The 226,294-nt window shown below is 51.1% G+C and carries 227 protein-coding genes, 3 tRNA genes and 1 pseudogene (1 of these 231 cut by a window edge); 97 read left to right on the forward strand and 134 right to left on the reverse strand.

All coding sequences use genetic code 11. The features are described from left to right. Window positions 1-628: 628 nt before the first annotated feature. The 14 genes from ptsG to yceD all read right to left on the reverse strand — a co-directional run bounded on the left by ptsG (window position 629) and on the right by yceD (window position 13,004). Complete coding sequence (ptsG, locus tag ACFX4O_RS00005; protein ID WP_131411787.1) at window positions 629-2,062, reverse strand: PTS glucose transporter subunit IIBC; 1,434 nt, start codon at window positions 2,060-2,062, stop codon at window positions 629-631. A gap of 299 nt (window positions 2,063-2,361) precedes the next feature. Further along, window positions 2,362-3,156 carry a metal-dependent hydrolase gene (locus ACFX4O_RS00010; protein WP_380206406.1) on the reverse strand — a complete coding sequence of 265 codons (795 nt, stop codon included), beginning with the start codon at window positions 3,154-3,156 and terminating at the stop codon, window positions 2,362-2,364. Window positions 3,157-3,165: 9 nt separating this feature from the next. Next, window positions 3,166-4,170, reverse strand: coding sequence for a DNA polymerase III subunit delta' (gene holB, locus ACFX4O_RS00015; protein ID WP_131411783.1), 1,005 nt, complete (start codon window positions 4,168-4,170; stop codon window positions 3,166-3,168). Beyond that, the gene (gene tmk, locus ACFX4O_RS00020) at window positions 4,167-4,808 is read right to left on the reverse strand and encodes a dTMP kinase (RefSeq protein WP_131411781.1); all 642 of its coding nucleotides are present in this window, start codon (window positions 4,806-4,808) and stop codon (window positions 4,167-4,169) included. Before tmk ends, holB begins: the two co-directional genes overlap by 4 nt. Then, window positions 4,798-5,820: a cell division protein YceG gene (yceG, locus tag ACFX4O_RS00025; protein ID WP_131411779.1), complete on the reverse strand. Its 1,023-nt coding sequence runs from the start codon at window positions 5,818-5,820 to the stop codon at window positions 4,798-4,800. Before yceG ends, tmk begins: the two co-directional genes overlap by 11 nt. Further along, complete coding sequence (gene pabC, locus ACFX4O_RS00030) at window positions 5,817-6,632, reverse strand: aminodeoxychorismate lyase (RefSeq protein ID WP_380206409.1); 816 nt, start codon at window positions 6,630-6,632, stop codon at window positions 5,817-5,819. The genes yceG and pabC overlap by 4 nt, the downstream gene beginning before the upstream one ends. A 117-nt stretch (window positions 6,633-6,749) precedes the next feature. Next, window positions 6,750-7,991, reverse strand: a complete 1,242-nt coding sequence (gene fabF / locus ACFX4O_RS00035) for a beta-ketoacyl-ACP synthase II (protein ID WP_131411775.1) — start codon at window positions 7,989-7,991, stop codon at window positions 6,750-6,752. 91 nt (window positions 7,992-8,082) lie between these two features. Then, complete coding sequence (gene acpP, locus ACFX4O_RS00040) at window positions 8,083-8,319, reverse strand: acyl carrier protein (RefSeq protein WP_000103754.1); 237 nt, start codon at window positions 8,317-8,319, stop codon at window positions 8,083-8,085. 154 nt (window positions 8,320-8,473) lie between these two features. Continuing rightward, the gene (fabG, locus tag ACFX4O_RS00045; RefSeq protein ID WP_131411773.1) at window positions 8,474-9,208 is read right to left on the reverse strand and encodes a 3-oxoacyl-ACP reductase FabG; all 735 of its coding nucleotides are present in this window, start codon (window positions 9,206-9,208) and stop codon (window positions 8,474-8,476) included. A gap of 11 nt (window positions 9,209-9,219) precedes the next feature. Continuing rightward, window positions 9,220-10,149: an ACP S-malonyltransferase gene (gene fabD / locus ACFX4O_RS00050; protein WP_380206412.1), complete on the reverse strand. Its 930-nt coding sequence runs from the start codon at window positions 10,147-10,149 to the stop codon at window positions 9,220-9,222. A gap of 15 nt (window positions 10,150-10,164) precedes the next feature. Then, the gene (locus ACFX4O_RS00055; protein ID WP_020457448.1) at window positions 10,165-11,118 is read right to left on the reverse strand and encodes a beta-ketoacyl-ACP synthase III; all 954 of its coding nucleotides are present in this window, start codon (window positions 11,116-11,118) and stop codon (window positions 10,165-10,167) included. A gap of 6 nt (window positions 11,119-11,124) precedes the next feature. Continuing rightward, entirely contained in the window at window positions 11,125-12,213 is a 1,089-nt protein-coding gene (plsX, locus tag ACFX4O_RS00060) for a phosphate acyltransferase PlsX (RefSeq protein WP_131411769.1), read from the reverse strand. A gap of 79 nt (window positions 12,214-12,292) precedes the next feature. Continuing rightward, the gene (rpmF, locus tag ACFX4O_RS00065) at window positions 12,293-12,466 is read right to left on the reverse strand and encodes a 50S ribosomal protein L32 (RefSeq protein WP_007374494.1); all 174 of its coding nucleotides are present in this window, start codon (window positions 12,464-12,466) and stop codon (window positions 12,293-12,295) included. A gap of 16 nt (window positions 12,467-12,482) precedes the next feature. After that, window positions 12,483-13,004 carry a 23S rRNA accumulation protein YceD gene (gene yceD, locus ACFX4O_RS00070; RefSeq protein WP_065368743.1) on the reverse strand — a complete coding sequence of 174 codons (522 nt, stop codon included), beginning with the start codon at window positions 13,002-13,004 and terminating at the stop codon, window positions 12,483-12,485. Between the two features lie 141 nt (window positions 13,005-13,145). Between yceD and ACFX4O_RS00075 the strand changes: the two genes are divergently transcribed. After that, window positions 13,146-13,730 carry a Maf family protein gene (locus ACFX4O_RS00075; RefSeq protein WP_380206416.1) on the forward strand — a complete coding sequence of 195 codons (585 nt, stop codon included), beginning with the start codon at window positions 13,146-13,148 and terminating at the stop codon, window positions 13,728-13,730. Between the two features lie 88 nt (window positions 13,731-13,818). Next, a complete protein-coding gene (locus ACFX4O_RS00080) occupies window positions 13,819-14,967 on the forward strand; it encodes a dienelactone hydrolase family protein (RefSeq protein ID WP_380207611.1) in 1,149 nt (382 codons plus the stop codon). A 47-nt stretch (window positions 14,968-15,014) separates the two neighbouring features. Here the strand turns inward: ACFX4O_RS00080 and rluC are convergent, their stop codons facing one another. After that, window positions 15,015-15,968 carry a 23S rRNA pseudouridine(955/2504/2580) synthase RluC gene (gene rluC / locus ACFX4O_RS00085; protein ID WP_131411763.1) on the reverse strand — a complete coding sequence of 318 codons (954 nt, stop codon included), beginning with the start codon at window positions 15,966-15,968 and terminating at the stop codon, window positions 15,015-15,017. Window positions 15,969-16,538: 570 nt separating this feature from the next. Here rluC and rne point away from each other — a divergent pair. Next, on the forward strand, window positions 16,539-19,697 hold the full coding sequence (rne, locus tag ACFX4O_RS00090) for a ribonuclease E (protein WP_380206418.1): 3,159 nt from the start codon (window positions 16,539-16,541) through the stop codon (window positions 19,695-19,697). A 39-nt stretch (window positions 19,698-19,736) separates the two neighbouring features. On the opposite strand, the gene ACFX4O_RS00095 is transcribed toward rne, so the two are convergent. Further along, entirely contained in the window at window positions 19,737-20,639 is a 903-nt protein-coding gene (locus tag ACFX4O_RS00095; protein ID WP_380206420.1) for a LysR family transcriptional regulator, read from the reverse strand. Between the two features lie 161 nt (window positions 20,640-20,800). On the opposite strand from ACFX4O_RS00095, the gene ACFX4O_RS00100 reads away from it, so the two are divergent. Next, window positions 20,801-22,012 (forward strand): MFS transporter, encoded by a 1,212-nt coding sequence (locus tag ACFX4O_RS00100; RefSeq protein ID WP_380206424.1) that lies wholly within the window; start codon window positions 20,801-20,803, stop codon window positions 22,010-22,012. 81 nt (window positions 22,013-22,093) lie between these two features. On the opposite strand, the gene flgL is transcribed toward ACFX4O_RS00100, so the two are convergent. The 11 genes from flgL to flgB all read right to left on the reverse strand — a co-directional run bounded on the left by flgL (window position 22,094) and on the right by flgB (window position 32,020). Next, window positions 22,094-23,062 (reverse strand): flagellar hook-associated protein FlgL, encoded by a 969-nt coding sequence (gene flgL, locus ACFX4O_RS00105; protein ID WP_131411755.1) that lies wholly within the window; start codon window positions 23,060-23,062, stop codon window positions 22,094-22,096. Window positions 23,063-23,076: 14 nt separating this feature from the next. Then, complete coding sequence (gene flgK / locus ACFX4O_RS00110) at window positions 23,077-24,726, reverse strand: flagellar hook-associated protein FlgK (protein ID WP_380206427.1); 1,650 nt, start codon at window positions 24,724-24,726, stop codon at window positions 23,077-23,079. Window positions 24,727-24,801: 75 nt separating this feature from the next. After that, window positions 24,802-25,758 (reverse strand): flagellar assembly peptidoglycan hydrolase FlgJ, encoded by a 957-nt coding sequence (gene flgJ / locus ACFX4O_RS00115; RefSeq protein WP_131411751.1) that lies wholly within the window; start codon window positions 25,756-25,758, stop codon window positions 24,802-24,804. Continuing rightward, a complete protein-coding gene (locus ACFX4O_RS00120) occupies window positions 25,758-26,855 on the reverse strand; it encodes a flagellar basal body P-ring protein FlgI (RefSeq protein ID WP_131411748.1) in 1,098 nt (365 codons plus the stop codon). The genes flgJ and ACFX4O_RS00120 overlap by 1 nt, the downstream gene beginning before the upstream one ends. 12 nt (window positions 26,856-26,867) lie before the next feature. Continuing rightward, window positions 26,868-27,566 (reverse strand): flagellar basal body L-ring protein FlgH, encoded by a 699-nt coding sequence (gene flgH, locus ACFX4O_RS00125; protein WP_040016541.1) that lies wholly within the window; start codon window positions 27,564-27,566, stop codon window positions 26,868-26,870. A 57-nt stretch (window positions 27,567-27,623) separates the two neighbouring features. Beyond that, complete coding sequence (flgG, locus tag ACFX4O_RS00130) at window positions 27,624-28,406, reverse strand: flagellar basal-body rod protein FlgG (protein WP_020457434.1); 783 nt, start codon at window positions 28,404-28,406, stop codon at window positions 27,624-27,626. Window positions 28,407-28,422: 16 nt separating this feature from the next. Beyond that, complete coding sequence (locus tag ACFX4O_RS00135; protein WP_131411746.1) at window positions 28,423-29,178, reverse strand: flagellar basal body rod protein FlgF; 756 nt, start codon at window positions 29,176-29,178, stop codon at window positions 28,423-28,425. A 20-nt stretch (window positions 29,179-29,198) separates the two neighbouring features. Continuing rightward, window positions 29,199-30,476 (reverse strand): flagellar hook protein FlgE, encoded by a 1,278-nt coding sequence (gene flgE, locus ACFX4O_RS00140; RefSeq protein ID WP_131411744.1) that lies wholly within the window; start codon window positions 30,474-30,476, stop codon window positions 29,199-29,201. Between the two features lie 26 nt (window positions 30,477-30,502). Then, window positions 30,503-31,183, reverse strand: coding sequence for a flagellar hook assembly protein FlgD (flgD, locus tag ACFX4O_RS00145; RefSeq protein ID WP_131411742.1), 681 nt, complete (start codon window positions 31,181-31,183; stop codon window positions 30,503-30,505). A gap of 11 nt (window positions 31,184-31,194) precedes the next feature. Continuing rightward, window positions 31,195-31,599: a flagellar basal body rod protein FlgC gene (gene flgC, locus ACFX4O_RS00150; RefSeq protein ID WP_380206432.1), complete on the reverse strand. Its 405-nt coding sequence runs from the start codon at window positions 31,597-31,599 to the stop codon at window positions 31,195-31,197. A gap of 4 nt (window positions 31,600-31,603) precedes the next feature. Then, entirely contained in the window at window positions 31,604-32,020 is a 417-nt protein-coding gene (gene flgB / locus ACFX4O_RS00155) for a flagellar basal body rod protein FlgB (protein WP_131411740.1), read from the reverse strand. A gap of 157 nt (window positions 32,021-32,177) precedes the next feature. Between flgB and flgA the strand changes: the two genes are divergently transcribed. The 3 genes from flgA to flgN all read left to right on the forward strand — a co-directional run bounded on the left by flgA (window position 32,178) and on the right by flgN (window position 33,652). After that, window positions 32,178-32,837, forward strand: coding sequence for a flagellar basal body P-ring formation chaperone FlgA (gene flgA / locus ACFX4O_RS00160; RefSeq protein ID WP_131411738.1), 660 nt, complete (start codon window positions 32,178-32,180; stop codon window positions 32,835-32,837). Window positions 32,838-32,931: 94 nt separating this feature from the next. Continuing rightward, window positions 32,932-33,225 carry a flagellar biosynthesis anti-sigma factor FlgM gene (gene flgM, locus ACFX4O_RS00165; protein WP_131411736.1) on the forward strand — a complete coding sequence of 98 codons (294 nt, stop codon included), beginning with the start codon at window positions 32,932-32,934 and terminating at the stop codon, window positions 33,223-33,225. Window positions 33,226-33,229: 4 nt separating this feature from the next. Continuing rightward, window positions 33,230-33,652, forward strand: a complete 423-nt coding sequence (gene flgN / locus ACFX4O_RS00170; RefSeq protein WP_131411734.1) for a flagella biosynthesis chaperone FlgN — start codon at window positions 33,230-33,232, stop codon at window positions 33,650-33,652. A gap of 80 nt (window positions 33,653-33,732) precedes the next feature. Here flgN and murJ read toward each other — a convergent pair whose 3' ends face one another. The 4 genes from murJ to rimJ form a co-directional block, all read right to left on the reverse strand. Continuing rightward, window positions 33,733-35,271, reverse strand: a complete 1,539-nt coding sequence (murJ, locus tag ACFX4O_RS00175; protein WP_380206435.1) for a murein biosynthesis integral membrane protein MurJ — start codon at window positions 35,269-35,271, stop codon at window positions 33,733-33,735. A 107-nt stretch (window positions 35,272-35,378) separates the two neighbouring features. Further along, window positions 35,379-36,302 carry a Gfo/Idh/MocA family protein gene (locus ACFX4O_RS00180; protein WP_380206437.1) on the reverse strand — a complete coding sequence of 308 codons (924 nt, stop codon included), beginning with the start codon at window positions 36,300-36,302 and terminating at the stop codon, window positions 35,379-35,381. A gap of 2 nt (window positions 36,303-36,304) precedes the next feature. After that, window positions 36,305-36,952: a YceH family protein gene (locus ACFX4O_RS00185; RefSeq protein ID WP_131411728.1), complete on the reverse strand. Its 648-nt coding sequence runs from the start codon at window positions 36,950-36,952 to the stop codon at window positions 36,305-36,307. Between the two features lie 9 nt (window positions 36,953-36,961). Then, window positions 36,962-37,546: a ribosomal protein S5-alanine N-acetyltransferase gene (rimJ, locus tag ACFX4O_RS00190; RefSeq protein ID WP_131411726.1), complete on the reverse strand. Its 585-nt coding sequence runs from the start codon at window positions 37,544-37,546 to the stop codon at window positions 36,962-36,964. Window positions 37,547-37,783: 237 nt separating this feature from the next. Between rimJ and mdtH the strand changes: the two genes are divergently transcribed. The 10 genes from mdtH (at window position 37,784) to ACFX4O_RS00240 (ending at window position 45,211) form a co-directional block, all read left to right on the forward strand. Then, complete coding sequence (mdtH, locus tag ACFX4O_RS00195; protein WP_380206440.1) at window positions 37,784-38,992, forward strand: multidrug efflux MFS transporter MdtH; 1,209 nt, start codon at window positions 37,784-37,786, stop codon at window positions 38,990-38,992. Window positions 38,993-39,057: 65 nt separating this feature from the next. Beyond that, on the forward strand, window positions 39,058-39,705 hold the full coding sequence (gene grxB / locus ACFX4O_RS00200; RefSeq protein WP_131411722.1) for a glutaredoxin 2: 648 nt from the start codon (window positions 39,058-39,060) through the stop codon (window positions 39,703-39,705). Between the two features lie 123 nt (window positions 39,706-39,828). Continuing rightward, window positions 39,829-40,389: a lipoprotein gene (locus ACFX4O_RS00205; RefSeq protein WP_380206442.1), complete on the forward strand. Its 561-nt coding sequence runs from the start codon at window positions 39,829-39,831 to the stop codon at window positions 40,387-40,389. Between the two features lie 116 nt (window positions 40,390-40,505). Beyond that, window positions 40,506-41,549, forward strand: coding sequence for a dihydroorotase (pyrC, locus tag ACFX4O_RS00210; RefSeq protein WP_380206444.1), 1,044 nt, complete (start codon window positions 40,506-40,508; stop codon window positions 41,547-41,549). A gap of 75 nt (window positions 41,550-41,624) precedes the next feature. Further along, window positions 41,625-41,870, forward strand: coding sequence for a DNA damage-inducible protein I (dinI, locus tag ACFX4O_RS00215; RefSeq protein ID WP_131411710.1), 246 nt, complete (start codon window positions 41,625-41,627; stop codon window positions 41,868-41,870). A 277-nt stretch (window positions 41,871-42,147) separates the two neighbouring features. Next, window positions 42,148-42,402, forward strand: coding sequence for a biofilm formation regulator BssS (gene bssS / locus ACFX4O_RS00220; RefSeq protein ID WP_007374460.1), 255 nt, complete (start codon window positions 42,148-42,150; stop codon window positions 42,400-42,402). A gap of 119 nt (window positions 42,403-42,521) precedes the next feature. Then, window positions 42,522-43,640 carry an N-methyl-L-tryptophan oxidase gene (gene solA / locus ACFX4O_RS00225; protein WP_380206446.1) on the forward strand — a complete coding sequence of 373 codons (1,119 nt, stop codon included), beginning with the start codon at window positions 42,522-42,524 and terminating at the stop codon, window positions 43,638-43,640. A 51-nt stretch (window positions 43,641-43,691) separates the two neighbouring features. Then, on the forward strand, window positions 43,692-43,808 hold the full coding sequence (locus ACFX4O_RS00230) for a YceO family protein (protein WP_380206448.1): 117 nt from the start codon (window positions 43,692-43,694) through the stop codon (window positions 43,806-43,808). 259 nt (window positions 43,809-44,067) lie between these two features. Next, window positions 44,068-44,634: a cytochrome b gene (locus ACFX4O_RS00235; protein WP_380206450.1), complete on the forward strand. Its 567-nt coding sequence runs from the start codon at window positions 44,068-44,070 to the stop codon at window positions 44,632-44,634. Between the two features lies 1 nt (window position 44,635). Beyond that, window positions 44,636-45,211, forward strand: coding sequence for a YceI family protein (locus ACFX4O_RS00240; protein WP_380206451.1), 576 nt, complete (start codon window positions 44,636-44,638; stop codon window positions 45,209-45,211). 34 nt (window positions 45,212-45,245) lie between these two features. On the opposite strand, the gene ACFX4O_RS00245 is transcribed toward ACFX4O_RS00240, so the two are convergent. After that, on the reverse strand, window positions 45,246-46,295 hold the full coding sequence (locus ACFX4O_RS00245) for a rhodanese-related sulfurtransferase (RefSeq protein ID WP_380206452.1): 1,050 nt from the start codon (window positions 46,293-46,295) through the stop codon (window positions 45,246-45,248). Window positions 46,296-46,511: 216 nt separating this feature from the next. Here ACFX4O_RS00245 and ACFX4O_RS00250 point away from each other — a divergent pair, with 216 nt between their 5' ends. From ACFX4O_RS00250 to ACFX4O_RS00260, 3 genes are all read left to right on the forward strand, one after another. Then, window positions 46,512-47,432: a Kdo(2)-lipid IV(A) acyltransferase gene (locus ACFX4O_RS00250; protein WP_380206454.1), complete on the forward strand. Its 921-nt coding sequence runs from the start codon at window positions 46,512-46,514 to the stop codon at window positions 47,430-47,432. A gap of 138 nt (window positions 47,433-47,570) precedes the next feature. Further along, complete coding sequence (gene mdtG / locus ACFX4O_RS00255; protein ID WP_380206456.1) at window positions 47,571-48,818, forward strand: multidrug efflux MFS transporter MdtG; 1,248 nt, start codon at window positions 47,571-47,573, stop codon at window positions 48,816-48,818. A gap of 495 nt (window positions 48,819-49,313) precedes the next feature. Next, the gene (locus tag ACFX4O_RS00260; RefSeq protein ID WP_380206458.1) at window positions 49,314-49,703 is read left to right on the forward strand and encodes a MysB family protein; all 390 of its coding nucleotides are present in this window, start codon (window positions 49,314-49,316) and stop codon (window positions 49,701-49,703) included. Here ACFX4O_RS00260 and ACFX4O_RS00265 read toward each other — a convergent pair whose 3' ends face one another. The 3 genes from ACFX4O_RS00265 to mdoG form a co-directional block, all read right to left on the reverse strand. Continuing rightward, window positions 49,704-49,931 carry a YceK/YidQ family lipoprotein gene (locus ACFX4O_RS00265; RefSeq protein WP_131411696.1) on the reverse strand — a complete coding sequence of 76 codons (228 nt, stop codon included), beginning with the start codon at window positions 49,929-49,931 and terminating at the stop codon, window positions 49,704-49,706. It abuts the gene before it with no gap. Window positions 49,932-50,003: 72 nt separating this feature from the next. Next, entirely contained in the window at window positions 50,004-52,532 is a 2,529-nt protein-coding gene (mdoH, locus tag ACFX4O_RS00270) for a glucans biosynthesis glucosyltransferase MdoH (protein WP_380206461.1), read from the reverse strand. Continuing rightward, on the reverse strand, window positions 52,525-54,060 hold the full coding sequence (mdoG, locus tag ACFX4O_RS00275; protein ID WP_131411857.1) for a glucans biosynthesis protein MdoG: 1,536 nt from the start codon (window positions 54,058-54,060) through the stop codon (window positions 52,525-52,527). Before mdoG ends, mdoH begins: the two co-directional genes overlap by 8 nt. A 273-nt stretch (window positions 54,061-54,333) precedes the next feature. Between mdoG and mdoC the strand changes: the two genes are divergently transcribed. Then, window positions 54,334-55,482, forward strand: coding sequence for a glucans biosynthesis protein MdoC (gene mdoC, locus ACFX4O_RS00280; RefSeq protein WP_131411690.1), 1,149 nt, complete (start codon window positions 54,334-54,336; stop codon window positions 55,480-55,482). 35 nt (window positions 55,483-55,517) lie between these two features. Here the strand turns inward: mdoC and ymdB are convergent, their stop codons facing one another. The 5 genes from ymdB to csgB all read right to left on the reverse strand — a co-directional run bounded on the left by ymdB (window position 55,518) and on the right by csgB (window position 57,898). Beyond that, window positions 55,518-56,048: an O-acetyl-ADP-ribose deacetylase gene (ymdB, locus tag ACFX4O_RS00285; RefSeq protein WP_380206463.1), complete on the reverse strand. Its 531-nt coding sequence runs from the start codon at window positions 56,046-56,048 to the stop codon at window positions 55,518-55,520. An 80-nt stretch (window positions 56,049-56,128) separates the two neighbouring features. Continuing rightward, window positions 56,129-56,350, reverse strand: a complete 222-nt coding sequence (locus tag ACFX4O_RS00290) for a hypothetical protein (RefSeq protein ID WP_380206465.1) — start codon at window positions 56,348-56,350, stop codon at window positions 56,129-56,131. Between the two features lie 228 nt (window positions 56,351-56,578). Beyond that, window positions 56,579-56,899 carry a curli assembly chaperone CsgC gene (csgC, locus tag ACFX4O_RS00295; protein ID WP_131411684.1) on the reverse strand — a complete coding sequence of 107 codons (321 nt, stop codon included), beginning with the start codon at window positions 56,897-56,899 and terminating at the stop codon, window positions 56,579-56,581. A gap of 53 nt (window positions 56,900-56,952) precedes the next feature. Beyond that, window positions 56,953-57,402, reverse strand: coding sequence for a curli major subunit CsgA (gene csgA / locus ACFX4O_RS00300; RefSeq protein WP_131411683.1), 450 nt, complete (start codon window positions 57,400-57,402; stop codon window positions 56,953-56,955). Window positions 57,403-57,442: 40 nt separating this feature from the next. Beyond that, window positions 57,443-57,898: a curli minor subunit CsgB gene (csgB, locus tag ACFX4O_RS00305; protein ID WP_380207612.1), complete on the reverse strand. Its 456-nt coding sequence runs from the start codon at window positions 57,896-57,898 to the stop codon at window positions 57,443-57,445. Between the two features lie 586 nt (window positions 57,899-58,484). On the opposite strand from csgB, the gene csgD reads away from it, so the two are divergent. The 4 genes from csgD to csgG are packed head-to-tail and all read left to right on the forward strand — an operon-like array spanning window position 58,485 to window position 60,828. Continuing rightward, entirely contained in the window at window positions 58,485-59,135 is a 651-nt protein-coding gene (csgD, locus tag ACFX4O_RS00310; protein WP_380206468.1) for a biofilm master transcriptional regulator CsgD, read from the forward strand. 4 nt (window positions 59,136-59,139) lie between these two features. Next, on the forward strand, window positions 59,140-59,529 hold the full coding sequence (gene csgE / locus ACFX4O_RS00315; RefSeq protein WP_380206470.1) for a curli production assembly/transport protein CsgE: 390 nt from the start codon (window positions 59,140-59,142) through the stop codon (window positions 59,527-59,529). A gap of 26 nt (window positions 59,530-59,555) precedes the next feature. After that, window positions 59,556-59,969 (forward strand): curli production assembly/transport protein CsgF, encoded by a 414-nt coding sequence (gene csgF / locus ACFX4O_RS00320; protein ID WP_020457403.1) that lies wholly within the window; start codon window positions 59,556-59,558, stop codon window positions 59,967-59,969. A gap of 25 nt (window positions 59,970-59,994) precedes the next feature. Further along, a complete protein-coding gene (gene csgG / locus ACFX4O_RS00325; protein ID WP_131411673.1) occupies window positions 59,995-60,828 on the forward strand; it encodes a curli production assembly/transport protein CsgG in 834 nt (277 codons plus the stop codon). 22 nt (window positions 60,829-60,850) lie between these two features. On the opposite strand, the gene ACFX4O_RS00330 is transcribed toward csgG, so the two are convergent. The 4 genes from ACFX4O_RS00330 to ghrA form a co-directional block, all read right to left on the reverse strand. Beyond that, entirely contained in the window at window positions 60,851-61,333 is a 483-nt protein-coding gene (locus ACFX4O_RS00330) for a DUF1097 domain-containing protein (protein ID WP_208430932.1), read from the reverse strand. A gap of 102 nt (window positions 61,334-61,435) precedes the next feature. Then, the gene (locus ACFX4O_RS00335) at window positions 61,436-61,990 is read right to left on the reverse strand and encodes a molecular chaperone (protein WP_380206474.1); all 555 of its coding nucleotides are present in this window, start codon (window positions 61,988-61,990) and stop codon (window positions 61,436-61,438) included. Between the two features lie 19 nt (window positions 61,991-62,009). Then, window positions 62,010-62,747: a phosphatase gene (locus ACFX4O_RS00340; RefSeq protein ID WP_131411667.1), complete on the reverse strand. Its 738-nt coding sequence runs from the start codon at window positions 62,745-62,747 to the stop codon at window positions 62,010-62,012. A gap of 85 nt (window positions 62,748-62,832) precedes the next feature. Then, on the reverse strand, window positions 62,833-63,771 hold the full coding sequence (ghrA, locus tag ACFX4O_RS00345; protein ID WP_380206476.1) for a glyoxylate/hydroxypyruvate reductase GhrA: 939 nt from the start codon (window positions 63,769-63,771) through the stop codon (window positions 62,833-62,835). 263 nt (window positions 63,772-64,034) lie between these two features. Here ghrA and ACFX4O_RS00350 point away from each other — a divergent pair. Further along, window positions 64,035-64,122, forward strand: a tRNA-Ser gene (locus tag ACFX4O_RS00350). 752 nt (window positions 64,123-64,874) lie between these two features. Here ACFX4O_RS00350 and ACFX4O_RS00355 read toward each other — a convergent pair. Then, the gene (locus ACFX4O_RS00355) at window positions 64,875-65,180 is read right to left on the reverse strand and encodes a putative quinol monooxygenase (protein WP_380207613.1); all 306 of its coding nucleotides are present in this window, start codon (window positions 65,178-65,180) and stop codon (window positions 64,875-64,877) included. Window positions 65,181-65,239: 59 nt separating this feature from the next. Next, window positions 65,240-66,259, reverse strand: coding sequence for an NADP-dependent oxidoreductase (locus ACFX4O_RS00360; RefSeq protein ID WP_380206478.1), 1,020 nt, complete (start codon window positions 66,257-66,259; stop codon window positions 65,240-65,242). Between the two features lie 91 nt (window positions 66,260-66,350). Between ACFX4O_RS00360 and ACFX4O_RS00365 the strand changes: the two genes are divergently transcribed. Then, a complete protein-coding gene (locus tag ACFX4O_RS00365; protein WP_380207614.1) occupies window positions 66,351-67,253 on the forward strand; it encodes a LysR substrate-binding domain-containing protein in 903 nt (300 codons plus the stop codon). Between the two features lie 156 nt (window positions 67,254-67,409). Beyond that, entirely contained in the window at window positions 67,410-67,739 is a 330-nt protein-coding gene (locus tag ACFX4O_RS00370) for an NIPSNAP family protein (protein ID WP_131413754.1), read from the forward strand. Between the two features lie 91 nt (window positions 67,740-67,830). On the opposite strand, the gene ACFX4O_RS00375 is transcribed toward ACFX4O_RS00370, so the two are convergent. Then, complete coding sequence (locus ACFX4O_RS00375; protein WP_380206480.1) at window positions 67,831-68,037, reverse strand: hypothetical protein; 207 nt, start codon at window positions 68,035-68,037, stop codon at window positions 67,831-67,833. Between the two features lie 396 nt (window positions 68,038-68,433). Between ACFX4O_RS00375 and ACFX4O_RS00380 the strand changes: the two genes are divergently transcribed. Then, the gene (locus ACFX4O_RS00380) at window positions 68,434-71,181 is read left to right on the forward strand and encodes a winged helix-turn-helix domain-containing protein (RefSeq protein ID WP_380206482.1); all 2,748 of its coding nucleotides are present in this window, start codon (window positions 68,434-68,436) and stop codon (window positions 71,179-71,181) included. On the opposite strand, the gene ACFX4O_RS00385 is transcribed toward ACFX4O_RS00380, so the two are convergent. Next, window positions 71,158-72,303: an MFS transporter gene (locus ACFX4O_RS00385; protein ID WP_380206484.1), complete on the reverse strand. Its 1,146-nt coding sequence runs from the start codon at window positions 72,301-72,303 to the stop codon at window positions 71,158-71,160. The two genes, ACFX4O_RS00380 and ACFX4O_RS00385, sit on opposite strands and share 24 nt — an antisense overlap. 214 nt (window positions 72,304-72,517) lie before the next feature. Here ACFX4O_RS00385 and ACFX4O_RS00390 point away from each other — a divergent pair, with 214 nt between their 5' ends. Continuing rightward, window positions 72,518-73,324 (forward strand): SDR family NAD(P)-dependent oxidoreductase, encoded by an 807-nt coding sequence (locus ACFX4O_RS00390; protein WP_380206486.1) that lies wholly within the window; start codon window positions 72,518-72,520, stop codon window positions 73,322-73,324. Window positions 73,325-73,766: 442 nt separating this feature from the next. On the opposite strand, the gene ACFX4O_RS00395 is transcribed toward ACFX4O_RS00390, so the two are convergent. Continuing rightward, complete coding sequence (locus ACFX4O_RS00395; RefSeq protein WP_380206488.1) at window positions 73,767-74,054, reverse strand: DUF1330 domain-containing protein; 288 nt, start codon at window positions 74,052-74,054, stop codon at window positions 73,767-73,769. A gap of 204 nt (window positions 74,055-74,258) precedes the next feature. On the opposite strand from ACFX4O_RS00395, the gene ACFX4O_RS00400 reads away from it, so the two are divergent. Beyond that, window positions 74,259-75,164, forward strand: a complete 906-nt coding sequence (locus ACFX4O_RS00400) for a LysR family transcriptional regulator (RefSeq protein WP_380206490.1) — start codon at window positions 74,259-74,261, stop codon at window positions 75,162-75,164. 49 nt (window positions 75,165-75,213) lie between these two features. On the opposite strand, the gene ACFX4O_RS00405 is transcribed toward ACFX4O_RS00400, so the two are convergent. Next, a complete protein-coding gene (locus tag ACFX4O_RS00405) occupies window positions 75,214-75,981 on the reverse strand; it encodes a helix-turn-helix domain-containing protein (RefSeq protein ID WP_131413748.1) in 768 nt (255 codons plus the stop codon). A gap of 116 nt (window positions 75,982-76,097) precedes the next feature. On the opposite strand from ACFX4O_RS00405, the gene ACFX4O_RS00410 reads away from it, so the two are divergent. Continuing rightward, window positions 76,098-76,832: a type 1 glutamine amidotransferase gene (locus tag ACFX4O_RS00410; protein ID WP_380206492.1), complete on the forward strand. Its 735-nt coding sequence runs from the start codon at window positions 76,098-76,100 to the stop codon at window positions 76,830-76,832. Window positions 76,833-76,934: 102 nt separating this feature from the next. On the opposite strand, the gene ACFX4O_RS00415 is transcribed toward ACFX4O_RS00410, so the two are convergent. From ACFX4O_RS00415 to ACFX4O_RS00425, 3 genes are all read right to left on the reverse strand, one after another. Further along, entirely contained in the window at window positions 76,935-77,411 is a 477-nt protein-coding gene (locus ACFX4O_RS00415; protein ID WP_131413750.1) for a nuclear transport factor 2 family protein, read from the reverse strand. Between the two features lie 59 nt (window positions 77,412-77,470). Next, window positions 77,471-78,040 carry a TetR/AcrR family transcriptional regulator gene (locus ACFX4O_RS00420; protein ID WP_380206494.1) on the reverse strand — a complete coding sequence of 190 codons (570 nt, stop codon included), beginning with the start codon at window positions 78,038-78,040 and terminating at the stop codon, window positions 77,471-77,473. Window positions 78,041-78,313: 273 nt separating this feature from the next. Continuing rightward, window positions 78,314-79,204 carry a LysR family transcriptional regulator gene (locus ACFX4O_RS00425; protein ID WP_380206496.1) on the reverse strand — a complete coding sequence of 297 codons (891 nt, stop codon included), beginning with the start codon at window positions 79,202-79,204 and terminating at the stop codon, window positions 78,314-78,316. Window positions 79,205-79,317: 113 nt separating this feature from the next. Here ACFX4O_RS00425 and ACFX4O_RS00430 point away from each other — a divergent pair, with 113 nt between their 5' ends. Both ACFX4O_RS00430 and ACFX4O_RS00435 read left to right on the forward strand, forming a co-directional pair. Then, on the forward strand, window positions 79,318-80,058 hold the full coding sequence (locus tag ACFX4O_RS00430; RefSeq protein ID WP_380206498.1) for a sulfite exporter TauE/SafE family protein: 741 nt from the start codon (window positions 79,318-79,320) through the stop codon (window positions 80,056-80,058). A 131-nt stretch (window positions 80,059-80,189) separates the two neighbouring features. Next, entirely contained in the window at window positions 80,190-80,588 is a 399-nt protein-coding gene (locus ACFX4O_RS00435; protein ID WP_380206500.1) for an HAD-IA family hydrolase, read from the forward strand. A gap of 246 nt (window positions 80,589-80,834) precedes the next feature. Here ACFX4O_RS00435 and ACFX4O_RS00440 read toward each other — a convergent pair whose 3' ends face one another. Genes ACFX4O_RS00440 through ACFX4O_RS00450 form a run of 3 tightly spaced genes read right to left on the reverse strand, consistent with a single transcriptional unit; the run spans window position 80,835 to window position 83,386 of the window. Beyond that, on the reverse strand, window positions 80,835-81,260 hold the full coding sequence (locus tag ACFX4O_RS00440; RefSeq protein ID WP_380206502.1) for a hypothetical protein: 426 nt from the start codon (window positions 81,258-81,260) through the stop codon (window positions 80,835-80,837). Between the two features lie 60 nt (window positions 81,261-81,320). After that, window positions 81,321-82,709, reverse strand: coding sequence for a sensor histidine kinase (locus tag ACFX4O_RS00445; protein WP_380206504.1), 1,389 nt, complete (start codon window positions 82,707-82,709; stop codon window positions 81,321-81,323). Next, window positions 82,709-83,386 carry a response regulator gene (locus ACFX4O_RS00450; protein ID WP_380206506.1) on the reverse strand — a complete coding sequence of 226 codons (678 nt, stop codon included), beginning with the start codon at window positions 83,384-83,386 and terminating at the stop codon, window positions 82,709-82,711. Before ACFX4O_RS00450 ends, ACFX4O_RS00445 begins: the two co-directional genes overlap by 1 nt. A gap of 206 nt (window positions 83,387-83,592) precedes the next feature. Between ACFX4O_RS00450 and ACFX4O_RS00455 the strand changes: the two genes are divergently transcribed. Continuing rightward, window positions 83,593-84,429 (forward strand): MipA/OmpV family protein, encoded by an 837-nt coding sequence (locus ACFX4O_RS00455; protein ID WP_380206508.1) that lies wholly within the window; start codon window positions 83,593-83,595, stop codon window positions 84,427-84,429. A 191-nt stretch (window positions 84,430-84,620) separates the two neighbouring features. Here ACFX4O_RS00455 and ACFX4O_RS00460 read toward each other — a convergent pair whose 3' ends face one another. Further along, complete coding sequence (locus ACFX4O_RS00460) at window positions 84,621-85,490, reverse strand: LysR family transcriptional regulator (RefSeq protein ID WP_131413490.1); 870 nt, start codon at window positions 85,488-85,490, stop codon at window positions 84,621-84,623. Window positions 85,491-85,619: 129 nt separating this feature from the next. On the opposite strand from ACFX4O_RS00460, the gene ACFX4O_RS00465 reads away from it, so the two are divergent. Together ACFX4O_RS00465 and ACFX4O_RS00470 are read left to right on the forward strand one after the other, a co-directional pair. Further along, window positions 85,620-86,366, forward strand: coding sequence for a glucose 1-dehydrogenase (locus ACFX4O_RS00465; protein ID WP_380206510.1), 747 nt, complete (start codon window positions 85,620-85,622; stop codon window positions 86,364-86,366). 95 nt (window positions 86,367-86,461) lie between these two features. After that, window positions 86,462-87,919, forward strand: coding sequence for an MFS transporter (locus tag ACFX4O_RS00470; RefSeq protein ID WP_380206512.1), 1,458 nt, complete (start codon window positions 86,462-86,464; stop codon window positions 87,917-87,919). A 425-nt stretch (window positions 87,920-88,344) separates the two neighbouring features. Here ACFX4O_RS00470 and ACFX4O_RS00475 read toward each other — a convergent pair whose 3' ends face one another. Continuing rightward, window positions 88,345-89,115, reverse strand: coding sequence for an SDR family oxidoreductase (locus tag ACFX4O_RS00475; RefSeq protein ID WP_380206514.1), 771 nt, complete (start codon window positions 89,113-89,115; stop codon window positions 88,345-88,347). Window positions 89,116-89,209: 94 nt separating this feature from the next. Here ACFX4O_RS00475 and ACFX4O_RS00480 point away from each other — a divergent pair, with 94 nt between their 5' ends. Further along, window positions 89,210-90,154, forward strand: coding sequence for an AraC family transcriptional regulator (locus ACFX4O_RS00480; RefSeq protein ID WP_380206516.1), 945 nt, complete (start codon window positions 89,210-89,212; stop codon window positions 90,152-90,154). A gap of 29 nt (window positions 90,155-90,183) precedes the next feature. Here ACFX4O_RS00480 and ACFX4O_RS00485 read toward each other — a convergent pair whose 3' ends face one another. Then, complete coding sequence (locus ACFX4O_RS00485) at window positions 90,184-91,050, reverse strand: SDR family oxidoreductase (protein WP_380206518.1); 867 nt, start codon at window positions 91,048-91,050, stop codon at window positions 90,184-90,186. A gap of 107 nt (window positions 91,051-91,157) precedes the next feature. Here ACFX4O_RS00485 and ACFX4O_RS00490 point away from each other — a divergent pair, with 107 nt between their 5' ends. The 4 genes from ACFX4O_RS00490 to ACFX4O_RS00505 all read left to right on the forward strand — a co-directional run bounded on the left by ACFX4O_RS00490 (window position 91,158) and on the right by ACFX4O_RS00505 (window position 94,131). After that, window positions 91,158-92,033 (forward strand): LysR family transcriptional regulator, encoded by an 876-nt coding sequence (locus tag ACFX4O_RS00490; protein ID WP_131413502.1) that lies wholly within the window; start codon window positions 91,158-91,160, stop codon window positions 92,031-92,033. Between the two features lie 250 nt (window positions 92,034-92,283). Next, window positions 92,284-92,688 carry a GNAT family N-acetyltransferase gene (locus ACFX4O_RS00495; RefSeq protein ID WP_380206520.1) on the forward strand — a complete coding sequence of 135 codons (405 nt, stop codon included), beginning with the start codon at window positions 92,284-92,286 and terminating at the stop codon, window positions 92,686-92,688. A 276-nt stretch (window positions 92,689-92,964) separates the two neighbouring features. Next, a complete protein-coding gene (locus ACFX4O_RS00500) occupies window positions 92,965-93,468 on the forward strand; it encodes a DUF1003 domain-containing protein (protein WP_380206522.1) in 504 nt (167 codons plus the stop codon). Between the two features lie 225 nt (window positions 93,469-93,693). After that, a complete protein-coding gene (locus tag ACFX4O_RS00505) occupies window positions 93,694-94,131 on the forward strand; it encodes a VOC family protein (RefSeq protein WP_074773214.1) in 438 nt (145 codons plus the stop codon). Between the two features lie 374 nt (window positions 94,132-94,505). On the opposite strand, the gene ACFX4O_RS00510 is transcribed toward ACFX4O_RS00505, so the two are convergent. Then, window positions 94,506-94,919 (reverse strand): VOC family protein, encoded by a 414-nt coding sequence (locus ACFX4O_RS00510; RefSeq protein WP_380206525.1) that lies wholly within the window; start codon window positions 94,917-94,919, stop codon window positions 94,506-94,508. Window positions 94,920-95,185: 266 nt separating this feature from the next. Then, entirely contained in the window at window positions 95,186-96,346 is a 1,161-nt protein-coding gene (locus ACFX4O_RS00515) for an IS30 family transposase (protein ID WP_380206527.1), read from the reverse strand. Window positions 96,347-97,400: 1,054 nt separating this feature from the next. Between ACFX4O_RS00515 and ACFX4O_RS00520 the strand changes: the two genes are divergently transcribed. Then, entirely contained in the window at window positions 97,401-98,306 is a 906-nt protein-coding gene (locus ACFX4O_RS00520; protein WP_380207615.1) for an NADP-dependent oxidoreductase, read from the forward strand. Between the two features lie 269 nt (window positions 98,307-98,575). On the opposite strand, the gene ACFX4O_RS00525 is transcribed toward ACFX4O_RS00520, so the two are convergent. Beyond that, complete coding sequence (locus tag ACFX4O_RS00525; protein ID WP_380206531.1) at window positions 98,576-99,064, reverse strand: MarR family winged helix-turn-helix transcriptional regulator; 489 nt, start codon at window positions 99,062-99,064, stop codon at window positions 98,576-98,578. Window positions 99,065-99,225: 161 nt separating this feature from the next. Here ACFX4O_RS00525 and ACFX4O_RS00530 point away from each other — a divergent pair, with 161 nt between their 5' ends. Beyond that, entirely contained in the window at window positions 99,226-100,353 is a 1,128-nt protein-coding gene (locus ACFX4O_RS00530) for an MFS transporter (RefSeq protein WP_380207616.1), read from the forward strand. 165 nt (window positions 100,354-100,518) lie between these two features. Here ACFX4O_RS00530 and ACFX4O_RS00535 read toward each other — a convergent pair whose 3' ends face one another. Next, a complete protein-coding gene (locus ACFX4O_RS00535) occupies window positions 100,519-101,454 on the reverse strand; it encodes an aromatic alcohol reductase (RefSeq protein ID WP_380206533.1) in 936 nt (311 codons plus the stop codon). Between the two features lie 85 nt (window positions 101,455-101,539). Between ACFX4O_RS00535 and ACFX4O_RS00540 the strand changes: the two genes are divergently transcribed. After that, window positions 101,540-101,977 (forward strand): winged helix-turn-helix transcriptional regulator, encoded by a 438-nt coding sequence (locus tag ACFX4O_RS00540; RefSeq protein WP_380206535.1) that lies wholly within the window; start codon window positions 101,540-101,542, stop codon window positions 101,975-101,977. Between the two features lie 257 nt (window positions 101,978-102,234). Here the strand turns inward: ACFX4O_RS00540 and mmuM are convergent, their stop codons facing one another. The 3 genes from mmuM to ACFX4O_RS00555 form a co-directional block, all read right to left on the reverse strand. Beyond that, window positions 102,235-103,167 (reverse strand): homocysteine S-methyltransferase, encoded by a 933-nt coding sequence (gene mmuM / locus ACFX4O_RS00545; RefSeq protein ID WP_380206537.1) that lies wholly within the window; start codon window positions 103,165-103,167, stop codon window positions 102,235-102,237. After that, window positions 103,154-104,554 carry an S-methylmethionine permease gene (mmuP, locus tag ACFX4O_RS00550; protein WP_380206539.1) on the reverse strand — a complete coding sequence of 467 codons (1,401 nt, stop codon included), beginning with the start codon at window positions 104,552-104,554 and terminating at the stop codon, window positions 103,154-103,156. The genes mmuM and mmuP overlap by 14 nt, the downstream gene beginning before the upstream one ends. A gap of 361 nt (window positions 104,555-104,915) precedes the next feature. Continuing rightward, window positions 104,916-105,668 (reverse strand): IclR family transcriptional regulator, encoded by a 753-nt coding sequence (locus tag ACFX4O_RS00555; RefSeq protein WP_131413520.1) that lies wholly within the window; start codon window positions 105,666-105,668, stop codon window positions 104,916-104,918. A 403-nt stretch (window positions 105,669-106,071) separates the two neighbouring features. Between ACFX4O_RS00555 and ACFX4O_RS00560 the strand changes: the two genes are divergently transcribed. The 6 genes from ACFX4O_RS00560 (at window position 106,072) to ACFX4O_RS00585 (ending at window position 110,952) form a co-directional block, all read left to right on the forward strand. Then, window positions 106,072-106,464: a RidA family protein gene (locus ACFX4O_RS00560; RefSeq protein WP_380206541.1), complete on the forward strand. Its 393-nt coding sequence runs from the start codon at window positions 106,072-106,074 to the stop codon at window positions 106,462-106,464. Between the two features lie 199 nt (window positions 106,465-106,663). Beyond that, window positions 106,664-107,503, forward strand: coding sequence for a transporter substrate-binding domain-containing protein (locus ACFX4O_RS00565; protein WP_131413524.1), 840 nt, complete (start codon window positions 106,664-106,666; stop codon window positions 107,501-107,503). Window positions 107,504-107,556: 53 nt separating this feature from the next. Further along, on the forward strand, window positions 107,557-108,294 hold the full coding sequence (locus tag ACFX4O_RS00570; RefSeq protein WP_380206544.1) for an amino acid ABC transporter permease: 738 nt from the start codon (window positions 107,557-107,559) through the stop codon (window positions 108,292-108,294). Beyond that, window positions 108,291-108,935: an amino acid ABC transporter permease gene (locus tag ACFX4O_RS00575; protein WP_380206546.1), complete on the forward strand. Its 645-nt coding sequence runs from the start codon at window positions 108,291-108,293 to the stop codon at window positions 108,933-108,935. The genes ACFX4O_RS00570 and ACFX4O_RS00575 overlap by 4 nt, the downstream gene beginning before the upstream one ends. Beyond that, the gene (locus ACFX4O_RS00580) at window positions 108,932-109,669 is read left to right on the forward strand and encodes an amino acid ABC transporter ATP-binding protein (RefSeq protein ID WP_380206548.1); all 738 of its coding nucleotides are present in this window, start codon (window positions 108,932-108,934) and stop codon (window positions 109,667-109,669) included. The genes ACFX4O_RS00575 and ACFX4O_RS00580 overlap by 4 nt, the downstream gene beginning before the upstream one ends. Before the next feature lie 11 nt (window positions 109,670-109,680). Further along, on the forward strand, window positions 109,681-110,952 hold the full coding sequence (locus ACFX4O_RS00585) for an alanine racemase (protein ID WP_380206550.1): 1,272 nt from the start codon (window positions 109,681-109,683) through the stop codon (window positions 110,950-110,952). A 107-nt stretch (window positions 110,953-111,059) separates the two neighbouring features. Here ACFX4O_RS00585 and ACFX4O_RS00590 read toward each other — a convergent pair whose 3' ends face one another. Beyond that, entirely contained in the window at window positions 111,060-111,986 is a 927-nt protein-coding gene (locus tag ACFX4O_RS00590) for an AraC family transcriptional regulator N-terminal domain-containing protein (protein ID WP_380206552.1), read from the reverse strand. Between the two features lie 477 nt (window positions 111,987-112,463). Between ACFX4O_RS00590 and ACFX4O_RS00595 the strand changes: the two genes are divergently transcribed. Both ACFX4O_RS00595 and ACFX4O_RS00600 read left to right on the forward strand, forming a co-directional pair. After that, entirely contained in the window at window positions 112,464-113,210 is a 747-nt protein-coding gene (locus ACFX4O_RS00595) for an SDR family NAD(P)-dependent oxidoreductase (RefSeq protein WP_380206554.1), read from the forward strand. An 11-nt stretch (window positions 113,211-113,221) separates the two neighbouring features. After that, the gene (locus ACFX4O_RS00600; protein WP_380206556.1) at window positions 113,222-113,938 is read left to right on the forward strand and encodes an SDR family oxidoreductase; all 717 of its coding nucleotides are present in this window, start codon (window positions 113,222-113,224) and stop codon (window positions 113,936-113,938) included. A 106-nt stretch (window positions 113,939-114,044) separates the two neighbouring features. Here the strand turns inward: ACFX4O_RS00600 and ACFX4O_RS00605 are convergent, their stop codons facing one another. Further along, window positions 114,045-114,446 carry a helix-turn-helix domain-containing protein gene (locus ACFX4O_RS00605; RefSeq protein WP_131413538.1) on the reverse strand — a complete coding sequence of 134 codons (402 nt, stop codon included), beginning with the start codon at window positions 114,444-114,446 and terminating at the stop codon, window positions 114,045-114,047. A gap of 99 nt (window positions 114,447-114,545) precedes the next feature. On the opposite strand from ACFX4O_RS00605, the gene ACFX4O_RS00610 reads away from it, so the two are divergent. Beyond that, entirely contained in the window at window positions 114,546-115,277 is a 732-nt protein-coding gene (locus tag ACFX4O_RS00610; RefSeq protein WP_131413540.1) for an SDR family NAD(P)-dependent oxidoreductase, read from the forward strand. Window positions 115,278-115,327: 50 nt separating this feature from the next. Here ACFX4O_RS00610 and ACFX4O_RS00615 read toward each other — a convergent pair. Beyond that, window positions 115,328-115,809 (reverse strand): annotated as a pseudogene (locus tag ACFX4O_RS00615) (LysR substrate-binding domain-containing protein); the annotation flags it as partial. Window positions 115,810-116,260: 451 nt separating this feature from the next. On the opposite strand from ACFX4O_RS00615, the gene ACFX4O_RS00620 reads away from it, so the two are divergent. Together ACFX4O_RS00620 and ACFX4O_RS00625 are read left to right on the forward strand one after the other, a co-directional pair. Continuing rightward, complete coding sequence (locus ACFX4O_RS00620) at window positions 116,261-116,764, forward strand: DUF6622 family protein (protein ID WP_328590681.1); 504 nt, start codon at window positions 116,261-116,263, stop codon at window positions 116,762-116,764. Window positions 116,765-117,254: 490 nt separating this feature from the next. Further along, window positions 117,255-117,701, forward strand: a complete 447-nt coding sequence (locus tag ACFX4O_RS00625; RefSeq protein WP_380206559.1) for a carboxymuconolactone decarboxylase family protein — start codon at window positions 117,255-117,257, stop codon at window positions 117,699-117,701. Window positions 117,702-117,745: 44 nt separating this feature from the next. Here the strand turns inward: ACFX4O_RS00625 and ACFX4O_RS00630 are convergent, their stop codons facing one another. The 3 genes from ACFX4O_RS00630 to ACFX4O_RS00640 all read right to left on the reverse strand — a co-directional run bounded on the left by ACFX4O_RS00630 (window position 117,746) and on the right by ACFX4O_RS00640 (window position 120,280). Continuing rightward, the gene (locus tag ACFX4O_RS00630) at window positions 117,746-118,603 is read right to left on the reverse strand and encodes a hypothetical protein (protein WP_380206561.1); all 858 of its coding nucleotides are present in this window, start codon (window positions 118,601-118,603) and stop codon (window positions 117,746-117,748) included. Window positions 118,604-118,844: 241 nt separating this feature from the next. After that, window positions 118,845-119,588: an SDR family oxidoreductase gene (locus ACFX4O_RS00635; protein ID WP_380206563.1), complete on the reverse strand. Its 744-nt coding sequence runs from the start codon at window positions 119,586-119,588 to the stop codon at window positions 118,845-118,847. 251 nt (window positions 119,589-119,839) lie between these two features. Beyond that, the gene (locus ACFX4O_RS00640; protein ID WP_380206565.1) at window positions 119,840-120,280 is read right to left on the reverse strand and encodes a GNAT family N-acetyltransferase; all 441 of its coding nucleotides are present in this window, start codon (window positions 120,278-120,280) and stop codon (window positions 119,840-119,842) included. Between the two features lie 403 nt (window positions 120,281-120,683). Between ACFX4O_RS00640 and ACFX4O_RS00645 the strand changes: the two genes are divergently transcribed. The 6 genes from ACFX4O_RS00645 to ACFX4O_RS00670 all read left to right on the forward strand — a co-directional run bounded on the left by ACFX4O_RS00645 (window position 120,684) and on the right by ACFX4O_RS00670 (window position 123,986). Continuing rightward, complete coding sequence (locus ACFX4O_RS00645; RefSeq protein ID WP_380206567.1) at window positions 120,684-121,115, forward strand: SRPBCC family protein; 432 nt, start codon at window positions 120,684-120,686, stop codon at window positions 121,113-121,115. Window positions 121,116-121,232: 117 nt separating this feature from the next. Then, window positions 121,233-121,616 carry a Rid family hydrolase gene (locus ACFX4O_RS00650; RefSeq protein WP_380206569.1) on the forward strand — a complete coding sequence of 128 codons (384 nt, stop codon included), beginning with the start codon at window positions 121,233-121,235 and terminating at the stop codon, window positions 121,614-121,616. 33 nt (window positions 121,617-121,649) lie between these two features. Next, window positions 121,650-122,213, forward strand: coding sequence for a GNAT family N-acetyltransferase (locus ACFX4O_RS00655; protein WP_380206571.1), 564 nt, complete (start codon window positions 121,650-121,652; stop codon window positions 122,211-122,213). Between the two features lie 331 nt (window positions 122,214-122,544). Further along, the gene (locus ACFX4O_RS00660; RefSeq protein ID WP_380206573.1) at window positions 122,545-122,772 is read left to right on the forward strand and encodes a hypothetical protein; all 228 of its coding nucleotides are present in this window, start codon (window positions 122,545-122,547) and stop codon (window positions 122,770-122,772) included. A 273-nt stretch (window positions 122,773-123,045) separates the two neighbouring features. After that, window positions 123,046-123,579 (forward strand): glyoxalase superfamily protein, encoded by a 534-nt coding sequence (locus ACFX4O_RS00665; RefSeq protein WP_380206575.1) that lies wholly within the window; start codon window positions 123,046-123,048, stop codon window positions 123,577-123,579. 319 nt (window positions 123,580-123,898) lie between these two features. After that, window positions 123,899-123,986, forward strand: a tRNA-Ser gene (locus tag ACFX4O_RS00670). A 557-nt stretch (window positions 123,987-124,543) separates the two neighbouring features. On the opposite strand, the gene ACFX4O_RS00675 is transcribed toward ACFX4O_RS00670, so the two are convergent. Continuing rightward, window positions 124,544-125,443: a LysR family transcriptional regulator gene (locus ACFX4O_RS00675; protein ID WP_380206577.1), complete on the reverse strand. Its 900-nt coding sequence runs from the start codon at window positions 125,441-125,443 to the stop codon at window positions 124,544-124,546. 98 nt (window positions 125,444-125,541) lie between these two features. Here ACFX4O_RS00675 and ACFX4O_RS00680 point away from each other — a divergent pair, with 98 nt between their 5' ends. Beyond that, window positions 125,542-126,264 carry an SDR family oxidoreductase gene (locus tag ACFX4O_RS00680; RefSeq protein WP_131413316.1) on the forward strand — a complete coding sequence of 241 codons (723 nt, stop codon included), beginning with the start codon at window positions 125,542-125,544 and terminating at the stop codon, window positions 126,262-126,264. Between the two features lie 186 nt (window positions 126,265-126,450). On the opposite strand, the gene ACFX4O_RS00685 is transcribed toward ACFX4O_RS00680, so the two are convergent. Further along, window positions 126,451-127,434 carry an NAD-dependent epimerase/dehydratase family protein gene (locus ACFX4O_RS00685; RefSeq protein ID WP_380207617.1) on the reverse strand — a complete coding sequence of 328 codons (984 nt, stop codon included), beginning with the start codon at window positions 127,432-127,434 and terminating at the stop codon, window positions 126,451-126,453. 98 nt (window positions 127,435-127,532) lie between these two features. Between ACFX4O_RS00685 and ACFX4O_RS00690 the strand changes: the two genes are divergently transcribed. Beyond that, entirely contained in the window at window positions 127,533-128,441 is a 909-nt protein-coding gene (locus tag ACFX4O_RS00690) for a LysR family transcriptional regulator (protein WP_131413312.1), read from the forward strand. 273 nt (window positions 128,442-128,714) lie between these two features. On the opposite strand, the gene ACFX4O_RS00695 is transcribed toward ACFX4O_RS00690, so the two are convergent. The 4 genes from ACFX4O_RS00695 to ACFX4O_RS00710 are packed head-to-tail and all read right to left on the reverse strand — an operon-like array spanning window position 128,715 to window position 131,332. Then, window positions 128,715-129,953 carry an MFS transporter gene (locus ACFX4O_RS00695; protein ID WP_380206580.1) on the reverse strand — a complete coding sequence of 413 codons (1,239 nt, stop codon included), beginning with the start codon at window positions 129,951-129,953 and terminating at the stop codon, window positions 128,715-128,717. After that, the gene (locus ACFX4O_RS00700) at window positions 129,950-130,279 is read right to left on the reverse strand and encodes a hypothetical protein (RefSeq protein WP_131413309.1); all 330 of its coding nucleotides are present in this window, start codon (window positions 130,277-130,279) and stop codon (window positions 129,950-129,952) included. Before ACFX4O_RS00700 ends, ACFX4O_RS00695 begins: the two co-directional genes overlap by 4 nt. Next, window positions 130,276-130,845 (reverse strand): isochorismatase family protein, encoded by a 570-nt coding sequence (locus ACFX4O_RS00705; protein ID WP_380206583.1) that lies wholly within the window; start codon window positions 130,843-130,845, stop codon window positions 130,276-130,278. Before ACFX4O_RS00705 ends, ACFX4O_RS00700 begins: the two co-directional genes overlap by 4 nt. Before the next feature lie 34 nt (window positions 130,846-130,879). After that, entirely contained in the window at window positions 130,880-131,332 is a 453-nt protein-coding gene (locus ACFX4O_RS00710) for a MarR family winged helix-turn-helix transcriptional regulator (protein ID WP_380206585.1), read from the reverse strand. A gap of 297 nt (window positions 131,333-131,629) precedes the next feature. On the opposite strand from ACFX4O_RS00710, the gene ACFX4O_RS00715 reads away from it, so the two are divergent. Continuing rightward, window positions 131,630-132,109: an Rrf2 family transcriptional regulator gene (locus tag ACFX4O_RS00715; protein WP_020457333.1), complete on the forward strand. Its 480-nt coding sequence runs from the start codon at window positions 131,630-131,632 to the stop codon at window positions 132,107-132,109. Between the two features lie 65 nt (window positions 132,110-132,174). Here ACFX4O_RS00715 and oqxB read toward each other — a convergent pair whose 3' ends face one another. After that, window positions 132,175-135,327 (reverse strand): multidrug efflux RND transporter permease subunit OqxB, encoded by a 3,153-nt coding sequence (gene oqxB, locus ACFX4O_RS00720; RefSeq protein WP_131413303.1) that lies wholly within the window; start codon window positions 135,325-135,327, stop codon window positions 132,175-132,177. Between the two features lie 23 nt (window positions 135,328-135,350). Further along, on the reverse strand, window positions 135,351-136,526 hold the full coding sequence (locus ACFX4O_RS00725) for an efflux RND transporter periplasmic adaptor subunit (RefSeq protein WP_380206588.1): 1,176 nt from the start codon (window positions 136,524-136,526) through the stop codon (window positions 135,351-135,353). Window positions 136,527-136,860: 334 nt separating this feature from the next. On the opposite strand from ACFX4O_RS00725, the gene ACFX4O_RS00730 reads away from it, so the two are divergent. Next, window positions 136,861-137,235, forward strand: coding sequence for a helix-turn-helix domain-containing protein (locus ACFX4O_RS00730; protein WP_380207618.1), 375 nt, complete (start codon window positions 136,861-136,863; stop codon window positions 137,233-137,235). A gap of 465 nt (window positions 137,236-137,700) precedes the next feature. Here ACFX4O_RS00730 and ACFX4O_RS00735 read toward each other — a convergent pair whose 3' ends face one another. Next, window positions 137,701-137,859: a hypothetical protein gene (locus ACFX4O_RS00735; protein WP_165501941.1), complete on the reverse strand. Its 159-nt coding sequence runs from the start codon at window positions 137,857-137,859 to the stop codon at window positions 137,701-137,703. Window positions 137,860-138,215: 356 nt separating this feature from the next. On the opposite strand from ACFX4O_RS00735, the gene ACFX4O_RS00740 reads away from it, so the two are divergent. Genes ACFX4O_RS00740 through ACFX4O_RS00755 form a run of 4 tightly spaced genes read left to right on the forward strand, consistent with a single transcriptional unit; the run spans window position 138,216 to window position 142,672 of the window. Next, complete coding sequence (locus ACFX4O_RS00740; RefSeq protein WP_380206590.1) at window positions 138,216-139,769, forward strand: L-lactate permease; 1,554 nt, start codon at window positions 138,216-138,218, stop codon at window positions 139,767-139,769. Between the two features lie 52 nt (window positions 139,770-139,821). After that, window positions 139,822-140,541, forward strand: a complete 720-nt coding sequence (locus tag ACFX4O_RS00745; RefSeq protein ID WP_380206592.1) for a (Fe-S)-binding protein — start codon at window positions 139,822-139,824, stop codon at window positions 140,539-140,541. A 15-nt stretch (window positions 140,542-140,556) separates the two neighbouring features. Beyond that, window positions 140,557-141,984: a LutB/LldF family L-lactate oxidation iron-sulfur protein gene (locus tag ACFX4O_RS00750; RefSeq protein WP_131413295.1), complete on the forward strand. Its 1,428-nt coding sequence runs from the start codon at window positions 140,557-140,559 to the stop codon at window positions 141,982-141,984. Next, window positions 141,977-142,672, forward strand: coding sequence for a lactate utilization protein C (locus ACFX4O_RS00755; protein WP_380206594.1), 696 nt, complete (start codon window positions 141,977-141,979; stop codon window positions 142,670-142,672). Before ACFX4O_RS00750 ends, ACFX4O_RS00755 begins: the two co-directional genes overlap by 8 nt. A gap of 154 nt (window positions 142,673-142,826) precedes the next feature. On the opposite strand, the gene ACFX4O_RS00760 is transcribed toward ACFX4O_RS00755, so the two are convergent. The 7 genes from ACFX4O_RS00760 to efeU form a co-directional block, all read right to left on the reverse strand. Further along, window positions 142,827-144,119, reverse strand: coding sequence for a glycoside hydrolase family 28 protein (locus ACFX4O_RS00760; protein WP_380206596.1), 1,293 nt, complete (start codon window positions 144,117-144,119; stop codon window positions 142,827-142,829). Between the two features lie 286 nt (window positions 144,120-144,405). Continuing rightward, window positions 144,406-144,783, reverse strand: coding sequence for a hypothetical protein (locus ACFX4O_RS00765; RefSeq protein WP_380206598.1), 378 nt, complete (start codon window positions 144,781-144,783; stop codon window positions 144,406-144,408). A gap of 350 nt (window positions 144,784-145,133) precedes the next feature. After that, window positions 145,134-145,697, reverse strand: coding sequence for a chorismate mutase (locus tag ACFX4O_RS00770; RefSeq protein WP_380206600.1), 564 nt, complete (start codon window positions 145,695-145,697; stop codon window positions 145,134-145,136). 969 nt (window positions 145,698-146,666) lie between these two features. After that, a complete protein-coding gene (gene phoH / locus ACFX4O_RS00775; RefSeq protein WP_170312079.1) occupies window positions 146,667-147,455 on the reverse strand; it encodes a phosphate starvation-inducible protein PhoH in 789 nt (262 codons plus the stop codon). Window positions 147,456-147,993: 538 nt separating this feature from the next. Continuing rightward, the gene (gene efeB / locus ACFX4O_RS00780; RefSeq protein WP_380206602.1) at window positions 147,994-149,277 is read right to left on the reverse strand and encodes an iron uptake transporter deferrochelatase/peroxidase subunit; all 1,284 of its coding nucleotides are present in this window, start codon (window positions 149,275-149,277) and stop codon (window positions 147,994-147,996) included. 4 nt (window positions 149,278-149,281) lie between these two features. Continuing rightward, complete coding sequence (efeO, locus tag ACFX4O_RS00785) at window positions 149,282-150,409, reverse strand: iron uptake system protein EfeO (RefSeq protein ID WP_380206604.1); 1,128 nt, start codon at window positions 150,407-150,409, stop codon at window positions 149,282-149,284. Window positions 150,410-150,448: 39 nt separating this feature from the next. Further along, window positions 150,449-151,282: an iron uptake transporter permease EfeU gene (gene efeU / locus ACFX4O_RS00790; protein WP_380206606.1), complete on the reverse strand. Its 834-nt coding sequence runs from the start codon at window positions 151,280-151,282 to the stop codon at window positions 150,449-150,451. A gap of 281 nt (window positions 151,283-151,563) precedes the next feature. Between efeU and ACFX4O_RS00795 the strand changes: the two genes are divergently transcribed. Beyond that, window positions 151,564-152,748 (forward strand): NupC/NupG family nucleoside CNT transporter, encoded by a 1,185-nt coding sequence (locus ACFX4O_RS00795; protein WP_380206608.1) that lies wholly within the window; start codon window positions 151,564-151,566, stop codon window positions 152,746-152,748. 35 nt (window positions 152,749-152,783) lie between these two features. On the opposite strand, the gene ACFX4O_RS00800 is transcribed toward ACFX4O_RS00795, so the two are convergent. Together ACFX4O_RS00800 and putP are read right to left on the reverse strand one after the other, a co-directional pair. Beyond that, window positions 152,784-153,215 (reverse strand): DUF3574 domain-containing protein, encoded by a 432-nt coding sequence (locus ACFX4O_RS00800; protein ID WP_380206610.1) that lies wholly within the window; start codon window positions 153,213-153,215, stop codon window positions 152,784-152,786. A 99-nt stretch (window positions 153,216-153,314) separates the two neighbouring features. After that, complete coding sequence (gene putP / locus ACFX4O_RS00805; protein WP_131413274.1) at window positions 153,315-154,823, reverse strand: sodium/proline symporter PutP; 1,509 nt, start codon at window positions 154,821-154,823, stop codon at window positions 153,315-153,317. A gap of 418 nt (window positions 154,824-155,241) precedes the next feature. On the opposite strand from putP, the gene putA reads away from it, so the two are divergent. From putA to ACFX4O_RS00820, 3 genes are all read left to right on the forward strand, one after another. Continuing rightward, window positions 155,242-159,198, forward strand: a complete 3,957-nt coding sequence (putA, locus tag ACFX4O_RS00810) for a trifunctional transcriptional regulator/proline dehydrogenase/L-glutamate gamma-semialdehyde dehydrogenase (RefSeq protein WP_380206613.1) — start codon at window positions 155,242-155,244, stop codon at window positions 159,196-159,198. 171 nt (window positions 159,199-159,369) lie between these two features. Continuing rightward, the gene (locus tag ACFX4O_RS00815) at window positions 159,370-159,912 is read left to right on the forward strand and encodes a hypothetical protein (RefSeq protein ID WP_025263661.1); all 543 of its coding nucleotides are present in this window, start codon (window positions 159,370-159,372) and stop codon (window positions 159,910-159,912) included. Continuing rightward, window positions 159,903-160,304, forward strand: a complete 402-nt coding sequence (locus ACFX4O_RS00820) for a putative T6SS immunity periplasmic lipoprotein (RefSeq protein ID WP_131413268.1) — start codon at window positions 159,903-159,905, stop codon at window positions 160,302-160,304. Before ACFX4O_RS00815 ends, ACFX4O_RS00820 begins: the two co-directional genes overlap by 10 nt. 79 nt (window positions 160,305-160,383) lie before the next feature. On the opposite strand, the gene ACFX4O_RS00825 is transcribed toward ACFX4O_RS00820, so the two are convergent. From ACFX4O_RS00825 to ACFX4O_RS00850, 6 genes are all read right to left on the reverse strand, one after another. Continuing rightward, a complete protein-coding gene (locus ACFX4O_RS00825) occupies window positions 160,384-160,986 on the reverse strand; it encodes an SIS domain-containing protein (protein ID WP_380206615.1) in 603 nt (200 codons plus the stop codon). After that, window positions 160,983-162,620 carry an FGGY-family carbohydrate kinase gene (locus tag ACFX4O_RS00830; protein ID WP_131413264.1) on the reverse strand — a complete coding sequence of 546 codons (1,638 nt, stop codon included), beginning with the start codon at window positions 162,618-162,620 and terminating at the stop codon, window positions 160,983-160,985. The genes ACFX4O_RS00825 and ACFX4O_RS00830 overlap by 4 nt, the downstream gene beginning before the upstream one ends. Window positions 162,621-162,636: 16 nt before the next feature. Continuing rightward, window positions 162,637-163,590: an ABC transporter permease gene (locus ACFX4O_RS00835; protein ID WP_380206617.1), complete on the reverse strand. Its 954-nt coding sequence runs from the start codon at window positions 163,588-163,590 to the stop codon at window positions 162,637-162,639. A gap of 1 nt (window position 163,591) precedes the next feature. After that, a complete protein-coding gene (locus tag ACFX4O_RS00840; RefSeq protein ID WP_131413260.1) occupies window positions 163,592-164,581 on the reverse strand; it encodes an ABC transporter permease in 990 nt (329 codons plus the stop codon). Further along, on the reverse strand, window positions 164,574-166,073 hold the full coding sequence (locus tag ACFX4O_RS00845) for a sugar ABC transporter ATP-binding protein (RefSeq protein ID WP_380206619.1): 1,500 nt from the start codon (window positions 166,071-166,073) through the stop codon (window positions 164,574-164,576). Before ACFX4O_RS00845 ends, ACFX4O_RS00840 begins: the two co-directional genes overlap by 8 nt. 107 nt (window positions 166,074-166,180) lie before the next feature. Beyond that, window positions 166,181-167,164, reverse strand: a complete 984-nt coding sequence (locus ACFX4O_RS00850) for an autoinducer 2 ABC transporter substrate-binding protein (protein ID WP_131413256.1) — start codon at window positions 167,162-167,164, stop codon at window positions 166,181-166,183. Window positions 167,165-167,586: 422 nt separating this feature from the next. Between ACFX4O_RS00850 and ACFX4O_RS00855 the strand changes: the two genes are divergently transcribed. Both ACFX4O_RS00855 and ACFX4O_RS00860 read left to right on the forward strand, forming a co-directional pair. Beyond that, complete coding sequence (locus tag ACFX4O_RS00855; protein ID WP_380206621.1) at window positions 167,587-168,138, forward strand: nucleotidyltransferase family protein; 552 nt, start codon at window positions 167,587-167,589, stop codon at window positions 168,136-168,138. A gap of 63 nt (window positions 168,139-168,201) precedes the next feature. Further along, the gene (locus ACFX4O_RS00860; RefSeq protein ID WP_380206623.1) at window positions 168,202-168,597 is read left to right on the forward strand and encodes a lysozyme inhibitor LprI family protein; all 396 of its coding nucleotides are present in this window, start codon (window positions 168,202-168,204) and stop codon (window positions 168,595-168,597) included. On the opposite strand, the gene rutR is transcribed toward ACFX4O_RS00860, so the two are convergent. From rutR to ACFX4O_RS00875, 3 genes are all read right to left on the reverse strand, one after another. Then, window positions 168,594-169,232 carry an HTH-type transcriptional regulator RutR gene (rutR, locus tag ACFX4O_RS00865; protein WP_380206625.1) on the reverse strand — a complete coding sequence of 213 codons (639 nt, stop codon included), beginning with the start codon at window positions 169,230-169,232 and terminating at the stop codon, window positions 168,594-168,596. The two genes, ACFX4O_RS00860 and rutR, sit on opposite strands and share 4 nt — an antisense overlap. 23 nt (window positions 169,233-169,255) lie before the next feature. Then, window positions 169,256-170,176: a DMT family transporter gene (locus ACFX4O_RS00870; RefSeq protein ID WP_380206627.1), complete on the reverse strand. Its 921-nt coding sequence runs from the start codon at window positions 170,174-170,176 to the stop codon at window positions 169,256-169,258. A gap of 131 nt (window positions 170,177-170,307) precedes the next feature. Next, window positions 170,308-170,484: a general stress protein gene (locus tag ACFX4O_RS00875; RefSeq protein WP_071889987.1), complete on the reverse strand. Its 177-nt coding sequence runs from the start codon at window positions 170,482-170,484 to the stop codon at window positions 170,308-170,310. Window positions 170,485-170,876: 392 nt separating this feature from the next. On the opposite strand from ACFX4O_RS00875, the gene wrbA reads away from it, so the two are divergent. After that, the gene (wrbA, locus tag ACFX4O_RS00880; protein WP_131413244.1) at window positions 170,877-171,473 is read left to right on the forward strand and encodes an NAD(P)H:quinone oxidoreductase; all 597 of its coding nucleotides are present in this window, start codon (window positions 170,877-170,879) and stop codon (window positions 171,471-171,473) included. A gap of 20 nt (window positions 171,474-171,493) precedes the next feature. Beyond that, window positions 171,494-171,721 carry a YccJ family protein gene (locus ACFX4O_RS00885; protein WP_017456265.1) on the forward strand — a complete coding sequence of 76 codons (228 nt, stop codon included), beginning with the start codon at window positions 171,494-171,496 and terminating at the stop codon, window positions 171,719-171,721. 42 nt (window positions 171,722-171,763) lie between these two features. On the opposite strand, the gene agp is transcribed toward ACFX4O_RS00885, so the two are convergent. Further along, the gene (gene agp, locus ACFX4O_RS00890) at window positions 171,764-173,002 is read right to left on the reverse strand and encodes a bifunctional glucose-1-phosphatase/inositol phosphatase (protein ID WP_380206631.1); all 1,239 of its coding nucleotides are present in this window, start codon (window positions 173,000-173,002) and stop codon (window positions 171,764-171,766) included. Window positions 173,003-173,155: 153 nt separating this feature from the next. Here agp and ACFX4O_RS00895 point away from each other — a divergent pair, with 153 nt between their 5' ends. Continuing rightward, entirely contained in the window at window positions 173,156-173,602 is a 447-nt protein-coding gene (locus ACFX4O_RS00895) for a winged helix-turn-helix transcriptional regulator (RefSeq protein ID WP_380206633.1), read from the forward strand. Between the two features lie 133 nt (window positions 173,603-173,735). After that, a complete protein-coding gene (locus ACFX4O_RS00900; RefSeq protein ID WP_380206634.1) occupies window positions 173,736-174,518 on the forward strand; it encodes an SDR family NAD(P)-dependent oxidoreductase in 783 nt (260 codons plus the stop codon). Here the strand turns inward: ACFX4O_RS00900 and ACFX4O_RS00905 are convergent. Next, on the reverse strand, window positions 174,515-174,874 hold the full coding sequence (locus ACFX4O_RS00905) for a helix-turn-helix domain-containing protein (protein ID WP_131413237.1): 360 nt from the start codon (window positions 174,872-174,874) through the stop codon (window positions 174,515-174,517). The genes ACFX4O_RS00900 and ACFX4O_RS00905 overlap by 4 nt on opposite strands. A 100-nt stretch (window positions 174,875-174,974) precedes the next feature. On the opposite strand from ACFX4O_RS00905, the gene ACFX4O_RS00910 reads away from it, so the two are divergent. Continuing rightward, window positions 174,975-175,724 (forward strand): SDR family oxidoreductase, encoded by a 750-nt coding sequence (locus tag ACFX4O_RS00910; RefSeq protein ID WP_131413235.1) that lies wholly within the window; start codon window positions 174,975-174,977, stop codon window positions 175,722-175,724. Window positions 175,725-175,760: 36 nt separating this feature from the next. Here ACFX4O_RS00910 and ACFX4O_RS00915 read toward each other — a convergent pair whose 3' ends face one another. Beyond that, entirely contained in the window at window positions 175,761-176,489 is a 729-nt protein-coding gene (locus ACFX4O_RS00915) for a YnfC family lipoprotein (RefSeq protein ID WP_380206637.1), read from the reverse strand. Window positions 176,490-176,748: 259 nt separating this feature from the next. Further along, window positions 176,749-178,131: a diguanylate cyclase gene (locus ACFX4O_RS00920; RefSeq protein WP_380206639.1), complete on the reverse strand. Its 1,383-nt coding sequence runs from the start codon at window positions 178,129-178,131 to the stop codon at window positions 176,749-176,751. A gap of 387 nt (window positions 178,132-178,518) precedes the next feature. On the opposite strand from ACFX4O_RS00920, the gene ACFX4O_RS00925 reads away from it, so the two are divergent. Next, window positions 178,519-179,112, forward strand: coding sequence for a helix-turn-helix transcriptional regulator (locus tag ACFX4O_RS00925; protein ID WP_380206641.1), 594 nt, complete (start codon window positions 178,519-178,521; stop codon window positions 179,110-179,112). Window positions 179,113-179,176: 64 nt separating this feature from the next. Here ACFX4O_RS00925 and ACFX4O_RS00930 read toward each other — a convergent pair whose 3' ends face one another. From ACFX4O_RS00930 to ACFX4O_RS01005, 16 genes are all read right to left on the reverse strand, one after another. Further along, window positions 179,177-180,178, reverse strand: a complete 1,002-nt coding sequence (locus ACFX4O_RS00930; protein ID WP_380206643.1) for a hypothetical protein — start codon at window positions 180,176-180,178, stop codon at window positions 179,177-179,179. Between the two features lie 10 nt (window positions 180,179-180,188). Next, a complete protein-coding gene (locus ACFX4O_RS00935; protein WP_380206645.1) occupies window positions 180,189-181,121 on the reverse strand; it encodes an ACP S-malonyltransferase in 933 nt (310 codons plus the stop codon). An 11-nt stretch (window positions 181,122-181,132) separates the two neighbouring features. Next, the gene (locus ACFX4O_RS00940; RefSeq protein WP_380206647.1) at window positions 181,133-182,500 is read right to left on the reverse strand and encodes a hypothetical protein; all 1,368 of its coding nucleotides are present in this window, start codon (window positions 182,498-182,500) and stop codon (window positions 181,133-181,135) included. 17 nt (window positions 182,501-182,517) lie between these two features. Then, window positions 182,518-183,252: an outer membrane lipoprotein-sorting protein gene (locus ACFX4O_RS00945; RefSeq protein ID WP_380207619.1), complete on the reverse strand. Its 735-nt coding sequence runs from the start codon at window positions 183,250-183,252 to the stop codon at window positions 182,518-182,520. A 59-nt stretch (window positions 183,253-183,311) separates the two neighbouring features. Continuing rightward, window positions 183,312-184,616: an ABC transporter permease gene (locus ACFX4O_RS00950; protein WP_380206649.1), complete on the reverse strand. Its 1,305-nt coding sequence runs from the start codon at window positions 184,614-184,616 to the stop codon at window positions 183,312-183,314. A 6-nt stretch (window positions 184,617-184,622) separates the two neighbouring features. Next, complete coding sequence (locus tag ACFX4O_RS00955) at window positions 184,623-185,279, reverse strand: hypothetical protein (RefSeq protein WP_380206651.1); 657 nt, start codon at window positions 185,277-185,279, stop codon at window positions 184,623-184,625. Further along, the gene (locus tag ACFX4O_RS00960) at window positions 185,263-185,970 is read right to left on the reverse strand and encodes an ABC transporter ATP-binding protein (RefSeq protein WP_380206653.1); all 708 of its coding nucleotides are present in this window, start codon (window positions 185,968-185,970) and stop codon (window positions 185,263-185,265) included. The genes ACFX4O_RS00955 and ACFX4O_RS00960 overlap by 17 nt, the downstream gene beginning before the upstream one ends. Window positions 185,971-185,973: 3 nt before the next feature. Then, window positions 185,974-186,963 (reverse strand): ATP-binding protein, encoded by a 990-nt coding sequence (locus ACFX4O_RS00965; RefSeq protein ID WP_131413215.1) that lies wholly within the window; start codon window positions 186,961-186,963, stop codon window positions 185,974-185,976. A gap of 11 nt (window positions 186,964-186,974) precedes the next feature. Continuing rightward, entirely contained in the window at window positions 186,975-188,186 is a 1,212-nt protein-coding gene (locus ACFX4O_RS00970) for a beta-ketoacyl synthase N-terminal-like domain-containing protein (protein WP_380206656.1), read from the reverse strand. A 4-nt stretch (window positions 188,187-188,190) separates the two neighbouring features. Further along, entirely contained in the window at window positions 188,191-190,749 is a 2,559-nt protein-coding gene (locus ACFX4O_RS00975) for a beta-ketoacyl synthase N-terminal-like domain-containing protein (protein ID WP_380206658.1), read from the reverse strand. Window positions 190,750-190,849: 100 nt separating this feature from the next. Continuing rightward, on the reverse strand, window positions 190,850-192,010 hold the full coding sequence (locus ACFX4O_RS00980; protein ID WP_380206660.1) for an aminomethyltransferase family protein: 1,161 nt from the start codon (window positions 192,008-192,010) through the stop codon (window positions 190,850-190,852). 29 nt (window positions 192,011-192,039) lie between these two features. Beyond that, on the reverse strand, window positions 192,040-192,321 hold the full coding sequence (locus tag ACFX4O_RS00985; RefSeq protein ID WP_131411055.1) for an acyl carrier protein: 282 nt from the start codon (window positions 192,319-192,321) through the stop codon (window positions 192,040-192,042). A 3-nt stretch (window positions 192,322-192,324) separates the two neighbouring features. Further along, window positions 192,325-192,891, reverse strand: coding sequence for a beta-hydroxyacyl-ACP dehydratase (locus tag ACFX4O_RS00990; RefSeq protein WP_380206662.1), 567 nt, complete (start codon window positions 192,889-192,891; stop codon window positions 192,325-192,327). A gap of 3 nt (window positions 192,892-192,894) precedes the next feature. Next, window positions 192,895-193,650, reverse strand: coding sequence for an SDR family oxidoreductase (locus tag ACFX4O_RS00995; protein ID WP_380207620.1), 756 nt, complete (start codon window positions 193,648-193,650; stop codon window positions 192,895-192,897). Continuing rightward, window positions 193,643-194,035, reverse strand: a complete 393-nt coding sequence (acpS, locus tag ACFX4O_RS01000) for a holo-ACP synthase (RefSeq protein ID WP_380207621.1) — start codon at window positions 194,033-194,035, stop codon at window positions 193,643-193,645. Before acpS ends, ACFX4O_RS00995 begins: the two co-directional genes overlap by 8 nt. A 19-nt stretch (window positions 194,036-194,054) precedes the next feature. After that, entirely contained in the window at window positions 194,055-195,698 is a 1,644-nt protein-coding gene (locus tag ACFX4O_RS01005; protein WP_380206664.1) for a ShlB/FhaC/HecB family hemolysin secretion/activation protein, read from the reverse strand. Window positions 195,699-196,362: 664 nt separating this feature from the next. Here ACFX4O_RS01005 and ACFX4O_RS01010 point away from each other — a divergent pair. Further along, window positions 196,363-197,220, forward strand: coding sequence for a transcriptional regulator (locus ACFX4O_RS01010; RefSeq protein WP_380206666.1), 858 nt, complete (start codon window positions 196,363-196,365; stop codon window positions 197,218-197,220). Next, a complete protein-coding gene (locus tag ACFX4O_RS01015) occupies window positions 197,213-197,695 on the forward strand; it encodes a hypothetical protein (protein WP_131411045.1) in 483 nt (160 codons plus the stop codon). Before ACFX4O_RS01010 ends, ACFX4O_RS01015 begins: the two co-directional genes overlap by 8 nt. A 216-nt stretch (window positions 197,696-197,911) precedes the next feature. Here the strand turns inward: ACFX4O_RS01015 and ACFX4O_RS01020 are convergent. Continuing rightward, a tRNA-Ser gene (locus ACFX4O_RS01020) sits at window positions 197,912-197,999 on the reverse strand. A gap of 133 nt (window positions 198,000-198,132) precedes the next feature. Then, complete coding sequence (locus ACFX4O_RS01025; protein ID WP_131411043.1) at window positions 198,133-199,761, reverse strand: ABC transporter substrate-binding protein; 1,629 nt, start codon at window positions 199,759-199,761, stop codon at window positions 198,133-198,135. Between the two features lie 272 nt (window positions 199,762-200,033). Here ACFX4O_RS01025 and yccA point away from each other — a divergent pair, with 272 nt between their 5' ends. Together yccA and tusE are read left to right on the forward strand one after the other, a co-directional pair. Then, a complete protein-coding gene (gene yccA / locus ACFX4O_RS01030; RefSeq protein WP_131411041.1) occupies window positions 200,034-200,693 on the forward strand; it encodes an FtsH protease modulator YccA in 660 nt (219 codons plus the stop codon). Between the two features lie 88 nt (window positions 200,694-200,781). Beyond that, a complete protein-coding gene (gene tusE / locus ACFX4O_RS01035; protein ID WP_380206669.1) occupies window positions 200,782-201,111 on the forward strand; it encodes a sulfurtransferase TusE in 330 nt (109 codons plus the stop codon). On the opposite strand, the gene yccX is transcribed toward tusE, so the two are convergent. Further along, window positions 201,108-201,389 carry an acylphosphatase gene (yccX, locus tag ACFX4O_RS01040; protein ID WP_380206671.1) on the reverse strand — a complete coding sequence of 94 codons (282 nt, stop codon included), beginning with the start codon at window positions 201,387-201,389 and terminating at the stop codon, window positions 201,108-201,110. The two genes, tusE and yccX, sit on opposite strands and share 4 nt — an antisense overlap. A gap of 92 nt (window positions 201,390-201,481) precedes the next feature. Between yccX and rlmI the strand changes: the two genes are divergently transcribed. After that, the gene (gene rlmI / locus ACFX4O_RS01045; RefSeq protein WP_380206673.1) at window positions 201,482-202,672 is read left to right on the forward strand and encodes a 23S rRNA (cytosine(1962)-C(5))-methyltransferase RlmI; all 1,191 of its coding nucleotides are present in this window, start codon (window positions 201,482-201,484) and stop codon (window positions 202,670-202,672) included. A 60-nt stretch (window positions 202,673-202,732) separates the two neighbouring features. After that, window positions 202,733-203,050: a heat shock protein HspQ gene (hspQ, locus tag ACFX4O_RS01050; protein ID WP_017456235.1), complete on the forward strand. Its 318-nt coding sequence runs from the start codon at window positions 202,733-202,735 to the stop codon at window positions 203,048-203,050. Window positions 203,051-203,078: 28 nt separating this feature from the next. On the opposite strand, the gene ACFX4O_RS01055 is transcribed toward hspQ, so the two are convergent. Then, entirely contained in the window at window positions 203,079-203,492 is a 414-nt protein-coding gene (locus ACFX4O_RS01055) for a CoA-binding protein (RefSeq protein WP_380206676.1), read from the reverse strand. A gap of 137 nt (window positions 203,493-203,629) precedes the next feature. Here ACFX4O_RS01055 and mgsA point away from each other — a divergent pair, with 137 nt between their 5' ends. Next, window positions 203,630-204,088, forward strand: a complete 459-nt coding sequence (mgsA, locus tag ACFX4O_RS01060; protein ID WP_380206678.1) for a methylglyoxal synthase — start codon at window positions 203,630-203,632, stop codon at window positions 204,086-204,088. Window positions 204,089-204,118: 30 nt separating this feature from the next. On the opposite strand, the gene helD is transcribed toward mgsA, so the two are convergent. Next, entirely contained in the window at window positions 204,119-206,173 is a 2,055-nt protein-coding gene (gene helD / locus ACFX4O_RS01065; protein WP_380206680.1) for a DNA helicase IV, read from the reverse strand. A 122-nt stretch (window positions 206,174-206,295) separates the two neighbouring features. Here helD and ACFX4O_RS01070 point away from each other — a divergent pair, with 122 nt between their 5' ends. Together ACFX4O_RS01070 and yccS are read left to right on the forward strand one after the other, a co-directional pair. Next, a complete protein-coding gene (locus tag ACFX4O_RS01070) occupies window positions 206,296-206,742 on the forward strand; it encodes a YccF domain-containing protein (RefSeq protein ID WP_380206682.1) in 447 nt (148 codons plus the stop codon). 17 nt (window positions 206,743-206,759) lie between these two features. After that, window positions 206,760-208,889: a YccS family putative transporter gene (gene yccS, locus ACFX4O_RS01075; RefSeq protein ID WP_380206684.1), complete on the forward strand. Its 2,130-nt coding sequence runs from the start codon at window positions 206,760-206,762 to the stop codon at window positions 208,887-208,889. On the opposite strand, the gene ACFX4O_RS01080 is transcribed toward yccS, so the two are convergent. Next, window positions 208,883-209,503: a TfoX/Sxy family DNA transformation protein gene (locus tag ACFX4O_RS01080; RefSeq protein ID WP_380206686.1), complete on the reverse strand. Its 621-nt coding sequence runs from the start codon at window positions 209,501-209,503 to the stop codon at window positions 208,883-208,885. The genes yccS and ACFX4O_RS01080 overlap by 7 nt on opposite strands. A gap of 218 nt (window positions 209,504-209,721) precedes the next feature. Between ACFX4O_RS01080 and sulA the strand changes: the two genes are divergently transcribed. Further along, the gene (sulA, locus tag ACFX4O_RS01085; protein ID WP_380206688.1) at window positions 209,722-210,231 is read left to right on the forward strand and encodes an SOS-induced cell division inhibitor SulA; all 510 of its coding nucleotides are present in this window, start codon (window positions 209,722-209,724) and stop codon (window positions 210,229-210,231) included. A gap of 367 nt (window positions 210,232-210,598) precedes the next feature. Further along, window positions 210,599-211,648: a porin OmpA gene (gene ompA, locus ACFX4O_RS01090; RefSeq protein WP_086871964.1), complete on the forward strand. Its 1,050-nt coding sequence runs from the start codon at window positions 210,599-210,601 to the stop codon at window positions 211,646-211,648. Window positions 211,649-211,725: 77 nt separating this feature from the next. Here the strand turns inward: ompA and matP are convergent, their stop codons facing one another. Next, on the reverse strand, window positions 211,726-212,178 hold the full coding sequence (gene matP, locus ACFX4O_RS01095; RefSeq protein WP_380206691.1) for a macrodomain Ter protein MatP: 453 nt from the start codon (window positions 212,176-212,178) through the stop codon (window positions 211,726-211,728). 182 nt (window positions 212,179-212,360) lie between these two features. Between matP and ACFX4O_RS01100 the strand changes: the two genes are divergently transcribed. Then, on the forward strand, window positions 212,361-214,121 hold the full coding sequence (locus tag ACFX4O_RS01100; RefSeq protein ID WP_380206693.1) for an AAA family ATPase: 1,761 nt from the start codon (window positions 212,361-212,363) through the stop codon (window positions 214,119-214,121). A gap of 69 nt (window positions 214,122-214,190) precedes the next feature. After that, window positions 214,191-214,709, forward strand: a complete 519-nt coding sequence (fabA, locus tag ACFX4O_RS01105; protein ID WP_131411023.1) for a bifunctional 3-hydroxydecanoyl-ACP dehydratase/trans-2-decenoyl-ACP isomerase — start codon at window positions 214,191-214,193, stop codon at window positions 214,707-214,709. Window positions 214,710-214,783: 74 nt separating this feature from the next. On the opposite strand, the gene rmf is transcribed toward fabA, so the two are convergent. The 6 genes from rmf to rlmKL all read right to left on the reverse strand — a co-directional run bounded on the left by rmf (window position 214,784) and on the right by rlmKL (window position 222,712). Then, window positions 214,784-214,951, reverse strand: a complete 168-nt coding sequence (gene rmf / locus ACFX4O_RS01110; protein ID WP_017456222.1) for a ribosome modulation factor — start codon at window positions 214,949-214,951, stop codon at window positions 214,784-214,786. 253 nt (window positions 214,952-215,204) lie between these two features. Next, complete coding sequence (gene pqiC, locus ACFX4O_RS01115; RefSeq protein WP_380206696.1) at window positions 215,205-215,777, reverse strand: membrane integrity-associated transporter subunit PqiC; 573 nt, start codon at window positions 215,775-215,777, stop codon at window positions 215,205-215,207. Beyond that, window positions 215,774-217,414, reverse strand: a complete 1,641-nt coding sequence (pqiB, locus tag ACFX4O_RS01120) for an intermembrane transport protein PqiB (RefSeq protein ID WP_131411019.1) — start codon at window positions 217,412-217,414, stop codon at window positions 215,774-215,776. The genes pqiC and pqiB overlap by 4 nt, the downstream gene beginning before the upstream one ends. Further along, entirely contained in the window at window positions 217,404-218,672 is a 1,269-nt protein-coding gene (gene pqiA, locus ACFX4O_RS01125; RefSeq protein WP_380206698.1) for a membrane integrity-associated transporter subunit PqiA, read from the reverse strand. The genes pqiB and pqiA overlap by 11 nt, the downstream gene beginning before the upstream one ends. Before the next feature lie 11 nt (window positions 218,673-218,683). Then, window positions 218,684-220,591 carry an ABC transporter ATP-binding protein gene (locus tag ACFX4O_RS01130; RefSeq protein ID WP_380206700.1) on the reverse strand — a complete coding sequence of 636 codons (1,908 nt, stop codon included), beginning with the start codon at window positions 220,589-220,591 and terminating at the stop codon, window positions 218,684-218,686. 12 nt (window positions 220,592-220,603) lie between these two features. Beyond that, on the reverse strand, window positions 220,604-222,712 hold the full coding sequence (rlmKL, locus tag ACFX4O_RS01135; protein ID WP_380206702.1) for a bifunctional 23S rRNA (guanine(2069)-N(7))-methyltransferase RlmK/23S rRNA (guanine(2445)-N(2))-methyltransferase RlmL: 2,109 nt from the start codon (window positions 222,710-222,712) through the stop codon (window positions 220,604-220,606). A gap of 99 nt (window positions 222,713-222,811) precedes the next feature. On the opposite strand from rlmKL, the gene ACFX4O_RS01140 reads away from it, so the two are divergent. Continuing rightward, entirely contained in the window at window positions 222,812-223,921 is a 1,110-nt protein-coding gene (locus tag ACFX4O_RS01140) for a YcbX family protein (protein ID WP_380206704.1), read from the forward strand. On the opposite strand, the gene zapC is transcribed toward ACFX4O_RS01140, so the two are convergent. Then, window positions 223,918-224,460, reverse strand: coding sequence for a cell division protein ZapC (gene zapC / locus ACFX4O_RS01145; RefSeq protein ID WP_131411009.1), 543 nt, complete (start codon window positions 224,458-224,460; stop codon window positions 223,918-223,920). The genes ACFX4O_RS01140 and zapC overlap by 4 nt on opposite strands. Before the next feature lie 168 nt (window positions 224,461-224,628). Beyond that, complete coding sequence (pyrD, locus tag ACFX4O_RS01150; protein WP_131411007.1) at window positions 224,629-225,639, reverse strand: quinone-dependent dihydroorotate dehydrogenase; 1,011 nt, start codon at window positions 225,637-225,639, stop codon at window positions 224,629-224,631. Between the two features lie 247 nt (window positions 225,640-225,886). Here pyrD and ssuE point away from each other — a divergent pair, with 247 nt between their 5' ends. Beyond that, window positions 225,887-226,294, forward strand: partial view of an NADPH-dependent FMN reductase gene (gene ssuE / locus ACFX4O_RS01155; protein WP_131411005.1) — the 5' portion only. 168 nt of this gene lie beyond the right edge of the window; only the first 408 of its 576 coding nucleotides appear in the window; it begins with the start codon at window positions 225,887-225,889; the stop codon falls past the right edge of the window.

Genomic DNA, 226,294 nt, shown 5'->3' on the forward strand with positions numbered 1-226,294 from the left:
AAATCGTGGTGTGCCCATACGCTCCTCCTATGCTCAAACTATAGGGCAGGATCGTCTACCGGGGCGGGGTCAGTCCACCGCTTAACATGAACTGTCCAACTTTATGGGGTCAGTCCAATCTTACTGGCGGGCTTTTTTATGCTTTACAGATTATGTTTGCCAAAACCTGTGTGGCGACATCCTGGAAATCCCTTTCAAACCGCCATTGCATGCAACAGCTCAGTTTCCAACACCTCAGTCAGCACCAGCGAAGCTCTTATGGCAGACGCTTCCGGTTTACTTACCTTCAGGCGTTTATCGCTAAATCGGGCGTGAGTTTGTGGAACGCTTCTGTGACAAAACAGCGAGTTTGCCGGAGCAGGCCGGTTAATGGCACATGAGCTGTTGGCGGTGGTGTTTGACGTTCTTCCTCTGTTCTTTCAGAACAGTGAAAATTCGCCGTTATCAAAGGCAACACTGATGGCGCCTGGAAGGGCAGACCGAAATTCTGAAAAAGAAGCTTCTGCCTGTCCCGTGAAATTTAATTCCGGAGGCAAAACCTGTTGCTGACCCGATCCACAGAACGTGGTTTTAAGTGGGCAATAAAAAAGGGAGCCATCAGGCTCCCTCAGTCTCCCCAGACTATGGCTTAGTTGCTACGGATGTACTCATCCATTTCGGTTTTCAGGTTATCGGACTTCGTACCGAAAATTGCCTGCACACCGGAACCAGCAACAACCACACCCGCAGCACCCAGTTTCTTCAGGCCAGCCTGATCCACTTTCGCTACGTCAGCCACGCTGACACGCAGACGCGTGATGCACGCATCCAGGTTGGTGATGTTCTCTTTACCGCCGAACGCAGTAACCAGAGCCGGAGCCATTTCACTGGTAACACCAGCTTTGCTCTCTTCAGTGGTGTCTTCACGACCCGGAGTTTTCAGATCCAGCGCTTTGATCAGCACGCGGAAGATGGTGTAGTAGACCACCGCATAACCCGCACCGACAATCGGGAACAGCCACAGTTTGCTGCTGTTACCGCTCAGCACGATGAAGTCAATCAGACCGTGAGAGAACGACGTACCGTCACGCATACCCAGCAGGATACAGATCGGGAATGCCAGGCCTGCCAGAATCGCGTGGATAACGTACAGGATCGGCGCAACGAACATGAAGGAGAACTCGATCGGCTCGGTGATACCGGTCAGGAACGAGGTCAGCGCTGCGGAGATCATGATACCGCCCACTTTCGCGCGGTTTTCCGGTTTTGCAGAGTGCCAGATAGCGATAGCAGCAGCCGGCAGACCGTACATTTTAAACAGGAAGCCGCCAGACAGTTTACCCGCAGTCGGGTCACCCGCCATATAACGCGGGATATCGCCATGGAACACCTGGCCTGCTGCGTTGGTGAACTCACCAATCTGCATCTGGAAAGGTACGTTCCAGATATGGTGCAGACCAAACGGTACCAGGCAACGTTCAATGAAGCCGTAGATACCGAACGCCACAACCGGGTTCTGATAAGCGGCCCACTGGGAGAAGGTCTGAATCGCAGTACCGATCGGCGGCCAAATAAAGGAGAGGATCACGCCGGTGAAAATCGCTATCAGACCGGAGATGATCGGCACAAAACGTTTACCAGCGAAGAAGCCCAGATACTCAGGCAGCTTGATGCGATAGAAGCGGTTAAACATATACGCGGCAATCGCACCGGAGATAATACCGCCCAGCACACCGGTATCAGCCAGGTGTTTTGCGGCAATTTCTTCAGCAGGTAAATGCAGAACCAGAGGTGCAACCACTGCCATGGTTTTCACCATGATGCCGTAGGCAACAACTGAGGCCAGAGCCGAAACGCCGTCGTTATTGGTGAAGCCAAGCGCAACACCGATAGCGAAGATCAACGGCATGTTAGCAAAAACGGAACCGCCCGCTTCGGCCATAACGTGGGAAACCACTTCTGGCAGCCAGCTGAAGTTTGCAGAACCGACGCCCAGCAGGATACCTGCAATAGGCAGTACGGATACTGGCAGCATCAGCGATTTACCGACCTTCTGCAGGTTAGCAAATGCATTCTTAAACATAATTGAGAGTGCTCCTGAGTATTAGTGCTTTTTTCTACGTTTTCACGCATTGGCGAGGGGGGAGAACCGCGCCGTGGGAAGGGCATCTAAGCGCCCTTTATTTATTACACAGAGTAAAATAAATCAGTAAAAGTTTGTTTGACGGCTATCACGTTTCAGCTAGCGTCAGTCGCGAAACTCACACTGATTTACAAAAGGTGGCAGCTTCCGTATGAAAAACGACCGCCACCGCCTTTTTTATGGCGGTGAACTTTACTCCGATCGTTTATTAATTACGAGTACTAAAATAAGCTGACAGATCAGGCAGATTGCAGGCGGGATGGGTCGATATGAAACAAATGGCCAAAGTTCTGTGTCGTTTGTTGAGCCAGCTCTTCGACAGAAACACCTTTCAGCACCGCCATATATTCCGCCACATCACGGGTCATCGCTGGCTGGTTCTCTTTGCCGCGATGTGGCACCGGGGCGAGATAAGGCGAATCGGTTTCGACCAGTAAACGATCGAGCGGGATATAACGTGCCGCATCACGCAGTTGCTCTGCGTTGCGGAACGTGACGATACCCGAAAAAGAGATGTAAAAGCCCATATCCAGTAGCTTCCCCGCCGTTTCGCGATCTTCGGTAAAACAGTGCAACACTCCGCCGCAATCCATCACTCGCTCTTCCTGCAAAATCGCGAGCGTATCGGCCCGCGCATCGCGCGTGTGTACAATCACTGGCTTGTTCAATTCACGGCCAATGCGGATATGGTGACGAAAGGACTCCTGCTGGCGGGGCTTAGTTTCTGGCGTATAAAAATAGTCCAGCCCGGTTTCTCCCATCGCCACAACACCCTCTTCCGCCGCCAGTTGGCGCAGCGTTTCAACGTCGTACTCTTCATCCTGGTTCAGCGGATGCACACCGCAGGAAAAGACCACATTCGGCCGCTCCCCCACCAGCGCACGCATTGAGCGGTAACCCGGTAACGTCGTGGCAACCGCCAGACAAAACTTCACATCGCGCGCGGCAGCTTTCGCCAGCACATCATCAACATCTTTGTGCAAAGAGTGGTAATCCAAGCCATCGAGGTGGCAGTGCGAATCAACTAAAAACATAATGTTCTCTTACAGATGGGATACAGGAAGCGTTACGCCTGTTTGCTGGTAACGTTCCAGCGTTAACAATAGATCGGTCAGCAGCAACTCGCGGTTAACCCCGACCACACTAAGCAACTGTTCACGACAGGTAAAAATAGCATGCAGCTGCGCGTGCAGCGTTGACGCTTGCACCTGGCGCGCCAGCTTTTCTACCAACGCTAAAGCATCAACGTTACTGAGCAACGTCGCGCCTTGCTGCATTTTCAATGCATCAAGAAGCAACGCAGAGAGCCACTGTAAACGCTCAGCCACTTTGTCGTGGTTCAGCGTCGGGAACATAGCCAACCAGTCACCGTTATTGAGCGCCGTGTCTGTCGCCTGGCACAGCGTCTGCCGTTGCGCCCAAACATCGTCCTGAAGCAGCGCTTCTGCCGCACCAGGCGAACCGGCGCACAAACGCAATGCGGTCAGAATCGTCTCTTGCGACGCGGTGACTTCCCGCGCAAGCCAGCTGCAGGCGTAGTTTTCTGCGGGTGGCGCAAGGTGATGCAAGCGACAGCGGCTGCGCAACGTCGCTAATAATCTTGCCGGTTCCCGACAGCCAAGGAAGAACCAGGTGCGCGCGGGAGGTTCTTCCAACGTCTTCAGCAAAGCGTTGGCGGCAGCGTCGGTCAATAATGCGGCATCCTGGATCCACACCACTTTTGCACCGCCCAGCCGCGCATGCTCATAAAGCTTTTCATTCACTTCGCGTACCGCATCAATGCCAAGCGCGGATTTCCCTTTTTCCGGTGCAAGAGCATAGTAATCAGGATGTGTTCCAGCCTGCATAAGCTGGCAGCCTCGGCAGTGACCGCAGCTTTTATGCCCTTCGGGTGTCTGGCATAGCAAGAAACGGCTGATGGCGTAAATCAACGCATCTTCACCCATCCCCGGCAGGGCGTGGATCAGCAACGCGTGGTGCCCACGACCGATCTGATAACTGGCAACCAGTTGCTCAAAATCGGGGCGTAGCCACGGATACCATTTCATGCGCCCTGCTCCTGCACCCAGGCTGTCACTGTCTGGCGGATGTCGGCAATCACTTTTTCCAGCGGTTGAGTAGCATCAACGGTGCGAATACGTTCATCTTGCGCAGCCAGTTCCAGATAACGCGCACGGGTACGGTTGAAGAAATCCAGCGACTCTTGTTCAATACGATCCAACTCGCCACGCGCACGCGCACGTTTCAGACCGACTTCTGGTGTGACATCCAGGTAGAGCGTCAAATCGGGGCGAAAATCCCCCAGCACGGCATCGCGCAGCGTGGCCAACATGGTTTGGTCAATGCCTCGTCCACCGCCCTGGTACGCCTGTGTAGAGAGATCATGACGATCGCCGATCACCCAGCAACCACGCGCAAGTGCAGGTTTAATGACAGTTTCTACCAGTTGAACCCGGGCGGCGTAAAACATCAGAACTTCGGCCTTATCTGTGATCACTTCATCACCAACGGAACGGATATCCAGCACCAGGCTGCGCAATTTTTCCGCCAACAGCGTCCCCCCCGGCTCCCGCGTAAACACCATTTCACCGACGCCAAGCTCTTGCAGCGTCTCAACGATGACATCACGCGCCGTGGTTTTCCCTGCGCCTTCAAGCCCTTCGATAACGATGTATTTACTGCCCATTTTTTTCCTTAAGTACTTTCAGGTAGTCCTGCACTGCCCGGTTATGGCTGGCGAGATTGGTATTAAATGTATGCCCACCTTGACCATCAGCGACAAAATAGAGATACGGCGTCTTCGCCGGATGCGCCGCCGCTTTCAGCGAGGCCTCACCGGGTGTAGCGATAGGGCCAGGCGGCAAGCCGCTAATCACATAGGTGTTATAGTCAGTCGGCGTTTCCAGATCGGCGCGCGACAGCTTACCATTATAACGCGCGCCCATCCCGTAGATAACCGTCGGATCGGTTTGCAGCCGCATCCCGATGCGCAAGCGGTTAATAAAGACGGAGGCCACCTGATCGCGTTCGCTGGCGACAGCCGTCTCTTTTTCGACAATCGACGCCATTGTTACCAGTTGGTTCTGATCTTTATACGGTAGCCCTTCCATGCGCCCTTCCCAGGCTTGCTCCACCGCACGCGACATTTTCTGATGCGCGCGCTTGAGTAACGCAATGTCTGTCGTATTCGCGGTGTACATCCAGGTATCGGGCCAGAACCAGCCTTCAACCCATTGCGGGTGCTCCAGCTTCAGCGCCTGGGCCACCGTGGCGTAGTCGTCATCTTTCAGCGTGTGCTTAATATACGGTGCATCGCGCAATTGCTTGAGGTAATCACTCAGGCGCATACCTTCAACCAGACGCAGCGGAAATTGCGCTTCTTTACCGCTCTCCAGTAACTGCAGCATCTCGCGCACGGTCATCTTCGGCGTAAAACGGTAGGTGCCAGCTTTGAAATGTGAAAGATCCGGTTCCAGCCGCAGCAGCCATTGAAACACGCGCGGGCGATTAATCACCTTTTCGCGATACAGCAATTCACCCAACGCCAAACGACCGGTTCCGGCGGGCAGTGTGAAAATGGTTTCATCTTTAATCAGGATCTGGCTATCCGCTAACTGGCGAACCTTCCAGACGCCCGCTCCCGCCGCGATAACCAGCAAAGCCAACAGGAGGAGAATTACGCGTAACATTTTCTTCATGACGGATTTATGCGCTCACACAAGGGGGCTAAAAAATGGTACAAATCGCGCGCTGACCAATGGTGTTCCGCCCATTGGCGGACGGGAACAACCGGCATCAACGCGTTACAAATAATGACTTCGTCGGCCAGCACCAGCACATCGTGCCGCGCATTGACTTCGACAACCTCAAAAGCAGATGTTGTCAGTTGGCGCAAACAATATTGACGCATAATGCCGTCCACACCGGCCTGATCCACACGCGGTGTAAAGATTTTCGCACCCTGCCGCCAGAAGATATTGGCAGCACAACATTCAATCAACCAGCCTTCACTATCCAGCACCAGCGCTTCATCGGCAGAGGTCTGCTCAAGCCCGGTACGAATCAATACCTGCTCCAGGCGGTTAAGGTGTTTGATCCCGGCGAGCATCGGGTTGCGCCCGAGGCGAATATCACTCAGCGCCAGTGTTACCCCTTCCCGCCGCCAACGAGCGTAATGCGCAGGGCTTGCTGATACCGACACTATCCGCGTCGGCGTTTCACAACCTGCTGCGCTATACCCTCGTCCGCCAGTGCCACGGCTGAGAATAACTTTCAACACACCCTCTTCTTTTTCTCTCGCAAGGTACGCCATTTCCCGCGCCAGTATGTCCCACTCGAGATAAGAGATCTGGAGCCGTTTACAGGCGAGACGCAAGCGCTGAAGATGCGCATCGAGAAACTGTATTTGTCCTTCAAGGATGCGCGCAGTGGTAAAACAACCATCGCCAAATTGCGTCGCCCGATCATTAGCGGCCAGCCATTGCTGCTCTTTACCATTAATCAAGAACATAGAGCGCTCCTTTATACGTCTGGCCGGACAGTTTGGCAGGATGAAAAGCGCAGGACAAGGGGATAAACCCGAATAGAAAAGGCCCGACAAGCGGGCCTTCAGTACACAGCTCAATGATCAGACTTTCTTGAAGATCAGCGAGCCGTTGGTGCCACCGAAACCGAAGGAGTTACACAGGGTGTACTCCATGCCGCTCACCTGGCGTGCAACATGCGGCACAAAATCCAGATCGCAACCTTCATCCGGGTTATCCAGGTTGATGGTCGGTGGAACGGCCTGATCGCGCAGGGCGAGGATCGAGTAGATAGATTCTACTGCGCCTGCTGCACCCAACAGATGGCCGGTCATCGATTTGGTCGAGCTAACCATTACTGTGCGAGCCGCGTCGCCAAAGACCGATTTCACTGCCTGTGTTTCTGCCATATCGCCCGCCGGCGTGGACGTACCGTGCGCATTAACATAGCCAATCTGACCAGGGGTGATGCCGGCATCACGCAGGGCATTAACCATCGCCTTCGCAGCACCCGCGCCGTTTTCCGGCGGAGACGTCATATGATAAGCATCGCTGCTCATACCAAAGCCGACGATTTCAGCATAAATTTTCGCGCCACGCTTTTTCGCATGCTCGTACTCTTCCAGCATGATGATGCCAGCGCCATCGCCGAGAACAAAGCCGTCACGCTCTTTGTCCCACGGACGGCTTGCCGCCTGCGGGTTATCATTGCGGGTAGATAGCGCGCGCGCTGCACCAAAGCCACCAACGCCTAAAGGCGTACTGGCTTTTTCTGCGCCGCCGGCCAGCATTGCGTCGGCATCGCCGTAGGCAATGATACGCGCCGCGTGACCGATGTTATGCACACCAGAGGTACACGCTGTCGCAATGGAAATACTCGGGCCTTGCAAACCGAACATGATAGTCAGATGACCCGCCACCATGTTAACAATCGTTGATGGTACAAAGAACGGACTGATTTTACGCGGCCCACCCTTGGCGAGGGAACTGTGGTTTTCTTCGATCAGGCCGAGGCCGCCGATACCAGAACCAATCGCTGCGCCAATACGGGATGCGTTCTCTTCTGTGACTTCAAGGCCGGAATCCTGCATGGCCTGAACGCCAGCCACAATTCCATATTGAATGAAGTCATCCATCTTGCGCTGTTCTTTGCGCGAGATGATGTCTTCACAGTTAAAATCCTTTACTAAGCCAGCAAATTTGGTTGCATAGGCGCTAGTATCGAAATGGTCGATCAGGCTGATGCCACTCTGACCGGCAAGGAGAGCTTTCCAGGTAGACTCTACGGTATTGCCGACAGGAGACAACATGCCAAGTCCGGTCACAACTACACGACGCTTAGACACGTTTGTCCTCCAGGGAGGGATAAAAAAAGAGATTCGTGGGATAACTACAGATAAAACTCAGGCGGTCGAGTGACCGCCTGGAGATGTTCACTTACGCCTGGTGACCGTTGATGTAATCAATGGCAGCCTGAACGGTGGTGATCTTCTCAGCTTCTTCGTCCGGAATCTCAGTATCAAACTCTTCTTCCAGAGCCATTACCAGCTCAACGGTGTCAAGAGAATCAGCGCCCAGGTCTTCAACGAAGGAAGCATTGTTGGTAACTTCTTCCTGCTTAACGCCCAGCTGTTCGCCGATAATTTTCTTAACGCGTTCTTCGATAGTGCTCATACTCTTAAATTTCCTATCAAAACTCGCTTTCGCGATGGTTTTCGTAGTGTATAAAATGTTGAAAAATTTGCAACTAAATCCCGGCAGTTCTTACCACGATTTTACGCTATTTTGAGGCCTTTCGCCCTAATAACGCAAATAATTTTCATCGTGGTTAAACCATATACATTCCGCCATTGACGTGCAGGGTTTCACCAGTGATGTAACCTGCCTCGTCAGAGGCTAAAAATGCAACCGCACTGGCGATTTCCTGAGCACCGCCAAGGCGACCCGCAGGAACCTGTGCCAGAATACCCGCACGCTGATCATCAGACAGCGCACGCGTCATGTCCGTTTCAATAAAACCCGGAGCAACAACGTTTACAGTAATACCGCGTGACGCAACTTCACGCGCCAGCGATTTACTGAAACCGATAAGACCCGCTTTCGCCGCAGCGTAGTTGGCCTGACCAGCATTTCCCATGGTACCAACCACAGAACCGATAGTGATAATACGCCCATGACGCTTTTTCATCATAGCGCGCATTACCGCTTTTGACAGACGGAAAACAGATGAAAGATTGGTATTGAGAATATCGTTCCACTCATCATCTTTCATGCGCATCAGCAGGTTATCACGGGTGATCCCGGCATTATTTACCAGAATATCAACCTCGCCAAATTCTGCGCGAATGTTTTCCAGAACAGATTCGATTGATGCAGCATCGGTCACATTCAGCAGCAGACCTTTGCCGTTTGCACCTAAATAGTCGCTGATCGCCTGCGCGCCACTCTCGCTGGTCGCCGTACCGATAACCTTCGCGCCACGGGCAACAAGGGTTTCAGCAATAGCGCGACCAATACCGCGGCTTGCACCGGTTACTAGTGCGATTTTTCCTTCAAAACTCATGGTCTTCCTCTTTATTGCGCAAGTGCCTCTGACACAGCAGTCGGCTCGTTGAGCGCAGACGCAGTCAGGGTGTCAACAATACGTTTAGTCAGGCCGGTGAGGACTTTACCCGGGCCAGCTTCATACAGGTGCACAATGCCCTGCGACGCCATAAATTCAACGCTCTTCGTCCATTGCACCGGGCTATACAACTGGCGCACCAGCGCATCGCGAATCGCTTCTGCCGTCGTTTCGCACTGCACATCCACGTTATTTACAACCGGAATCTGCGGCGCGTTAAAAGTGATGCTATTTAATTCAGCGGCCAGTTTTTCTGCAGCAGGCTTCATCAGCGCACAGTGCGACGGTACGCTCACTGGCAGCGGCAGCGCGCGTTTGGCACCTGCGGCTTTGCAAGCAGCACCTGCGCGCTCAACGGCTTCTTTATGACCGGCAATAACCACCTGGCCTGGCGAATTATAGTTCACCGGAGAGACAACCTGCCCTTGTGCGGATTCTTCACACGCTTTGGCAATAGACGCATCATCCAGACCGATAATTGCAGACATGGCGCCAGTACCCGCCGGCACGGCTTCCTGCATGAATTTTCCACGCAGTTCAACCAAGCGAACCGCATCAGCAAACGCGATAACACCCGCACACACTAATGCGGAGTATTCACCCAGGCTATGCCCCGCCATCAGCGCAGGCGTTTTACCACCCTGCTGCTGCCATACGCGCCACAGCGCGACAGAAGCAGCCAGCAGCGCCGGTTGCGTCTGCCAGGTTTTGTTCAGTTCTTCCGCCGGGCCTTGTTGCACCAGTGACCAAAGATCGTAACCCAGGACAGTTGATGCCTCTGCGAATGTCTCTTCAATCACCGGATAAGCGGCGGCCATATCAGCTAACATACCGACGGTTTGGGAGCCTTGTCCCGGGAACACAAAAGCAAATTGCGTCATTTTTTATCCTTATACTCAGAAACGAACCAGCGCCGAGCCCCAGGTGAACCCGCCACCAAACGCTTCCAGCAGGACAAGTTGCCCCGGTTTAATGCGTCCGTCGCGTACCGCTTCATCAAGCGCGCTGGGAACGGAAGCTGCGGAGGTGTTGCCATGGCGGTCCAGCGTAACGACGACGCTATCCATCGACATGCCGAGCTTCTTCGCTGTCGCGCTGATAATACGCAAGTTAGCCTGATGCGGCACCAGCCAGTCCAGCTCGCTGCGCTCAAGATTATTGGCCGTCAATGTTTCATCAACAATACGCGCCAGTTCTGTCACCGCGACTTTGAATACTTCGTTACCCGCCATCGTCAGATAGGTCGGGTTTTCTGGATGCACACGATCAAGATTAGGCAGCGTCAGCAGCTCACCGTAACTCCCGTCTGCGTGCATATGTGTGGAGATGATGCCTGGCTCTTCAGAAGTGCCCAGCACAACAGCGCCTGCACCATCACCAAATAGAATAATCGTACCGCGATCGTCAGGATCTAATGTGCGCGCGAGCGCGTCAGAACCAATGACCAAAGCATGTTTCACCGCACCGGATTTAACATATTGATCGGCAATGCTCAGCGCATAGGTGAACCCCGCACAGGCAGCTGCAACGTCAAACGCCGGGCAGCCTTTGATTTCCAGCATGTTCTGGATTTGGCAAGCTGCACTCGGGAAGGCATGGGTTGCAGAGGTTGTAGCAACAATGATCAAACCAATCTGATCGTTATCGATGCCTGCCATTTCTAGCGCACGCTTAGCGGCTTCATAGCCCATGGTCGAAACCGTTTCGTTTGCAGCGGCGATGCGGCGCTCACGGATCCCTGTACGACTGACAATCCACTCGTCAGAGGTCTCCACCATTTTTTCTAAATCGGCGTTTGTCCGAACCTGCTCAGGCAGATAACTGCCGGTACCAATAATCTTCGTATACATGTACGCTCAGTCACTCTTGGGTAATATACACACGCTCTGATTTTCGCCATCCGTTGCAGACGAAGACGAGTGTGCATACACAGATTCCAGGCGAGCGGCGATCCGTTGTGGAACCTGCCGCTGCACCGCCTGCACTGCCTGCTCAATTGCCACGCAAAATGCGCGCTGATTCGCTGCACCATGACTCTTAATCACAGTGCCGCGCAATCCTAACAGACAGGCGCCATTATACTGGTCGGGGTTGAGGTGACTGAATCGCCTTGTCAGGCTTTTTTGTAACCAACGCTTTAATAAAATCAGCCACCACGACCTTTTTTTCCCTTCCCCCTGCGATTTCAGCAGCGAAAGAAACATTCTGACAACACCTTCCATTGTTTTTAATGTGACGTTTCCGGTAAAACCGTCACACACCAGCACATCCGTTTTGCCGGTCAATAATTCGTTCGCTTCAAGATAACCAATGTAGTTCATTGAGGACATGGAGCGTAATAATGCTGCAGCATCACGGATGCTATCGTGCCCTTTGGTTTCTTCTTCGCCAATATTCAGTAGCGCCACACGTGGGTTGGCAATACCGAGGATCTCTTCGGCCATCACCGCGCCCATCACGGCAAATTGCGCCAGCATCGTGCTGTCACAATCGACGTTTGCCCCGAGATCCAGCACAACGGTCTTGCCTTTCTGTTGATGAGGCAACACAGTCACCAGCGCCGGACGCTCAATTCCGTCAATCGGTTTGAGCAGCATTTTCGCCAGCCCCATCAGCGCACCGGTATTTCCCGCACTCACGCAGGCCTGGGCGCGACCTTCTTTGACCAACTCCAGCGCGATACGCATAGAAGTACCACGGCTGCTACGAATAGCCTGCGCTGCGCGCGCATCACTGGCAATAACTGACTGGGCAGGAACAATAAGCAAGCGCGAGCGTTGCTCGAAATCAGCTTTGGCAAGTAATGGCGTGATAGCGTCGGGATCGCCGACTAAAAGAAGGTTGAGTTGAGAATTAGAGTTCAGTGCCTGCAAAGCTGCAGGCACTGTCACGGATGGGCCAAAATCTCCCCCCATGACATCTAACGCCAGGGTTAGACGTGTCAAGGTATCGTCGCAGCCTGGTTCGGTCTATCCCCGCTTACGCGGGGAAATCCTCACTAAGCTTCATCACGCTTGCGCGTGATTACTTAGTGATAACCTTGCGACCGCGGTAGAAACCGTCGGCGGTAATGTGGTGACGCAGGTGGGTTTCACCAGAAGTTTTGTCTACAGACAGGCTGGTGACTGCGGTCAGCGCGTCATGGGAACGACGCATGCCACGTTTGGAACGGGTTGGTTTATTCTGTTGTACGGCCATGGACCTTACTCCTTAATTACTTACGCTTTAAGCTGGCTAATACGGCAAATGGGTTTGGTTTCTGCGCTTCATCAGGCAGTTCCCCAAAAACCATGTCCGCCTCGGACACTTCACAGTGTTCAGAATCATGCACCGGAACTACCGGCAGGGAGAGAATGATTTCATCCTCGACCAGCGCCAGCAGATCGATTTCACCGAATTCGTTAACCTCAATCGGCTCATACGCTTCCGGCAGTGCTTCAGCCTGTTCGTCTGAACGCACAGGACTAAAACAATACGTGGTGTAGACCTGATGAGTGAACGGTTTCCCGCAACGCTGACATTCGAGCGATACCGTTACCTTTGCATCGCCGGTTAATACGGCAAGGCGCTGGTTGTCGATAACGAACGACATGGAGCATTCTACATCACTGTCTACGCTGACTACAGACTCAGCGACGCGCTCCGCCTGGTCGGGAGTATAGATACCCTCGTAATCAAGGCGTTTTTGAGCCGTGCGAACCGGATCAAGAGTCAGGGGTAATTTTACCTTTTGCATAGGGCGCGCATATTAACTTTGTAACGTCATATAGTCAAAGAAAAAGGCAGCCTGCGGTTGCCTTTTGCCAATAATTCGCACACATTGCGGCCTACAGTTTAAAATGCCTGTCATTGTTAAGCCATATTTGGTGAAAAAAATATGTCGCAAATTATTCTCGCTTCCACTTCGCCCTACCGCCGCGCTCTACTCGATAAGATCGGTTTACCCTTCGAATGCGCCGCGCCGCAGACAGACGAAACACCGCATGCTGGCGAATCGCCTCGACATTTAGTGCTAAGACTAGCGCAGGAAAAGGCACAATCACTGGCGCAAAAATACCCTCAACATTTGATTATTGGTTCCGATCAGGTGTGCGTGCTTGACGGCGAAATTACCGGGAAACCGCACACCGAAGAGAACGCCCGCCAGCAATTAATGAAGGCCAGCGGCAATATTGTGACTTTTTATACGGGCCTGGCGCTGTTTAATTCCGCCACCGGTCATTTGCAAACGGAATGTGAGCCCTTCGATGTCCATTTTCGCCACTTGAGTGAACAGGAAATCGACGACTATGTTCGCAAAGAGCGTCCGTTGAATTGTGCCGGTAGTTTCAAAAGCGAAGGATTAGGTATTGCGCTGTTTGAACGGCTTGAAGGACGCGATCCTAATACGTTGGTCGGTTTACCGCTGATCGCGCTGTGCCAGATGCTGCGGCGTGAACATTGTAACCCTTTGTTAAGCTAATGCTTTCGCGATCACAGTTTCTTTTTTAGACAAACAGTATATTCATCACCAATATTAAAACATCGTTTTAATTTAAGGAGAGGTGATGATGATTTTACGTACGTTGCTACTGATGTTTGCACTGTTGGCGTCTGCCAATGTTTATGCGCAAGATGAGTGGCAAACCGAGGGCGTTGTTGAAGGCAATCTTCCGGCAAGCTGGCAAACGCTGAAAGCGCAGATGCGCTATCCCGATTCGTGGTTATCAGGCAACTTCAAAGATTTCCACCAGTGGCAATCGCATAGCCGCCAGCTATTTCGCAGCGCCCTGCTCACCCCGGACGCCACTAAATCCTTTTCCCCTCGCTCGATAGCCAAAGAAGATCGCGGCAGCTATACCGCTGAAAAACTGTCGCTGAACATTACGGATGATAACCGCATTTCCGCCCTGTTATTGATGCCGAAAACACCCGGCCCGCACCCTGCTATCGTTCTGTTGCACGATCATGGCTCGAAATTTGATATCGGCAAAGAGAAGCTGATCCGCCCCTGGGGTAATGCGGAGAAACTCGCCAGTGCGCAAGCGTGGGCTGACAAATTTTTCAGCGGGAAATTTATCGGCGATGAACTGGCGAACCGTGGCTATGCGGTTATCGCTATCGACAGCCCCGGATGGGGTGACCGTGGCCCGATGGTTTATGAGCAGCAACAGGCGCTGGCCAGTAACTACTTCAATCTGGGGCGCTCGCTGGCAGGCGAAGTCGCCTATGAAGATATGCGCACGGTCGATTTTATCGCCGCGCACGCGGGTGTGGACAGTAAACGCGTTGGCGTGTTGGGTTTCTCAATGGGCGGTTTTCGCGCCTGGCAACTGGCGGCGTTGAGCGAAAAAGTCGCTGCGACAGCGGTTATTTCGTGGTTTGGAACCTATAACGGCCTGATGCAACCCGGCAATAACGTGTTACGCGGTCAGTCTGCTTTTTATATGCTGCATCCCGGTTTGCCTGCACACATGGACATTCCGGATATTGCCAGCATCGCCGCGCCGAAGCCGATGCTGATTTTCAGCGGTGGCAAAGACAAGCTTTTCCCGGCAGAAGCGGTAAAAGACGCTTTCGACAAAGTGCATCGGGTTTGGTCTTCGCAGCAGGCGGACGACAAACTAGTGACGAAAAGCTGGCCTGAGCTGGGGCACGTCTTTTATCAGGAACAGCAAAACGAAGTGTTTCCGTGGCTTGACAGGTGGCTGAAGCCGTAAGCAACTGTGCTTTCCCCCTCCCAGATGCGGGGGGGGGGGGGGGAAGATTATTTAGCGTTGCGTAATACTTGTAAACAGCGTTTGAGTGCCTCATCAAGCGGCGCTTCTATACGCATGGTCTCGCCGGTATGGGGATGCGTGAACTTGAGTGCCGCCGCGTGCAGGAACAGACGCGACAGCCCGGTCGACGCCAGTTGCTTATCAAAGTCGCGATCGCCATAACGATCGTCAAAAGCAATTGGGTGACCAGCATGCTGAGTATGTACACGAATCTGATGCGTTCGCCCGGTCACCGGGCTACATCGCATAAGGGTGGCGAATTCGTAGCGCTCTTCAACTTTAAAACGCGTTTCCGAAGGCTTGCCTTCGCTATTAACCCGCACTATCCGCTCGCCGCTTTGCAGAATATTTTTCAGCAAAGGTGCCTGCACCACTTTTACATGCGACTGCCACTGGCCGCGGACCAGTGCCAGATAATCCTTCTGCATATCTTTACCGCGCAATTGCTCATGCAGCGAACGCAGCGCGGAACGTTTTTTTGCCACCAGCAAAACGCCGGAAGTATCACGATCTAAACGGTGAACCAGCTCAAGGAAACGGGCTTCCGGGCGCAAAGCACGCAAACCTTCAATCACGCCAAAGCTCAGCCCACTACCGCCATGTACTGCCGTACCCGAGGGTTTGTTCAGTACCAGGATATGATCATCTTCATAGAGAATGACGTCGGTTAGCTGAGCAACTTTTTGTAAATGCGGAGAAACCGCCTCTTCTTCTTTTTCTGCCACGCGTACCGGCGGAATACGGATTTCATCCCCTGCTTCCAGTTTATATTCCGGTTTCACGCGTTTTTTATTCACCCGCACTTCACCCTTGCGCAGGATGCGGTAAATCATGCTTTTAGGTACCCCTTTGAGCTGGGTACGCAAAAAATTATCGATACGTTGCCCCGCTTCATCAGCGGTAATAGCAACAAATTTTACGGATGGTGTCTCAGTTTTCATGGGAGGCGATTCTAAATAGCCACGCTAATTAGCGCCACTCATTTTTCTATGCTTATATTTACAATTAACTCGGTAACTTCGTTTTACACGGTTGATTCGGCGGTTATTAAACCAATCTCCGGGCAAAGGTGAAAAAACTGTGAGTAACCGGGTGATAAATGGTAAAAGTCAGCTTGCTATAACAGGGTTCGCAGGGAATAATGTTGCGGTTTTCCGTGTTGAATCTTGTTAAAACAAGTAAATGAGCGGAATGACCAGTTTTGCCTGTCCGATCATACACGCAGCAATGGCGTAAGACGTATTGAACTTTCAGGCAGTTAGCGGGCTGCGGGTTGCAGTCCTTACCGGTAGATGGAATCTTCTCTGGAGAGTTTTTCCCAGGCTGTTCCCCTGATAATTGCGCTGTGTTTTCCACAGGAAACACAGGCAACCGACACACTGCGCCTCTTTAGCGAGCGACAACCGTGAGGTTGGCGACGCAAATAGTCTCGAGGCCATCGGTTCTCCCCCGGAAAGGCGTTATCTTGCCCGCAGCTTAGTCGTCAATGTAAGAATAATGAGTAAGTTACGATGAAAAGAATGTTAATCAACGCAACTCAGCAAGAAGAGTTGCGTGTCGCACTTGTTGATGGACAACGCCTGTACGACCTGGATATCGAAAGCCCAGGACACGAGCAGAAAAAAGCGAACATCTACAAAGGTAAAATCACCCGCATTGAACCCAGCCTTGAAGCCGCATTCGTTGATTACGGTGCCGAGCGTCACGGTTTCCTCCCCCTCAAAGAGATCGCCCGCGAATACTTCCCTGCTAATTACAATGCGCATGGACGTCCGAACATCAAAGACGTGCTGCGTGAAGGTCAGGAAGTCATCGTTCAGATTGATAAAGAAGAGCGTGGCAACAAAGGCGCGGCACTGACCACCTTTATCAGCCTTGCGGGTAGCTACCTGGTGCTGATGCCGAACAACCCGCGCGCGGGCGGCATTTCTCGTCGTATTGAAGGCGACGATCGCACCGAGCTAAAAGAGGCGCTCTCCAGCCTGGAATTACCGGATGGTATGGGCCTTATCGTACGCACCGCAGGCGTGGGTAAATCCGCCGAAGCGCTGCAGTGGGATTTGAGCTTCCGTCTGAAACACTGGGAAGCTATCCAGAAAGCCGCTGAAAGTCGCCCTGCTCCATTCTTGATCCATCAGGAAAGCAACGTAGTTGTGCGCGCCTTCCGTGATTATCTGCGTCAGGATATCGGCGAAATCCTCATCGATAACCCGAAAGTGCTTGAGCTGGCTCGCCAGCACATCTCCGCGCTGGGTCGTCCGGATTTCAGCAGCAAAATTAAACTGTACACTGGGGAAATCCCGCTGTTCAGTCATTACCAGATTGAGTCGCAGATTGAATCCGCTTTCCAGCGTGAAGTCCGTCTGCCGTCCGGTGGTTCTATCGTTATTGATACCACCGAAGCGTTGACCGCTATCGATATCAACTCCGCACGCGCAACGCGCGGTGGTGATATTGAAGAAACCGCCTTTAACACGAACCTGGAAGCGGCAGATGAGATCGCTCGCCAGTTGCGTCTGCGTGACCTTGGCGGCCTGATCGTTATCGACTTTATTGATATGACTCCGGTACGCCACCAGCGCGCGGTGGAAAATCGCCTGCGTGAAGCGGTGCGCCAGGATCGTGCGCGTATTCAGATCAGCCATATTTCCCGCTTCGGCCTGCTGGAGATGTCCCGCCAGCGTCTGAGCCCGTCGTTGGGTGAGTCCAGCCATCATGTCTGCCCGCGTTGTAGCGGCACTGGCACCGTTCGTGATAACGAATCCCTGTCGCTGTCTATTCTGCGTCTGATTGAAGAAGAAGCGCTGAAAGAAAACACACAGGAAGTGCATGCGATTGTGCCGGTTCCGGTCGCTTCATACCTGCTGAATGAAAAACGTGCCGCGGTAAGCGCTATCGAAGCTCGTCAGGGCGGCGTACGCTGCGTGATCGTACCAAACGACCAGATGGAAACGCCGCACTACTCCGTACTGCGCGTGCGTAAAGGCGAAGAGACACCAACGCTGAGCTATCTGCTGCCGAAACTGCATGAAGAAGAGATGGCAATGCCGTCTGAAGAAGAGCACGCCGAACGTAAGTTACCTGAACAACCTGCGTTAGCCACCTTCGTTATGCCAGACGTTCCGCCAGCACCACAAGCGCCAGCCGCAGCACCGAGCCAGGCGCAACCTGCCGCAACACCTGCTGCCGAACCAGGCTTGCTTGGCCGTTTCTTCTCTGCACTGAAAGGTTTGTTCGCGGGTGAAGCGACCCCGGCACCGGTTGAAGTGAAAGAAGAGAAAAAAGATGAGAAGCAAGAGCGTCAGCAGGATCGCCGTAAGCCACGCCAGGGCAACCGTCGGGATCGTAATGACCGCCGTGATAACCGTAGCGAAGGCAATGAGGCGCGCGAAGGCCGTGATAACCGCGAAGGTCGCGAAGAGAATCGTCGTAACCGCCGCGAGAAATCACCGCAGAACGCCGAAGCCCGTGAATCTCGTCAGCCAGTCGTTGTCGATGAAACAGAAAAAGCGAAACCTCGTGACGAGCAGCAGCAACCTCGCCGTGAGCGCAACCGTCGTCGTAACGATGATAAACGCCAGGCGCAGCAGGATGTAAAAGAGCTGAACCGTGATGAACAACCTGTTCAGGAGGCGGAACAGGAAGAGCGCGTACAGGTGATGCCGCGTCGTAAACAGCGTCAACTCAGCCAGAAAGTGCGTATTGGCGGTGACAACAGCGCAGAAAACGGCGTTGAAGAGGCAACCGTACAAGACGCCGCAGAGCAAAACACGCAACTGGCGAAAGTCGATCTGCCAGCGGTGGTAGAAACCGCACCGGTACAGGAACACGATGAAAACGCTGACGCGCGTGACAACGCGATGCCGCGCCGTTCGCGCCGCTCCCCGCGCCACCTGCGCGTGAGTGGTCAGCGTCGCCGTCGCTACCGTGATGAGCGCTACCCGCTCCAATCTGCAATGCCGTTGACCGTAGCTTGTGCGTCACCGGAAATGGCGTCCGGTAAAGTGTGGATCCGTTACCCGGTTCCGCGCTACCAGGAAGAGCAGCACGATCTGCAGCAGACTCATGAGATGGCCGCTGAAAACAATACCGCCCCTGAGCAGGATATCGCTCCGGCTATTGCTGAAGCGCAATTGGTTGCACATCCGCAAGCGGAAGTTATTGAGCCGCAGGCAACGGTTGAAAATGCCGAGCCAGTAGTGGTTGAACCGCAAGCCTCGGTTGAAGCGCCGCAGACGGTTGCCGTTGAAACCACCCATCCGGAAGTCATCGACGCGCCGGTGGACGAACAACCGCAACTGATTGCCGAAGCAGACCGCACCGTTGCGCAGGAAGTGGCAGCAGAAGCCGAACCGGCGCAGCAGGAAGTCACACCAGTTGCAGAAACACCAGCGCCTGAAACTGTACAGGAAGTTGCCGAAGCCGCGTCTGCGCCAGTCGTTGCCGAGCCGGAGAAAGCACCGGTGGTTGCGCGGGTTGCTCCAGCAGCAAACAAAGTGGCTAGCGCGCCGATGACCAAAGCGCCAGCGCCTGCCTATGTGCCGGAAGCGCCGCGTCACAGTGACTGGGTACGCCCGGATTTCGTCTTTGACGGAAAAGGTTCTGCAGGTGGTCACAGCGCCACCCACGCAGCGACCGCACCGGCGACGAAACCGCCATCTGCTGAGTAATTCACTGGCAGTAAAAAGCCGACCCTCGGGTCGGCTTTTTTATGCCTGTCGCACCGGATGGCGCATACCGCCAAGTCCCGGCATCACTTCACGCATCAGTTGTAAAAATTTACGCAACCGCGCGGGATAATAACGTGCCCACGGATAAACCAGGTGAACCGGTAGCGGAGCGGCCTGCCACTGCGGCAACAGCGCTATCAGTTTTCCATTGATCAGCTCCTCTTCCACCGCCCAACTGGAAATCAGCGTCACGCCAAGCCCGCCAATGGCGGTATTACGGGCCGCATACAGGCTGTCGGTATAAAGCCGTGGCGCAATCGCCACCTGCTCCGTATCGCCGCTTTGCAGATGGCTAAGATGAATTTCATGCTGATAGAAAGTGCTGAGCGCAATCCATGGCAGCGCTGAGAGCTGCTGCGGCGTTTCGACAGCGGGAAAACGCGCCAGCAACGCCGGTGACGCCACCATACATCTGGGCACTTCTGCCAGCAGTACCGACACCGTTGCCGGATCTACTTCTGCCCCAACGCGAATGGCGCAATCGATATTGGCACTGAGAAAGTCGACATTCTTGTCATTGAGCATCCATTCAACGGAGAGTTGTGGGTGACGTTCAAGAAACTGAGTCAGCGGACCGAGCAGTTGTTCCTGACCAAAGGCATGCGGCGCGCGCACGCGCAAAATCCCTACCGGCTCATCATCGGACTGGCTCAATTCATCTTCCAGCGCAACCCAGGCATCCGCAACGCGTTTTGCATGCTGGTAGCAGCGCTCACCATCATCCGTCAGCTTCATCGCATGAGTGGTGCGCAATAGCAACTTAACGCCAAGCAGCGACTCCAGCGACTGCAAACGTCGGCTGACCGTCGCCTGTGTCGTGTCCAGCTGACGCGCCGCCGCCGACAACGATCCGGCCTCAACGATACGGATATACGTCCGCATCAAATCCACCCTATCTATACGCTCTTGTCGCTTCATTATTATTTTACCTATACGTTTCACGTATAACCGTTTTACCACTCCGCTGGCTACCGCGCCATGCTCTGCTGCGTAAAAATGACCTCACTTCGTTATTCACACCAAACGTTTCTGGGAAACTTATTATGAACCGTCATTCTCTTTCGTCAGATGTTGTTGGCTGGGTCATTTTTGCCCTCGCGCTCGGCGCCGGATTCAGCGTCGCGGCTATCTACTATTCACAACCGCTGCTGCCATTAATGGGCAGCGACCTGCACTTAACCGTCAACGGTATGGGGCTGGTTCCGACACTCACACAGGCCGGTTATGCGCTGGGTATTTTGTTCCTGCTGCCGCTGGGCGACCGTCACGACCGCCGCCGTCTGATCCTGTTTAAAAGCGCTGCGCTTGCGCTGCTGTTACTGGCTTGTAGCCTGACCAGCCATCTGCCTTCATTGCTGATCGTCAGCCTGTTACTGGGAATGGCCGCGACTATGGCGCAGGATATTGTCCCGGCGGCGGCAATCCTCGCGCCGGAAGGCAAACAAGGGAAAATGGTTGGCACGGTGATGACCGGTTTACTGCTCGGTATTCTGCTTTCCCGTACCGTCAGCGGCTTTGTCGGCGCGGCATTCGGCTGGCGTATCATGTATCAGCTTGCCGCAGTCAGCATTGCGCTGATTGGCGTGCTGATGTGGTCGGTGCTGCCGCGCTTCGCGACGCACTCTACGCTGAGCTACCCGGCGCTGATGAAATCAATGGCGCATCTGTGGAAACGCTTTCCGGCACTGCGCCGCGCCGCTTTCGCCCAAGGCTTTTTATCCATTGCTTTTAGCGCTTTCTGGTCAACCCTTGCGTTGATGCTGCTGGAAAAATATCAATTAGGCAGTGCGGTCGCAGGGAGTTTCGGTATCGCCGGTGCGGCGGGTGCGTTAGCCGCACCGCTGGCGGGTGGGTTAGCAGATAAAGTTGGCGCGGAAAAAGTCACACAGATAGGCGCAGGTCTGGTGACAATCTCTTTCGCCCTGATGTTCCTGCTGCCGGTACTGCCACCGCATGGTCAACTGGCACTGATTGCCCTTTCGGCCGTGGGCTTCGACCTGGGTCTGCAATCCAGCCTGGTGGCGCACCAGAACCTGGTGTACGGTCTTGAACCGCAAGCCCGTGGTCGTCTGAATGCATTGTTATTTACTGGTGTGTTCATCGGCATGGCGCTGGGCTCTGCGCTGGGCAGCAAACTTTACTCCGTCGCGTCATGGCAGGGTGTGGTGGTGCTGGCAACGGTTTCCGGTCTGATTGCTCTGCTGATTCGTCTGTTTGACGCCCGTCAACTCCAGCAAGCGGCACAGAAAGCATAAGATAAAAAAAAGCCCGCTCCGGGGTGATGGAGCGGGCATACCGAACATGCCCAGTTTCAAGACATGCTCAAAATGAAAACATTATTTATTCATCTGGAACAGCGACAGACCTTGCATATCGGTGAACGCTTTGTAGGACGCTTGCAGCGCAGCTTGCTGCATGGTGTAAGACGAAATCACCGAGTTCCAGTCCACGTCAATCAAATCACTCTTCTGCTGTTTCAGCGCAACGGTACGGTCATCACCCAACGCATCGAGGGTGTCCAGTTCGTTCAGTTGCGTACCCAGTTCAGCACGGACAGTCGACACGTTATTCAGCGAGTTGCCCAGACCACGGCTGGTTTTATCCACCACCGCCTGTGCTGCCGCCTTTGCGGTTTCATCGCCTGCTACCGGGGTTTTCAGTGCGGTAATCGCCGTATCAAGCATTTTGAACAGATCGGTTTCCGACGTGCCCGGCAAGCCGGTTGCCGGATCAACCGGCTCTGGCGTTGCGTTGCTGCTGATATGGTTGAACACCTCAGTACCAGTATGCGCAATCACCATGGTACGAGAGGCGTCAACCTGCTGGGAAATCGCCTGGTTACCACCGCTATAGGTGCCCGTTGCATCATACGGCGCGCTTTCAGTTTTATAGCCGCCAAAGATATAGCGACCGTTACCGTCGGTACTGTTCGCCAGGTTCAGCAGTTGATCACGGTAACCCTGCAACTCCGTTGCCAGAGAGGCGCGGTCATCATCACTCAGCGAACCGTTACCGGCTTTAACAATGGTGCCCTGTGCGCCAGTGATCGCGGTCGTCACCTGCTGTAATACGCTCTCTTCCAGTGACACTTTCTGCTTGGCGAAAGTACGCGCCGTCTCATACTGGGTGTTTTGCGCCTGCGCCTGCGAAATCACCACGGCCTGCGAAGCGGCAATCGGATCGTCCGACGGGCGGTTAACCTTCTGCCCGGTCGCCATTTGCTCGCCGTAACCCAACCACGCGCTCTGCGAGTTGGTCACGCCGCGCATACTTTGTTCGTACATCATTTGAGTACTGATACGCATTTTTCACCCCTTACTTAGCGAATGCCCAGCAGCGCATCAAACAGCGTGCTTGCAGTTTGCAAAACCTGAGCGTTCGCCAGGTAATATTGTTGATAACGTTGCAGGTTACCGTACTCTTCATCGAGGTTAACCCCGGAGATCGACTGCTGCTGCTTGGTCAACTGCGTCACTACGTTTGTCTGCGTGGTGGAACTGGTTTTCAGCGTCGAGGTTTTGTTCCCCACATCGCTGACCAGCGTGGCATACGCATCGTTAAACGTTTTGTTGCCGCCGATGACTTTCGCGCTTTGCAGATTCAGCATCGCCTGGCCGTTGCGGTTATCGCTCGCACCGGAACCGGCGACAGAAGCCATGGCGATTTTCGACTCATCGGTAATCGCAACGCTCATATTCACAATCGCATTGCTCACCGGGCGAACGGTAAAGCTATCGTTGGCTTTAGGCCCCGTGGTGGCGTTGATGCTAACTTTCAGACCGTCGAAATTCAGTGTGCCATCGGAAGGATCTGGCGTCACGGTGGTAGAGGTGTTGTTGGACAGTCGGGTAACTTTCCAGTTCGTCCCATCGAACGCCACTTTATAATCCGTCGCCTGCACCGCTTTGCTGTCACTGACCGCTGCGGTCAGTACCGCATCACCGGTGTTCTTGGCGTTGCTGGTCGTTGATGGCGCGCCGATGGTAAAGAACTGGCCGCCTTGCGTGCCCGTTGTATCGAAGCCCTGTTCGTGTTGCTGATTAAAAGTATCAGCAAACGACAGCGCCAGTTGTCCAAGCGTATTACGCGCCTGGTCAAGATCCTGCGAACGGAACGACAGCAAACCGCCCAGCGAACCGGTGGTGATCAGTTTTTCCGGGATCTCAATATTGCCTGCGGTTTTGTCAACATAAGCCACGGCAGTACGAGAAGGATCGGCGCTGGACTGGACGGCCGCCAACTGGCGCGCATCGCTGCCCTGCACCAGAGAGTAGCCATCACCCATGCTGATGTTGTAGGTGTTGCCATCTTGTACGCTAACTTCAACACCGACAATTTTGTTCAGTTCGCTAACCAGTTGGTCGCGCTGATCGAGCAGGTCGTTCGGCGACGCACCGCCGCCTACCGCGGTCAGACGGGAAATCTGATCGTTAAGTTTGGCAATCTGCGTGGAGTAGTTGTTGATCTGATCAACGCTTGAGGAGATCGACAGGTTAACTTGTTTATCCTGGTCACGCAGGTACTGGTCGGCCACTTTGAACTGGTTAACCAGACCGTCCGCTTTACCCAGCATCGCCTGACGGGATGACGGGTCAGAGGCGTTACTTACCAGCGTTTGCAGGCTGGAAAAGAAGCTCTGCAGGCTGGTCGACAGCGAGTTAGTGGTATCCGACAGTACATCGTCAATTTTTGACATCTGCTGGTAACGCGTGGTCAAACCGCTGTTCTGGTTTTCCGCTGCACGCAGCTGATTAGTAATAAAGGCGTCATACTCACGCTGAACGCCGGTAACGAGCACACCGTTACCCACCCAGCCGCCACCGGTCAGGGTACTGTTGCCTGAGGTGAGCACCGTCGTCTGACGGGTATAACCCGCTACGTTATAACTGGCAATGTTATTACTGGCGGTATTAAGCGCGGCCTGGGCTGCGTTGAGCCCACTCATGGCGCTGTTAATCAAACTGGACATGGAGGTTCCTTATACACTTTCAGACATGAGTCCTGTTGACGATTATCGGCAACCCAGGGCAAAACTTGAGATATTTCAGAACAGATTTTGGATATCCGTGCTGTAGGCTTTGCTGACCTTTTCACCCATCGATTTAAGCTGTTGGATCATACTTGTCAGCTTACGGGCATAGTTCGGATCGGTCGCATAACCGGCATTCTGCAACGCCTGCGCGCCCTGCTCCGCCGTCGCGGCAGTGGTCACCGCCGAGTAACGCTTGTTGCGCGTCAGCATACCCACGTAATCGGAGAGTGCTTCAAGGTACGAACTGTAAACACGGAACTTGGCTTTCACCTTCACCGCTTCGCCATTTTCATATTCTGTGGTGGTGATTTCCGTGGTCGGCCCTTTCCAGCCTGGCGTGGCTTTAACACCAAAAATGTTAAAGCTCGGCTCACCGTTTTCACGCGGGATCTGACGCTGGCCCCAGCCGGATTCGAGCGCAGCCTGCGCGAGGATCAGGTGGTGAGGAACACCGCTCTGCTCACTGGCAAGACGCGCCGGCAAAGAGAGCTGAGCGAGGAAGTCTTTGCTGTCGCCGGTTAACGGCTCGTCGCCGTCTTCCGGTACTTTTGGCATCGCTTTGCGCACCAGTTGCGTCAGCGCCTGGTTTTGATAGGTCGTCACAGTTTCCAGCGGGAACTTCATCGGCACCTGCTGCATCTGATCGGCAGGCTCAACAGGCGCCTGATCGCCAGCCATCTGCTTAACCATCATATCGGCCAGGCCAAGGCCTTTGCCTGCGGTCATCTGTTGTGCGATTTGCTGGTCATACATGCTGGTGTACAGCCGCGTTGAATCACTGCTGAAAATACCGTCTTTCGGTAACGCTTCGCGCATGCTTTTCAGCATCATCTGCACGAACATCCCTTCCATCTGGCGGGCAACCGGGCGCAGGTTCGCGCCAGGATCCTGCCGGGTTTGCGACTTCAATTCATTCAGTGATTGCGCGTCCCATGCCGCGCTTGTCAACAGTCGGCTGTCAGTCAACATTAGATGATCTCCAGTTTCGCACGCAGGCAGCCCGCACTTTGCATCGCCTGAAGGATGGACATCAGTTCCATCGGGGAAGCACCAAGTGCGTTAAGCGCGCGGACCACACTGTTCAGGTTGGCGCTGGAACGGACGCTTTGCAGCGAACCGCCGCTCTGGCGCAAATCAATTTGTGTTTGCGGTGTCACCACCGTCTGACCGCCGCCGAATGGCGTATTCGGCTGGCTCACGTTGGCCTGCTGATTCACCGTGACCGAGAGGTTACCCTGCGCGACAGCACAGTTATCCAGCGCCACTTCGCGGTTCATCACCACCGAGCCAGTACGCGAGTTAATAATGACTTTTGCGTCCTGTTGCGTAACGCCGACTTCCATATTCTGGATGTCTGCCAGCAAACGGACTTGCGAACTGCCGCCGTTAGAAACGCGGATCTGCACGGTACGTGCATCCAGCGCGGTCGCGCTGCCGTAACCACGGCTACGGTTAATGGTGTCGGCAATCTGCTGTGCCATGCTGAAATCTTCCTGGTTCAGCTGCAGGTTAATGGTGTTACCTGCGCCAAACTGGGTCGGCAGTTCACGCTCAATGACCGCACCGTTAGTGATACGACCGCCGTTCAGCTGGTTAACCTGCACACTGCTGCCGCCTGCGGAAGCACCCGCGCCGCCGACCAGAATGTTACCCTGCGCCAACGCATACACCTGGCTGTCAACGCCCTTCAGCGGCGTCATCAGCAGCGTACCGCCGCGCAGGCTTTTCGCGTTACCCATTGAGGAAACCACCACATCGATGGTTTGCCCCTGGCGTGCAAACGCCGGGAACTGCGCGGTGACCATGACCGCCGCCACGTTTTTCAGCTGCATGTTGGTGCCGGTAGGGACCGTAATCCCCATCTGCGACAGCATGTTATTTAAAGTTTGGGTGGTAAATGGCGTCTGGGTCGTCTGGTCACCTGTACCATCGAGCCCCACGACCAGGCCATAACCAATTAAGGAGTTTTCACGTACGCCCTGTACACTGGTGAGATCCCGGATACGGTCAGCCTGGGCGAAGGTCGCCACCAGCGCTAACACGATGCCAGTCAAATACTTAAACATAATTCACCCCGGTTACATCGGCGATAAGTTGAGGAAGAAACGTTGCAGCCAGCCCATGTTCTGCGCTTCGTTGATGTAGCCGTTGCCGACATACTCGATGCGCGCGTCCGCCACCTGTGTGGACGGAACCGTGTTGCTGCCGCTGATGGTGCGTGGGTTCACGACACCCGAGAAGCGGATGAATTCAGTGCCCTGATTGATGGCTATCTGTTTTTCACCCACCACATGTAAATTGCCATTGATCAGCACCTGATCGACCGTCACGGTCAACGTGCCGCTAAAGGTATTGCTGGCATTCGCGCCACCTTTGCCGTTAAAGGTATTACCACCGGAAGCAGAGAGATCGGCGCGGGAATTACCAAACAGACCTTCCAGGTAGCGCGGCGTGGTATCCATGCCGAAACTGGCCTTGCTATCACGGCTGGCATTTGCCGACGAGCTCTTACTGGCACTGACGTTCTCTTGCAGTACGATCGTCAACGTATCGCCCACGTTACGCGGACGGCGGTCTTCAAACAGTGGCTGATAGCCGTAGTTTATCGGCTGCGCAGTCTGATAAATCGATCCATTTACCATCGGCACCGGTCCCGGAATCGGTTGAGCGGTGGTCGCCCCCTGAACCAACGGAGTAGATGGAACCCAGGCACATCCCGTCAGGGTTAATGCCACTAAAGCCATAATCGGATAGCTGCGCACGGCGTATTTTTGCATTGCATTCATCTTCGAAATCAGGGTTCCGGTGCGGCATTTACCGCACCGGATAACGCCTTAGAGTTGCGTCAGTTTTTGCAGCATCTGATCGGTGGTCGATACTGCCTTACTGTTTATTTCGTAAGCGCGCTGAACCTGGATCATATTCACCAGCTCTTCCGCCACGTTTACGTTCGAGGTTTCCACATACCCCTGATACAGCATCCCCGCACCGTTCAGCCCCGGCGTCGTGGAGTTTGGCGCGCCAGATGACTGCGTTTCTGCGTACAGGTTTTCACCGAGACTTTCCAGTCCGGTGTCGTTCATAAAGGTGGTCAGGTTTAACTGGCCAACCTGAACCGGCGCGGCGTTACCCTGCTGCGTCACGCTGACCACGCCGTCGCGGCCAATGGTGATGCTCAGGGTATTCGCCGGAATGGTGATCGCAGGCTGCACCTGGAAACCACCCGCCGTCACCAACTGGCCGTTCTGGTCGACCTGGAAAGAACCATCGCGGGTATACGCCGAGGTACCGTCCGGCAGCAGCACTTCAAAGAAGCCCTGCCCTTTGATCGCCACATCTTTACTGTTGTTGGTTTGTGACAGGTTGCCCTGGCTGTGCAGACGCTCGGTGGCCACCGGACGAACACCGGTACCGATCTGCAAACCCGAAGGCAGCGTTGTCTGTGCTGAAGACTGTGCGCCAGGCTGACGAATTGTCTGGTACAGCAAATCTTCAAATACCGCGCGCTGGCGCTTAAAACCATTGGTACTGACGTTCGCCAGGTTGTTGGCGATGACATCCATATTGGTTTGTTGGGCGTCGAGGCCGGTTTTTGCGATCCATAATGAACTGATCATAAGTAGTCCTGTTTAATTAGCCCATTGACAGCAATTGGTTGGCGCGCTGGGCGTTATCGTCGACGCTGCTGATGACTTTCATCTGCATTTCGAAACGACGGGCACTGGCGATCATGTCGGTCATCGCGGCAACCGGCTTGACGTTACTGCCCTCCAGCACACCTGACATCACGCGAATAGACGGGTCGTCCTGCAATGTCGTACCACGGGTCGCTTGTGCGGTCTGGCTCAAACGGAACAGCCCGTCATCACCGCGCACCACTTCCTGCGCGTTCGCTTTCACCAGCTTCAGCTTGCCGACCGGCGCGATAGTATTCGCCGGATCGCCAGGGTTCAGCGACGAGATCGTACCGTCAGCCGCGATGCTAATTTGCGAACCTTCCGGTACCGCAATCGGGCCGCCGTCGCCAATCACCGGATGCCCCTGAATGGTCAACTGGCCGGTTGCGCTCACCTGGATACTACCGTTACGGGTATACCCTTCAGAGCCGTCTGCCGTTTGTACTGCCAGCCAACCGTCCTGCTGCAACGCCACGTCCAGTGGACGCGAAGTGTAGTCCAGTTGCCCTGGCGTCATATCGGCACCAGGTGTAGAAGCCACGACCAGCGTACGGGTAGGCAGTGAAAGCCCTTCTACCGGTACCGCGCGCAGCGCATTGAGCTGCGCGCGAAAGCCTGGCGTGGACGCATTCGCGAGGTTGCTGGCGGTAACAGCCTGCTGATTCAGCGTCTGGCTGGCTGCGCCCATCGCGGTGTATATTGCGTGATCCATTAAGCCATCCCGTCAGACGATTAACGCAGGTTAACCAGCGTGTTAAGGATCTGATCCTGGGTTTTGATGGTCTGCGCGTTCGACTGATAGTTACGCTGCGCGACAATCATGTTCACCAGTTCTTTACTCAGATTCACGTTTGATGCTTCCAGTGCGCCGTTGGTCAGCTTACCGAAGTTGCCGGAACCCGCTGTACCCACGATAGCGACGCCGGAAGAGGTGGTCGCAGACCAGACGTTATCCCCTTCGGATTTCAAGCCTTCGTTGTTAGCAAAGTTCGCCAGCACGATCTGACCCAGAACCTGCGTCTTCTCGTTGGAGTAACTGCCGACCACGGTGCCGTCATCATTGATGGCATAGCTCACCAGCGATCCTGGCGGGTAACCATCCTGATTAACAGAGGCTGCGCCGCTGCTGCCGGTGTTCTGCTGCATGGAGTTCAGGAAGCTCAGCGAGTAAGTGCTGGCAGCGGAGCCATTGAGGCTAGCCAGCGCGATGTTGATCTGCGGCTGCGCGTTCGGCGCGGCGTTCAGGGTCCAGGTACGCGGCGTGGTAGCCGGCAGCACTTCGGCATAGTTAGTGACAGAAGTGAGCGTACCGTTGGAGCTGAACGACATCTGCGCGGCTTTTTGATAAGTCGAACCGGAAACGCTGGAATCGTTGGTGTAGACATCCCAAGTGTTAGCCGCGGTTTTAACGAAGTAGCAGTCAACCGCATGTTCGTTACCCAGGCTGTCGTAAGACGTTACCGTGGTTTTTTTGTTGTAGGTATCCGAGTTGGTCGGATCGAACGGAGTCGTCGTCGGAATAGTCGCCGTCGAGTTCAGGTTCATCGGCATCGTCGCTGCGGTGGTAGCACGCGCCGACATCACAGTCGTTGGGATGTTAATGGTCGTCGGGTTAGCACCGGTCTGCACGACCGGCGGTGTACCCGCTACCGGGTAACCGGTCAGTTGCATACCCTGCATGTTGACCAGGTTGCGGTTCTCGTCCAGTTTGAACTGGCCGTTACGGCTGTAATAAACCGAACCGTTGGTATCAACCATGCGGAAGAAACCGTTCTGACTAATAGCAACGTCCAGACCACGACCGGTGTTAGTCGTCGTACCGTCGGTAAAGTCCTGAGTAATACCGGCAACTTTTACGCCCAGACCCACTTTAGAACCGGCAAACATATCGGCGAAGGACGCAGAGCCGGATTTAAAGCCATAGGTGGCGGAGTTGGCGATGTTGTTACCAATGACATCGAGGTTGGTGGCCGCAGCATCTAGGCCGCTGACCGCTTGTGAAAAGGCCATGACTTACTCCTGATAAGTGTTTTGGCTTAGATAATCTGCCGTACTTCGTCGAGTGTGGTAGTACCGTAAGTACCTAAATCCAGTGTGCTACCGTTGCTGCCGCGGGTAACACCTTGCACCAGTGCAAACTGCAACGGCTGGGCAACCAGCTGTGTTGCACCAGAGCTGGCGGCGATAGAGACTTTATAAGAGCCATCGGGTGCCGCTGTTCCATCCGTCATCTTGCCGTCCCAACTGAAGGTGTGGACACCAGCAGTCAGCGAGCCAATCTCAATAGTGCGCACCACGGTACCGTCTTTGTTGGTCACGGTAGCGGTCACTTTATCGGCGGCCTGAGTCAGCTCCACGCCGAACGGCGTTGACGTTTCTTTGCCCACCAGAACGGTCTGTCCTGGGATCATCACGCCATGCCCAATCAGGTTTGTCGCCTGCAGCGACTGGCTGTTGTCGATCTGTCCAGAAATCGAACCGAGGGTGGTGTTCAGTTTTTCAATCCCGCTCACGGTGCTGATTTGCGCCAGTTGAGTGGTGAGTTCGTTGTTCTGCAGCGGGTTAGTCGGGTCCTGGTTTTTCAGTTGCGCGACCAGCAGCGTTAAAAAGCTGCCTTGCAGGTCGGATGCACTGTTTGTTCCGGTTGTGCTGGTGTTGTTACTGGTCGAGGAGACACCGCTATTTGTCGGGTCATCCACTCTTACGGCGATAGACATGCGCGTCTCCTTTACTGTCCGAGCGTGAGGGTTTTGAGCATCATGTTCTTAACGGTATTAAGCACTTCAACGTTCGCCTGGTAGCTGCGGGACGCAGACATGGTGTTCACCATTTCGCCGACCACATCAACATTGGGCATTTTGACGTAGCCATTCGCATCAGCCAGCGGGTTGCCTGGTTCGTAAACCAGTTTGTCCGGCGCCTGGCTTTCAATCACATCAGCAACTTTTACGCCGCCGGTCGCTTGTCCAGGCGCAGCATCCACCTGGAACACAACCTGCTTAGCGCGATACGGCTGACCATCCGGTCCGGTCACGCTGTCGGCGTTCGCCATATTACTGGCGGCCACGTTCAAACGTTTAGACTGCGCGGTCAGCGCGGAGCCTGCGACATCAAAGATATTCAGTAATGCCATTTAATTAGTTCCCCTGTTGCAGAACACTCATCATGCTTTTGATCTGCCCACCCAGCACGGTCAGGCCGGTCTGGTATTTAACGCTGTTGTCGGCGAACTGCGTACGTTCACGATCCATATCCACGGTGTTGCCATCCAGCGAGGGCTGATCCGGAATGCGGTACATCAAATCGGTAGACGGTCCGCTCATCGCCTGCGCCGGAATATGGCGCGAAGAGGTCATGGTCAACGAAACGCCGCTGCCTTCCGCACGCCCACGCTCCATGACTTTTTTCAATTCGCTGGCGAAATCAATATCGCGCGCCTGAAACCCTGGGGTATCGGCGTTGGCGATGTTTGCCGCCAGAATTTCCTGACGCTGGGCGCTCAGGTTCAGCGCTTCTTGCTGGAAACGCAGTGCGGCATCAAGTTTATCGAGCATGGCTCCCCCACTGATGACAATTATTTAGCCAACAGCTTAAATCTCCGCAGACAAACTTATCGTTGGAATAAGGGCAAAATGCGTCGCTATTTATTGCGTTGATAGGTTGACCATGCGGTTAAAATCCCCTCAACCACTCAACAGGCAGGAGTCTGCGATGAACACGTTGAAAGGCGGTTTAGCCGCGACCTTACTGTTATTAAGCGCCTTTGCTCAGGCTGCTGACTTGCAATCACAGCTGACGTCATTTTTTGCTCAACGTCTTGCTGGCTTTAGCGACGAGGTAGTGGTAAATATACGCACCCCGCAAAATCTGTTGCCCAGTTGCGACCAGCCAGCGCTGAGCGTGCTCGGGAACGCAAAATTGTGGGGGAACTTGAACGTGCTGGCGAATTGCGCAGGTGTTAAGCGCTATTTGCAGGTGGAAGTTCAGGCGACCGGTAACTATGTGGTGGCAGCACAGTCCGTTGCGCGTGGCAGCATGTTGCAGCCCGGCAGTGTGACGCTAAAACGCGGCCGCCTCGATCAGTTGCCGCCGAGAACGATGCTGGATATTACCCAGGCGCAGGATGCGGTCAGTTTGCGCGATCTTACCCCAGGCCAGGCGATTCAACTGTCAATGTTGCGCCAGGCATGGCGGGTTAAAGCGGGTCAGCGTGTACAGGTCGTGGCGTCGGGTGATGGCTTTAGTGTGAACGGCGAAGGTCAGGCGCTGAACAATGCGGCAGTGGCGCAAAACGCCCGTGTGCGCATGGCTTCAGGGCAGATTGTCAGCGGTACAGTGAACGCTGATGGGAATATTCTGATTAACCTATAATCTTTTTAAAGAATTCATGTCGGCTGCCGATAAATAAGCAACGACTAAAGATATCAGGCCCGAAACGCCGGGATACCTCGATGAGGACAACACTATGAGCATTGATCGCACATCGTCTTTAAAACCGGTTAGTTCCGTTCAACAGCGCGAAACTAACGATACCCAAACGCAAAAAACGCGTCTGGAAAAAGCGGCTACGGCAAACAGCACCAGCGTGACCCTCAGCGGCGCGCAAACCAAGCTGATGCAGGCGGGCGCGAATGACATCAATATGGAACGCGTGGAACAGCTGAAAACCGCGATTCGTAATGGTGAACTGAAGATGGACACCGGCAAAATCGCCGATGCCCTGATTGATGAAGCGAAGAGTTACTTGCAGAGTAAATAACAGTATGAATCGACTGTCAGACATTCTTGATCAAATGACAGTTATCCTGAGCGCCCTTAAAGACGTGATGGATGCTGAGCAAAAACAGCTTTCCGTAGGTAACATTCATAGCAGCACACTGCAGCGTATCACGGAAGAAAAAAGCTCATTGCTCGCGACACTGGATTACCTGGAGCAACAACGTCGTTCGACACAAAAAGCGCAACATAGCGCAAACGACGACATCGCCGATCGCTGGCAAACCATTACGCAGAAAACGCAACATTTGCGCGACCTTAACCAGCACAACGGATGGCTGCTGGAAGGGCAAATTGCGCGTAACCAGCAAGCGCTGGAACTGCTAAAGCCGCATCAGGAACCGAGCCTGTACGGCGCGAATGGTTATACCGCTTCCGCCAGCCGAGGCGGAAAGAAAATCTCGATTTAATCAGACCCGTCTTCTTTGCCAGGGATAATTCCCTGGCAATTTGCTTTTCTCTTTTCTCGCTTCTACTTCGCTGAACAAACTTACGCCGTAGTCCGACGCGCAAACTCTTTCACTTTAAAGCCCAGCAGCGCAAGCGTGGCGAAATACGCTATCACGCCGACCAGCACAACGGCCATCAACCGTAGCAGGCGATAAAGCATGGTACCTGTTGACCATTCCGGCATGACATACAGCATACCGACTAATGCCGCAGCCATCACCAGCACCGCGATCACCAAACGCAGCAGGAAACTTGCCCAGCCCGGCTGCGGCGTAAAGATCTGCTGCTTACGCAACTGCCAGTAAAGCAACCCGGCGTTCAGGCAGGCCGCCAGACCAATCGACAGCGACAACCCGGCGTGTTTCAGCGGCCCGATAAACGCAAGGTTCATTAATTGCGTCATCAACAACGTGACAAGGGCAATCTTCACCGGCGTTTTAATGTTCTGTCGCGAGTAGAAACCCGGCGCCAGCACTTTGACCACGATAAGTCCCATTAACCCTACTGAGTAGGCAATTAACGCGCGTTGCGTCATTAACGCATCGAAAGCGGTGAATTTGCCGTACTGGAACAGCGATACCGTCAACGGTTTCGCCAGGATGCCGAGCGCTACGGCGCTGGGCAACGCCAGCAGAAAACAGAGTCGCAGACCCCAATCCATCAAACGGCAATATTCGTCGTGGTTACCGCTGGCGAAACTTTTCGACAACGATGGCAGCAGGATTGTCCCCAGCGCCACGCCCAGCACGCCGGAAGGAAACTCCATCAAGCGGTCAGCGTAATACATCCACGATACGGAACCAGAAACCAGGAACGACGCGAAAATGGTGTTGATGATAAGCGAGATCTGGCTAACCGAAACCCCAAGAATGGCCGGTCCCATCTGTTTGATCACACGCATCGCTCCGGCATCGCGAAAGCTGATACGCGGCAGCACCAGCATGCCGATTTTCTTCAGGTGCGGCAGTTGATACACCAATTGCAGCACACCCCCGACCGTCACTGCCCAGGCCAGCGCCAACACCGGCGGGTGGAAATAAGGAGCAGCAAACAGCGCAAAGCCAATCATGCTGATATTTAAGAATGTGGGCGCAAATGCCGGTACCGAAAAGCGATTCCAGGTATTGAGGATTGCCCCGGCCAGTGACGCCAGCGAGATCAGCAGAATATAAGGAAAGGTAATGCGCAGTAGCTGCGAGGTTAAGTTGAATTTATCTGCCGTATCGGCAAAGCCCGGCGCAGTCACGAGGATCACCCACGGTGCCGCCAGCATCCCGGCAACGGTGACAATCGCCAGTGCCAGCGTTAGCAGCCCGCAGACATAGGAGACAAAAACCCGCGTCGCATCTTCACCCTGTTTGCTTTTGTACTCGGCGAGGATCGGCACAAAGGCCTGAGAAAACGCCCCCTCGGCAAAAATGCGGCGTAATAAATTCGGCAGTTTGAACGCCACGAAAAAGGCGTCGGTCGCCATTCCCGCACCAAACACCCTTGCCACAATGGCATCGCGCGCAAAACCCAGCACGCGTGAAAACATCGTCATGGAGCTGACAGCCGCCAGCGATTTTAATAGGTTCATTCTGGTTTCCATAAGACACAACGCCTGCAATGCAGGCGTTGATGTACAGCGAAGCGCTTAGTCTACAGAGAAAAAGGCGAATTACTATCGCCAGATGTTACCGGGCATTATTCACTCATCGCCTCGCGCCAGAGCTTGTCCACAACGCGCTGGGCGAGGATCGCTTGTTCACCGGCTGTTTCCGGAACTGTCTGATTTTGCACACATTCAATGAAATGGCGGGCGCACCCGGCAAAACCGCGCTGCTCCAGCACACTCTGCCAGCCAGCTACCGGACGGGCGACCACGCCCTGCCCGCGCTCTTCACGCCACTCGCGCATATCCGTAATGTCGAACAACCCACCGTCCGTCACCGCCTGGATCCATTCGCGCTGGCTGCCCGCCCGGCGATGCATGCTGGTGGTAATTTGCAGATGTTCAACACTGAAGTGGTGCTCGGCATAAATCATGGCACCGTCGTCATTGGTCAGCAGCGTGCCGCTGTTTAATTGCACCGCGCCGCCCGCTAGCCACAGCGCGGTATCAACAACGTGCAGATAGTCATCCAGTAGGGTGAAACGTAAATCATGCGGCCCGACGCTATCAGTACGATGTTTATCCATACGTAGCGAGGCAGCCTGCGGCATCTGCAGTTTTAGCTCACGGTAAAGCGGGGAGAAACGGCGGTTAAAACCGACCATCAGCGTCAGTTTTTTACGTGCGGCCAGTTCGATGAGCCGCTCCGCATCCGGTAAATTTTCCGCCAGCGGTTTGTCCACACAGACATGCACCCCAAGGTTAAGCAACTCACTGACTACCGCATAGTGTGAAGCCGTTGAGGTATGGACAAAAACCGCGTCACATTGTGCCGCCAGGGAAGCCAGCGAGTCGGCATACGGAATGCGCCAGGTTTCGCACACGCGCAGCGCCTTTTCCCGCGTTGGCGACCAGGCCGCCGCGAGCGTCCAGTTTGTCGCAGCACCCAATACAGGCAACCAGGCTTTTTGTGCAATGCCACCCAGTCCCACCACACCGATACGTAAGGTTGTCACTGTTAATCCCCCAGATGTGCAAGCAGTGAATCGAGACGCTGCTTCAGTTCAGCCACTTCCTCTTCCAGCGCGTCGACGCGCGCCGCCAGAGACGCTTCCGGCGGGCTGACGGCTTCAACAACATTGACCAGCGTCTGCACATCGCCGCTGAAAAGATGCATAAAGCGGCTTTCGCGTTTGCCTGGCTCTCTGGGCAGACGCACCACATACGGCCCGTCTTCGCGCGTCGCCAGGTGTTCTAACGCATTTTCCACTTCAGCCATATCGCTGAACTGATGCATGCGTTCACCGCGAGTGCGCAATTCGCCGGGCGTTTGCGGCCCGCGCAGTAATAACGTGGTGATGAGCGCCACCTCGGCAGCAGTGAGCTTGAGATCGCCAAACTCGGAATTACAGAAACGTTGCTCATATTTTGTCACCCGGTTACCAAAACCGCTCACCGTGCGCAGATAATGGCGCTTAACCAGCTCGTCCAGCACCGCCTGAACCTCATGTTCGCCAAGGTTCATTACTGGTTCGCGGTTGGTTTTTTGATTGCAGGCAGTCACCACGCTATTAATCGAGAGTGGGTATTGCTCCGGCGTTGTGACCTGCTTTTCCAGTAAACAGCCAATCACCCTCGCCTCTACGGCGGTTAATTGATACTTCATCAAAACTCCTTAGCGTCCGGGGGTCCATTCGTGCGTGGTTAATGCGGTAAGCACGTGATCGCGCCATTGCCCGTCAATTAGCAGATACGATTTGGCATAGCCCTCTTTTTCAAAGCCAAGCCTCGCCAGCAAATCACCGCTGCGTTTATTGTGCGGCATGTAGTTCGCCATAATGCGATGCATATGTTGCGTGCGTTGCATATAGCGAATGGCCGAGGTCAGCGCTTCAAACATCAGCCCCTGCCCCTGCCATTTCTGGCCGACGGAATATCCCAGATAACAGGCATGAAAAGAGCCGCGCACCACGTTTGAGAAATTCGCCACGCCGACTATCTCTTTCTCTTCTGGGTCGAGCAACGCAAAATAGAACGCGGAACCTTGTTTGTGAAATTCATTGATCATACTAAGGCGCGCCTGCCAACCGGAAGGATAACAATGGCTTTCATCGCGCACGGGTTCCCAGGGTTTTAAAAACTGGCGGTTTTCTGCGTAATAATCCGCCAGCCGCCATGCGTCACGCTCATGCACCAGGCGAACCACCAGACGGTCTGTTACTAAGCGTACTTTCGGCACGTTACTGCGATAGCCAAACATGCATTACCACTCCTTCCGTTTTACGACTCTTTTAACCCCTTCCCTTTACTATACAGTTGCTCTGGCGCTGTGGGAAAACAGCAACATGGCATTTTCTGCGTCAAACACCATTTTCGATGAAAAGTCTCAATCAAAGGCGGATGTTGATAAAAAAATATTGTCACTGTGAAGATGGGAAAAGGCCTGACGAAACCGCAGAATAAGAAGGTCTTATCTTTCTTATTTCCCGGAGGGGAAATGGCGCGCATATCGCAGGCAAGGAGCCTGGGTAAATATTTCCTGCTTGTCGATAATATGCTGGTGGTTCTCGGCTTTTTCGTTGTCTTCCCACTGATTTCTATCCGCTTTGTTGACCAGCTTGGCTGGGCGGCCTTAATGGTCGGCATTGCGCTCGGTTTGCGTCAGTTTATTCAACAAGGTTTGGGGATTTTCGGCGGTGCAATTGCCGATCGGTTCGGTGCCAAACCGCTGATTGTCACCGGCATGTTGATGCGAGCGGGCGGTTTTGCCGCAATGGCAGTAGCGCATGAACCCTGGCTGTTATGGCTCTCCTGCATTCTTTCCGGGCTCGGCGGCACATTATTTGATCCGCCTCGTTCTGCGCTGGTGGTGAAACTGGTGCGACCCAATCAGCGCAGCCGTTTTTTCTCGCTGTTAATGATGCAGGACAGCGCAGGCGCCGTTATTGGTGCGCTGCTCGGCAGTTGGCTGCTGCAATATGACTTTCGTCTGGTGTGCGCAGCCGGTGCGCTGATGTTTATCTTGTGTGCCGCGTTTAACGCCTGGCTGCTACCTGCATGGAAACTCTCAACGGTGAAAGCGCCGGTGCGCGAAGGTCTGACGCGCGTGCTGCGTGACAAACGTTTTGTGACTTACGTGCTGACCCTAACCGGTTATTACATGTTGGCGGTGCAGGTCATGTTGATGCTGCCGATTATGGTTAATGACATTGCCGGTTCAGCGGCGGCAGTGAAATGGATGTACGCCATTGAAGCCTGTCTCTCGCTGACGTTGCTCTACCCGATTGCGCGCTGGAGTGAAAAACGTTTTCGCCTTGAGCATCGCCTGATGGTGGGTCTGCTGGTGATGTCATTCAGCCTGCTGCCTGTGGGGATGGTCGGTACGCTGCAACAGCTCTTCACGCTAATTTGCACCTTCTACATTGGCTCCATTATTGCCGAGCCCGCGCGGGAAACGTTAAGCGCGCAGCTAGCCGATGCCCGTGCACGCGGCAGCTATATGGGGTTCAGCCGTCTTGGGCTGGCCTTCGGTGGCGCGCTCGGTTATGCCGGTGGCGGCTGGCTGTTTGACGCCGGAAAAGCATTTAACCAGCCGGAGCTGCCGTGGATGATGCTTGGCGTTATCGGGATGATCACGTCAATGGCGCTGCTGTGGCAATTCAGTCACAAACGCATTCGCCCGACCATGCTCGAGCCCGGTGCCTGATTTGCGCGCCGGTTTTCCCTCTTCCATACTGATAGTTGATGGATAAGCCAGTATGGAGGAGAAACGTGAAACTCTACATTTACGATCACTGCCCGTTCTGCATTAAAGCCCGTATGATTTTCGGTCTTAAGAACATCCCCGTCGAACTCAAGATCCTGCTTAATGATGACGAAGCCACGCCGACAAAAATGATTGGCCAGAAAATGGTGCCGATCCTGCAAAAGGACGACAGCCGCTATCTGCCGGAAAGCATGGATATTGTTCACTACGTCGATAAGCTCGACGGCAAACCGCTGCTGACCGGCAAGCGAAATCCGAAAATTGAAGAGTGGCTACGCAAGGTCAATGGTTACGTTAATAAGCTGTTGATTCCCCGCTTCGCAAAATCGGCGTTTGACGAATTTTCTACGCCGCAGGCGCGCGCCGGGTTTGTAGCCAAAAAAGAGGCCGCCATTGGCGATTTTGCTGAGCACCTCAGCCATTCAACAGGGTTAGCCAAAAATATCAGCGACGATTTGCGGGCGCTGGATAAATTGATTGTTCAGCCCAACGCAGTGAACGGAGAACTCTCCGATGATGATATTCATCTCTTCCCGCTGCTACGTAACCTGACGCTCGTGAGCGGTATCAACTGGCCCAGCCGGGTTGCAGCGTACCGTGACAATATGGCGAAACAGACACAAATTAACTTGCTGTCATCGATGGCTATTTAACCGCCCATGACGGAAGCACGCCCGCTTCCGTCATGCCTTTCAGCTTTTTCCGCTGGCCTTTATTTAGCGTGTGTCGCATGCTACGCCCCTGCGTCGTAGCATGGCGATTACGTTGAGGAATTCATGAAGAGAATTATTTTTGCCGCAGCATTACTGTTGAGCGGCGTGCTGGTGGGGTGCAATCAACTGACCCAATATTCGATCAGCGAACAGGAGATTAACCAGGCGTTACAAAAACGTAACGACTTCGCCAAAGATATTGGCGTGCCCGGCGTTGCGGATGCCCATATTGTGCTGAATAACCTGGCCAGTGAAATCGGTCGCGAAGAACCCAATAAAATCACGCTGACCGGTGATGCGAATCTGGATATGACTTCGCTTTTTGGCAACCAGAAAGCCATCATCAAATTGAAACTCAAAGCGTTGCCAGTGTTTGATAAGGAAAAAGGCGCAATTTATCTGCAGGAGATGGAAGTGGTTAACGCCACCGTCTCACCGGAAAAAATGCAGACCGTATTACAAACGCTGATACCCTATCTTAATCAGTCACTACGCAACTACTTTAACCAACGCCCTGCTTATGTGCTGAAAGAAGACAGCAGCAAAGGCGAGGCACTGGCGAAAAAATATGCCAAAGGAATTGAGGTGAAACCGGGCGAAATTATTATCCCCCTCACCGACTAAATAACAGGGCGCCGCGAGCGCCCTTTTTTTCAGGAAAAGGATGCAAACGAAAACGTTTCCGCTTATCCTTAGTGCCCGGCAAAAAACACCTGTTTCTCACCAGCCGGAGCACTCGAATGACACAACCCCAGGTTTTGAAAATCCGCCGTCCTGATGACTGGCATGTCCATTTACGTGATGGCGACATGTTGAAAACCGTTGTGCCATGGACCAGCGAAACTTACGCTCGCGCCATTGTCATGCCGAACCTCGCTCCTCCTGTCACGACCGTGGATGCGGCTATCGCCTACCGCCAGCGTATTCTTGATGCCGTGCCCGCCGGGCATGATTTTACACCGCTGATGACCTGCTACCTGACCGACAGCCTGAGCGCAGATGAAGTCGAACGCGGCTTTAACGAACAGGTTTTCACCGCAGCGAAACTTTATCCGGCCAATGCCACCACCAACTCAAGCCATGGTGTTACCAGCATTGATGCAATTATGCCGGTACTGGAACGGATGGAAAAACTGGGCATGCCGCTATTGGTGCATGGTGAAGTGACGCACGCAGACATTGATATTTTCGATCGTGAAGCACAGTTTATCGAAACGGTCATGGAACCTCTGCGCCAGCGCCTGCCTGGGCTGAAAGTGGTGTTTGAGCATATTACGACCAAAGATGCCGCCGACTATGTGCGTGAAGGAAATGATCTGCTGGCCGCGACCATCACGCCTCAGCACTTGATGTTTAACCGTAACCATATGTTGGTCGGTGGTGTGCGCCCTCATCTTTATTGTCTGCCGATCCTGAAGCGTAATATTCACCAGCAGGCGCTGCGCGAACTGGTTGCCAGCGGTTTTACTCGCGCATTTCTCGGTACGGACTCTGCGCCGCACGCGCGCCATCGTAAAGAGGCTAGCTGTGGCTGCGCCGGTTGTTTTAACGCTCCCACTGCGCTTGGCAGTTATGCAACCGTGTTTGAAGAGATGAATGCGTTACAGCACCTTGAAGCCTTCTGTTCAGTCAACGGGCCACGTTTTTATGGCTTACCGTTGAATGAAACGTTTGTTGAGCTGGTGCGTGAAGAGAGCCCGGTGCCAGAGATGATTTCGCTGCCGGAAGATTCGCTGGTGCCATTCCTCGCGGGTGAAACCGTGCGCTGGCGCGTTAAGCGCTAAAAAAGTTATCGCTCCCTGTTGTAATATTTTTCGCTTAACTGTATAAACATACAGTAAATTACACAGGGGGCTATTATGCGCATTGAAGTGACTATCGCCAAAACCACACCCTTACCGGCCGGCGCCGTTGATGCACTGGCGGGCGAGTTATCTCGTCGTCTGAACAATTGTTACCCCGATCGCGAAAATAAAATTACGGTTCGCTATGCCGCAGCAAATAATCTGTCGGTTTTAGGCGGTGCAAAAGAAGATAAAGATCGCATAACTGAAATTTTGCAGGAAACCTGGGAAAGCGCCGACGACTGGTTTATCACCGACTAATTTTTCTTTAAGTTTGTGCTTATTGCCGGGTCGCCCCGGCTTTTTTTGCTGTTTTTTTAAGCAAATTCCTGGCGCAATTTTTCTTTAATAAAAATATATGGTTAAGAGCCCGCTTTCTTATTCAAAAAAATCTAACGGCCGAAAAAACATGTTGCAGAGTGTTTAATTATTCGATCTACTACCCCAGTTGTTGGTATACTGAAAAAGCTTCAAATAAAACACGCATTGAACCTCAAGAGTCGTTGTCTAATTAAACACGCCAATAAAGGGGGTTATGATGGTAAAGAATAATGAAGTCATCCAGACCCATCCACTGGTCGGATGGGACATCAGTACCGTGGATAGCTACGACGCACTGATGCTCCGGTTGCATTACCAGACCCCAAACAGAGCCGCTCAGGAAGAGACCGAAGTCGGCCAGACGTTGTGGTTAACGACCGATGTTGCCCGCCAGTTTATATCGATACTCGAAGCGGGCATTGCCAAGATTGAATCGGGCGACTATCAGCAAGATGAGTACCGCAGACATTAGTAATAATGCTCAATATAGACTCAACAGGCACCCTCGTGGTGCCTTTCTTATTTCTATCCTTGTATAACGTTCCCAGGTTATTTACCCTCCTGAACACGCATTTGCCTGGAGAACCCACCATGAAATACGATCTCATTATTATTGGCAGCGGCTCTGTCGGCGCAGCGGCAGGCTATTATGCCACGCTAAGCGGGCTGAACGTGCTGATGACCGATGCACATCTGCCACCGCACCAGGAGGGCAGCCACCACGGCGATACGCGCTTAATTCGCCACGCTTACGGCGAAGGCGAGAAATATGTTCCGCTGGTGTTGCACGCACAGCAATTGTGGGAGCAACTGGCGACGGAAAGCGGCGAAGCGGTGTTTGAACGCACAGGCGTTATCAACATTGGTCCGGCTGATTCACCTTTTTTGGCTAACGTCGCGCAAAGCGCAGCGCAGTGGCAACTGGCTGTCGAAAAACTGGATGCCCCCTCACTGATGTCGCGCTGGCCGGAAATCCGCGTACCCGATGATTACATCGGCCTGTTTGAAGCCGACTCCGGTGTGCTGCGTAGCGAGCTGGCGGTAAAGACCTGGATCCGTCTTGCCAAAGAGGCGGGCTGCGCTCAGCTGTTCAATTGCCCGGTCACCGCGCTGCATCATCATGCAGACGGCATCAGCATCGATACCCAGGAAGGGACATTCCATGGCAAAAAAGTCCTTGTCAGTGCTGGCACCTGGGTGCAAAAACTGCTGCCAGAACTCCCGATACAACCGGTCCGCAAAGTTTTTGCATGGTTCCAGGCCGATGGCCGCTACAGCACCAAGAACACATTCCCGGCGTTTACCGGCGAAATGCCCAATGGCGACCAGTATTACGGTTTCCCGGCAGAAGATAATGAATTAAAAATCGGCCGCCACAACGGCGGGCAGCTTATCAGCGAAGCCCAACAGCGTACGCCGTTTGGCGAAGAACCGGGAGATGGTTCCGAATGCTTCTCTTTTTTGCGCCAGTTCCTACCTGGCATCGGCGGTTGTTTGTACGGCGCGTCCTGCACTTACGATAACTCTCCGGACGAAGACTTTATTATTGATACGCTGCCGGGCTTCCCGGACACGCTGATTGTCACTGGTCTTAGCGGGCACGGTTTCAAATTTGCGCCGGTGCTCGGTGAAATTGCCTGTGAATTTGCCCACGGCAAAAGCTCACATTTTGACTTACAACCGTTCTCACTTTCCCGCTTTGCCGGGTAAACCTTCAGCGGCCTCATTCGGGGTCGCTTATTGCATTTTTGCGAAGAGAATATGCGCCGTTTGTTTCATTTCTTAATAAATAACGTGCGTGAACATTTGATGATTTATATTGCGCTGTGGTTACTTATCGCGCTGATCGATATTATCTATATTGTATGGCCCATTTGATAAATACTGACAAAAATTGACATAGTTTTATAAAAATATATTTCCAGAACAAAATATTTAAACATCACCACTGCAATAAAATCTTAATAAATTCAGGAGTTACACTCCAATCAACCTAATACATTGAATGTTATCCCGCAAAGTCATTCAAAAATAACGATATAGAAAAAATAACGCTTCAATCTCGTAATTTTGAGTTGCAATATTGTTTCTCTCCCGCCATTTTAATTTAACCAGTTATTAACCGCGATTAACAATTATGCCATTACGCAATTCACCTGAGCGCTACGGCGCCGTTTCCATTGTGCTGCACTGGCTGGTGGCCATTGTGGTTTATGGTATGTTCGCGTTGGGTCTGTGGATGGTGACGCTGAGCTATTACGACGGCTGGTATCATAAAGCGCCTGAGCTACATAAGAGCATCGGCATTTTGCTTATGCTCGGCTTGGTTTTCAGGGTCGTGTGGCGTTTTCTTTCCCCGCCACCAAAGCCGCTCACCAGCTATTCACGTCTGACGCATATCAGCGCTGTGTTTGTCCATATCGCGCTCTATTTGCTGTTGTTCGGCATTCTTTTCAGCGGCTATTTGATCTCCACTGCCGACGGTAAACCCATCAGCGTTTTCGGGTTGTTCGAGATACCCGCAACGCTTGCCGATGCCGGATCGCAAGCCGACCTTGCAGGAAATATTCACCTCTGGCTGGCATGGACAGTGGTTGTGCTGTCCGTTTTGCATGGCCTTGCCGCGGTTAAACACCATTTCATCGATAAAGACGTCACTCTCAAGCGCATGCTGGGAAAATCGTCGCCTGACTCTGGAGCATAATATGAAGAAAATCCTGCCGGGACTCGCTCTCGCTTCGCTGCTGTTCACCACGGGTTCTGCTATTGCTGCGGACTACAAAATTGATAAAGAGGGTCAACACGCCTTCGTTAATTTTCGTATCCAGCACCTCGGCTATAGCTGGCTCTATGGCACGTTTAAAGATTTCGACGGGACTTTTAGCTTCGACGAAGCCAACCCGGCCTCAGACAAAGTGAACGTAACCATTCACACTAACAGTGTGGATACCAACCATGCGGAACGCGATAAGCACCTGCGCAGCGCTGAATTCCTGAACGTCGCGAAATTCCCGCAAGCAACCTTTACTTCAACCGACGTGAAAAAAGCGGGTGACGGACTGGATATCACCGGCAACCTGACGCTGAATGGCGTAACCAAACCGGTAGTACTGGCGGCAAAACTGATGGGCCAGGGCGATGATCCGTGGGGCGGTGTGCGCGCAGGATTTGAAGCTTCCGGCAAAATTAAGCTGAAAGATTTTAACATCACCACCGATCTTGGCCCGGCGTCACAGGATGTTGAGCTGATTATTTCAGTGGAGGGCGTGCGTCAGAAGTAAGATTACGGGAGAGGGGCAACCCTCTCCTCAGGTTTTATTCCGGATCCGGAATGCCCAACCGGGTATTCAGACGTCCACGGGATTTGTTAAAGATTTTATTGCCATTCTCCCGCCCCGCGCGACGCTTACGCTGCTCTTCTTCCGGCAGTTCGCTCTCTTCTTTACACAGCTCACTGCAGCAACCCTTAAATTTCTCTGCACAGGCCGGACACTGAATAAACAGCAAATGGCAGCCGTCATTACGACAATTAGTATGGGAATCGCAGGAAGTACCGCACTGATGGCAATGGGCAATAACGTCATCAGAAATGCGCTCGCCCATACGTTCGTCAAACACAAAGTTTTTGCCGATGAAACGCACCGGTAAGCCCTGTTCACGCGCGCGGCGCGCATACTCGATAATGCCGCCTTCGATATGCCACACTTTGTTGAAGCCGTTATGCTTCATCCAGGCGCTCGCTTTCTCGCAGCGAATACCGCCGGTGCAGTACATGACGATTTTCTTATCTTTATGTTCCTGCATCATTTCTACCGCTTTCGGTAGCTGCTCGCGAAACGTATCTGCCGGGATCTCCAGCGCACCGGCGAAATGCCCAACTTCATATTCGTAGTGATTACGCATATCAATGAACACCGCCTCTGGATCGTCGAGCATGGCGTTCACTTCCGCCGCTTTCAGATAATCTCCCACATCGCTGGCGTCGAAACTTTCATCTTCAATACCATCGGCGACAATCCTGTCACGGACTTTCATGCGCAGCACCCAGAAGGATTTACCGTCATCATCAATCGCGATATTTAAACGCAGGCCGTCGAGCGCCGGGTCGAACGCATAAAGCGCCTGGCGAAAGGCGTCGAATTTACTTTGTGGCACGCTGATTTGCGCATTGATACCTTCATGAGCAAGATAAATGCGGCCAAACACGTTCAGTTGGCTAAGAGCCTGATAGAGCGCGTCACGAGTGGCTTGCGGGTCGATAATCGAGAAATATTTATAGAACGAGACGGTAACGCGCGGCTCAGTTTCCGCGAGCATCCGCGCCTTCAGTTCATCATTAGAGATGCGGTTGTGTAACACTGGCATGGTGTACGTGTCCTGCAAAGTTAGGGTGAAAAAACGGCGGCATCATAAAGCAAATACTGATAATTTACATCCACACATTTTGCGCTACATTTTTTCTCATTCTAATGATTACACCGCAACAATTCCTGACAAAACAGGCATTCTGTGCGCCCTGATTTTGGTTAATTCCGAAAAAATGCAAGAATACAGGGATTTGTTGCTTTAAACAGGACAGTCATGACGCATTTACCCAAGTTTACGGCATCGCTGCTGCACCCGCGCTACTGGGCTCTCTGGTTCGGGGTCGGTGTGCTGTGGTTAGTTGTTCAACTCCCCTATCCCGTGATTTACCGCCTCGGCTGCGGCATTGGTTATCTGGCGCAGCACCTGATGAGACGACGTGTACGCATTGCGCAGCGCAATCTTGAACTCTGTTTTCCGCAAATGAGCGAAACAGAGCGCCAGCAAATGGTCGCGAAAAATTTTGAATCTGTTGGCATGGGGTTAATGGAAACCGGTATGGCCTGGTTCTGGTCCGATCACCGGATGTCACGCTGGATGGACGTTATCGATTTTGAACATGTCAGAAACGTGCAGGCGCAAGGCCGAGGAATCTTGCTGATCGGCGTACATTTTTTGACACTGGAAATTGGTGCCCGCATGTTTGGTCTGAACGAACCGGGAATCGGTGTCTACCGCCCGAATGACAACCCGGTTATTGACCTGCTGCAAACCTGGGGTCGCATGCGTTCCAATAAAAGCATGATCGACCGTAAAGATCTCAAAGGTATGATCCGCGCCCTGAAAGCGGGTGATGTTGTTTGGTATGCGCCCGATCATGACTACGGCCCGCGCGCCAGCGTTTTCGCCCCTTTCTTTGCCGTTAAAGATGCGGCTTCCACGTCCGGAACCTGGATGCTGGCACGCATGTCCCAGGCCTGTATCGTACCTTTTGTTCCGCGCCGTAAACCGGGTGGCAAAGGATACGAACTGATTATTCTCGAGTCGGAATGCTCCCCTCCGCTGGATAACGCGGAAACCACCGCAGCATGGATGAACAAAGTGGTTGAACGCTGCATTATGATGGCGCCAGAGCAATATATGTGGCTGCATCGCCGCTTCAAAACGCGCCCGGAAGGCGTCCCCTCTCGCTACTAAATCGATAAAGAGCCTGCAAATGCAGGCTCTTTTTTTGTCATACAAAGCTGCGCCAGCGCATTGCGGCAATCATAACCTGGGCGCATAATTAGCATGCTTACTATCGATTATTATTAATGTGTGCTGTTACGGACGGTTATGTCTCTCTCTGATGCCCCAATAAACTGGAAGCGCAATCTCACCGTTGCCTGGTTTGGCTGTTTTCTCACCGGCGCGGCGTTTAGCCTGGTCATGCCTTTTATCCCCCTCTATGTCGAGCAGCTTGGCATCACCGATCCCGGCGCGCTCAATATGTGGTCCGGTTTAGTCTTTAGCATCACCTTCCTGTTCTCAGCTATCGCCTCTCCCTTCTGGGGTGGTCTTGCCGACCGTAAAGGGCGGAAAATCATGCTGCTACGTTCCGCGCTCGGCATGGCAATTGTTATGGCGTTAATGGGCATTGCACAAAATGTCTGGCAACTTCTTGTGCTGCGGGCACTGCTCGGTTTGCTGGGCGGTTTTATCCCCAACGCCAATGCCTTAATCGCCACACAAATGCCGCGCAATAAAAGCGGCTGGGCGCTGGGTACGCTCTCTACGGGAGGCGTTAGCGGTGCGCTGCTTGGCCCGCTGGCTGGCGGTTTGCTGGCTGATACCTGGGGCTTGCGGATGGTCTTTTTTATTACCGCCTCCGTGCTATTTATCTGTTTTCTTCTCACGTTATTGTGTATCCGCGAAAATTTCACCCCGGTGGCAAAACGCGAGATGTTGCATTTCAAAGAGGTTTTCGCCTCGCTAAAAAGCCCCAAACTGGTGTTGAGCCTGTTTATTACCACCATGATTATCCAGGTTGCGACCGGTTCTATTGCGCCGATTTTGACCCTTTATGTGCGCGATCTTGCAGGGAATGTCAGTAATATTGCCTTTATCAGCGGCATGATTGCCTCCGTGCCTGGCGTCGCGGCACTGCTTAGCGCACCCCGTCTGGGCAAATTGGGTGACAAAATCGGCCCGGAGAAAATCCTGGTCGCGGCATTGATAATCTCCGTCTTGTTACTGCTGCCCATGTCACTGGTGCAAACTCCGTGGCAACTGGGCATTTTGCGCTTCCTGCTCGGCGCCGCTGATGGTGCGCTGCTTCCTGCGGTGCAAACTTTGCTGGTCTATAACTCCACCAATCAAATTGCCGGGCGGATATTCAGTTACAACCAGTCTTTTCGCGATATTGGCAATGTTACCGGCCCGCTGATGGGTGCCGCGGTCTCGGCAAGCTACGGTTTTCGTGCGGTGTTTTGCGTGACGGCGGGCGTCGTTCTGTTTAATGCCCTTTATTCGTGGTTCAGTTTGCAGCGCCCTGCCCGCCGGGCACGTGCAGAGGCGACCCGCAACGTTCAACGCCAGGAGTAGCGCATAAAAAGTGACCATGCGCTCGATGCAAAATATACATTTGCCTAAATCCATGCTGCGCTACGCACAAATATGCCCCGCTGGGTAGCGATGCAAAACAGCGGTTCGGTAAACATACCACGCCACACTTTCGCAATATTACCGTCTAAAAGTAACCGCGAACGGCGACAGCAAAGCCGTCGCCTTTATTATTGGCTCGCCAGCAGCCCCGTTAAGTAGTTTTCACTTCACGAATGTTACTAGCGAAGCCCGAAAAGGTATGCGCGTGCGAAACGCAGGACTCCAACCCCGAGGGCTAACTATGAAGGTGGCTGAAGGACCGGAGATACTCAAATAAGCAGGCACAAATATCAGTCACTGCCCCCGCATTCAGCAGTACGGCGTTCTCGTTATCTCATGAAATCGCTGATTCATTTACTACAAATTTGACGCTCGCAAAGCCAGCGTCTATAGGTTTCTGCATACCTTTTTTACTGTTATCTCAGGAGCAATGATATGGCCGAAACTGAACTGGAGTATTACTCAACACTGTCGGAAGCAATTGATGTCGCGCGGGAATTATTCATTGCCGATAACCCGGATCTTGATGAAGAAGAAATCAGCGTGCAGCAATTCAATGTGCAAAAGTATGTTCTTCAGGAGGGCGATATCGCGTGGCGCGCTGAGTTTTTTGCGGATGAAGAAGAGCCAGGCGAGTGTCTGCCTCTTTTGAGTGGTGAAGCCGCACAAAGTGTCTTTGACGGCGATTTCGATGAAGTCGAGATAAGCCAGGAGTGGCAAGAAGAGAATACGTTGCACGAATGGGACGAAGGTGAATTCCAGCTAGAACCCCCACTTGATACCGAAGAGGGCCAGACAGCCGCTGATGAGTGGGATGAGCGCTGATTACTCGTAGGGGCCGTGATTGGCATCCAGCGGTAACAGAAGCGTGTCAAACACCAGTGAGAAAGGTAAATCAAGCACGGTAATGTAGCGCCACGCTGAGTCGCGGACATCCCACTTAACACCGGGATAATACTGATTACCGTGCCCCTGACCGGGGATTGTCCGGCTGACGATGCTGCCGCAACCGCTAAGCAGGCACGCTATGACTGCCACCAAAATCACTTTCACAGGCAACCTCTTCTCGTTTGATACAGATAAAAAAATACCGGCTCTCAGGCCGGTATTTTCCTTAATGTCGGCTTACTTAGCCTTTAACGCCAGCGGGTTAAGCTTCAGCGTTTCATAGTAGCTCGCCCATGACAGATATCTCTCAGGTGCCGCCCACAAGCGATAATGCATACGCGCCAGCGTGACCGGGTCGCTCAGTAACACCAGACGACGATCGCGATTCAGCTTCTCTGGTGTTTCATTCAGCGCCTGCTCAACATGGCGATCGCGGGCAATTTCCAGCACATGGCTTGCGCGGTGACGTGCCGTTGCCATGGCGGTTGCCAGCGCGTTGAATGACGGGTTAAACACCGCATGCATGAAGCCATCATCCAGGCTGCGCGAGCGATTCAGCTCCAGATATTTATCCGTATCCACCAGCACCTGCGGCGGAGAATACTCTTCCGGGATCAGGAACAGTTTCCAGCGTTTAGTGCGCAGGCCGACAGTAGACCGGCTGGAGATAACCGACACGAATGGCGACAGGATCAGCGAGAAGACAATCGGCGCCAGCCAGAACAGGAAGCGCAGATCAAGCCACGCCATCCCGACAGCCCATACCAGACCCAGCAGCAACTGAGAACCGTGGCGCATAAAAGCCTCACCCCACGGCGTAGAGTCATCGTCACGCTGCGGCGAGTTCCATACCACTTCCCAGCCCAGGAACGCGCTGACCACAAACACGGTGTGGAACAGCATACGCACCGGCGCAAGCAGCACCGAGAACAGTACTTCCAGCAGCAGGGAAATCGTTACGCGGAAGAAACCGCCATACTCTTTCGGCCCTTTGCACCACACCAGGATAATACTCAGTAGCTTCGGCAGGAACAGCAGCACCATTGTCGAGGCGAAAAGCGCGATAGCCAGCTCCGGACGCCACTGTGGCCACACCGGGAACAGCTGGCGCGGCTGCAGGAAGTATTGCGGTTCTGTCAGCGCATGCACTACCTGCAAAGCCGTGGAAAGCGCAAGGAACATAAACCACAGCGGTGCGGAGAGATAGGACATCACGCCGGTGAGGAACACTGCGCGGTGAACCGGGTGCATACCTTTTACCAGGAACAGGCGGAAGTTCATCAGGTTGCCATGGCACCAGCGGCGGTCGCGTTTCAGCTCATCGAGCAGGTTTGGCGGCAACTCTTCATACGAGCCAGGCAAATCGTAAGCGATCCACACGCCCCAACCGGCACGGCGCATCAGTGCGGCTTCGACAAAGTCGTGGGAAAGAATCGAACCGGCAAACGAGCCTTCACCCGGCAACGGTGCCAACGCACAATGCTCAATAAACGGTTTCACGCGGATAATCGCGTTATGACCCCAGTAGTGGGATTCACCCAACTGCCAGAAGTGCAAACCGGCGGTGAACAACGGCCCGTAAACGCGGGTTGCAAACTGCTGACAGCGTGCATAAAGCGTATCCATCCCGGACGCTTTCGGTGACGACTGGATGATCCCGGCGTTCGGGTTCGCTTCCATCAGGCGTACCAGCCCGGTCAGACACTCGCCGCTCATCACGGAGTCCGCATCCAGCACCACCATATAGCTGTACTGGCTGCCCCAGCGACGGCAGAAGTCATCGATATTACCGCTTTTGCGTTTTACGCGACGGCGGCGGCGACGGTAGAAAATCTGCCCTTCGCCCTGTACTTCTGCAATCAGCTCCATCCAGGCTTTCTGCTCAGCAACGCAGATATCCGGATTGTAACTGTCACTCAGAATGTAGACGTCGAAGTGCGCCGCGTTGCCGGTCGCTTTCACGGATTCCCAGGTGGCACGCAAGCCTGCAAAAACGCGATCCACGTCTTCGTTACAGATAGGCATGATCAGCGCCGTACGATGCTCCGGGTTAAGCGGTTCATCACCCACCGTTGAAGCCGAAATACTGTATTTATCACGGCCAATCAGCAGTTGCAGGAAGCCCATCAACGCGGTCCAGAACCCGGCGGAAACCCAGCAGAAAAGCACCGCGAACAGGATTAAGATACCGGTTTGCAGCACATACGGCAGGAGCTGCATAACGGAAACCCACAGATCCTGGCCCGCCATATCCGTTGGGTTGATCAGCGCCCACCCCTGATACGGCAGAATGGTTTTCATATACCAGGTTGCGACGACGGTTTGCGCCAGCGTCAGCAACAGCAGGATATAGCGGCGGATAGAGCCGACGGTACGCCATTTCTGCTCGTGCGCTTGCTCCTCTTTGGTCAAGCGCGCAAGGTAACGCGGCGCAACTTCGCGCCCGCGCAGACGATCCCAAAAACGACCAATCGGGTTGGTGCGCCACGGATCGGGGAACATCGAAGAGCGTTTTGCTTTCGGCATCGCCTGTAACTGCGCGCGCCCTTCATCGTCTTTGATCAATTGCCCTTCGCCGAGCGAATCCGGCCAGCTATGTTCCAGACGTGCCGTCACAGAACCAAGCGGCGTATCATCATCACGCGTCCAGTTCGTATGCTCTTTATCCAGCGCTTCATGCACGCTGCGAATGTTCTCTGTCGGCAGCGCCGCTTTTTCCGTCCTGGAAAGCGGCAGCATGTCGATATACTCAATTGTCTTATTCATTGGCAGGTAGCTGATAGCTCCAGGTTTCACTCAGGTTCTGGTCGGCGTTGACCAGCGCCGCGCGCATATCCGTGGTTTTCTTCGGATCTTTCACCTTCACGCGCAACATCAAACGCCAACCTTGCGTAACCGGATTATAGCGAACGGTGTTTTCAACGATCTCACCGTTATCGCCAATGCTGGCTTGCGCGGTAACAGGGGTTTCCTTCGGCAGTTTTTTCATATCCTGACCGGTGAAATCCACCACAAACGCGACTGTTCCGTCAGGTTGACGGATAAGGTTTGATTGTTTCACATCACCTGTGGAGCGACGCGTCTGCAATACCCATGCATTGTCTGGTGCATGCAGTTTGTCTTCGTCACGGCTAAAGGTGATGGTGTATTTGAAGTTCATCTCTTTACCCGGATCCGGCAGTTGATCCGGCGTCCAGTAAGCGACGATGTTATCGTTCGTTTCATCGTTGGTCGGGATCTCGACCAGTTCGACTTTGCCTTTTCCCCACTCGCCTTTCGGCGTTACCCATGCGCTCGGACGCAGATCGTAGCGGTCATCGATATCTTCAAAACGGGAGAACTGACGACCACGCTGCAGCAGACCAAAGCCCTGCGGGTTTTCCATCGCATAGCTACTAACAGCAAGATGTTTCGGGTTATTCAGCGGACGCCAAATCCACTCACCGTTGCCTGCCAGCATCGATAGCCCGTTGGAATCATGCAATTCCGGGCGATAGTTAGTCGCAGGAGAGGGTTGAGTCGGCCCGAACAGGAACATACTGGTCAGCGGCGCAACACCAAGTTTGCCCACTTTATCGCGCAGGTAAACTTTGGACTGCACATCCACCACGGTGTCGCGGCCTGGAATGATCACAAAACGGTAAGCACCCGTTGCACGCGGTGAATCCAGCAGCGCGTAGATGGTCAGGCGTTTGTCAGTTGGTTTTGGACGCTCAATCCAGAACTCACGAAAACGCGGGAACTCTTCGCCAGATGGCAGCGCAGTGTCAATGGCAAGACCGCGAGCGGAAAGGCCATACACCTGCCCTGCGCCAATCACGCGGAAGTAGCTTGCGCCCAGCATGCTGACGATTTCATCGTTTTTATCTTTATTATTGATGGGGTACAGAACTTTGAAACCGGCGAAACCGAGGTCTTTGACCGTGTCTTTATCGTGCTGGACATTGCCGAAATTGAAGTAATCCGGGCTGTATTTGATTTTACGTACGGCAGTGGTAGTCACTTCGTTGATGGTCACTGGCGTGTCGAAGTACATACCCTGATGATAAAACTCAAGCTTAAATGGGGTGTTGATCGCGTTCCAGTAGGCTTTGTCGTGGTTAAACTGGATCTGCTGATAGTCCGCGTACTTCATCTCACGGAACACAGAGGGCAAATTGGTCTTGGGTGCTTCGTAGCCTTTACCGGCCAGTGATTGTGCCTGTTTTGCGACATCGTCAATAGAAAAGGCCCAGCCTGATGACGTATAAAGTGACAACAGAACAGCAGCACCTACCCAACGCATTTTCATCATTCGTAATTTAGGTTTCATAATAACTAAGCACTTCCCCCTTTGTGTGCTTAAATCGATCCGATCCATTTTAATGGAAACTCTGGCTATCCGACAACTGAATCCCCGCATTGTTCTCCACGCAGGCTCATTGAATAAGCAAATGAAACTAACCCTTTATCGTTTTGCAGGCTTATCCTGGAGACAGGTTATCGGTCATAGTGTAGGGTTGGTTGCGAATGTAATCATTATTTGTCTTATGGATAAGACGAAAAGTCTGAGAATGTACGGAGTAATATGACCAAAACCCCCGCACAACGAGAATATTTCCTTGATTCCATACGCGCGTGGTTGATGCTGCTTGGGATCCCGTTTCATATTTCGCTGATCTACTCCAGCCATATGTGGCATGTAAACAGCGCCTACCCCTCATGGTGGCTGACGCTGTTCAATGACGCCATACATGCGTTCCGTATGCAGGTGTTTTTTGTTATTTCCGGTTACTTTTCATACATGTTGTATTTGCGCTACCCGCTAAAGCACTGGTGGAAGCTACGCGTTGAGCGCGTCGGCATTCCTATGCTCACTGCGATCCCACTGCTGACACTGCCGCAATTTATTATGTTGCAATATGTGAAAGATAAAACGGCCGAATGGCACACCCTATCGACTTATGACAAATTCAACACGCTGTCATGGGAACTCATCTCTCATTTATGGTTCTTACTTGTCCTCGTAGTATTAACAACGGTCAGCATGGTGCTGTTTAAAAAACTAAAAAATAGCGCTAAACGGCTGGCTGGCAATATTTCGCTGGCACAACTGTCACTTTGGTTCCTGCTGTTAGGTATCGCCTGGGCGGCGTTCCGTCGAATTGTGTTGATACTGCATCCGGAAATATTACGTGACGCGCTATTTAATTTTGCGGTAATGCAGACCTTGTTCTACATTCCGTTCTTCATTCTTGGTGCGCTGGCGTTCATTAATTCGCGTCTGAAGTCGCTGTTTACCACGCCTTCGCCGTGGTGCATGTTCGGTTCTGCTCTGGCCTTTGGGGCTTATTTGCTCAACCAGCGCTACGGCAGTGGCGATGGCTGGATGTACGAAACCGAGGCGGTTATCACCATGCTACTGGGGCTGTGGATGGTCAATGTGGTCTTTTCATTGGGTCACAAGTTGCTGAACTTCCAGTCTGCGCGCGTCAGTTATTTCGTAAATGCATCCCTGTTTATCTATCTGGTACACCATCCACTGACGTTGTTATTTGGCGCGTGGATCACACCGCATATCCAGTCTAATCTCCTTGGTTTTCTTACCGGACTGGTCTTCGTCATTGGTATTGCGCTGCTGCTGTATGAAATCCATCTGCGCATTCCACTACTTCGCTTCCTTTTTTCCGGTAAGCCGCAACAAAACGACGCGAAGCGCCATGCTCACGCCAGATAACGCCCTGGCTGCTCTGGTCGCAGAGCAGCCGCGACTTATTGGATGTGCTGAGTTAGTAAGCGCTGGTAAAGCTGCGTCATTTCGTCATCGAAACAAACAAAGATCACCTGCTGGAGTTGAGGCCGACGTATGAGGTGCGCAGCAACGGTATTAACAGCGATTTCTGCCGCCGCGGCTTTTGGGTAACCATACACGCCGGTACTGATAGCGGGAAAAGCAATGCTCGTGTAACTATTGGCTTCCGCCAGCAGAAGGCTATTGCGGTATGCATCCTCCAGCAAGCGCGCTTCATTCTCCTCTCCGCCACGCCAGACCGGTCCAACCGCGTGGATCACCGCCTTCGCCTTTAAATTTCCTGCCGCCGTAATTACCGCATGGCCTGGCGGGCACTCGCCCTGCTGCTGACGTACCTGCCGGCACGCCTCAAGCAAAGCAGGCCCAGCGGCACGATGAATTGCACCATCCACACCGCCGCCGCCAAGCAATGATGAGTTTGCCGCATTCACAATCACATCCACTTCAAGCGTGGTGATATCCCCTTGAAGCACCTGCATACGTGGTTGCATTTTTGCCCCCTATCCGGCCAGTAACCCGTTAACACCGTTAAGTGTACCCGGAAATACAGAAGGCAACATATTCAAAATCATCAGTTATAGGTGATGGTAACCTCAGCGCGAGATTGCTGCGCATCGAGATAACGCATCTGGACTTGTGCTACCTGTGGAGAGAGAGCTTGCCGGGTTTCATCGGTAACAGGGATTTGCTGGGTCTGCATTTTATTGTTTTGCAGACAGGAGAGCAGCAGATTTTGGTTCTGTGTACGGGTTTCGCAGCCCCCTTCAACGATAGCGCCACGAAAATGGATCACACCTCCCGCCGGTTGGGTTCCAGCATAGGCTGATGACATAATGCAAAGGCAGGTAACAGGAAGAACAAACGCTTTAAAAAGTCGCATAAACACCTCACAAATCACCCATCCCTGAAAGCTGAGCGTCGGCTATCGATAACATAAATATCGGCACCATTGGCGTGTTCCTTTATTAAACTTAGCATTCAGATGAGAAATAAGTTTAGTGCGGCTTCATTTCCAGAATGATTATTCAGCAGGCCACTGCTGGGCAAGGTGTAGCGACTGGCCATCGGACACCGTGACGATAATTTTGACGTTATCGTGTGCGGAAATACTCAAACGAATGCGCGAAATCGCCGTCGTTTGATTCGCCGGGAGAGTCATTGTGTTTCGTTGCCGGCTTTGGCTAACACCCGCAGCGCCTTCACGCTCGGTAATAATCTGCACCTGGCAAACACAATCCTGCGTAACTTGCACCAGCGGGGTAATGGTGTAATTGTCGCCGTCGCGGGTGGTATTGAACGTGATCTGGCTGGATAACGCCGCCAGCAATAATAAGGTATGCATAGCGCCTCCAAAAAAAAACAGGGCCGCAGCCCTGTTTATTCCTGCCTGGGGGATCAGTACTGATTCGCGGTAGCGTTATTACCGTAACCGGTTTGCTGTACAGTGACGCTTGAGCCAGATGCAGTCTGGTTAACCAGCGCACCGTTACCCGCGCCGTACTGGCTCACAGAAATATCAGAGTTGCGGCCATTCCACTGATCGATAGTGGCATTGTTTTGCGACCCGTTCTGTACCAAATCGATGGTGCTGTCATCTGAACCTTGACCCACATCGGCGGCATTGGCGGAACCGTACTGATGAATAGTCAGGTCAGATTCGCGTGCATCGCTTTGCAGAGCAAGGGCGGCGTTAGCGCTACCATATTGATAAATGCTCAGTTCAGAATTTGGGCCATTGCTACCACCGCCATGACCGCCGCCATTGCCATACTGCGGGACACTGCCTGCAAATGCGCCTGCTGAAACAACGATCGCTGCGAATGCTGCCACTTGGAAAAGTTTCATGGTAAACCCCCATTGGATTGAGATTAAAGCCACAGGACTTTCAACGTTGAATAACGCGAATAGCCATCTGCGACTGTCGTTGCACCACTACTGCCGTTTTTTGCGTACCATACTGCGTGATATTTGCCCGGTTGCCCGAGCCTTTCTGAATAATAACTGCGCTATTACCATAAGCACCCTGCGTAATACTCGCATCGTTGGCGCTACCGGCCTGATCGATATACGCCAGGTTATAACTTCCGGACTGGTTAATTTGCGCTGAATTATTTCCACCACTTTGAGAAATAACGCCTAATAATTTCGAACCTCGTTGATCAATATACGCACTATTACTCGTACCCTGTTGGTCAATATTGGCTGATTGATTATAAGGCGCCTGACTCAGTTCATTAACTGCCAGATTATATTCCGGGTTTGCCAGGTCATAACCGGCTGCAGTTGCAAATCCCGACATTCCTGGCAGGATTAACATCATAAAGGCTATTTTGTTCTTCATGCTGTCACCGCCGAACTTACTTGTTAATACCTGGTTGCAAAACTGAGTATGCCGTGGATAAAAAGAAAATATCTCACCAGCAAGTTGGATTTTCATTAGTCATATCATTCTAAAGCATGAAGAAAAATTACCCCCCACTTGCAGCAGAGATAGCATCAGATGATTTTTCTTAAATAGTTATCCCGATGCTATAACAGTCAATGTATGTGATACGTGGCAACACCAAAAAGAAAAATAAGGAAAACCTGAAGCCAACAAAAGTCAGGTCTTTGTTCTTAGTATAAAATTTCGCACTACCTCCTTTTTAAAACAGCTTTCTTTAGTGCTTACATATCAACTTAACTAACCATCAAAATAACATTTCAATATTTAATTTTACATTCTGTTACATGATTAACACTTGATTTAAGATCGGCAAGCGTTAGATTAAATCCGCAGCACTCATTACTTTGTATTATTTTCCCTCGCACGGGCTGAGCACTTATTTCTGATCACAGCATAGCGCATCCGACAGTACATCTGGTTTCCCCGGTGAATAACCGGGGTTGAAGTTGATGAACAAAAAACAAATACGCGGGGTTTCATCATGTTTAGTGAAGTCCATAGTTCAGCTATTTCCGTTTTATTATTAATTACCAAACCTTCATTACAGGCAACGGCGCTTCTGCAGCATTTAAAATTTGCGCTATCATTGCCCGGAAAGCTCCATAATATTCAACGACCTCTTGATGACATTCCAGCATTGAGCATTGTCTTATTCGACATGATGGATGTGGATAAAAAACTGATCCAGCAATGGCAGAATATCCTGTCGCAAAAAAAAGGTGATCTAAAACTATTGCTGATGAATACCTCCCTTGATTATCCATTCCAGGAGATAGAAAACTGGCCGAATATTACGGGTGTATTTTACATTTCAGAAGACAGAAGCCAGTTGGTCGACGGATTACAAGGCGTGCAGCGTGGTGAGTGTTATTTCTCACAAAAACTGGCGAGTTATCTCATCACACATGCCGGGAATTATCGTTACTACAGCGCTGAATCCGCACTGCTCACCCACCGAGAAAAAGAGATCCTTAATAAGCTGCGTATCGGCGCATCCAATGTTGAGATAGCCCGCTCGCTGTTCATTAGTGAAAATACAGTAAAAACACATCTTTATAATCTTTTCAGGAAGATAGCGGTAAAAAACCGCACGCAAGCCGTCTCCTGGGCTAACGATAATCTCAGGCGTTAATCCTATGAAACGCTATGGGTATCGCCTGGCAACCGCAGCTTTACTGATCGCCTGCGTAAACGTATCGGCTGTGGAAGTCGAAGTTCCCGGGCTTTTAGCCGATCACACCGTATCGTCTGTCGGACACGATTTTTATCGTGCATTTAGTGATAAATGGGAAAGTAGCTGGAAAGGGAATTTAACCATTAATGAACGACCTAGCGCCCGCTGGGGAAGCTGGATAACGATAATCGTCAATCAGAGTGTCGTATACCAGACTTTTCTTTTCCCGACACACCGCGACTTTGAGAAAAATGTTGAAATCGCGTTGGCGCAAACCCAGCAAGCGATCGATCACCTGCAAATAAACCAGGCGCTACTTAGCGTTGGCGATATGGCGAGTGATGAATTCTAAAATACGTTAAATCTCCGGAGGCTATTATGCGTAGCATATATACCCTGCTTGCGCTGTTGCTTATCGCGCCTGCATGCTGGGCGGGAACAATGACATTCCAGTTTCGTAATCCTAATTTCGGCGGTAATCCTAATAACGGTGCATTTTTATTAAATAGTGCCCAGGCACAAAATTCTTATACTGACCCCAGCTATAAAGATTACGGTGTGGAAACCACCTCCGCGCTGGATAATTTCACCCAGGCAATACAATCACAAATATTGGGTGGGTTACTCACCAATATTAATACCGGTAAACCAGGGCGAATGGTGACCAGCGATTTTATCGTGGATATTTCAAACAAAGACGGACAACTGCAATTAAACGTCACCGACAGAAAAACCGGCAAGACATCTACGATTCAGGTGTCGGGCTTACAAAGCGGTTCAACGGACTTTTAAGCCACTGTCTAACAGGACAATAACTATGTCGCGTCTATTTATTTTATTCGCCGTGTGTTTATTAAGCGGTTGCCTGACTGCGCCGCCAAAACAAGCCGCTAAGCCGACGCTGTTGCCGCGAGCGCAAAGTTATCAGGACCTGACGCATCTGCCGATGCCAAGCGGGAAAATTTTCGTCTCGGTGTATAACATCCAGGATGAAACCGGGCAATTTAAGCCCTACCCGGCAAGTAACTTTTCTACCGCCGTCCCGCAAAGCGCGACCGCAATGTTAGTCACGGCGTTGAAAGATTCACGCTGGTTTGTACCACTGGAACGCCAGGGCTTGCAGAATCTTTTAAACGAACGAAAAATCATTCGCGCCGCGCAAGAAAACGGGACTGTCGCCATTAACAATCGCGTTCCACTCCCCTCGCTGACCGCCGCGAATATCATGATTGAAGGGTCAATTATTGGCTACGAGAGTAATGTAAAGTCCGGCGGCGTTGGTGCGCGTTATTTCGGCATCGGTGGCGACACACAATATCAATTGGATCAAATCGCAGTGAATTTACGGGTGATAAATGTCACAACCGGAGAAATTCTCTCTTCGGTCAACACCAGTAAAACTATTCTTTCCTACGAAGTACAAGCCGGAGTGTTTCGCTTTATTGACTACCAGCGACTACTGGAGGGCGAAATTGGCTATACCGCCAACGAACCGGTCATGCTCTGCCTGATGTCGGCGATTGAAACGGGCGTGATTTTACTGATCAATGACGGGATTGATCGGGGGCTGTGGGATTTGCAACAAGGAGCCGATCGTCATAACCCCGTGCTGGCAAAATACCGTGAAATGGCGGCACCGCCGGAGTCCTGAAAAAGAAAAGCGTGACTTCCGGTCACGCTTTTTCTTGCTCTTTAAGCAGCGGCTGTGCACGGCGAGAAGCCAGCCACAGGCCGCTGTTTTTCATGGCATAGCCAAACACTAACCCAATAGCCAGCGAAGGGATGACCAGCCGCCAGTCGCCCTGCCCGGCAAACGTCGCACAGGCACCAATAAATGTCCCCGGTACAAAAGAGAGCAGCAAGTTTCGGGCCTGCAGACACATCAAAAACGCCACCATACCGGTCATCAGATAACCGACAATGTCCAGATTCGGAGCCAGTGCTGCACCATGAATAATGACCTGCGCCCAGGCCACGCCGCTCATGACTGTGCAGGCGGAAATAAGCAGCCCTTTCACACCACCCTGCGGGCAGGCGAAATAGGCGGTACAGCCGAGGAAACCGGCCCAGCTTAATAAACCGAGAGAGACAGCCACCCAGCCCCAGATACCGGAGAGAATGCCTGTCGTAATGGCGATAGAAAGGAGAATGTTCATGGCGCGCATCATAGCAGATGCGCACGCCTGAGATGCGACAGTGCGCACACTATTTGAAAACCACAAATCTCTGTTGCATTTTAATTGTGACGAAAATCACAATTACTCATCTGATTCTTCCTGCAACTCATCCCACATCGCAGCAATTGCATCGCGCGCCAGCGGGGCCATGGTGCGCCAGAACGGCGTTGTCGCATGGGCTTCAACTTTGCCAAAGAAGGTGCCACACCACGGCAGCAGATAATCGGCGAACAAGGTTTCCAGCGCCTCACTTTCATCCTCGGCAGACTGATCTTCCAGCCATGAAGCCGCCAGCAGCAACGTCCCGATGTGATCGGCCAGCGCGTCGGTCAATGGCATGCCGCGGCTGGACAAAAATGAGCGCACTTCCGCTTCCATCGCACCTTCAACCCAGGCACTACGATAAGGTGAGACGCGGCACTCTTCGCCAACAAACAGCGCGTTGTAATCGGCCGCCAGTGCCTGCGCATCGCAGTTTTTCTGCAACCGTTCAAGCAACTCATCCTGCTCCAGCGGCCAGCTTTCCGCCAGTTTTCCTTCACGGATCAGGGTATAGAGCGGTACCAGCAGAGGATCTTGCGGCTGGCGGTAAAACAGCGAGCCCAGTACGCGACAGAGGATTGAAAATTCGTTCATTCAGTTGTTCCAGTCAGTATTAAAGTTCTGCAAATTCGGTAATTGGCACCATGCCGCGAGATTCGAGGAAATCCAGCAGACGGCGCGGTGAGACATTCAAAATACGATCTTCCGGGAAACCGACATCGTCCAGCACCTTACGGCACTCGCTGAAATCGCCCAATGTAAACGCCGTATGAGAATCCGATCCCAGCGCCACCCAACCGCCGGCGTCACGCACTGCGGCTGCCACAGCGCGGCAATTCGCCTCACTGCCTTTGCGCGAATGTATAAACGACGAATTGTTGATCTCAAGCGCGACACCATATTTCGCGGCGGCGGCGGCAACGGCCGGAATATCAATGTCAAATTTCGGGTTACCGGGGTGACTAATAATATGGACATTGCCGCTGGCGATAGTCGCAATCATGGCCTGAGTATGAGTCGTTTTATCCTGCGGTGGAAACACCGGCTCATGGAAACCCGCGATAATCAGATCCAGCGATGTCAACATCGGTCCGGTGCAGTCGATTTCACCCTCGGTGTTTTTAATATTGGCCTCAATACCGCGCAAAATCCCCACACCATCGACCAGCCGGGGCCAGATGCGCATATTCACGAAGTGCCAGTAGTGCGGCGCATCCGCCATATCCGGCCCGTGGTCAGTAATGGCAAAGAGTTTGATCCCTTTGCGTTTTGCCTCGGCAATATAATCGTGAAGCGTGCTGTAAGCGTGGGTGCTGGCGACGGTATGCATATGCAGGTCAACGGGATACATGACTCACTCCTGTAGTTATTTCTGCAAAGGATAGCAGTTATCGTTGGCGAGTTTAATGACAAAACCCGGCGATGCCGGGCGTCCGTCAGTAACCACGCGCTCTGTCTACCCGCCCGCTGACCGTTTCACCCCGCTCAATACGTTGAATAGCCTGCGCAATAAAAGCCACAGCTTCATTGCGACGCGTCGTCGCCGCTATATGCGGCGTCATCGCAACACGAGGATGCGCCCAAAGTGGGTTATCGAACGGTAGCGGCTCCTGGCTAAAGACATCAAGCATGGCACCCTTCAGCTTTCCACTCTCCAGCGCTGCAAGCAGATCACGCTCGACGATATGCACACCGCGCGCAAGATTTATTACATAGCTGTTATCAGCGAGCTGGTTGAGCAACGCAGTATTAATGATACCTGCCGTTTCCGGAGTGTTCGGCAGCAGATTGATCAGCACTCGAGTGCCATCAAGAAAGTTAGGTAACTCCTCACCACCCGCAAAACTGGTCACACCGGGCATATTCTTACGGCTGCGGCTCCAGCTACGCAGCGGGAACCCCCACTGGAGCAGGCTTTCGGCCACTTTCGCACCGAGCACACCTGCACCGAGGATGCCAATGGTGAAGTCTTCACGCTCGTATTCATCCAGCGGTTGCCATTTCGCCTGCTGTTTTAGCGCCTGATAATCATCGAAACGTCTGAACCAGTGCAACACCTGGCTCACTGCATACTCCTGCATTTGTAGCCCCATGCCAGTGTCTTCCAGGCGAAACAGCGGAATAGACTCGGGAAGCATCTCAGGATGGGCGTGCAACTGGCTAAGAATCGAATCGACACCCGCCCCCAATGCAAAAACGCCTTTTAATTGTCGGCCTTTCAGCATTTCAACCGGTGGATGCCAGACCAGCGCGTAATCGGCCTGAGCAACGTCTCCCCGCGTCCATGCGCGGATATTTGCCTGCGGCAACGCCTGACTCAATGCGCGAATCCAGTCGTTGTTATCGAATGAGGGGTGATAAAAGATAATTTCCATATCAACTCCAGAACCTGGTGTGATGTATCCGGTTATTTTCCGGAACTATTGTGCTTTTTCGCTAAGGCCGCTCAGCATAACAAATTTCCTCCATGCCGCGCGGAGAAAGTACCGTGACGAGAAAAAAAACGATTTCAGAACGTTTAAGAAGCAGGTTGTTTGAAGTTTGTCTAAACGCGCTAATTTATTGAAAAAGAGGATTGACGGCGTTCCGGGTTTTTCCTACATTAGCGCCCGTCCCGGCAACATCGGGAAAACAATGTGGTGAGGTGTCCGAGTGGCTGAAGGAGCACGCCTGGAAAGTGTGTATACGGCAACGTATCGGGGGTTCGAATCCCCCCCTCACCGCCATCATTTAAAGAAGAGCTCGCATGCAAATGCGGGCTTTTTTTTCGCATATCACACTCCCGCAGGGGGGATGAGACGCCCCGACCAGGGTTCGACAACTGGCGCAGCCAGTTGGACAGACCAGGAACGCAGTGAGTGGGCTGCCCGTAGGGTGAGCGCAGCGAATCAATCCCCCCCTCACCGCCATCATTTAAAGAAGAGCTCGCATGCAAATGCGGGCTTTTTTTTTCGCATATCACACTCCCGCAGGGGGGATGAGACGCCCCGACCGGGGTTCAACAACTGGCGCAGCCAGTTGGACAGACCAGGAACGCAGTGAGTGGGCTGCCCGTAGGGTGAGCGCAGCGCAGCGAATCAATCCCCCCCTCACCGCCATCATTTAAAGAAGAGTTCGCATGAAAATGCGGGCTTTTTTTCGCATATCGCACTCCCGCAGGGGGGATGAGAAGCCCCGACCGGGGTTCGACAACTGGCGCAGCCAGTTGGACAGACCAGGCACGCAGTGAGTGGGCTGCCCGTAGGGTGAGCGCAGCGAATCAATCCCCCCCTCACCGCCATCATTTAAAGAAGAGCTCGCATGCAAATGCGGGCTTTTTTTCGCATATCGCACTCCCGCAGGGGGGATGAGAAGCCCCAACCAGGGTTCGACAACTGGCGCAGTCCGTTGGACAGATGACGAGCCCGCGAGGAATCTGCCCGCACAAAAACGCCGGGAGCGATTTTGAACAACCGCATATTTCATCGCTATTCAATGGTCATTCCATATCCAGAAGCCCTCTTTCGTTAAGGGCATCATATTTCAGGATTTCTGCCGTCATTCGTTCCTGCCATCGGCTGATAAATGCCCGGGTATGGGGAGCGGCCAGATGCACAGACAGTGCATCCTGATCTTTCCAGCGTTCCGATATGAGCACACGTCCAGCCAGGAAATCCTCTACGGCCACGTCATACGAGAGGTTTCCTGCACGTTTTCGCACGGTTTGAGCGAGCACGTTTATATCGCTCATAAACAGCGGTAAATCAGCGGGTTTAATGTTCACATAGCCGCAAATGATGAGCATATCGTTGCCTTTTTCTGTCATCCCAGATCGCAATGTCTGGCCATTCGGGGACGCGATTATCAAAAGTTTGTCAGCACAATTTTGCCCTGAATACTTCCCATTGCTGCGCGCTGATGGGCAGCAGAGGCCATTGCTAATGGATAGGTGCTATCAACCACCACTCGGACAACACCTTTTTCCAGGAGACGGCCTGCTTCCGATAATTGCGCACCGCTGGAACGTACTTGCGTCGATGACACCGTCACCTCTTTTTGCGCAGCCTCAACAAGATGTGCGGAAAAACCCAAAGGATTAACCAGAAAGAGAGCACCGCCAGGCCTGATACAGCGCAGAAAGCGCGCCATATTGGCACCACCCACCGCATCAAGAACGAGATCAACATTTTTTACTACGCTCTCGGCTGCGGTTTTGGTGTAGTCAATAAACTCGTCTGCCCCCAGTTCGCGTAAAAGCCCCTCATTGCGGGAAGAGGCCACGGCAATGACTCGCGCACCTTTCCAATGGGCCAGTTGAACAGCAAGGTGCCCCACGCCGCCCCCGGCACCATTCACCAACACGGTCCGCCCGCTTAATGGAACGGCTTTATGTGGAAAAGACTGGAAAGGATTCGATTCGTCATGCCCTGTCTCGACAAGAAACTGCCAGGCCGTGAGCAGTGACATCGGTGCCCCCGCAGCTTGAACATATCCAATTCCCCGAGGTTTCAGCGCCAGTTCTGACGAAGGCACGCTTACATACTCTGCATAAGCGCCACTGCCTTCCATCACCCTTTCAGGAAAACGCACCATCGAATAGACCGCATCCCCGATACTGAACCCTGTGACATTTTTACCGACCGCCGCGACAACACCTGATATGTCGGTGCCCAAAATGAGCGGAAAAGCGGGCGCGGGCCACCATTCAGGCGGAAGTGCCCGATACCCCTCACGCAGATACCAGTCTGGCGGGTTAAGGCTGGCCGCTTGCACATGAACAAGGACGTCGTCGCTTCCAACAACGGGCCGGGGGACGTCTTCATAAAGCAGGTTATCAGGCCCACCAAACGCATGTAGCTGTACCGCTTTCATCATCTCAGTCATTACCGTCTCACTCTAAAAAGCACTCAGTTAACAGAGCATACGGCTAATATTCAGGATTGATAATGTGGCTGTATTTCGCTTTAATTGTGCCATGAAGGAACAAATAGGTTTTGAAAGACTCACGGGTCTTATCGCATTCGCTCGTGCCGGCGCTCTGGGCAGTTATAGTGCCGCTGCCCGCTCGCTCTCCGTTTCACCTTCCGCAATCAGTAAAAGCATTCAACGGCTGGAAAAGCATCTCGGCGTAACCTTATTCACCCGAACGACGCGCTCGCTCGTTTTAACTGCCGAAGGCCGCGAACTGCACGAACGGGCGTTGCGATTGCTACGGGATGCCGAGGAGATCGAGCAGGTAGCGAAACGCACACGCGCGGAACCGGCAGGAACGTTACGCATTGCGGCATCGTTACCGGTGGGCATCCATATCATCGCCCCCCTTCTTGCGCAATTTTGCGCGCTTCACCCAAAAGTGACGATTGATTTACGGTTGAATGACCAGGTGGTAAGCATTGTTGATGAGAATATTGATATTGCCATTCGAATTGGCGATCTCGCGGATTCGAACCTCCTGGCGCGTCGCCTCCCGCCGTATCAGATAGGGTGTTATGCCTCGCCTGAATATTTAGCCAATTGCGCCCCTCCGGAACATCCTAATGACGTAATCGGGCACCAAACGATTAATCTGCGTTACCAAAATACCGGGCAACTTTTTCGCTGGCCGTTCCGTGTCGGTGAGCGGGAGATTGAAATCGTGCCTTCGTCAACGGTGATTGTTGATGCCAGTGAAGCCGCCATAGCCGCAATGGCTGCCGGGGCCGGAATAGGCATGGCATCGAATTTTATGGTGGCTTCCCTGGTCAGGGATAAAAAGTTAGTTCCCGTACTTGCAGATTTTACGGTGGAGCGGCGCAATATTACGGCGGTCTGGCATGAAAGCCGTCGCGCCAATCCTGCGGTACGTGCTTTTCTGGACCATATACTTAAACATCTTTAGATTACCTGTCGCGGTGATAACAAACGCGGCATGGTCAGGGATGTCCGCTTTGGCACGCAGGAGACGCTCAGGCCAAAACAGGTGTCAGCCTGGTCGCTGCGTTAAGTTTCACCGGTTAAGGGCGCAATAATGAAAAAAATGGACAGGATATCGAAGATGAGAGCCGTAGAGTTTTTGCTGTACACCCTCAAACCCGGCACCGGGAAAGAGTTTCACAGGATCATGACGCAGGAGAGTGCTCCACTTCATCGTTCAGCGGGCATGGATATCGTTTCTTTTGGCATATCAACCCATGACGATGACGCTTACTATCTGATCAGAGCTTATGACAGCCTCTCCCACCTGAAATCCTCTCAGGAATCTTTTTATAACAGTGAAGCGTGGCGTCTTGGCCCACGGCAGGCCATTATCGACAGAATAAGCGTCAGCGTTAAATCGGTGCTCACGCTCAGCGACAGTGCAATTGAAAATTTACGATCCAGCTAATTGCGCAACCTACATTATTATTACGCCGCGCCAGCGGCATTTTTATCGCCAGCGCTTAACTTATCGCGCTACCCCAAACGCTGCAGAATTCTTAAGGGAACTGCTGATCCATGTGGTTGCTGCCCGTATCGCCGAACAGGCGGGACATCAGCAGCCCCATACCGCTGAAAGTCGTTTGCCCTGAGGCTGCAGGCGTCTTATTTGACCGCTGTACAGGCTGAGGGACAGTGGCTTTTGAAATATCTTCAGAGGAGCTTTGCGTCTGTGTGTATTTCACTGTGGATGTCGTGATAATCATAAAATCCGTTTCCCCAGACCTGCGATGTAAAGTGGGTCACTGGTGAGTCCATACAGCATTTTCCGTAGCAACTCACCATCCTCAACACTGCGGAATAGATGCGCTGCGCTTATTGATGTGAATTCGCACATCGATATAACTAACGACATAAAACCGGATAACTTGAGAGCTTTTCCAGACAAGAATGATGCACCAGGGCTGGCAAGATGGGGCGTTTTCAGCCACAGGATGCATCGCCTAGAGTCAGACTGCAGTTCTATAATCAGTGCGGTTCAGGGTAGCGCGAGCTAAACACAGATCAGGCAGGGCATACAATGCGCTCCCTGATTCTTGTTAAAATGGCTTTCTCCGCACAGTATGATTTCGTGACGGTCAAAAACTGAAGATCTCAAAACCATGATAACAGCCGATGAGATTCACTTTGCTGAGTGGCAAGTCTGGCCCCAGCTAAGGATTCTGTTGCACCGGGGTAAACCAGTAAGAATTTCGGCCAGAGCGTTTGATGTTCTGGTGGTTCTGCTGAGAGCGGAAGGTAAAGCGGTAAGCAAAGAGACTTTACTCACGCAAGTATGGGGAAATGACATCGTCGAAGAAAATAATCTTCAGGCGCATATTTCCGCTATACGCCGCGTACTGGGTCATGACCGGCATCTGCTTATCACTGAGTTTGGTTGTGGTTACCGCTTTAACATCACCAGCGTACCGTCGCAGACTCCCCTTGAATCAGTCCGACCAGCCCCGGTGGTTACCCCTATTCTGGCGTCGATTTTAGGGCGTGATAAGGCAGTGCAGGAAGTCTGTGCCTTGTTAAATCAGCACCAGATGGTAACCATTACCGGTCCCGGGGGCGTGGGGAAAACGCGGCTGGCGTGGGAAGTTGTCAATCTTGTGCGCACGCATTTTCCTGATGGCATATATGTGGCAGAACTGGCGCATATCACCGAAACATCTGGCTTGCTCTCTGTTTTTTCACAAGCGTTACATCTTCCCCTTGCTACCGTTGAGCATGATGCTGATTTACGCCAACAGCTTGCGCGACGTCGGTGTTTACTGCTGATTGATAATTGTGAACACGTCATTAGTGAGCTGGAACCTGTAGCGACGTTACTCATGACGCAGGCTCCGCATATCAGGCTGCTGTTGACCAGCCAGGTGGCGTTACAGATTGCCGGTGAGCAACAATATTTACTGCCGCCATTGCAGGTTCCTGAAAAGAAAATCAATGATAATAAGGCGTTAATGTCTTTTGCCAGCGTCCGCCTCTTTATCGAGCGTGTGCAGGCCAACCGGCATGATTTCCATCCCTCAGACAGTGAATTGCCGTTGATTGGCGAATTGTGCCGTCATCTTGATGGCTTGCCGTTAGCCATTGAACTTGCGGCCTCCCGTCTGCCTGTGATGAGCATCAGTGAGGTTTATAGCCGACTGGAGGACCGTTTCCAGCTATTGAGCAATACGCTCAGCGCTCGCGTTCCCCGGCACCAGAAAATCGTGACCACGCTGGAGTGGACGTATCAGTTACTCAACGCACGCGAACAGCAGTTATTCAGGACGCTGGGCATCTTTACCGATTCGTTCAGTATGAAATCAGTCAATGATTTTCTTGAGACTGAAGACAAAGATAGCTGGCAGGTTATTGACGATCTGCAGCGGTTACTCTCCCTGTCACTGATTCAGACCCGTCATCAGGTGCCAGTAACCCGTTTTCGGCTGCTGGAAACCATGCGCCAGTTCGCTTGCACTAAACTCAGGCAGGCGGAGGAATATGACGGGCTGATGGCCCGTTTTGTCGATTATTATAAAGTTCTGGTGGAGCAGGCCCGGAATGACTGGTTGATGCTGCCAACGGAACAGTGGCGGGAACGCTATGGCCACATCCTTAATGATTTACGGCGCGTTTTACAGCAAACATTACCTGAGGGGCGAGATGCCTCTACAGGGCTTGAGATCTTACAGGCGATGACGCCGTTCTGGATTGAATATTCACTCTATGATGAATGTCAGCGTCATATTTATCCTCTGTTAGATGAAAAACGTTCGCGGATAGTCTTAACGTTACGCCAGCGGATGAACCTCTGCGCCGCTGCTGGTAAGGCATCAACCTGGGCAAAAGGCCCGACATCTGAAACCCATTCAGCCTGGCAAACCGCACTGACACTGGCCGAAAAGCTCGACGACAAAGAGATATGTTTGCAGGCGCATTACGGCTTATGGCTGTATTGCCTGCGCACGGGCGAACTGAATAAATCACGTCAGCATGCGCAATCTATGTACGAACTCGCACGGGCCATCAATGACGCGGAAGCACAGGCTACCGGGCTACGTATTCTCGGTGTATCGCTGCATTTTTTAGGTCAGCATGTCGCTGGGCGCAATGACCTGCTGCAATCGCTGGCCTGGTGCGATCGTGAGAGCGCAAGCCACTCTTTCCGTTTTGGTCTGGATCAGGAGACAGCAGGCCTGGCTTTTCTGTCTCGTTTACTCTGGGTACAAGGCGAGTATCAAGCCGCAAGACAGATGGCATGGCGCGGCATTAAAAAAGCCGCGCGTTTACAACATGCTTGTTCGCTTTGCTGCGCCCTGGCGGAAGGCGCCTGTATGACAGCGGCACTGGATCGCAAGCCACGTTGGGTGATAAAAGCGGCAAACTGGCTGATTCGTGTGGCAGAAAAACATGATTTGTATTTCTGGAAAACCTATGGCGAGCTGTTTCTTGTCTGGGCCAAACGGTTTAGCCATAGCGATGTGAGTCAAACCACCCTGTTTAGCTCATTGCAAGCGATGGGGCTGGACTGGCAATACTCTCCCTTGTTGTCGGAAATTGATAGCGGGCTATCGCAGCAAAGCGCCACGCTGGATCATGAAAACTGGTGTGCGCCTGAGCTGATGCGTCTTTCCGCCGCGCAATTGCCGCCTCAGGAGCAACGCCTGATGCTGGAGCAGGCTCTGGGCAAAGCGCGTCAGCAACAGGCTCACGGCTGGGCTCTGCGCATTGCTTATTCACTGGCTACATTGCAGGCGCAAGCCGGGGAAACATTCGCGGCGAAGCAGTTAATCGAAAACGTTTTACAAGGTGTCGATGGCGCAGACAGGGCACCGGATGTCAGAAAAGCTCTCGCGCTACGTGCCAGACTGGTGGCCTGAATAGTGACGCCTCGCGGTGGCTAACATCCCCATCATCACCAGCCCTACTCCCGCTGAAGAAATCAGCGTCCAGCTATGCGTTGCCTCCCACACCCAGGCGGCAGCCAGTGAACCGCCAGCCCCGCCCATAAATATGATGCTCATAAAGAGTGTATTAAGACGGTTTCTGGCATCCGGGCGCAAAGAATAAATTGTGTGCTGGTTCGCTATCAGTACACATTGTTCACCCGCATCGAGCAGTAAAATGCCTACCACCAACCCCGCCATGCTGTTCCAGCCCCAGAGAACAACCCAGGCAAACAGCATGAGTAACACACCCAAAACCACCATCCGGAAGGGTCCCTGGCGATCGCTGAAACTGCCTGCCAGTGGTGCGCACAGAATACCGATTAACCCCAGAGCAGCCAGAGTTCCGGTTACCCCTGCCCCGTAATCGTAGCGATACGATAACCAGAAAGGGAGCACGGTCCACAGCACGCTGAAGGAGGCAAACAGCATCGCTTGTGTCAGCGTCGCATCGCGCACCTGCGGTTCACTTTTCCACAAATAGCCTAATGAACGTAACACCGCCAGATAATGAAACGCGGGTGTCGGCAACGACTGAGAAGGTAAAATACGCGCGATGAAAAATAGCGCCAGCAATGTCATCACCGCGCCGGACAAAAAGACGCCACGCCAGTCGAAATACTGACCGATAAGACCCCCGATAGCCCGGCCAGCAAGAATACCGGCAAGGACGCCACTCATCACGGTCCCCACCGTTTTACCCCGCGAAGACACTTTCGAGAGAGAAGCCGCAAGTGGCACGATTTGTTGGGCAACCGTTGCTGCCATCCCCGTCAGAAAAGAGAAGCACACCAGCACTGTCGCGGTTGGCGCTAACATCATGCCGATCAGCGCCAGGAAAAGCACCTGAGCCTGACGCAGGATAAGCTTCTGACGCTCAATATAATCACCTAATGGGATCAGAAAGAATAACCCCGCCGCATAGCCTAACTGGGTGGCCATGGGGATCAACGAAACAGCAGCCCATTCATGGGGAAAGGCAGCCGCGATCAGGTTCAGAACGGATTGATTAAAATAAATATTCGCGACCACAATGCAGCAAATGATCGCCAGCATCAGAATCCTGGCTGAAGAAAGCTCATGGTTCTCCGTACGCACTGACCCCACCTCGCTCTACACTCACTCTTTCCTGCAGCATAAGCAGAGGCGGTTCTCAATGCTTTGACCGTTTTTTTCAGACGTCTGAATTTCAGTGTACAAGCGTCTGAAATCGGGATCGGTGACTAATAGTTCCGATGTTATTAACGGTGCTTAATTTGAGGAGCAACAAATGGATTTAAAACTGACAGGCAAAGTGGCGCTGGTAACCGGAGCGCGAACCGGGATTGGTTTCAGTATCTGTGAAGAACTGGCCGCAAATGGTGTGCATGTCGTTATGGTTTCCAGACGAGAACCTGACCTTATCCTGGCGGCGAAAAAGATCGCCGATAAGTATGGTGTTTCGGTGCTGCCTGTCGCGGGGGATGTGACGGATCCCAGCCTGCCTTCGCGGGTCGTTGAACAAGCGGAAAAGGTTTTTGGGCACATTGATTTGCTGGTGAATAATGCCGGAAGAGCCCATGCGGGCACGCTGTTAACCACGTCGGAAGAGGACTGGCAGCTAATGACTGAAACCAAATTCTCCGCCATGCGACGCTTTTGCAAAGCTGTGATACCGGGGATGCAGAGACGAAACTGGGGACGCATTGTCAATATTTCCTCTATTGGCGGCATCTACCCAAACCCGCAACTTACCGTCTCACATGCACTGAGCGCGGCTATCAACAACCTGACCCGAAGCCTTGCTCTGAGCGTAGCGGCGGAGAGCATTCTGGTTAACGCGATTGGCGTGGGCGCTGTCGCGACGGATAACTGGGCACAAAATATGCTGCCGAATGTCCGCCATCGCCGCCCTGAACTGGCTGACAAAACGGACGACGAAGTTATAGCATTACTGGGAAAAGAAAAAACCCCGGTAGGTCGCTTTGGGCTGCCTGAAGATATTGCAGCGATTGCGGTATTCCTGCTCTCCGAAAGGAATCAGTTTGTTACCGGCCAGACCATTGAAGCATCAGGCGGCGCAGACAGATTTATGTGAATGTTCCCACTCAAAAGAAGGTTTGCGGGCTGTTAACCTGAACCAGTCCAGGCAGAATGCCTGGACTACCGGTCGGGTGAATATCCGCCTCAACGACCCAGGCACCTCGTGATCAACCGACAACCTGCCGTGAGTGCGGGGCGTTATGCAGCGAAGAGCGATATCCCGACAGTCGGGATGTCAGCGAAACGCAGTCTGTCATGGATGAAACTACCACCACAGAACTGTTCAGTGCTTCATTGGTTGCGCACCCCGGTGGCGTACGGACAGCACCGATACCTGAACGCAGGCCTTCGAACGGCAAGGTGAGGTACTCGCGGCACTGGCAGATCGCTGGGTCGGGCAAGGCGCGTGAAGCGCAGCCGGTGAAACCCGTCTTAAAACATTTGCCTGTTACCGTTCAGCGTGGCAGTTCGTCCTGCCGGGCGGCTATTCCTCGGCTTTAGGTGCCTTCAACCAATACAAACGTTCCGCTGGCGGCATCCGAACGTAGCGATCTTGCTGCCTGATATTCCGGGCTTTCATAAAAACGTTTGGCTTCAGCAAAAGAATCGAACTCAAAAACGACATGCCGTTCATGAGACTCTCCCTCAAGGTTTTCGTACTGCCCGGACCAGGCAATGATCTTCGGATTGAAATTCTCCATGGCCGCTGCGGCCGCTCTGGCATATTCAGCGTAGGCGATGGGGTCTGAAACGGTTACATGGGCGATGAGATAACCTTTATTCATGGGTTTTATCCTTCGTTAGCGGCTGGATATTCCAGCGTAAGTACATAGACAGGTGAGAACGTAAAATCATTTTCCTGGGATGAATCATCTTCATTGCCTTCACACAGCGTTATGCGGGATACGCGGTGTGAAAGCAGTCTATTAAGTATTAATATGGCCATAAATAGCGGGAAAAATAACGCACTGTTACCGAAAAGGTGAACAATGAAAAATCTGGAGCCTCTGATCATTTTTGCGCGTGTGGCGGAAATGAAGAGCTTTACGCAGGCAGCCGAAAGTCTGGGTATCCAGAAAGGACGCGCTTCACTGGTGGTACGTGAACTTGAGCAGGAAATTGGCGCTACGCTACTGCACCGGACAACGCGGACTGTGCAGCTAACTGAAGACGGACGGGTGTTTTATTCGCGCGCCCGCGACTTTCTGTCGGAAGCAGAAGAACTGAAATCCATGTTCTCTCACGGCGGTCAGTCATTAAGGGGAAGGATACGCGTTGATATGCCAGCGGTACTGGCACAAAGCGTGGTGATCCCTGCTCTGCCGCAGCTGCTGGAAGCACATCCTGAACTGGACATCGAACTTTCAAGTACTGACCGCCGTGTCGATCTGGTTCAGGAAGGGTTTGACTGCGTTGTTCGCCTCGGCCCCATTGTTGATGAAACGCTTATTGCACGGCCATTGGGGCATCTGCGCATGATCAACGCGGCCAGCCCTCGCTATCTTGATCGTTTTGGTGTTCCGCAGACGATTGATGATCTTCTCAGTCAGGGACACAGGATGGTTCATTATATGCACAACTTTGGTTCGAAACCTGACGGATGGGAGTATCCGGCAGGCGAGGGTTATCAATCTTTGATGTTACCAGGCACAGTGAGAGTCAACAGCGTACCGGCTTATCATGAGGCGGGACTGGCGGGGTTAGGCTTAATTCAGGGCGGTTATTCCTCACTCGTATCCCATATCAAAAGCGGCGCACTGGTTGAAGTGTTGCCCCATTTTCGTCCCGCGCCGCTTGCTGCATTTTTTGTTGTCGCGCACCGGCGCAACTTGTCGCAGCGTGTAAGAGCTTTTATGAATTGGACTGAAGAAATGTTAAAACCTTACTTTGACTGATACCGGCATTGATTACCGGTCGTTCTTTCACTTCCCCGCCGCACTCAGGTTAAAACTCACCGGGTGTTGTTCCCATTACAGAACGGAACGCAGCAGAAAACGCCGCAGGGCATGAGAAGCCGAGCTGATAGGCGATCTGTTTCACGGGGACGTTATCAGCGAGCAGATCTAAGGATGCGTATATCCTGGCTCGTTGTTTCCATGTCCGGAAGCTGAACCCGGTGTCACGTAAAAACTGGCGAGAAAAAGTCCGTTCCGACATATTCGCAATGTCAGCCAGGTCGATCAGCGACGCGTTCCAGCGATGACTGAACACCAGCTCTCTTGCGGCACGAAATAAACGTTCATCACGTGGCATGGGAAGTTCTGCGCCCCCGGAGGGTGTCTCGCTGAGAATATCCAGCAGTAAGAGCGCCATTTTTCGCTTTATCGGCGCGTTATATTCACCCGTAAAAAGGCCATTTATGAGTTCTTTCACCAGTGGCGTCGCACTAATGGTATGAACCTGGCTGTTCCTGCTGAAGTTTGTACAGGCCGCAATCAGGTTACTGCTGACGTAGACAGCCCGTAATTCCGTGTCTGACAGAACGCTATAAGAATGAACCATAAGCGGTGGGATCCAGAGGGCGCGCTGAGGGGGAATAACCCACTGTCTGTCAGCGGCTTCAACCAGCATAACGCCTCTGGTAGCAAATAATAGCTGCCCTTCAAGATGGTAATGCGCGGGATCGACCTCTCCACGACGATAAGAAATGGCCGTTCCTGACCAACCCGTCGCCTCATCATGTCTTGGCGTTTTATCAATGCTGACTGGCATTTCAGATGAGAACCTCTTGTTTACCATGACCCTGCTAACTTTACCCGTGCGACAACGTTGGCGAGGTAAAGCGCGCTTAATTAACTTTATGACCCGTATTACAGGAGCATACATCTGTGCGAGTACATTTCATTGTTCATGAACGTTTCGAAGCGCCCGGCGCTTACGAAACCTGGGCCACGCGTCGCGGCCATGAGATAACCTTTTCCCGCGTTTATGCAGGTCAACCACTTCCCGCAGATGCACGGGACATCGATCTGCTGATCATCATGGGCGGCCCACAGGATCCCTCCGTCAGCGTGGAAGAGTGCGCGCATTTTGATTCTAAGGCTGAGCAGGCGCTGATTGCCTCTGCGGTGAATTCAGGTAAAGCCGTCATCGGTGTTTGCCTGGGTGCTCAACTGATTGGCGAAGCATTGGGTGCCCCTTTTGCTCACAGTCCGGAAAAAGAGATTGGCACGTTTCCCATTTTTATGACCGATAAAGGTGTGATGAACGAGATGTTCTCTCACTTCGGCAATACCCTTGACGTTGGTCACTGGCATAACGATATGCCGGGGCTTACGCCTGAGGCGGAAATTATCGCCTGGAGCGAGGGATGCCCACGTCAGATAGTCGCGTATTCTGATCGGGTTTACGGGTTTCAGTGCCACATGGAACTGACACCTGAGGTCGTCGAATTATTGATTGCGCATTCCGACAACGATTTACGCCGGGCCGCTGAATATCGTTTCGTCCAGTCGCCAGACGAACTGCGGGCGAATGATTACAGCGAAATGAACAAAAATTTATTCACCTTTCTCGACAAACTTGCGTCACGTTACGGCCAGTCAAAAGCATGGCGACATTAACCTCAACGGAATCGACGCCTGATTTGAATGAACATCTAGCGTTATTTTTGCGTTGAGAAAAAGCCCCCGGCTACCACTGTATCCGGGGGCTTAGCGACAAATTTACAGACCCAGTTCCGACAGACCCGGATGGTTATCCGGACGACGTCCCAGCGGCCAGTGGAACTTGCGTTCACTCTCTTTGATAGGCATGTCGTTGATACAGGCGAAGCGACGCTTCATCAGGCCATCTGCTTCAAATTCCCAGTTTTCGTTGCCGTAAGAGCGGAACCAGTTACCTGAGTCATCACGCCATTCGTAAGCGTACCGAACCGCAATGCGGTTGCCATCAAACGCCCATAACTCTTTAATAAGACGATACTCAAGCTCCTTTTTCCATTTACGGGCAAGGAATGCTTTGGCCTCTTCACGATTATTGGCAAACTCGGCGCGGTTACGCCATTGGGTATCCAGTGAGTACGCCAGTGAAACTTTTTCGGCATCGCGACTGTTCCAGCCATCTTCAGCGAGCCGCACTTTTTCAATCGCCGATTCGCGAGTAAAAGGAGGAAGTGGCGGGCGAGTTTGTGTTTCGGACATGGTAAAGCCTCCTGTAAATTCGGATATATCAGTAGACGTCATTTTTTGATACGCAGGCGTTATGAAGAGGCCTGTTCCAGCAAGAGTTTCGCAACGTCCTTTGCATTGTCGGCGGCGCTGCAATCGCCCATTACATAGGACATGGTGATCGCGCCTTCCATCAGAATCAGTAGCTGTCTGGCCAGCGCGGCAGGTTGCTCGATGTTTAATTGCTCAGTGAGTTCGAGCGTGTAATCCAGCAATTTTTGTTTATGCAGCTTTGCTATCTGGCGAACGGGATCGTCAGGGTCACCCACTTCTCCGGCGGTGTTGATAAATGCACAACCACGAAAGTCTTCTGATTCAAACCAGCCCCGGAGAACGGTGAACATATTCAAAATGCGATCCTGAGGCGTATCGCCTTTATCAGATTCAGTTCTGAACCAGCGCATCCAGCGCTCATCACGTTCATTCAACGCGGCGGCAGCCACGTCATCCTTGGTCGCGAAATAGCGATAAATACTTTTCCTTGCTACGCCGGAGGTTTTGACCAAAAGGTCCATGCCTGTGGCATGAATGCCGTTTTGATAGATCAATTGCTCTGCGGTAGCCAGGATTTTTTCTCGGGTAGCGGTTGTTTTCTTGTTCATGCGACAAAGGTAGAACGATCGTTCTACCTCGTCAACCATTATCTCAAAAGGAATTTAAAAAAAGAAAAAAACAGTCCGTGAGTGATAACGAACAGCGTCCTTTTTATTAAAGAGAACGTGAGCGGGAGGGGCCGGCTACAGATATGAAGACGTCGACAAGTCGGAGTGAAGGTCTGGTATGAGCGTAAGTGCGCAGTTTGCCCCACAATCAAGGCATAGCTGGAACTGCTTATGTAAACGTTGGGCTGCGTTAAGCTGGCATAACAGGGATATTTATAAATCCAGTACTCTTAGAAACTCGATTAATCCTGCCATGACCGGGCTCAGTGCATTCTGGTTCTTATAGCAAATGCAGATTCTCCGGCGCGCCCATTGGTCGTGTAGCGGCAATATTTGGTAGGCGAGCTTTTTGCTGAAGCGCTCAGCTACAGATTCTGGAAGAATCCCTACGCCAATGCCGCTACTGACCATCTCGCAAATACCTTCAAAACTGCTCATTCTGATTCGGTAAGTCAGTTGATGACCAAGCTCTCTTGCATGTTCACTGATGTGATCCTGCAGCGCATTGCCGGGGTAAAGCCCAATAAAAGGTTCGCTGATCGCGTCCGAGAGAAAGACGTTATCTCTGCATCCAAGAGGGTGAGTGATGGGAACGATAAGAGCAAGTCTGTCATCTGCTATGGGTTCAAGCGTGAGTTCGCCAGCGTCTACTGCATCAGAGACGAGCCCTGCTTCAACAATACCATTGCTTATGCTATTAATGATATCTGCACTGGTTCTCTCTTCAAGCTCAATGGCCACATCAGGGTATTCTGTAAGCCACTTTGCAAGCCTTCCAGGCAGAAACTCGGCCATCGATGAAGTATTGGCATATAATCGCACCTTCCCTCTAACTCCTTTAACGTAAGCGCCGAGTTCAGCTTTAAGTCGCTCCTGCCGGGACAGTATTTCACGGGCATGGCGAACAACGATCTCACCGGCTTCTGTCAGGCTGACGCCTCTCGGATGACGAAAGAACAGTTTCACCCCAGTGTCTTCCTCTATGTTTTTCAGCCTCTCACTGGCCGAGCCAGCAGCCAGGCTGGCGTACCGGGCACCATGGGTAATGCTTCCCGCGTCAGCGATGCAGACGACAAGTTTCAAATCAGAAAGATCCCACCTCATAAGATATTCACCTAAGCCTTCGGACCATCCGAAGCATGACGCGCTTAAACCAGATTGTCCACTAACGGCCGGGATGTTTGAATCTCTGGAAATCCTTCATCAGGGCAAATTTCGTGAGCGAACAACTGCATATCTATCTTTTACTAATATTTATCCTCGCCGGTTTCGTAAAAGGCGTGACCGGAATGGGTTTGCCAACGGTGGCAATGGGATTACTTGGCATGTTTATGCCTCTCCCGATCGCGGCGGCACTGCTGGTTACTCCTTCTTTCGTGACGAATGTGCTGCAGCTTTTTACTGGCCCTTCAGTGATGCTTATCATTAGACGTCTTTGGCTGATGATGCTGCTAATACTGGCAGGTACGGTGGCCGCATCTTCGCTTCTTATCAGCATTAATCCCACCTGGTCAGCGTTCGGCCTGGGTGTGGCGTTAATCGTTTATGCGGTTTTTGCGCTGGTTTCGCCGTCGCTTACCGTTTCTCAGGCCCGGGAGAAATGGCTGTCACCTGTTATTGGTGGCATTACAGGCGTAATAACTGGTGCGACAGGCGTATTCGTTATGCCAGCCGTTCCCTTTCTTCAGTCGCTTCGCTTCAGTAAAGATGAACTCGTCCAGGCCCTTGGGCTGTCATTTACCGTTTCTACGGTTGCGCTGGCCGCAGGGCTTTATCTTCATGACGCGTTCCGAATAGAGCAGTTTTCGCTGTCATTGATGTCCACACTCCCTGCTCTGGCTGGGATGTGGCTGGGGCAGAAGGTGCGGGCACGCATCAGTACCATGCGTTTCAGGCAGTGTTTTCTTCTGTTCCTGATTGTACTGGGAATGGAGCTGATTTCACGCCCCTTTATCTGATTTATCAGACCAGAAGTGCCGAGTGCAGCAGACTGCTTGCCCGCTCTGCAGGGTCAATAGCCGGGAGAATGTAATGAGCAGCAATCGATTGTCGATACTCAGCTTTCTTGAGGCACAGCTGAAATGTCGCCATGGCTGGTTCGACTGATTTGTTAAAACGACTACCGCAGGATCGCTGGGCGTTTGATACCTCTGCCCGCCGGGAGTTAGCTGTAAACAGGATGAAAGCAGCTGGTTTACCGCTTCCGCCTGTTATGGTGTGTGCCGAGGATGTCGCTGAAGGTAAATCCTCACCTGAAGGCTATTTAAGAGCAGCATCGCTTCTTGGTTACCCGGCTCGTGACTGTGTTGTTTTTGAGGATGCGGCGGCGGGGATACGTGCCGGTAACGCAAGTGGTGCGCGGGTGGTTGCCGTCGCTCCCCATACTAACGGTGCTCAGGAAGCTTTTGCCTGCATGCCATTGACTATGTTGAACATTATTCCTGACGGTGACGGGTTCAGGATAAATTCGCTCACTTCCCAAGAGTAAGCTCAGAACCGCACCCTGTTACCTATTGAACATTTCCGTAGCGATTAAGTGAAGTGTTATGAATCTGGCATAACGCGTTACAGTGGATTTTCGCTTCTGGCACGCAGCGGACACGCTGCGTAGCCATCAGGTCTACTGTGAGCGATCTGCGGACATTACTAACATCGTGGTGTGTTAATCAATGTGGCGCAAGCCATATGGCCAGAGATGCTTCGCGATAGTGCTGAGTTATACGTGAGTGCCGTGCTAGCACGTTTTATCGCCGCCAGCCCAGCGCTTGATATCACTTATCTTTGGCGACCGGATGCCCGCGCTCAAGAGGTTTTTGGTTGTGTACAGGCTGACCTGCGCTTTGTCGCCATCATGGTTTTCTATCTCAATTAGCGTGTTGTTAATCAATAACCCTTGAGAAAGGAGCTTTTGATTGATCTCACCTTTTTTGCGCTCGCTGTCAAACTCGCTTAATACAATCACCGGATTGCCTGAATATGCCTCATATTCGAGGCACTGCCTTGCCATGTGCCTTATGGTTCGATAGGTATCAGAAGGCCCTGTCTTGCTCGTGAAACTGCCGTCAAAAGAGGATTGGCTGCTTTTTAGTTCGCTGACGGTAATAGCGCACCCGCTGAGTGATAGCGAAAGCAATAGGCTTGCCAGGGCAACGTATTTCAATTTTTACTCCATTGTTCAGGTAGATGCCCTCCGCTGGGCCGGAATCAACGTTGTGTTTTTTCAGACGAGCTTGTGATTTAGGAAATCAACCGTAACCATCAACCCACCTTCTGCAGACGTACTGAGGCTTACGCTGCTGTTGTGTTGCTGCGCAACCGCTTTGACGATGGCAAGTCCCAGCCCACTCCCGCTTTGCATCTGATTGGGATCGCGAAAAAATCTATCGAACACGCGCTCCCTCAATTCAACAGGAATGCCGGGCCCGGCATCTGAGACACGTAGCTGAGTGGACTTATCTAAGGATCGTAAATCCACCTCAACCCGCCCGCCTTCAGGACTGTACTTCACGGCATTTTCAATTACGTTATCGATAAGCGACATCAGGCGTTCCCTGACACCGGTTATCCAGATTTCATCATCAGAGTAGAATTCAAGCTCAACCCTGCGCTCCGCAGCGAGCGGCACCAGGCCAGCCATTCGCTCTTGTATAAGCGTCGTCAGCGGCACAGGCTCCATAACCATGTCAATGCGCGCTTCGCTGTGCATCATCAGCAGCAACTGATTGACGAGACGAGCCGCCCGGCTATTGCTGCGAATAATCCCGGCAAGCAACTCTTTTTGGCTATCGCTGCTTACGTAGGACTGCAAAGCCTCAACATTGATTCGCATTGCAGCCAGCGGGGTTCGCAACTCGTGAGCGGCATCGGCAATGAAAACGCGCTCCCTTTCAGTGCCTTCTCGCACCCTGGCAAGAAATCCATTTACAGCATCCACCATTTGGCGAAGCTCCCTATGTTTTGGCACGGCTTTTAAGGGCGAGAGATCGTCCGGTGTGCGTAAGGAAACTTCATTGACCACCTTATTCCAGGGGCGCATTGCAATGCGGATTGACAGCCACGCGGGAAACAAAAGAAAAGGAATGCATACCAGCAGCGGCATGACGTAGTAGCCACGCGAGTTCAGGTAGATAAAGAAGTTCCAGCCTCCGGCAGGGGTAACAAGTGTGACCTCTGTGTCAGAGTTCCCGGACTTGAGCGTACGGCAGGTCCAGGCGCGACCGTCACGCTGAATACGCTCAATTTTCCCGTATCTGGTGTTGGTCACCCCGACTGGCGCGCCATCAGATGCATAAATTATTTCTTTATTCTTGCGCACGATGAGGCTGATTGAGAGTTCGGGATCTTCACCTCCGCCATAATCTTCCCGCACCGCCCTACTGAGCGCAGCCAGTACATGAGTTCGATCCTGTGGGCGATCGCCCATACTCTCAACCACTGTAAAAATGGTTTCGTAAGTCTTGTTGCCCGTTAATATCGGGGGGCTACGCAAGTCCTCCCACAAAACGAAGGTCAGAAAAAGACACCAGAGCAGTGTGAGCAGTAGCATTTGGGCTACCATAATTCGCCGTACGAACGTTGGGGTTCTCAGGTGGCGCCAAAAATTTCGCATCAACCTGCCCCCTTATGAATGGGTACGGTATCAATGACATACCCAACGCCCCTCACCGTTCGCACATAGCCGTCGCCGATTTTGCGACGCAAATTCCCCATATGCACATCGAGCGCATTACTCATATTTTCTTTTGCGCCGAAGATCCTTTCTTCCAGAAAACTGCGTGTCAGCACGCGGTCAGTACGCAACATCAACGTTTCAAGCAGTGCATATTCACTTGCCGTCAACTCAACATGCCGTGCATTCACGGTCACGCGTCGCGTCGGCACATGAAGCGATAATCCGCGAAGTTCTATCGCCTCGTTCTCAAAACCGTAACTGCGTCGCGCAAGCGCTCTCACTCTGGCCAACAACTCGGCAAGAACAAAAGGTTTGACGAGATAGTCGTCTGCACCGGCGTCCAGTCCAGAGAGGCGATCTTGCAGTGTGCCTCGCGCCGTCAGGATGATGACGGGGATACCCTTGAGCTGCTGACGCAAACCCGCCATCAGGCTCATGCCATCGCCGTCGGGCAAGCCGAGGTCGAGCAACACCAGTTCAGGCACGCAGGCATCGAGTTGATGCAGCGCATCCTCTTTGCGGCGAACCCATATAACATCAAACCCTTGATCTGCAAGGGCAATACGCACGCCGTTGCCGAGATCCAGGTCGTCTTCGATTAGGAGAATTTTCACAATGGTTACGGTATCAACAGTGAATGAAGAACGTCTGAAGAAAAAAACGGTATCAGGAAATCTACCAGCTTTGCAGCGCCTGTACTTGCTTCATCCTTTCTTCATTTTTGGCTCATGAGAACTTTAGGGGGCGCATGCAGAATGAGCGTTCTGGCGTTTAACACCCGCTTGTATCGTAATCATTTGAATCCACAAGGACTTCTTTAATGAGAAACATCAAACTGCGTCATAAGTTCCCCCTTTCACTTTCGGGGCGCAGCCTGAAAAAAATGTTGCCGGGCGCGGTCCTGGCGTTACTGGCCACCCCGATACTGGCGGCAGAACAGGATCCGGGCAACGCGTTGACCCTCGGAGGCGGTGCGAATGTTACGCCACGCTATTCTGGTGCGGATAAAAGCCGCGTCACAACTGCCCTGGTGCTCGATTACACGATGGCAAATGGTTTCTTTGTTAGCACCACGCGGGGCATCGGTTACGGCAATAACATCGGCAAGTTCGATTACAACGCGGCACTGAGTTATCGCGCAGGCCGTAAAGATCGCGACGTGGACAGCGATTCGATCAGCGACGGCAGCGACTATTTGCGCGGTATGGGCGACATCAAAGGTTCGGCTCTCGGTGTGTTTGGCCTGGGGTACAGCGTGACCGACTGGCTTAATTTGCAATTGCAGGCTGAAGTGCCGGTTTCTGAGCGAAACAATGGTGCGGCCCTGCATTTCGGCATTAATAGCCCACTCTATACCTCATCGAACAATTCCGTGACGCTGGCGCTGACCGGCAGTTGGGGAACTGACAAGTATATGCAGACTTACTACGGGGTCAGTGCATCCCAGTCGGCCGCATCGGGGTTTACGCGATATGACGCCGGCGCGGGAATTTATGCCTGGTCAACGAATCTTAACTGGACACATAAGTTCAACCAGGACTGGAGCGTGGTTGCCGCAGCGGGCGTTACGCAGTTAACGGGTGATGCGCGCAATAGCCCGATTGTGCAACGAAAAACATCACCCACGGGAAGCCTGCTGGTGACATATCGTTTCTGATCGCTGTTCGACGTGTGCTTCCCGCCAGCTTATGGCTACGCACGGCCAATAAATATCCATTCACTCCGCCCCGGTTCAGATGACGGGGCAGTACGCAACTCATTGAATACCCGAACGTTTCTTCCCCTGCCAATGTATCAGGGATAAAATCCGCAGGCACAACAGCAGAAGCGGACGAGTGGCGAACAGATTCACGTTGCTGGCGTCGCGGGATCCGCCAGCAACGCATCGGCGATATCCAGCATGACCCGCAGGCGATCCATATGCCGCAGATCATAGTGATACCCCACCCAGATATCTTTCGACGGCGGCGGCTCCGGCATGCGAATGCTTTGTAATCCGGAGATGGCATCGCCAAGAGGCCGCGGCAGCACGGCAATCCCCATTCCCCGCTGGCACATCTGCGCCTGAACGGCCCGGCTGGTGCTGGTGAACACACGTCGCGACTGCGGAAATCTGTCGAGCAGCCAGGCAACGTCAGAAAAGTGGGATTGTGCCGTATTCATCAGAATAAGCCCCACTGCCGCCGGGTTGTGCTGCGCGAGATGCGCGGTTTCCGGCGTTCCATACAGCGCATAGGGAATACTCATCAGGCGACGCTGGACAATATCCGGTTCGGTAAAGGGAACGATGCGAAATGCCATATCGGCATCACGGCGCGACAGATTAAGTAAACGGTAGCTGGCGATAACTTCCGGCACAATCGACGGATGACGGCGCGTCAGTTCGACCAGCACAGGTGCCAGAACATAGTTAGCAAACCACTCGGCTGACGATATCCGCAATATCCCTTCTAGTCGTTCGTGATTACCTGCCAGGCGCCGTTCCATCGCCAGCGCGGAGTTCTCCATCGCTTCTGCCAGCGTCATAACCCTGTCGCCGGCATCCGTCAGCACCAGACCATCCCTTGTCCGGCGAAATAACGCCTGCTGCGCCTCATCCTCAAGCGCCTTTATCCTGCGCCCAACCGTCGGATGGCTCACGCCAAGGCTTCGGGCAGCCTCGCCGAAAGAGCCCTTACGCATGACTGCAAGAAATACCCGGACGTCGCTCCACTCCATGCCATTGTCTCACCGTTCAAAAATGAACATCGAATATACAAAAGTGTCAGTTCCAAAACAATTATGTAGATATCACCATAGCCTCCTCAACCCAACCGCCCCGCGCGGCGATATCAGGAAGCTGAAAAGATGAATAAATTAAAAGACAAAGTTGCCATTGTGACCGGTGGCTCCAGCGGTATCGGAGCTGGCATTGCCCGCCAGTTGGCGGCTGACGGCGCGAAAGTCATCGTCAATTACGCTTCAGGCAGAAGCGGCGCCGATAAGGTCGTTGCCGATATTGAAGCCGCCGGTGGGCAGGCCGTGGCGATCGCAGCGGATGTCACCAACCAGGCAGAGGTCGAGGCGCTGGTCAACGCGGCCATCGACAATTTTGGGCGTCTGGACATTGTGGTGAATAACGCCGGTATTTATCAGTTCGCCAGTATTGAAGAGAGCACCGAAGCCCTCTATCGCAGGCAGTTCGACATCAATGTTCTGGGCCCGCTGTTGCTGGCTGGCGCGGCCGCGCCGCACCTGAATAAAGGCAGTTGCATCATCAACATCAGTTCGTTCGTCACCCGCGTCTTTATTGCCGAAAGCGCCGTCTACAGCGGCACCAAAGGCGCAATTGACGCCATCACCGGCGTACTCTCGCGCGAGCTTGGCCCCCGGGGAATTCGCGTCAACGCGGTTAACCCCGGCCTGATCGAAACAGAAGGCAGCCATAGTGCGGGCGCGATGAACTCGGAGTTCCAGAGATGGAATGAACAGCAGACGCCACTCGGTCGCATCGGTCAGGTGCAGGATGTTGCCCCGATCGTCTCATTTCTCGCATCAGACGACGCGGGATGGGTCACCGGTGAGGTGATTCTGGCCTCTGGCGGCATGCGCTGACCTCTCCCCACTCACCCAAACAGGTTAACAGCACATTTTTTGCCATAACAAAACGTCTCTTACCGGGGACGGAACCGCTACCGATGGAGTGTTCTATGTCGGCACATAGCCTCACGCAAGCCGAGCCGCGTCGCTGGGCAATGTTTGTCATTTTACTGGTCGGCGCATTCTTGCCACCGCTCGATTTTTTTATCGTCAATGTTGCGCTGCCTGCTATTCAGAGCGAGCTGGGCGCCTCTTTCTCCGCTGAACAGCTGGTCATTTCATCCTATGCTGGCGTGTATGCGGTGACATTAATTACCGGCGGCCGCCTGGGCGATATTTATGGTCGTGGGAAAATGTTTTTTCTTGGGCTTCTCGGTTTTGCTGCTGCATCGCTGCTGTGCGGTGTAGCCTGGTCACCGTGGGTACTGATTACTGGACGCATGTTACAGGGCGCCACGGCCGCCATTATGGCGCCCCAGGCACTGGCTTCCGTGCAGGCCATTTTTCCGGAAGCAGAGAAACCGTTAGCACTGAGTCTCTATGGCGCTGTGTTTGGCCTGGCCTCCGTTATCGGCCAGGTATTGGGTGGCATCCTGATTTCAGCGGACCTGTTTCAACTGGGATGGCGGGCTATTTTTCTCGTTAACCTGCCGGTGGCGCTACTGGTCATTCTCTTTGGTCTGCCGTTGCTGAAAGAAACGCGGGCACAATCTGCGCAGCGGTTGGACCCCATTGGCATGCTGCTGGCAACCGTCACACTCAGTACGCTGATTGTGCCGTTGATTGAAGGCCATGATGCAGGATGGCCCTGGTGGACGTGGCTGTCATTGCTTGCTTTCCCACTGCTGAGCGCGTTGTTATGGCGTTATGAACGTCGCCTTAGCTGGAATGGCGGTTCGCCGCTGCTTGATCCGGGCGTGTTACGCGCGCCGGGGTTGGGCCAGGGGCTGGCGATCGTGTTGCTGTTTTATTCCATCGCCGCCTTCTTTCTGTTGTTTTCTGTGTATCTGCAAGGTGCGTTGCATTTAAACGCCCTGAGCGCAGGCCTGCTTTTTCTGCCCTTTGGCGTCGGCTTTCTGATAGGGCCGTTGCTGACGCCTTATCTGCGGCGTTTTGTCGGTAATTACCTGAGCGCAATCGGGATGGGATGCGAGACCGCGGGGTTAGCAGGCCTGGCATGGTTAATTGCCAATACGCTAACGGGCAGCGCGCCTGCCATGCTGCCGCTCGCCGTACTGCTATTTGTGACCGGTCTTGGCCAGGGGCTAGCGATGCCAACGCTGGTGCGGATGGTAACCGGCCGCGTTGCGCCAGAGTTTTCAGGCATGATTGCCGGCGTCACCAGTTCGGCATTACAAATCAGCACGGCGCTGAGCGTCGCCGTCATCGGCGGCATTTTTTACAGTATGTTGGGTAACGGTAAAAGCAGTGCGAATATCACGCATGCCTTTATCGTCGCGCTGCTGGCGATGGCGGTATGTCTCGCCACGGGTGCCGGGCTCAGTATCCGGCTTATCCGGCGATCCGGCGGCCTGTCTTCAGCGCCGGCCAGCCTTTCCCTCAAGTAACATAACCAACATCAATCGGCTGAGCGAATTGCTGCCGGATTCGCCAGCCCGCTGAAAATCCGTTATTTCCCACGTCCACTCTTGTTACGCGCCGCGCAGCCTCTGTGGAAAAATCCGCGTAATCTCGATTCGCTGTATCATCGGCTGGAACAGCGATTCCCCGGCAGCACCGGAACCTCATCATAAAAGGTCACATCGCCAGATGCTGGCCCAGCGTAAAAAGGATCACGGGGTCAAAATTAAAGGCTTTTTTAAAATTTGGTGCAGCCACTGCCCCGTTAATGGTCACTGCCACACAAAACATCCTGGTCATCTTGATTCGCAGCAAAGAAGTGGAAAACGGGAGCCAGCGTGATTTGCGAAAACAGAGAGGGGAATATCCCCTCTTTGACCTTCTTTGCGACTCCCGTTTTCGTTCAGCGTAATTAGTAAGAGAAAGGTGAACGATGCTGCGCCTCTTTCAGCATCATTTGGGCATCTTCACCCGCGGCAGTGTAGAGCGGCGCATCGGGATTTTGAGCAACAGCGAAGATGGCATTCGCGACATCCTCAGCATAGGTCACAGGTGAGTTGCTCTCTCCCACTCTCTGGATAAATTCCCTCACCATTTGCCCATAGGCGGGATCGTCGATGCCTGCAAAATGCGCTCGTGCATTCTCGCCGAACTTCGTTTCCGGGGAGCGCCCCGGTAACACCACGTGAACACGAATACCAAAAGGCCTGGCTTCAATGGCGAGTGATTCGCTCCACGCATTCAGCGCCGCTTTACTGGCGCGATAAAGGCCAATCAGCGGCATCGCCTGAGTCGTCACTGATGAAGAAACATTAATGATGACCCCTGATTGCTTCTCTCTCATCAGCGGCAAAAACGCCTGGGTTAATGACAACGTACCCAGCACATTGGTGTTCATTAACTGCTGCGCGGTGGCAAGCGGCGTAAGTTCGACCGGTACAGGTGCGCCAAAACCCGCGTTATTCACCAAAACATCAATCGCGCCCGCCGCTTTCACGACTGTGTTAATACTCTGCGCAGAAGTAATATCGAGCGGCAAAATCGTCAGTTTGTCGCTTGCAGGCAAACCTGTCGGGTCAGGCGTTCTCATCGTGGCAATCACTTCCCAACCCTGCTGTAAAAAAAGTTTTGCTGCGGCAAGGCCAAAACCTGAAGAGCAACCGGTAATCAGTACAGTAGGCATATGTGATCCTCTTTGGTGGCAAGAGCGGTGATCATAGCGACCACCAGCAGGACAATATATAATCAAAAGTCCCGTAAACTTTAGAGAAAGTCCAATGTCAGATCCGTTGACCGATATTGTTGCCCTGCTCAACCCCAAGCCATCGCATTCAAAACTCGTTGAAGGGAGCGGGCAGTGGCATATTGTTCGGGAGTCTGGCGGAGAGGCCTTTTACTGCGCCGTGCTGGAAGGCGAATGCGTGATCAACGTTAACGGCAAAGGCTCAACGTTGCTTGTTGCCGGTGATTTTATTCTGATACCCGCAACTTACTCTTTCGAGAACACCAACGCGGGCAGACCTGTCCCAACTGAAATTACAACGCCAACGATTATCAGCGAAGGGTATGTGAGAATTGGCGCAACAAACGGGCCAGCCGATCTGGTCATGTATGTCGGCCACTGTGAATTCGATACACCGGATAAGCAACTCATCGTCTCTTTATTGCCAAACGAGATCCTGATTAAAGGGCAACGTCGTTTCGCCACGTTGCTTGAACTCCTGCTGGATGAAAGCCGGGCCAGGCGACCAGGGCGTGATGGGGTATTAATGCGTCTTTTACAGTTGCTGCTGGTAGAGTCGTTACGCAGTAATCATGATCTGCCGAAAACGGCTGGCATCCTGAAAGGGCTGCAACATGAAAAGATCGCCGTCGCGCTGCATCTGATCCATGAAAAACCGGGCGTTGAGTGGCAAATAGCGCAGCTCGCCCGCCACGCCGCCATGTCCCGCTCCGCTTTTTTTGCTGCTTTCAATGAGACCGTCGGCATGCCGCCAGGGCAATATCTTCTCTTCTGGCGCATGTCGTTAGCGAAAAAATCGCTGGTGAGCAGCAAAGAGAAAATCGAACAAATTGCCTTTCACGTCGGCTATCAGTCAGCGAGCGCCTTTAACGTGGCCTTCACGCAATATGTCGGCGTTCCACCGGGCGTTTTCAGGCGCCAGAATGGGATCACTCAACCACCTTCCCCCACGTTGAAGGAAAGGCGGGCTTTTCCTTAAGCCAACGCCCGCGTGTGAGAAGGTGCATTTTATTGCGCGGCAAGTGCCGTCACGACGTCGCGGTAAGTATGTAGCGGGCGGCCAAGAAGCGTGACCAGCCGCTCTCTGTCGCCGTCCTTCGGCAACATGCCATGGCTGACGTAGCGCTCAGCCATCAGACGCATTTCGTAAGCCATCCATTTCGGCATAAATTCCGCCATGCTTGCTTCGAACGCATCCGGGTTGTCACCGCCGTAGATAATCTCGCGGCCCAGCACCTCGCTCCATACAGCGGCAGCACCCTCCCCCGTCAGCGTATCGGGGCCAACGAGATTAATCGTCTCGACAGGCAGTTTTCCGCTCGCGCGATCGCGCCGTAGCAGTTCAATGGCCGCCACCTCGGCGATATCGCGGGTGTCCACCATCGCCAGCCCAATACCGCCGATCGGCATCGGATAAATACCGTGATTCATGACCACATCCTTAATCATGACCTCATTGTCGATAAAGTAGGTTGGCCGCAGAATGGTGGCGCTAAAGTCCATCTCTTTAAGCATGCGCTCGGCCCCATATTTTACGGCGAAGTGCGGCACATTGACGGAAACATCGGCGTCAAAGACGGAGAGGTAAACCACGCGCTCAACGCCGCACTCGCGGGCAATGTTGAGGGTAATAATCGTCTGGGTATATTCGTCACCCGCGACCGCATTCAGTAAAAACAGCGTCTTGATGCCCCTGAAAGCGGCGCGCAAGGCGTCGATATCCAGCATGTCGCCTTTAACAACCTCTACATTTTCGGCAAAGCCAGCCTTTGTGGGATCACGAGTCAAAACGCGGAAATCGGCACCGCGTCGAAGAAGTTGATTAACAATATTGCGGCCGACGCGGCCGGTTGCTCCGGTGATCAGTATGGTCATGGTATTTACTCCGTGGTGTTTGGTTGGTGTGAACAAACACTATCGCGATCCATTTTTGCTTTGAAGATGCTATTTTTTAGATAGTTTGTTCCATAAATGAGACACCCATGGATATTAATGCGCTTAAAGATTTCCATCTCATCGCGGCCTCGGGCGGGATCGGCGCAGCCAGTCGCGCCAGCGGAAAACCGAAGGCCACCCTTTCGCGCAGGCTGACTGAGCTTGAAGAGGCACTCGGTGTACGTCTTATTGAGCGCGGCGGTCAGCGGTTGCAAATCACAGAGGCAGGTGAACGTCTTTTGTCACGCACCGTCGGCGCAATACGTGACATTGATGAAGCCGCCGAAGCAGCGCGGGAAGATTCGGCAAATCCCTCGGGATGGCTGCGTATTGCGGCCCCACTGCTTTTTTCGCAGTTGGCTCTCGGGCGGCTTTTGACCGAATTTCGCCGCCGCTATCCTCACATTTACGTTGAAGTGATTTCTGAAAACCGGATGAGTGACCTGGTGGATGAGCATTTTGATGTCGCGATCCGTATTAATCCGCACAAAAACAGCGCGCTGGTTGGCAGACGATTTGCCAGGGACAAACAGGTTCTGGTGGCGGTTCCCGCTTTTAAGATGCCGGTCGGCGATGCGCAAAGTGCGACTGAAATTCCAGCGATCGTGATGTCAACCTATTCGGACGGAGAGGTCTGGACCGTTCAGAGCGGGCAGCGTCGCTTCGCGCCACAGCCCGTGATGCGCCTCTCTTCCCTTCTGACCGTACGGGATGCCACCCTGGCGGGTGCCGGAGCGGCGATGCTTCCACACTCCATTGTCAGCCAACAGCTGGAAAAAGGTGAACTTGTGTGCTGGGGAGAAGCCGATACATTGACTGAACTCTGGGTGCTGCACACCTCCCGTCGGCTTCAGAGCCCCAAAGTTACGGTTTTCGTGGCGTTCATCTGCGAGCAATATCCCGCTGGCTGGTTCTCTGTCTGAACCGGTCGGCTGAGGTATTAACGGGAGCTGTATGGTTGTTAAGCAAAAATTTTATGTCACTTTGAGCACTGCATATTGATGATGTCATTCTTGATTGCCTAACCACGTGGCCCATTCTCACTCTGTAATACACGGGTGGCCTGGCATGTGATGAGAGAGTGTTATTCTGCGTAAAAAACCACCGACGCTATGCGAGGTTACTTTGCCCTTAAATCTACATATCCGCCCTGCTATTGCTGATGAGGCGCCAATGCTGGCTGAACTCCGCGTTGACGCCATGCGCCCGAGTCTTGAGGCGATCAACAGATTCGATCCCATCAGAGCACGCGAACGCTTCCTTGCGACATTTACGGATAAAGAGACATTCATTCTCTGTTGGCAAGATGAGATCGTTGGATTTTACGTGCTACGGGATTTCCCAACGTACCTCTATCTGGATCACTTCTATATCAACAATAAATTTCAGGGTAAGGGCGTGGGAAAAGATGTTGTAAAACGCATACAGGAAAAAGCCACACACCTTGGTAAAGCTATCCGTCTCATCGCGTTGAAAGAGAGCCCGGCGAATGATTTCTACCTCGCTTTAGGATTCATTTTTGAGCGAGTTGAAGGCGTTGACAATCACTATATGTGGGCCTGTGTTAACGCTGAGTGAAGTGCATAGGGGCTAAGAGCGAAAAGCGGATGTTGGCACTTTATCCCACAGTTGATGGCGCGTGATAACCAATGGTAAGCAGGTCATTCCGGACGAGTTTGCTAGCCAAGAACCTTCATAGTGACTGGACGGCGTCACTGGGTTGATATGCTTTGTACAGTCGCTTTAGCCAACGTATAACATACGTAAAGTATACTTTCGTACGATGGGGCTTTAGTGCCCAGTGATAAAAAGTTTCGGCGATTCTGGCAACCTCCCCAACAGGAAGTTTTTGATATGCATCCAGATAAAAAATTTCGGTTATATCGCCCCTTGAAAGGTATTACACATACTTTTGGCGACGAGTGGTTTGCGTTGAAAGCAGAAGCCTTCGCACGTTTTTTCGGTACGCCTATATTTCTGATTGGACAGACTATCGCAGTGATCGTGTGGATTGTTCTGAACGTTGCAGGCGCCGTGAAATTTGACCCCTATCCTTTTATTCTCCTCAACCTTGCGTTCAGTATTCAGGCTGCCTATGCAGCTCCGCTGATCCTGCTGGCACAAACCCGGCAGGCGGAGCGAGATCAGGCGCATGCGCTGGCGGATGCACAACACCGCGAAGATCTGGACGACGCAATGACGAAGCGCCAGATACTCGCAGAGGAGCAGTCGGCACAACTGCTGGAATTGCTAAAACAAAATACTCAGTTGACCGAACTGACCCGGGAAATGGCCGAGCGTATCGAAACACTCGCCTTACAGCTTGCGCAGCGTGAGCTTCACAAACAACAGCAGTAAATATCTCGTGGTGGCGGGTTTCCACCGTCAGATCTGCTGGTAGACATCGCTAGTGATGTCAGCGATCCGGTCACGTCTTGAAAATAATGAAAAGGACCCGCTCAGCCTGATTCTTGTGCAGGGTTGGCGGGCCGCGTTGAGCGAAGAGCGGCAGTTCGCAGTTTTTCTATGATAGATACAGACTTGTAACGTAGTCGCGTTTAATCAACAGGAGCTGGCAATCTCATGATCTTAAGTGCTAATCACGTCGGTTTTTCAGTTAAAGATATTGAAGACTCATTATTCTTCTGGACTCACATTCTCGGAGGAAAGTTATTACGCGAAGGAAAAATGTCTGGACCTATTATTGATGAAGTAACAGGCGCAAGGGGAGCTGATGTACGAATGGCTTTGCTTGAACTGGCTGGCATTAAGATTGAATTACTGCAATACAATAACATTGAACAGCCTGAAGAGCCTTCAGCCCCCTACATCCCAGGCTACGCTCACCTTGCGTTTATGGTCGAGAATCTTGATACGCTCTTGAGCAAAATATCGGACTATGGCTGGAAGACGCCAGGGAGACCTCAGACAGTCTTGTCAGGACCCATGCAGGGAACAAGAGTAATATATGTACAAAGCCCCGATGGGCAGACGCTTGAATTGATGGAAGGCAAGCAATGAAGCACATACGTTATGACCTGTTACCTTCTTATTGAACAGTGATGTTTGCGAAGTCCGCTTCTGGCACGGAACTGCCTGACTGGCTGTCCCTAAAGGGCAGTTATGAGCGAGGAACGGCAGTTCGCATTTGTCATAACCGCAGGGATATAGGACTAACATTGACGTGTGATAATCAACCAGGAGCAGGTCAACTGGAACGCTGAATACAGTTCATCAAAATCGACCGCAAACGCTGAACGAGTATTGAAGCCGGGCATGGTGCTCACGGTGTTTTCAAATGAAGATCCATATTCGCGCTTCCTGTGCCCCAAATATGCCCGGCGCCTCTGGCAACCTGAATTCCCGACCATTCAAGCGTAATCATTGAGCGGCGTTCATCCTGGTTGGTGACATACTGCCTCAATGTTATTGCCTTCTAAATCAATGACAAAGGCACCATAATAGTTTGGATGATAGTCTGGGCGGAGGCCTGGGGCACCATTGTCTTTTCCTCCAGCGGCGAGTGCTGCGAGGTAAAAAGCATCCACTTGTGCACGAGTTTCTGCCCGCCATGCGAGGTGGCAACCGGTAGTTGTTGATGAACCCCCGTATGGCGATGTGCCATCGATGAACCATACATCAGCTTTTTTACCGTCAGGCTCAGAGGAGTCAGGGTAAGCAAATCCCAGTATGTTCATCCCGTAGTTGCCTTCGAAGCATACACTGTAGCCCAATGGCGCAAGTGTCGCGCTGTAAAACGCTTTAGCGCGGCCAATATCAGTCACGCGGAAAGTCATATGATCAAGCATAATGAGTTACTCCTGAGATAGAGTTTGCGTACTACTGGAGAATATAGGCTGTACATATACCAATCTTCCTCTAGTGTAGATTTTTGATTCTTCACCGAACAATGGGATATGTCACTTGAATATGCTGCTGTTGTCAGCATAAATTACACTTCTGCTCTTCCTGACCCCATTTCAATAACGAAGAATGATATAGCTATTAGTAGCTGACCTGTTCCCCGTTGTTTAATGAAATGCGGACTTAGCAACGTCCGCTCCTGGCTGTGAGTTCAACTGATGGATGCAACACATTGGTTAAAACGCTCTGCGGGTGATTCATAGTCTAGCGTTTTTCTTGGCCTCTCGTTGAGCTGCCTGGCAACACTGTTTAGTCTTTGCTGGCTGTGAACTGATAAGTCAGTTCCTTTTGGAAAATACTGTCTGAGTAACCTGTTTGTATTTTCATTTGAGCCGCGTTGCCAGGGGGATTGAGGATCGCAGAAGTAAACCTGAATATCTGTGGCTACGGTAAACCGGGTATGGCTGGTCATTTCAGCACCCCGGTCCCATGTTAATGTTTTATAAAGCTCAGCAGGTAATTCCCGGGCTTGTTTGATGAGTGCAGATATAACCGTTATGGTCTTGTTGTCCCTGGCTTTGGCCAGCATAACAAAACGGGAATGACGTTCTACGAGGGTGACGATATAGGAGTTTTTAGAGCCCTGAATCAGGTCACCTTCCCAGTGACCGGGTATGGCTCTGTCAGCTGCTTCAGGTGGCCTTTCGCTGATAGAGATCGTATCCGGGATTGACCCTAATCCTTTCCCTTTAAGCGATGATGTTCTGGATCTACGCACGACTCTTCCGCTTCTGAGGCATTGCTGCAGTTCTTTTTTTAACGCACCCCGGGTTTGTATAAAAAGCGTTTTATATATCGTTTCGTGTGACACATGCATTTCCTGACTATCCGGATAACAGCGTTTCAGCCAACCGGCGATCTGTTCCGGCGACCAGTCCTGATGCATCTTCTCTGCAATGATTTTACACAATGCGGGTCTTTCAATTAGCCTGCAATGTTTTGGTCTCAGGGCGCTTTCCCACGCAGCAGTATCCGCTTTTGCTGCACGGTATTGTTTTGCACCACCGTGCCTCCTGACCTCGCGGCTAATCGTTGAGGGCGCTCTTGATAATTTGGCGGCGATATCCCTGATACTGAGTTTTGCTACCAGCCCTCTGGATATCTCCTCTCTTTCATCAAGCGAAAGCGCTAACCGGTGCCGTTTTCGTACGGGAGGACGGTAGCCGCCTGTCTGGTGGATAGTGGGCATAATGGAAGAATGATATCTGTCGAACATTCTGGCGATATCATGCAGGGAATCACCTTGTTTATATCTGTCCCAGATAAATGCCTTCTGCTCTGGCGTGTAGTTAATCCGAGTTCTTCGTTTCATGGCAACGTCCCCCTTCGATTAAGGATAGCGTTGCATCGACCCGTTGAACTCACAGCACGAAGCGGATGTTGCTAAATCAGTCTGTGTGGAGCAACGGGGAGCAAGTCACATACGACAATGCATATTCATCATTACCTTGAATCAGTGAAGTGAAGAAACATTGATTTTATTACATTAATTAGGGCAAAGTCCGGTAGGTCTTTTTAGTGGCCCGCACTCTGTGAAGTTATAGACTTTATAGCCCTTGCTTTTCATGCATGCGTAAATTTTATCATTTCGTGAAGCTAGCTCCTGAAGTGTTTGATTGCGGTGAATGACGTTTAGCCCCCAATTCTTATCATCCAGATTTTCTTTGCGATCGACACCACAGCTATAGAGAGCTTCCTTGCGTTCGCGAATGTTAGTCCATCCCGTAGAATCTACTTTCTGGAATAACTGAATCCATGTGACATACGTGAAATCAGATGCATCCCCGGGTGTTACCAGACAGCCGGTTAAGTTAACAATGCCAGCCAGTAGGACAATAATACGAAAATGCATATTCATCATTGTCATGAGTCAGTGAAGTGAAGAAGCATTGATTTTACTACATTATTTAGGCAAGGGGTCAATGAAAACCAATATGCTGGGTATTTGCATGTCCGCTCCTGGCACTCAGCAGTCGGTCCAGCGAATGGCATGTCTGCTCAAAACGAAAAACAGAAGTCAGGATATACCAATGACGCCCTCGACTGACGACGTAAAAAAGCAATAGCCAGGGCACTATTGACAGCCTATTTAAGCCTGAGTAGGCTCAGCGGAATGTCGCGAAAAACGATCATTTCTGATGCTAAATTGATCGCGTACACGTCGATTCTGTTTCCCACAGTTTGACCAGCGTCTTCGAAATCAACCGCGTTGCTGCCATACAATGGCGGGAGCGCTTATCGCTACTCTTCGGTAGCGGCATGATAAACGGAGCGTAACGGTGTCAAACTCAAGTTCTACCTCGCATTTATCCGTCAATTCCCTTTCTGTTTTTTCTCATCCTTTGTGCTTAGAGGATCGTAACAAGATGAAGGTGATCCGTTATCACGCTTTCGGTGGACCTGATGAGTTACGCGTTGATGAAATTCCTGTTCCTCACGCCGGGCCTGGGGAGATTCGTATTGCGGTGCATTGTGCTGGGGTGAATCCATCGGACTGGAAACGAAGAGAGGGCCAGTATAAAGCCTTCGAAGATGTTGTGTTTCCACTCACAGTGGGCGTGGAAGCGAGCGGCATTGTTGATGAAATTGGCGATGGCGTTTCCGGCGTTGCCATCGGCGATGCGGTCTTTGGTTTTGGCGATGGCACCTTCGCTGAGAAAGCCATCCTCACACACTGGGCGGCCAAACCCGTGGCAGTCTCTTTTGAAGTAGCCGCAGGCTTGCCCGTTATTGTTGATACTGCTACCCGCGCACTTGATGAAGTAAATATAGAAACGGGGCAGACGCTGCTGGTTAGCGGTGCGGCGGGCGGAGTAGGAACGGCTATCGTCCAACTCGCACACCTGCGCGGCATTATCGTTATTGGCTCAGCAAGTTCCCCTAAACATGACTATCTCGTCTCATTAGGCGCAATTCCAACGACTTACGGTCCCGGTTTAAAGGAACGAATAACGCAGTTAGCGCCGATGGGCGTCGATGCTGCCATTGACGTTGCGGGATCAGGAGTCATTCCTGAATTAATTTCCATCGTCGGAAATCCCGCTCGTGTGCTTTCCGTTGCGGATTTTTCAGCAGAGCAATATGGCGCAAAATTTTCCCACGGCCCGCCTGAACAACCGGAAATAGCCCTCGCAAAAATTGCCCGCCTCTGTGCCGGTGGCCTTTTTACACTTCCTATTCAGGGCGTATACCCACTGCAACAGACGGCTGATGCACATCGGGTAAGTGCAGAAGGCCACGTGACCGGCAAACTTGTCATCAAGGTTCGCTGATAATGCAGCTTGATAGAGGCAGTCTGATTATCCTCAGCACAATGGGTCTTGATCTTTCAGGTAGCGGACAGGTGTTCGCTGCCCTCCCCCACCTTTTGCCGGATATGACCGGACTGATCGACATACGCGTTGATACGGTTTGTCTGCGCGCCGGTTCCCGCTGCCCTGAGCACTACGTCCGCTCCTGCGTTTTCTCTTGCTGGCTCCACAATCCATGACGCCATTCCACGTCGGGGTGACTCCTGCCCGGCGGTGTTATCGCTATTCTTTCAGCCCGGAAATGTCAGCAACAAATGCCTTAATAGCGATTCAAGCTGCGCCCGTTGATCTTTGGACAGGTTGGCCAGTATCGCGTTTTGCGTTGCCGTATGGACGATCAGCGCTTGTTCGATACGCTCTTGCCCGTGAGATGTCAGGCTGACCAGTGTGCTGCGTTTGTCATCTGGATCATTAATTCGCTCAATGAGCCCTTGCTCTTCCAGATGATTAAGGCGATTTGTCATCGCTCCGGAAGTGACCAGCAGCGATCGATACAGCTGCGTTGGAGAAAGACAATAAGGTGCACCGGCGCGGCGCAACGTAGCAAGGACATCAAATTCTCCATCGCGAAAGCCGAACGGCTCCAGAGCCTGGGTGCGCATCTTTCCCAGATGCTTCATCACCCTCAACATTCGGCCAAAAATTTTCATTGAAGAGACATCCAGCTCAGGCATTGCGCTGTCCCACTGGCTGACAACGAAGTCGATATGGTCTTGCATTTTCGTACCTTACATAGGGGTATTTATCGAGTTGTGCGGTCCATCTTACACAAGGAACGCATTTATCTTAATGTTAAGATAAATGCTTGCGGCATTTTCTGCTGAAGCAATCACATGCCTAAAAGGATCCTGTCTTGAAACGTATTACCTCTTCGCCCTTTATGTTCGCATTTATCGCTTTTTTGATCGGGTTGAATCTTCGCCCCATTCTGGCTTCTATCGGACCGTTATTTCCGGTTTTACAGCGTGAAGCGGGATTATCAGCCACAGAATTCAGTCTGCTAACCACCCTGCCAGTGGCGATGATGGGGCTGGTTGCGCTGAGTGGGCCATGGCTTTTAGCCAGAACCGGTGCCGTCCGGGGAATTACAGTAGGGCTTTCGATCCTACTTTTCGCCTGTTTATTCCGGGGTTTTAGCACCTCACTAACGGGACTTATGAGCACCGCTTTAGCGGGTGGAGCAAGTATTGGCATGATCCAGGCGTTAATGCCAGCCCTGATAAAAAAGGAATACACGCAATCGGCCAGCACGTTTATGTCTCTGTTCAGCACCGGTATTATGGCTGGCGCGGCGATGGCTGCCGCTACTGCCGAGCCGCTGTTTACCCGGCTTGACCTAAAGCCTACGCTGGCAATAGCCGGTTTGTTAACGCTTCTTGCTCTGACATTTTGGCTGACATGGGCCAGGCACCGCCAGGCAGAAAAAACAGTGTTCGCCGAGGTGACATTATCGTCATCCCGGACAGGGTTGTTACTGCTGTTTTTTGGCATCGGGACCGGCGCCTATACGCTGGTACTGGCGTGGCTACCCCCTCTCTATATTCAGGCGGGCTGGAGCGCACGCAGCAGCGGATATATGCTGGCCTGGCTTACGTTAACTGAAGTTGTGGCGGGCTTTGCCGTTTCAGCCCTGATCTCCCGATTCCCTGACCGCCGTGTTCCGCTGGTCACCGTGCTGCTGGTGTTACTGGCAGGGTTGATGTGTCTGGTCTTTGCTCCGGGAACCACGCCAGTTGTGTCAACATTGCTACTTGGCACTGGTATCGGCGCACTGTTCCCGCTATCGCTCATCGTGACATTTGATCATGCGCGAACACCGGCTGAGGCAGGGAAACTTCTGTCACGGGTGCAGGGTGGCGGATACCTGATTGCAGCACTGATGCCATTAATCGCCGGTATTGTGCGTGACAGCGGTGCGTCACTGACTACCGCGTGGCTCATCATGAGCGCGGGTGTCATCCTGCTGATTGCGATAGCAATACGTTTTAAACCCGTAGCGGCCAGGTAAAAATATCGACCAGCCACTAAAGCCTGCTCATCAGGCTTTAGTGCACATTGGTTTAGCGAAAGTGTCATCATCGTTAAAAGCTGAACGGGGCATGAGAGCATCACCAGAGCTGACATGCTTCCATTACCTGACGGTGCGGCTTGTGCTTTCAACAATACGGGAAAGTTAAATTTTATGCTGTCTGGCAAGCCACTGGCGCGCTGTGGTGGTTTCCGTTCCCTGACGATAATTGAACGTATCTTCCTTTCTCCACGCCACCCCGTCAGGCCGGGCGAAAGCGAGCCGGTAAGCTGCACCAACATCATTCGGATTATGTTCTACATCCTCCAGCAGCTTCTTCCTGTCCAGTAATGTTCTTTTTACTTCCGTTCCCCAGTGCGCCTGCATTAAATCGGCAATCTCACCGTAAGTCAGCGTATCCCCTGCGATATAGACAATCTCGTTACGAAAAGTGGGCTGATGAAAGAAGATATCTGCTGTCAGTCGGCCGATATCTTCAGGCGTCGTCAGTGTCACCGCATATTTCCAGTCTCCCGGAGCACAGACAACTTTATTTTGTGCGTCAACCACACCAAAGCCTGGTTCAAACAGGTAGCTGGTAAAAATCCCCGTGGAAACAATCACCCACTCCGTTGTGCTCTGCGCGCGCAGAAGGTGGCGAACCTCAAGTTGTTCATCCCAGACCGGTTGTCCGCTGCCGTTACCGACAACGTCATAATCCACACCGAACTGCCATGGGAAGTAGCGAGGTACTCCTGCCTTTAATACCGCCTGCGTAATCTTAATTTGCGTTCCCGGCCCGCCGACAAAACCACTGCAATTGATAACGGCACTGAAGGTGCTAAACAACGCACTCAGTTCATCAACACTGTTTTGCTGGAGATCGCCTTCAACCACAGCAATACCCAGCTTTATTAGCTCATCCAACCGTGTCCTGAGCTGACCAGATGTCGCATGCGCGGCGTTGCTTCTGAGCAGTACGCTGATTTTCATCGATGAATGTTCCTGAACTTTACGGCTCATTGCCCGCAATACCGGCAATCCCAGTTCTCCTGCGCCGAGAATGAGAACAGTATTTTCAGGTTTGTTTTCAAATTTCATGATTGCCTCCTGTCGTATTACTGCGCCATCCTGACAGCTGGCAGAACCTGGTTCAATCAGGTACACGAATGATACCGGAGGGAATATGGATTATGAGCGGGAAGCGCTGCTGCAATTTTCGAAAGAATTTTGTGCGGAATTAAGCAACGATAATGAGGGGCTGAAACGTGAGATCCTCGCGCACGCAGGAAATCGCTGGTCGCTGGGTGTGCTGCATTTACTGGGCACCAGCGGAGAGCTTCGCCACGGGGAGTTACGCCACGACCTTACCGGTGTCACGCAAAGAATGTTGACGCGAACGCTACGTCATCTTGAGCGTGACGGGCTCATCTCTCGCCGTGATTTTCAGGAGAAACCACCGCGGGTCGTTTATGCCATTACCGATGCGGGAAAAGAGATGCTGGTGAGAATGATGCCGTTATGGTCGTGGATTATTTCATCTGCAGAGTATTTCAGGGGCGCCAGGTCCGCGTACGACATAGAGCAGGAATTATCTCCCACAACCAAATGGCTGGAAGATTAAAAAGCAAATAATAAATTTCCGCGCCTTTTACTCGTCACGTCTCACGCTTCAATCAGGGTTCAGCCACCAATGTTTCCGCCAGGCCGTGCACAGGCTGAACCGCTGCCATCAGGTTGAGGTTATCTGTTGTCAGAAATAAACAGGCTTTTCGCCAGCCATCGATAACGCAGAGAGCGATTCATCTTCATGCTAGCCGGATGAAAGGCACCGTGGGCCATAAGTTCCAGCCCACGAGTCCTATTTGCTCCCCGTCACCGTTAACGGTGTTGACTCAGTGCGGCAATATCCTGTGGGGTCGTCCGGCAACATCCGCCAATAAGTCTCGCACCCGCCTCTAACCACTGGGGCAAATATGCCGCTAAGGATCCGCAGCGCTCACCGTGTGTATGCCACGCCTTGGTTGCTGCGTCATATGTTTCACCGGAGTTAGGATAGACAACCAGAGGCAGCGCGCTGAGGCTTTGCAGATGTTTGAGGGCGACGGTGGTTTTGCTCAGAGCAATACAGTTAATCCCCAGCGCAACGATTTGGGGACAGCCAGACAGCGCATTCACCACCTGCACCAGCGGTGTGCCATCGCTCAAGTGCTGGTCGTCACGTAAGGTAAAGGAGAACCACGCCTGCGCATGCGGGTATTCAGATAACAGACCTGCCAGTGCGTCTATTTCGGTGAAGCAAGGTAGCGTTTCACAGGCCAGCAGATCGACACCGGCATTGAGCAACGCGTCAATTCGCGGGCGATGAAATGCCTGAAACGCCTCGCGGCTGCACACGTAGTCGCCGCGATACTCCGAGCCATCGGCCAGATAAGCACCGTATGGCCCAACAGAGCCCGCCACCAGCAGCGGACCGGCATTGGGGTTTTCTGAGCGATAAATGTCACTCGCCTCTTTTGCCAGCATCACACTCTTTTCAATCAGCGCTTTCGACTGCGCCTCAGTCAGACCGCGCGCCGCAAAACCTGCAGGCGTGGCCTGATAACTGGCAGTAATGGCGATCTGTGCGCCCGCACGGAAGTAATCCAGATGCACATCCCGAATACGCTGCGGATCTTCCATTAACACTTTGGCGGACCAGAGATTATCGACAAGGCTGCATCCGCGCGCTTCAAGCTCGGTGGCCAGGGCGCCATCCAGCACGGCAAAGGGATGATGTTCAAGCAGCGTGGTAAGGGGATTACTCTGCGGCATAGTCAGCCTCCTCCAATTTTGTTTTCTGGGTGAGAAAATAGGCACCGTAGCAAAGGGCGACAAACGGCAGACCACAATAGAGCGCAATGCGCTGATCCGCATCGAACGCCAGCCCGATGCAGGCCAGCAGACACAGCAGGAATCCAAGCACCGGAACCAGTGGATACCAGGGTGCCCGGTATTTCAATGCCGCAGAGAGTTTGCCCGACTGTAAGTGGCGGCGACGAAAAACAAAGTGGGACGCGCAGATGCTGAGCCAGACAGCGACAACGGCAAAGCCAGAAATGGCGCTGAGCGCAACGAAGACAGTATCAGGGGCAATCACGCTGGATAACAGCGCCAGCAGACCGCCGAGCATAGAGACAGAAAGCGCTATCAACGGCACACCATTTTTGTTGACGCGGGCAAAACAGCCCGGCAACGTTTTTTCGTTTGCCAGCGACCATAGCATGCGGCCCGATGCATAGAGCCCGGAATTCGCCGCTGAAAGGATCGCCGTCAGGATGACGAAGTTAAAAATATCCGCCGCATACGGAATGCCGATTTTTTCAAAGACCAGCACAAACGGGCTCTTCTCAACCCCTGCCACATTCGCCGGAACCAGCGCGGCAAGGACAAAAACGGTGCCAATAAAAAACAGGATCAAGCGGGCAATCGTCGCGCGGATCGCCACCGGGATCGCCTGGTGCGGATTTTCCGTTTCACCCGCCGCGATACCGATAAGCTCGGTCCCGGAAAAAGCAAAATTGACCGCCACCATGGTCATCAGAATGGGCAAACCGCCGTGTGGGAACCAGCCTTCGCTGGTGAGGTTAGAAAGCCCTGGCGACGGTGAACCATCCTTCATGGAGATAAAGCCGAAAATCACCCCGCAGCCCAGGAGGATAAAGACGAGAATGGTCGCAACTTTAACCAGCGAGAACCAGAACTCCCCTTCGGCAAAAAAGCGCGTTGAAATCGCGTTAAGACAAAAAATCACCACACAAAACAGGGCGCTCCATATCCAGACGGGAATATGCGGGAACCAGTACTGCATACAAAACCCGGCGGCGGTAAAGCTTGAGCCCAGAGCGACTGTCCAGGTCAGCCAGTACAACCAGGCCACGGTGTACCCGGTCGCCGGACCAATATAGCGCGCCGCATAGACATGAAAAGCGCCTGTTACGGGCATCGCCACGGAAAGCTCGCCAAGGCACTGCATCACCAGCCAGACGACCAGCGCCCCAATCAAATACGCCAGCAGAGTCCCTGCCGCACCAGTGGTAGAGATGATGTATCCGGTATTAAAAAATAACCCTGTGCCAATGACGCCGCCCAATGAAAGCATGATCAAATGGCGGGTTTTCATGGTGCGCTTAAGCTCGCCATTTTCTTGTTGTGTCTGCATATCACCTTCTAAACGTATGGATGTCTAAATGTCCGTGTTTGGGTTCTTTATATCGTCATTATCAACAAAAGGCCAGCATTAGGCGGGTATCCGGGCTGAGACACGAAGAAGCAACGCGTGCGCAAATATCAGGCAAACTGTTTTTTTAACGCCACAGAGAGGAAACAAGATATGAATGTCGATAGTTCGGATGACGCTGCCGTTGGACGGAAAATGTCTGTGCCTGTGGGAAGGGGGACATCTGAAGGGGATACACCAGTGGGCTTTTGCAGCGCAACGACGTGAGCGATACAACCTTTCACCTTCTGGTGTAACCCGGCGAGCCGGAAATCAATTTTTTTCAATCGTATGGAATATGAGTTCAGGTGAAATCCGATAATTTTTGCCCGGAAACGATCAACTCTTTGAGCAACATCTGACGGCGCTCCTCCGGCGTATCGCGGCTCACCATAAAGCAGATAGCAGCAACTGCCTGCCCGCTACGAGAACGAATCGGTGCTGCCATGCAGCAGGTAAAACTCTCTGAGAGGCCTTCAGTCAGGCAATATCCCTGCTGCCCGGCACGATGTATATCTTCGAGAAATGCCTGTTTGTCGAGGACTTGCCCGTTCGCCAGACGGTAATCCTCTTCGGGGATAAGATCGAGAATGGCACTGTCCGACCAGTTACTGAGTAGCAGACGACCCGTGGCAGTCCAGGTAATCGGTACTCGCACCCCGATATCAGACGTGATTTTGAACGGGTGGGCATTACTTTCCGACAGCACGACTGTGTACTTATTCCCTTCCAACATACATAGCTGCACCGTCTCGCCATGACGGGCCACAATCTCAACCATTAACTGATGTGAGCGGCGGATAAGATCGTTATGCGCCATGTAGTCCGCACCGTAATAGTGCATTTCACGGCCGAAGAACACCGCACCGTCGGCGTCCAGTTCAACCAACCCAGCCTCACTTAGCAGGTTGACGAGCTCATATACGCTAGAACGCGGCGCACCAGTGGCATCGATCAAATCGCGCATCGCCATGGGCTGACGAGCGATATGCAACTGGCGAAAAATGTCGATAACCCGGTCAACACCGCGTGCCCGCGATGGCTTCTCGTCCGGCATAAGCAAATTCTCCTGATGCAGTCGGGCGGTCGCGCCAGACAGTAAAAAAGAAAGCATCATACACCCAGCGTCGTCGTTAACCCATCCCCGTTAATTAAAATTTCAATGCCGAAACTTATATTTCCTTGTTCTATTTTGGGGCCTCATTTTAGCGCATAGCGTGCAGGTTATTTTTTTAAATAACGACAGCGGTAACATTTCCAGTTAGAAATTTCTTTCATTACTTTTTTATTTTGCGATCGCGACGACATCACGAGAAATTAAATTCCTCGCGATATATTGCAAAAGCAAAAAAGCTGTGCAAATCTTGATCTATCCGATATTGCAGATTCAAGTCTGATATATCAGACAATCATTACTCGGTACTCACGGGTATTCTCAGAACAAAAAGGAGCAGCGTCGCATGACGATTAAGCGTTATGGCATTGAAGGCGGCACCGGCACGGGTGGGCAGAAACTGCCGTTCGCACGCGCAGTTGAGGCCGATGGCTGGCTGTATATCTCGGGCCAGACACCGATGCGCGAGGGCGAAGTAGTGGAAGGCGGTATCATCGAACAAACGCAACTGGCGTTCAACAACTGTCTCGCCATCATGCGGGAAGCAGGCTATCGCGTGGAAGATATCGTACACGTCACGGCGATATTAACCGACGCGCGCTATTTCAGTTCATTTAATAAAGTATTCAGTGAGATATTTAGTAATAATCCACCAGCGCGGATTTGTAGCGTGCAGGATTTAGTGGTCGACTGCAAAGTGGAAGTGGATATGAAATGTTTCCGCGCTGACCGTAAATAATTAAAACCGTTAAAACAGGCTGCGCGTTTCTATTTCTTCTTCGCCAACACCAGGACCGCCTGTTATTAATTGCTGCTTTTGCTTTTTCACTAGAATATCCCGAAATAATCAGCGCTGCCGCTGCGCGGGCGATCGTCTGCTTATAACGGGTGACACGGTATTACGCCGTCTCGTTAAACATTAAAAGAGAGCATAAAAAATGAATGCAACAACATCGCTGAAATTTAGTGCCAAAGCACTGGCCGGCGCGCTGGTAATGTTGGCTGTAGCGGGCTGTACGCCGACCGAAGAGAAAAAAGAAGCGGGTGCCGCGCCGCAGTCTGCACTGCAAACCGTCCTGCAGCGCGGCACACTGCGCGTGGGTGACTGCCTGAGCTTTGCCCCGTTTGGTTTTTACGATAAAGAGGGCAATCCGGATGGGTATGACGTCGATCTGGCCAAAGCGCTGGCTAAACAGATGGGCGTCAAACTGGAGATGGTTAACACAACCAGCGCCAACCGCATTCCTAACCTGCAAACCAACAAAGTCGACGTGGTGTTCTGTAACTTCACCCGCAATCTGGAACGCGCCAAAGAGATTGGTTTCACCAACCCGTATGTCGTAGCGAGTGAAGCCATGCTGGTGCGCAAAAATAGCGGCATTCAGTCCGCGCATGACATGGCCGGAAAAACCATTGCCACGGTGAAAGGTTCTACCAACGGCGACGAAGTGCGCAACCTCGGCATCGACGTGAAAATTCAGGAGTACGACTCATCCCAGGCGGCAATTCTGGCGGTGAAACAGGGACAGGCTGATGCGATGATCGAAGATAACAACTTCCTCGCTTATCAGGCAAAACTCGATCCGTCGCTGACCGTGACTAACGAGGCGCTGGTGCCACTGGAGTACAACGCCTTCGGTGTGAAACAGGGCGACCAGGTGTGGACCAATTATCTGAACGAATTCCTTTTTGAAATCAACGCATCCGGCGAGAACGCACAGCTGTATGCAAAATGGTTCGGCAGTAAACCGCGCTACCCGCTGAATCCGCAATACTGATTGTTCGCCCACGGCGCAGCAGCCAATGCTGCGCCGCCTGAAGGAGTCACACCATGAGTTATCAATGGCTAACCCTGTGGCGCTACGCCGACACTTTTCTGGACGCCGCCTGGCTAACGCTACAGGTCACGCTGCTGGCGTTTGTACTGGCAGTGGCTCTCGGGCTGCTGGCCGCACTGGCGAAATCCTCGCCGCTGGCGCCGGTACGCTGGCTCAGCCACTGCTACGTCGAGTTCATCCGCAATACCCCGGTGCTGTTGCAAATCTTCATCATCTTTTTTGGTCTGCCGTCGTTGGGTATCACCATGAGCGCCTTTACCGCAGGCGTGCTGGCGCTGGGGATTAACGTAGGCGCTTATCTGTCGGAAACCTTCCGCGCTGGCATTCAGTCGGTCGCGAAGGGTCAGCTGGAAGCGGCGTATATCCTCGGTATTCCACGCCGACAGATCTTCCTCAGCGTGGTGCTGCCACAGGCCGCTCGCGCAGTGTGGCCTGCCATTATTAATAACCTGATTCAATTACTGCTTGGCACGTCGCTGCTTTCCGCCATCGCGCTGCCGGAACTGACCGGCACCGCAACGGTGATCAATGCGCGCACCCTGCTGTACATCCAGACTTTCAGTATTGTCGCGCTGGTCTATCTGCTGCTGAGCAACTTGTTCTCATGGCTTGGCAGCATGGCAGGACGCCGGATGTTCCATCCGCCGCTGGTGACGCCGGTAAAAAAGCCCGGCTGGCAGTGGGCAAAAAAATGGCTGATTAACCCAGCGAAACGGGAGAATGCGCTATGAGCGAACTTATCATCAACTCGCTGCCAATCCTGCTGAAAGGCCTGGTTATCACCTTACTGCTCTCCATCGCCGCTATCGTCGGCAGCACACTGCTCGGTTTACTGGCAGCGGTGTTACGCACCAGCCGTTTGCCGGTCGCCAAACAGATTGCCGTGTTTTATACCGAACTGTTTCGCGGCACGCCGGTACTGATCACGCTGATGTTTATCTACTTCGGCGTGGCTTACTTCGGCTATGAAATCAATCTGTTCGCTGCTGGGATCCTCGGCCTGAGCATTTATCAGGGCGCTTACATTGCCGAAGTATTCCGCGCCGGTATTGAAGCTGTACCTAAAGGCCAGTGGGAAGTGTCATGGATCCTCGGCCTGTCAAAACGCCAGACGTTTCTTAGCGTGATCCTGCCGCAGACGCGCGGCATCGTGCTGCCACCGCTGGTGGGCCAGTATCTTTCGCTGATAAAAGATACGTCGATTGTCAGCATGATCGGCATGTCGGAATTGATGCACCAGGGCCAGGCTATTGTCGATCGCATCGGTCAGCCGGTGGTGATTTATGGCCTGGTCGCCCTGCTCTACTTCGCTGTCTGCTTTCCACTTTCCCGTTGGGTTCAACATCATCAAACCAGGAGCCAGTTATCATGAGCAAATCCGCCATTACGCTGAGCCGTATTACCAAATCCTTTGGCTCAACCCAGGTCCTGAAAGAGATAAGCCTTGATGTTTCACCCGGCGAAGTGCTGGTTCTGATTGGCGCATCCGGTTCCGGCAAAAGTACCGTATTACGCATTATGAGTGGGCTGGAAACCGCCGATGGCGGGGAAATCTGGGTGAATGAAGTGCCGCTGCACGAACGCAAACGCAGCAGCGAAATCTGCGGCCATGTCGGCATGGTGTTTCAGCAGTTCAATCTGTTTCCCCATAAAACCGCGCTCGGTAACGTGACGCTGGCGTTGATTAAAGCGCAGAAACTGTCCGAGGCCGAAGCCAATAAACGCGGTATGGCCGCCCTGACCCGTGTCGGGCTGGCCGAGCGCGCGCATCATTATCCGGCCCAGCTATCCGGCGGTCAGCAGCAGCGTGTGGCGATTGCTCGCGCGCTGGCGGTGGAGCCGAAAATTATGTTTTTTGATGAAGCGACGTCAGCGCTCGATCCTGAACTGGTCGGCGAAGTGATGGAAGTCATGCGCAGCCTGGCGCGTGAAGGTATGACCATGGTGGTGGTCACCCATGAGATGGGTTTTGCGCGTAAAACCGCTGACCGCGTGGTGTTTATGGATCAGGGCGTGATAGCCGAGCAGGGTTCGCCGGAGCAGATTTTCGTCAATCCGCAGAATCCGCGCACCCAGCAATTCTTATCGCGTGTGCTTGAGCACTAACAGGAGGCATGATGTCGATTCACTTTCCATTGCAGGCAGACGGCACGCTGGATGCGCAGCAAACTACGCCGCGTTTTAAATCGGTCGCCGGGTCCGGCAATCAGCCGCTGGCTAACGGCACCCAAATTTTTAACAGTCCCGAGGTGTTTTCCCCACTGATGCTGATGAAGCAATCGGCACTGGAGAATAACCTGCGTCAACTGGCAGATTTTTGTCGTGAGCAAGGCGTAATGCTGGCGGCACACGGCAAAACGTCGATGTCTCCGGCGATTCTGCGCCGCGCCATCACTGAAGGCGGTGCCTGGGGATTGAGCGCCGCAACCCCTGCGCAGGTTCGCGCCTTGCGCCAGTTCGGCATTCGTAACGTCTTCCTCGCCAATGAACTGGTCGACCCCGCTGGCATTCGCTGGATAGGCGAATGGCAAAAGCAGCATCCCGACCATGGCTTCCTTTGCTACGTCGATTCACTGCAGGGTGTTCGTCTGCTGGAGCAACATCTCGGCGACAGCCGCATTGCGGTACTGCTGGAAATGTCGGTCAGCGGCGGACGCACCGGCTGCCGTTCATCCGCTGAAGCACTGGAGATTGCCGCCGCGATTGCGACCAGCCCTGCTCTGCAACTGGTGGGCGTGGCGGGCTATGAAGGCGCGCTTGGCGCCGGACGTGATACCGCGGGGGTGCAGCGCGTAACAGATTACTGCCGGATGCTGATCGCCACCGCGGCGCTGCTGGCTGAAAATCAGCTGTTTGCCAGCCAGCATATTATCCTCAGTGCCGGCGGCGGTGCGTGGTTTGACGTGGTCTCGGCGTGTTTCACCGCCGCGAACCTGCCACTGCCAATGACGCCGCTGATTCGATCCGGCGCTTACATGGCGCACGACAGCGGCCTGTACGCACGCATTGCGCCTTTTGCGCAGCCCGGGGCTACGCATCATTTCACCGCCGCGCTGGAGATCTGGGGCCGGGTATTGTCGCGCCCTGAGCCTAGCCTGGCGTTTGTTGATTTCGGACGCCGTGATGTGCCGTTCGATCAGGATCTGCCAAATCCGCTGTGGGTGCGCAACGTCGATGGCAGTGCCCCGCGTGCAGCGTCTGGCATGCGCATCAGCGAGGTGAACGATCAACATGCGTATTTATTGCTGCCGGAAGAGGATGTGTTAAAGCCCGGTGACTGGGTGGGTTGTGGCATTTCACATCCCTGTACCGCATTCGATAAATGGCGGTATTTGCCCCTGGTAGACGATAATTACTGCGTCACAGATTCACTGGAAACCGCATTCTGAGTAAAAATTGGGGCATAACGGCGCGATGTTTCGCGCTGTTTTTACATGTCCGAATGAACCGCGCTCATCCGTTCTTTAACTGCCACGACGTTCAGGCCGGGAAGAGATTATTCCGGCCAGTACGATTCGGCTTTCACTTTTAATAAATGGCGTAAACGGTGAGCTTCCTTTTGCGGCGGACAACCAAAGAACCGGCTAAATTCTCTGCTAAATTGTGTCGGACTGACGTAGCCAACTTTAAAAGAAGCTTCACTGGCCGTGACATTGCTCTTCACCATTAAAAAACGCGCCTGGTGCAGCCTGATGGAAATCAGATACTGTTTGGGTGTTGTGCCGGTGAATGCCCTAAAATGGCGATGAAAAGAGGGGGAGCTCATGCCCGCTTCTTTAGCCAGCATCTCAACGTCAATAGGATCCATAAACCGGGTATGCATCGTGCGAATAGCGGCAGCAATTTGCCTGAAATGCCCTTTTCCGCAGAGCGCCGCTCTGATTGAGGCTCCCTGCGTATCAATCAGTACACGATAATAAAGTTCTTTCAGAATACCCGGCCCCAGAATTCTGGCCTTCTCTTCATCAGAAAGCACCGCCAGAAGACGATAAACCGTATCGGCCAGTTCTTCTCCGAGAGGGGTGGAAAACATAATTCCCGCCTGCTCATTTCCTCTTACCTCGCCTTCCCCCATTTCAATAAGTAATTCGGCAATCGTGGCGACATCAAGCGATACAGACAGCGCCAGAAGAGGTTCTTGCTGGCTGGCAGTGGTCTGGCTGCTAAAAGGAAGAGGCGCGGAGACAACCAGATAATGTCCGGGATCGTAGGTAAATTCCCGCCCGCCCATCAAACCGGTTTTCTTTCCCTGCAGAACAATAACAATACAGGGTTCATAAAGGACGGGCGTGTGGGGCATCGACGCATTGACTCGCAACAGCTTTATCGCTGTCATCCGGGTGCGCGCGTAGCCTTCATCAGGCGAAAGCGCCAGCAAAGCAGGGATCATTTTTCGCGTAAGGCTTGAGGTAAGTCCGGACACTGCGCCCCCTGAAGATACAAAAGGATAAATTTTTCAGCCTGTATCAGGTTATTAAACCGAATTCTGACAGGAAACGATAATCTTTGTACAGGAACCTTCATTGTTGCATTGCGCTGCTTCTCATACTCTTTTAGCAACAAAAGAAATGAGGAGACGTTATGCAACGTCATTCTGAATCAAGAGCCTGGCTTATTTCAGCAACTGTCCATGAACCCGGACGGGAAACGTCGCCCGGAGACATTTCGCTGACGCCTGGCGTATTCGGCCAGATTTCCCCTCTCCTCACTCAGTGAGATTCAGCAGTCACTAAATCGCGTAACGGCGTGACAGCAGGCAAAGAAAAAGCGGCAAGCATCATGATTGAAACCGCCCGTTCACCTAATCACCCCTGACATGGGCTTCGGATGAGGAGGTATCCGTACGGCTGATAAAGGTGATGACGTTCGGGCAACGTGATACAGCATTTGAGGACTAAAAATGGCAGATTTTTTTGGATTAAAAAACAAAGTGGCGATTGTCACGGGCGCCGCAGGTGATATTGGCAGGGCCACCGTAAACCTTCTCGTGAGTCATGAAGCGAAGGTGCTGGCTCTGGATATCAACCCGGCGGTCCATGCGCTGGCACAGCGCAATCAGGTGGTGACACAGATATGCGACGTCAGTCAGGAACATGAGGTCATCAGCGCAGTCGCTTTCGCACAAGCAGAATTCGGCGGCGTGGATATTCTCATCAACAATGCGGGTAAGACCCTGAATAAACTCGCTACCGAAACCTCCGTTGCAGAATGGGACAGCATTATGACCATTAATGCCAGAGGGTATTTTCTCCTGAGCCGGGAAAGCCTGAAGGTCATGCAGCCTCGCAGGCAAGGCGCGATTGTTAATGTGGCGTCCGTGGTGAGCAGGGTGGGCATGAAAACCACGTCCGCCTACTCGGCCTCTAAAGGTGCCATCGCGCAACTGACGAAAGTTCTGGCGCTGGAAGCGGCTGAGTATGCTATCCGGGTTAATGCCGTTGCACCCGGCGTCGTCGAAACAAATATTCTTTCCGACATCGTGGAAGACAGCCGAACCACGCTGGCCAGCTACGGTCACGCTCACCCACTTGGGCGGGTGGCTCAGCCGGAAGAAATTGCTGAAGCCATTATCTGGCTTGCCTCACCTAAAGCCAGCTTTGTGACGGGAACGGTATTGATGGCTGACGGCGGTTACACCGCACAGTAAATCAGGAGCCAATGATGAAAAAGCAGAGCATTTTAGTTGTCGGAGCCGAGAAAGGACTGGGTCAAGGGCTGACAGAAGCCTATCTGGAGCGAGGCTGGGACGTTTTCGCCACCCATTTACCGGGTGCGGATACCTCCGCCCTGCTCGCCCTGGGAGAGATTTACCCCGGCAATCTGGTGACCGGCGAGATTGATGTCACCAACAAGTCCCATATCGAGCCGCTTATCGGCAGGCTCCGCGAACGGCGGTTTGACGTTATTTTTATGGTTGCAGGCATTTACGGCCCCTTGCATCAATCCGTGTTGCAGGCCTCTGACGCGGAATTCCAGCAAATCATGATGACCAATGCTTTTGGCCCTGCCCGCCTGGCCCGGCACCTGCTGCCGATGCTTGAGCCTGAGGGAAGCCTGGTTTTCATGTCGTCGCACCGGGGCAGTATTGCCAGCAATACCGAACCGGGGATCGGTATTGAGCTTTACCGGGCCAGTAAAGCGGCGCTGAATATGCTGGCGCGTTGTATTTATAGGGATATCAGCCAGGGATCGCAGACGGTTCTGTCAATTCATCCTGGCTGGGTGGCGACAGCGATGGGCACGTTGGATGGCACAGTGGATGCAGAGATTGATGTGAAGACCAGCGTCAACGGCATGATCAGTGTGATTGAGCAACACCGAAACGCCAGAAGCCATCTCTTCCTCGATTATGAGAACAACAGCTGGCCCTGGTGATAACGGACAAAGCTGTATCTTTTATGGGATTAACCCCGGCCCCATTTGCGGGAATAAATCTCCGGGGTAGCCTGTTCAGCGTTATTCAGAGGATCAGGCTCATTGCTCAAGCCTCAACCTGACTTTCGCATTTATTTTCATCCGCATGAGCACGATCGTATTCAGCCTGAGCTAATGCCAGGGTCGGACCGAATTCCAACGCCCAATTTGCCAACGCAACAAAAGGCTGCTGGAGTGACTGCGCCAGCGGCGTAATGGTGTATTCCACACTCACAGGATGAGTGGACAGAACGTGACGAGTAATTAAACCGTTTCGCTCCAGCCGTTTCAGCGCATCGGCCAGCGCCTTATGGGTGATCCCGTCCAGGCGTCGGCGAAGTTCATTGAACCGGCAAGGTTCCGTGCACAGCACCGTCAGAATTAATATCGACCATTTATTGGTGATATGTTCTAACACCAGACGGGTATTTCTAAAATCTATCAGGCAGTTATCGTTTTTTTCTTGCATAGCGATATCGTCACTTATATTTGGTATAGCAAAAGTGCGTAATTGATATTAAGTATAGAATTTATATCATCTGTTTTCGACCTAAATCGGAGAAATCAGATGGGCAGAATAGAGAAAAAAGTCGCTGTGGTGCTTGGCGGTGCGAAAGGGATTGGGCTGGCTATCAGTCAGCGTTTAGCCACTGAAGGGGCCGTTACCTGGTTCACTTCGCGACGAGAAGAAGACCTTGAGACAGCCAAAAGCAAAATATCGGGAACCGCGATACCGCTACAGGCTGATGTCAGTCAGAAGAGCGAACTGAGTCGTATCATGCAGACAGTTGCAGAAAAATCAGGTCAGATAGATATCTTGATAATCAATGCTGGAATGTCGGAATACGCCCCGCTTGAAGAGGTCAGTGAGCAGCATTTTGACCAGACGTTTGGCCTGAATGTTCGCTCTCCTGTCTTTGCCCTGCAGGCAGCATTACCTTTGATGAAACCCAGCAGCAGTGTCGTTCTCATCGGTTCAATTGCTGATGTTCTCGGCACACACGGATATGGCGTTTACTCGGCCAGCAAAGCCGCACTGCGCTCTTTTGCCCGCACCTGGACACGCGAACTTGCCGCGCGCGGTATCCGTGTCAACGTTGTCGCGCCTGGTCCTGTCGACACTGAAATGATGGCGGCAACGTCTGATGAAGTGCGTAAAAGCTTAACCAGCGCAATACCGCTCGGCAGAATGGGTCAACCTGAAGAGGTTGCCAACGCTGCATTCTTCCTCGCAAGCGATGAGAGTTGCTATATTGCCGGCGCAGAGATTTGCGTTGATGGCGGCATGACGCAGGTATAAGCGTTCACACGACGGCCATCCCTGGATGGCCGATCAGAGTAGCAGCAAGATCAGATAATGTCGGCTATCCAGTCTGCAAATGCGCGCACGGCGGGAGAAAGAAAGCGTTGATGCAGGTACAGTAAAGTGACCGGTACTGGTGGCGGTTGCCAGTCTGCAAGCACCTCAATGAGCCTTCCTTCCTGCTGATGCTCTGAGACAATGCGCCCGGCAAGCTGCGCCAGTCCGAAACCTTCAAGACACATTTTTATATAAAGCCCCGTTTCGTTAACAACCACATCGCCATTAACAGGAACGGACAGCGTCTCAGCGCCACGCGCAAAACGCAATTCACCCGTACGCCTGGCTGAGCCGGAAAAGTAATGGATTGCACGATGCTGCAACAATTCGTCGGGCGACTGCGGAATCCCGTTTCCCTGAGATACGCCGGAGAGGCATAGGTTATCCAGCGAAACCGGCCAAGCGGACGAGCTACCAGCGTGGAGTTATTCAGCTCCCCCGTTCTCGCCACGCAGTCGACCCCTTTTTGCAGAAACCTTCCTGCCGCTGGCGCAGTCGCGCTGACAGGTATGAAACGCATGAGCATGATTTATTACGCAATCGCCTTTTCTGCAGGTCTCGGGATCACCTGCGCCGTCAAAACATGACGGCGTTTTTTTAAAGCGAAATTAGCGGAATTTGCCGGTTTACCAGAAAGCCCACTGCATACACAACGTAACGGCTCAGCTTACCGCATGCAGGCAGAACTGAATCTGCTGGTCTTTAATGCCGCTGACCAGGCTTGTCATATCCCGGGTCCGGCCTGATGTCACTGACGTGTCACCTTGCAGTCATGGCGTTGTCGTGTACGGTGCCAGCCTGATATGTAAGTCTCATCGCAGGCATTGCAGTGGACGGTAACAGTGATGAGTGTCGCTGAAAAGGTTATGGTGTGACGGTTCACCGGTGCTGAAGAAAAAGAGTAATTTTCGTAACCGGGACAAATGATGGATATGGCACACTTTTTAAGAGAAACACCCGTATGGGTATGGATAATGCTGGCCTTTTTACTACGCCGTGGTTTTGCTGCGCTTTATGACCGGGAGATGGCAATCGGGCGGTTGTTTTTACTGCCGGTACTTTTTCTTGTCTGGGGAACATATGGCGTGATCACCGAGACAGAACTGGCTGGAGTAAGTCTTACAATGATGGCAGCCGGACTGTTCGCAGGCACCGCACTCGGATACCGATTATGGCGCTCACTGCCACCGCTGAGAAATACAGACAATCCAGGCATGATTATCAGAGCCGGGACACCGCTGACTCTGGGATTGATCGTCATTGCTTTTAGTATGAAGTTTACCCTGACCTCGGCTCTTTATCTGCAGCCTGGATTAAGGTCAACTACAAGCTTTTGTATGTTGTTTGGCGGTGTGACGGGGCTTGTTGACGGCATATTCTGGGGGGGAACGCTGAGACTTTACCTCCCCTGGTACAGTAAAAGATGATTAATGCACACCGTTCGTTATTGAAATCCACCCGACTCGCTGAGTCAACAATGCTGTTCCATACCCTGCTGATGTACTGGCCAGGCTGGTCCCGGCCAGCATCCCGGTAACGGGACAGGCTGCTTTTTTTCTCAGTGCGGGGCAGAATCCATCTTCTGCAGAACACGGGGTGAACGGTTGATGCAAAGCCGATAATACAAAGCAAAGTATCTGACAGGTTGATCTGAGCGAAAAGCGGAAATTAACCGTGCGTTTATCATCCCCCAGGAATCGCCTTCGATGAATTCTTTTCTCTGTTTAACGGGAAGAGATTCCCTCTATTAATGTCCTACCTTCTTACTCAGTATTTATCGCTTTTATTTATGACCTGAATGGCTAATATCACAACGCCTGAGCAGACGTACTGCTTCAAATTCGTCGTAGCGGCTCTTTATAGCATCGAAATAACAAACATAAGTTTACTCGAACATCTAAAAAAGGAGAGATAGATATGAAGCGTCCAAATTGGTTTCAAGTTTCTGCCGAAAGTGGAAAGGCTATGAAAGTGCTCCATCATTACGCCACTACCGGGACAGATTTGCCAGCTAATCTTATTCACTTAATTTTTTTAAGAGTTTCAAAAATTAAAGGTTGTGCGCACTGTATCGATATACTCTCGACCTTATCAAGGCTGACATTTCCGTTGAAAACGGTAGTATTGGTGCCGGTTTGGCGTGAAGCGACCTATCTATTCTCGGATATAGATCAAGCTGCGCTCTCATGGGCAGAAGAAATTACTCATATCAGTGAAACACACGCTTGCGATGAAGCATATTCTGCAGCACTTTCTGTATTTGGTGAAAAAGATCTGGTTGAACTTACCCTTGTTATTGCCACCATGAATGCCATCAATCGTATGGGCATCAGTTTTCGCATGAAGCCGCTCGCTAAAGCCTGAAATGCTGTGCTGGCTAAGCGAGGTTATGCATAATATTCTGAATTCTATAATGAAATAATTATCGGGGGATGCACCTCTTTGAAGATAAAACATCCCTCATACTGATTTTGGGGTGGGATTGTTTCACGTTCGAAAGCATGATGCCATGCAGTGCTGACATCAGATATTTGTTCCGCTGTAAGCAAATTGTATGCAGCCGCACCGGATAAAAGTTCCACGGAGAGAGGATCGGTAATCTGAAAACTAAATAACGTTAAATCATTGTGTAAAGCACTACCGCGTTGGGCAAACTGAGCAATAGAATGACTTTGCACGGGAAATGCGTCCTCAAAATACTCTCGTACGGATTTCAACTGTAGTTCCGCCTTCTCAAGGCTACCTCGTCGTTTTATATGGAGATTGTGAAGCATTATTAACATCCGGTGCGCTGGATACGTTGAGGTTAAGTTGATCAAATTTTCAGCCATCCTGATGTCACGCCATGCAAAAAAGTTTATTCCCGCTCTGGCCTTGAAATATTCATCAATTTCTTGTTGTTGAATGGGTTGCCATTCCGGGGTGAATTCAGTTACAGCTCGACGAGGAATACAGTCAATTCCAAGACAAGGAATTTGCCGGGATATAGCCCATGCCAATAAATTTAATGTTTCTTGCGTACGTAATATCCTGGGAAAGTTTTTAAGTCTGCAAATGGCAGTTTCATTATGTTGATGCGAAAATAACATCCCTTTACTATCCGCTTCAAATATCAACACAGCCGAATTTTTAAAATAGCGTTCTGCGATATTCTTTCTTAATTGAGTATATTCCGCGACACCATGTATGGATTCTCCCAGAAAAATAAAACGCTTATCGCGGAAAAGCCGTTGCTCTTTAAGAGCATAATCCGTAGATCTACGCATCAGAATTATGGGCCGCAAGTGATAATTACATTAGATTACATTAACTTTATATGGCGGCTACGGACAAGTGATTTGAACCTTATAAATTCATATTGCTCGATAGGCACAATGACTCTCTTCCTGCATGTAGCGGGCATGGCGTGCGACACAGGTTCCAATTTAACTCGCACACCCCATCACTGAAGTATATCTACTTTAAATAAACGGCCTTGAGTGGCCGTTCTGTTTAGCGCCACCTGACTCAGACCCTACGACTAAGATTTTCGCGAGTTGGCCCCTGGAAGTAGATACTACTTATATGGCAACTACGCGGTTGAGTCAGCACAAAACAAATCGTTTCCCAGACCGATCGCCCATTCAGTAGACGTTCCCCCATTCTGGAATGATTATCGACAAACGTATCTAATCCGGTAAGTTCGAAATCCGGTGGGTACAACCCGGTAACACGTATGTTCTCTCCGGACAGTTGCTGTGACAGTTTCGTTGTAAAGCCGCTAAGCCCATGTTTGCTGGCAAAAAAAGCGGGATGGGCAATTGAATCCGTAAAGTTCGGGATCCCGCATGAAGATATAATGGAGACGATATCAGCACTGTCTGAACGTCTTAATCCAGGCAGCAATGCCTGCGTCAGTAGAATCGCCCCTGTCAGGCCTGAACTGATGGTATTGATAATTTCTGTGTCGGGTTGATCGTCTAACGTCCCTGACAACCACTGAGCAGCATTGAGGATTAAAATGTCGACGGGCTTGTTTGAAGTTAATAGCTGTGAAGAAAACTGAGAAAGGGACTCAGGCCGGGTTAAATCACAGAGATACCCTTTTGCAATGCCGCCTTCAGCAGTGATGATGTTGCAGGTTTTCTGAATATCGTCAGCCCGCCGCGCGCAAAAATCTACCTCGACGCCCTCTCGCGCTAACCACACGCACAGCGCCCGGCCAAATCCCCCGCCGCCACCGGTAATAACCGCTCTTTTACCTCTCAACATCTTCATGCATCCTTTTCTTAATGAGTATGTGTGGATGGATATATACATGAGGAAGCTGAGTGACATCTTTCCGTTAGTGCCATTTTTATATGAGGAAGATAAATAAGCTGCACTACATACTGTTGAATAATAGTGTTGAACAAAGTGCCAGGGGATTAGCTTCTTTCGCTTCTGGCACAAGGCAGCCCATGAAAATATCATCGGACGGTTATTTACGCGAAGCTGTAATTTGGCTTTAGGTATTGCTGTATTTACAACTTGACGGTATATCGGACAAAATCATCCAGCACGGCAAGCTTATCGTACAGTGCCCGGGCAGGATTGGATTCTCTGGTAACCCAATAGACTTTCGACCATGATTTCGTCCGGGCTTCATCACATATCGCCTCAATCAGTGCTTTTCCCGCGCCAAGGCCGCGCATATGCTCATCAACAAAAAGATCTTCAAGATAACAATGAGGCTGTGTTACCCATGTTCCCTCATGCAGCACGCACATAGCAAAACCCACCACTTTCTGTTCGGTTTCCGCAAGCCGGCACATTAAATCAGAGTCTGGAGACAACACCCTACGCCAGGTCGATAAGGTAACGGCATCGCTCAGAGTGCTGCCAGAAAATTTCAAATATCCTTTCCAGAGCCTTAACCAGACATCGTAATCCTCTGCTTTAGCTTCACGTACCTTAAACGACATGACATATACCTTGATGAGTAAGTGTTAATCCCATAATAACAAAGATGATTTTTGCGCTCTAGCGCTGCTTCCAGGCCATGCCTCTTGCTAAAAATTCCGGGGTGCTAATATCCGTTCCTGGCACGAAGCGGGTAGCGCCAGAAGACAAGATGTTCGCTCGCAGTGAGAGTCGGACATTTCTTTCTTATTCCTTTATCCATTCAAATTAACGTTTAAAAAGCCATTAAGCATTAAATCTCAGACTATCTTTCTCTGGCCTGCAGACTAGTGAGTATGTTTTTAGATGCCTGCCTGAGCGAGATTTACTCTCCCTGAGCGAAAAATGGGGTTTGGCATTTTTGGCGTTACGCCATTATAAGTACACATTGAATATGTCCACTTACTCTATCTGATGAGCAATTTTATGAATGAAGACAACGTCTGGAGTAAGTCCTTTACGCTGACTGTAAGAAGCAAACCGAAAGCAATATGGCAGGCCTTCGTCGACACCGATAACTGGAAACGATGGAACCCTGGCGTAAAGTCAATCACTATCGAGGGGCCATTTCATAGGGGAACATGGTTCACAATGGAGTTACCTCAAGGCGATGTTGTCCGTAGTCAACTTACTGATGTTTCTGAAGAAAAACATTTCATTGATGAAACCTGGGTGGATGAAACACGGGTCAACGTTGAACATCGTATTGAGGCATCTGGATCCGAGCAGAGTATCTTGATTTACGCGATCAGCACCCAGGGCCCCCAGGCTAAGGCTTTCGGCGAGGGGATCAGCGCAGATTTCCCAGAAGTGATGGCGGGGTTGGCTAGATACCTTGCCGAAACAGATTCAATGTAAATGACATCTGAATTCCTGTTTTGTCGGCGGGTGGATGATAATCCTGACGGAATTGCCACAGAGCATAACGGTTTGGTACATGCTGGCATTTATTAAGTCATCAATTTGAGAAAAATTATGAAAAAATCGATAGTTCCTGAAGAATTTCAGCATTATTTCGATGACTGGCACTTCTCCCCGGTCATCGAAGCTGATGGCACAGTGTATCTCTCAGGAGTTACCGCGGCACGCAAGGACAAACCGATAAGTAAGCATCCTGAAGAACAATTTCACGATGCGTTTTATAAGCTGGGTATTTATTTAAACGCCGCCGGCTTGGGCTATGAACATATACTTGAGATGACCACTTTCCATATTGATCTTAAAAAACATATAGACGTTTTTTCTAACGTAAAAGATGAATATATAAAAGCGCCATACCCGGCATGGTCCGCCATTGGTGTATCAGAATTCATTCCAGAAAACGCACTTGTGGAAATGCGAATTGTGGCTAAAAGGTAATTTCTGCATGTCATATTTTATGAGGGTTTCACGGTGAGTGCTAAATTAATTGAGCCTTTGATGTCGGATTTATATATCCTGGAACCCTTAGATAAATCTCATGCTAGCGAAATGTATGCAGGATCATGTTCTATTGACGATTATAAGTTCATACCGACCAACCCACCGGCAAACCTGGATGAGTTGACAGCGCGTTATGAGAGAATATCTCAGCGTTACTCGCCAGATAAGAGTCAAATTTGGCTAAACTGGGTGATTATACATCGTAACTCTGGTACGTATCTTGGGTATGTCCAGTCGACCTTGATGGTTGATAAAGGCTGGGCATATATTGCTTATCATGTATTTGGGAGGTATCAAAAAAGAGGAGTGGCGAAACAGTGCGTGTGTATGGTAATAGATTTTTTATTTAAAAAATATAATTTATCTCATGTCGACGCATTGATTGATTCCCGTAATCTGGCCTCAATTGGTTTAGTGGAATCTTTGAAACTAAAGAAAATTAATGAGTTGAAAGATGCGGATTTCTTCAAAGGATCAACAAGCAATGAATTTCATTATAGAGTTTTTAATAATGAATGGGCAACGAGAGTGTGAGTTTATAACGATAAACGATGGAAAACATAAAAGATAATAGACCGTCAGAAAAAACATTTAAATTATAATTTATTGAAATATCGCTATTCGCAATGCCATTTCCCCTATCACACAATCGCCTGTAAACCCCGTTTAAATGAGAGACGTATTACCCCTGATCATCAATCTATCGATATACTTGCAATATCCGTTGAACTCACAGCACGAAGCGGACGTTAGCCCCTCTCACTCTTGCTGCAATAACATTCATACAATTTTTATAAAGAAAGAGCTCTGAGAGGCAATACATGTAAGAATAATTAATTCAGCAAATCACGGAGTATGACCACCCATGACAATTGTATTCATCCCTTCTCTTGTGGCATTGCTTGAAGCACAGGAAAAAGAAACCGGCCGCGAATTGAGCCGGCATGAGGTTGAGTCGATACGGGATAATGCTACCGCTATTAACTTACCAACGGACATTGCCCATGACATGCTTGCAAGCCGGGGCTATCCCGATCTCAATGCAGAAAATGTCTGGGTAGAATGGTTAGCCTATAAAAACAGAGCATTGTGAATTGTATTGAATGATTATGAGCAGAACGTCGCGAATACAGTCATCCATTCACCTTAACTACCTGAATTGGTAGCCCCATCTTCATTCGAACCTGAAACCTTGTGGCGTTTCACGAGCCTGGGTATTCTCATTCAGGGCTCGTGCTGCCCGCCACTCACTTCCTGAAAGGAAAAGGTGAAAGCATGTTTGTTCTCAACCTCATTAATTTTAAAACTCTTGATGGTCGGGACGTGGTAATGCGAGCACCACCATTTCCTGACAGCAGGAGAATATATGTTTTCTATCGAGCAAGCCAAACAAATGGCTGCAAAGTTAAAAGCCTCTCTTGAGTTGCGTGAACATAAGCTTTCTTATTCCACCGCGCTCGAAACGGTTGCACACCAGTTAGGCTTCAAAGACTGGAACACAGCGGCAGCAACGTTGCCACCGCAGATCCCACAGTCTCAGATCCAATTCAGTAAACCCATCCCCATCCTGCGAATTTTTGATGTCCGAAAGGCACAGGAGTTCTACCTTGAATTTCTCTCATTCAGCGTTGAGTTTGAACACCGGTTCGAGCCCGGCTTACCACTGTATATGGGCATTGCCAGAGAAGGGTTGCAGTTACATCTTTCTGAACATCACGGTGACGCCAGCCCGGGCGCAACGATATTTATTCCTCTGAATAATATTGCGTTGCTCAGAGATGAACTCCACGGCAAACAATATGGGTACGGTCGCCCGGAAATCGTTAAGCAAGACTGGGGAGACGTCATGGAAGTCCACGACCCGTTTGGCAACCGGCTCCGCTTCTGTCAACAAAGCTAGTTTGTCCGGCGTCGAGCGACAAAATTTCGCCGGGTGCGGGGTGAAATCGAGCCGGTCCATCGGAAAAAATTGCGTTTTACAATTTTGAGAATTGAGTGCGAATTAACAAGGTTTACTCACGTGTAATGCAAGACAACCGCAGTACCTGTTCGCTTTGCTTTATTGACCGGTAAGCATGCGAATTTCGCAGCAAATCCTCGTATTGCTCACGCCTTAAGCGAACAGTCATGAAAGCTTAAAATCTTGCTTGACCGTTTCAGTACAACTCCCTATAGTAGCGCCCCGTTGCCCCCAGTACTGGCTGGCAGCGATACAATGTGGTGAGGTGTCCGAGTGGCTGAAGGAGCACGCCTGGAAAGTGTGTATACGGCAACGTATCGGGGGTTCGAATCCCCCCCTCACCGCCATCATTTAAAGAAGAGCTCGCATGAAAATGCGGGCTTTTTTTTCGCATATCGCACCCCCGCAGGGGGGATGAGACGCCCCGACCGGGGTTCGACAACTGGCGCAGTCCGTTGGACAGATGACGAGCCCGCGAGGAATCTGCCCGCACAAAAACGCCGGGAGCGATTTTGAACAACGCTTGCGTTGGCCCTGAAGGGCCGAGTAAGGGTGAGCGAAGCGAATCAATCCCCCCCTCACCGCCATCATTTAAAGAAGAGTTCGCATGAAAATGCGGGCTTTTTTTTCGCATATCGCACTCCCCAGGGGGATGAGAAGCCCCGATCGGGGTTCGACAACTGGCGCAGCCAGTTGGACAGATGACGAGCCCGCGAGGAATCTGCCCGCACAAAAACGTCGGGAGCGATTTTGAACAACGCTTGCGTTGGCCCTGAAGGGCCGAGTAAGGGTGAGCGAAGCGAATCAATACCCCTAACCGCTATATTCTGAGTGTCATAAACAGACATAGCGCATGACAAAAAGGGGTCAATATCAGCGTGCGGACCGTAACAAACGCAGGCGATTAAATATGCTGCCGCCGCCATTGCCTGACATGGTCGATCAGGGCGCGGAGTTTGGGTGCCATATTGCGACGTTGAGGGAAGTAGAGATAGAAGCCCGGAAAATAAGGAAGATAATCATCCAGCAGTGAAACAAGCTGCCCGGTTTCAACAAACGGCCTGAACGTATCCTCCGTGGCAAACGTAATGCCGCCACCAGCCAAAGCGAGCCGCAACATAAGGCGTAGATCATTAGTGGTGATCTGCGGTTCAATCGCCAGACTGAAAGGTTCTCCCGCCTCCTCAAATTCCCAGCGATAAGGGGCGACATCTTTGGCAGGACGCCAGCCGATACACCGATGATGGATCAATTCACGCGGATGCGCGGGTGCGTTGTTCGTCGCGAGATACGCGGGTGAGGCAACCGCCATTTCACGTTGTTTTTCGGTAAGCGCGACGGCGATCATATCCTTTTCGATCACCTCTCCAAGCCTTACGCCAGCATCATAACCCGCGGCCACAATATCAAACTCCTCATCCGTCACGACAATATCAACTGTCACGGCAGGATTGGCCGCCGCAAACGAAGCGATCAGCGGGCCGGAAAGAAATGCTTCGGCTATTGAGGTCACTGCAATCCGAAGACATCCTCGCGGCATATTCTCCGACGCGACCTCTTCAAACGCCGTTTCAATACTGGATAACGGTGATGACAGGGATTGACGCAGCCGTTCTCCCGCTTCCGTCAGGGTTACTGAGCGCGTCGTACGCATTACCAGCATTGTGCCGAACGCATCCTCAAGTCGTCTTATTCCCTGACTGATCGCCGATCGGGTGACGCCCAGACGAGCGGCGGCTGCGCTGAAATTACGCTCTTCTGCCACCGCGATAAAAACAGGTAAAAGATTGAGATCAATTTTCATTGTTTAACACTGCTAACCAGTGAGTCCAGTAAAAGCAGGATACTGGAACCAATCGTTACGTTCTATGATCGTTTCGAACTCAACTGAAGGAGCATGCTATGAATAAAGTGATATTAATTACCGGCGCATCCAGTGGAATTGGAGAAGGTATTGCCAGGGAGCTTGGAAACGCAGGCGCGAAGGTGTTATTAGGGGCTCGCAGACTGGAGCGCATCGAAGCCATTGCCGCAGAAATACGCAGCGCGGGCGGTATTGCTGAGGCGCGTGAGTTAGATGTTACCCGCCGCCAGTCGATGACGGGCTTCGTGCAGGCCGCGCTTGATCAATGGGGCCGCGTAGATGTGCTGATCAACAATGCAGGCATCATGCCGCTCTCTCCGCTTGCCGCAGGCAAACAGGATGAATGGGAGCGCATCATCGACGTGAATATCAAAGGAGTGCTCTGGGGCATTGGCGCTGTTCTTCCCGTGATGGAAGCGCAGGGCTTCGGTCAGATAATCAATATTGGATCTATCGGTGCCCTTTCAGTCGTACCAACCGCCGCCGTCTATTGTGCCTCGAAATTCGCGGTACGCGCGATTTCGGATGGTTTACGTCAGGAAAGCCCAAATATTCGTGTGACCTGTGTCAATCCCGGCGTGGTGGAAAGTGAACTTGCCTCAACCATTACCCATCCGGAAACCAGGGCGGCGATGGATGAGTACCGTGCTGTGGCACTTAAACCTGCGGATATTGCCCGTGCCGTGCGGCAGGTCATTGAGGCCCCTGAGAGCGTTGATACAACAGAAATAACCATCAGACCAACCGCATCAGCCAATTGACATTCCTGACTGATGGCACGTTGGATCCATTGTCTAAAAGTAGAGGGGCTGGTTTGCCGCGAAACATACAATGGAACGATGCTAATTCCTCGCTACACCGATGATGTTACGTCTGCTCCTCGCCCGGAGCAGACATGGCTATGCCTTGGTTTGCCGCTTCGTGCCAGAAACGATACTCAGATCCACTCACGAATGCGTGGATAACGCGTGATTAACGCAGCCCTGGCCGATTAACGTGGTACGCACAGCCTCAATAAGCGGGGTATGCGGTTCGTGGCCTAAGAAAGCGATCAGTTTTGCATTGTCCATCTGTATTGCCTGTTCCCATAAATAGCGCATCTCCAGCATTTCATGCAGTGTGGTGTTGAAAGGTGCCATCGCCGTGATGAGCCACCAGGGAAATGATTTTACCTTCGCGTAAACACCCGCAAGCTGTGTGACACGCTGTATGGCTCCAGCCATCGCCGTACCATCGGCATCCCAGTGTCCCCGCATATGAAAGCAGGCAAAAGGGTCAAGTTGCTCCCGACGCGCCAATAGCGCAACCAGCGTTTCGGCAACATCCGGTAGGTAGGCCCACTGATGGCCTGTCCCGGCTTTGCCTGGGTTTTTAATTATCCGCGGGGATTGCCCCGGTTTGATCAATCCCTGCGAGAACCAGTTGTTGCCTGCGTCAGGGCCAAAGAAGTCACCGGCCCGCAGAATCAGCGCCTTTCCGCCACGCTGCGCGTAAGCGAACAAAGCCTTCTCCATTTGCACTCGTATTGCCCCTTTTCTGGTGACAGGATTTTGGGGAGAGTCTTCCCGTAAAAGTGGAAAGGCGTCCGGACCATAGTTGTAAACGGTGCCCGGGAGAACGATTAATGCACCATTTCGTTCTGCGGCATTGATGGTGTTCTGTAACATTGGCAAAACCAGTTGTTCCCAGTTTCGATAACCTGGCGGATTAACAGCATGAACAATCACATCACACTCTGACGCGGCAGTCGCGACCTGCTCAGCATTCAGCGCATCACCCTTTATCCACGTCATACTCTCGTGCTCTTCATTCTGCGGGGCGTTGCGGCGCAATGCATGAACGTCCCATTTTTCGCGGATGAGTTTACGGGCGATTTCACCACCGATTCCGCCTGTTGCGCCCAGTATGAGTACCTTGTTATTGCGGTTCATTGTCTTACCTTTGCCGGATATCTTGTCTGTTGACATCGTAGTGCCTGTACGAGCTAAATGTAATTGCATGACATCAGACAGCAGGTATGCATTTTTGTATGAAGCTAAATATTCCATGGGAATGGTATCGAACCTTCCTGGCGGTGATGAAAGAGGGTTCCCTGTCGGGAGCCGCACGCATGCTTTCCATCACCCAGCCCACAGCGGGGCGTCATGTAGCGGCACTGGAATCCGCCCTTGGTTTGGTTTTGTTTACACGTTCTCAGACTGGCCTGCAGGCCACGGATGCGGCGGTAGCGATTCAGGGACATGCGCAAGCGATGGAAAACACGGCCAGTATGATTGAGCGTTCGGCTGCCAGCTTCAGTGCCCACTCCGCCGGGTTACATGGCGTGGTTCGCGTATCTGCGAGCGAAATTATCGGCACCGAAGTGCTGCCCCCTTTGATTGCACAAATTAAAGAAGATTATCCGCAACTTACCATTGAACTGGTGCTGTCTAACCGACTACAGGATTTATTGAACCGGGAAGCGGATATTGCGGTACGCATGAGCACACCGGTGCAGGAACAACTGATTGCGCGTCGGTTGGGCAGTATTGAAATTGGTCTGCATGCCTCGCCGTCCTATCTGGCACGCCACGCCGCACCGGAAAGTATTGACGAGTTGTTCACCCATACGCTTGTGGGCTTTGATAAAACGACGCCCTTTATTTTACAGGCACTGAAACACTTTCCTCAGTTAAATCGTGAACGCTTTACCGTGCGCACTGACAGTGATGTAGCGCAATTGAACCTAATCCGCGCAGGCTCAGGCATAGGGATGTGTCAGGTTCAACTGGCCGATTTCCCTGTTCCGTTAGAGAGATTGATGCCTGATTTCTTTGCATTTCATCTCGACACCTGGCTGGTGATGCATGAGGACTTGCGGCACAGTAAGGCCTGTAAAACGGTGTTTGATATTCTCGCAGCAGGCTTACAGGCTTATATCAACAACGTAGGGACATGAAGACGGCCACCTCAGCGCCAGCAGGTGACGGAATATTTGGCCTGGTAGGCAGAAATCGCATGTAAATACCCGCGACCTCAATTTTGTCAGGAATGCCATTACTGTGAACCTTTTCAGAAGGCAGACTGTCTGCTTCTCGCTCGGAGCAGACCTGCCGCTCTTCAGCTTTTCCGTTTCGTGCCGGGAGGTGTCTGGATTATATGTGCTGATTCACTCCCTCCAGTATCGAAAATTATTATGTGTTCGACCGTTCGTTGTGCTGTTTTCCTGGGTTCAGATATCGTCCTGATATTTATCCTGTTTCCGGTTGAGAGACGATACAATTAATCCTGCCACTGCAGCGGCCAGTCCGGATAACGCGGCAATACCCATAGCCCATCGGGGACCGATATTATCAGCCACCCAGCCCGTCACTGGCGCGCCAATTGGCGTTGTTCCCATGGCAACAGCAACCCTCAGCGCCATCACCCGACCACGCATTACCGGCGTGGTTGAAAGCTGCATCAGACTGTTCGTGGCATTGGTGAAAAACATTGCTGCACTGCCGGTGACGATAAGTGAAGCCGCAAAAAACCAGTAATCCGGAGACAATGCAGCGGCGGCACAGCCACATGCGAACACACCGGCACTGACAACCAGATGGCGGAATTTAATGCGGTCATAACCCGCATTCAGTAACGCTCCAGCCAGGGTTCCTGTGGCTATAACGGATGACAGAAAACCATAGCTGGCAGCGTCAGCATGGAAGATTCTTATCCCCATAGAAGACAGGAATATCGGAAAATTCAGACCAAATGTTCCGATAAAAAAAAGCATCAACAGGATCGCAATCAGATCCGGGCGCCCCCTGACGTAAGAAAGACCTTCGGTAAATGCTCCCCTGCGCCGGGATGCCCTGCCGGACAGATTCAGCTCTGCTTTTCTCAGGAAAAACAGGGAGGCCAGGATGCCCAGAAATGAGAAACCATTGATCAGAAAGCACCATCCGGTTCCGGCAGAGGCGATAAGCACGCCTGAAACCGCCGGACCGATAAAACGTCCGGCATTAAAAGACATCGAGTTCAGCGCGACGGCATTGGAGAGATCGCTTTCGCCGACAAGCTCTGACACAAATGTCTGGCGAACCGGAGCATCAACCGCCGTAATACTGCCGAAAAGAAAGGCAAACACATACAGATGCCACAGCTGAATAATTCCTCCCACCGTCATCAGACCAAGCATGATCCCCAGTCCCCCCATCGCTCCCTGAGTGAACATCAGTAATTTCCGCTGGTTAAACCTGTCAGCAGCAATGCCAGTCCATGGCAGGAAAATAAAATGCGGGGCAAACTGCAGCGCCATAACCGTTCCCAGGACTGAGCCGTTATGCGGGGTCAGAATGACAAAAACCAGCCAGTCCTGTGCGGTGCGCTGCATCCAGGTTCCGATATTAGACACAAACGCCCCGGCAGCCCAAAGCCGGTAGTTAAAATTACGCAACGATCGGAAAACAGCGTTGTTGAAAGGTTTCATTTTTGGCGCGGATTATTTCCGCCATGAAACTGACCAAAATGATGTGCGGAAAAAAGAGCAATACCAGCCATACCAACAAACAGAGCAATCGCGTCCGACCAGCGGGCTATATCAACCCGGCCTGAATAGATAAGCAGCACCCAGGCCAGTATCAGATTGGCCAATCCCCACAGGACATTGACCATGGATGATGAAAGCCCTTTGCCGGAAGGTGTGGCAAAAGGTGTCTGAAACGCTCTGCCCAGAACGCCACTGATAACATGGGGCACGGCGTTCATAAGACAAATACCCCCACCGAACAGGGATAAATAATGTAACAGGCTCATTTATTCTTCCTGTTTTCCAGTTCTGTGAGGATATCGACTGCCCGTGCAGTTTCGCCAAGCCGGGGAAAGATATTCTGTACACTCCAGTTATGCGCTTCCGGTCGGTTGTCGGTCATGGCGTCAAGCGGCAACACCACATTGAAACCGCAATCCCAGGCCTGCCGTGCCGTTGCTTCCACCCCTGTACCGGTTGACACACCGGTGATGATGACCTGGGTCACGCCGAGAGATTTCAGACGGGACTCCAGCTCAGTTGTGGAGAAGGCTCCCCAGCTGTATTTGGTCACAATAATATCTGACGGTTGTGGGGCAATCTCTGTAATGAAGTCGGTGAAGTCCTCCGGCAACGTATCGGGCAGACTGCGGCGATCGTCCCGTCTTCCCGGAGGTATCCCCGCGACACTGACCAGCACAACAGGCAAATGACGCTGACGAAAAGCCTTTATCAGAGCTGCGCCGTTCTCAACAACAGCGGAGACTGAAGCATTGTAAGGTGCACCAATAATGCCTTTCTGCAAATCAATAACAATTAATGCCGGGAGGAGATCAAGTTCAGTCAGGGCCATATCTGCTCCGGAAAATTCGTAATATTAAAAACCGTTATTTCTCCACAAGCTTTTGTAGCAAGCCGATAGCAGCCAGAACCTGCCGCTGCTCTTCTCCCGTCAGATGTTGTGCCACTGCACGGCTTAGCCAGTCCTGGCGTGCAGATCGCCCTTCCTGAAGAAGGGAGAGGCATTTATCCGTTAACGATATAATGATCTGGCGGCCATCCTCTGGATCCGCCGTTCCTCTGACCAGCCCCTTTGACTGCAGGGCTGAAACAAGCGTTCTCATCGACTGATGACGAATTCCCTCCGCCTGTGCCAGAGAAGAAATCGTCATCGGGCCTTCTTTTTCCAGCCTCAGCAGTGCCGACGACTGACCGGGGCTCAGATCACTGGTATGCCCTTCGTCACGCAAGCGTCGCTTTAGCATGCTGAAAAACTGCCGCAGCTCTGCGGCAATGGCTGAATTGACAGCATCGCTGTCGGTGTATTTTTTGATAGTCATGAAATCACCTTAAACATATACAGCTAAACTGTAAAGTTAAACTGTATTTCTATTCCCTACCCTGACTCTATTGTGTCACTTAATTTTTCTCCGGGAAGGGTTTGAACCAGTTCAATGACGAGTGCACGGATGAATAACGTGCGCCCATCCGGCGCGCACCGGAAACTCTTTTTTACAGCTCAGCTTAATCGTTGACTGCTTCAAAAAAATTCCCGTATTTGTTATATTGTTGCTCATTGCTTATTCACCTCTGCGGTGCCAAAAAGAACAAGATTCACCGCAACCCAGGACTATAAAATGTTAGATTACCGCTTCCCGACAGCTTTGCAGATGGTTCTCAGCGTAGCGATGGCGGAGCAAGTGGGTGAACGTTCGACGAGTGCGATTCTGGCCTACGGCCTGGAAGCGAATCCGAGCTTTATCCGCAAATTAATGGTTCCGCTCACGCGTGACGGCATTATCGTCTCAACGCTTGGCCGCAACGGGTCAATTCACCTCGGCCGCCCGGCGGAAGAGATCACCCTGCGCGATATCTACCTTTCCGTCATCGAAGATAAAAAACTGTGGGCGTCGCGTCCTGACGTACCGGCCCGCTGCGTAGTCAGCGCTAACGCGTGTTGGTACTTCAAATCCATCGCCGAAGAAGCGGAGCAGGCTTCGTTACAGGTATTAGCGCGCCATACCGTGGCAAGCGCGCTGGAAGAGGTCAAAAAAGCCGATACCAGCGGATGGGATCCGGTGCCTGAGCTTATTGCCCAGTATAAAAAAACGTCTTAATTATTTACTTATTGCGAAAAAAAACCGCCTTCACAATGAAGGCGGTTTTTTGTATCTGCAACAATTTATGCAGGCAAAACGTCATTTACCGGTTTACCGCGCGCCACGAATTTACGCAGCGTTACGTAAAACACCGGTGTTAAAAACAGCCCAAACAGCGTCACGCCCAGCATACCGGAGAACACCGTGATCCCGGTGACGCCGCGCACTTCTGCACCCGCACCATGACCGAGGATCAGCGGAATCGTCCCGGCAATGAAGGCGATGGAGGTCATAACAATTGGGCGTAAACGCAGGCGGCAAGCCTCCAGCGCCGCTTCCATGATGCCTTTCCCCTGGATTTCCAGCTCGCGGGCAAACTCCACGATCAGAATCGCGTTTTTACACGCCAACCCCATGAGTACCACCAAACCAACCTGCACGAACACGTTGTTATCGCCACCGGTCAGCCAGACGCCAAACAGCGCGGACAGCATCGTCATCGGGACGATAAGGATCACCGCCAGCGGCAGCGTCCAGCTTTCATACAGCGCCGCCAGCACGAGGAAAGCCAGTAAAACCGCGACCGGGAAGACGATCAGCGCCGTATTGCCCTGCGTGGCCTGCTGGTAGCTCAGATCCGTCCATTCAATATTCATCCCATTTGGCAGTATCTGCTTAGACATCCCGTCCAGTTGCGTCATCGCCTGCGAAGAAGAGAGGATGCGCGGATCGGCATCGCCAATCAGATCCGCCGCCGGATAACCATTGTAGCGAATCACCGGATCCGGCCCGTAGGTGGTACTGATATTCACCATACTGCCGATCGGTACCATTTCGCCCTGATTATTACGGGTGCGCAAATTAGCAATATCTTCCACGCTGTCGCGGAACGGCCCGTCGGCCTGCGCCATCACGCGCCAGGTACGACCGAACTGGTTGAAATCGTTCACATAAGACGATCCCAGGTAGGTTTGCAGCGTACCGAAAAGATCGGTCAGCGACACGCCCTGCGCTTTCGCCTTATCACGATCAACCTGCACATCCAGCTGCGGAACGTTAGCCTGGTAGGTTGAAATGGGGAAATGCATCCCCGGCGTCTGCATAATCGCACCGGACATGGTATTCACCGCACTTTGCAGCGCGCCATAACCAAGACCGCCACGATCCTGGATGTACAGCGAATAACCAGAACCCTGGCCCAGCCCTAAAATCGGCGGCGGCAAAATGGAAAAACCAAAGCCTTGCTGAATTTGCGCGATTTTAGCGTTGATCTCAGCGTTAATTTCCGCCGCAGTATGTTTACGCTGGTCGAACGGTTTCAGGCCAAAAAAGACCGTCCCGGTATTCGGCGTGTTAGTGAACTGCAGCGCATTAAGCCCTGGAAAAGCGACCGCATAATCCACACCTTCAGTATTCATACCGATTTCGCTCATTTTGCGGATCACCGCATCGGTGCGTGCCAGCGAAGAGCCTTCCGGCATCTTCACGCCGCCAATCAAATAGAGCTTATCCTGTGTCGGAATAAACCCACCGGGTACGGCTTTAAACATGACGCCAGCGGCGCAGAGCAGCAGAACATAAACGACAAACACCGCACCACGTCGACCGAGCGTTTTGCCAACCAGCCCCTGATAACCGTTCGAGCTACGGTGGAAAAAGCGGTTAAACGGACGGAAAAGCCAACCGAACAGTCGATCAATAAGCCTGGTCGGGAAGTCTTTCGGTGCGCCGTGTGGCTTTAACAGCAACGCAGCCAGCGCCGGAGAGAGGGTCAGCGAGTTAATGGCAGAGATCACCGTCGAAATCGCGATCGTCACCGCAAACTGTTTATAGAACTGACCGGTTACGCCGGAGAGAAACGCCATCGGTACAAACACTGCGCACAGTACCAGCGCAATAGCGATAATCGGCCCGGACACTTCACGCATCGCCTGATGCGCCGCCTGCAGGGGAGCAAGCCCCTCTTCGATATTTCGCTCGACGTTTTCCACCACCACGATGGCGTCATCCACAACAATACCGATGGCTAACACCAGACCGAACAAACTCAGGGTATTAAGCGAAAAACCAAGCAGGTAGAGAATACTGAACGTTCCCACGATCGATACCGGCACCGCGATCAGCGGAATAATCGACGCGCGCCAGGTTTGCAGGAACAGAATCACCACCAGTACAACCAGCACCACCGCTTCCAGCAGCGTTTGCACTACCGCGCGAATAGAATCGCGTACAAACACCGTCGGATCGTAAGGTGCCGCCCATTTCATATCTTCCGGGAATCGCGTGGCCAGTTCGTTCATTTTGGCACGCACCGCGTTAGACAAATCAATGGCGTTCGCACCCGGCGACTGGAAGATACCAATCCCGACCGCGTCTTTATTGTTAAGCTGGGAACGCAGCGCATAGCTGCCAGAACCCATTTCAATACGCGCCACGTCGCGCAGGCGTACTACCGAGCCGTCTTGTGCCGTTTTCAGAACAATATTGCCAAACTCTTCTTCCGTGTGCAGACGACCCTGGGCGTTAATTGAGATCAGGAAATCGCTCTCTTTCGGCAGCGGCTCCGCGCCAAGTTGCCCGGCGGAAACCTGTACGTTCTGCTCCTGCATCGCCGTTACTACATCCGAGGCAGTTAACCCGCGCGCCGCCACTTTATTGGGGTCCAGCCAGATGCGCATCGCGTATTCGCCCGAGCCGAAAATCTGAATCTGGCCGACACCCGGCAGACGCGCCAGTTCATCTTTCACTTTTAGCGTGGCGTAGTTACGCATATACAGTGAATCGTATTTACCGTTGGGCGAAAACAGATGCACCACCAGCGTGAGCGTCGGCGATTGTTTCTGGGTGGTAATGCCCAAACGCCGCACATCTTCCGGCAGACGCGCCTCGGCCTGTGATACGCGGTTTTGCACCTGAACCTGCGCCTGATCGGGATCGGTACCCGGACGGAAAGTAACGGTGGTCACCAGTACGCCATCAGAGCCTGCGACAGATTTCATGTACATCATGTTTTCAACGCCGTTGATCGCTTCTTCCAGCGGCGTCGCCACGGTCTCTGCAATCACTTTCGGGTTGGCGCCTGGATACTCCGCGCGTACCTGCACGCTTGGCGGTACGACGTCAGGATATTCGCTGACCGGCAACAGCGGGATGGCGATTAATCCTGTGACAAAAATCAGAATCGACAGCACCGCGGCGAAAATCGGCCTGTCGATAAAAAAGCGGGAAAAGTCCATGTGTCGGATTCTCAGGTAAGGGATCAGTTGAGAGCGGGGCTGGCGTTCATGGCTACCGTTTTCGCGTTAACCGGCATACCCGGCATAAACACTTTTTGTAAACCATCGACGATGACTTTATCGCCAGGGTTCAACCCCTTCTGCACGATGCGTAAACCGGCAGCGAGACGCCCCGGAGTAATATCGCGACGCTGTGCTTTACCCTCTTTATCAACGATATAAACATATTTGCGATCCTGATCGGTCAGTACCGCTTTGTCGTCGATAAGCGTGGCTTTGAATTCAGCGCTGCCTGGCAGACGTACGCGGGCAAATAGCCCCGGCGTGAACTGACGCTGCGCGTTATCTAACAGTGCGCGCATACGGATCGTGCCGGTACTCGGCGTTAACTGATTATCAAGAAAATCCACTTTGCCCTGATGCGGGTAGCCATCCTCGCCAACAAGGCCAATTTCCACGGGTAGCGCCAGGTGATTACTGGACGCCCCTTGTCCGCTGCGGGCGAGATTTTGATAGTGAAGGTAGGTCGATTCATCCACGTCAAAGTAGACGTAAACGGTTTTCTGTGAGACCAGCGTGGTGAGTACGCTGGCGCTGTCACCTGCCGTGACCAGATTACCGCTGGTGATCAGCGCACGGCTGGCGCGGCCATCAATAGGCGCGGTCACTTTGGTGAAATCCAGATTAAGTTGCGCGGCGTCAACTGCAGCCTGCGCTGCGCGAATGTCGGCCTGAGCCTGGACGGCGGCCGAACGGCGCTGCTCCCACTCTTCACGGGATACCAGGTGGGTATTGATTAATTTATCGGTACGGTTAGCCTCACTTTGCGCCAGGCTGGCCTGTGTTTTGGCTCTCGCCAACGTCGCCTGCGCCTGCTCCAGCGCGGCGCGATAGGTTCTGTCATCAATAGTGAACAGCACCTCGCCCTTTTTCACTTCCTGGCCGTCGGTGTAATTCACTTTATCAATGTAGCCGGAGACGCGCGGGCGGAGCTGAACACTTTCCACCGCTTCAATCCGGCCGTTAAAGCTATCCCATTGGCTAATGGATTTCACTACCACGTCAGCGGCACTGACGGCGGGAGCTTGTGGCACGGCGTTTTGCGCAACACCATTATCGCATCCGACGAGCACGACGGAGAGCAACATTGCTCCCAGCGCATTCAGATGAAAATTAACCCAAGGTTTTTGCAGGCTCATTATTTTTATTCCGGTAATTGTAGCCGCCGGGCAAGACGCCGCGGGAGACGCTGCGCCACTTCCTTTGTCCGGGCTGGCTTAAGGCCATTTGTGCCGTTCATCGCCACAAAACTGTAACAGTTGCCAATACACTATCGCGGGGATTGTAGGGAGGCGCTAAATTTAGTGCAAGAATAATTGATACACTTTATGTGCTGTTTGAGTGAGGGCCAAAAGTCGCGTTTTCGGCAAGGATTTAAATGCAACAATAAAACTTGCAATTAATGCAAAAACGGGCCACCTTTAAATGCAACAGACAAAGATGCTTTTAAATAAGCGGCGTGAGGGCAACAAGATGAACACTGGCGCATTTATTCACGATTTACTCGACTGGATCGACAACAACCTGGAAAGCCGTCTGGACATTGAGACCGTCTCCAGGCGAGCCGGCTATTCGAAATGGCACCTCCAGCGGCTCTTCAAAGAGCATACGGGTTATCGTCTCGCCGAGTATATCCGCGCGCAAAAGCTGCAAAAATCGATTGAGCGTTTAACCCACAGCGACGAGCCGATCTTGAATGTGGCGATTGCGCTAGGCTTTGACTCCCAGCAGTCCTTCAACCGCAGCTTCAAGCGTCAGTATGGCCAGGCGCCCGGCGCATGGCGTCGCAGTATCGGCTGCCCTCAAGCGCAGCAATTACGCCAGCAATCAACTCAGCAATCAACATAGTGCGTCGTGGGACTGGCAGATCCGTTCAGGATGAAATCGTCGGCCTGATAGTAGCAGGCCATCGATATTACAGGCAGGTTGCCCGGCGCGTACGGTTTGACGTTTCATTAAAATAACCGTATTGAAAAATCCGGTATCGCTTGCACTGCATAGTTATTATCTGCTTGGTATGACGGGGAGCGATGTGAATTATTTACAAACCACACCCTCATCTTTCGATCTCTTACCGAGGGCCTCAATCCTTATTTTTCCGTAGAAGATTTAACCCCCGCCCTCTTCTCCTTGTGAGAATTTAATTTCCCTGACCAAGCTACCTGACGTCATTACCGGAATAATTTTACGCCCCCACTGGCACACTCGTTTCGTTACTGAGATCTTTAGCTCCCGGCTAAACTCACCAGTTGAGCGAATGTCCGGAGGGGAAATAATATCTCTCACCTGAAATCCTTCTGCATGATACAGACTTCAAAAACGCTTAAATAAGTCGTCAGAAGCGTCTGTCATCTTTTTGATATCAGACGCATCAATATCACCAGACTTTCTTTTCCAGTGCAGATACTCCCGCTTCGCGCAGATCTCTTTGATGGTGTAGCCGATTTGACGAGCTTCATCGCGGCGATGCACTTGCACGCCGGAAAACGAACTTACTCATGGCAATATTTTCACCAGCACATTTTCATGTCTGTCGCTGTTCGTTAAGCATAAAGGGGGAAAATTAAGCGCAATATTTTCCCGATCGGCCTGGATGACTCAGGGTTTAAATTTAACTACCCCCATATTGTTATATTGGTTAATCGTGGTATCTAAATTTAAATAAAAATTAACAATCTTTAAATATATGCGTATCTTTTGTTGGTTTTTTTAGTTTTATTAATTGCTGAAGCGATCCATTCGAACGTTTTTCCTCCATACAGTCGGTTATAAACACGTCCTGTTATTTGTCACACAAAACAACCGACATTTAAAAACAGGACTTGATAATGCCCGAATACCTACTTTTTGCGCTGGGCCTCGTTCCGCTCATGCTCATGGTTTTTTTAATACTGAAAGTGAAAACACCGATTCATTATTCAGTGCTCATTACGCTCGCCTTAACGTGTGGGTTGACGATGGTTTTCTGGCACATGCCAACAGAAACGTTGCGCGCCGCCCTGACCTACGGCGCCCTCAAGGGTCTTTGGCCAATTGTGATTGTGATTCTGGGGGCGATTTTCAGTTACAACGTGATGCAAGCGACCCGCGCACTTAACATCTTGCGGGATGTCCTTATCGGCATCAGCGACGATAAACGCATCCAGGTGCTGCTCATTTCCTGGTGCTTTGGCGGCTTTCTGGAGGCGGCTGCCGGTTACGGAACCGCAGTCGCTATTCCTATCGGGATTCTGATTACGCTTGGTTTTCCGCCCCTGAAAGCCGCGATTGCCTCGCTGGTTGCCAATACCGTTCCCACCGCGTTTGGTGCTGTTGGTATTCCCGTCACGATACTTGCCGAACAGGTGCATTTACCGGTTAACACGCTTGGCGGCACCATCATCATGCAGTTGGCGGTGTTCAACATCCTGCTGCCGTTTGTGATCATTTGCATCATTGGCGGCGGCGTTCGGGCTATCCGCGGCGTGTTCGGCATTACGTTGCTGTGCGGTGTAGCAACACTGATTCCGCAGTATTTCGTGGCTATTCATCTCGGGGCGGAATTGCCTGCCTTTGCAGGCAGCCTGGTGAGTCTGATCGTGGTGGCGCTGGCTGGGCGCGCGCGTAACGGCAAAACAGAACGGGAATGGCGGGTCGATAATAAAAGCAAAACGGAAGCCGCGCCCCGCTCTCCCGTTGTCCTGCTCAGAACCTGCTCCATTTATATACTGATGTTTGTTTTCATTCTGCTCTGCTCACCGCTTTTTCCGGGCATTAAATCAGCGGTTTCACAGATTGCTTCCGTGCTGCACTTCCCGCTGGCAAATGGTGAAACACTGACGCTCAAGGTGGAATGGCTCACCACTCCCGGCATGCTTATCATCTTTGCAACCCTTATTGGCGGCTTTATACAGGGGGCATCAGCGAAAGGAATGCTGCAGGTATTTGTTGAAACCCTTCTTCAGCTTAAAAACTCCATTATCGCGATTATGGCAATCGTCGCGCTGGCAACCGTGATGGATGTCAGCGGGCTGATTTCCACGCTGGCACAAACAATGGTGCACCTTACCGGTGGCGCGTTTGTCTTTATATCGCCGGTTATTGGCGCACTTGGCACCTTTGTGACCGGTAGCGATACCAACTCCAACGTGCTGTTCGGCAAGTTACAAACCATGGCAGCGGAAAAGCTGCATATCGATCCCAACTGGCTCGCAGCGGCCAATACCGCCGGGGCGACCGGTGGGAAAATGATCTCGCCGCAAAGTATTGCTATCGCCGTCTCCGCCACGCGGATGGAGGGGCAAGGCAGCACGATTATGACGGGCACCATGAAGTACTGTGCCGCTTACATCTTCATCCTTGGGCTAAAGGTTGGCCTTTTTTATTACTGGTTTATGGCATAACGCCACCGCCTCGCGGAATAAAACGACTCGATAAAAAGCAATGGAGTTTCCAATGAACGTCAATTTTTACGTCACCTGTATTGGTGATGCGTTGAAATCGCGGATGGCGCGCGACTCAGTGTTATTGCTCGAGCAACTCGGCTGCCAGGTCGCATTCCCTGAAAAACAGGGATGCTGCGGTCAGCCAGCCATGAACAGTGGTTATATAAAAGAAGCGATCCCGGGCATGAAAAATCTTATCGCCGCGCTGGAGGAAAACGATGATCCTATTATTTCCCCAGCAGGCTCCTGTATGTACGCCATCAAAAGCTACCCGGGATATCTGGTCGAAGAGCCGGAATGGGCGCTGCGGGCGGAAAACGTGGCCGCCAGGATGCACGATCTCACCTCTTTTATCGTCAATAAGCTTGGCGTTGTAGATGTCGGTGCCTGTCTGCCAGGGAAAGCCGTTTACCATCCCTCCTGTAGCCTTTCTCGCAAGTTGGGTGTTACACAAGAGCCACTGACATTGCTGAATCACGTTAAAGGTCTTGAGCTACTTCCCTTTGCCGATCAGGAAACCTGCTGTGGTTTTGGCGGCACCTTCTCCGTAAAAATGGCAGAAATTTCTGGCGAGATGGTGAAGGAAAAAACGGCACATTTGATGGATGCGCAGCCCGAGTATCTCATTGGCGCAGATGTCAGCTGCCTGCTGAATATTGGCGGACGCCTTCAGCGCGAAGGCCGAAATGTGAAAGTTATGCATATCGCCGAAGTGCTGATGAGCCGCTAACGGGAGGAGAATATCGTGTCTTTAAAAACCAGCAATGCAGATTTTAAATCGCGGATCCGCCAGCAGTTAGACGATCCCATTATGCGTAAAGCGGTCGCGAACGCGCAGCAACGAATTGGCATTAATCGCCAGCGGATGGTTGAAGAACTGGGCAACTGGGAAGCGTGGCGGGAGCGCGCCAGCCAGATCCGTGAACACGTTCTGGATAATCTGGACGCCTATTTGTATCAACTGTCAGAGAAAGTCACGGAAAATGGCGGTCATGTTTTCTTTGCGAAAACAAAAGAAGACGCCACGCGCTACATTTTAAACGTGGCGCAGGCCAAAAACGCCCGCAAAGTGGTGAAGTCCAAATCGATGGTGACCGAAGAGATTGGCATGAACGCGGTACTGCAGGACGCCGGTATCCAGGTCATTGAAACCGATCTCGGCGAGTATATTCTGCAGTTGGATCAGGACCCGCCGTCGCATGTTGTCGTTCCCGCTATCCATAAAGATCGTCATCAGATCCGCAGCGTCCTGCATGAACATCTCGGTTATGACGGCCCGGAAACCCCGGAAGCCATGACCCTGTTTATCCGCCAGAAGATTCGCCAGGAATTTCTGAGCGCAGAAGTCGGCGTGACCGGTTGTAATTTCGCGGTAGCTGAAACAGGTTCTGTGTGTCTGGTCACCAATGAAGGCAATGCCCGGATGTGCACGACGCTACCGAAAACGCATATCGCCGTGATGGGGATGGAGCGTATTGCCCCGACGTTTGAGGAAGTGGATGTTCTCATTACGATGCTCGCCCGCAGTGCGGTAGGGGCGCGTTTGACCGGTTATAACACCTGGCTGACGGGACCACGCGAGGCGGATAACGTGGATGGACCGGAGGAGTTCCATCTGGTCATCATTGATAATGGTCGCTCGGCGGTTCTGGGCTCCGGTTTTCGCGATGTGTTGCGCTGTATCCGCTGCGGCGCGTGTATGAATACCTGCCCCGCGTATCGCCATATCGGTGGACATGGTTACGGTTCTATCTATCCAGGCCCGATTGGCGCGGTCATTTCTCCCTTGCTTGGCGGATATAAGGATTTCAAAGATCTCCCCTATGCCTGTTCGCTGTGTACTGCGTGCGATAGTGTCTGCCCGGTACAAATTCCCCTGTCAAAACTTATCCTTCGCCATCGAAGAGTGATGGCAGAGGAAGGGTTAACGCCTAAAGCAGAACAGCGGGCGATGAAAATGTTCGCCTACGCCAACAGTCATCCAGGATTGTGGAAAGTCGGCATGATTGCCGGAGCGCAGGTGGCCAGCTGGTTTATTAAAGGGGGCAAAACGCCGCTCAACATCGGTGCGATCGGTGACTGGACGCAAGCGCGCGACTTGCCGGAAGCGGATGGGGAAAGTTTTCGTAGCTGGTTCAAAAAACATCAGGCACAGGGGAAAAAGAATGGATAATCGAATGGCGTTTTTGACCACCATTAGCCAGGCGCTGGGAAGGGAGGTTCGTTACCAGCCTGAACAGGGAATGCCGCCCGTTAATAACTACGCGCAAACGCGCCTCACCGGGCTAAGCCCACAACAACGCTGTGATGAATTTATCAACGTCGCCTCAACGGTAATGTTGGCGGACTGTGCGTTGACCAGCGAGGAAAAGGCTGGCGAAACCGTGCTGAATTTATGCGAAAAATATGGAAGCCAGCCGATTGTCGTCAGCGGCGATGCGCGGTTGAAAGCGCTGGGCATCACTCATCGTCTTGAGGAAGCTTATGATGCATTCATCTGGGATCCGGCCAAAGGCGAAGAGAATATTCGCAAGGCTGAACAGGCGAAAATGGGTGTGGTGTACGCAGAATATGGCTTAACAGAATCCGGCGGTGTCGTGCTTTTTTCTGCGCCGGAACGCGGCAGAGCCCTGAGTTTATTACCCGCCTCCTCTATTTTTGTGTTGCGCAAAAGCACCATTCTTCCTCGCGTATCGCAGTTGGCGCAAACGCTACATCAAAAAGCGCTGGCGGGTGAGCGTATGCCTTCCTGTATCAACCTGATCGGCGGTCCCAGTTCAACCGCGGACATTGAACTGATAAAAGTCGTGGGCGTACATGGTCCGGTAAACGCAGCGTATCTGATCGTAGAAGATTGCTGAAATAAACGCTCTAAAACAGCCACCGTTATGAACAGCCCTCCTTTATGGGAGGGCTGATAACAACCGGTTCCTGTCATCGCTGACTGTGCCAAACAATGCGCTCTTAATGAACTGTCAGCCTAATCAGACCAGGTAACCGTAAATTGAATGCATTTTAGTCTTCTGGTGCATCCGTCACGGGGAAAGGGATCCAGTTTTTTGCGCAATCAATCGAGGCCGCCGATCGTTGTAACGATGCTGCTCCCGATGGAACAGGTGAGACACCATCAGAACCAATGCGGATCTGCGCCGATTCGATTAACCAGTGAGCCGCGTTGCTGAAATGCACCCCGTTCAAAGCAAAATGCAAAGGATGAGCGGCGTCATAACCGCGTAATACCAGATTTCCGGTTTCGCCGGAAATCTGGCGCAGGGAGATATCGCGGTAGACCGGAATGTTGTTACCGATCGCGTGCACGTCATATTGCGTATCAAAATCGAGCGGCCGACGATTCCCCCGCATACAAATATTTTCGTAGCGAACATCGCTGACAATCCCGCCCCGGCTGCTATCACTTTTGATACGCAGCCCTGAGGTTGTGCCATCAAGTGTCAAATCACGAACCCGAATGTCACTGACACCGCCCAGCGTCTCGCTACCAATGGACATCCCGTGTCCCCAATAAAAATGGTTATCCACTAAAACTACATGCTGCGTGGCGCCACCCGCGCCTGCTTTAATCGCCACGTTATCGTCACCGGTTCTGATGAAGCTGTGGGCGATAAGGATATTCTGCGACGAAATGGGATCAATTCCGTCGGTGTTACGCGCATTCGCCGGGGTATCAATACGCACGCCCCAGAACGTCGCATCCTGAACGTTTTTCAGCGTGACATGGAATCCGGGCGAGTTTCGCAGTGTGATGCCGTGAAAAACAATCTGAGAGGCATCATCTATTTCAATCAGCCGCGGAACATTCTGCGACCCACCTTCAGTCTGCGCGCGGCGAGCCAGCTGCCACCATGATTCCTGCTGTCCTTTTATCGGCTTACCACCCTGCCCATCAATAACGCCCTCCCCGACAATGCCTCCCCCGTTTGTGCTCTTAAAAAGAATAAAGGGCCGACAGCCATTCCCCTTATGATCGATTGTTCCACAACGGCCATTTTTGTCGTAAACACGTGGGTCAGTATTTGCTACCAGCATTGCCCCTTGCGAAATCCAGAGTGTGACGCCAGATTTCATTGTCAGCGGTCCACTGGAGAAACGACCAGCAAGGAGCTGTAAAGCCTCCCCCCGAGGACAGTTATCAATGGCCGACTGAAGTCGTCGGGTATCGTCTCCTGATGAAGAAGCCAGCCTTGCGCAGATATGCGCGGGCAGCACAGGTTCTGGCAAATCAGGGCTGTCCTCGGCCAATATCGTCGCGCTGAATCCTGATACTGAGACGACAAATATGCCAGCCATTATTCCTTTCAAATTACAGCGGAGAAAAAGCATAATTATCCCAATATCAAAATCGTTGACGTATTGTTGAGGTGCTGTAATAAAAACATCTGCCTAATTCGTATTTAGTTGAAGTCGCGTTTAAGTTCAGCAGGGAAAAGATGATAAAACATTCCACCTCATTATTTCCAAAATAACCAGTTAGCATTATCTTATAGCGTGAAAATCGCGATGGGTTTAGCAAACCGCATTGGGTATTCATATTAGCCTCCTATTTATTTTATACGAAATAGATATCTTTTGATGCTTACTCGTTATCACCCTGGGTTGTAAAAACACGTCCTGACATTGCATCAAGGGTGTTGACAACCTTCTTAAAATCTTCGAAATCATAATAAAACTGATTATTTAAAGGCGTATTTCTCAGAATCCCAATGCAATAATTCAGGGCGTTTTGCGCATTGTATACCTGGTAAAGGCAAATCATAGCATTGCCGTCCAGACGGGCTTTGCTTAACATACGCACATCCTGTTCAATACCTCCTTTGATAACATCCAGTTTAAAGTAGAGCAATTGCAAAGCGTCGGGCTCATCAGGCTCCAGTATCAACACGTTAATCAGCCCAATGGATTCTTTAAAATTTTTAACGATAGAGTTAATAAAATTACGCGCTTCAGATGCCATGTTCACTCCGTAAAAAGTCATTAATGCCATTACTGTCACTTGATATAATTAATGTTGTTATCCAGAGGCATGAAAAGTAAACAGCAGTGCAATAAAAGTGAAAATCACAGTTGAGAACTCAAACGGTGAGGTTCTAATTTTCATTAGCGAAATTTATGTTTATAAAATAAAACGTGAATACAATAACACTATCCAAACACTGCTAGCAGTATATCCTCATTAATAATGCGATTGCCGCTGATGTAGATTTTTTGCCGACACAGAGCAAGGGTTCCCACGCATGGAGTTTGCGATGCAGAAAAGACCAATTCTGTGCATATTTGAGCGTCATAAGATCGTGAAGTTGCATATCAGGATATCCCTGAATCGGGTGCCTGCGGAGCACGCTGAATAAAGCGCATGGTGTCCAGCAAGTTATCCTTCTCAGCTTCAGTAAGATTTGGGGACACCGTTTTCTCCGCCAACAATGCCCGGTCTGAATAAGAGAGCGTTCCACCCCGAAGCCGCTGACTGATGGTCATTAGCAGATGCTTGTCCAGTTCATTGATACGCCGTCTGATCCCGTCAAGATCCAGGAGGGTGACAAATGATTCTGGTCGGGGCAACCAGTCTGCCAGATAGCGATACTGTATTGCTTTTCCTGCATTCATCAGTGCATTGATGAACGGCTCCACTGACTGCGGTTCCAGCCCAACCTCGCGCGCATTACTCCGCGCCTGCAACAGCACTTTTTGTTCCCGAACCAAATCCTCCACCGGTAAGTGATACTTCGCTTTGTAGGCTGCAACTTCTCTCATTAGCTCCATGCGTTCACTTAAGAGTGATGAAAGGGCACTGAGACAAATGGGAGCAGATGCTCCTGAAAAAACGCTTCCGGACATACATAGTGTTGATATGAAAACCTTCATAACCATCCCTCAAAGAAAAGTGCCAAACTTAATTTACCCGCGTAAATATAACCATTGGTTACTATTTCGTTTCTGGATGTAAGAGCTTTGTTATAAGCAGCGCCCGCTTTTCGTGAAGCGCATTGTGTTCCCGAGCTTACGGATACAGTGCTGGCCAGTAACAAGTTCTCTTAGCGGATACTCAATTGCGTGATTAGCCGTGATTGAAAAAGTGCTTTCGGGAATGAACAGCAAACCAGACAACACGGTTAAAGTGATAACACGCACCGTTCACTTTTCATTAATTCAATTACGTTATTATTTCACCAAAGCGGGTTTGCGTAAGGAAATGTAACACGCTGATATCAATGTGGATTCATCGATAGACCGCAGGTTTTTTACCGTTCTGCGCCTTATATAAGATGAAAAACATGACAGACCAGGCGGGCTGAACGTAGTGATAAAAGTGTTTACGCGGTATGCAGCCCCCCATTTTCAGGGCTCCGATAACAGGGATATAAATTTTATAAATAACGACACCGAAAAATGCCGGGCATCCATCACCGTGGGAGACATGCACGCAACGGCAAGCGAAACGGGCCTGATCTGGCCAGAACTTTCTGGTGGTGAGAAAAGCGCTGAAACATATCATTCTGTATGAGCAAAAGCGTAAGTAAGGTTTTTCAAACTTAACGTTGCACATTGCACACGCTTACTCATTTGAAGGAAAAGTAAGCTCACGCTTTCAGATGGATTTTCATCAGCAAGCGCGACACACGCAGTATTATTTACACGCAGTTATTTACAAGGAATGGTCTTCTTCCGTTACTGGCCCTTGTGTTTTAAAGAAGAGCGTGCATATCAACGCAGGCTTTTTTCGCCTATCGCACTCCCGCAGGCGATGAAGTTCCACGAACGGGGCAGACTGCGACCTGTTTGCACCCCGCAAAAAATAAAACCCGGTTTCCCGGGTTTTATCGCTAAATATCCATGCTATCAGTCGTACGCTTTCAGCGTGCGCTGGCAGAGAGCGGAGCGTACGCAGTCGTCTTTATTGAAGCGTACCACGCCTATCATCTCGTCTTCCTCAAAACGTGCCAGCGCGTCGCTCAAACCCGATTTCACACCGGATGGCAGGTCGCACTGGGTAATATCACCGTTCACAATAACGGTCACGTTCTCCCCGAGGCGTGTTAAAAACATTTTCATTTGCGCAGCCGTGACATTCTGAGCCTCGTCGAGAATGACCACCGCATTTTCAAAGGTACGTCCGCGCATATAGGCGAACGGCGCGATTTCCACCTTACCGATCTCTGGTCGCAGGCAGTATTGCATAAAGGACGCTCCAAGCCGTTTTAGCAGCACGTCGTAAACGGGCCGGAAATAGGGAGCGAACTTCTCCGAAATATCACCGGGTAAGAAGCCGAGATCTTCGTCGGCCTGCAGAACCGGTCGGGTTACAATAATCCTGTCCACGTCCTTATGGATCAGGGCCTCCGCCGCTTTCGCCGCGCTGATCCACGTTTTCCCGCAGCCGGCTTCACCGGTTGCAAAGATCAATTGTTTACTCTCGATAGCATTCAGGTAGTGCGCCTGAGCTTCATTGCGCGCGGCAATTGGGGAAGTATCACGGCTGTCCCGCGCCATGCCAATTGTTTCAACGCCACTCATCTGCACAAGCGAGGTGACCGACTCTTCTTCACGTTGTTTATGGCTGCGTGAATCACGTCTCAGCACGCGTTTCGCTTCACGACGAGCTTTGATCACTGCTTTTTGTCTTCCCATGGATAGCACCTTGAGTTGTTGGTTTACATCACACACGTCGCTATCGACGCGATTATGCGCACAAACGTCTGAGGGTTGGCTTCCTTGTAAGCCATGGCTTGCCTTTGAAAATGACGTGCCAACGCGACGAACAGCATCGCCTGTCACATCGTCGACATCAGGAATGAAAAAGAAGGAGGAAAATTCAGGGGTGAAGAAGTCGCTGCCGGAGGTCGCACCTCCGTGCCGGGTTTTGCGTGGTCTTTTTGTCTGTCCGCTATTGGACTTTACCATCCGCGATCTCCAGAAAAACTTCATCACCGCAGGGGATAACGCTCTCACTAATTACATCAAAGATTAGCATCATTGCAACATTATTTTTACCAACCCATAACGCGCATGACCTCTGCGTCGTTGAACAGAGTCTCGGTTATGAATATTACAGAAAGATAACAGATACTTTCTCATACGAAAAAATGATAATTGGATGGCACAAAAAGTATGTCAGGATGCAACAGATGACAGAATATCCTGCCCGAAGGCGGGCAGGATAGGATCTTCACGCTTCAAGCAGAGATTGTGCAAGATAGCGGTTTGCCTCTTGTATGCCGGGCAATACGAAGAAATAACCGCCGCCAATCGGACGAATATATTCTTCCAGCGCCTCGCCGTTCAGACGCTTTTGCACCGTCAGGAAGCCTTTTTCCAGATCATGCTGATAACAGACGAACAACAACCCCATATCCAGCTGGCCGGCGTTAGTCACACCGAGCGAGTAACTATAGCCGCGCCGCATCATCAAGCTGGATTGCGTCTCTTTCGTTCGTGGGTTCGCAAGGCGAATATGGCTGTCGAGAGCAATCACATCGCCGTCCGGATCGCTGGCATAATCCGGGACATCATGCTCATTCGTCATACCCAATGGCGCACCGGAGTGTTTGTCGCGTCCGAAAATGGTCTGCTGCTCTTTCAGCGGCGTGCGATCCCAAAACTCGACATGGAACTGGATAATACGCACCGCCTGGTAACTGCCGCCCACTGCCCACGCCGGTTCATCCTGCTCTTTCGTCACCCATACCACTTCGTTCATCAGCGCGTTATCGCTGCTGTCCGGGTTGGCGGTGCCATCTTTAAAGCCCAGCAGGTTAACCGGTGTCTCTTTGCCTTTGCTTCGCGCTGCATGGTCAGAGATAAACCCTTCCCGCTTCCAGCGCACGCTGAGTAAATCCGGCGTGTGCTTAATGATGTCACGCAGCGCGTGAATCACCGTGTCCTGTGTATTGGCGCAAATCTGGATCAGCAAATCACCGTGACACAATGCCGCATCAAGCGAATCGTTAGGGAAACGCGTCATCTTTTGCAGCTTTTTCGGCATTTGCGCGCGCAAACCAAAACGGTTGTCGAACAGCGACTCTCCCACAGAGAGCGTCATCGTCAGGTTATCCGGTGCAATATAGGCGCCGAGAATACCGGAGTCCGTTGGCGGTAAGCGCGGGTTCGTTGTCTCCGGGGCCGGGCCGCCGGCGGTCAGAAACGTGATGCGCTGCGTCAGTAAGCGGAACAACCGTTCAAGGTCGGCTTTATCCGTAGCCAGCACGTCAAACGCCACCAGCATCATTGACGCCTGCTGCGGTGTCAAAATACCGGCCTGATGTGCGCCCAGGAATGGCTGCTTCTCCATACGCGCATCCGGCGAAAGTGTCCCCGGCGCGCTCTTGGGTGTTACCGCATGCGCGACCGGACATCCGCCAGCCAGCGCAAGCGCACCTCCCAGCGCGCCCATACTTTTTAATAAACGGCGCCGGGAAGGTTCGCTGACGTCGTTGTTATCATCTTGCTTCATGGTATTAGTCCAGTCCCAGCACGCCGCGCAGCTGCGCCAAATCTTCCGCCAGTGTAGTGATCGGCCCTTTCAGCGCATTGCGGTCGGCGTCAGTCAACTTATCGTAAGTCTCATACCCGTCTTTAGTGCGGTATTTCGCGAGGATGGTATCCACTTTCTTGAAGTTGGCATCGACTTTCGCCAGCAGTTCGGCGTTATCTTTCTGCAATTGCGGACGCAGCAAATCAACGATTTTTTGCGCGCCATCGACGTTGGCCTGGAAGTCCCACAAATCTGTGTGGCTGTAGCGATCTTCTTCACCGCTGATTTTGCTCGCCGCCACTTCTTCAATCAGACCGGCTGCGCCGCCGACCACTTTGGATGGCGGGAACGCCAGCTCATTAATGCGCGTTTGCAGATCGACTACATCGCTATACAGCTGATCGGCGTATTTACCCATGTCCTTGGTGCTGTTGTCGCCAAACAGGGCTTTTTCCAGACGGTGGAAACCGGTGAATTTCGGGTCGGCAGCTTTATGCTCGTAATCATCTTCACGGGCATCAATACTGCCATCAAGATCGGAGAAGAGTTCAGCAATCGGTTCAATACGTTCGTAGTGCTGACGCGTCGGCGCATACAGCGCTTTCGCTTTTTCAATATCGCCCGCTTTTACCGCATCGGTGAACACTTTGGTACCGGAAACCAACTGCGCAGTTTCGGCAACAACATAGGCTTTATAGTCCGTGATGGCGCCGCTCAGACTTAGCAGTGCGTCACCTTTTGCCGCATCGGCCGTCGCCGCGCCTTTCACCACCAGCTTGCCTTTCGGGTTGGTTAACAGGCCGCAGGTCATCTCATATTCGCCAGGCTGCAAGTTGGCGGTCAGCTTCTGGCTAAAACCTGGCGCGATATTTTCACGCTCTTCAACCACCATCACGCCTTTGAGGATCTCCCACTCGAGCGCCTTCTGGCTGTGGTTGAGAATAATAAACTGTGTTTTACCGGCGTTAACCGTCAGGTTCATCGGCTCACACTGCTTGTCCGTAACCGTGACTTTCACCTGCGGGATATCCGCAGCCTGCACCGCGAAAGCGCCGGAGATTAATGCCGCAATCCCAGCCTGTAATGCACTACGACGAAAATGAATTGCCATGCCCTTTCCCTTAATTAGTATGTTGTAACTATAAAGCGATTACGGTGCTGCTCGTGAAGGCTGCGTACCCGCGCGAGGGGGTAAAACAAACATCACCAGCGCCGGGATCAGATAGATAAAGTAGACCGCCACTTCGCTAACGCTTGGCGTTTCCTGGTAACCCAAAATCCCTTCCAGCAGCGTGCCAGTGAGTGAATGCGTGGTCAGCACATTACTGAAATCGAAGGCCACATCCTGGAAGTGGTTCCATAATCCCGCCTCGTGAAAAGCGCGGATCGCCCCGGCGGCAAGCCCGGCGGCGACAAACAGAATAAACAGGCTGGTCCATTTAAAAAATGCACCAAGATTGAGGCGCACACCGCCCCAGTAAAGCAAGAAACCGAGCACCACCGCCGAGGCCAGCCCCAGCATCGCACCCAGCGGCGGCCAGATCCCGACATCCTGCTGGAACGCCGCCAGCAGAAAGAACACCGATTCCAGCCCTTCACGCGCCACGGCGAAAAAGACCATCAGGATCAACGCCCAACCATGGTTATGACTGCGCGCCAGCGCGTTGTCGACTGCCTGCTCCAGTTGCACTTTCACGTTGCGCGACACTTTGCGCATCCAGAACACCATCCAGGTGAGGATCACCACGGCGATCGCCGCGACAATCCCTTCAAACAGCTCCTGCTCTTTCTGTGGGAACTCGCCGGTGGTTTCATTAATCGCAATACCCAGTCCAAGACAGAGCGCGGCGGCAAGAAAAACACCAATCCACATGACACTTATCCAGCGTCCACGCTGGGTACGTTTCAGATAACTGGCAATCAGGCTGACGATCAGCGCCGCTTCGAGGCCTTCACGTAACATAATCAAAAATGGAACAAACATGGAGGAAACCCCTAATGTCATGCGCGGTCAATGGTTGCAAAGAAAAGTAAATTGCATTGATAGTGATTATCATTACGGTGAAAGGAAACTCAAGCGAAATATGCGAAGAATGATAACTGGATGTAAACACGTAGCCAGCGAACCTCACGGCATACGTGTTATGCAGAAGCGATTGAAATAAAGCTAAAACATAGCTTACAAATCTTTAACTTTGTATTTACCCCACCACGGCACTATGGCTAAATGAACGCCCCGTTTCGTTTACCTGCAAAATTAAAGACATGACTAACTTCTTCCATTTTTTGCTGGCGCTGGTGGTGATCCTCGCGCTGGCCTGGCTGGTGAGTTTCGACCGCCGACACATTCGTTTTCGCTTCATCCTGCAATTAATTGTCATTGAACTGGCGCTGGCGTGGTTCTTTCTGCATGCGCAAAGCGGGTTAACGCTGATTAAATATGTTTCCGGCTTCTTTGAAGCGCTGTTGAAATTCGCTGGCGACGGCACCGGCTTTGTCTTCGGCGGGATGAGCGAAAAAGGCCTGGCGTTTATCTTCCTCGGCGTGCTGTGCCCTATCGTCTTTATATCCGCGCTAATCGGCATTTTGCAGCACTGGCACATTTTGCCCATTTTTATCCGTTTGATAGGCACATTGCTGTCAAAACTGAACGGCATGGGCAAGCTTGAGTCGTTTAACGCCGTCAGCTCGCTGATCCTCGGCCAGTCGGAAAACTTCATTGCTTATAAAGGCATCCTCGCGGATCTCTCCTCGCGCCGCATGTTCACCATGGCGGCGACGGCGATGTCGACGGTGTCGTTGTCGATTGTCGGCGCGTATATGACCATGCTGGATGCAAAATACGTAGTCGCAGCGCTGGTCCTCAATATGTTCAGCACCTTTATCGTGCTGTCGGTCATTAACCCGACGCGCCCGGAAGCGGAAGCCGAGGTCAAACTGGAAAAACTCCACGAATCGCAAAGTTTCTTTGAGATGCTCGGGGAGTACATCCTCGCGGGTTTCAAAGTGGCGATGATTATTCTGGCGATGCTGATTGGCTTTATTGCGCTAATCAGCGCCGTCAACGCCCTCTTCTCCGCCTTGTTCGGCATTAGCTTCCAGCAAATCCTCGGCTATGTGTTTTACCCGCTGGCATGGCTGATTGGCATCCCGCTGAGCGATGCACTGCATGCAGGCAGCATTATGGCGACCAAGCTGGTGGCTAACGAATTTGTGGCAATGATTGAGCTACAAAAAATCGCAGCGCAGATGACACCGCGCGGGTTGGGTATTCTTTCTGTGTTCCTGGTGTCGTTCGCCAATTTTGCCTCTATCGGCATTGTGGCAGGGGCAATTAAAGGGTTAAACGAGCAACAGGGGAACTCTGTTTCCCGCTTTGGTCTGCGCTTAGTGTATGGCGCAACGCTGGTGAGTTTGCTTTCAGCGGCTTTCGCAGGCGTGGTGTTGTAATTTACTGGCCCACTCTGTCGGAGTGGGCCGTCACATCAGAATTGCACGCAGACCGGCTGATCCACCCGCATTACCGATTCCTGGGCAAAGCGTGATTTGTAGATATCGCGCAGCGCATCGATCTTCGTGTCACTTTGCGCATCCACGCTGTGGATCAACATCAGCGCTTTGCTTGGCTCCTTCGACACTTTCCCGTTGCTATTCAGCCACTGCCCCTGTGCATCATATGCCGTTAACCCATCGCGAAAACGCGGTGTGACATCGTTATCCACATACTGCTGCCACTCCTGCGCGGTAATCACTTTGCCGCCCTGACGGGTTAAACCGTAATAGAGCGTGGTTTGCTGCATCTGGTTTTCAGCCTTGCAGGTTTGCACCGTCGCACTCGGTTGTTTTGCCACCGGCGCAGCGCAACCCGCCAGTAAACCTGCCATCATCAGTGCAGTGAACCCTGTCTTTAACTTCATATCGCTATCCTCATTGTTATTTGTTGTGAGATAACAGCGTAATTACAAAGATTTAGCAATAAAAAAACCCGCCGCAGCGGGTTTTTCACAAAGAGCAATTTATTCGGCCTGTAAACGCGATGGCGGCGCAGAGCGGTAATGCGCATCCGCCTCAGCAAAACGCTGCTGCATCTGCGCGGAAGGCGCTTTGCCCAGCAGGCTAAAGACCACAATGCCGATGCTGCCGAAAACGAAGCCAGGAATGATTTCATACAGATCCAGCCACGCGTAGTGTTTCCAGACAATTACCGTCACCGCACCGATGACCATGCCTGCCAGCGCACCGTTACGCGTCATGCGCGACCACATTACCGAGAACAGCACCACCGGGCCAAACGCCGCTCCGAAGCCCGCCCACGCGTAGCTCACCAGGCCGAGCACGCGGTTTTCCGGGTTCGCCGCCAGTGCGATAGCAATCAGCGCCACCAGCAAAACCATGGCGCGACCCACCCACACCAGCTCGCGCTGGCTTGCGCCTTTGCGCAAAAAGGCCTTGTAGAAATCTTCGGTAATCGCGCTGGAACACACCAGCAACTGGCAGCTCAGCGTCGACATCACGGCGGCGAGGATCGCCGACAGCAGCACCCCGGCAATCCACGGATTGAACAGAATTTGCGCCAGCTCGATAAACACGCGCTCGGCGTTTTGATCAACGGCTCCGGCTGCCGACGGGTTGTTGTTGAAATAAGCGATGCCAAAAAAGCCCACCGCAACTGCACCTGCCAGGCACAGGATCATCCACGTCATACTGATGCGACGCGCATGGACAATGGTGTGATGTGAATCGGCCGCCATAAAACGCGCCAGAATATGCGGCTGGCCGAAATAACCCAACCCCCAGCCCATCAGCGATACGATGGCAACAAAATTCAAGCCTTTCAGCATGTCGACGTTTTCAATGCTTTTTTGCTTGATCACTTCCAGCGAATCACCAAAGCCACCAACGGAAATAATGACAATCACCGGCGTCAGGATCAGCGCGAAAATCATCAGGCTGGCCTGCACTGTATCGGTCCAGCTGATCGCCAGGAAACCGCCAATGAAGGTATAAATAATCGTGGCAGCGGCACCGGCCCACAGCGCGGTTTCGTAACTCATGCCAAAGGTGCTTTCAAACAGGCGCGCGCCGGCAACAATACCGGAAGCGCAATAAATGGTGAAAAACACCAGAATCACCACCGCCGAGATAATGCGCAACAAGCGGCTTTTGTCTTCAAAACGCCCGGTAAAATAGTCCGGCAATGTCAGCGCGTTATTGTTCACCTCGGTGTGCACACGCAGACGCCCGGCCACCAGTTTCCAGTTGATCCAGGCACCCAGCGTCAGGCCAATGGCGATCCAGCTTTCGGAGATACCCGAAATAAAAATCGCGCCCGGCAACCCCATCAGCAGCCAACCGCTCATATCCGATGCCCCCGCCGACAGCGCAGTGACCAGTGGCCCAAGGCTGCGACCGCCCAGAATATAGTCATCGAAATTTTTCGTCGAACGCCAGGCGACGAAACCGATGAGTATCATGCCAAAGATATAAACAAGAAAAGTCACCAGCATCGGTGTGCTCATTGCCATTAAAAAGTCTCCAGGATTCTTCGTCGGCAAATGCTTTTGCCGCTTTTGTCCAGCGCCGGAACGGGGCGATGGGGCGTATAGATTATTTGAAGCGCCCGTATCCTGCCGGATGCCTCACTTATTCACAATTGATTTAACACGGCATTTACATCAAATTCATCCCGGCTCTGATAACAATTTCCTATAGGTTGTACTCTGTCACACTTTTCAAGGTTGCACCTTTTAAAAGTGTTATCCACCGCATAAAACCTGCTTTGCCAGCGAATTGCTCAGCGTCTTTAGCAATTACCAGTCGTTAACATTTCATTCATTTCTTACCTTGCCAGCCAGGTCACATTTAACAAGGTTGCACAAAGTTGCAACATGGTGGATATTTCTGCCTGAACCGCAAAACATCGTAAAAAAACAGGAGCAAAGCATGGGCACCACCACCATGGGGGTCAAGCTTGATGACGCAACACGCGAAAGGATCAAAGCCGCAGCGGCGACCATCGACCGCACACCGCACTGGCTGATTAAACAAGCCATCTTCAATTTTCTGGAAAAGCTGGAAAACAACGAAGGGCTGCCAGAACTGGCGACTGCACCAGGCAACGCACAGGAAGACGAAAGTACCGTTGCGGTTGATGACAGCCACCAGCCGTTTCTCGATTTTGCCGAGCAGATCCTGCCGCAGTCCGTCTCCCGCGCAGCCATTACTGGTGCATGGCGCTGGGCGGAAACGGATGCGGTGCCCATGTTGCTGGAACAAGCCCGTCTGCCGCAGCCGGTAGCGGAAAATGCCCATAAGCTGGCTTATCAGTTAGCGGAAAAACTGCGTAACCAAAAAACCGCCTCCGGCCGCGCCGGCATGGTGCAAAGCCTGTTACAGGAATTTTCCCTCTCCTCGCAGGAAGGCGTGGCGCTCATGTGTCTGGCCGAAGCGTTACTGCGTATTCCCGACAAAGCCACCCGCGATGCGCTGATCCGCGACAAAATCAGCAACGGCAACTGGCAGTCACACATTGGGCGCAGCCCGTCGCTGTTCGTCAATGCCGCCACCTGGGGTTTGCTGTTTACTGGCCGTCTGGTCTCCACCCATAACGAAGCCAACCTCTCGCACTCTTTAAATCGTATTATTGGCAAAAGTGGCGAACCGCTGATCCGCAAAGGCGTGGATATGGCAATGCGTCTGATGGGCGAACAGTTCGTTACCGGCGAAACGATCGCTGAAGCGCTGGCTAACGCGCGCAAACTGGAAGAGAAAGGTTTCCGTTACTCCTACGACATGCTGGGCGAAGCGGCACTGACTGCGGCCGATGCGCAGGCGTATATGGTGTCGTACCAGCAGGCAATTCACGCCATTGGCAAAGCCTCCAACGGACGCGGCATTTATGAAGGTCCGGGAATTTCGATTAAATTATCCGCCCTGCACCCGCGTTACAGCCGAGCGCAATATGACCGCGTGATGGATGAACTCTATCCGCGCCTGAAATCCCTCACCTTGCTGGCACGCCAGTATGACATCGGCATTAACATTGACGCCGAAGAGGCCGATCGTCTGGAAATCTCCCTCGATCTGCTGGAAAAACTCTGTTTCGAGCCGGAACTGTCAGGCTGGAACGGTATCGGTTTTGTTATTCAGGCCTATCAGAAGCGCTGCCCGTTTGTCATTGATTATCTTGTTGATCTGGCGACACGCAGCCGCCGTCGTTTGATGATCCGCCTGGTAAAAGGCGCTTACTGGGACAGTGAAATCAAGCGCGCGCAAATGGAAGGACTGGAAGGCTACCCGGTTTATACCCGCAAGGTGTACACCGACGTTTCGTACCTCGCCTGCGCGAAAAAATTACTCGCAGTGCCAAACCTGATCTACCCGCAGTTTGCCACCCATAATGCCCACACACTGGCGGCTATCTACCAACTCGCCGGGCAGAACTATTATCCTGGCCAGTACGAATTCCAGTGCCTGCACGGCATGGGCGAACCGTTATATGAGCAGGTGGTGGGCAAAGTGGCCGATGGCAAACTGAATCGCCCTTGCCGCATTTATGCCCCGGTCGGCACTCACGAAACCTTGCTGGCGTACCTGGTGCGCCGCCTGCTGGAAAACGGGGCGAATACGTCGTTCGTCAACCGCATTGCCGATAATACGCTGCCCCTGGACGCGCTGGTTGCCGACCCGGTGAGCGAAGTGGAAAAAATTGCCGCACAGGAAGGTCAGGTCGGCTTGCCACACCCGAAAATCGCCCTGCCCCGCGCGCTGTATGGCGAAGGCCGTATCAACGCCGCAGGTCTGGATCTGGCGAACGAACACCGGTTGGCCTCGCTTTCCTCCTCACTGCTCACCAGCGCGGCGCAGAAATGGTACGCCCGCCCGACGCTGGAACAGGTGGTTATGGACGGCGAACCTGTCGCGGTGATTAACCCCGCCGAACCGAAAGACACCGTGGGTTATGTGGTGGAAGCCAGCGAAGCGCAGGTTAACCAGGCGCTGGAAAACGCCGTCAATCACGCGCCGATCTGGTTCGCCACGCCGCCGCAAGAGCGCGCCGCTATTCTTCAGCGCGCTGCGGTGCTGATGGAAGATCAAATGCAGTCGTTGATTGGCATTCTGGTGCGTGAAGCGGGTAAAACCTTCAGCAACGCCATTGCCGAAGTGCGCGAAGCGGTTGATTTCCTGCGCTACTACGCAGGCCAGGTGAGTGCGGATTTCGATAACGAAACGCACCGTCCGCTGGGGCCGGTAGTGTGTATCAGCCCGTGGAACTTCCCGCTGGCTATTTTTACCGGCCAGATTGCCGCGGCGTTAGCAGCGGGCAACAGCGTACTGGCAAAACCCGCTGAGCAGACACCGCTGATTGCCGCTCAGGGTGTAGCAATTCTGCTGGAAGCCGGTGTACCAGCAGGTGTTTTGCAGTTACTGCCAGGGCGCGGCGAAACCGTAGGCGCACAACTGACCGCCGATCCGCGTGTGCGCGGGGTGATGTTTACCGGCTCCACCGACGTGGCGACGCTGCTGCAACGCAGTATCGCAACACGTCTTGATGCTCAAGGCCGCCCGACGCCGCTTATCGCCGAAACCGGCGGGATGAATGCGATGATTGTCGATTCCTCCGCGCTTACCGAACAGGTGGTCATTGATGTGCTGGCCTCCGCGTTTGATAGCGCTGGGCAGCGCTGTTCAGCCCTGCGCGTGCTTTGCTTGCAGGATGACATTGCCGATCACACGTTGACCATGTTACGCGGCGCGATGGCGGAGTGTCGCATGGGCAATCCAGGCCGGCTGACCACCGATATCGGCCCGGTGATCGACGCCGAAGCAAAAGCGAATATCGACAAACATATCCAGGCGATGCAGGCCAAAGGCCGCAAGGTGTTCCAGGCGGTGCGTGAAAACAGCGAAGATGCGCGCGAATGGCGCACCGGCACCTTTGTCGCGCCGACGCTTATCGAACTGGAAAGTTTTGACGAGCTGAAAAAAGAGGTCTTCGGCCCGGTTCTGCACGTTGTTCGCTATCACCGTAACCAGTTGGATCAGTTGATCGCACAGATTAATGCCTCCGGTTATGGCCTGACGCTCGGCGTCCATACCCGCATCGATGAAACCATCGCTCAGGTCACTGGCAATGCCCATGTCGGAAACCTGTATGTGAACCGCAATATGGTGGGCGCGGTGGTAGGCGTACAGCCGTTTGGCGGTGAAGGGTTGTCCGGCACCGGGCCGAAAGCCGGCGGGCCGCTCTATCTCTACCGTCTGTTAGGCAGCCGACCGGAAAACGCGGTACAAAAAACGCTGGCCCGTCACGACGCGCAGCATCCGCTGGATGCGCAGTTGAAAGCATCGCTATTGCAGCCGCTGGAAGCATTGAGCACATGGGCAAAAGAGCGTCCGGCGCTGCAACAACTGTGCGCCCATTTTGGCGAACTGGCGCAAACCGGAACACAACGCCTGCTGCAAGGCCCGACCGGCGAACGCAATAGCTGGACATTGGTGCCACGCGAACGAGTGTTATGTGTCGCGGATAATGAACAGGACGCGTTGGTGCAACTGGCGGCCGTCATCGCCTGCGGTAGTCAACTGCTGTGGCCGGACGATACGTTGCACCGCGATTTGGCAAAACAGTTGCCGGAAAGCGTCAGCAAACGTATTCAGTTTGCCAAAGCCGATGCCTTAATGGCGCAGATGTTTGATGCGGTGATTTTCCACGGTGATTCCGACCAACTGGTGGCGCTGTGTGAAAACGTCGCTGCACGCAATGGCGCGATTGTGTCGGTTCAGGGCTTTGCACGCGGTGAAAGCAACATCCTGCTCGAACGCCTGTGGGTGGAACGCTCGTTGAGTGTCAATACCGCCGCTGCCGGTGGCAACGCCAGTTTGATGACGATTGGCTGAAGCAGGGTAACTGGATAATCCAAAGCCTCGCGTTGCGGGGCTTTATTTTTATAAGCGAGGAAATAGAACTATTGATATGAGTCAGCACAATCATAACGCGTTCATTGACAGTTCATTTAACCGGGAGTAGAAAAATCTGAAGCCAAATTTATAGATAAAAAGGAGATCGAGGTGGCAACCGGGAAAGACACATTTAGACCACTCACCGCTGGCGAAATCAGAATGGCCCGTATTCTTTTCAAAGATACGATCAATTATGGATCAGTAAGGATTTATAAGGGCAGCTATTTCCCTTTTAATCTTCAAGACCAGGATACTGCGGTCACGCCGAATGGAAACATGTACTGGCCAGAGCCCATTTTTAAAGAAGATTTTTCAGCGGAAAGCTCGTCTGATAAAAACTGGTTCATACATGAATTTGCCCACATTTGGCAACATCAGATGGGAATGGGTGTCAGAATTAGAGGGCTGATTAGTAAGTACGTTAGGTATACATACTCCCTGCCTAAAGAAAAAACACTGGCTGACTATCCCATGGAGCAACAAGCTAACATTATTGCTGATTACTTTACCCTGATTACCGCAGGTTATAATGTCTGGAAAGGCGTTACTGATTTTCAAGGGATTCATGGACCGGACTTGCTCGCGAAGTACCAAAATACGCTACAGTATTTTCTGGCTTCACCTACGGATAAAAGGAGCTTATGGAAATGAAATGGTATATACCGATTATCTTAACACCACTTTTTACCGGCTGCGTGGGTGAAAACACGCCATTTCGCATTGCTGATGTCACGAAAAAAGATAATAAACTTTGTGTCTCAGTAAAAGGCGACCCCACTATTGAACAGGGTCAGGCAAAATTGCTTCGGCTGACGCTTTCGACACGCGATAGTAACAGGCAAATGCAGGAAATTTGGCAAGCGGATCATTTTGATAATCCGACCTATATCGTTAACCCCGGCCAATGTCTTCCAGTCAATTACCATTTTGAGCAAGACAAAGAATATAACATCACGATCATAACGGCATACTCCGCCAAGAATGTGGATTCAAAACGCATCTGGCTAAAGAATTTCACACTGAACAATCTGACAGCGAAGTAATTTATTTATGTGACTAAATCAATATAAATAATATAAGGCCCGCGTTTTTTATTTTACTGAGCATGTAACAAAAAGCGCCTTACGGCGCTTTTTTGCTTAGCGTTAAACCAACATCTCCGCCGGGATGCACCGACAGTAACGTCTCTTTTGAATAGCCGCTTTCGCTCATCAGGCAGGCGCAGGCGGCATCGAAAATCGCCAGCGTCAGCACGATGGAGGTGGTGGCCAGCATATTGAGCGGATCAATTTCGCGCTGCACGCCGGTGGAAATCACCAGCCGCGCGGCCTGAGCGATAGCGGAATCCGGGTTTTCCGTCACGCTAATCAGCGGCACGCCCTTTTGTGCAAGCCCCGGCAGCAGCCGCGTTAGCTCATCAGAATTCCCCCCGCGCGACAGCATAATGACCAGATCACGGCTATCGAGAAAACCCAGATCACCGTGCGCAGCATCCGTGGCATTCAGGTAGATAGCCGGGCGCTCGACGCACGCCAGCATATGGGCAATCTTGCGGGCTGCAATGCCGGATGTTCCCACACCGGTGACAGCAATTTTACCGCGACAACTGCGCAGTTCCGCCATTAACGCACACCACTGTGCATCGTTAAGATGGTGGCTCAGCGCCGCCATCTCTTCGCTATAAATTTGCCAGGCGTCGCAGGCCTGACGCCAGCTGTCGCTCATGCCTCCTCCTGCATCAGTTGGCGGTATTTCATATGATCCTGGTACATCTCATGGAAGACGGTGTATTTGCGATCGTAATACTGCTTGATGCGGTTAGTTTGCGGCGTCACCGTCTTGCCGATACGGCTCATCGCCGACATCGCTTCCGGGAAACTGTCGAAAACACCTGCCGCCACGGTACCCATCATTGCGCCGCCGAGCAGCATCGCTTCGCTCTCTTCTGGCAGCAACATCGCACAACCGGTGGCATTTGCATGTTCCTGAACGAAAATCGGGTTTTTGGTGCCCCCGCCGCTCGCCATTACCGTGTCGATGCTGTAACCACTCTGATTCATAGTTTCAATAATATGCCGCGTACCGAGGGCAATCGCCTGAATGGTCGCCAGGTAGTGCAACGCCATATCCTCCGGCGTACGCGAGAGTTTCAGCCCGCTGATCACCCCGGTTAATGTCGGGTTTGCGCGCGGCGAACGGTTACCGTGGAAGTACGGCAGAATGTGAATATCACGCGTTAAAAACGCGATATTTTCCGGCTCGCCCGCCATCTTCCGCAGTAGCGCATTCAGCACTTCATAGATGGTTTGCCCTTGCGCTTTCGCCTGAGCCAGCAGTGTTTCGTAGCACGGGTGGGATTGAATCATATGGTCAATTAACGCCCCGGTCGCCGACTGCCCGCCCTCGTTCAGCCAGTAGCCCGGCAGCACGGCCGAGAAGTAAGGCCCCCACACGCCGCCGATAAAACGCGCCTGCGGTGAAATCGCCATATGGCCAGTAGAGGTGCCGCCAATCAGCGCGATACGCCGATCGAAATCCGCCATTTCACCCGAAGGCCCGCTGGCACCGAGCGTGCCCAGCGTGCCCGCGTGAGCATCGATAATCGACACGCTGACTGCCGTGCCGGGCATCAATCCCATTTCTGTCGCCGCACGTTGCGTCAGCCCACGACCCAGCGGCTCGCCCATGGTTTTCACGTAACGGCCGATTTTCTCCGCATCGTGCTCCAGCAAATCTTCAAGACCGATCTGGCGGAAATAACTGGTGTCCCACTTATCCTCATGGCCCATATACGTCCACTTGCACACCGTGGAGCAAAGTGAGCGGGTGTCATCACCCGTTGCCCGCCAGGTGAGAAAATCCGGCAGGTCGAAGTAATATCCAGCGTTGGCCCAGGTGTTCGGCATGTGCTGTTTTAACCACAGCAGTTTCGGCGTTTGCATCTCCGGCGAGATGATCCCGCCGACGTAATCCAGCACCCGGTGGTGCGTGGCGTTGATACGGTTCGCCTGCGAGATGGCGCGGTGATCCATCCACACAATAATGTTCTGCTCACTGCGCCCGGAAGGGCTAATGGTCAACGGGTTGCCCTCTTTGTCGAGCACCACCAGCGAACAGGTCGCGTCAAAACCGAGGCCTTTAACCTGAATCGGGTTAATATCCGCCTGGTTCACCGCATCGCGTACCGCGTTGCACACCGCCTGCCAGATATTGTCGGAAGATTGCTCAACAAAGTCGGCCTGCGGGCGGTAAATTTCAATCGCCCTGCTCGCCTGACTGACCATTCTGCCAGTCAAATCAAAGACGCCTGCACGTGCGCTGCCGGTGCCAACATCCACACCAATAAAGTAGCTCGCCATTCTTTTTCTCCCGCTCTCAGGCTTTTCGATTTTGTAATGCGATAAAGAGGATCAGCACCGCGCCCCAGAGCGCCATCGTCAGATAGCTGCTGATACCCAACAAATTAAAGCCACTCTCCAGCATCTGTAGCACCACCAGCGCCAGCACCAGCCCCAGCACGCGGCCAAAACCGCCATCCGGGTTAATACCGCCCAGTACCGAAGCCAGAATAGTCACCAGAAGATAGGATTCACCGTAGCCCGCTTTCGCCGAATTGAACTTCGCCATCATCAAAATGGCAGCCGCCCAGCCCAACAGCGCGGAGATGATATACACCGAAATCTGTACGCGAACCGTATTCACACCACTGTAGCGCGTGGCCTGCTCGTTCGAGCCAACCAGGTAGAGACTGCGCCCAAGCGTAGTATGTTCGAGTAATACCCACAGCAGCAGCGCAACGAGGATAAACAGTAACAGTGCGACCGGGATGCCAAGCAGTGTGGCGTTGCCAAGGAACTGAATAGCGCTCGGAAAACCGGAGATGACCGTGCCATTTGAGAACAAAATATTCAGCCCGGAAATCAGCGTCATCGTGCCGAGTGTCGCCAGAATCGGCGAAACGCCAATCCACGCCACCAGCGCACCGTTCAGCGCCCCGATTGCCACCGCCACCAGCAGACCGGCGAGCAACGCCAGCGCCAGGAACAGCGGGTTATCCGGATGGCTGACAATTACCGCCGCCATTACCAGCGAACAGGCGTTCGCACCGGCAATGATCGACAGGTTAATGCCGCCGGTCAGCATGGTGATGCCCATACCTAGCGCAAGCATGCCCAGAATCGGCAGTTGTGAGCCAATCGACTGGAAGTTAGCGACGCTAAAAAAACGACTGCCGAGTAACGCAGAGAAAACCAGCGCCACGACGATGATAATGACGCATTGCAAGCGGATGATGGCATCACCGGGCAGAATTCGGACGATGGATTTCATCTTATAACTCCCTCGCAAGTTTGCGTTTTTCGTTCCACGCGGTGGCGCTAATGCTCACCAGGATAATTGCGCCGCTAAATACCGTGTGCCAGTAAGAGGAGACACTCAGCAGCGTTAAACCGTTTTGCAAGAAGGCCAGCAGCACAACGCCCAACAGCGTGCCGGTCAACGTGCCACGCCCGCCGGACATGCTGGTGCCGCCAAGCACCACCGCCGCCAGTACCGTCAGCTCAAACCCCAGTAGCGAGTTCGGTGCAACAGACTGGGTAATTTGCGCCTGTACCACCGCCGCTACGCCAGCGAGGATGCCCATAAAACCGTAGACGTAGAAGTGCAGTTTCAGCAGGTTCAGACCCAGACGTGACGCCGCATCGCGGTTGCCGCCCATGGCATAAATCTGGCGGCCCAGCCGGGTATAATTCATCAGCACTGCGGTGAGAATAATCGTCGCGCCCAGACACAGCAGCGGCAGCGTCAATCCATAGTCGTAACCGTCGGCAGCGGTGAACGAAAACCAGTTGATGCCATTCATAAACCAGTCCGGGAAACCATACAGCCACGTCCCTTTGGTGGCATATACCAGCAGGCCGTAGTAAACATTCAGCGTGGCAATGGTAATGATGATGGCGGGCACGCGCAGCCAGTAGACCAGGAAGCCGTTGACTAACCCGAGCAGCAGGCCAACCGCCATCGAAAGCCCCAACGCCAGTGCGAAGTTACCGCCGTGGGCAATCACCCAACTGGCCATGGCGTATTGGGCAATCGCGGTCATCGCCGGAAACGAAATATCGATGCCGCCAGAAATCAGCACCACAAACAACCCACAGGCCAAAATCCCAAGGATGGCGTAACTGGTGGCGACATCCGTCAGGTTGCCAAGGGAAAGAAACTCATCGGTACGTACGCTGAGGAAAATCGCCAGCGCGATCACCAACAGCCCCAGCCAGAACTCATGTTGTCCGACAAGGCGGGAAAAGGACGCGTTACGCATTGACCACCTCGGCAATTTCCTGCTCTGTGCAACGGTGCGGATTAAACTCTGCCACCAGTTCCCCCCGGCGCATCACCAGCACGCGATGGCTGTTGTAATAGGCCTCCGGGATTTCGTCGCAAATCATCAACACCGCCATCCCCTGCTCCGCCAGTTGGCGGGCAATCTGATAGATGCCCTCTTTGTTGGCGATATCGACACCAACCGTGGGCGAATCAAGGATCAGAATACGCGGCTGCGTAGCCACCCATTTAGCGATGGCGATACGCTGCGCATTACCACCGGAGAGCGTTTTCACCGGTAACTTCGCATCGGAGACTTTGATGTTCAGCTCGCGAATGAGATCGGCAACCAGTTGCTCCGCTTTGCGGTGATCGAGCAAACCGCTGCGCGTGTGCAGCTTGTCGAACACCGTGACGATAGTGTTGTCATAAATCGACTGTTCCATGATGAGCCCTTGCGTCAGCCGATCTTCTGACACATAGCCGATCCCGTGGCGGATGGCGTCATGGTTGCTACGCAGTTTCACCGGCGTGCCATTGATGCGGATCTCGCCGTCCTCAGGTTGTGTCATGCCAAACAGGCTCATGCACAATTCGGTACGTCCGGCACCCAAAAGACCGACAATCGATACGATTTCGCCGCTGCGTAGCGCCAGATTGATATCGCGATATTTGCCTTTGCGGCTAAGATGACGCAGCTCCAGCATGGGTAATTGATCCACCGGGGGTTTTTCCGGCAGCGGGCTGTAGTGAAAACGCTGGCCGGTCATCAGATACGCCAGCTCGTGGCTATCCAGTTCGCTTGCCGGCCAGGTGCCAATCAACTTGCCGTCGCGCATCACGCTGATGCGGTCAGCCACTTCCATCACCTCATCCAGACGGTGACTAACAAACACTACGCAAATGCCGGCGGCTTTCAATTCATTGACCACGCGCAGTAAGCCATTCACTTCCTGGCGGGTTAGCGAGGCGGTGGGTTCATCCATAATCACCAGCCGGGCATCGGCAGCAATCGCGCGGCAAATCGCCACCAACTGGCGGTCGGCAATAGAGAGTTTTTCTACTTTTTTATCCGGATCGAGGCGCACGCCAATGCGCGCCATCGCCGCCAGCGCTTGTGCGCGCATCGCGCTACGACGCACCCAGATATCGCCACCGGGAAGGTAGCGGTGAATGGCGATATTTTCCGCCACGCTAAAATTAGGAAACAGCGACAGATCCTGGTAAATAACCTGAATCCCGTAGTGCGCTGAGAGCTGCGGCGTGAGCTGGTGAAAAAGTTTGCCGTCGAGTGCGATGTTGGCACCCTTTTCCGGGTGATAAACACCGGATATTACTTTGATGATGGTGCTCTTTCCGCAGCCGTTTTGCCCCGCCAGACAGTGAACTTCGCCTTTTTCCAGCGTTAAATTCACATTATCCAGCGCCAGCACGCCCGGGAATCGCTTGCTGATATTCTCAAGAGTGATAAATGCGGTGGTGTCGGTCATCGACAATACCTCTGCCAGCGCCCGGGGTGGGCGCGAGGTTAAAATCTGCGGCGGAAGAGGCCGGCCTGACGGCCGGCATTCCGGTTCCCTGGTGTGGCCTGAAAGGCTCAGAAACCGAGTGATTGTGCGTTATCTTTGGTCACTTCGAGGATCTTATTAAAACGGATCACTTTCTTATTCATATCCACATCGGCTTTGCCCAACCCATCAATAGTCAGATCGGGCGTGACTTCTTTTCCTTGCAACAACTGGTCGGCGACGGTCACCAGCGCGAAACCGGCGTCACGCGGATCCCACAGCAGCGCTTTTTTGATGTCGCCACGCATCAGATACGGCGCGGCCTGACCAGGCATCGCGATGCCCACTACCGCCAGTTTGTCTTTTGCGCGTTTCTTCTGTACAGCTTGCCCTGCGCCAATCGGCCCCAGCGAGCCAAAGCCAATTACCCCTTTCAATTGCGGGTAGGTTTTCATCAAATCGAGGGTGGTGGCATAGGATTTGTCGATGCTCTCGGCGACCGGCAAACGCGAGGTCACTTCGAACATATCCGGGTATTTCTCTTTTTGATATTTGATCGCGTAGTCGGCCCAGGCATTGTGCAGCGGCACCGTCAGAGAACCGACATAAATGGCGTAACCGCCTTTACCGCCCATATCTTTTGCCAGTTCATCGACGTTAGCCTGGGCATATTTTTCGCTGTCGATGGTTTCAATATCCCACTGACCTATTTGCTGATCCGGGGATTCATGCGTCAGTACCACAATGCCTTTGTCACGGGCTTTTTTCAGCACTGGCTCCAGCACTTTCGCATCATTTGGCACCACGATGATGGCGTTGACGTTTTTGGCGATCAGATCTTCAATCACTTTCACTTGCTGTGCCGGATCCGGTGTTGATGGCCCGGTCTGGTACGCGTTGACGTCCAGTTTTTTCGCCGCTTCGTTGACTCCGGTTTCCATGCGGTTAAACCATGGAATACCGGTAACCTTGGCAACCACCGCGATCTCATATTTTTGTGCCGCAAACGCCTGGCCGGAAACCATGCTGGCAGAAATGAGGGCTGCGCTGAGTAATGCGAGTTTGAATTTCATAGTTGTACCTTTCTTGAGGACAGAGGAAAGTCGCGAGATGGAGGTTAGCAACGAAGGGAAGAGGCAAAACAATGGTAATTTCAAAAACGTGATACAAGCCCAAAAATGTTAAAATAAAGATCAATTATAGTTAATTAAAGGTTAAATATAACCAGAAAATCATGATAACCCACTTGAATGGTGTTAAATATAATTGAATTTAAAACATTAAATTAACAATTAATTATCATTTTAAGCATTGTGAGGGATGTTTTCACACCGCCAAATGGTGTAGCAGCCGCAAGAAGTTTCTAAATTTGAGAACTGAAACGAGCAAGGCAAAAGCGCTGGCAGCAATATTTTCATCGTAACGCGATACTCGCCCACAAGCAGTGCCGATAACCTTTTATCTCTTACGGATTAATGAATGATGGAGTGTAACGATGCGCTATGCGGCTGAACTGGAAGCACTGCTTCGCGCCGATTCACCGCGAATGGCGGCTCTGGCAATGGTGCGTGCAACCCACGAAAGATGCTGGATTGGCGCAGGGTTTATACGCGATGCAGTTTGGGATCAGTTGCACGGCTTCACGTCGCGCCCGCATACAGGGGATGTGGATGTAATCTGGCGTGAGCCTGCGGACACACGCGCCGAACATGATGCAGAACTGGAAGCGCAGTTGCGCCTGCGCTCTGCCGGTTTTGCCTGGTCGGTAAAAAACCAGGCGCGCATGCATACGCGTAATGACGACGCGCCGTACGCCTCGCTGGAAGAAGCTCTCTGGCACTGGCCGGAAACGGCGACCGCCGTGGCAGTGCGTTTAGATAAAGATGATCGCCTTGCGATTGTTGCCCCTTTTGGGCTGGCGGATCTATTCTGCTTGCGCCTGCAACCAACCCCGCGTTTTCAGCACGAGAAGCGGCACCTGTTCCACCAGCGCGTTGATGAGAAACGCTGGTTAATACGTTACCCAAAACTCCAGCTGTGCGGGTGACATTCGCGAAGGGCTATGTTAATAAAAGCGCTGGTTCAACGCCTTGCGAAATAAGGGGAAGTGATGAAAACGCGTATGTTGGCGCTGGCGACGCTGTTACTCAGCAGCCCGGTACTGGCCGATGAGTGCGATAACGCCTCCACACAAGCTCAACTCAACAGCTGCACTGCCAGTCAATATCAGGCTGCGGATAAGAAACTTAATCAAACCTACCAGGCCGCGCTTAAACGCTCGACGCCGCCGCAAGCCGCAATGCTGAAAAAAGCGCAGCAAAGCTGGATAACCCTGCGCGACAGCGACTGCGCCTTTGTCAGTTCTGGCGTGGACGGCGGCAGTGCCCAGCCGATGGTGCAAAACCAGTGCCTGACAGATAAAACCAATGAACGCGAAGCCTGGCTGGCATCGCTGTTGCAATGTGGCGAAGGTGACTTAAGCTGCCCATTACCGCCGGGCCACTAACGCACGCGAATGCCTTCGATGATCATGCGCTGAACGTTATCTACCGCACGCTGAAAGAAAGCCTCATCTTGCAGCGTTGATCCCGTGACCGCTTCCACTTGGGTGGCGAAATCGGCGTAATGCTGCGTTGAGGCCCAAATCATAAAGATAAGATGATGCGGGTCGACAGCGGCGAGTTTGCCGCTGGCTACCCAGCCCGCAATAATCGACGATTTCTCTTCAATCAACGTCTTCAAACTGCCGGTCAGTTCGGCTTTCAGCAGCGGCGCGCCCTGGAGCATCTCCTGGCAAAACAGTTTTGATGCCTGGGGGTGATCGCGCGAAACTTCCATCTTTAAACGGATGTACTCGCGAATGGCCACCAGCGGTGCGAAATCTTCGCGAAACGCTTTCAACGGCGCTAACCAGATATCGAGAATTTGGCGCAATACGGCGATATAAAGCGCCTCTTTCGACGGGTAGTAATAGAGCAAATTGGTCTTCGATACGCCCGCCAGCTCCGCCACCTGTTCGAGGCGCGCACCATGAAAACCAAGGCGGGAAAAGAGATCCAATGCTGCCGTTAAAATCGCCTGCCGCTTCTCGCTCACCGCGCGCTTGCGTTTGCCCGCTCCGCTAACTGTATCCTGCGCCATCCCCCACTCCTTATCCTTCACTATCACAACTCCTGCTCTACCTTGTCTGCTGCGCCGGCAGACCGTGTTTTTTTCTTTTTCAGCTTCAGTTCACTCACCAGCACACCAAGCACAATCAACATGCCGCCAAAGAGTGCTAAAAATGGTAACCGCTCGCCAGCCATGCGGCCAAAAATTCCGGCCCATACTGGCTCAGCAGTATAAATAACCGTGGCGCGTGTTGGTGACACACTGCGCTGCGCCCAGTTCATTACCACCTGGATAATGGCGCTAAAAATCCCCAACCCCAGCGCGACCAGTAACAAACCTGTCGTCAGTGGCGGTATGGCTTCCCCGGCAGGCACCATGGCCATAAATGAGACCAGCGATGCGGTGAGCAATTGCACCACCGTCACCCGGCGAACATTGACTTTTCCGGCCCAGGCGCTGATCAGGATAATCTCGGCGGCAATGGCTAACGCGCTGGCAAGGGTAATGATTTCGCCTTCCCCCAGCGCCAGCAAATTACCTTCTGGCCCGGCGAGCAGCAATAGGCCACCAAACGCCAGCGCAATACCAATACAGGACATTAACCCCGGTAACCGTCCCAGACACAGCCACTGTAATAACGGCACCAGGGGCACATACATGGCGGTAATAAATGCAGATTTGCTGCTGGAAATAGACTGGAGTCCCCAGGTTTGCAAACTGTAGCCCAGAGCGATGGCAACCCCGATGACGACTCCCGCCTTCACTTCAAGCCAGGTTAAGCCACGCAGGATATTCAGCGAGAGCATACTCACCGCCAGCGCAGCGGTGGCAAAGCGCAGACCAACAAAGAAGAACGGGCCACTCATCGTTACGGCGTATTGCACGGCAAGAAACGTACCACCCCAGAACATAGTGATAAGAATCAGCAGTGCTTCCTGAGGTTTTACGGAGAAGGCGTAACGGGCGAGAGGCATATCACAACCGGCAACAGGGAAAAAACGCTAGTGTGCGTTGGCATCGCGGACGGTGCAAGGATAAAAAAACCGCCGGGTCTCCCCGGCGGCGGGCGTGGTTAACAACCGGTTAGGGTTGTCAGCCGCCATTGTTAGCTGCTACTGCGGCTACCATGGCTATTTTTGCCCCCTTTTTTACCGGCTTCTGAGGCGCGCTGGGGATCGTTTTTGAAATTCCCCCCGCTCTGCTGGCCACCTTTACGGCCTGCTGCTGATGCTCTTTCACGGTCTTCAGCAAAGTTACCTGATCCACCACGATGGTTTGCCATGCTTACCTCCAGATGAGTGAAATATCAGACATCATACTGCGTTCAGTAAAAGAGGATTCTTTCACCGCACGGTGCAAAGGCAGTGCCTTTATCTGCGCCGTGTGGAACTAAGCTTAGTGGAAGGAAATCATTCAGCCAGTGAATGGTAATATTCTGCAACAGCTTGCGCTGCCAACAGCCATCCCTCCCTAAGCGAAACCGATAACGTCCTCTTAACTCGCAAAAAATCCGCCACGTTTATATGTGACAAATTGTAACTCCCGGGATTTTGTTTTTAACTTGTTATTTATCAAAGAAATGGTGCTCTTATTTGCACTCTGACCATCACGTCATACGCTTAAAAAGAACGCAGCGTTCTGCTGCCGGTGATCATCAAATCAGGAGTGATGCAAATGGCCAAAGTATTGGTGCTTTATTATTCAATGTATGGACATATTGAAACGATGGCGCATGCCGTTGCCGAAGGTGCGCAAAAAGTGAATGGCGCGGACGTTGTCATCAAGCGCGTACCGGAAACCATGCCGGCAGAAGTATTTTTGAAATCAGGAGGTAAGACGCAAAATGCGCCAGTCGCCACGCCGCAAGAGTTGGCTGAATACGACGCCATCATTTTTGGTACACCGACTCGCTTCGGCAACATGTCCGGACAGATGCGAACCTTCCTTGATCAGACCGGTGGTTTATGGGCATCGGGGGCATTGTACGGCAAGCTGGCGAGCGTCTTCAGCTCCACCGGCACTGGCGGCGGCCAGGAACATACAATCTCGTCAACCTGGACTACCCTTGCACATCATGGGATGGTCATTGTGCCTATTGGTTACGCTGCCCAGGAGTTGTTCGATATTTCGCAGGTTCGCGGAGGCACACCTTATGGTGCAACGACTATTGCAGGTGCCGACGGTTCTCGCCAGCCCAGTAACGAAGAGCTGGCAATTGCCCGTTATCAGGGTGAATACGTTGCGGGCCTGGCAGTAAAACTCAACGGTTAACCTTCAACAGGAGGAAACAGATGCCAACTCAAGAAGCAAAAGCCCATCGCGTGGGTGAATGGGCCAGTTTACGTAATACCTCGCCAGAAATTGCCGAGGCGATCTTCGAACTCGCCGATTATGACGAAAAGCTGGCAGAAAAAATCTGGGAGGAAGGCAGCGATGAGGTGTTACTGCGCGCCTTTGAAAAAACCGATAAAGATTCACTTTTCTGGGGCGAGCAAACCATAGAACGGCAAAACGTGTAGCGTTCTGCTCCCTCGCTGTCGCGGGGGAGCTTTTCGTTTCGCTTATTTCGCCGCGTCGCGCATCACCGCGTTGAATTTATCAATAGGACAGAACCCTTCCCCATCTACCGGGCAACCTTTTAAGGCTAGCGTGACACGCTGTGCCGGGGATTTCAGGGTTAAAGCTTCGGCTTTGCGCAACTGATCGCGGCTCTGATAAACATATTCAATCTTCATCAGATCGCGATTACCCGCCGTGTCATGCCAGCGCTGGAAAACGATCTTCCCGCCAATTGGCGTGTGTTCGTTCTGGTCATGCAACTGATACGGTTTGAAATCGAGCGCCGTGAGCAATGAAGCGATGTTGGAATCATGCCCCACCAGCAGGGTCAGTTTCGGCGCGCGGCCAACCTCTTCAACCAGCGTTTTGTCGATGTATTTCACCAACGGTTTTGCCACGTTACGCGCCACTTCCGGCGAGGTAAATAAGGTATCCTGGTAGCTATTTTTCAGCTTCGACAACATATTCCATTGCTGATCAGTTTTGATTTCTCCCCACGCAACCTGGTCCATTGGGAACCCTTCGTAGTACTGCAAGGTGAACGCATCCACCAGCGAGTTTCCCACTTTCAGGGGCCCGGAAACACCCGGTTCCTGCTGATATTTCGCACTAAAGGTATCAGTGCCTTCTGCCAACGAGCATTGCTGTTTCTCTTTACAGGCCGGGGACTGCTGGTAGCGAGTGATTTTTTCCAACAACTTATAGCTCTCTCCCAGCGCATAGTGCTGGCGCTGAGTTTCCATCGCTTTCACCGCCTGCTGGCCAAACGAGGCAGATTCGTCGGTAATCACCGGATTAAAGGTCGGATCCATCGTCCCCATCTTTTCCTGATGATGTACCGGGATATCACAACCCGGAAACGCGCCATTGATAAAGAACTGCGCTGTCGCGACAGTGCGTTGCAAACTGTTAGCCCAGGCGTAAACACTTTCTGGCGCCGGACACTCTCCCGTAGCAATAAGTTTCTGCTCTGCAAGCCATTCGCGCATATAGTGCCCCATATACACTTCCAGCACGCCACCTTTGGTGGTCAGCTCCCCACCGGGGACATCCCACTGAGGCCATTGGTTGGGTGTAGATTGTTCCAGCACGCTGCCATTATTCGCCAGTGGTGCACGTAAGTTATGACGACTCATGATCAACACTTGCTGCAACTGATAACCCTGTGGTGCCGTTTGCGCCATCGCGGCGGGGAGTGCCATGGTGGAGGCAATTGCACTAAGCCAAAAAACCGTTTTCATTTTGCTTTCCTTATTTTTCTACCCGAAATTAGAATTGTGACACATTCATGACAACTCACCGGTACAAGATCCCCGGAGTGTGCACTGGCGCAAAAAGCGGTGTGAAGACGCGCGATGTGGTTTTATAATTAAACTACTAACCGGAGAACTGCGATGAAACGTACCCGCTTTGAAGAGACTTTCTGCCCCGTAGCTCGTTCACTGAATATTATTGGCGACTGGTGGTCCTTGCTCATTGTGCGTGATGCATTAGCAGGCGTGACACGGTTTGGTGAATTCCAGAAAAACCTGGGTATTGCCAAAAACATGCTGACCGCGCGTCTTAAGCTGCTGGTGGATGAAGGTATTTTGCGCACACAACCCGCCTCTGATGGCAGCGCCTGGCAGGAATATGTGTTGACAGAAAAAGGCCGTTCCCTGCAAACGGTGCTGGTTGCGCTCTCGCAATGGGGACAGGAGTGGTTGTTCGATAACGGTGAACCTGCCAGCGTGCTGGTCGATAACCATACGCACAGCCCATTGCAAAAACTGGCTCTGCGCGCCGCGGATGGCCGCGAGTTGCAGCCAGAGGACGTGAAGTTGCGTATTGCTAATACCTGATAATTCAGCCTGTTACCTCAATCTATTTTAAAACCGCATTTTTTGCCGTTTTATTTGGTTGCATTATAAAACCAAATATCAGAAGCTGAATTTAGTTTTATGATAAAACCATTTAACAACGAGGTAAGAAAAAATGACAACAGCACTGATTACCGGCGCCTCTTCAGGGATTGGCGCCATCTATGCCGACCGTCTCGCGGCTCGTGGTTACGACCTGCTGCTGGTCGCTCGCCGCGGCGACCGTTTAAACACACTTGCCGACGATTTACAGCATCGCCATGGCGTAAAAATCAGCACACTGGTTGCCGATCTCAGCAACGCTAAGGGGATCCAGCAGGTTGAGGCGATTTTGCGTGACAATACAACGATAAGTCTGCTGGTAAACAATGCCGGTGCAGCAAATCTTGCCCCTATCCTCAGCAGCAGTGCCGAACAACATGAAACCATCAACACGCTGAATACGACGGCGCTGATGCGCTTGACGCTGGCAGTGTTGCCGCGTTTCGTGGAAGACAATCAGGGAACCATCATTAATATTGCTTCAGTCGTTGCTTTCCATGCGCGTGCGGGCAGCGCGGTCTACAGTGCGACAAAAGCCTGGGTGCTTAATTTCACCCGTGGTTTGCAGGAAGAGTTCGCCGGGAGCAATGTTCGCATCCAGGCCGTGCTGCCAGCCGCTACTGCGACTGAAATTTGGGGGCATTCCGGGATTACACTTGATGCGCTACCGGAAGGCTCGGTGATGACCAGCGAAGATTTGGTCGATGCGGCACTGGCAGGCCTCGACCAGGGTGAATTGGTCACGGTTCCGCCAGTCGAGGATTTACAGCTGTGGGATAACTGGGAAGCGGCGCGACTGGCGCTGTTTAGCGCTTCGCGCAACGGCAAACCCGCGTCACGTTACTCACGCGCTTAACGTTTTAACTTATCACCGTGGTTATGCATCCACTCGGCCAGCGGATCTAACGCACCGCGCAAGGTTAACCCCAACGGTGTAATGCAATATTCGACGCGCGGCGGGACTTCCGGATAAACCTGCCGGGAGACCAGCCCGCGTTGCTCAAACAAGCGCAATTGGCGAGTCAGCTCTTTTTGCGTAATCGGTGAAACTGCGCGCTGCAACTCACTAAAGCGCACCGCCGTATTCAACACAATCAACCGGTACAAAATCGGGATAGCCCATTTCCCGGAAATCAGGCTGACAAAATCAGTCATTGGACAGGGTTGCGTCGCATAATTTTTTTTCGGCAACAATGCTGCTGAATCCGCCATAACATACCTCCTGCCTTTTTAGTACCCATTTGGTACCTTGTATCCAAAGGATACTAATGGCTCTATAGTGCTTTCTCAAGCTTAAAAACAGGAGTCGAAAATGGGACGCTTAGCAGGTAAATATGCGCTGATCACCGGCGGTACCACTGGAATAGGTCTTGCTACCGCACAAGAATTCATCGCTGAAGGCGCACAGGTAGCCATAACCGGGCGTAATCCGGAAACCTTAAAGCAAGCGCAGGCAATACTCGGTGATAATGTCTGGGTTATTGCTTCTGATGCCAGTCGTACCGACGATCAACGCCAGCTTGCTGCCACACTCGCGACGCGCTGGCCACAGCTGGATGTACTGTATATTAATGCGGGCGATGTCTCGCACGGCTTGCTTGAAGAGTGGCGGGAAGAGAGTTGGGATCGGTTGATGGATACCAATCTCAAGGGCCCCTACTTTCTGATTCAGGCTCTCCTGCCGCTACTGCATAATCCATCGTCAGTGATTCTGTGTGGTTCGGTCAGCGCGCGGATCGGCCTGCCTACCAGCAGCGTATATGCCGCGAGCAAAGCCGCGCTACTGTCGTTTGCCCGCACGCTCTCGGCAGAATTGCTGCCGCGCGGGGTGCGCATCAATGGTTTGAGCCCTGGCCCGGTTGACACGCCGGCGCTGAATAAACTGGGGTTGAGCGGTGCGGCACAGGAAGCGCTGCAGAGTGAAATCAAAGATTTGGTGCCGTTAGGGCGAATGGGAACACCGACGGAGTTGGCGAAGGCTGCGCTGTTTCTTGCTTCCGATGAGTCCGCTTATGTGGTCGGCACGGAATTACTGGTTGATGGCGGTACCGGTAGTTTGTAAATAAAGCGGAGCCACTGGCTGTCTCCGCTTTATTACTCAGTAAAAACTCGCGCGGGTGGCGACCGTCATATGCGTCATCACATCCCCGGAGGAGCTAGCCGGGGTAACATTTAAATGGCAAAGGACAGGAACTTGCCTTTCATCGTATCGGCATTCACTAACCGCAGTGAAATTAAAACGGGCATTGAGAGCAGATTCATTGACCAGCGTATAATCGAGCGGTTTATTGACGCTATCAGGATAGTGAATGCTGGTTGAGGAGGCGACGAGATCGCCTGAGTAATATTGCACCTTTTTGATATTGCCATCAGTGTCGTAGAAATGATCGGTAATTTTTAGTGTTCGAAGCATTGTCTCGCCCAGCAGGCCTTGCGCATTGGTTTTATAATCGAGATGCCCATTACTATCATCGCGACTCGTTAAATTGCATTTGTCGTCCAACCCAAAAGCAACAGGTTGACCATTGAATGTTCCTTTTAGCGCCTTTCCTTCATTGACCAAATTCATATGGCTGTTATCGGACTTACCATCACGGCGTAACGTCTGTACACAACCCTCTGCGGATAACACCACGCGGAGCGTGTAAACCTCGTTGCCTTTATCATCGGTTCCCACGGAATCGATGGTTTTGACATGGCCTTTGACCGGGTTGAAATCGAGCAGCGTTGACAGATTTAACAGTACCGGCATATAGGTTTGCTGCGCACTGGCAACCGTGGTGGTGAACCCAAGCGTGAGCGCCAACAAATAAGAACAAATTTTCACTTCTGCCATCCTTTGAAACAAAATGAGAAAAGTAACAAATGCGGACAATTCAGCAAGACCAGATAGAGGAAAATCTGAGGGCAAACAAATTCAGTTTGGCTTAAAATCGGTTAATTCGGGCATATATGTGAATGATCGACAAAAAAATAACTGCGTCAGCCACAGCATCATAGGTTAATTACATGCGTACTTTTTCGAAAATAACAAAAAAAAGAACTCCACCGTGAAATTGAATATAGCGCAATTTTATTCAAATAATTCAATCTGGCGCCTTCCATAATTCAACGCGATTACGCCCCTTATTTTTTGCTATATATAGCGCCTCATCAGCGACTTGTATTAAGCGCTCGTAATCAGGATGACCACTGAACATTGCCGCTCCGATAGAAAGGGACAAAGCAATATTTTCACCAGACGGTGAAATAACATTAGTTTTTTCAACACGACTACGAATACGCTCGGCAATACGTAGAGTATCAAACTCCGACGCCTCGGTTAAAATAATGACAAACTCATCGCCACCATAACGAAAAACGTAATCACTGCTGCGCACATTGTCATAAAATGCACTGGAAACTTTACGTAAAATTTCATCGCCAGTATGATGCCCCCATGTATCGTTAATTTGTTTAAATTTATCAACATCAATAATTAATACAGACAACGGAGTATTCATACGCTTGGCATGGGCAATTTCGCGTTTAAATATCGTGGGCAAAAAGCGTCGATTAAGAAGTTTTGTCAACACATCCATTCCCACTTCATGCCGGGAAACTTCCTCGAAAAGTTCACGCAACATCGTAATAATCTGCGAAACAGTGTTTCTGATCTGAATAAGAAATTTAACACGAAGTGTTCTGTTACTTAATGCTCTGGGTGTATTACGCGTATTACGGAAAACTTCATCGAGATCCTGAATGAGGCGCGAGATATGCCCCACTTCGGCGATACCACTAAAGTAATGACGGCCTTTGTGATTGAACCACAGGCCGAAGTCAGACTGGCTGAGGGTCAGACTGTTACCGAGATCAGCGTCCATAATGATTTTGTAGATAAGATCAATCTCCCAGCTTAACATTGCAGCAATCTGCCGCTCTTTTTCTTCTTCCGCATTCTCAAGCAGGGAGAAAATGCGGTAATTCTCATCTTCCTTCGATGAGTTGTGTTCCGTAAAGGTAAAAGCACGCGACATCACTTCCATGGCCAGATCAATGCTGTTAATGGCGTAGTGGTAAACTTCAAGCTTGTCTGCTGCAGCGTAAGATGAAGAATTGATCACCGGAAAGAGTATTTTTTTAAGAACCCGGAAACCCATTTCTACAATTTCAACCGAAATACCAATGCGCGCATGGATCGAAGCCACGTGTTGCTGAATCGCGATAAGTCTATCAATATCAGAAACTTGACATGCTAACACATCTATAATCCACTTTTCTAACGCCCTTTTAAGATGTCTCTCTACTTGATCATTAGACAGAAACTCTTCCGCGTGAGGGTCAGTCAGAACAATACGGTAGAACTCCTGACTCAGAATATGTGCATGCGTTTTGCCAACTTCCGCCGCTAAAAAACGAATGCGTTCATCTGTTTTATCAATGAGATGAAACCATTCATTTTTCATTAATTTAAGATAATTTTCCATTACTTAAACCCTTACGATAGTTAACACGCTCTCTGCTTGCCCTCATCAATATGCTGAATATCGCAAGCCGGAAACGCATAACAAATGTTGAAAAATCTCTATTCTTTTTAAGAATGAAAGAATGTGCCAAGAAAAAAGTAATCTGCAATATAAAAAATCAATTTTATTTAAAACACCTCAGTTAATATCTTCTTCATTTAAAACAACAAAATTAAGTAATACATCTAAGAAGTATAGACTGCAAATGCACAATTACAATCTACTCCGTTCTGACCTTATCTAATCACAAGGACTTATTTAAGATTATTTAATTACAGGTTCCACTCCTGACTAATTATAATCCAGGAATTATCCTTAGAATTATTCAACATGATATAGAGCAAACACATGAAGATTTATACAATCAGTGACGATGTTTATTTCCAAAATGGAATTATTTCATTAGCCAAATCGAAGGGATGGGACATAGTTGCACATGAATTAGATTCTTCACTTACTAACCAACTAACACCAGATGACGTCGTCATCCTTCATCTGGACGTAAAAAACGGTGCCTATGCGAAGGCAATCTCACCACTTAATAAAGTCTGTAAATTACTGGTTATTTTAGGTGCTGCGAGAGATATCGTGATTAATGATGCCGATCTGGTCATTAAATCCAGGGACTCGCTTCTCGACATAAGCCGCGCTATTAGAGTTGTGGCAAAAAAGAAAAAAGAGGTATCGACCAAAGATAGTGAACTTAGTGATATCGAAAGTATTATTCTCAAAGAGTCACTAAAAGGCAAAAACATTCATCTGATAGCTAAAACACTTAATATACCGCCAAAAAGAGTTTACGCTTATCGTAACAAGGCGTGCAAAAAATTAGGAGGAAAAAAAATAAGCGACCTGCTTTTGATAAGAGATAAACTACTTGAAGAATCAACAACCTTTTTCACCTCTCCTAACAGTATAAGAGAACTGGACTACAGCTTTTAAAACATGCAGACACAAGATCGTCACCGCCTGTAGTGATATAAATGCTACAGGCGGTATACTTCTATCACCAAAGATGAGTCTGTTTGTCGATCGTCCCCCAGCGAAAGTACATGTCACAAGCCATCAGAAAATCCCGATGCCAAAGCGAGTAAATGTGCAAATAGTTAAAGCAAATGCATGGTAAAAAGCAGACCAAAAAATACACTTCAAACCAGAGTTGCCATCCAGACCATGCCAGAAACGCACTAACGAGAATAATCCATACAAACTCAGTGAGCAGTAACAGAGTTATTCTCAACCAAAAAGGCTTGTCATAGAATGCAGGCCATGGCAATGAAACCGAAAAATAAAAATCAATTTCTTTTAAAAACAACCTGCCGAGAAATATATACCGCCTTGACAAACGAGTAAAAAGTAGATTTATTGCCAAAGCAATACAACATACAATAAACATTGCGACCACTACTCTAGCGGAGAAAACGCCGACCTGCAGCGAAAAATCCGCCTCACGTTTCAAAGGCGAAATAGTCAACAAATTTAAAGCGACGCCAAGAAAAATATACGCAAAAATATAACGATAAAGATGCTTATATTTCACCTTTTCAACCGCTGCCGTTGCTACCTGCTTAATATAACTGGTTCTTAAGGCCCGAAACACACCGTAAATAAAAATAGGTGAAATCGTAAGCAAGGGAATCAGTGCATACATTGATGAGTAAAGTAAAAAACAGCTCTGTATAATTAACCCAAAACCGGCAGTAAATAAAATACTAGCAACGAATGGATGAGAACACCATTTTTCTATTCTGCCAAGTTTTCTCTCAGAAAAAAAAGTGAAGTCAATCGCTTTTGTAACGCATTTGTATGCCCAAAAAGCTTTAAGTTCATAAATTGAACTGAAGAGTAAAATACCTACAATGCCGCTAATGTAATAAGCGTCACTTTGATTTAAATTATAGCTATTATTCTTCCAATAAAAACCAATCATAATAAAAACAACAACGAAGAGAAAAGGCAGTATTCTTTTATCCTGAACACGTATAAATTTTAGATAATCTGGAATCACAATAGCACCATTAAATTGAAAACAATCCCCTGCAATGCAATGTCATCTCAGGGTTAAAGTTGACGAAATCCTTTAACACTTTCCCAAGGTAAGCTTTATTACTGATTTCAACGAATAAGGCTGGGCTTTTATTTGCTAAAAAAAGCGACATTGAATCCGCCCATTTAACAGTATGTGTTAAATGCAAAGAGAGGTTTTCTTTGATCTGCACCGGTTCATTTTCTGCCCTACCTGTCACATTCATAACGACAGCGTGTTGAGGAGGACAAATTTCAGCGTCAGACAGATACTTGCGCATCACGGGTACGCCTTCGTCCATCAAACGCGTGTGCCAGGCACCGCTTACGCCAAGCTTCACAGGCTCATGGCCAGCAGCACGGAGCTGACGTGAGAACTCATTAAGCGCAGCTATCGTTCCGCCAACCACTTGTTGCCGGCAGCTATTATCACAACTGATATCGATTGGTAGATCAGATTCAATAATCATTTGACTGAGAGCGGTATGATCTATGTCTTTTACCGCCAACATGTAGCCTTTGTATTTTTTACTAACATCATCCATCACCTGCGAACGAAAATGAATCAGGCGAAATAGATTTTCCAGTGTTATTGATCCGGCAGCGTAAAGAGCACTATATTCCCCAACGCTATGCCCGCATGAACCGATAACGCGTGTCTCCGCAAATTTGTCTTTACAAAGAGTATAGAGCGTTACATTCATCGCAGTTACAGCAATTTGTTGCACAGTTGTCTGGATCAAGCGATTCATGGGTCCTTTTAAACATAATCGCCTAATATCCATACCAGAAATATCACTGGCGCAATCCCAGATGGCTCGTGTTGTCTCATTTATATTCCATAAATCAGCACCCATACCGATAACAGGATTTCCCTGCCCAGCGAAAAGAAAAAAAACAGGCTGTGATGTACTACTTATGTCCATAGATAATATCCTTATAAATGATATTCAACCCCTAGGTAAAAACCGACAGTTCTACCAAAGTGGGAAAATTCAGCATCCCGCGCGCCAAACGCTGAAAAAATCCCAGCATAGCCTTCAACTTTCCCATCGAAATAATCAAAAGGTATCGAGTAGTGCATCCCGATTAGCGAGCTGTAATCCACCACATTCGTAATAATATAAGGCTGTAAGTTAGAACCACCTTTAAATGCCAAACTAGCATAAGCATTAATATAGTGTTTACCCAGCAAGTTTCCTTTATTTGAAACATTACTTATTTCTGCACCCATAAGATATTTATACGCATCAAACACCTGATCTAATGCAGCATACTGGTTTTTGGTATTGAGATAATCGATAAAATTTGTTTGTTGCCGCCACTGGCGTGCAGAATATCCTTCGCTTTGAAAATAGTATTCTAAGCCAAACAAACTGAAGTTATCAGTGGTGTACTGTCCGCCTATCGCCAGCTCAACGCCCTGTTTATCTCCTGTGGTATAGAGCGAAGAAGGAAAAGAATAACTCTGCACAGCATCAGCCTTTTGCGGTGAAAAATGCCGCCATCGTTGGGTTGAATGCAAGGCAATCTCAGCATTGATAACCCATTGTGGCGTGTAATTAATACTGTCAGCTAAAGCAACAGAGCGAGATTCTCCTAACATCACATTAATTGACGGCGTATGTTTTTTAAGACGATATTCCGTATAACTTAACAAATAACGTTCGCTGGAATTAGAACGTTGATCAGCAGACCAGTTTCCTGACGACTCATAGTGCTTATTTATTCGTGCTAACCGAGGTGCGACAGTGAAAACCACTCCGTAATCCCTTGTATCATGAATAATGCTCGCCCCCCAAAATGATTCGGCATAAACTGGCTTCATTGCCGGAGTATAAAGGCGGTCATTTTTAAACCCCGCATAGTAATTGGTTAGCAGAGCCGATGGCGACTTAAGAAAGAAAATACCCGGTTTATCTCTAAGCTTACCGCCTTCGAGGCGAACGTTGTCAGACAATATAAGCGTAAGTTTAACCTGATTCAGTAGTATTCGCGAACGATGGTTATCCTTCTCAAAATCCCCCAAGGTTCGCCATGGGTAATAAGTCAACCCATAAAGTGATAGATCTAAATTCAGACGTTCATCAATAATCGAACAACCGCTGCTAAACTTTACGCCTGCGCTATTATTAACACTATCTTCTACATAGGCGTTTTTGCCTTCAATGTTCCATATTGATGGTTTCTTTTTTATATAAGAGCCTTGCAACGATAACGTAACATCAGCGTTTTTTTGTATATCAGAACCCGAAAGACAATTTGCGTTGAGACTAACAGGTAACAGTATAAACGATAAAGTCACCAGATTTATGCGGCAACTCACTTAACACCTCGCTGAATATATTCCCGGGTAAAATTAGATTCGGGTAAAGACTCGAACCTTACATCACTATACTCCATAACAGAATAGCCTTTACTGTGTTTTGCATCTCGCACAACTATTTTCATTGGTCGCATTTCCCCTAGCACCATTTGAAAATTTTCATACTGAACTGTTTTAAGTAGCTTATCGTCCATCGAATAATAAGATGCCTGATAGGGATGATAACTTTCTCTTTCAACCAAATAGATAATCTTAGGGTATGTCACTGCATCCGATTTACGTAGCAAGACGAGTTCGTAGCAGAACGATTCCCCGCAGGGCTTATCTCCAACCAGTGTTGCGCTATAAGAATATTCAAAGTTGGTAACGATAACGTCACCATTTGAAATTTGCCCAACTAGCCTTTGCTCGCGCGATATAGGCATAGGTCGTCGAAGCGTCGGCGTATAAAACCATAAATCATACCAATCAGATAGCATGACATTACCTTTATCCCTGGGTGGATAAATAAAACGAGCTAACGAACGCGCATCAGCTGGCATTCCATTTTCAGGCTTCATAAAACGCATTGATATATCAAGAATCTGCTTATTTTCTTCTTTTTCTACACCATCGTTGTACTCAAGCACTGTAACGGTATAACGAAAAGGTTTATTGGGTGAGCGAATTTCGTCAGCACGCCGAATAATATCAAGCGCTCCGACTGCAGCTATCGCGCTGACATTTACCATGATTAAAAAAACAGACACAATAATGATTCGAAGACTAACGGAGCCAATCATATTCAGCCTTAAGAAAATTTAAATGCATCTGATATATTTAACCTGGATGCTCGCAAAGCAGGTAGTATTGACGCTAACGAGGAAGTTAGTACAGGCAACACAAACGTTAGCCATATCAGTTCGACGTTGTTAATTTTAATGAAAGCGGTATAACCTTGCGTTTGGCCGGGAGAGGGAGGCATGGCGATACCGTGTAGATTAATAATACCTGCAAGAACAAAGCCGATGACAAGACTACCTATCGCACCGAGGGCACCAATAAATATTCCTTCAAGCAGGAATAACCTCGAAACATGTAATGGCCGTAAACCAATCGCCCGTAGCGTGGTAATTTCTCTTGTACGTTCTATAATATTCATAGTCAACGCATTACTGATCATAAAGATAACGATGAGTGCCACGATGAGCTTGATGAAGAAATAAATACCTGATAGTAAACTCTCTACCTGTTGATAAAAAATTGAGGTATCTTTCCAACTTTTAACTATCAATGGCAAATGATGTTCATCAATAAAATGTCGTAAATTTTTGATAAAAAGATCTGTATTGTCTTTTTTAAGCAAAATTATGACTTTGCTTACACCATCTGTACCCATTAATTTTTGTGCTGTCGCCAAGGGCATTTTCATCGCAACATCATCATAATCTTTAATCCCTGAGGAGAAGATGCCGCGTAATTTTAATGAAAGAGCGCCCTGCCCACCATGGGTATTGACTGTCATTATATCAAGCCAGTCACCATAATTAGCATTTAGCGTTCCAGCAAGCCCTTCCCCGATGGTAACTTCGTTTGTTTTCACTCGAGATAAATCACTGCCAGAAATAATTTTATCGAAAGAACCTAGCTTTAATGATGGCAACGGTTCTACACCTAACCCTGAAAAAAAACTGGAGGTTTCATTTTCATATTGTGATACGACACCGCTAAACTCAAGTTGCCCTGAAATAGTTGAAATATCATCAAATAATGCATGGTCGCTGAGGATTTCTTTTTTCAGATTTGCATAATCCGCGATCAGACTGCGACTTTTATTTGATGTCTCAAAATATTTTGGGTTATAGATTTGAACATGCCCTATATTTGTTCGAATAGTTTGCTCCTTCATAATCCAAAAAGAATAATCAATAAATCCGCCATATAGGAAAATAGACACACCACCTAGCATAATGGCAATCGTTGTTGAAATTGTTCTTTTTTTATGTCGGAACAAATTTAAAAAAGAAAACTTAGCATCCCTAAATTTAAAAAAAGCACAATAAAAGACAAAACACATTATCACAAGAACAGCTACATTCATTACAAGCATATGCATGGATACTTACTCGCTTTTGAGTAATGGAATAACAACATGTGTAACTTCATTCATATCCCACCCTGGTTCAGCATGGAAGTCTGTATTCTGATACTTCGCACCCATGGAAGTTTGCGCCTTTATTTTTTCCATTAGCAATTCAGCCTGCTGAGGTTGATTGCAGTTTACCAGGGCTCTATAACGCATATACTCAATATGCTTTACAATATCATTATTGAATACATTTTTTTCTTTTAATAACCGATTGGTATCATCGAGTGTAACTACACAACGCCCTATTACAGCGGGTAAATAAGCGTCTATACGTACGCGAAGATATCTAATACGGGGGTTTTCTTCATGTGAATCTACCGTTTCATCAAGATAAAAAAAACCCGTTTTCGCATATTCCGAAGCATGGATAAAATCATTAACGGCCGAAAAATGATTCGCCTGCCGTAACATTCCATAGGAATAAAAAATCAGCGACGTAACGTTCTTCGTTTTTTCAAATTCCTGGAAAAGTGCCTGTGTCGTTTTCGCTAACGCATCGGATTGTTCAGGGAGGCCACGCTGTATCACTTTATCGACCTCCGGAGCTGTCATCGCATACGCAATATTCGCTACCATATAACAGGCCAACCCTACCCAGAGAGACCAATAATACTTACGCATCTGCGCCATGTACTAACACTCCATCTTTAATTTCAATTACCCGCCCGGCTCTGTCTCTAAGCTGGGTTGAATGCGTGGAAATAACAAATGTGGTGCCGATCTGCTGATTTATTTTCATCAACAAATCTAAAATGGACTCCCCCGTCGTTAAGTCCAAATTCCCGGTCGGTTCGTCGGCGACGACGACACTGGGTTCATGCGCAAGCGCGCGGGCGATCGCAACACGCTGCTGCTGTCCTCCCGATAACTGACCTGGTTTGCGATCAATTAAATGAGCGAGCCCCACGCTGTCCAGGAAATATAAAGCGCGCTCTTTTGCTTCTTTCTTATTGAAATGTGCATTCAAAACAAGAGGATAAAAAACATTATCAAAAACGCTGAGTACTGGGATAAGGTTAAAAAACTGAAAAATAAACCCTAAGTACTTACTTCGCACATATGCCAATTGTTTTTCGGGCATTTCATTAAGAACATGATTAAGAAACATGACAGTTCCAGCGGAAGGGATATCGATGCCAGAAAGAATATTCAGCAACGTACTTTTCCCACTACCGGAAGGCCCACATAGCGCCACAAACTCGCCTTTCTTGATTTCAAGGTTAATTTTTTTTAACGCGTCAACCTTATTTTCGCTAGCACCAAAACTCTTATAAATATCTTGCATAAAGATTGCTGGAAGTTCTTTTATTGTATAACCCATCAATCACCCCCCCGACGAAAAGAGGGTATCAAAATAACTATACCCACCGAACTTATCAGCTAATATCGTGCGCATCTTTTTTGAAGGAACCGTTTTGTTTAGTAGATACTCCCAGCTCAGCGCAGGGGTAAGACAACCGCTCGACCCATAAATATCTTTCAGGTCGATAACATCTATGCAAGTTCGCGGTGTTATCCGCGTAATATTCTCTTTTCTACCCGAAAAGGTAAGCAGATCACCTTCCGATAAATCCTTCGCCATTTCACGTTGAATGTAATCCACGTTATCGTGAGCGATATAACTACCGCAACTCACTCTTAGCGCACTTTCGCGTAAGCTGAAAATAAAACACCCTGTCCGCTCGACGGAGAGTTGCACGCCATTTTTTTGCTTTGCTCTAACGCTACCCTTGATACCAGAAATATCTTCATCCGAAAAAACCAATACGGGAATTGCTCTGTACGCTCCACATATAACCACAAAATCGAAAACCTTCCAATGTAGATAATCTTGCGCTAATCGCATCGCCTGTATTAATGAAAAATTCTCCCCGCGAATCTTGCACGTCACGTTTTTAATTGAGAATTTCTTTAATATATTCTTTGGCAATGTATCAATAGTCGAAGTATGCAGCGCGCTGGTGATATTTTCAAAGACAGACGATTCTCCCCATGCGTCGATGTAAATGAAAGCAGCACGCGACTTTAACAATAACATGCGGTCTCTTGGGGTCATCTGTTGCAATGCAACATCAGCGGCTTGCTCCATGGACTCAATATAATCAATATAACGTGGCTTACGTATCATTTCCCGCGCATAAATTTCTTTATCGGTGCCAAATCGCTTAAATGCCCAACCACTTGCAGAGGTAGATTTAAGAGCCTGATTATACAGATGGGCCTCCCAGGCATTTAACCAGTGAGGAGCATAAAAATAAAAATTTTCGTCTGGTTCCAAAAGTGAAAATGACGTCAGATATATCTCATTTTTCATATCTACTAATCTCAAATGCTGGTATCAGACATGACAATACCGATAATTGATCCATCAACGCCAAGCCCCGTTTTCAGTAAATGCTTCTTTTCATGTTTAATAACGCCGATATCCGTCAACAGCTGACTCGAAATTTCTTCGATAATGTCATCATTACTTACCGGAGGAAGTAATTCGCGTCGGCGAAGAGAGTACTCGCCAATAATCAAATCGACTATCCCTGAGCCTGTTGTGGTATACCCCAGTTGTCCTTTATAAGCGAGAACCGGAACAGGTTGCTTGCCTGAAAGCATTGCTATTGCTTTAGCCTCTGCCTTATCGCTGTTTGACGAACCGTTACCATGAGGAATGATTGCACATAAATCGCCGAGACCGACATTCGCGTCGTTCAATACTTTACTTATAACTTTAATAATATTAGCGCTTAACCAAGCTGAATCATTACTGCGACTCGCACTAATTTGCACATACGCAGATTTGAGCTGTATACCACCGTTTACTCCTCTGGCCAGCCGATGTGCTTTACTCTCAAGTAATATGACGCAACAGCCCTCTGAAAATAAAACTGATCTGCTATTTTGACCAAATGGTTGTACTGATTCGCTATCAAGCATAGATTGATTTTCGAGAAACCAGATATCTTGCGTTTTGATTTTAGAACAATTAATTACGCAAACAAGATCTGCCCCATCATTATCAATCGCCTGGCAACCAAGATGAACCGCTGTTAATGATGAATTACTGGTGCAATGTAAATTAGGCGGAAGATGGTTTAACCCATACTTGTGCGCAATATTATAGGCAAGTTCATCCTGCGACATATTGTTTACATGAAGACGACTTATTGATGGCGAACATTTAAGATCCTCAACATCATTATGATCATAAAAGGATTTATAGTCCATGCCATCAACACGTGGCCCTAACCCGGTTAAATATACCCTTACCCTTTCACCGGCAAGCGCAATTTTTCCGAGATTAGCCTGAGCCAGTGCGTCATCGATTAATCGATACAATAACGCTAATGGGCTATCATCTATTTGCTCCAGCTTTGCCACGCGCTTATTCCCTGTAAACCCACATTTCAGCGCTACTTCATCAGATGCAAACCAATAATTCTCATTAACACGCTTACCAACGCGAAGATTATTGATCAACTGACTGTAATTTTCAGCAAAGGGTAAATATAGACTATAACCTGTAATGATAGCCGCATTATCCACTGTTCTATTCCTTAATTACAAATGCATAATAGTTTCCACCTTCTGTTGCCCCAACCAGAAGCACATGCTTAAGCGTTAAATTTTGTGGACTCCGTATGAAGTTTATACGTGAATCGAAGAACGCTTGAGTATATGGAATAGCCGGCACTGATTGCTTTTTAATACAATCAATGAGCACCAAAAGATTTAGCAACCCAGCAGACGAAGCTACGAACCCAAAATAAGCGTTATAGTTAACAACCGGAACTCGTGGATTCTCTTTGTGGAAAACACCGTAGATGGCGTCGATTTCAATTTGCGAATTTTCTTTACTGCCATTGCTACTGCCGCAAACCAAATCGATATCTGTTGCATTTACGCCGGCATCATTAAGTGCACGCTCAATAGCAAGGGACATAGCTGACGATTTTTCATTCAATAACGATGCGTCAAAATAACTATTACTGCTGGATTTACCGTAGCCCGTAATTTCGGCCATCACCTCGACACCACGCGCTACTGCAGCATCAGGGTCTTCCAGCAGTAACATGCAAGCACCTTCACCGGGAATGAATCCCTTTGGCTGCTCACCATAGATCTGATAATCGTTGACATCAGAAGTCATATGGATTTTCTGTGTTAGCGCATCCATATAGAGAGACAACGAGGGGAAATATTCATCAGCACCACCCACTATGACGTGGGGTTGCAGGTTTTGCCGGATAATTTCATAGCCATAGGTTAATGCGCCGAGCGCCGCATTCTCGCCGGTTGCAAGTGTGGTGGTATAACCTTTAATACCTTCAGAAATACCGCAGAACGTGGCGATAGAATTCATCAACGAGCCCGGGAACTCTGAGGTACTAACTTTCCGCGGATCGGGTTTCAGGCTCTGCAAATATTTATAGGTAGTCTTCTGGGGGCCACGAGACATCCCCATGATCATGCCGAGCTCTTCGCCATCACGCTTTATTTTACGTTTTGCCATATTCAACGATTCAGACAGCGCAACAAGAGCAAACGTACAACCACGTGTTGCCTTTCGGGCATCAAAACGGCGCAGATGTTTACGCGGCTCCAGCCCCATTACCTGGAAGGTCTTAAAATCCGGCTCCTGTTCCGGAAACGTTCCGGTGCTTATAGCATCTTGATCGCCAAAAATTTCTTCGAGTTGATTTGTGGCTACCAGCACCCTTAACAATTCCCGCGCCTCTGCGAGGGTGTCATCAGGAAACGTGACGCCGCCCAATACGGGTTCGTTATTTTTTTGCCAGACGTTGTGCAAAATATCGTTAACAGTGTGACCAATCGCCGTTACGGCTCCTACGCCAGTAATAGCCACACGCTTACTGTCATATTGACTAACCGGCACCGTCCCTGGTTTTGTACTCACCACCATGCAGCAGTTATTTCCACCAAATGCATAGTTATTTTTCATAAAGATATTAATTTCTTTTTCTCGAAACTCATTAGGGACATAGTCCAGGTCGCAATTTGGGCGTGGAATTGAGAAATTGAGTGTCGGTAAAACTTTATTTTCAGGCAGCGTCACCAGGCAAGCGATGAGTTCAACAATGCCTGCGGCACCGATGTTGTGACCGAAATAAGATTTTGTTGAGCTAACAAGTAAATGGTGGCTATCTGGAAACACTTTCTTCATCGCCAGCGTTTCAATGCGATCATTCGCCTCTGTGCCCGTGCCGTGCGCGTTAACGTAATCAATTTGTTCCGGTTTTACGCCAGCATTCTCCATGGCTTTAAGCATGACCTGTACAGCACCGCTGGCTCGTGGGTCAGGGCCCGTTTCGTGGTAGGCATCGCATGAGGTTGCGTACGAAAGAATTTCACCGTAAATTTTGGCTCCGCGGGCGATAGCGTGTTCATAATCCTCCAGCACGATCGCACCGGCACCTTCGCCGATAGACATGCCAGACTGACCTGAAAAAGGGGTGCAGGAGTCGGGGTGCATAACGTTCAATGCGTAAAACCCAGCAAATGTTGGCAGGTAGATCGGTTCGGTACCGACAGCCAGCATGGTCTTACTCTTACCATTTTGGATATAGTCAAACGCCATACCGATTGCGTTAGGGCTGGCAGTACAGGCTGTTGCCACCAATTCCCCGCCGCCTTTGAGGCCTAAGAGCGTCGAAGCACTTGAACAACAAGAAGAAAATCCCCCCGAATAAATAGCCTTGCGAAGTGAGAAATCCTCCATTCGCTGCTCGAAAATTGGCAGAAACGCTTCTGTTCCAGCAGAAGAAACGCCAACAATTAATCCTGTCTCATCCAGGCAGGCTTTGTTAGTAACAAGTCCAGCCTGAGTCAGGGCATCCTTGCCCACTTTGTATGCCCATAAGGCAGCATTATCCAATGAGTGGATGATGTCTTCGGGGATCCCTGAATAATCTATTTCGTGAAGGACTTCCGCTGCACGAGCATTTTCAAACCACGCGGTAAACCGCTCACTGTTGCCGACACCATTTTTTTTATCAAAGAGCGCTTGTTTGAAATCTTCAATAGTTTCGGCCAGGGATGACAAAATCCCCATACCAGTAATTACAACTCGTTTTCGGTTCGTCTTCATCGTTATCCCCGCAGTAGAAAACTTTTTAGTCCATAATAAATAGCCGAAGTAAAGCAACATATTTATACGTGTCACTTTACTTTCATTTTAATTATTAGAGTTACATAATTCGCTTTGACTTTGACGCATCAATAAAACTATGTTCAGCCGGATTAACCAACATACTTAAGTTATATAAAAACGGCACACTTTGTGTTCTTGCCGGGATAGTTTCTTCTACCGTTAAAATTTCAAACCCTGATATATCCGCCAAAGCAAAGTCATTATCAATCAAAGCCAGCGCGATAAAAGATTGTAGAGCAGGCGAAAAACCGGATTTAACAATAATGCCAACCTCTTTACCCTCAACCAAAACTTTATCATCAGATTTAATACCACTGCACTCTGCAGTCGGGAGCATACCAACGAGTTTACGTGCCCCCAGATAATGGGACTGTGGCTCTATCACTGATTTACCAATAAAATTTTCTTTATCGTATTGAATTGCCCACTGCATTTGCAGCTCAATTGGATTTTGGCTATATTCGGAAAAAATACCTTCATCCCAGCCAGTGTTCTCAAGACGAACAATATCCTGGTATTGGATGCCACCCGTTTTTAATTCATATTTCTCACCAATCGTAAGGATGTTTTCCCATAATTTCACCAGGGAAGATTCCTGACCAATGGCCATATATGCAAATTCGCCATGTTTCCCACAGCGGAAGATGATCAATTCATCGGCCTCATTAATATACTCAAAGTAAGGCAAACCAATGATGTCATAGCCATATATTTCTGACATAACTTCCCAGGAGTAAGGGCCTTCCAGCATAATAGCGCCCCAGCCACTATCTGCCATAGATTTAATTTCCGGGAGTTCAACAATATCAAGTGATTCATCGCTTTCTAAAATTGAAGAAAGACGTTCAATGATCTCCGGAGCCGGAATATTTTCTGAAAGGAGGTAATAACCGTCAGAGGTGCAGAGCACATAAATGTCCCCACGGATAGTACCGTCCTCATTTAATACCAATGAATAGATACCTTGCTCATCGCGAATGATTGAGATATCAGCAGAGGCCATATGATTTACTAAAGCCCAGGCATCATCGCCCATCACGCTAACGATAGACATATGTGAATAATCGACAAGCAAGGCATTTTCCCTGACTGCTTTATATTCAACCGCAAGATCGTGATATGCTACGGGAACAGTGCGATTATTATAAGTGCCCATCCTGGCATTGTTTTCTAAATGCAAATCGTTAAGAGACTTCATAAAACCTTTTCCAGTAAATTGTTCAAAAGTCAGGAACGTTTCTTTGTAATAACGAACGATGCCAAATTATTAATGCTACGCATGTAAGAAGGATCATCTCCTTCACTTACCTGGATATCAAAGACCTTATCAAGCAAAACAATAATTTCTGTCGCGTCTACTGAATCCAGCTTTAAGCCATTACCAAATAATGGTGTATCATCATCAATTTGCTTTTCATCCCTTTGAATATTTAATCGTTGGATGATCTCGGTTTTAATTGTGAAAAGTACATTTTTACGCTCCTGGATATTATCATGCATAGTTGTCATTGCTTATGTCCCATTAATAGTGTGTTTTGCTTCACGATAGTTAATTATTGTTCCTTGACTAATTAACTTCTTACCAACATTAGCCGTCACGGAATAGTGCTTAAAACCAGTTGGATCTGAAAACGCTAGTTTACTTGTGACTTCGATCGTATCGCCTGGATAAGCAATATCTTTAAACTTTAAATTTTGTGCTGCTAATACGCCACGCACTTGTGAACGCCTTGTTCGAATAATATCTAATAACTCTTGCTGATGGATCTTCGCATAAATATCTCGCAAGCTTTTCAATTCAATACCAAACTTTTCAAAATAGATATCGCACACATCAGTAATAAATGAAAAATACTCACTTGTCTGACCAAATATCTCAGCAATGAGAACGCCGGGCATGATAGGGTCATCTGGAAAGTGGCCAAGTAAATAGGGTTCATTATAAGTAACATGCTTTACTATCTGCACATACCCATTTTCCCCATATTTATAATCATCTATTCTGTCGACCATTAGTAAGGGCTGCCGCCACCCGCCCATCTCAAGAAAAATTTTAGAAGGAATAGAATATCTGGACATAAATCACCGCATTACCAGGCCACCATCGATCACGATGGTTTGGCCAACAATATAACTGGCTGCAGAAGAACTTAAATACACAATTGTATTCGCTACTTCCTGACACTGCCCCAGGCGCTTCAAAGGAATAGAATGAGTAACCTCGCGCACTACAGTACGAGAAACTTTTTTTACCATCCTCGATTCAATCATTCCAGGAGCAACGGCATTCACTCGCACACCCCGAGGGGCCAATTCTGCGGCTAGTGTTCTGGTAAAACCGAGCAGAGCACCTTTTGAAGCACTGTAATTAACCTGCCCTATACTTGGGATTACTGCTGCTATAGAAGCCACATTGATAATGGCAGGGCTTTCAGAACATCTCAGCAGCATTAGTGCTTCCTTCGTCAATCTGAAAGTACTCAGCATATTTGTATCAATAACAGTACTAAAGTCCTCAAAAGTCATTGATGCAAAGAGACTATCTTTAACAATACCGGCATTATTCACTAATACATCGATCTTCGTTACTTTGGTATTCAAATACTTCATTAATATAGCTACCTTTTCAGGATCAGCTATATCACATTGTAATATGTTTAATCTTTGTCCTGCTGCGTTATTTTCTTTTAACTCATCTAGACGATCCGCATTGGTGTTATACAATGCATAAACTTCACATCCTTGTTCAAGAAATTTTTCGCAGATGGCAATACCGATGTCACCACTAGCTCCCGATATCAATACTGTTTTGCCTTTTAGATCATTATATTTATACATTTCCATTACACACAATTGAGTTAACAACAGATACTGCTACGGCATGAGTGCGACAATGCGATATGCTAAGTGACACGTCAACAACACCACTTTCCTTAATTACCTTGCTCAATATTCCAGTAAATAAAAAAGATGGACAACCATACTCATCATGATTTATCTCAATATTTTTAAAGCACACTCCATCTCGAAAACCACAACCAAGCGCTTTGACAATTGATTCTTTTGCAGCCCAAAATCCGGATGCCCTTTCAAAATCCGGTTCATTGGCATTAATTTTGAGTATCTCTTTTTTTGTAAATACGCGTTGTAAAAAAAACATACCACCATTATTAATCGCGTTGGTAACCCGTTCAACTTCAACGATATCAGTACCGACACTTATTCCTAGCTTTACCATAAAATTACAGTTGATAAGTTATATTAAAATTAGATATAAATTGATCTTCAACGAGACCAACCGGGTACATTAAGGGAGAGGATAAAGAGACATCATATCCTAATGATTTAATTGTTCCTTTAACCCCAATGATTGATCCAATTATCCTTTTGTCACCAAAAGTATTTTGTGGGTATATTTCACCCATAATCTGCCCATAGTCCGCGCCAAAATATAATTCAGAACTGTAATTCCCGATAGGGAAATGGAATGTATTCTGGATATAAAACCCTTTATTTCCATCTAATCCTGCACTGGTTTCAAACCCTCTAACGTTCCAACGGTTACCGATTGTAAATTGATCTTGTAATGTTAACGGCACTTGCGAAAATTGAGCACCCATATTCAATTCATAATAATAGTGCAAAGCCTCAGCGTTGAACCATTTCACATAATTTGTATTCAGATTAAAAACTTGGCTTTTAGAACTTACATCCCCAGATTCCATATCTGGCGTTTTCTCGCTACCTAGCCAAGTCATAAAACGTTGCCAGCTAAGGGAGGAGTCTAGCGTCGCATCCTGGAAGTTTTGTTTAAAATTTAACCCAAGGCGAAGATTACTCATATCACGTTCTTGCAGAGCTAAATCCACGCCACCTAATTGATACGCAGATCTACGCCTTAATATTTCTACACTCCCGGTTATTTTTTCATCCATATTTCGAAAAAAAGTTCGGGTTCCTTTCAAACTAAGGTATTGATTTTTTCCTTGATAGTCTAAATTCCAATAACTCAGTCCAACACGCTGGCGTGACATACTGCTACTGTAGAAAACCTCATAGTCCCAAAAACCTACAGGTAAGCTATAAAAAGTGCTGATGCTTTTATATCCACCTGTTGTACTGCTGGTACCAGACAAATAGAAAAGATCGCCAAGCCTTGCAGAATTGTACAAATAACCTGAAATACCAGTAAGCATCTTTCCTGTGCTTCGATCGCCCCAGTTGTTATACGTCGCCCTGATATTCCATAATTTTTTACGATTAGTATTGATAACGATATCGCTATGGCTATAGCTATTTCCAGGCACGATATTGATCTTAATATTAACACCGGGCACTTTCTGCATGTTTTCCAGGCCCTGTTCAATATCTCGCAAATTGAGAATATCACCTGATGTAAACGGCAGGATCCAGCTTCTGACGTCATCATTTTCGATGATAACGTTACCGATCATCCCAGCTATAATTTTCAGCTGTAACTTTTTTGTTTTTAAATTTTGAACAGGAATGTTCACGCGCGTTGTTACATACCCGGCCTTTATATAATAATCTTGCAAATTTGTCGCAACGTACTCAATACCTTTCGTCTCAAGACAACTATTCGAGACCTCATCCTTTATGCTTCGAATCACTCTATTATCTAAAAATTCATTTTCGAGGATGAGTTCTGTAACAGGGTAACAATCTTTTTCAAATGGCAACTCAAAATCTATAACATTTTTATCTTCAACTTCCGAGAAAACATCTTTTTTATCAATCCGATTTTCTTGAGCGGCATTATTATCATTTTTTTGCTGCTCTTTGGCTAGTCGCGAAAATTGAGTATCAGCATATGCACGAGCACTACATAGCAAAATGAAAACTAAAAAGTAAAATTTGATTTCCATTACCTCTAGAAAATTAAAAGTACCAGAACGACTTTCACTTCTACAATTATCTTCATCACTACAGCCAAAACAACTTAATTATCCTTAAAAAACAAAATCAATATTCATTAAATATCAAATATTGTTAACGCGGTAACGTTATTGATTTCATATATAATCACTACTTATGCTTTAAATTGATTAACTATTGACATTGCTAGTTTAATGATTGGTGATCTAACCACCATCTCTATATGTAATGTAACGCTAATACATTTATTCCTAGAGAGCCTAGCCACCACCAGCCTTAAGCACCACATAACGAAACATGATTCCGTTAGCATCCAACAATCATATATTTTATAAATATATATTCTCGCCAGAAAAACTCGTTATTCCTGCTATCTTAAATAGGACCTTAAAGCAACAAAATTCAGTTTAAGATATATTTCCCTCTAAAGCTCCCAGAGGCATCATCCTAACTTTAAAAGATTTTTTAGAATTTTAGTATCAACAACTCTGGCTATTAATCAATCTACGATAAAATTCTCTGGCTGACGACATTAATTGTTGTAAAAAACATAGCAATGCATCTATTGTTATGCTGAAATTGATATCATAATATTTTAACCTATTACATACATTGCTAATAATGGACACAGCCTCTGGCTGCTTTGGAATATATATGTACTGGATTATCAACGACAACATAGAATTCAGGCCGGGAATGAAAAGACTGTCCTCAGTAAATAATCCCGAAATGAACGTTACGCTAACATCACCAGCCAGCCGTTGCCTTCTCTTACTGCTTGAAGCATCTCCAGATATTGTACTTCAACAAGACTTTTTTAAGAAAGTTTGGGAAGAAGAAGGAATGTTAGTTCCAACGAATACACTCTACCAGAATATATCTATTGTTCGCCGTGGGCTGCGCGCTGTAGGTGAGACAGACAGAAGACTTATTGCAACCATTCCCCGGAAAGGTTTTCAGATAGATGATAGCGTAAAAATCTCAAGGCGAAATGATAACGAACCGGCCACACCTTTTCCTGTTTCTACTACCCGTTATCAAACAACTCTTAACATTACTGAAGTGCTTAACCAACCAAACGATGATGTGCTGAACAAGCAAGATCTTCCCGCTGAGACAGACACTTTTGCGATTAAGAAAAAAAAGTCGTCTGCAATGTCGAATGGAATTTTTGCAGCTACAGCCTCATTTATCATAGGCTTGCTCGTAGTTTACCTAACATGGAGTATTAACAACGATGCTGCTTTTTTTGAAAGTTATAGCTTTATTGAAAAGGAAGACGGTTGCCATTTCTACACTAAGGATGATAGTCATGATAACAACGAATATTATCTTAAATATAAATCTCTTATTAAAGACTCCGGTTTGAATTGTAAAAACTATCCCTGGATCTATTTTCCAACATCACCGACCTCACCATCACTCGCTGCTTTAGTCTGCAAGAGTAAATTCTCGACAACATTATCGTCAGGATGCATTTCACTTTTAATCAGGGGAGTAAACGGTGACTAAAAAAACAATCTTCTTTTTAAGCCTGTTTTTTATAAGTGTAGGGATTGTAGCGGGATATCTTTATTACTCGTTGCTTATAAAAAACAGAAGTGCTGAAAGTTGCAGCGCTTCTATGATTGTTTTTCATAAAGGAACACAAGCCAACATTACATTCGATTTTATGTACAATAAAGAAAAAAGAAGTGGAATCGTTTCAGTAAGCGGAAGTTACCTTGAAAACGCTCACCCAGAAGGCACTATACGAAGAGATATCTCCTTTACCTGGACCGAAAATCGCGGCACTTACACTTTTCAGTCATCCGGCATAAACAAAGTCGATAGCTTAGAAACCTTGCCGGATAAAGTCATCGCGACTGTTTTACCCAGTTTTTACGTTTATCCTAATAAAAGCATCACGTATTCAATCCATCCCCAAGGATCGCAAGGATTTCTTTTCACCATCGGTAAACGGCCCCTTTTCTTTTGCGCCCGCTAAAAGTGGAGCGAGAGCCTTTAAATTTGCATGATGGGGATGACGAAACCAGTCCTCCCCTGCTTTCGTCTTTAATATCAACAACAGAACTGCTTGTGCATAAGTGCAATTCACACATTGCCCTATCCACTTACTAAGAGTGATTGCTGAATGTAACCACAGGTGATTTGCCCGGAATAAAAAAGCCCCAGCTTACTTAGTAAGCTGGGGCTTTATATTTGGCGGAAGCGCAGAGATTCGAACTCTGGAACCCTTTCGGGTCGCCGGTTTTCAAGACCGGTGCCTTCAACCGCTCGGCCACACTTCCGGTGTGAGGCGCACTATAAACATCCTCGAGTCTCATGTAAAGCCCGGGAATGTTTGTTTGCCTGAAAAACCATCAAAACCGTGCTGTTAGATGGAAATACCAGCACTATGACCGTTTATTCAGCGCATCTAGATCAGTGTTTCTTAATGTACAAATCTTTTGTCAAGTAGACACCCAAGCTATCGGGCGCAAAACCACCCACCCAAGGCTTCACCAGATGCGTACGAACATAATGATATACCGGGATTGCCGGAACATCCTCTCCGAGTATGTCCTCTGCCTGCTGATAATATTTACCACGTTCAGTAATATCCTTCGCTTTCGCTGCACTTTTCAGCGCTTCGTCATACGCCGGATTGCTATATTTACTTGTGTTTTCACTGTCACCGGTACGGAAATTATTCAGGAAAGTTGCCGCATCAGCATAGTCTGCAATCCATGCATACCGTACCGCATCGAAATTACCCGTATGCATAGTATCAAGCATGGTTTTCCATTCCTGATTTTGTAGTTTTGCATTAACACCAAGATTTTTCTGCCACATTGAGCTGGCAGCAATCGCAATCCGCTGATGTGTTTCCATCGTGTTATACAGAAGGCTAAAACTCAGTGGGTGTGTATCATTGAAGCCAGCTTCATTAAGGAGTTTTTTCGCTTCGGCAAGTCGTTTTTCCCGTGGCCATGACGCGTAATCTGGTGAAGCTATTTTCACACCGCCAATTTCCGGCTGGCTGACGACCCATGCAGGACGCTGCCCCTGCGCCATCACTTTATCCGCGATGACATCTTTATCCAACGCCATGTTGAGCGCACGGCGTACTCGAGGATCGTTAAATGGCGGCTTAGTGGTATTAAACTCGTAATAATAAGTCGCCAGTTGTGGAGCAACATGCACCTGATCGCCTAATGATTTCTTTAACTGGGTAAACTGGTTCACAGGAATAGTGTAGGTAATATCAATCTCACCAGCTTTATAACGGTTAACATCCGCAGTTTCAGCATTGATAGGAAGATAAGTGACCTTATTAATCACCGTCGCTTTATTATCCCAATAGCGGGTATTGCGTTGGGCAACAATGCGTTCATTAACGACCCAATCGGTAATCTTATAGGCACCGCTAGTGACTATATGTTCCGGTTTTGTCCATTTATCACCAAAACGATTGATCAACACGCTGTCTACCGGAACCAAAGATGGATGCGCCAGCATCGGCAAAAAGGATGCCGTAGGTTGTGTCAAAGTGACTTCCAGCGTTGAATCATCTAACGCCTTCACACCAAGCGTATCAGGCGTTTTTTTACCTAGTGCGATATCAGCAGCATTAACGATATGCATATTTCCTGGATAACTGGCATAGGGGGATGCTGTTTTCGGATCGACTAAACGTTGCCAACTCCAGACCACATCTTTTGCCGTGATCGCAGTACCATCAGACCATGTTATTCCCGGGCGTAAGTGGAAAATCCAAACCGTGTTATCTTTATTCTCCCATTTTTCCGCCAGTCGAGGTTCAATGGATCCATCTTTCTTAACTGCAACCAACCCGTCAAAAATGTCGCTAATAATGTTGAACTCGACGTCACTTTCCACCTTATGTGGATCCAACGATGCGGGTTCGCTGCCATTGTTACGCACCAACTCTTGTTTTTCAGCAAGCGTTGTTCCTTCGGGTATCGTCGCTGCAAGCGCGCCAGAACACGCGCTTAGAATGCCGATAGTCAATAATGAAAGTGCAATGTGGTTACGTGTTTGTGGTTTCATGTCCTTTCGCCTTAGTAATATACATTGTCACGACGCGATTACACTCTTAGCGCCCCAATAGTTATATAGCAATAGATTTCAGTGACATATAAGACACCAATATGGATCTCTCTCACATTTATCCCTTTATGCTGTGTAGTGCTCATTCCTTCGCATGAAACACTGTGTCAGCACTTCTGCTTTATGAGTAAAGATGGGTAAAACAACTTTGTCAGCAAGCGAGACTTTTTTAGACTCTGCAATCAATTACATCTGTCATAAGAGAGTGACTCATGGATCGTATTATTACTTCATCGCGTGACGGCAATTCCCTGCTAAGTACGCACAAAGTCCTGCGTAATACCTATTTTCTTTTAAGCTTGACGCTGGCGTTTTCCGCAATTACGGCGACTGCTAGCACCGTATTAATGTTGCCTTCTCCGGGCCTAATCCTGACACTCGTTGGGATGTACGGTTTAATGTTTCTAACTTATAAACTGGCGAACAAACCGACCGGTATCCTGGCTGCATTTGCGTTCACTGGTTTCCTCGGCTATATCTTGGGGCCAATGCTTAATGCTTACCTCTCAGCCGGAATGGGAGATCTGATTGGCCTGGCACTCGGCGGCACCGCATTGGTCTTTTTCTGCTGTTCCGCATACGTGTTAACAACACGCAAGGATATGTCTTTCCTCGGCGGCATGCTGATGGCAGGCGTAGTGGTGGTGCTGATCGGGATGGTCGCGAATATCTTCTTGCAGTTGCCCGCGTTGCACCTGGCTATCAGCGCCGTATTCATCCTGATTTCCAGCGGCGCTATCCTGTATGAAACCAGCAATATCATTCACGGCGGTGAAACCAACTACATCCGCGCCACTGTCAGTCTTTATGTGTCGCTCTACAACATCTTTGTCAGCCTGTTGAGTATTCTGGGTTTCGCCAACCGAGATTAAACAAGACTGATTCCCGCTTAGCCCCGCTTATGCGGGGCTTTGTTTTTTGCTACACTCCCGCCGTTGTTGACTAACGCTGCGAAAAATTATGTTGATCTTTGAAGGTAAAGAAATCGAAACCGATAGCGAAGGCTATTTAAAGGACACTACGCTGTGGAGTGAAACCTTAGCGCCTCTCATCGCAGAGCAAGAGAACATAATCCTCTCTCCTGAGCACTGGGAAGTGGTGCAATTTGTGCGTGAATTTTACCTGGAATTCAATACTTCTCCCGCCATTCGCATGCTGGTAAAAGCGATGGCGAATAAATTCGGCGAAGAGAAAGGCAACAGCCGCTATTTGTACCGCCTGTTTCCAAAAGGGCCTGCTAAACAGGCGACAAAGATCGCTGGTTTACCAAAACCGGTGAAGTGCATCTAATAGCGAATACCGAAGTTTGTCCATTCCCTGCCGGGTTGATGCGGTTCAGCAAGAACTCTATCAACCCGGGCACTACGCGGTCCACCCGCTTTTAGCCACGCAATCAGCTGATTCACCGCTTGTTCGTCGCCGCACGCAACCACTTCGACGCTGCCATCATCAAGGTTACGTGCATACCCCGTTAAACCCAGCCTCTGCGCTTCGTGCTGTGTGGTATAGCGAAACCCGACGCCCTGCACCATTCCGTGTACCCAGGCAATTGTGCAGACATATGCCATCTTTGACCCCCTTTCTACTCAGGCTCGTTGCATTTGCCCGGTGAACCCGTGACAATAGCGCCCATTTTCTTCAGTTTATAGAATAGCCGAATATGAGTGTACGTTTAGTGTTAGCCAAAGGGCGCGAGAAATCATTGCTGCGCCGTCATCCCTGGATTTTCTCCGGCGCTGTCGCGCGAATGGAAGGCAAAGCCAGCCTCGGTGAAACGGTTGATATTGTCGATCATCAGGGCAAGTGGCTGGCGCGTGGAGCATTATCTCCTGCATCGCAAATTCGTGCTCGCGTCTGGACTTTCGATAAAAATGAAAGCATTGATATCGCGTTCTTCACCCGCCGCCTACAGCAAGCGCAGCAGTGGCGAGATTGGCTGGCGCAACGCGATGGTCTGGACAGCTATCGACTGATTGCTGGTGAATCAGATGGGTTACCAGGCGTAACCATCGATCGTTTCGGTAATTTTCTTGTCCTTCAACTTCTTAGCGCCGGCGCAGAATACCAGCGTCCAGCCATTATCTCAGCGCTCCAGTCTCTCTATCCACAATGCGCAATTTACGATCGCAGCGATGTTGCCGTGCGAAAAAAAGAGGGTCTGGAACTCGCGCAAGGGCTGGTGGCTGGCGAACTGCCGCCCGCGTTGTTGCCTATCAAAGAGCACGGCATGAAGTTGTTTGTCGATATTCAGGGCGGGCACAAAACCGGTTACTACCTCGATCAGCGCGACAGCCGGCTGGCAACACGTCGCTATGTGGCAGACAAGCGCGTATTAAACTGCTTTTCCTACACTGGCGGCTTTGCCGTTTCCGCACTGATGGGCGGATGCCGCCAGGTCGTCAGTGTCGATACTTCGCAGGAAGCATTGGATGTCGCAAAAAAGAACATCACTCTGAATGAGCTGGATTTAAGCAAAGCAGAATTTGTTCGCGACGACGTATTCAAACTGCTGCGTAAATATCGCGATCAGGGCGAAACTTTCGATGTCATCGTAATGGATCCGCCAAAGTTCGTGGAAAACAAAAGCCAGTTGATGGGCGCATGTCGCGGCTATAAGGATATAAATATGCTGGCGATCCAGCTCCTGAATCCCGGTGGTGTGCTGCTTACTTTCTCCTGTTCCGGTTTGATGACCACCGATTTATTTCAGAAAATCATAGCTGACGCCGCAATAGATGCTGGTCGTGATGTACAATTTATAGAACAGTTCCGTCAGGCCGCCGATCATCCTGTGATCGCTACCTACCCGGAAGGGCTGTATCTGAAAGGGTTTGCCTGCCGCGTTATGTAACTTGAAATTTGGAACCGCGCCCGCATATCTGCGGGTATGTAAGGTTCCCGGGAGGTGACAATGATTGCCAGCAAATTCGGTATCGGTCAGCAAGTTCGCCACTCACTGCTGGGGTATCTTGGCGTAGTGGTCGATATCGATCCTGAGTATTCACTGGACGAGCCGTCAGCAGACGAACTGGCGGTGAACGACGAACTCCGCGCACTGCCCTGGTATCATGTCGTGATGGAAGATGATGATGGCCAGCCAGTGCACACATACCTGGCAGAAGCGCAGCTGACAAGCGAAATTACGGATGAACATCCGGAGCAGCCATCCATGGACGAACTGGCGCGTACCATTCGCCGACAGCTTCAGGCTCCGCGCCTGCGCAACTAAAAATACCCCGCCAGATGCGGGGTATTTTTTACTTCGCCAGACCGAGCCGCGGGATCTCAATCGCCGGGCAGCGATCCATCACTACACTTAACCCCGCCTCACGCGCCAGCACGGCGGCTTGTTCATTAATCACCCCTAATTGCATCCAAAGCGTTTTCGCGCCAACGGCAATCGCCTCTTGAGCAACTCCCCACGCCGCTTCCGAATTACGAAAAACATCCACCATGTCGATCTTTTCTGGCACATCGGCAAGCGTTGCATAGCCCTGCTGCCCAAGTAGGGTAGTACCTGCTACTTTCGGCGAGACGGGAATCACATGATAGCCTTGATCCAACAAATACTTCATCACGCGATAGCTTGGTCGATCGGGTTTATCACTCGCACCAACCAACGCAATAGTTTGGGTCGACTGTAAAATAGCGGCAATATCGATTTCTTTCATGTTTTCCTCCCGGCGATGTCACCAAAGTGTAAATCAAACAGACCCACTCGACCATTTTCAGATTTTTTTATCCACTTCTCTTGCAGCATCAGACGCTTCCAGTAATCTGTAGCGAAAATCACTGACGGAAGCGGATTATGGAATCAACCACTCGCACCTTACCCGTGCGCAAACATATTGCACTGGTCGCACACGACCACTGCAAACAATCATTAATGAAATGGGTAGAACGTCACCAGCCTGTACTGGCCAAGCATGAGCTCTATGCGACTGGTACAACCGGAAATTTGATTCAGCGAGCAACCGGCCTTGAAGTCAACGCCATGCTGAGCGGCCCGATGGGCGGCGACCAGCAAGTCGGCGCATTGATTTCAGAAGGCAAAATCGACGTACTGATTTTCTTCTGGGACCCGCTTAATGCTGTCCCGCACGATCCTGACGTGAAAGCCCTCTTACGTCTTGCAACGGTGTGGAATATTCCGGTTGCAACCAATTTATCTACCGCTGATTTTATTATTGACTCTCCGCAGTTTAATCACAGCGTCGACATCCTCATTCCGGACTACCAACGTTACCTCGCTGAGCGTCTGAAATAAGTGCTGGCGGCCGCAGCGGCCGCCTTCGTTTCACGGTTTTCGCGCGACTGGCACATCCAGCGATTTTAACGTGTCGACAAAGCGTGACGGTTCATCTTTATCAAACAACAGCCAGACGCGATGGCGTGCGCGCGTCAACGCCACGTACAACAATCGCCGCTCTTCCGCATCAGGGAACTCTTCCGCCTGCGGCAGCAAGGCTTGCTCCATAATGGATTCACGCGCCGGGGCAGGAAAACCATCCGCGCCCCCTTTCAGACCCACCACAATTACATAATCCGCTTGTTGCCCTTTACTGGCGTGGATAGTCGTAAAATCGAGCTGAAGTTTCGGCCAGCGGGTGGCTGCTTTCTCCAGAACGGCAGGTTTTCCATGGTGATAACGCGCCAGAACCAGAATCCTATCTTCTGGCGTTGCATATCCGCTGAGTTTATCTAATAGCGCATCCAGCTGATCCTGCGCCATCAGCGTCACTGCGTTTTTATCGCCTGTTTTCAAGCTGTTCAGTGGTTTTGCAAGCTGCCATGGATTCTGCTGAATAAAACGATTTGCCACTTCACCAATGCGTGAATTGAAGCGATAAGTCGTATCCAGTGCGCAGAGATCACCTTCACCAAAATAGTCATGGAAAGCGGTGGTTAAGGAAAGTTGCGCGCCGCTGAAACGGTAGATAGCTTGCCAATCATCACCGACAGCAAACAGAGTTGTTTGCGAGTTTTGCTTACGCAACGCAGCCAGCAAAGCTGCGCGCTGCGGTGAAATATCCTGAAATTCATCAACCAGAATATGCTTCCATGGGCTAATAAAACGCCCTTTTTCAAGCACATTGATCGCCTGATGAATCAGCCCGGAAAAATCGACGGCGTTTTCAGACTTTAGCTCGGCTTTCCATGCTTTTAAGATCGGCCCCATCAATTTAATGCGTTTACTGAACAGATCACGAACTTCATCTGGTGCGCCAGCGATCATCTCCGCCTGTGCACCACCATGCATACGCATCAGCCCAATCCAACGATCGAGACGTGGAGCGATGCGGCGTTGCAATTTTGCATCTTCCCAAAAATTGCCTTCAGGGACTTCCCATTCCATCTCTTCTTCCAGCCACTGACGCCACCCTTTCGCCTGTGCTTTCTTTTCACTGCACTGCTGGCACCAGGTGTCTGTTAGCAAGGACAAGCGAGCCGACGTATCATTTTCCAGCTCGCTTAACGCGGGCACCTTTTTGCTTCCCTGGGAGATGATATACAACGCCAGCGCATGAAAAGTGCGCGCGGTAATCTCTTCGGTATGTAGCCGTTGCTGGATACGCTCATCCATCTCCTGGGCAGCTTTGCGACCAAACGCAAGCAGCAGGATTTGATCCGCCGAGGCTTCGCCGCGAGCCAGCAACCAGCCAGCTCTGGCTACCAGAACCGAGGTTTTTCCGCTCCCCGCGCCAGCAAGCACTAATAAAGAGTGCTCACCGTTGACCACGGCCCGCGCCTGCGCCGGGTTTAAAGGAGATGTTTCAACTTGCTCAAAAAAAGCGGCGTACTGAGTAACCATCGTTTCAGTATAAGTTTGATTGTGCTGTGTCCGGCGCTTCTCAACATCCGTTAACCACGACTGGCACTGACGCCAAAGCTCACGGCAATTATCAAACTCCGGTAATCGGCTTGTTGGAATCGGCAACGCAGCAAACGCCTGCTGCAATTGCTGCTGTACCCCCTGAAGTTGCTTGCGGGTAAGCCATTTCGTTGGCTCAATACGCCCGGAAATCAGCGCCAGTTGCTCAGATAAAACCCCGGCAGCGACCTCGCTCATTTCCGCGCTCCACCGGTTCCAGCGCTCATTTAAGAGATGGTAAAAATGCAGTGTTTCGCTCCATTCCGTTCCGTGAAGACGAACTACTTTGTTGTCGGCAAGCTGAAATTCCATCTCTCCCCACACCAACCCACGCTTGCATTCAATCGCCAACAACTGATTGAACGGGATAAGGTATTCGTGTCTGTCACCTGCCACTTTAATGCCGGCGTTCAGAATGACTGCGCGATCATAAGGGTGTTGCGCCAGACGTTTTCCCAGTGAGGTCGCTTTCAGTTCCATGACTTATCGTTCTCAACTTGTGACAATAATTGCCAGTTTACCTGCCAGAGAATTGGCGCTCCAGCCCAAATAATCGTTACAATTACCGGCATTCACTACCGACCGGTTTGTACTGAGGTTTTATGCGTACTGTTTTGAATATTCTAAATTTTGTGCTTGGTGGTTTCGCCACTACACTCGGGTGGCTACTCGCTACAATAATTAGCGCCCTGCTCATTATCACTCTGCCGTTGACGCGTTCCTGCTGGGAAATCACAAAGCTCTCACTTATCCCCTGGGGAAATGAAGCCATTCACATTGATGAACTCGAACCGCAGAGCAAAAACAGCCTGCTAAATGCGGGTGGGACATTATTGAATATTGTCTGGTTTGTTCTGTTTGGCTGGTGGCTATGCATTATGCATATTACCGCCGGTATTACTCAGTGTCTTACCATCATCGGCATTCCCGTTGGCGTCGCGAACTTTAAAATCGCTGCGATTGCACTGTGGCCAGTTGGCCGTCGGGTGGTATCTGTAGAAACCGCTCGCGCAGCCCGTGAAGCCAATGCGCATCGTCGCTTTCAATAATCGGATCGCTTGCCATTATGTTAAGTCCTCTGCTTCGCCGTTATACATGGAACAGTGCCTGGCTCTATAACGTCAGAATTTTTATTGCGCTTTGCGGGACTGCTTTGCTGCCCTGGCTACTCGGCGAGGTGAAACTGACCATCCCGTTAACGCTTGGCGTCGTTGCCGCCGCACTTGCCGATCTGGATGACCGCCTGACGGGGCGTCTGAAAAACCTGATAATTACGCTAGTGTGCTTTTTTATTGCGTCTGCATCCGTGGAGTTACTCTTCCCGTGGCCATGGTTGTTTGCGCTTGGGCTAGTGACATCCACCATTGGCTTCATCTTGCTTGGCGGGCTTGGACAGCGTTACGCCACCATTGCTTTTGGGGCACTGCTCATTGCGGTCTACACCATGCTGGGGATTTCCCTTTTCGAACAGTGGTATCAGCAACCACTACTGCTGTTGGCCGGTGCCATTTGGTTTAATTTGCTGACGCTGGTTGGACATCTGGTTTTCCCCATTCGCGCTCTACAAGACAATCTGGCGCGTTGCTATGAACAACTGGCGCAATACCTTGAACTGAAATCACGTCTATTCGATCCGGATATTGAAGATGATAGCCAGGCGCCGCTCTATGATTTAGCACTGGCGAATGGCCAGTTAGTGAACACGCTCAATCAAACCAAAGCCACGTTGCTCACGCGTTTGCGCGGAGATCGTGGGCAGCGCGGCACACGTCAAACATTGCATTACTATTTTGCGGCGCAAGATATTCACGAACGCGCCAGTTCGTCGCATATCCAATATCAAACACTGCGCGAACACTTTCGTTATAGCGACGTGATGTTCCGCTTTCAGCGCTTACTTTCCATGCAATCACATGCGTGCGCTCAGTTATCACGCGCCATTTTGCTACGCACTCCGTATCAACACGATACTCGCTTCGAACGGGCATTTACCCACCTTGACGCGGCACTTGATCGCCTTCGTGCCAATGGCATCACGCCTCAGGAGCATATAAAAGCACTTGGTTTTCTTCTGGATAACCTAAGGGCTATTGACGCTCAGTTAGCAACTATTGAATCCGGGCAGCCACAGCACGCATTATCAAATGACACTGAAAATCAGCTTTCGGACGATAGCCTGAGTGGTTTTAACGACATACGGCAGCGGTTACGTAATAATTTGACGCCCGAATCCGCACTCTTTCGCCACGCAGTGCGCATGTCGGTGGTGTTATGTATCGGCTATGCTTTTATCCAAATAACGGGGCTACAGCATGGTTATTGGATCTTGCTGACCAGTCTGTTTGTCTGCCAGCCTAACTATAACGCCACTCGCCACCGCCTGAGGCTGCGCGTAATTGGTACGCTGATTGGGGTTGCGATCGGATTGCCGGTACTTTACTTCGTTCCATCACATGAAGGGCAACTGATACTCATTGTCATCACCGGCGTTCTGTTTTTCACATTCCGAACAGTGCAATACGCTCATGCCACGATGTTTATTACATTGCTGGTGTTGTTGTGCTTTAACTTACTGGGCGAAGGATTTGAAGTCGCGCTTCCCCGTATTCTTGATACGCTCATAGGTTGTGCTATCGCCTGGGCGGCGGTGAGTTTTATCTGGCCGGACTGGCGTTTTCGACACCTGCCCCGTGTCACAGAGCAAGCCTTCGACGCGAACTGCCGCTACCTTGATGCCATTCTTGAACAATACCATCAGGGACGCGATAACCGTCTTGCTTACCGCATCGCCAGACGTAATGCTTATAACCGTGACGCGGAACTGGCATCGGTCGTTTCAAATATGTCTTCCGAACCCGGAACCTCACCTGAACTTCGCGATGCCGCGTTCCGTTTATTGTGTTTGAATCATACCTTTACCAGTTATATTTCCGCACTTGGCGCACATCGTGAGCAGCTATCCCAGCCGGATATTCTACGTTTGCTTGATGATGCAGTCTGCTATGTTGACGATGCCCTGCATCACCTACCAGCAGACCAAAAACGTGTTCAGGATACCCTTGTCGATCTATCCCAACGCATTAAACATCTGGAACCGCGCCCGGATAGCAAAGAGCCACTGGTACTGCAACAGATTGGCCTGCTGATCGCTTTATTGCCTGAAGTCAGCCGGCTGAAAAGCCAAATCACTCAATAAGGGTTTGCGCCTTTCTTCAAAACCCCCTTAAACCACTCCATCAGTTCCCGGCGTCGAGGCGCCGGTAACGCAGCCTCATGAAGCCCAACAATTGCGCCCTCCAGTGCGAGAAGCACTTTTGCGCTCAGATGCTCATTTGTTTTTCTCAATCTAAGCCAACAAACTTTCGCCCCAAGCATTCGCAATGTATGTGCATCCAGAACACCTGCTTCATGGAGTTGGGCTTCAAGTTGAAAAGTTAGGTTAGGCAGATCGCGCAACCGCGTCCTGGCACTGCGCCGATCTTTATCACGCCGGGCAGCATCGAGTGAAAGTGCCGAAAGTTGCAGAAGTAGCGAGCGATCGCGCCACAAACTCTCGCTAACGTAGTAGTAATTTAACGAAACCTGACGCCCGCGTTTGTTGAATACCAGCAAAGGAGCATCTTGCGTAACCGTGTATTGCGCACTCTCGTCACATGCTCGAAGGTAGAGTTCCCCCTCGGCAACCATCGCGAAAACAGTTTTATCCACAGACAAGCTGTAACCGCCAAAATGAGCGCGGTGACAAATTGTTCCGAGAGGCATGAGGTATTCGCGCGACTGATATATCCGTTGATAAGATAGGTCTTCCATGATTTTTCCCTTATAAATCACGTAGTAAAAGGTAGTTTGCGATTAGTGAAACCATTATGCAGGAACATAGGCAACTGTGAGCAAGACAGCAAGCAAATTTTTCATTACATGACGGGGACGAAACAAAAATGCGAGATAGTTTCAGAAAATGAGGTTGATCTCTGAGCATGCAAAGGTTACTGTATAAACATACAGTAACTCACAGGGCTGGATTGATTATGTACACTTCAGGCTATGCTAATCGTTCGACAACACTCGCTTCTACACTCAACAAATTGAATCACGTTGAGACCTCCAGCATCACTACCGGGCTGATTAGCGAAATGGTCTATCGTGAGGACCAGCCCTGGATGACGCAGCTGCTTTTACTGCCTTTGCTGCAGCAACTCGGGCAACAATCCCGTTGGCAGCTGTGGTTGACGCCTCAACAAAAGCTCAGCCGTGAGTGGGTGCAATCCGCTGGGTTACCCCTCACCAAGGTAATGCAGGTGAACCAGCTCTCTCCAAGCGTAACGCTGGACTCAATGATCAAGGCACTGCGCACCGGCAACTATAGCGTTGTTATTGGCTGGCATTCTGAAGAGTTGACGGCTGAGGAACTTAGACTATTAGCTATGGCGGCAGAAGAAGGCAATGCGATAGGCTTCGTTATGCGCCCAATACGCCACGATCCTCTGGCTGCGAGACAGCTTTCTGGGATAAAAATTCACTCGAATTTGTATCATTGAGTAAATTTAAGAGTTTTCCTAGGATAATTTTTGCGTAAGGGCAGGGCTTAAAATTTATCGTCAAAATACAGCGCGAAAGCCTGTGTAGCGCGCTTTGTACGGAAAGAGCCGTGGCGAAATATTAATCAGAAGTGTTAAATATTGTGTATACAAAGCCTTTTTTTTCATATGCCTGACGGAGTTCACACTTGTAAGTTTCCAACTACGTTGTAGACTTTACATCGCCAGGGGTGCTCGGCATAAGCCAAAGATATCGGTAAAGATATCTGCAGAGTTGTCAGTGAGCAATGCCCCCGGTGAAGGATTTAACCGTGGCTTCTCAACAGAGATTCCCATGGCGATTTTTGGATGATAACGAGGCGCAAAAATGAAAAAGACAGCTATCGCGATTGCAGTGGCACTGGCTGGTTTCGCTACCGTAGCGCAGGCCGCTCCGAAAGATAACACCTGGTATACAGGTGGTAAACTGGGTTGGTCCCAGTATCATGACAAAGGTGCGGTATGGCAGAACGATGGCCCGACCCACGAAAGCCAACTGGGTGCTGGTGCGTTCGGTGGCTACCAGGTTAACCCGTACGTAGGTTTCGAACTGGGCTATGACTGGTTGGGTCGTATGCCGTACAAAGGCGACACCGTTAACGGCGCGTTCAAAGCTCAGGGCGTTCAACTGACGGCTAAACTGGGTTACCCGGTAACTGACGATCTGGACCTGTACACTCGTCTGGGTGGTATGGTTTGGCGTGCAGATGCTCAGAACAACCAGGGCTTCAAAGATCACGATACCGGTGTTTCCCCGGTCTTCGCTGGTGGTGTTGAATGGGCAGTTACCCGCGACATCGCTACCCGCCTGGAATACCAGTGGGTTAACAATATCGGTGATGCAAGCACCGTTGGTGCTCGTCCGGATAACGGCATGTTGAGCGTAGGTGTTTCCTACCGCTTCGGCCAGCAGGAAGATGCTGCTCCGGTAGTGGCTGCTCCGGCCCCGGCTCCGGCTCCGGAAGTACAGACCAAGCACTTCACTCTGAAGTCTGACGTTCTGTTCAACTTCAACAAAGCGACGCTGAAACCGGAAGGTCAGCAGGCGCTGGATCAGCTGTATGGTCAGTTGAGCAACCTGGATCCGAAAGACGGTTCCGTAGTGGTTCTGGGCTTCACCGATCGTATCGGTTCTGACGCTTACAACCAGGGTCTGTCTGAGAAACGTGCACAATCCGTAGTTGATTACCTGGTTTCTAAAGGTATCCCGGCTAACAAAATCTCCGCACGTGGCATGGGCAAATCCAACCCGGTTACCGGCAGCACCTGTGACAACGTGAAACCGCGTGCAGCGCTGATCGACTGCCTGGCACCGGATCGTCGCGTTGAGATCGAAGTTAAAGGTAGCAAAGACGTTGTAACTCAGCCGCAGGCTTAAGTTTCCGTCTAAAAAAACCCCGCTCATCGGCGGGGTTTTTTATTGCCTGAAATTATATGTAGGGATAATCCCCAAACCTATTTTTTCCCGAGTAATGCCTGCAGGTCATGTTTCAACGTGGACATCTGAGATGCGTACTTCTCCTTGTGTTCAGCATCTTCGATCAGCTGGACAATCGTTTCAGAAAGCGTTTTTCCCCTGCGTTGCGCTAACCCAGCCAGACGCTGCCAGACCACAAATTCCAGGTCGATCGATTTTTTACGCGTATGCTGATGTTCGGCGTTGAAATGCCGTTTGCGGCGGGCGCGGATAGTTTGCTTCATCCGGTTAATCAATGCCGGATTGATATGCTGCCCAATCCAGTCATTGACCTGTACGGGTTCATTTTCGAGTGTCAACAATAAATCGACCGCGTCTTTAGCGGCACTGGCTTCTATGTAGCGCGTGATTAATTCCCCTTCACGATGCTTTTTTACCAGATACTTCCATTTCCAGCCGCTTTCGAGATTTTCCAGTTGTTGATATTTCATTGCGCTCTCAACGTGACCGTGTAACTCAGTTCAGAATATCAGTTTTTTCCAACTCTGCTGAAAAGAAATCACTACCCCGGTTAAGGCAATAACGTTCGCGTCGCGAAAGCGTGTAATCAATGTGTGCTGTACGAGCGTTTACGGTATAATCGCGCCTTTGACATCAGACTAAAAAAACGACTTTGACCATTACAAAACTTGAATGGAACGACCTGGTTCCTGATACCACCAGCTATCAGGAAGTGTTTGAATCGTCCGAAATAGCCCGCGAAACGGACTTCTCCCTGGCCGACACGCAACCCCGATTACAGTACGCGCTGGAGCAATTGCTCTATCCGCAGGCGACGTCACGCTTTTTGCTGGCTAAAGCACCAGAAGAAGCCGAATATCTTGCGCTTATTGCCAGCGCCACCGAAATGCTCATTCCTGAAGCCCGCCCATTTTCTGGCGGCCAATATCATGTTAATGGTTCAGCGATTCGCTTTGAACCTTCTGCTAATATGCAGGCAAATTTTATCGGCGACAAACCGACCGTAATCGCCGAATGGGTCGAGGCAGAACAACTTTTTGGCTGCCTTCGCCAGTTTAATCAGGAAATCACTTTGCAACCCGGTCTCGTCCACCAGGCAAACGGTGGGGTGCTGATTATTTCCTTACGTACTCTGCTCGCGCAGCCGCTTCTGTGGATGCGCCTGAAAACCATGGTAACGCAGCGTCGTTTTGACTGGGTTTCCTTTGATGAATCGCGCCCCCTGCCCGTCATTGTGCCGCCCATGCCGATGGATCTCAAAGTCATCCTGGTGGGTGAACGTGAATCACTGGCGGATTTCCAGGAAATGGAGCCGGAACTCGCATCGCAGGCAATTTACAGCGAATACGAAGAAACGCTGCAAATTGCCGATGCTGAAACAATGTCCATATGGTGCCAGTGGGTCGAGCAAACCGCACGCGATGCGCACTTGCCTGTTCCTGCGGCTGATGCATGGTCAAAACTCATTCGTGAAGCCGTCCGCTACACAGGCGATCAGGAAACATTACCACTTTGCCCAATGTGGTTGTCACGGCAACTGCGAGAAGTGGCAGCCATGTCCACCGATGAAACCTTCAGCGGGGAAGAATTCCAGACAATGCTTGCTCAGCGAGAGTGGCGTGAAGGCTTCCTGGCGGAACGCATGCAGGATGAGATCCTGCTTGAGCAAATCCTGATCGAAACCGAAGGAGAACGCATCGGTCAAATCAATGCGCTGTCCGTTATTGAGTTTCCGGGGCATCCACGCGCCTTTGGTGAGCCCTCGCGAATCAGTTGTGTGGTACATGTTGGTGATGGCGAGTTTAACGATATTGAGCGCAAAGCTGAGCTGGGCGGTAATATCCACGCCAAAGGCATGATGATCATGCAAGCGTTCCTGATGGCAGAGCTGGATCTGGAACAACAGATTCCCTTCTCCGCCTCACTCACCTTCGAACAATCATACAGCGAAGTCGACGGTGACAGCGCATCCATGGCTGAACTGTGCGCTTTAATCAGCGCACTGTCTGAAGTTCCGCTTAATCAGAGTATTGCGATCACCGGTTCAGTGGATCAATTTGGTCGCTCTCAGCCGGTCGGCGGCCTGAATGAAAAAATCGAGGGCTTCTTCGCTATTTGCCAGCAGCGCCAGCTCACAGGCAAACAAGGTGTGATTATCCCCTCGGCAAATGTGCGCCATCTCTGCCTGCATCAGGAACTCTTGGATGCTATCCAGGCGCAGCAATTTTTCATCTGGGCCGTGGATGACATGATGGATGCGCTACCCTTATTAACGGGCTTGTCGTGGGATGCCGAAGGGCAAAACAACCTTAAGCAACTCATCCAGGAACGTATCGCGCAGGCAACGCAGCAGGATGCGCGCCACCGCTTCCCGTGGCCGCTTCGCTGGTTGAACTTGTTTATCCGAAACTGATCGGACTTGTTCAGCGTACACGTGTTAGCTATCCTGCGTCCGAAACTACAAATAAGGCTTACTGAGAACATGGTAGATAAACGCGAATCCTATACAAAAGAAGATCTTCTTGCCTCTGGTCGTGGTGAATTGTTTGGTGCGAAAGGCCCGCAATTACCAGCACCGAACATGCTGATGATGGACCGTGTGGTCAAAATGACTGAAACCGGCGGTAACTTCGATAAAGGCTACGTTGAAGCTGAGCTGGATATCAACCCGGATCTGTGGTTCTTTGGCTGCCATTTCATTGGCGACCCGGTGATGCCAGGCTGCCTCGGCCTCGATGCAATGTGGCAGCTGGTTGGTTTCTATCTCGGCTGGCTCGGCGGCGAAGGCAAAGGCCGCGCGCTGGGCGTCGGTGAAGTGAAATTTACCGGTCAGGTACTGCCAACGGCAAAAACGGTGACTTACCGTATTCACTTTAAACGCATTGTGAACCGCCGTTTGATTATGGGTCTGGCGGATGGCGAAGTGCTGGTTGATGGCCGCGTTATCTACACTGCTGCTGACCTGAAAGTGGGCCTGTTCCAGGACACGTCTAATTTCTGATATCGGGTTACTTACATACCCCAGTAAAGGCGAAACCTCCGCGATGCGGAGGTTTCTTTTTTAAAGAGACAGAATCAGGCAATGACTGCCCTGTCTTCCATGGCCTCTCGCCAGCCTCCCAGCCACTCGGACCTTTGATTCAGGGTTTGGTAGGGACACATTTCCTTCGGACGCCCGGTAATACCAGCCTGATAACCACGTTGATGTGCCCGTTCCAGGCGATCGCGTTTTTGTCTCTTCATGCCTCGTTTCCCTCATTATTTGATCTGGTGGAAAAGAAAACAGTGGTCACTTAATGTGCAGCCACAGGTCACAAATACCTTGAATAGAGTTCGTCGTCAATGCGCAAAATTCACGCCAGTGTCATAAATGTGAGCTACACAAAAATTCATTTGTACAAAAAATGTGAGCTAGCACAACTAATGGTTTGTGCCCAAACATAAAAAAACCGCCATAGCTTTCGCATATAGCGGTTTTTATAGTGTTTAGATTTACTTATGGCAGACGATTTAACGCATTCGCAATACTGGCAGCTTCTTGTTGCCAACCCTGCGCCAGCATTTTCACCATTTCATCATAACCATCCTGCTGCTGTTTCAGCTCGATATGAAAGGGGCGCTTAACCAATTGTCCCTGATGTTTAAGCAACCATTCGCCGCTAACAATCACTCGCCCATCATAGCGACCATGAAAACCGGTCACTGTTACGTTTAGCGTATCTTGTTCACTCCCCAACGGCTGCGATGCGACCACCCAGCCAGGCAGCTGATTGCTCAAATTGGACACCAGCGTGTTACGCAGTTGCTGATCGAGCGGGCTTGCCCATAAATTATTCGTTGCAATGACGTACTGCACATCGCTGGTTTGGTACACCACGCCATTACCCGCGAGGAAATCAGGTACCGAAACCTGCTCAACCCACAATTGCCGATTTCCCTGCTTTTGCCCGGCCATCTCCTGCACCTTTACTTGCGACGGCGAAGGCAGTTGATAGTAGCTTTTGTTATCACCACCACTACTGCAAGCTGTCAGCAACAGCGCCAGCATCGCTAATGCGCTCTTTTTCATTCTTTTGCCCTCTTCGGCTGCGGATCGGGTTTCCCTTTCGCTTCAAACACCAGCGCGTTGCTCTTATCGTTGAGCGTTTTCAGCACCGGCTGCAGTTCACGCAGCACTTGATCGAGGCGCTGCATATCCGCCACCATTTTGTTATAAGCGGCGGAGCCCGGCTGGAAGCCCTGCATACTGCGGTTGAGCTCGCGTAACGTGCTTTGCATATCTGTGGGCAATTGCTGCATCGACTGGCTGGCGGTCAATTTATTGAGGTTATCCAGTGTCGTTTGCAGACGTTTAAGCGTTTGTTGGCTTTCAGATAGCGTGCTTGTCGCCTGCTGGATCATCGGGTTCAACGGTAAATTATTGATTTTGTCTAACGTATCCATTAACCGCTGCTGGATCTGCGCCAATCCACCACTCACTGTCGGGATAATTGGATAGCCAGCAAACTCATGCATGCCGGTGATCGCGGGGGCATTATTGTAGAAGTCGAGATCAACATACAGCGCGCCAGTAACGATATTGCCGGTCTTCAACGAGCCTCGCAAACCGCGCTTCAATAGCTCATTAAGATGTGCGCTCATATCTGGATCTTCACCCAGTTGGTTCGCCAGACGTTCCGGCTCAATACGGATCAGGACAGGAATACGGTAATCATCATTCAACGCCTGGCGCATACCTTCCGTAAAGAAAGGCACCTTGCTCACCGTACCAAGGCGGATGCCGCGGAATTCAACTGGCGCGCCGGGTTGCAATCCACGGATCGAATCTTTAAAGAACATCAGATAATCAACGTGTTCGGTGTATAGCGAATCCTGAATACTGCGCTGATCGTCATACAACTTAAAGGCGCTATTTTCTGCCACCGGCTGCCCTAAATCCATCCCGTCCGGCACATCAAAGCTGACACCGCCGCCAAACAATGTCGTCAGCGACCCCATCTCGACGCGCATCCCGGCGGAGGTGAGATCGACGGCAATGCCACTGTCTTTCCAGAAACGCACATTGCTTGTCACCAGCCGATCGTTCGGCGCGTTAATGAATAACTGATAGCTCATGGTCCGTTTTTGCGTATCAAAGGTGCTGGTTTCAACGGAACCCACACGATAGCCGCGGAATAACACCGGATCACCAGCCGTTAATTGCCCCGCTTTATTGCTATCGAGGATCACGCGAATCCCCTTCGCATCCGGCGGCGCTAGCGGCGGGGAATCGAGCAAGTTATAGCGCTCCGGCGCATTGCCTTTCACACCGGGCTGAAGTTCGATATACGCGCCAGAAAGTAGCGTGCCAAGCCCGCTAATTCCTTCGCGGCCCACCTGCGGTTTCACCACCCAGAAAACCGAGTCATTATGCAGTAGCTTTTCCATGCCGGAATTAAGCCGCACTTTGATCTCAACATGGGTCAAATCATCGGTTAGCGTCGTGCTCTCCACGACACCGACATCCACACTGCGGCTTTTAATCGTCGTTTTACCACCGACAATCCCTTCGGCGTTAGTGGTGATTAGGGTGACTTCCGGGCCTTGATGGCTGTAATGATAGAAAAGGATCCAGGCCCCAATCAGCGCCGTCACAATCGGGAAAATCCACACGGGTGACCAGTTTCTCACCTTTTGCACGTTGGCTTCCCCACTCTTATTCTCCATGCTTTAACGACTCCTCATGGTGCGTTTGTGGCTCGCGATCCCAACTAAGACGGGGATCGAAAGTCATTGCCGCAAACATCGTGATAATAACGACTAGCGCAAACATCAGCGCACCCATCGCAGGATAAATATTCATCAGCCCTCCCATCCGCACCAGCGCAGACAGAACAGCAATAACAAACACGTCGATCATTGACCAACGCCCAACGAATTCCACTATTTCATAAATAAAATGCATGCGTTCACAGTCGCGCTTTCCATGCCCTTTCGCGTCAATACATAACCAGGCGATGCCAATCATTTTCAGCGTTGGCACCATAATACTGGCGATAAAGATCACTAACGCGACCGGATACGAGCCTTCGCTCCACAATAAAACCACCCCGGCCAGAATGGTCGACGGCATGCGGTCACCCAGCAGATCGGTCACCATGATGGGCAGGATATTGGCCGGTAGATAGAGCATGATGGCGGTCACCAGCAGCGCCAGCGTCCACTGGATGCTGTTGCGCCGACGCACATGGCCGTGAGTATGGCAGCGTGGACAAATGGGTTGGTCAATCGCCACTATCGCCGTACAACAAGGGCAGGATCGCAGCCCCTGGCGGATTCCGGGTACGCCGACATGCAAAGGTTGCGCAACACCGGGCGCAGGCGCAATGTCATCCCACAACCAGTGGCGATCTACGCACTGAAACGCCCGCAATTGCAGCAGACAGAACAGGCACCAGGGAATAAAACTGCTGCCGATGCCAATATCGCCATAAGCCATGAGTTTGACAAAGCTCACCAATACCCCAGCGAGGAAGATCTCTGCCATCCCCCAACTTTTCAGTTGAAATAACACGCGCGCAAGACCAATTTTCAAGCGAAAATTCATCGGCACGCGGTTAACCAACAGCAGGATCGTCACCAGACAAAACGCTGGCACAAACTGCACGAACAACAGAAAGAAAGTACCAAGGCTGGCGTAATTTTCCGAGAACATGACGCCAGGGATTTCCAGCAGCGTCACCTCACTGGCCACGCCTGCTACTTTCATGTTTACAAAGGGAAAAAGGTTGGAGAGCAACAACATAAAGAGCGCGACAATAGCATAAGCAGTGGGACGCTGCCGCGGCGCGTCCCACTCGGTCGCAAGCGTTGTCCCACAACGCGGGCAAGCCGCTTTATGTCCATGCTGGAGCGTCGGTAACGCCACCAGCATGTCACATTGCGAACAAAGAATGTGACGAGTGGCGTGGTGGTGTTCACACATACAGGCTCCCTTTATGCGCCGTTTTTCAGAGCCTCCAGATACTCCCAGCGTTCAAACGCTTCCTCAAGCGCTTGCTCCGCCGAAGCCATATCGGCTAAGACTTTCTGCGTATGGTCGTGTGGCTGGCTAAAGAAACTGGCATCGGCGACCTGCGCTTGCAAATCCCCAAGCAGCGCTTCCAGCTGTTCCAGCTTTTGCGGTAATTGTTCCAGTTCACGCTGCAGGTTATAGCTTAGTTTGCTACTGTTGCGTTTGACAGTTTCTGCTTTGGCTACCGGCGCTTCCATACTTTTTTTCGCGGCATCCTGCTTTTGCATCTGCGAAGCAGCCTGCTGACCACGGGCATCGTGGTAGCCGCCAACATACTGACCAATCTGACCTTCACCTTCGAAGATCCAGCATTCGGTCACGGTATTATCCACGAACTGACGATCGTGGCTCACCAGCAGAACCGTACCCTGATAGGCGTCGATAAGCTCTTCCAGCAGTTCCAGCGTTTCAACATCCAGATCGTTAGTCGGTTCATCGAGAATTAACAGGTTGCTGGGTTTCAGGAACAAACGCGCCAGCAACAGTCGGTTACGTTCCCCGCCTGAGAGCGCACGTACCGGCGTCATCGCCCGTTTGGGATGGAACAGGAAGTCCTGCAAGTAACCCAGAATGTGGCGCGGCTTACCGTTCACCAGCACTTCTTGCTTACCTTCAGCAAGGTTGTCCATCACCGTTTTATCCGGATCCAGCTCGGCGCGGTGCTGATCGAAATAGGCCACTTCGAGTTTGGTGCCGACATGGACACGCCCGCTATCGGCTTTGAGTTGATCCAGCATCAATTTCAGCAGCGTAGTCTTACCACAGCCGTTCGGGCCGATCAGCGCAATTTTGTCGCCGCGCTGCACTTGTGTGGAGAAGTCACGCACCAGCACTTTGCCGTCGATGCCGTAGTTGACGTCTTCCATCTCGAAAACAATCTTGCCGGAGCGGGAGGCTTCTTCCACCTGCATCTTCGCGCTGCCCATCACTTCACGGCGTTCACTGCGCTCACGACGCATTGCTTTTAACGCGCGGACGCGGCCTTCGTTGCGAGTACGACGCGCCTTGATACCCTGACGGATCCACACCTCTTCCTGCGCCAGCTTGCGATCAAACTCTGCATTTTGCAGATCTTCCACGCGCAGAGCTTCTTCTTTCTCCAGCAGATATTGATCATAATTGCCCGGGTAAGAAACCAGCTTGCCACGATCGAGGTCGACGATACGCGTCGCCATATTGCGAATAAACGAACGATCGTGAGAGATAAAAATAATGGTGCCGCCGAAAGATTTCAGGAACCCTTCCAGCCAGTCGATAGTTTCAATGTCCAGGTGGTTGGTCGGTTCGTCGAGCAGCAGCACGCGCGGGCCGCTCACCAGCGCGCGCCCTAACGCCGCCTTACGCAACCAGCCGCCGGAAAGGGCAGAGAGCGACATATCCGCCGTCAGCCCAAGCTGCGCCAGCACTTCGTTGATGCGGTTCTCCAGTTGCCACAAACCGTGGTGATCCAGCATCTCCTGCACACGCGCTAACTCGGCGAGGTTTTTATCGCTCGGATCGCTCATTACCAGGTGAGAAACCTCATGATAACGCTTGAGATACTCGGCCTGCTCTTCAATCCCTTCAGCGACAAAATCGTAGACACTGCCTGTGACATTACGCGGCGGATCCTGTTGCAGGCGCGCCACCACCAAATCTTGCTCATACACAATGCGACCGTCGTCCAGGTTAACTTCCCGGTTGAGGATCTTCATCAGTGTCGATTTCCCCGCGCCGTTACGCCCAACAAGGCACACGCGTTCGTTTTCTTCGATATGCAGCTCAGCATTATCGAGAAGAGGCGCATCGCTGAACGACAGCCACGCGCCATGCATACTGATTAATGACATTTATTTATCCTTTCAGGCTGCTGTAATCAGCCAGCAGTTGTGGATCTGACGGTTACGGGCAAAATCCTGCGACTGCGTTTTTTGGGTGATTTCTTGTGCTTTAAGACCCAGTTTCGCCAGCCCGTCGAGATCCATACGGAAACCGCGTTTGTTATTGGAAAACATAATCGTGCCGCCCTTGCGCAATAGGCGTTTGAGATCTTCCATCAGCGCCATATGGTCGCGCTGTACATCAAAAGACTCTTCCATGCGTTTGGAGTTGGAGAAGGTCGGCGGATCGATAAAGATCAGGTCGAACTGCTCATCGGTCTCCCGCAGCCAGGCTAAGCAGTCGGCCTGAATCAGGCGATGCGCGCGACCGCTCAAACCGTTGAGGCGCAGATTACGCTCAGCCCACTCCAGATAAGTGCGTGACATATCCACAGTTGTCGTCGAGCGCGCGCCACCCAGACCCGCATGCACGCTGGCGCTGCCGGTATAAGAGAAAAGATTCAGGAAATCTTTGCCCTGGCTCATTTGACCGAGCATACGGCGAGCGATACGGTGATCGAGGAACAGACCAGTATCAAGATAATCGGTCAGGTTGACCCACAGGCGAGCGTTATATTCGCTCACTTCCATGAAATCACCCTTTTCATTCATTTTCTGATACTGATTGTTGCCCTTCTGCCGTTCACGGGTTTTCAGCACCAGCTTGTTTGGCGCAATCCCCAGCACATGAATGGTGGCCGCGATGATGTCAAACAGGCGCTGACGCGCTTTTTGCGCATCAATCGTTTTTGGTGCGGCATACTCCTGCACCACCACCCAATCAGCATAGCGATCGACCGCGACGTTGTAGTCTGGCAGATCGGCATCATACAGGCGATAGCATTCGATACCTTCCTGACGCGCCCATTTCTCCAGCTTTTTAACGTTCTTACGCAGGCGATTCGCGTAATCTTCCGCCATTGCAGGCGCTTTTGCTTCGCCGGTATTTTCCGCCAGATGGTAATTTTTCTGCACACAATCCAGCGGGCCGTTTTTCGCTTTGAACTGACGCTCAGCACGAAGTTGCAGGCAGTTCAGCAGATCAACCGAGGCGCTAAACAGTGACAGATTCCAGCCACCAAATTGTGCCTTCAGCAGACGACCCAACTGGCTGTGCAGCGCAATCAGCGCTGGTTCACTCTCCAGACGCTCACCATACGGCGGGTTACTGACAACCGTACCGTAGGGACCTGCTGGCAGCGGGTTACTCAGCTCAGCAACATCTTTCGCTTCGAAGGTTACCAGCTCGCCAATCCCGGCGCGGCGGGCGTTTTTACGCGCAATATCGATGACACGCGCGTCACTGTCTGAACCGTAAAAATGGGACGCGTAATTAGCCAGCCCCTCGCGCGCACGCGTTTGTGCTTCGGCTTTCACCTCTTGCCACAGCGCTTCATCGTGCTGCGCCCAACCACCAAAACCCCAGTGACCGCGGTGCAGACCCGGCGCGCGATCGGTCGCCGCCATCGCAGCTTCAATCAACAGTGTCCCGGAACCGCACATCGGATCGAGCAGCGGAGTGCCTGGCTGCCAGCCAGAACGCATCACGATCGCGGCGGCCAGGTTTTCTTTGATCGGCGCCATACCGGTGCGATCGCGATAGCCGCGCAGGTGCAAACCTTCGCCGCTCAAATCAAGGGAGATATTCGCCGTGTCCTGGTTCAGCCAGACGTTAATACGCAGGTCCGGCATCTCACGTTCCACATTTGGACGCGGCAGGTTTTTGCGGGTAAAGCTATCGACGATCGCATCTTTTACTTTCAGCGCGCCGTACTGACTGTTACGGATTTCATCGTTCAGGCCACTAAAGTGGACGGCGAAGGTTGCGCCCGGATTAAACATCTCTGTCCAGTTGATCGCCTGCACACCAAGGTAGAGATCAAGATCGCTGTAAACCTTGCATTCCCCGAGCGGCAGCATAATGCGCGAAGCCAGACGACTCCACATCAGGCTTTGGTACAGGAGCCGCGTGTCCCCTTCAAAATGGACACCACCCTGAACAACCCGGCACTCAACAGCGCCGAGTTTTTCCAGTTCAGTTTTTAACAGCTCTTCCAGCCCGCGGGCCGTACTGGCAAACAGAGAAATCATAATCTCACTTACATTCAACGAAAATTGTTGCGCATTATAGCTAATCTGGCGTTCATGTCATAAAGTTGAGGGCTAATTTTCATCTGACAGGGGGAAGACGTGCCAACGCTTTCACGTCTTTTTATTCATCCGGTAAAATCCATGCGCGGTATCGGCCTGACACATGCGCTTGCCGACATCAGCGGCCTCGCTTTTGACCGTGTTTTTATGGTCACGCAACCCGATGGCACTTTTATTACCGCACGACAGTTTCCGCAGATGGTGCGCTTTATGCCATCACCGTTAACCGATGGTTTGCACCTGACCGCACCGGACGGCAGCAGCGCGGTGATTCGCTTTGCCGATTTTTCGCCCGAAGCCGCGCCCACGGAAGTGTGGGGTAACCACTTTACTGCGCTCATCGCGCCCGAAGAGATTAATCACTGGCTGAGCGGCTTTTTTTCGCGCGAGGTGCAATTGCGCTGGGTTGGACCTGAATTAACCCGCCGCGTCAAACGCCACGACGATGTGCCGTTATCTTTCGCTGATGGCTTTCCGTATCTGCTCGCTAATGAAGCCTCGCTGCGCGATTTACAAAGTCGTTGCCCTGCCAGCGTACAAATGGAGCAGTTTCGCCCCAACCTGGTGGTAACAGGCGCGCAACCGTGGGAAGAGGACAGCTGGAAAGTGGTGCGTATTGGCGAAGTGGTTTTCGATGTCGTGAAACCGTGCAGCCGCTGTGTGTTCACTACCGTCAGCCCGGAACGTGGGCAAAAACACCCTTCCGGTGAACCTCTCGCTACCTTACAGCGTTTTCGCACTGCGCAGGACAATGGCACCGTCGATTTTGGTCAAAACCTGATCGCGCGTAACAGCGGTGTGATTCGTGTTGGCGATGAGGTGGCGGTGTTGACCACTGCGCCAGCAAAATTATACGGCGCTGGCGAAGTGGAAGAATCACTTAACCAGGATGCGTTACCCGCAGGAACCGTGGAAATCAACTGGCAAGGTCAAACATTTCGCGGCAATAACCAACAAGTGTTGCTGGAACAGCTGGAGAACCAGGGGATTCGCGTACCCTACTCCTGCCGCGCGGGTATTTGCGGTTGCTGCCGGATCAGTTTAGTGGAAGGTGAAGTCAGTGCGCTGAAGAAATCAGCGATTGCACAGGATGGTTCAATTCTTTGTTGTAGCTGTGTGCCGAAAACATCGCTACGACTGGAGGCTTAAACCGCCTGTTCGAGTGGAATCGCATTGGAATTCAGCTGCGGTTTAAGGCGATCGTTCATTATTTTAATCGCGTCGCCCAATTGCATGGTGCGCCCGGCAATCACTACGCCGGGTTGCGCCAGCAGGCACAACGCCGCGTTCTCACCAGGCTCAACCACCAGCAGATTCACGCACTCTTGCGTATCACTCAGCCAGACGCAAGCACCTTCGCCTGTAACAGGAGACCACTGGGAATCATGCGTCATAAAGTGCCAGCTTTTCGGCATTTGCGGCTTGAGGAAGCGAATCGCTACCAGTGCATTAAGCACAAGTTCAGCGCGCTGCTCATTGGATAATGGCAAATCGCGGCATTTTTCATCAAAGGAGAAATAAAGCGCAGCATCGTCAACGCAAAAACCAGACGGCGAGAAAGCGTCTGGCGTCAACATTTTACGGGCAAAACGAGAGCGAAATAACATGCCATTGGCTAAATCGAGCATCATGCGATCATGCTCATCATCAAAATACCAGCGCCAATTATCGTCAGGTTTAATTCGCATTTTCCTCTCCCCTTCCCCTAAACATCCTGTAACTTTTTCATCCTGTTTGCCGCCTCGTTTATTACCTAAATAATAAAAGACTAAAATGTTTAAATTAGCAACAGTGGTGGAATATAAAACAACCAGGGCGGGAAATAAAGCCCTGGTTGCACAGGAAGGGATAAAAGATTAGATATGAGTAACGATTTCTTTAATCAACGGCGGACCTTTAAAAATAAAGCCCGAATAAATTTGCACCAATGACGCACCGGCGGCGATTTTCTCGCGAGCCGCTATCACCGAGTCGATGCCGCCGACGCCAATAATCGGCAAGCGCCCTTTTAATTCTTGCGACAACCGCCGAATAATTTCCGTACTTTTTAATTGCAACGGACGACCACTTAAACCACCCGTTTCGTCACAATGTTTCATTCCCTGTACCAACGATCTTTCAAGCGTGGTATTCGTGGCAATAACACCATCAATATTGTGGCGAACTAAACTATCGGCCACTTGGATCAATTCCTCTTCAGAAAGATCTGGTGCGATCTTTACGGCTACCGGAACATATTTATGATGCAAGTTTTGCAGATCGTTTTGCTTATTCTTAATTGCCGTAAGCAGATCGTCCAGCGCTTCGCCATATTGTAGCGTGCGTAAACCGGGCGTATTTGGCGAAGAAATATTAATGGCGATATAACCCGCATAAGCATAGATTTTTTCCATGCAAATCAGGTAGTCATCTTTACCCTGCTCGACGGGTGTGTCTTTATTCTTGCCAATATTAATGCCCAGAACACCGTCGAAGCGCGATTTCTTCACGTTCTCAACCAGGTTATCCACGCCAAGATTATTAAAGCCCATGCGGTTGATCAGCCCTTCAGCATCCACCAGACGGAAGATCCTCGGCTTGTCATTACCCGGCTGTGGGCGTGGCGTCACGGTACCAATTTCGATGGCGCCAAACCCCATCGCGCCCAGCGCATCTATGCACTCGCCATTTTTATCCAGCCCAGCCGCTAACCCCAACGGGTTTTTAAAGGTCAGACCCATGCATTTGACGGGTTTCTCCGGTACACGCTGACGCACGAGGGCTTCGAAAGGCGTGCCGGTAATACGCCGTAATTGCTGGAACGTTAATTCATGAGCGCGCTCTGGATCGAGCTGGAAAAGGGCTTTACGAACGAAGGGGTAGTACATGAACTCTCCTGGATTCCCGGTTGCAAACCGGGGGCGTATTATCAGTGATTACCCGGCGAAAGGGAATTGACCTGAGGCAAAAAAAGGCGATTCGACGCAATCGTTTTCTCTTACAACTCTCCTTTATGCAAATTTCAGCATTTTTTCATCGAATAAATCATTTAGCGGAATAAATCGACTCTGCCACACTGCCTTAAATTGTTATGAATGTTATCTAAAAGCAAACAATTGGTTATAAGGAGCGATTATGAGAGTTGTTACCCTGGCCGGAAGCCCACGCTTTCCTTCCCGCTCCAGCGCTTTGCTGGAGTATGCCCGCGAGCGCCTGAATGTACAGGATATCGAGGTGTATCACTGGCATTTGCAAAATTTTGCACCAGAGGATCTCATCTATGCCCGTTTCGATAGCCCCGCGTTGCAAACGTTTATTGGGCAGCTCAACGAGGCGGACGGACTGATCGTTGCGACACCGATCTATAAAGCAGCTTATTCCGGAGCCCTAAAAACGCTGCTCGACCTGCTGCCTGAGCGTGCACTGGAAGGCAAAGTGGTATTGCCGCTGGCCACTGGCGGCACCGTGGCACATATGCTGGCGGTGGATTACGCCCTGAAGCCGGTGCTCAGCGCACTGAAAGCACAAGAGATCCTGCACGGT

Source organism: Kosakonia sp. YIM B13571, from assembly GCF_042788095.1.
GTDB classification, from domain to species: domain Bacteria; phylum Pseudomonadota; class Gammaproteobacteria; order Enterobacterales; family Enterobacteriaceae; genus Kosakonia; species Kosakonia quasisacchari.

Bases quoted from the DNA above. Each gene is read 5' to 3' on its own strand.
- ACFX4O_RS00700 (WP_131413309.1), bottom strand. From the start codon at position 130,279: ATGAGCCTGTTACATTATTTATCCCTGTTCGGTGGGGGTATTTGTCTT.
- ACFX4O_RS00885 (WP_017456265.1), top strand. From the start codon at position 171,494: ATGCCAACTCAAGAAGCAAAAGCCCATCGCGTGGGTGAATGGGCCAGT.
- ACFX4O_RS00465 (WP_380206510.1), top strand. From the start codon at position 85,620: ATGAATAAATTAAAAGACAAAGTTGCCATTGTGACCGGTGGCTCCAGC.
- bssS (WP_007374460.1), top strand. From the start codon at position 42,148: ATGGTAAAGAATAATGAAGTCATCCAGACCCATCCACTGGTCGGATGG.
- ACFX4O_RS00605 (WP_131413538.1), bottom strand. From the start codon at position 114,446: ATGCAAGAAAAAAACGATAACTGCCTGATAGATTTTAGAAATACCCGT.
- ACFX4O_RS00485 (WP_380206518.1), bottom strand. From the start codon at position 91,050: ATGACCATACTGATCACCGGAGCAACCGGCCGCGTCGGCCGCAATATT.
- ACFX4O_RS00965 (WP_131413215.1), bottom strand. From the start codon at position 186,963: ATGAAAAATGAGATATATCTGACGTCATTTTCACTTTTGGAACCAGAC.
- ptsG (WP_131411787.1), bottom strand. From the start codon at position 2,062: ATGTTTAAGAATGCATTTGCTAACCTGCAGAAGGTCGGTAAATCGCTG.
- ACFX4O_RS00950 (WP_380206649.1), bottom strand. From the start codon at position 184,616: ATGCATATGCTTGTAATGAATGTAGCTGTTCTTGTGATAATGTGTTTT.
- rluC (WP_131411763.1), bottom strand. From the start codon at position 15,968: ATGAAAACTGAGACACCATCCGTAAAATTTGTTGCTATTACCGCTGAT.
- yccS (WP_380206684.1), top strand. From the start codon at position 206,760: ATGTTAAGTCCTCTGCTTCGCCGTTATACATGGAACAGTGCCTGGCTC.
- ACFX4O_RS00845 (WP_380206619.1), bottom strand. From the start codon at position 166,073: ATGACCGACACCACCGCATTTATCACTCTTGAGAATATCAGCAAGCGA.
- flgE (WP_131411744.1), bottom strand. From the start codon at position 30,476: ATGGCCTTTTCACAAGCGGTCAGCGGCCTAGATGCTGCGGCCACCAAC.
- ACFX4O_RS00490 (WP_131413502.1), top strand. From the start codon at position 91,158: ATGGATATTAATGCGCTTAAAGATTTCCATCTCATCGCGGCCTCGGGC.
- ACFX4O_RS00830 (WP_131413264.1), bottom strand. From the start codon at position 162,620: ATGGCGAGCTACTTTATTGGTGTGGATGTTGGCACCGGCAGCGCACGT.
- ACFX4O_RS00625 (WP_380206559.1), top strand. From the start codon at position 117,255: ATGAAGCGTCCAAATTGGTTTCAAGTTTCTGCCGAAAGTGGAAAGGCT.
- pqiC (WP_380206696.1), bottom strand. From the start codon at position 215,777: ATGAAAAAGAGCGCATTAGCGATGCTGGCGCTGTTGCTGACAGCTTGC.
- ACFX4O_RS00905 (WP_131413237.1), bottom strand. From the start codon at position 174,874: ATGGCGGATTCAGCAGCATTGTTGCCGAAAAAAAATTATGCGACGCAA.
- ACFX4O_RS00630 (WP_380206561.1), bottom strand. From the start codon at position 118,603: ATGCGTAGATCTACGGATTATGCTCTTAAAGAGCAACGGCTTTTCCGC.
- ACFX4O_RS00560 (WP_380206541.1), top strand. From the start codon at position 106,072: ATGACGATTAAGCGTTATGGCATTGAAGGCGGCACCGGCACGGGTGGG.
- ACFX4O_RS00365 (WP_380207614.1), top strand. From the start codon at position 66,351: ATGAAGGAACAAATAGGTTTTGAAAGACTCACGGGTCTTATCGCATTC.
- oqxB (WP_131413303.1), bottom strand. From the start codon at position 135,327: ATGGACTTTTCCCGCTTTTTTATCGACAGGCCGATTTTCGCCGCGGTG.
- ACFX4O_RS00370 (WP_131413754.1), top strand. From the start codon at position 67,410: ATGAGAGCCGTAGAGTTTTTGCTGTACACCCTCAAACCCGGCACCGGG.
- ACFX4O_RS00835 (WP_380206617.1), bottom strand. From the start codon at position 163,590: ATGAAATCCATCGTCCGAATTCTGCCCGGTGATGCCATCATCCGCTTG.
- ACFX4O_RS00455 (WP_380206508.1), top strand. From the start codon at position 83,593: ATGAGAAACATCAAACTGCGTCATAAGTTCCCCCTTTCACTTTCGGGG.
- putA (WP_380206613.1), top strand. From the start codon at position 155,242: ATGGGCACCACCACCATGGGGGTCAAGCTTGATGACGCAACACGCGAA.
- ACFX4O_RS00765 (WP_380206598.1), bottom strand. From the start codon at position 144,783: ATGGCATCTGAAGCGCGTAATTTTATTAACTCTATCGTTAAAAATTTT.
- tmk (WP_131411781.1), bottom strand. From the start codon at position 4,808: ATGGGCAGTAAATACATCGTTATCGAAGGGCTTGAAGGCGCAGGGAAA.
- flgD (WP_131411742.1), bottom strand. From the start codon at position 31,183: ATGTCTATCGCCGTAAGAGTGGATGACCCGACAAATAGCGGTGTCTCC.
- ACFX4O_RS00530 (WP_380207616.1), top strand. From the start codon at position 99,226: ATGTTCGCATTTATCGCTTTTTTGATCGGGTTGAATCTTCGCCCCATT.
- ACFX4O_RS00620 (WP_328590681.1), top strand. From the start codon at position 116,261: ATGATGGATATGGCACACTTTTTAAGAGAAACACCCGTATGGGTATGG.
- ACFX4O_RS01070 (WP_380206682.1), top strand. From the start codon at position 206,296: ATGCGTACTGTTTTGAATATTCTAAATTTTGTGCTTGGTGGTTTCGCC.
- ACFX4O_RS00755 (WP_380206594.1), top strand. From the start codon at position 141,977: ATGGATAATCGAATGGCGTTTTTGACCACCATTAGCCAGGCGCTGGGA.
- ACFX4O_RS00875 (WP_071889987.1), bottom strand. From the start codon at position 170,484: ATGGCAAACCATCGTGGTGGATCAGGTAACTTTGCTGAAGACCGTGAA.
- ACFX4O_RS00100 (WP_380206424.1), top strand. From the start codon at position 20,801: ATGAACCGTCATTCTCTTTCGTCAGATGTTGTTGGCTGGGTCATTTTT.
- mdoC (WP_131411690.1), top strand. From the start codon at position 54,334: ATGACCAAAACCCCCGCACAACGAGAATATTTCCTTGATTCCATACGC.
- ACFX4O_RS00245 (WP_380206452.1), bottom strand. From the start codon at position 46,295: ATGCCAGTGTTACACAACCGCATCTCTAATGATGAACTGAAGGCGCGG.
- pqiB (WP_131411019.1), bottom strand. From the start codon at position 217,414: ATGGAGAATAAGAGTGGGGAAGCCAACGTGCAAAAGGTGAGAAACTGG.
- csgC (WP_131411684.1), bottom strand. From the start codon at position 56,899: ATGCATACCTTATTATTGCTGGCGGCGTTATCCAGCCAGATCACGTTC.
- ACFX4O_RS00820 (WP_131413268.1), top strand. From the start codon at position 159,903: ATGGAAATGAAATGGTATATACCGATTATCTTAACACCACTTTTTACC.
- mmuM (WP_380206537.1), bottom strand. From the start codon at position 103,167: ATGCCGCAGAGTAATCCCCTTACCACGCTGCTTGAACATCATCCCTTT.
- ACFX4O_RS00825 (WP_380206615.1), bottom strand. From the start codon at position 160,986: ATGAGCGACAGCTGGCGTCAGGCCTGCGACGCCTGGCAAATTTATAGC.
- pqiA (WP_380206698.1), bottom strand. From the start codon at position 218,672: ATGTGTGAACACCACCACGCCACTCGTCACATTCTTTGTTCGCAATGT.
- efeO (WP_380206604.1), bottom strand. From the start codon at position 150,409: ATGGCAATTCATTTTCGTCGTAGTGCATTACAGGCTGGGATTGCGGCA.
- csgB (WP_380207612.1), bottom strand. From the start codon at position 57,898: ATGAAGAACAAAATAGCCTTTATGATGTTAATCCTGCCAGGAATGTCG.
- ACFX4O_RS01080 (WP_380206686.1), bottom strand. From the start codon at position 209,503: ATGGAAGACCTATCTTATCAACGGATATATCAGTCGCGCGAATACCTC.
- ACFX4O_RS00415 (WP_131413750.1), bottom strand. From the start codon at position 77,411: ATGTCCGAAACACAAACTCGCCCGCCACTTCCTCCTTTTACTCGCGAA.
- efeU (WP_380206606.1), bottom strand. From the start codon at position 151,282: ATGTTTGTTCCATTTTTGATTATGTTACGTGAAGGCCTCGAAGCGGCG.
- ACFX4O_RS00385 (WP_380206484.1), bottom strand. From the start codon at position 72,303: ATGCTGGCGATCATTTGCTGCATTGTGGTCGCGAATATTTATTTTAAT.
- mgsA (WP_380206678.1), top strand. From the start codon at position 203,630: ATGGAATCAACCACTCGCACCTTACCCGTGCGCAAACATATTGCACTG.
- ACFX4O_RS01025 (WP_131411043.1), bottom strand. From the start codon at position 199,761: ATGAAACCACAAACACGTAACCACATTGCACTTTCATTATTGACTATC.
- flgG (WP_020457434.1), bottom strand. From the start codon at position 28,406: ATGATCAGTTCATTATGGATCGCAAAAACCGGCCTCGACGCCCAACAA.
- ACFX4O_RS00975 (WP_380206658.1), bottom strand. From the start codon at position 190,749: ATGAAGACGAACCGAAAACGAGTTGTAATTACTGGTATGGGGATTTTG.
- phoH (WP_170312079.1), bottom strand. From the start codon at position 147,455: ATGGGAAGACAAAAAGCAGTGATCAAAGCTCGTCGTGAAGCGAAACGC.
- ACFX4O_RS01055 (WP_380206676.1), bottom strand. From the start codon at position 203,492: ATGAAAGAAATCGATATTGCCGCTATTTTACAGTCGACCCAAACTATT.
- putP (WP_131413274.1), bottom strand. From the start codon at position 154,823: ATGGCAATGAGCACACCGATGCTGGTGACTTTTCTTGTTTATATCTTT.
- ACFX4O_RS00230 (WP_380206448.1), top strand. From the start codon at position 43,692: ATGCGCCGTTTGTTTCATTTCTTAATAAATAACGTGCGTGAACATTTG.
- holB (WP_131411783.1), bottom strand. From the start codon at position 4,170: ATGAAATGGTATCCGTGGCTACGCCCCGATTTTGAGCAACTGGTTGCC.
- ACFX4O_RS00595 (WP_380206554.1), top strand. From the start codon at position 112,464: ATGGCAGATTTTTTTGGATTAAAAAACAAAGTGGCGATTGTCACGGGC.
- ACFX4O_RS00740 (WP_380206590.1), top strand. From the start codon at position 138,216: ATGCCCGAATACCTACTTTTTGCGCTGGGCCTCGTTCCGCTCATGCTC.
- murJ (WP_380206435.1), bottom strand. From the start codon at position 35,271: ATGAACCTATTAAAATCGCTGGCGGCTGTCAGCTCCATGACGATGTTT.
- ACFX4O_RS00800 (WP_380206610.1), bottom strand. From the start codon at position 153,215: ATGAAGTTAAAGACAGGGTTCACTGCACTGATGATGGCAGGTTTACTG.
- zapC (WP_131411009.1), bottom strand. From the start codon at position 224,460: ATGCGAATTAAACCTGACGATAATTGGCGCTGGTATTTTGATGATGAG.
- ACFX4O_RS00335 (WP_380206474.1), bottom strand. From the start codon at position 61,990: ATGAACGAATTTTCAATCCTCTGTCGCGTACTGGGCTCGCTGTTTTAC.
- flgA (WP_131411738.1), top strand. From the start codon at position 32,178: ATGAACACGTTGAAAGGCGGTTTAGCCGCGACCTTACTGTTATTAAGC.
- ACFX4O_RS00645 (WP_380206567.1), top strand. From the start codon at position 120,684: ATGAATGAAGACAACGTCTGGAGTAAGTCCTTTACGCTGACTGTAAGA.
- ACFX4O_RS00955 (WP_380206651.1), bottom strand. From the start codon at position 185,279: ATGGCGCAGATGCGTAAGTATTATTGGTCTCTCTGGGTAGGGTTGGCC.
- ACFX4O_RS00980 (WP_380206660.1), bottom strand. From the start codon at position 192,010: ATGAAGTCTCTTAACGATTTGCATTTAGAAAACAATGCCAGGATGGGC.
- ACFX4O_RS00745 (WP_380206592.1), top strand. From the start codon at position 139,822: ATGAACGTCAATTTTTACGTCACCTGTATTGGTGATGCGTTGAAATCG.
- hspQ (WP_017456235.1), top strand. From the start codon at position 202,733: ATGATTGCCAGCAAATTCGGTATCGGTCAGCAAGTTCGCCACTCACTG.
- ACFX4O_RS00500 (WP_380206522.1), top strand. From the start codon at position 92,965: ATGCATCCAGATAAAAAATTTCGGTTATATCGCCCCTTGAAAGGTATT.
- mdoH (WP_380206461.1), bottom strand. From the start codon at position 52,532: ATGAATAAGACAATTGAGTATATCGACATGCTGCCGCTTTCCAGGACG.
- sulA (WP_380206688.1), top strand. From the start codon at position 209,722: ATGTACACTTCAGGCTATGCTAATCGTTCGACAACACTCGCTTCTACA.
- ACFX4O_RS00870 (WP_380206627.1), bottom strand. From the start codon at position 170,176: ATGCCTCTCGCCCGTTACGCCTTCTCCGTAAAACCTCAGGAAGCACTG.
- ACFX4O_RS00525 (WP_380206531.1), bottom strand. From the start codon at position 99,064: ATGCAAGACCATATCGACTTCGTTGTCAGCCAGTGGGACAGCGCAATG.
- ACFX4O_RS00075 (WP_380206416.1), top strand. From the start codon at position 13,146: ATGTCGCAAATTATTCTCGCTTCCACTTCGCCCTACCGCCGCGCTCTA.
- ACFX4O_RS00985 (WP_131411055.1), bottom strand. From the start codon at position 192,321: ATGACAACTATGCATGATAATATCCAGGAGCGTAAAAATGTACTTTTC.
- ACFX4O_RS00435 (WP_380206500.1), top strand. From the start codon at position 80,190: ATGGCTGGTTCGACTGATTTGTTAAAACGACTACCGCAGGATCGCTGG.
- mdoG (WP_131411857.1), bottom strand. From the start codon at position 54,060: ATGATGAAAATGCGTTGGGTAGGTGCTGCTGTTCTGTTGTCACTTTAT.
- ACFX4O_RS00925 (WP_380206641.1), top strand. From the start codon at position 178,519: ATGAAGATTTATACAATCAGTGACGATGTTTATTTCCAAAATGGAATT.
- ACFX4O_RS00260 (WP_380206458.1), top strand. From the start codon at position 49,314: ATGGCCGAAACTGAACTGGAGTATTACTCAACACTGTCGGAAGCAATT.
- ACFX4O_RS00935 (WP_380206645.1), bottom strand. From the start codon at position 181,121: ATGGACATAAGTAGTACATCACAGCCTGTTTTTTTTCTTTTCGCTGGG.
- rutR (WP_380206625.1), bottom strand. From the start codon at position 169,232: ATGGCGCAGGATACAGTTAGCGGAGCGGGCAAACGCAAGCGCGCGGTG.
- ACFX4O_RS01130 (WP_380206700.1), bottom strand. From the start codon at position 220,591: ATGTCATTAATCAGTATGCATGGCGCGTGGCTGTCGTTCAGCGATGCG.
- ACFX4O_RS00055 (WP_020457448.1), bottom strand. From the start codon at position 11,118: ATGTATACGAAGATTATTGGTACCGGCAGTTATCTGCCTGAGCAGGTT.
- ACFX4O_RS00850 (WP_131413256.1), bottom strand. From the start codon at position 167,164: ATGAAATTCAAACTCGCATTACTCAGCGCAGCCCTCATTTCTGCCAGC.
- ACFX4O_RS00680 (WP_131413316.1), top strand. From the start codon at position 125,542: ATGAATAAAGTGATATTAATTACCGGCGCATCCAGTGGAATTGGAGAA.
- ghrA (WP_380206476.1), bottom strand. From the start codon at position 63,771: ATGGAAATTATCTTTTATCACCCCTCATTCGATAACAACGACTGGATT.
- ACFX4O_RS00185 (WP_131411728.1), bottom strand. From the start codon at position 36,952: ATGAAGTATCAATTAACCGCCGTAGAGGCGAGGGTGATTGGCTGTTTA.
- ACFX4O_RS00360 (WP_380206478.1), bottom strand. From the start codon at position 66,259: ATGACTGAGATGATGAAAGCGGTACAGCTACATGCGTTTGGTGGGCCT.
- csgA (WP_131411683.1), bottom strand. From the start codon at position 57,402: ATGAAACTTTTCCAAGTGGCAGCATTCGCAGCGATCGTTGTTTCAGCA.
- ACFX4O_RS00445 (WP_380206504.1), bottom strand. From the start codon at position 82,709: ATGCGAAATTTTTGGCGCCACCTGAGAACCCCAACGTTCGTACGGCGA.
- acpP (WP_000103754.1), bottom strand. From the start codon at position 8,319: ATGAGCACTATCGAAGAACGCGTTAAGAAAATTATCGGCGAACAGCTG.
- rne (WP_380206418.1), top strand. From the start codon at position 16,539: ATGAAAAGAATGTTAATCAACGCAACTCAGCAAGAAGAGTTGCGTGTC.
- csgF (WP_020457403.1), top strand. From the start codon at position 59,556: ATGCGTAGCATATATACCCTGCTTGCGCTGTTGCTTATCGCGCCTGCA.
- ACFX4O_RS00555 (WP_131413520.1), bottom strand. From the start codon at position 105,668: ATGCCGGACGAGAAGCCATCGCGGGCACGCGGTGTTGACCGGGTTATC.
- ACFX4O_RS00505 (WP_074773214.1), top strand. From the start codon at position 93,694: ATGATCTTAAGTGCTAATCACGTCGGTTTTTCAGTTAAAGATATTGAA.
- flgC (WP_380206432.1), bottom strand. From the start codon at position 31,599: ATGGCATTACTGAATATCTTTGATGTCGCAGGCTCCGCGCTGACCGCG.
- ACFX4O_RS00945 (WP_380207619.1), bottom strand. From the start codon at position 183,252: ATGGTAAATGTCAGCGCGATAGCTGCAGTCGGAGCGCTTGATATTATT.
- ACFX4O_RS01010 (WP_380206666.1), top strand. From the start codon at position 196,363: ATGTACTGGATTATCAACGACAACATAGAATTCAGGCCGGGAATGAAA.
- ACFX4O_RS00920 (WP_380206639.1), bottom strand. From the start codon at position 178,131: ATGGAAAATTATCTTAAATTAATGAAAAATGAATGGTTTCATCTCATT.
- ACFX4O_RS00860 (WP_380206623.1), top strand. From the start codon at position 168,202: ATGAAAACGCGTATGTTGGCGCTGGCGACGCTGTTACTCAGCAGCCCG.
- ymdB (WP_380206463.1), bottom strand. From the start codon at position 56,048: ATGCAACCACGTATGCAGGTGCTTCAAGGGGATATCACCACGCTTGAA.
- rmf (WP_017456222.1), bottom strand. From the start codon at position 214,951: ATGAAGAGACAAAAACGCGATCGCCTGGAACGGGCACATCAACGTGGT.
- ACFX4O_RS00710 (WP_380206585.1), bottom strand. From the start codon at position 131,332: ATGACTATCAAAAAATACACCGACAGCGATGCTGTCAATTCAGCCATT.
- fabD (WP_380206412.1), bottom strand. From the start codon at position 10,149: ATGACGCAATTTGCTTTTGTGTTCCCGGGACAAGGCTCCCAAACCGTC.
- ACFX4O_RS01005 (WP_380206664.1), bottom strand. From the start codon at position 195,698: ATGGAAATCAAATTTTACTTTTTAGTTTTCATTTTGCTATGTAGTGCT.
- tusE (WP_380206669.1), top strand. From the start codon at position 200,782: ATGTTGATCTTTGAAGGTAAAGAAATCGAAACCGATAGCGAAGGCTAT.
- csgG (WP_131411673.1), top strand. From the start codon at position 59,995: ATGTCGCGTCTATTTATTTTATTCGCCGTGTGTTTATTAAGCGGTTGC.
- ACFX4O_RS00760 (WP_380206596.1), bottom strand. From the start codon at position 144,119: ATGGCTGGCATATTTGTCGTCTCAGTATCAGGATTCAGCGCGACGATA.
- ACFX4O_RS00665 (WP_380206575.1), top strand. From the start codon at position 123,046: ATGTTTTCTATCGAGCAAGCCAAACAAATGGCTGCAAAGTTAAAAGCC.
- ACFX4O_RS00675 (WP_380206577.1), bottom strand. From the start codon at position 125,443: ATGAAAATTGATCTCAATCTTTTACCTGTTTTTATCGCGGTGGCAGAA.
- ACFX4O_RS00460 (WP_131413490.1), bottom strand. From the start codon at position 85,490: ATGGAGTGGAGCGACGTCCGGGTATTTCTTGCAGTCATGCGTAAGGGC.
- ACFX4O_RS00540 (WP_380206535.1), top strand. From the start codon at position 101,540: ATGGATTATGAGCGGGAAGCGCTGCTGCAATTTTCGAAAGAATTTTGT.
- ACFX4O_RS00515 (WP_380206527.1), bottom strand. From the start codon at position 96,346: ATGAAACGAAGAACTCGGATTAACTACACGCCAGAGCAGAAGGCATTT.
- ACFX4O_RS00705 (WP_380206583.1), bottom strand. From the start codon at position 130,845: ATGGCCCTGACTGAACTTGATCTCCTCCCGGCATTAATTGTTATTGAT.
- ACFX4O_RS00375 (WP_380206480.1), bottom strand. From the start codon at position 68,037: ATGATTATCACGACATCCACAGTGAAATACACACAGACGCAAAGCTCC.
- ACFX4O_RS00390 (WP_380206486.1), top strand. From the start codon at position 72,518: ATGGATTTAAAACTGACAGGCAAAGTGGCGCTGGTAACCGGAGCGCGA.
- yceG (WP_131411779.1), bottom strand. From the start codon at position 5,820: ATGAAGAAAATGTTACGCGTAATTCTCCTCCTGTTGGCTTTGCTGGTT.
- ACFX4O_RS00475 (WP_380206514.1), bottom strand. From the start codon at position 89,115: ATGCCTACTGTACTGATTACCGGTTGCTCTTCAGGTTTTGGCCTTGCC.
- yceD (WP_065368743.1), bottom strand. From the start codon at position 13,004: ATGCAAAAGGTAAAATTACCCCTGACTCTTGATCCGGTTCGCACGGCT.
- flgJ (WP_131411751.1), bottom strand. From the start codon at position 25,758: ATGTTGACTGACAGCCGACTGTTGACAAGCGCGGCATGGGACGCGCAA.
- fabG (WP_131411773.1), bottom strand. From the start codon at position 9,208: ATGAGTTTTGAAGGAAAAATCGCACTAGTAACCGGTGCAAGCCGCGGT.
- rimJ (WP_131411726.1), bottom strand. From the start codon at position 37,546: ATGTTTGGCTATCGCAGTAACGTGCCGAAAGTACGCTTAGTAACAGAC.
- matP (WP_380206691.1), bottom strand. From the start codon at position 212,178: ATGAAATATCAACAACTGGAAAATCTCGAAAGCGGCTGGAAATGGAAG.
- rpmF (WP_007374494.1), bottom strand. From the start codon at position 12,466: ATGGCCGTACAACAGAATAAACCAACCCGTTCCAAACGTGGCATGCGT.
- ACFX4O_RS00840 (WP_131413260.1), bottom strand. From the start codon at position 164,581: ATGCGTAACGCGTCCTTTTCCCGCCTTGTCGGACAACATGAGTTCTGG.
- ACFX4O_RS00715 (WP_020457333.1), top strand. From the start codon at position 131,630: ATGTTAGATTACCGCTTCCCGACAGCTTTGCAGATGGTTCTCAGCGTA.
- ACFX4O_RS00095 (WP_380206420.1), bottom strand. From the start codon at position 20,639: ATGCGGACGTATATCCGTATCGTTGAGGCCGGATCGTTGTCGGCGGCG.
- ACFX4O_RS00640 (WP_380206565.1), bottom strand. From the start codon at position 120,280: ATGTCGTTTAAGGTACGTGAAGCTAAAGCAGAGGATTACGATGTCTGG.
- ACFX4O_RS00585 (WP_380206550.1), top strand. From the start codon at position 109,681: ATGTCGATTCACTTTCCATTGCAGGCAGACGGCACGCTGGATGCGCAG.
- ACFX4O_RS00520 (WP_380207615.1), top strand. From the start codon at position 97,401: ATGAAGGTGATCCGTTATCACGCTTTCGGTGGACCTGATGAGTTACGC.
- pabC (WP_380206409.1), bottom strand. From the start codon at position 6,632: ATGTTCTTGATTAATGGTAAAGAGCAGCAATGGCTGGCCGCTAATGAT.
- flgN (WP_131411734.1), top strand. From the start codon at position 33,230: ATGAATCGACTGTCAGACATTCTTGATCAAATGACAGTTATCCTGAGC.
- ACFX4O_RS00895 (WP_380206633.1), top strand. From the start codon at position 173,156: ATGAAACGTACCCGCTTTGAAGAGACTTTCTGCCCCGTAGCTCGTTCA.
- ACFX4O_RS00995 (WP_380207620.1), bottom strand. From the start codon at position 193,650: ATGTATAAATATAATGATCTAAAAGGCAAAACAGTATTGATATCGGGA.
- ACFX4O_RS00010 (WP_380206406.1), bottom strand. From the start codon at position 3,156: ATGTTTTTAGTTGATTCGCACTGCCACCTCGATGGCTTGGATTACCAC.
- efeB (WP_380206602.1), bottom strand. From the start codon at position 149,277: ATGAAGCAAGATGATAACAACGACGTCAGCGAACCTTCCCGGCGCCGT.
- ACFX4O_RS00730 (WP_380207618.1), top strand. From the start codon at position 136,861: ATGAACACTGGCGCATTTATTCACGATTTACTCGACTGGATCGACAAC.
- yccA (WP_131411041.1), top strand. From the start codon at position 200,034: ATGGATCGTATTATTACTTCATCGCGTGACGGCAATTCCCTGCTAAGT.
- ACFX4O_RS00250 (WP_380206454.1), top strand. From the start codon at position 46,512: ATGACGCATTTACCCAAGTTTACGGCATCGCTGCTGCACCCGCGCTAC.
- ACFX4O_RS00910 (WP_131413235.1), top strand. From the start codon at position 174,975: ATGGGACGCTTAGCAGGTAAATATGCGCTGATCACCGGCGGTACCACT.
- ACFX4O_RS00495 (WP_380206520.1), top strand. From the start codon at position 92,284: ATGCTGGCTGAACTCCGCGTTGACGCCATGCGCCCGAGTCTTGAGGCG.
- ACFX4O_RS00235 (WP_380206450.1), top strand. From the start codon at position 44,068: ATGCCATTACGCAATTCACCTGAGCGCTACGGCGCCGTTTCCATTGTG.
- ACFX4O_RS00470 (WP_380206512.1), top strand. From the start codon at position 86,462: ATGTCGGCACATAGCCTCACGCAAGCCGAGCCGCGTCGCTGGGCAATG.
- helD (WP_380206680.1), bottom strand. From the start codon at position 206,173: ATGGAACTGAAAGCGACCTCACTGGGAAAACGTCTGGCGCAACACCCT.
- mdtH (WP_380206440.1), top strand. From the start codon at position 37,784: ATGGCGCGCATATCGCAGGCAAGGAGCCTGGGTAAATATTTCCTGCTT.
- ACFX4O_RS00355 (WP_380207613.1), bottom strand. From the start codon at position 65,180: ATGCTCATCATTTGCGGCTATGTGAACATTAAACCCGCTGATTTACCG.
- ACFX4O_RS00380 (WP_380206482.1), top strand. From the start codon at position 68,434: ATGATAACAGCCGATGAGATTCACTTTGCTGAGTGGCAAGTCTGGCCC.
- yccX (WP_380206671.1), bottom strand. From the start codon at position 201,389: ATGGCATATGTCTGCACAATTGCCTGGGTACACGGAATGGTGCAGGGC.
- ACFX4O_RS00340 (WP_131411667.1), bottom strand. From the start codon at position 62,747: ATGTATCCCGTTGACCTGCATATGCATACCGTCGCCAGCACCCACGCT.
- mmuP (WP_380206539.1), bottom strand. From the start codon at position 104,554: ATGCAGACACAACAAGAAAATGGCGAGCTTAAGCGCACCATGAAAACC.
- flgH (WP_040016541.1), bottom strand. From the start codon at position 27,566: ATGCAAAAATACGCCGTGCGCAGCTATCCGATTATGGCTTTAGTGGCA.
- ACFX4O_RS00855 (WP_380206621.1), top strand. From the start codon at position 167,587: ATGCGCTATGCGGCTGAACTGGAAGCACTGCTTCGCGCCGATTCACCG.
- dinI (WP_131411710.1), top strand. From the start codon at position 41,625: ATGCGCATTGAAGTGACTATCGCCAAAACCACACCCTTACCGGCCGGC.
- ACFX4O_RS00770 (WP_380206600.1), bottom strand. From the start codon at position 145,697: ATGGTTATGAAGGTTTTCATATCAACACTATGTATGTCCGGAAGCGTT.
- solA (WP_380206446.1), top strand. From the start codon at position 42,522: ATGAAATACGATCTCATTATTATTGGCAGCGGCTCTGTCGGCGCAGCG.
- ACFX4O_RS00510 (WP_380206525.1), bottom strand. From the start codon at position 94,919: ATGCTTGATCATATGACTTTCCGCGTGACTGATATTGGCCGCGCTAAA.
- ACFX4O_RS00205 (WP_380206442.1), top strand. From the start codon at position 39,829: ATGAAGAGAATTATTTTTGCCGCAGCATTACTGTTGAGCGGCGTGCTG.
- ACFX4O_RS00690 (WP_131413312.1), top strand. From the start codon at position 127,533: ATGAAGCTAAATATTCCATGGGAATGGTATCGAACCTTCCTGGCGGTG.
- ACFX4O_RS00400 (WP_380206490.1), top strand. From the start codon at position 74,259: ATGAAAAATCTGGAGCCTCTGATCATTTTTGCGCGTGTGGCGGAAATG.
- ACFX4O_RS00650 (WP_380206569.1), top strand. From the start codon at position 121,233: ATGAAAAAATCGATAGTTCCTGAAGAATTTCAGCATTATTTCGATGAC.
- ACFX4O_RS00660 (WP_380206573.1), top strand. From the start codon at position 122,545: ATGACAATTGTATTCATCCCTTCTCTTGTGGCATTGCTTGAAGCACAG.
- ACFX4O_RS00395 (WP_380206488.1), bottom strand. From the start codon at position 74,054: ATGAATAAAGGTTATCTCATCGCCCATGTAACCGTTTCAGACCCCATC.
- ACFX4O_RS00535 (WP_380206533.1), bottom strand. From the start codon at position 101,454: ATGAAATTTGAAAACAAACCTGAAAATACTGTTCTCATTCTCGGCGCA.
- ACFX4O_RS00565 (WP_131413524.1), top strand. From the start codon at position 106,664: ATGAATGCAACAACATCGCTGAAATTTAGTGCCAAAGCACTGGCCGGC.
- ACFX4O_RS00570 (WP_380206544.1), top strand. From the start codon at position 107,557: ATGAGTTATCAATGGCTAACCCTGTGGCGCTACGCCGACACTTTTCTG.
- ACFX4O_RS00420 (WP_380206494.1), bottom strand. From the start codon at position 78,040: ATGAACAAGAAAACAACCGCTACCCGAGAAAAAATCCTGGCTACCGCA.
- ACFX4O_RS00330 (WP_208430932.1), bottom strand. From the start codon at position 61,333: ATGAACATTCTCCTTTCTATCGCCATTACGACAGGCATTCTCTCCGGT.
- pyrC (WP_380206444.1), top strand. From the start codon at position 40,506: ATGACACAACCCCAGGTTTTGAAAATCCGCCGTCCTGATGACTGGCAT.
- ACFX4O_RS00725 (WP_380206588.1), bottom strand. From the start codon at position 136,526: ATGAGCCTGCAAAAACCTTGGGTTAATTTTCATCTGAATGCGCTGGGA.
- flgL (WP_131411755.1), bottom strand. From the start codon at position 23,062: ATGCGTATCAGTACTCAAATGATGTACGAACAAAGTATGCGCGGCGTG.
- ACFX4O_RS00405 (WP_131413748.1), bottom strand. From the start codon at position 75,981: ATGCCAGTCAGCATTGATAAAACGCCAAGACATGATGAGGCGACGGGT.
- ACFX4O_RS00960 (WP_380206653.1), bottom strand. From the start codon at position 185,970: ATGGGTTATACAATAAAAGAACTTCCAGCAATCTTTATGCAAGATATT.
- ACFX4O_RS00600 (WP_380206556.1), top strand. From the start codon at position 113,222: ATGATGAAAAAGCAGAGCATTTTAGTTGTCGGAGCCGAGAAAGGACTG.
- ACFX4O_RS00610 (WP_131413540.1), top strand. From the start codon at position 114,546: ATGGGCAGAATAGAGAAAAAAGTCGCTGTGGTGCTTGGCGGTGCGAAA.
- ACFX4O_RS00685 (WP_380207617.1), bottom strand. From the start codon at position 127,434: ATGAACCGCAATAACAAGGTACTCATACTGGGCGCAACAGGCGGAATC.
- ACFX4O_RS00635 (WP_380206563.1), bottom strand. From the start codon at position 119,588: ATGTTGAGAGGTAAAAGAGCGGTTATTACCGGTGGCGGCGGGGGATTT.
- pyrD (WP_131411007.1), bottom strand. From the start codon at position 225,639: ATGTACTACCCCTTCGTTCGTAAAGCCCTTTTCCAGCTCGATCCAGAG.
- ACFX4O_RS00120 (WP_131411748.1), bottom strand. From the start codon at position 26,855: ATGTTTAAGTATTTGACTGGCATCGTGTTAGCGCTGGTGGCGACCTTC.
- ACFX4O_RS00900 (WP_380206634.1), top strand. From the start codon at position 173,736: ATGACAACAGCACTGATTACCGGCGCCTCTTCAGGGATTGGCGCCATC.
- agp (WP_380206631.1), bottom strand. From the start codon at position 173,002: ATGAAAACGGTTTTTTGGCTTAGTGCAATTGCCTCCACCATGGCACTC.
- ACFX4O_RS00425 (WP_380206496.1), bottom strand. From the start codon at position 79,204: ATGAGGTGGGATCTTTCTGATTTGAAACTTGTCGTCTGCATCGCTGAC.
- ACFX4O_RS00080 (WP_380207611.1), top strand. From the start codon at position 13,819: ATGATTTTACGTACGTTGCTACTGATGTTTGCACTGTTGGCGTCTGCC.
- ACFX4O_RS00575 (WP_380206546.1), top strand. From the start codon at position 108,291: ATGAGCGAACTTATCATCAACTCGCTGCCAATCCTGCTGAAAGGCCTG.
- flgB (WP_131411740.1), bottom strand. From the start codon at position 32,020: ATGCTCGATAAACTTGATGCCGCACTGCGTTTCCAGCAAGAAGCGCTG.
- flgK (WP_380206427.1), bottom strand. From the start codon at position 24,726: ATGTCCAGTTTGATTAACAGCGCCATGAGTGGGCTCAACGCAGCCCAG.
- rlmI (WP_380206673.1), top strand. From the start codon at position 201,482: ATGAGTGTACGTTTAGTGTTAGCCAAAGGGCGCGAGAAATCATTGCTG.
- ompA (WP_086871964.1), top strand. From the start codon at position 210,599: ATGAAAAAGACAGCTATCGCGATTGCAGTGGCACTGGCTGGTTTCGCT.
- csgD (WP_380206468.1), top strand. From the start codon at position 58,485: ATGTTTAGTGAAGTCCATAGTTCAGCTATTTCCGTTTTATTATTAATT.
- ACFX4O_RS00695 (WP_380206580.1), bottom strand. From the start codon at position 129,953: ATGAAACCTTTCAACAACGCTGTTTTCCGATCGTTGCGTAATTTTAAC.
- rlmKL (WP_380206702.1), bottom strand. From the start codon at position 222,712: ATGATTTCTCTGTTTGCCAGTACGGCCCGCGGGCTGGAAGAGCTGTTA.
- wrbA (WP_131413244.1), top strand. From the start codon at position 170,877: ATGGCCAAAGTATTGGTGCTTTATTATTCAATGTATGGACATATTGAA.
- csgE (WP_380206470.1), top strand. From the start codon at position 59,140: ATGAAACGCTATGGGTATCGCCTGGCAACCGCAGCTTTACTGATCGCC.
- ACFX4O_RS00480 (WP_380206516.1), top strand. From the start codon at position 89,210: ATGTCAGATCCGTTGACCGATATTGTTGCCCTGCTCAACCCCAAGCCA.
- ACFX4O_RS00580 (WP_380206548.1), top strand. From the start codon at position 108,932: ATGAGCAAATCCGCCATTACGCTGAGCCGTATTACCAAATCCTTTGGC.
- ACFX4O_RS00990 (WP_380206662.1), bottom strand. From the start codon at position 192,891: ATGTCCAGATATTCTATTCCTTCTAAAATTTTTCTTGAGATGGGCGGG.
- mdtG (WP_380206456.1), top strand. From the start codon at position 47,571: ATGTCTCTCTCTGATGCCCCAATAAACTGGAAGCGCAATCTCACCGTT.
- flgM (WP_131411736.1), top strand. From the start codon at position 32,932: ATGAGCATTGATCGCACATCGTCTTTAAAACCGGTTAGTTCCGTTCAA.
- ACFX4O_RS00135 (WP_131411746.1), bottom strand. From the start codon at position 29,178: ATGGATCACGCAATATACACCGCGATGGGCGCAGCCAGCCAGACGCTG.
- fabA (WP_131411023.1), top strand. From the start codon at position 214,191: ATGGTAGATAAACGCGAATCCTATACAAAAGAAGATCTTCTTGCCTCT.
- ACFX4O_RS00795 (WP_380206608.1), top strand. From the start codon at position 151,564: ATGACTAACTTCTTCCATTTTTTGCTGGCGCTGGTGGTGATCCTCGCG.
- ACFX4O_RS00240 (WP_380206451.1), top strand. From the start codon at position 44,636: ATGAAGAAAATCCTGCCGGGACTCGCTCTCGCTTCGCTGCTGTTCACC.